Genomic DNA, 230686 nt, shown 5'->3' with positions numbered 1-230686 from the left:
ACGAGGCATTCGACATGACAAAAATCACCAAGCTCAAGACCGGTTCACCGTTCGAAGACCAGGCCAGTTATTCGCGCCTGGTGTGCGTGGACAACTGGATCTACGTGTCCAACACCGCCGGCCGTAACCCCCAGACCAAGCTGATCCCGGAGGATGTCCTGGAACAGGCGCACCAGGTGTTCGCCAACATCGAATCGGCCCTCAAGGCTGTCGATTCGAGCCTGGCCGACGTGGTGTGTTCGCGGGTGTTCATCCAGGACCCCAAGGACGTGCCGGCGGTGATGGGCCTGATCGGCGAGAAGTTTCGCGGCGTCGACCCGGCCAGCACCGTGACCTGCCCGCCACTGGGCTCGACGGTCTACAAGGTAGAGCTGGAAGTGACGGCGTATCGCAACGCGTCGAAGGCGCAGGTCGATCTCATTCGCCTGTCGCAATAATCGTCACGCGGCCATGCACAGGCCTGGCCGCCCTTATTCGTTTACCGAGTCCTGACCATGGCACCGACAATAGCGCCCGTGACAACCTCCACCGTGTTTCCCAGCGCGACCGCCGTCGTCATCATTGGCGGCGGGATCATCGGCCTCACGGCTGCGCTGACCTTGGCTGAGCGCAATATCGCCGTGGTGGTCCTGGAAAAAGGCCGGATCGCCGCCGAACAGTCGTCCCGCAACCTGGGCTGGGTGCGCAAGACCAGCCGCCACGCGGCCGACATCCCGCTGGCCCTGGCCGCCGACCGCTTGTGGGCGCAGATGCCCGAGCGGGTAGGGGCGGATGTGGGGTATCGCCAGGAAGGCATCATGTTTGTCGGGCGCACCCCGGCGCAAATGGCAATGCACGAGGGCTGGCTCACGTCGGTGGAGCATTTGTCGCTGGATTCACGCCTGCTCAGCAAGCGTGAGATCGACGCGCTGGTGCCAGGCGGCACGGGTGACTGGGCCGGCGGCATCTTTACCCCTTCCGATGCGCGTGCCGAACCGACGCTGGCCAGCAGCGCGATTGCCAGGGCCGCCATGGACAGAGGCGTGGTGATCATCGAGCAGTGCGCGGTGCGTACGCTGCAGATGTCGGGCGGCGCGGTCAGCGGTGTGGTCACGGAAAAGGGCGAAATCCGTTGTGATCATGTGCTGCTGGCGGGGGGCATGTGGTCGAGGCGCTTTCTGGGCAACCTCGGTGTGGCGTTGCCGACCTTGCCCCTGACCTGCTCGGTGCTGCGTACCCACCCCATGGAGGGGCCGACGCAGATCGCGGTCGGCGCGCCGGACTTTTCGTTTCGCAAGCACCAGGACGGCGGTTTCATCATTACCCAACGGGGCAAGTTGGATGCGTTCCTGACCCTCGACCATCTGCTGCTCGCCAAGCAATACATGCCGCAGTTCCGTGCGCAACGCAGTGTGCTGAACGTGTCGCTGGGCAAGCCGTTCATCAATGACCTGGCCCTGGCGCGGCGTTGGCGCGCCGACAGCGTCAGCCCGTTCGAGCGCGTCAGGGTGCAGGATCCCGCGGCCAACCCGCAGCTCAATAACGACGCGATGAACAACCTGATGGCGGCCTGGCCGGTGTTTGAACAGGCACGGATCGCCCAGGCCTGGGCCGGCACTATCGACGTGACACCCGATTCCAACCCGGTCATCGGCCCGGTCGCGCAGATTCCGGGGCTGACCGTGGCCACCGGTTTCTCGGGGCACGGCTTCGGTACATCGCCGGCGGCGGGTCATCTCGCCGCGGACCTGGTCAGTGGGCATGCGCCGATCATTGACCCAAGCCCTTATCGCTTCGACCGTTTCTAAAGGAGCAAGCCCATGCCTGCAGACAGCTGTTTCTTCACCAACCGTTCGGGCCTGCGCCTGCACTATTTGCGCTGGGGCGCATCGAGTGGCGTGCCCCTGGTGCTGTTGCACGGCCTGCGCGCCTATGCCCAGACCTGGGAGTCGCTGGTGCAAGCCCTGGGGGAGGGCTACTGCATCTATGCCCTCGACCAGCGTGGTCGTGGGTTGAGCGACTGGGCCGAGCCCTCCACGTATCACACCCAATCCTATGTCGAGGACCTTGAGGATCTGATCGCCCATGTCGGCCTGCAGCGCTTTGTCCTGCTCGGGCATTCATTGGGCGGCGCCAACGCCCTCGAGTATGCGCGGCAACATCCGGGACGCTTGCTGGGGTTGCTGATCGAGGACATCGGCCCCGGCTCTTCAACCCAGGGCGATGGCGCCGCACGTATCCGCCGCGAGATGGGCCAGACGCCGTTGCAGTTCGACAATTGGGACGCGGCCCGCGCGTTCTGGAGGGCTTCGCGCCCAGGGTTGTCGGAGCAGGGCCTGGCGTCGAGGCTGGCGCATTCGATGCAGGAGCGCGACGGTGTGATTGGCTGGCGCCATGATCAGCAGGGGATTGCCCAGGCCCGCCTGAGTATCGAGCCGACGGACCTGTGGCCAGCGGTGCGCGCGCTGGATTGCCCCAGCCTGTTCATTCGCGGTGGTCGCTCGGACTTCCTGCCGCCGGCGACGCTGCAGGCGATGAGGGCCAGCAACCCCCATGTGCGGACGGTGGAGGTCGCCGACGCGAGCCACTATGTGCACGACGATCAGGGCGCGGTGTTCAACGCGCTGATTGCAGGCTTTCTGGCGAACCTTGACCCGCCGAGGCAATGAGCGGCGGCTGCCCGCCAATGTCGATATCAGGCACCGGCGTGCCGCTATGAGGCTATTTTTGCGGCGCGCAGGCCGCGTACTGTGACCCGTCATTAAGAAATGATGATCGCCTGACCTTCCAGTCAGTACGTCTTAACGTCGATCACAGAGAATAAAAAACAACGATGAATAGCCTGATTTCCAAGGATTCCAACGGCCAGCTGGCGCAGGGCTTCAAGCCGCGTCATGTCACCATGCTCTCCATTGCAGGCATTATCGGCGCGGGGTTGTTTGTCGGCTCCGGGCACGCCATTGCGGCGGCAGGCCCAGCGGTGATGCTGGCGTATCTGTTTTCCGGCCTGTTGGTGGTGCTGGTCATGCGCATGCTGGGGGAGATGGCGGTGGCCAACCCCGACACCGGCTCATTCTCGACCTACGCCGACCAGGCCATCGGCCGCTGGGCCGGGTTTACGATCGGCTGGCTGTACTGGTGGTTCTGGGTGCTGGTGATTCCCATCGAAGCCCTGGCGGCCGGGCATATCCTCAACCAGTGGTTCCCGCAGATCGACGCCTGGCTGTTCGCCTTGTTGTCGATCTTTTTGTTGGTGGTTACCAATTTGTTCAGCGTCTCCAAGTACGGTGAATTCGAGTTCTGGTTTGCCATGGCCAAGGTGGTGGCGATCATCGGCTTTATCGGCCTGGGAGGCGCGGTGCTGATGGGCTGGATTCCCGAGCGGGAGGCCAGTGGCTTGAGTCGCCTGATGGAAGAGCACGGCGGTTTCGCGCCTAACGGCCTGTCGGCGGTGGTCGGGGCATTCATCACCATCATGTTCAGCTTTATCGGCACGGAAGCCGTCACCATCGCGGCTGCCGAGTCCAATAACCCGGCGCAGAATATCGCCCGGGCCACGCGCTCGGTGATGTGGCGCATCGGCGTGTTCTATGTGTTGTCGATCTTCGTGGTGATTTCCGTGGTGCCGTGGAATGACCCGCTGTTGGCGTCGGTAGGTTCTTATCAGCGCGCCCTGGAGCTGATGAACATTCCCCACGCCAAGTTACTGGTGGACGTGGTGGTGTTGATTGCCGTGGCGAGCTGCATGAACTCGTCCATCTACATTGCTTCACGCATGCTGTACTCCCTGGGCAAGCGCGGGGATGCGCCCACGCTGATGAAAAAGACCTCCGCCGCGAGTGTGCCGAGGGCCGCCGTGATCGCCAGCACGATCCTCGGGGCTGGCGTGACCTTGCTCAGTTACTTCATGCCCGCCGGATTGTTCCAGTTTCTGCTGGCCAGCTCGGGTGCCATCGCCTTGCTGGTGTACCTGGTGATCGCCGTGTCGCAACTGCGCATGCGCAAGGTCCTGCAACGCCGCAATGTCACCCTGACGTTCAAGATGTGGCTGTTTCCCTGGCTGACCTGGGTGGTTATCGTCTTCATCTGTTGCGCATTGGCGGTGATGCTGCTGACGCCTGAGCACCGCTTCGAGGTGTCGTCGACCATCGGCCTGGCCTTGCTGATTTCCCTGGTCGGCGTGATCACGGCGCGGCAGCCGGACCGCACCCAAAAATCGATCCCCCTGGCTTCGCGCCCATGAACCCCCGGCCGGTCACCTGTTTGGTATTCGTGCTGCTGGATCAGTTCACCCTGATCTCGTTGGCGTCGGCGGTAGAGCCGCTGCGCATGGCCAACCAACTGGCAGGCCAGGAGCTTTATCGTTGGCACACCGCCAGTGTCGACGGTCATCCTGTGTGGGCCAGCGACGGCATGCCCATCACGCCGGACTGTTCCATAGCCGCTGCGCCCTCTGCGGATATCGTCGTGGTGTGCGGCGGCACGGGTATTCAACATACCCTGAGCGACGAACTGATGAAGTGGCTGCGGACCCAGGCGCGTTATTCCAAGCGCCTGGGTGGTATTTGTACCGGAAGTTGGGTATTGGCCCGTGCGGGGCTGCTCGACGGGTTTGAATGCAGCGTGCATTGGGAGTGGCTGGCGGCCATGCAGGAAGCCTTTCCACGGGTGAGCCTCAGCGCCAGCGTGTTCACCCTCGACCGCGATCGCCTGACCAGCTCGGGCGGCACCGCGCCCATGGACATGATGCTGCACCTGATCGGGCGTGAGCATGGGCATGAGTTGTCGGCGGCGATTTCGGACATGTTCGTGTACGAGCGCATGCGCAACGAGCAGGATCATCAGCGCGTGCCGCTCAAGCATATGCTCGGCACCCAGCAACCGAAGCTGCAGGAAATCGTCGCGCTGATGGAGGCCAACCTGGAAGAACCGATCGACCTGGATGAATTGGCCGAGTATGTGGCCCTGTCACGCCGGCAGCTTGAGCGCATGTTCCAGAAGTACCTGCACTGTTCGCCCTCGCGCTACTACCTGCGGTTGCGGCTGATCCGCGCGCGTCAGTTGCTCAAGCAAACCCCCATTTCCATCGTGGAGCTGGCCTTGCTCTGCGGGTTTGTGTCCACGCCGCATTTCTCCAAATGCTACCGCGAGTACTTTGGCGTGCCGCCCAGCGACGAGCGCCTGGTGACGGCGGGCGAGCGAGCCGGCATGTTGAGGCCGATGATTCGCGCCGTACCGGTTCCGATGCCAATGAGTGCCCTGGAGCAGGCGCGAGGGGAGTCGACCTTTGCCAGTGTCCGGCTCAAGGCCAGGCGCTGAGGGTACGTTGAGTGGCGCTGATCAGCGACGCTTGCGTTTCGAATTTCAGGCGCCACTCACGCCGGGTTCAAACCCGCATGAACACCTTGATTCTCTCGCCGCACTGATCGGCACGAATCATCCCAGGCGCCGCATCCAGCGCAACCAGGCCGTCCTCCATGAAAATCACCCGGTCGGAAATGGACAGGGCGAAGTCCATCTCGTGGGTCACGATCAGCATGGTCATGCCTTCTTTGGCCAGGTCGCCGATGACCTTGAGCACGTCGCCTACCAGTTCCGGGTCAAGGGCTGACGTCGGCTCATCAAACAGCATGATATGTGGATCCATGGCCAATGCGCGGGCGATTGCCACGCGTTGTTGCTGCCCCCCAGACAACTGATGCGGATACTTGTGCGCGTGAGCCAGCAGTCCGACCTTGTCCAGCAGGGCGTAGGCGCGCTGCTCGCTGATGAGCTTGTCGCGGCCGTGATAGCGCGGCGCGAGGGTGACGTTGTCGAGAATGGTGCGATGGGGAAACAGGTTGAAGCCCTGGAACACCATGCCGATGTGCTGTACCCCACGGCGTACTTGTTGCGTGTTGGTGTTGTCACCGGCGTGGATATAGCTTTCGCCGAACAGAATGATCTCGCCCTGGTCGATGCTTTCCAGGGCGTTGACGGTGCGAATCAGCGAGGTTTTCCCCGAGCCCGATGGGCCGATGATGGAAATCACCTGACCCACATTTACATCAAGGTTGATGCCCTTGAGCACAGCGTGCTGGCCGTAGCGCTTGTGAATGTCGACCAGTTGCAGGGCGGGTGCCGAGCCAGGCCCGGAGGCTTTCCGAGCGCTTGCCGAAGGAGGGGCGGGTTGTGAGGAGCGTAGGCGCCCCATGCTGGTGTCATCCAGCGTCCGGGGTGTGCGGTTGTTGAGTTCCAGGTGTTGTTCCAGCCAATGAAACAGCCAGCCGAGCACGGTCACGATCAGCACGTAATACACCGCCACAGCCGACAGGGTTTCCATCACCAGGAAGTTTTGCGCGTAAAGGCGCTGGCCCACGGTCAACAGTTCGGTCAAGGAAATCACCGAGACCAGTGAGGTCAGTTTCACCACGGTGATGTATTCGTTGATCAGCGTCGGCAGGGAAATGCGGAACGCCTGGGGGATCACGATCAGGCGCTGCAAACCGATCAGGCCGATGCCCAGCGCGCGGCCGGCCTCTTTTTGACCTTTGGCCACGGATATCAAGCCACCACGGTGGATTTCCGCCATATAGGCCGCTTCGGTGACCACCAGGGCCAACAGGCCGGAATAGAACGGGTTGGACAGGACGCCACGGGTGACCGGGAACATCTGCGGCAGGTTATAGACGAACACCACCAGTACCAGCAGCGGCACGCTGCGAAAGAACCAGATATAAATCGACGCCGGCACGCTGATCCAACGCGCGGCCGAAAGCTTGGCCGAAGCCAGCAGGAAGCCCAGCAGCATGCCGATGAACCAGGCCAGCGTGCTGAGCTCCACCACCGTAATGCAGGCTTTCCAGAAGTCCGAGAGCGAAAACAGAGAAAAAAAGTAAGGCCATTCAAATTGCATGTGTCTCTCCAACTGCTGGCGTCGACACAGGCTTTACCTGGGCCGGGCAGTCAAGCGAAAGCCGCCGACTGTGGGAGCGGCTGCGCTCCCACAGGGCTGCACCGGGTCAGTTAGTCGGTTCTTCGAGGTTGTATTTCTTCAACAGGGCGGTGTATTCACCGGAGGCCTTGCTCGCCTCAAAGGCCTTGAGCAGTGCCTGATAGAGCGCGTCGTTGCCTTTCTTGACGTAAATACCCAGCGTTTGCTGGTAGATCGAGTGCTCGGTGCTCACCACGACGCGGCCCTTGGTGCGTTCTGCGATCATGCCGGCGGCGCCGTCGATCTCCACCTGAGCCTGCACATTGCCGGAGAGCAGCGCCTGGGTTACCTCCGGTGCGGACGGGAACTCGCTGACCATAATCGCGCCCTTGTTATTCGGGGTGCAGTAGTCGGTCGAGAGCGTGTTGAACTGCGTCACCCACGTGGTGCCTTTTTCCAGGCCGACTTTCAGGCCGCAGAGGTCTTCCGGTACTTTCGGTTTCAGCGGGCTGTCCTTCAGCACCATGATCGCTGCGCCGGTCTTGGCGTACGGGATGGTTTGCGCTTGCGTCTGCCGCTGGGGCGTGATGTACATGCCGGAGATGATCGCGTCGTAGTGGCCGGCGTTCAGGCTGAGGATCAGGTTGGAAAACTTGGTGTCAACGAAGTCGGCCTTGAGGTCCAGGTGCTTGGCGAGCAGGTGCGCCAGCTCGGGGTCGGAACCGACGACGTTTTTATGTTCGTCGTATGACTCGAAGGGCGGATAGGTGATTTCCATGCCGACCTTGAGTACGCCGGGTGTCACCGTCGTTGCTGCATGGGCGCCGGCCGCACCAAGGAGTGCGACGGCCAGCAGGGTCAAGCGGACAGCATGATTGATTGGATTGCGCATCATCGATGACTCCACGTCGGTAAAGTAGGGCTGGGCGGGTGGTTAAACAGGGCGATGTGACCAGGCTGAGGGTTGCATCAGGACGCGTCCTGCGCCTGGCTCTTCAAGTGACCGAAACTCGATGGCTTGCGCGCTTTCTCGTACAGCTTGAGTTCGCCCCGTTCGACTTTGCGGCGCAGGTACTGATAGGTCTGCAACGCTTGGCCGAACATGTGCTCACCGATGGTGATTTCCTCGTAATCCTTAGCGCCTTCAAGAAACTGTGGCAGTGGCTTGATCTGCGTATGGAAGTCGCACGCGTAGAAGAGTGGGAAGGCGTAGCGCTCTTCGCTGACGGTTCGCACTCGGTGAGCCGTAGCGACGAACGTACCCGCGGTCATGACCTCCAGCATGTCGCCGATGTTGACCACAAAGGCCCCGTCCACGGGCGGCGCATCAATCCATTGGCCCTGATCGTTCATCACCTCGAGGCCTGGCTTGTCGGCAAGCAAAATGGTGAAGCACTCGTAGTCGGTATGCGCACCAATGCCGGGTGCGTCTTGGGCGGCCAGGTCAAAGGGGTAGTGAATCAGGCGCAGTTTCGACGGTGGGCGGGTAACCATTGCCTCGAAATAGTCCTCTTCAAGGCCCAATGCGAGCGCGAAGCCCTTGAACAGGCGACGCCCCAGCGCAAACACCGCAGCGTAGTACGCTTCGACGGCGGGACGGAAACCCGGCAGGTCCGGCCATTCATTGGCCCCGATCAAGGGGGTTCCGGCCCTGACCAGCGGGTCGTCTTCGCCCACTTCAAAACCGATATCGAACGCCTCCTTGTGGTCCGGTTTGCCTTTGGCATAGACCTCTTCGCCTTCAGGCACAAACCCCTTGTGGCTGCGGGAGGTGCCGATGTAATGCTGCATCTTGTACGCAAGGGATTGCGCAAACAGGTCCTTCGCCGCGTGACGCACGCCGTCGATCAGCGACGACTCGATGCCGTGGTTCTTGATGTACAGAAAACCCACTGTGCGGGCGGCGTTACCGAGTTCTTCGGCCACTGCCTGGCGCTGTGCGATGTCGTCGCTGTACAGCCCGGCGATGTCCACCAGCGGAATGCGATTGAAGTTGGCGGCCTTTGGCGTTTGGTCAGGCATGAAGTAACGCTCCTTATCGGGTTGAGGCACCGCTGAAACGCCGGAAATGCTCGCGCTCGGTATTTGCCATCCATACGTTCAGCGACCACAGGTCGGCCACCGGCACATTGGTGAAGGGCAGGTGATGCAGGTAGCCGTCGGCACCGAACTCCGGCGTCAGCGTGCTGACCTGATAGCCGCGACTTTCCTGGGATCGCCAGATGGCCTCCCAATGCTGCTGATGGAAGGCCAGCGCGTGGGCGTACTCGGGGGCGGCGGGGTGGGGAACCTGGGGCCCCTGGTCATAACCAACCCGGGCTTGAATGTGATGAACGCGCTCGACGAAAGCGCTGAGGTCATCTTCCGGATCGTTGAGCAGGCGCTCGCAGGTGACGACCCAATGACTGATGTCGCTGGTGAAGCGCAGGTCCGGCAGTTGACGAATCAGCTCGAGGGTGACCCAGGGGTTGAACAACGAGCGCGCACGATGGGTTTCAAAGGCGCACACCTGGCCGTGCTTGCGCGCGACGTCCATCGCGCGGCCAAAGAAGTCGACTTGCTGTGCCAGTGGCCAGCGGTCGTTGCCAGCCAGCAGGTTGATGAAGCGCGGTGACAACTCAGCCGCCCAAGCGAGTTTTTTATCGAGGTCCAGCAGGTGTTCGTCGACGCTCGCCGATTGTTCCGGCAGCACATCGTAGGCGCTGAAGACAGTACTGATATAGCTGACGTGGTTGGCGCGTAGAAAGGCTGCGAACTCGGCGCGTTCGCTGGCGGTCATGGGCAGGCGGGCTTCCATGCCATCGAACCCGGCTTCAAGCAACTCTTCGAGCGCTTGTGCCTTGCTCGCGGTGTAGCCCCATAACGTTCGGAATACTTCCAACTTCATCGATCTGCTCCAAAGGTGCCTTCGCATGATTGACACAGCGGCGTTTCGGCGCGGACCGAAACGCACAAAAAACGGCAGTGACAATCAGAAAAGGCAATCTTCGGGCCGCATCTCTGTGGAAAGGCTCCTTTGTTGCCGCCAATAGTAGGGAGAGGCGCTTGGCGGAAAGAATAGGGAAGTGCAAATAGATAGTTCAGAGATTTCTAAACTATTGCTCAATGCGGCTCAATGCGGCTCAGGGTGGCGTCATGGGTCAAAACTCGGTTATGACGGTTACCCCTGCCGTCTCGAACCGGTCCATGTTCGTCAGCGCGTCGATGGACTGTTCCAGGCTGATGGTTTTACCCACGAGTTTTTCAGGCGCCAGCTTGCCTGAGGTGATCATCTCGATCATGGCGCCATAGCGATGCGCCTGCATGCCGTGGCTACCGTAGATCTCAAGTTCATGGGCGATAACCTTGCCCATGGGGATGGCCGGCGTGGCGTGATCAGCGAGCATCAGCCCGACCTGGACGTGCTTGCCGCGACGGCGCAGGTTGTTGATGGAGTTGAAACAGGTGGTTGGGTGGCCCAACGCGTCCAGCGAGACGTGGGCACCGCCCTGGGTGATTTCCAGCACGGCTTCGGTGACGTCCGCGACGCACTGGGCATTGATGGTGGCGACAGCGCCGAGCGCCCGTGCCAGGTCGAGTTTTTCCTGGGAAATGTCGATGGCGATCACGTTCGCGCCAATGGCCTGGGCGATCATCACCGCAGACAGGCCTACACCTCCGCAGCCATGTACCGCGACCCACTGACCGGCGCTGACATTGCCTTGGTCGACGACTGCACGGAATGAGGTGGCGAAGCGACAACCCAGGCTTGCGGCGGTAGCGAAGTCCATGCTCTCAGGCAGCGCGACCAGGTTCAGATCGGCCTGGTGGATGCCGACGTACTCGGCAAACGACCCCCAATGAGTGAAGCCCGGCTGGAACTGCGTGTGGCACACCTGCTGATTGCCGCTGTTGCACTGCGCACAGGCACCACAGCCACCCACGAACGGCACGGTCACCCGGTCACCGACCTTCCACCGCGTGACGTCGTTGCCCACCTCGGCCACGATGCCGGCCAGCTCATGACCCGGTACATGGGGCAGTTCAATGTCGGGGTCATGACCTTTCCAGCCATGCCAGTCGCTGCGGCACACTCCGGTGCCAAGCACCTGGATCACCACGCCATGGCGTTCCGGGGATGGATCGGCCACGTTCATCAGGCGCGGCGGTTTGGAAAAGGCTTCGTAGACGACTGCTTTCATTCAAATTACCTAGGCTTGGAGGGGCGATTCAGGCATTGCCATTATGAATGAGCGCCTTGAAATTACCCTTCAAGTTGCCATTGACCGAACGCAAAGATTGAAATTAACCTTCATTTTTAAGCCTGAATTTGATGGGTTATTTCATGATTGAGCAGCTCGATAAAGCGGACATTGCAATATCGGAACGTTTGCAGCGCGATGGCAAGCTGTCGAATGTCAAACTGGCCGAGCAGTTGTCCCTCAGCGAAGCGTCCTGTTGGCGCAAGCAAAGACGGCTGGAAGAATGCGGGGTTATCGAGGGATACCAGGCCATTCTCAATCGAAAGAAACTCGGGCTGGGCCTGAAGGCGTTTGTCCAGATCTCCTGCACGGATCACAGCGAAGAAGCCACGGCAACGTTTGAAAAGATTATCCAGGCGGCCCCGCAGGTATTGAGTTGCCATAACACAACGGGGGAGGCGGACTTTCTACTTGAGGTGGTTGCACGGGACCTGGACAGCTATAGCCGCTTTGTCGAAACAGTGCTGAGGAAGCTCCCTGGGGTTTCAAGTATTCGCTCGAACCTCTCCCTGCGCGAGATGAAGACCACTCATCGACTGCCCGTCAGCGAGCTCTTGAGCATCTGAAGGCCGTCGGGCACGTGGAGAGCCATCGTTCGTCCGGACAATCGAGCATTTCGGCACTGTTATCGAGCATTTCGGCACAGTCTCCCGGTTTTGTTCAACCTAGACTCGAGCTTCACTTCAAGACTCAGCTGGAGCCGCAATGAACATCAGATCAATCCTGCCTGCACTCTCCATGGCCGTCACACTCAGTGGCTACGCTGCGGATTTCTCACTGACTAGCCGGGATATTGCTGACAACCGCCCGCTGACCCGTCGCGAAGTGTTCCAGGGCTTCGGTTGCGACGGTGGCAACACGTCTCCTGAGCTTTCGTGGAAAAACGCCCCCGCAGGGACCAAAAGTTACGCGATCACCGTTTACGATCCCGATGCCCCCACCGGCAGCGGTTGGTGGCATTGGACGGTGGTCAACCTGCCAGCCTCCACCCATAGTTTGCCAAGCGGCGTGGGGGCGAATCTGCCTGCGGGTGCCGTGCAAGGGCGAACCGATTATGGCCAGCCGGGGTTCGGTGGCGCTTGCCCTCCTGTCGGCGATAAACCCCATCGCTATCAATTCACCGTGTGGGCCTTGAAAGTCGATAAGCTACCGCTCGACAACCAGGCCAGCGGAGCCTTGGTCGGTTACATGCTCAACGCCAACGTCCTGGCCAAAGCGACCATTACTTCCACTTACGGACGTTAAGAACCATGCGCCCTTGTGACGGCATACAGCACCGGGAAAATATTATCGATGCCTGTGTCATTCGGGCGCGACATGCCCTTACCTTGCCCAGGGTGCCGGTGTTCGTGACCACCTTGTGTCGAGTGCGGCAGGGGGAAAAACTGTTGCAATGGGATGACCGTGAAATGCGCGCAGGGCCTCGGCATCTGATTCTGATGCCGGCCGGGCGCGAGCTGGGTATCTCAAACTTCCCCGGCCCTCAGGGTCACTACATCGCCGATGCGGTGACCTTTCCCGTCTCGACATTGCGTCACTTCAGCAGCCGATATAGCCAGCAGATCAAGAGTGGTCGCGGTGCACTGAAGAGCGATCTGTGCGTTCCCCTGGACAGGCACACCACCCAGGCATGGGAGCAGTTGCTGGTCGCCATCCATGCAAACGCCCCGCAGGCGCTCTGCACACATTATGGGGAAGCGGTGCTGCTGAGCCTATGCCTTGGCGGCCAGGTCGGACCTTTGCTGATGGGGCGCAACGATCCCTTGTGCGAGCGGGTGCAGCACCTGGTAATGGCCAACCCGGAGCGAGACTGGACGGTTGCGAGCGTCGCACAGCACATGAACCTGGGGGAGTCGACCTTGCGTCGCCAACTGGCGAACGAGGGGAATAGTTTCAGGAACATTCTGGAGGGCGTTCGACTGTCGACAGCATTACAACGGCTGCAGACAACGTCTCGCCCGATCGGCGAAATTGCCGGCGCCTGCGGCTACGCCTCGGCCTCACGTTTTGCCGTGCGCTTTCGCTCACACTATGGCCTGTCACCCCGTGAATTGCGGGCAGCGATTTGAGCATTTGCGGGAGGGCTTTTCCCAGTCTGCCGGCCGGCAGTGTCACCTTGTGCCAGCCTGGGCGCGTCCATTCGTCTGTTGCCCGGCACTCTGGGGGGCATGGCGTTTCTCAACCTTAAGCACGGATATCCCGAGCCCAAGAACGGAGAGCCAGCATGGAAATCAATGAGAATGCCCCGGGCAACATTTCACAGCAGGCTGTAACGCGCGGCACGGACAACGAGACAGGGCACGACACGAGGCGTGATGAGGATAAGATCCCGCTGCCGCCGGACGACGATGCCCCCCTTGAGGAGGATATGTCTGATGTGGACGCTGCCGATTCAGTGGCGAGCGAACACCCTGACAACTGAGGTGTTTCAGATCAACGAACCCGGCCAGGGTGTCGCAGGTGGCTGGGAATCCGAAGGCGGCTGTAAAGCCGCCTTCTGGGCGATGGCTAGCGGGCGTTCAGCCCGTCGAGAAACTCGGTGTGTTGCAACGTCCTGGAAAACATCGGCAGCGTGAAGCGTTCGGCAGCCTGTTGTTGCTCCTCGGTGAAGGTCGCGGTGCAATCGATCAGGGTCACCACGTTATAGCCCTTCTCATAACCTGATCGTACCGTGCCTTCGACACAGCAATTGGTCAGGAAGCCCGCCACCACCAGGGTCTGGATGCCGTTGTTGCGCAGCACCAGGTCCAGGCCCGTGGTGGCGAAACCGTCCAGCCCGCGCTTGCCCTCCACGAGAATGTCGCCGGCTTCCCGGGTAATCGCCTCGCTGATGTCGGCGCCCCAACTGCCGGTGCGAAAGGCGCTGCCATCGGCAACGCCCTTGAGAATCCCGTAGTCGCGGGTGGTCAGTTCCGGATAGCCCTCGGCGAACTGGATCGGCAGGTGGATGATCTTCACCCCGAGCGTGCGCGCCTGTTCAACCGTGGTGGCGGTGTTCGCGAGCATATTGGACGTGTGCATGACGTCTTTGACGGCGTCATGGAACACGCCGCCTTGGGTGGTGAAATCGTTCTGGTATTCGATCAGGACCAGGGCGGTGGTGTGTGGGTTCATGTCGGGTCTCCGATAAGTGGGTCGAGCAACAAGCGTAGAACAGCAGGCAAGGTTGAGTGGGGCGGCAGTCAAACATAAAACTATGGCTCAGAACGGCGCATCCGTTCACAGACCGTGAGCAAAGCGGGCACTTTGATACTATGCTCATTGCCAATGCGAGCCATCTACGGGGCTCAATGTTCGGCCGTCAAGGGCACCGACCCGGGCAAAATCATTGACGTTGGCCAGCAGCCTTATATCGGCAAGACAGCCGGTGGGCGGGCTTCAGGCGTTTTCAACGGCTCACGCAACAACCCGCACGCGGCATACAGGGAAACGTTCAATGCCTGCCCCACACCTCACCTGTTCGAAAATCTCCAATTTGGGGGCCAATTGCTCCAACCAGAACACGCCGTCGATCCAGGCTGTAAGCCGGTGCGGGTGGATGACTGTTGGTAAATGCCAAGCACGATGGAGAACAGCATGAACACCCAGTCGATCCACACGATCTTGAGGCGCTTCGCCGGCTGCGTGGCGGGGCTGGCGATGGTTGCCGCCAATCCGGCCCACGCTGCCGCCGACGGCATCGCCAGCGGCCCTACGGCGAGCTACAGCATTGCCTTCAGCAATTCCTACGCAGGCAGCGATTTTCGCAAGGTGATGGTGCGCAACTGGCAGGAAATTGCGCTCCAGGCGCAAAAGGAGGGCTTGATCCGTGAGGCTCCCGTCGTCAGCGCCAATAACTCGGCTTCGGAACAGGCAGCCCATATCCAGGACATGATCGTCAAGGGCGTCGATGCCATCGTGATCCTCGCTGCCTCCGACACGGCCCTCAACGGGGTGATCCGCGATGCCTGCAACGCCGGCATCGTGGTGGTCGTCATGGCCAGCCTGGTCACCGAGCCCTGTGTCTATACCGTGGATTACAACTGGTCCGCCATGGGCCGTGTGGAAATGGACTACATCGCCGAGCGCCTGAAGGGCAACGGGACGTTGCTGGAGATCCGTGGCATCGCTGGCGATGCCACGGATAAAAACATCAGTGATGGCATTCGCAAGGCCGCCAGCGACTATCCGGGCCTGAAATTCGTCAAGACCGTATACGGGAACTGGACGGCTTCTGTCGCCCGCAGGGAGGTGACGCTGGCGCTGCCGTCGCTGCCCGCCATTGATGCCGTGGCTACCCAGGGTGGCGACGGATATGGTGCGGCCATGGCGTTCAAGGCGGCGGGTCGCCCTTTGCCGATCATTGTGATGGGGAACCGTCAGGACGAACTTGCCCTGTGGAAACAGGAACGCGATGCCAATGGCTACGAGACAGTTTCTATCTCTGCCTCCCCGAGCGTCTCCCAGATGGGGTTCTGGGTGGCCCAGCAGATATTGGCGGGCAAGCAAGTGCCGAAGTTCGTCGAGGTGCCGCTGGTACGTATTGATGCCAAAGACCTGGACGCCTGGCTTGCCACTATGCCGGTGGGCGGTGCCGCCAATCCGTTCTACGGCCAGGCTTCCGTTGCGGCGATGATCGATGCAGCCATCAACCATACGGCGCCGCCGGCGCCTTTGCCGGAGGTGACGAAACAGTAGCGGCGGGCTAGGAGGCGAGGCCCCATGTTGACATTCAAATCAGCCACGGCCAGGCCTATTGCCGTCAGGATCGGCCTGGCGGTTGCCGCACTGGTGTTGCTGATGCTGGCGGTATCGCTCGTGAACCTCTACGGCCTGCGAGGCATGGTACGTGCGGTGGATTCCGCCAGCCATTCCGCGGAAATTCTGGCCTCGGTCAACGGGGCCACCGGGCGGGTGGAAAACTTCATTGCCACCCGCGACCAGGACAGCGTGTCCCAGGCCGAAGGCTTGGTCGCGACCGCTATCAACGGCCTCAACGCCATCCCGGCGGCAGAGGCGCAATCGCTCAAGGGTAGCCTGGAGAGGCTCGCTGCGGCGATCGCGTCCTTGCGGGCGGCGACCCTGACCATGGATGGCGAAACCGAGAATATGACCGCCCATTACGCCCGGATGCGAGAGGCGACGGCCCTCGTTGAACAGGGTATCGCCGATGGGCTGAAGGGCCTGGACTCCCGCGCCGCCGACCACCAGGCGCGGGTGAGCAACGCCCAGAGCGCCCATCGCATCCTGGATATCCTGCGCAACGGCGAACGCATCATTACCGCCAATGTGGCCCAGGTGCTGGTGAGCGGTGATGGTGCCGCCGCCATTGCGGCGCGCAACGCCTGTGCGGCGCTGCCGCCTGTGGTCGAGCAATTGCGTGAGTTGATGGGGGCGCCGCAACAGGTGGAGACCCTGGAACAGTTGGCGACGGCGGTGGCAGCAGCCAGCCTTGCGCTCGAGCAGCTTGGCGAGGCTCCCAGGCTCCGGGGCGGCGAGGCTTTGCGGCATCTGGGGGCTGTTGGAGGTGTGGCAGAGCGCCTTGAAGTCATGTTGGCTGAAGTGGACGAGCACATTGCCCATGACGCCAGTGACATTCAGGCCGCCATCGGTTTGCTGCAAAACGCCGCCGCGTTGTCCAAGCGTTTCGCCGAACGTGTTGCCACCCTGGAAGCGCAGACCTTGTCGTTTCGCCTGGCGCCGTCGGCCGAGGTCGCCAGCTCTGTAGGCGTCATCCTCGATGAACTCTCCCGTCTCGCCCGGGTTCTGCCTTCGTCTGTGGGGCAGCAGGTCAACGCTACGCCCCTGACGGTCAGCGATCAGATTGCTGGCTACCGGGCGGCATTTGCCGGGTTCCATCAGGCGAGCAACGCCTTGGGCGACGCGCGCGACCAGGTTCGCATCGAGGCACGCAGCGCTGGCCTGTTGGTTGCGCGCTTCGCTGGCGAAGCGCGTTCAGACGCCTTGGTCCATAAGGATCGCGGCATGCTTGCGACGATAGTCGCTGGCGCCGTCGCCATCCTGCTGGCCGGAGCCATCGCCTGGAGCACCTCGCGGTTTGTCGCGCAGCCCATCGTCGCCCTGGCTTCGGTCATGCGCCGGCTGGCAGCCGGCGACTTGAGCGCCGAAATCGCCAGTGCTGGACGCGGCGATGAGATTGGGATCATGACTCGCGCCGTTCGGGTGTTCCAGGAGAATGCCTTGCGCATCCGGGTGCTGGAGGCCGAGGCCGAAGCCGAAAGACAGCAGGTGCAGGCCTCTCTGGAGAGAATGGTCGCCGAACGGACCGACACGCTGCACCGACAGACCGAGGTGCTGGAGGCGCAGGCGGTTGCACTTATTCAGGCGCGCAACCAGGCCGAGACGGCCAACCAGGCAAAGAGTGATTTCGTCGCCACGGTCAGCCACGAACTGCGCACCCCTTTGACCCTTATTCTCGCCCCGTTGGAGCAGCTCTCGGTGGCGATCACGCCGCCGGCGGACTGGCGCGTGCAAATCGAGCGCGCACAACGCAACGCACTGCGCCTGATGAACCGCGTGAACGATATCCTTGACTTCTCCAAGGCCGAAGCAGGCAAGTTTGAGCTGTGTCCGGCGCCCGTTGATTTGAACAAGGCTGTGGGCGTACTGGCCGAGGACGCCGCCATGGTGGCCAAGGGCAAAGGCTGCACGTTGACCTGCAGCATCGATCCTGCCCTCGGCACCGTGTTCCTGGACCCCCGACACTTCGAGAAGATTCTGCTCAACCTGGTGAGTAATGCCATCAAGTTCACCCCTGCTGGCGGTACGGTGCATCTGGCAGTCACTGCGCTTGATGACGAGCGATTTGAACTCGCGGTGCAAGACTCGGGCATTGGCATCGCGCCTGACAAATTACCCCTGCTGTTCCAGCGTTTTTCCCAGATCGACAATTCCGCCACGCGGCATTACAGCGGTACAGGCATCGGCCTGGCCCTGGTCAAGGATCTGGTCGAACTGATGGGAGGCGAAGTCAGCGTCAACAGTGAGCCTGGAAAGGGGTCGTGCTTCCTTGTTCGATTTCCTCGGGGAACCGAGCAAAACACGGTACCGACCGAAGCCGGTCATCTGCATGAGGGATCGTCACCCACCGCAATGATCACAACCGAGCAGCGCCACTTGCTGTTCGATGACGGCCGCCGTGGCAGTAGCAACGACCAGGCGTCCATGGGCGATGCAGACAACGAGCAGCACCCGGAACGCACCTCGCAGTCCAGGGTCCTGGTGGTCGATGACAGCCCGGAAATGCTTGGCTACCTCAGCGAGCTTTTGCGCGACGACTACAGCGTCGTCACCGCCGCTGATGGAGAGCAGGCCTGGGCCATGCTGCAGCGTCAACCGATCAATGTCGTTCTCTCGGATGTGATGATGCCGGAGCTTGACGGCTTTGGCCTGACCGCCAGAATCAAGGCGAGCGCCGGTTTCGCCCATGTGCCCGTCATCCTGTTGACCGCCCGCGGCGGCAGCGAGGCTTGCATCTCCGGGCTGGAGAGTGGCGCCGATGACTATATCGCCAAACCTTTCTCGCCATTGGAGCTCAAGGCTCGCGTACGCGCGGCGCTACGCATGAGCCAGGTGCAATCCGAACTGAATGCGAAATCCCGTCAGGCGGGCATGGCCGAGATCGCCACGACGGTGCTGCACAATGTCGGCAACGTCCTCAACAGCGTGAACGTTTCGGCCGAGTTGGTCAGCAGCCAGATGCGCACCTCCAAGGCCCAGAGCCTGGGCAAGGTGGCGCAGATGATGAACGAACACATCCATGAGCTGAGCGATTTCCTCACCCAGGACCAGCGGGGAAAGATGCTGCCCGACTACCTGCTCAAGCTGGCACAGGCGGTGGCGGCAGAACAGCAGGGCATCATCGAAGAGCTCGAGCAACTCACCAAAGGCATTGACCACATCAAGACCATTGTCGCTGCCCAGCAGTCCTATGCCGTTGCCGTCAGTGTCGTCGAAACAATACCGGTCTCGGAATTAATCGATGATGCCTGGCGCATGAGTGCCGGCTCACGGATGAATCAGGAGGTGACGGTGGTCAAGGACATTGCCGACTTGCCCCTGCTGTCGCTGGACCGGCACCGGGTGCTGCTGATTCTGGTAAACCTGATCAGAAACGCCAGGCAGGCGTTAGACGGCGTGGTCGATCGCAGCCCTTGCATCACGTTCAGCGCCTCCCTCATCGCTGACGAGGCAGTCTTGCGTATCACGGTGGCCGACAATGGCAACGGGATTACGCCAGAACACCTGACGCGTATCTTTTCCCATGGCTTCACGACTCGCAAAGACGGTCACGGTTTCGGCCTGCACAGCTGCGCGCTCGCCGCGCAGGAAATGGGTGGCCGCTTGACCGTGCACAGCGACGGGGAAGGGCAGGGCGCAACCTTCATCCTCGAGATCCCTCTTGACGCGCCGCAGAGTAAGCGATGAGCATCGAACAAGCGCCCTATGGGCTGGGCCGTGGATAAAGTTCCATCAGGTTCGATTTTCAAGTCAGCTGTGCGCTCCCACTCAGTTCGAATCTCGCGGGCCGGTCTTATCAGCAACCATCATTTTTCCATACTGGTCGTTTTCGCATCATTTGACGCCTCTTTTTGAAAGCGCAGCAGGGTATCGTGATACGTTTTTCTTCGACGATGGTCCGTGTCATAGCCGCCGTTAGCGGCGACAGTGCCGGCTTGAATATGGTCCAGATAACTGAACAATCTTCGTGCTGACAGAAAGCTGATCGCATAACCCAGCTTGACCATCTTGTCTTGTAGCGCGTATCCCGGTACCCGGTTATCCATCATGAAGCGCAAGTTATGTTGTTTAATTACATCGCAGTTCCATAAGGTGCAAAAACTTTTCAAGTGGGTTTCTCTGAAAGGCTTGGGGTTTTTAGAGGGTAGCCCCACGTAACGCATGAGTGTTCGGTAGTGGTACTTCATCAGTCGAGTGCCGAACCGCCAGGCACTTCTTAAAAAACCGCGATTGATCTGTTCTGTACAACCGACTGCCACTGTACGCGGCGTTGCAGTGCTTTGGCTCATCATCATACTGAATACATCGGTATCAAATACAAATGTGTCCGTATGAAGCAGGAATAAGTACGGAGTTTCAACATATCCCAAAATCAGATCAAGGGCTTTACCATGCGCGATATATCCAGCTTCTCGAGGGTGGGGGATCCTTTCTACCAAGTTGATCCAATCAAGTGTCCGCAAGTAGTGGATGCTTTCATCGGCGGAACCGTTATCCACTATCCAGACCGGAACTTGATGGTATATAGCGTAGTCGCGTAGCAATCCTAAGCAAAGGCGTGTCATGTGCAGCGTTTTATAATTAACCAGGCCGATACTGAACGAGGCATGTTTTGCCGAATGAGCGTTGTCGTCAGGCATTAGTGAAACACTCCAGAATGATATATCGGTAGTACGCCGTTTTCGACTGGGCCGGCAGGCTCGAGGGGTCGCCATCACCTCATGAGTGGCCGGGTCAGGAGAGGCTCATCAGCCAAGCTTAATAGGTCGCTCTGTTTGGTAGCGTTAATTTATGGTTAAGGTGGGTAAATAACAGAGTGGGAAGTAACTCGAAGCGCTCGTGGTATTTACCATAACCTTACCGACTTCTGACATTTTTCAGGCTGGGTACGTCGTAAGCTTGTTCGTGATAGTGCGCAGTAGTGCTGGCACTGCGTAACCGATAAAAGTGGAGGTGGTTATGTTGAGTAAGCAATTCGCCAATGGCCCATGTGTGTCTCGGCAGCTGGAAATATCTGGCTTGCACCAAGACAGTCTTCAGGATCAATTACGTAAGCTCCTCGGTCATGGTTTTAATTTGATGTTATTTTGCAGCGGCGGCCAATATGGTGGTCGATACTGCCATGTGCAAATACACCATGACAAAAGTGGGATTGAGCTTGAGTTGCATGGCGTATTCGACGAACGCTTCGTGCATGAGGCGTGCCTGGCCATAGAGGAAATAAAGAAGCAAGTGCGCTTGGCGATAGGACCACTTCGAGGTATTCCAGCACCTGCACGGAGAAAAGTACATACAGCCCGTTATTGACGAATTACACGGGCTGGCGAAGTTACGCCGCACACACCAACGGCGGAGCAATCAACGGTCCCAATAGCGCGCTGGTCATGGGCTGACTGCACGTCAAGTCAATCATTGGTGCTTTCTTCATCCCTGAGTTGGCGGCTCATGGCATCGCAGCTCTGCGACCACGAGACCAGCCATTTCGGCATCTCTGGCGACCGTTCGGGCAGTCCCAGTTCTCGAACAAACTCGCTTGGCGGAACAATACCTTTCGCTGAACGAAATAGACCTCGCATTACGACAACGCCGATCACTCTGCCTTTACTCACAAATCGATGCTCCATGAAGCTCCACTTGTCGTCCCAGCCAAGCATCCTTGTATGGATTTCAAACGCTTCAAACAGTCTAAGTTCACGACGAAATTTACCCCAAGTGTCTCCGACGATGGGCAGCGCCTTTGCTCTAATAGCTACTCGATAGGCGCCACTGCGCAAAACGAAATCCATGCGTCCGACATCGGCCAGGGTGAAATATCGGCCGTTGGTGACATGTCGATTGAAGTCGAGGTCCAGTGGCCAGACGCGCATTCGGATGACGGTTGATTCCAGCGCTTTTGCCGGTTTGCGCCAAGGTTGACGAAGCAGCATGAGGAGAAGTCGAAACCAGAGATTCATACAGACGCCGATAGATGAATGATTGGCGTACTTTAAAGTGCTGAGGGCTGAGTCAGGTAGGTCCCTAAATGACTCAATTCTGCGCAAAAGTACATTCCGATCACTCATTCTACGGTTTAAGTTTTTCTAGCGGGTTTCGCAGGCGTCTATCGCGCTATCTGCGGCCTGTGGGTTTCGCGACCTTTGTCCGCCCGTTCTCGGCGATTGCCCAAGGTGCACGGCGAGTCGCTGGGGGGGACGTCCTCCCCCGACCCCCTCCAGCAAGCAAGCACCCGAAAAGCTGCAACTGGACGGCTTTTAATCAGTGCCATCTATCTCAGGTCCTCTGTTAGATTAAATATATATAGCTTGCCGAGTGCAAAGCTGTTGGAAGTCATAAGAGGGTTAAAAGGTCAGGCGCTAAGCTGCCTTGTGCGAAAAAGTGTCATAAATAAAATTTCTTTTGATTCAATGGGCGAGAACAGGCAGTCAGTAACTTTAAGAAAGTCAATATGCGAAACCATGAAGTTTTATTCATGTTGGTGGCTGAGGAGCCCTGATTTGCGATGCTTGATATTGCTGCAACCCTTCAAGTACATTTCATTTAATTTCCAGTATCAACGCTCACCAACAGGAAGTTACCTTCTTCCCGCGCGCATCAAGATGGTATTGATGCGGTTACGGCGACAGGAGCAAACTGGGTAGGCATATTTTCTGGTATCAATGAAACGTCACATAAATATCGAATTAGAAAATCAAAAGCACAGATACAAGATCTCATTAGCCGAGGTGTACTGTATGCAAAATCACTGGGCCTGAAAGTTCGCTACGCCGCCCGATTATCGGCGAGTTCAGCTTCGTACATACCGCAAAGCTTCATGTGACCGCCGGCTCCCGAAATAGAAACTGCTATCACTGGATAGACCCGGTTTACTTGAGTGAGTAAGCCGTGCCATGAATCTTATGCGAGCACCTCAACATGATGGGTCATGAGTGGTTGACAGGCGTCGGTCTGATTTTCCTCGGAATAATAACGGGATTCGTCGGGACCAACACCGGTGGCAGTGTGTTTTTGACCGTTCCGGTGATGATCTGGCTGGGGATTGCACCTCAGTCGTCGATCGCCACTGCGCGCCTGGCCTCGGTAGGCACCATGGTTGCCGGACTGCGGCACTTCCATAACCAGGGAAAGGTCGATTATGCGCTGGCCTTTCCAGCTGCAGTACTGGGGCTGGTTGGGGCTCTGGCAGGCGCGAGCCTGCTTCTTCAAATAGATCCCGCGCTGCTGCACAAGGTAATTGGCGGGCTGACATTGCTGCTCGTCGCACTGTCCCTTATAAAAAAACCTCGTAGCGGCGAAACACCTCCCTCAGCGATCAGACGTCTGTTTGGCTATATCCTCTTTATCCCCGTAGGAATGATCGGCGGGTTATTTGGTGGGCAAGCCAAACTCTCGACGTATTTATTCATTATCTTTTTCAGAAAAAGCATCAGCGAATCGGTGGGTACCCGCAAAGTCGGTGGGCTGGTCCTCTCCGTGGGTTCATTACTGATTTTCGGCGTCAGCGGCATCATTGACTGGCAGTACGGATGTTGCCTGATTATTGGCACGCTATTGGGTGCAAATGCCGGCGCGAAGTTTGCCCTAAAGAAGGGCGACCGGTGGATGGAGGCAATTTTCAATCTAGTCGTGGTCGCGCTGGCATTGAGGATGCTGTTCTGGTGACCAGATTGGATGGGGACTCGCAAATACGTAAATGGTCTCACCTGTAGGCAGGTTCTATGTGGGTTTCAGCGACTTCTTGGAAGGGGGGACGTAATGACTGCCAAGGGACTCACTCAGTCCCTTGCAGGTTCAAACCCTATAGCCAACCCTTGATCTGCGCACACACAGCCTGGGTAGAAATACCGTAGCGATCGTGCAACGTCGGAAGCGCTCCCGCATCGAGAAACGCGTCCGGCAACGCTATTTGCCGGAACGTCGGGGTAACGCCATTGCGCAACAGCACGGTTGCCACCGCTTCGCCCAATCCGCCAATGATGGAGTGGTTTTCGGCCGTCACTACCAGTCGTCCCGGCTTTCTGGCTTCAGCCAGAATGGTCTGCTCATCCAAAGGCTTGATAGTGGGCACGTGAAGCACCGCGACATCCACGCCATCTGCCTGTAGTTCCTTGGCGGCTTCCAGGGCGCGCATGGTCATCAAACCGGTGGAAATGATTAAAACCTCATTGCCCGTACGCAGGGTCTTGGCCTTGCCGATCTCGAATGTGTAGCCATATTCGTCGAGCACCAGCGGTACGTTGCCGCGCAGTAACCGCATGTAGACCGGCCCTTGGTGCGCAGCAATGGCGGGCACGGCTTGTTCGATTTCCAGGGCATCGCAGGGGTCGACGATCATCAGGTTGGGCATGGCGCGGAAGATCGCCAGATCATCGGTTGCCTGGTGGCTGGGGCCGTACCCGGTGGTCAGGCCCGGCAGGCCGCAGACGATTTTGACGTTGAGGTTTTCCTCGGCAATCGCCATGCAGATGAAGTCATAGGCCCGGCGCGAAGCAAACACCGCGTAAGTGGTAGCGAAGGGCACGAACCCCTCCCGAGCCATGCCGGCTGCCGCGCTCATCAACAGTTGCTCGGCCATGCCCATCTGGTAGAAACGCTCCGGATGCGCCTTGGCAAAAATGTGCAGGTCGGTGTATTTGGACAAGTCAGCCGATAAACCCACGATGTCCTGGCGCTGGTCCGCGAGTGCGGCCAGTGCGTGACCGAATGGCGCTGGTTTTGTGGCCTGGCCTTCAGCGGCAATCGAGGCAATCATCGCCGAGGTGGTCAGCTTTTTCTTCGCCGCTGCGGGTGCCTGAACGTCAGTCTTGTGTGCGTTGCTCATACGGTTTTGCCTTCTTCCAGGTTGTTCAGGGCCACATCCCATTCATGCTCGTCGACGCGGATGAAGTGAGTCTTTTCGCGGGTTTCCAGGAACGGCACGCCTTTGCCCATTTTGGTATCGCAAATGATGACGCGCGGTTGTGCGCCGGGGTGGCTGCGGGCCGCGTCGAACGCCTTGACCAAGGCATCCAGGTCGTTACCGTCTACCCGCTGGGTGAACCAGCCAAAGGCTTGCCAGCGGTCAACGATGGGTTCAAATGCCAGCACTTCGCTGGAGTGTCCGTCGGCTTGCTGGTTATTCACATCGACAATGGCGATCAGGTTGTCGAGCTTCCAGTGCGAAGCGGACATGACCGCTTCCCAGGTGGATCCCTCATTCAGCTCGCCGTCCGACAGCAGGTTGTAGACGAATGAGGCGGACTGTTTGCGCTTCAAGCCCAGGCAGGCACCCACTGCGATGCCCAGCCCCTGGCCCAGGGAGCCGCCGGTGATCTCCATGCCGGGGGTGTAGGCGGCCATGCCGGACATGGGCAGGCGGCTGTCATCCGAACCGTAGGTTTCAAGTTCATCCAGTGGGATGATTTGCGCTTCAATCAGCGCCGCATACAGGGCGATCGCGTAGTGGCCGATGGAAAGGTAAAAGCGATCACGCTGTTCCCATTCCGGGTCTTCGGGCTTGTAGTTCAAGGCGTGAAAGTACGACACGGCCAGCAAGTCTGCCGCGCCCAGCGCCTGGCCGACATAGCCCTGGCCCTGGACTTGGCCCATGCGCAAGGCATGGCGACGAATGTTATGGGCGCGCTGCACCAGCGTGGTGGAGGACGCGCGAGATAAAGTGGCAGTCATGGAAATTCTCCGTTAACTCAACGATTGACCGAAGCGGCAGGAATGCGCAGCACCAGGCAGGCACCGATGCACAGCACACCGGTAATCAGGTACATGCCGATGGCGCTAGAACCGGTCGTGGTGGTGATCCAACCAATCAGGTAGGGCGAGCAGAAACCCGCCAGATTGGCAAAGCTGTTGATTCCAGCGATCCCGGCAGCGGCGGAGACGCCACCGAGCAAGGTGGTCGGCAGCATCCAGAACAGTGACGACGCCGACAGCACGCCTGCTGCTGCAAGGCACAGGCACAACACCGACAGCATCAGGTGGGTGCCGAACACCGCCGCCAACGTGAGGCCCAGCGCACCGGCAAGCATCGGCACCACCAGATGCCAGCGGCGCTCCTGGTGCTTGTCGCCGCTGCGCCCCATCAGCACCATCGCGACAATGGCGCACAGGTAGGGGAGGCTGGTGAGCAAGCCGATGTGCATCGGGTCGGCAACACCGGCATTACGGATAAGGGTCGGCAGCCAGAAGGTGATCGCGTACTGGCCCATCACCACGCAAAAGTAGATGCAGGCGAGAATCCACAGGCGGCGGTCGCGCAGGAAGGCGCCGACCGATGCATGGGTGACTTTGCGACTGTTGTCCTCGGCGAGTTCTTTGCTGACCAGCGCTTTTTCTTCATCGGTGAGCCAGGTGGCCTGGTGTACGCCGTCCTTGAGGTAAGCCAGCACCATCAGGCCAACGATGACGGTCGGAATGGCTTCGAGCACGAACATCCACTGCCAGCCCGCCCAGCCATGCACGCCGGCGAACTGGGTCATGATGTAGCCTGAGAGCGGCCCGCCGATCATGCCGGAGAGCGGGATGGCGATGAACCACAGCACGGTCATTTTGGCGCGGCGGTAGGAGGGAAACCAGTAGGTGAGGTAGAGCAGCAGGCCCGGTGCGAGCCCGGCTTCGGCGATACCGAGCAGGAAGCGCAGCGCATAGAACTGCCAGGCCGTTTCCACGAAGGCGAAGAGGGCGGAGATAATGCCCCACGAAATCATGATCCGCGCGATCCAGCGCCGGGCACCGACTTTGTGGAGGATGAGGTTGCTCGGCACTTCGCAGAGGAAATAGCCAAGAAAGAACATGCCCGCGCCGAGCCCGTATACGGTTTCGCTCAGGGACAGGTCATTCATCATCTGCAGCTTTGCAAACCCGACGTTTACCCGGTCCAGGTAGGCGCACAGGTAGCACAGCATCAGGAAAGGCATCAATCGCCAGGCAGTTTTGCGATACGCGCTTGCGCGCACTGTGGACACAGTGTCGAGCGTCATGGTGGTCATCATGAGGGTCTGATCTCTTGTTTTTATAGAACGCCGGGCTTGAGGCCCGACGTATCTTCGATCCAGAACTTAATGGACAGCGGGTGCTGGCACCTGTGGTCAGTGGATCAACATGCCGCCGTTGACATCCAGGGTGATGCCGGTGAGGTAGGACGACAAGTCGCTGGCGAGAAACAGTGCCGCATTGGCAACATCCTGCGCGGCACCAAGCCGACCCAGGGGGATGCTTTCGATGATTGCGTGGCGGCGCTCATCCTGCATCAGGCCCCCGGTGATGTCGGTATGGATCAGGCCTGGCGCAATGGCGTTGACGCGAATGTTGTCCGCGCCAAATTCGCGGGCCATGGCCTTGCCCAGTCCGAGCACGCCGGCCTTGGCGGCGCTGTAGTGCGGGCCGCCAAAAATGCCGCCGCCGCGCTGGGCCGATACGGATGACATGCAGACGATGCTGCCCGAAGCCTGAGTGCGCATCACCGGAATCACCGCCTGGGACATCAACAGCGTGCCGCGCAGGCTGACATCCAGGACCTTGTCGTAATCGCTCGGGCGAATGTCCAGGGTCTTGATGGGCTGGGTGATGCCGGCATTGTTGACGAGTATGTCGATACGGCCGTAGTGCTCCAGCACCTTGGCGATCGCTGCCTGGACTTGTTGCTCATCGGCCACGTTGGCAGCCAGGCCCAGGTGGCCTTCGCCGAGGGTGGCGGCGGCGTCACGGGCGGCGGACTCGTCGAGATCCAGGATGACAACGCGGGCGCCGTGTTGGGCGAAAGTGAGCGCGGTTGCGCGGCCGATGCCGCGTGCGGATGCGGCGCCAGTAATAATCGCGACTTTGCCTTGAAGAAGCATGAGGGATACCTCTGATTGTTTTTATGGTTCGATTCAGCGATCGATGGCTCAGAGTGGTCCCCGTCGACGGGCCGAGCAATAACGCAAACCTCACTGCTACATGAATAAAATTCAGCACTCGTCAATGCGAACCGCAAATGCTTGAATGGCACGATCCGCCCGCGACCCAAAAACAATAGGCTGACTACCGATGCGCCAGGACGATATCCCCACCTCCAATCTGCCACCGCTGAGAGCCATTCAGGCCTTCGAGCAGACAGCCCGTTTTGGCAACCTGGCAAGGGCCGCCGAAGTGCTCGACCTCACACCGTCAGCGATCAGCCATCAACTGGCCAAGCTGGAGGTGATGATTGGTCGACAGTTGTTTGTGCGGGCAGCGCGTGGGGTGACCCTGACGCCAGTGGGTGAGCAGTACTTGAAGGATATTTCCGGTCTGTTGCAGAGCCTTGAGGTCGCCACCGAGCGCGCCGCGAGTGACGTCAGCCTGGATTGCCTGCGGCTGCATTCGGCCCCCAGCTTTGGCTTGCTCTGGCTGATGCCGCGGTTGGAGTCGTTTCGCGCGAGCAATCCGGACATCCAGATCAATTTGTCGTGTTCCTATGAGTCGCTGCATTTCAGCCAGGACAAGATCGATGTGGATATTCGTCACGGCCGGCCTAATTGGCCCAGCTATGAAGTGCGCACCGTACGCAACGAAAGTTTCGCGGTGCTGGCCTCGCCCAAGCTGATCGCGCGCTGCGCGGTAAAAAACGCCGCAGATCTCCTGGCACAAGAGCTGATCCTTTCCGAAGCAACCTTGCTCAGGTGGCCTGAGTGGTTCGCCCAGCATGGCCTGGCGCGTCCCGAAAAGCCCTACGCCTTGAGTTTCGACCGCTCCTACATGAGTCTGGAAGCCGCGAGCCACGGCCTGGGGTTCGCCCTTGAAAGCACGCTGCTGGCGCAAAAATACCTGGCCAACGGTTCGCTGGTTGAAGTCGCCCCCGAAGCGTTGAGCGCTGCGGTTGCCGCCCATCATTTGGTGTTCCCGAAGGCTCACTCCAGTTTTCCCAGGGTCAGGCGGTTCTTGGGGTGGATGGAGGTGGAGTTAGGGCATAGTTTCGTGTTTTGAGGGGCTGGCCGTCCTAAGGCCGACCACCGCTCGCCAACCTGGCGGCGAAAAACGCGTGAACCTGTGCAAGCTCGGCCGCGCGCACCGGGCCAATATGACGAAAGGCCCGGACGGCGGCTCAGGCCAAGCTGCCTGGAGCAATGAAATGCTTATTCGCCAGCGCGGTCGTTGCCACCATGCGCGGCGATGAACAGGGTGACGGCCGATCGGCAATAGGATTCGATTTCATCCTCTGCTCTCGCCTCATCGAAGCGGGCGATCATCAGGAGATCGGAGCCTTTGAAAAGCGCGGCAAACAAGCGGGCGGACCCCAGAGGATCGGGCACGTTCAGCACCGCCTTTCCGTGCAACTGACGCAGCAGGGCCTCGATCTGGGCGACGACATAGGCGGGGCCGGCTTCGTAATGGAGCTTGCTTAACGACTTTTGATTCGTCTTGTCGACCATGATCATGGCTTCGACACTGCGCACATCCGGGCTCAACAACGTGCGAAGCAGGAATGTTCCCACCGCCATGAGCTGATCTGCCGCCGAACCGTCGACGCCTTCAATAAGGGCCTGTGGTGCAAACTGATGGCAGTGGGCCGCGATGGCCGCGCTGTACAGCGCCTCCTTGTTCTCAAAGTGCCGATAGATGCTGAGCTTGGATATCTTCGCCCGCTGGGCGACCTTGTCCATTGTCGTCGCTTGAAAACCCAATTCCACAAAAAGCTCGCACGCGGCGTCGACTATCGTTTGGCCAAGCGCCTCGTTGGCGGGCCGGCCGCGCCGACCCTGGTTGTGTTCGGTCATAAATATTCCAGTACTTGACAGTATTCTAATTCTTGAATTAGGGTACTTCAAAGTATCTTAAAAATGCAAGCCGATCTCCCTTCATCCACAACGCGGAGCCCATCACCATGAATGACGTCATCATCATCGGCGGCAGCTTTGCCGGTCTTGCTGCTGCCCTGCAGCTCGGTCGTGCCCGGCGCCAGGTCACCGTTCTCGATACCGGCCTCCCACGCAACCGCTTCGCCGGCCACTCCCATGGCCTGCTCGGCCACGATCACAAGCCACCGCTGGAGATCCTGGCCGAGGCGCGGCGGCAGCTGGCGCGCTATCCCACGGTCAGGTTGGTCACTGCCCGTGCCGAGAGCATCTCCGGCGCCATCGACGATTTCTGCGTCCTCACTGGCGATGGCGAAAGCCTCAGGGCGCGCCGCCTGATCCTGAGCTATGGCGTCGTTGACCAGATGCCTGATGTTCCGGGCTATGCCGAAAACTGGGGCACCTCCATCGTGCCTTGCCCCTATTGCGACGGCTTTGAAGTCGCCGGCCAGCATTGGGGCCTCGTCTGGTCCGGCCCGCAATCGATGAATCAGGTCAGGCTGTTCCACGATTGGACCGACACGTTGACGGTCTTCGCCAATGGGCATGACCTTCCACCCGACATCCAGGCCGACCTGGCGCGACGTGGCATCTCTGTCGTCAATGGCCGGATCACCGAAATCGACCATGACGAGAACCATAACGCCAACGTCAGGCTCAACGCCGGCCCTCCTGTCGCGGTCGACATTCTGTTCGCGCATCCGCGCAACAAGCCGTCTGCACGCCTGCATGAGTCGCTGGGCCTCGCCACTGTGGATACGCCCCAGGGCGTCGCCCTGAAGGTCGACGAGCGCCGCGAAACCAGCGTGCCCGGCATCTACGCCGCGGGCGACCTGGCAAACCCCCTTATGGCCTCGGTCACCCTGGCAATATCGCACGGCGCGACGGCGGGTATCTCCGCCCAACAGTCGATGCTGGTTTGAGGGCAATTCGGTTGTCGCGGGCTTCTGGAACACCGGTCTCAGAAGGTCGCCGTTCCCGGCTTTTGCACGGCCTGGTTAAAAACGAATCAAAACGAGGAGATGTCATGACAGAGCAAAATGCCTATCAGGTTGCCGACTGGAATGGCCAAAGCGGAGAGTACTGGGCCGCTAACCAGGCCCGGCTCGACGCCATGTTTGCGGTATTCGGCCAGGCCGCGATCGACGCCGCCGCGCCCGCCACAGGCGAACGCGTGCTTGACGTCGGTTGCGGCGCGGGCGCGTCGAGCCTGGCTCTGGCCGCCCGCGTCGGCGCGGGCGGCCATGTGCTGGGCGTGGACATATCCGAACCACTGATCGGCCGCGCGCGTGCGCTGGCGCCACCGGATACGCCGGCCCGGTTCCGGGTAGCCGATGCCAGCAGCGCCGAGTTGCCCGAGGGCGCGTTTGACCTCCTGTTCTCGCGTTTCGGGGTGATGTTCTTCGACGATCCGATAGGGGCGTTCGCCCATATGCGACGCGCGCTCCGGCCGGGCGGGCGGGTCGCTTTCGTCTGCTGGCGCGGTGTGGCCGAGAATGATTGGGTGCGCCTGCCGATGGGCGCGCTCAAGGGCATCCTCCCGCTGACCGCACGGCCCGATCCCGAAGCGCCCGGCCCATTCTCGTTTGGCGACCGGGAGCGCGTGGCACGCATCCTGACAGCGGCCGGCTTCACCGATATCACCAGCACGCCCTTCGATGCTTCCATCCCGTTCGGCGAGGGCGTGACGCGGGACGCGGCGATCGATGACGCGGTGAAGATGGCATTCGAGGGTGGCCCGCTGGCGCTTGTGCTCGCTGATCAGCCCGACGCCATCCGAGCCCGCGCCTGGGCCGCGGTTCGCGCCGCCTTCGAGGGCCTCCCCGGCGAGCGGTCGGTGATGATCGACGGCGCGACGTGGATCGTCATGGCACGCAATCCGGCAAGCTGACAGGGAGTGATAGGGGAGGTGCTTGGCCTTCCGCGTAGAGACAATTGACCTGAAACCAACCCTGATCATTGCGAGCTTGTGACAAAAGTATAATTTGGTCACTCGTTGTCAAGCGCTTTTCGGATGCGTAAGCTAGCTCGCATGAACAAGACATCCATAGCTTCCCCCAGCATCCGTGGCCCAGCCGATCATGAGATCCGGAATCAGATCGTCGCGGCGGCCAATCAGCACTTCAGTCAATACGGCTATAGCAAAACTACGGTTTCCGACCTGGCGAAAGCGATCGGGTTTTCCAAGGCGTACATCTACAAGTTTTTTGATTCCAAGCAGGCGATTGGTGAGGCTATCTGTGGCAATTGCCTGGCGGAAATCATCGCGGCCGTAGAACAGGCCATTAATGCAGAGGACATCTCGCCGACCGAACGTTTTCGACGTTTGGTGAAAACGTTGATCGCTACCGGGGTGAATTTGTTCTTCAGTGATCGAAAGCTCTATGACATCGCCGCATTTGCAGCGTCTGAGAACTGGCCCTGCGCTCAGCAATATGACGCCTTGGTCAGGGACTTCGTGTTGCAGATTGTGCGTGAAGGCCGAGAGATCGGCGAATTTGAACGCAAAACACCCTTGGACGAAACAGTCGATTCGATCCACCTTGCGCTGCGCCCTTTCGTCAATCCGTTGCTTTTGCAATACAACCTTGACTTCGTCGAGCTGGCTCCGGTCCTCACCTCAAATCTCATTCTGCGTAGCTTGATGCCGTGAGCCTGCGCTAATCATCTCTATCACTTTGCTCTGATATCAACGCTGAGATGATGGTGAACACCGATCCAGGTGGACACCCTTTTCCGGGGCGCGGTATTAACTCGAATCCGGGGCCTGATCCCCACATTCACAGCCATGTATCAAACCTCACCAGGTAACTGAGTGGATTATCCGCGCAGCATTTGCCGCCTAGCCACGCATGTTCATTTGTCGAATTGGTGACTATTGACATAAATAGTCATATGAATAAATATGCTGTACCTATCCTGGAGGAATCGCCGCGGCGCGCACGATCTTCGTAACGCTGCGCAGCGGCCCCTCCCGGTAGCCCGCGCTCGGCGTGACGCTCTCTACCGCTTTATCCCGATGATCTATCGAGTCCTAATAATGAAAAAAATACTGCGCAGGACCCCGCTTGGCCTTGCTGTTGCCCTCTCGTCGACACAACTGTTCGCGAGCGGTTTCGCTCTCAATGAACAAAGCATCAGTGGGATGGGCTCCGGATTTGCCGGCCGTTCTTCATCTGCAGAAGATGCGAGTACCGTCTTCGGTAATCCGGCCGGTATGTCTCGCTTGAAAAAAGAGCAGGCCAGCGTCGGGGCGGCAACGCTTTTCGCAAAGGCCCATATAAGCCAGACGCGCAGCACATTCGGGGGGCAGGAGGACGGGGACATGGTGCCGACCACCACAGTGCCCATGGGTTACTACGTCAAACCCATCGATGAGCACTGGGCGTTCGGTGTGGGTTTCTATGTGCCGTTTGGGCTAATGACCGATTATGGCAGTGGGTTCGCCGGCCGCTACTACGCCAACAAAAGTGAGGTCACGACCCTTACGTTTCAGCCCACCATCAGCTATGCGTTCAACGACAAGGTCTCGATCGGTTTCGGACCGACCATCAACCGTATCAGTGGTGAGCTTTCCGGGATGGTGCTCAATCCACTCAGCCCCGGCCGCAATGACGGAAAACTCAAAAGCACCGGTGATGACACGGCGCTTGGGTTTAACGCGGGTATTCTAGTGCAAGCGACAGATCGAACTCGGTTGGGTCTGACCTATCACTCCAAGGTCAGCTACCGGCTGGATGCCAAGACCAAGCTCACCGACGGCATCTTCAGTGTGCTGGGTGTAAGCGGTACGAGCTATGACGCGTCCTTGGATGTGGACACCCCGGAATCAGTCGATTTTTCCGTGACTCATCAACTCAACAGTGACTGGACGCTCTACCTGGGCAGTACGTGGACGCGCTGGAGTCGCTTCAAGGAATTGGTGTTCGAAAACAGTGGTTTGCCTGCGGCGTTGAGCGGAACGCTGAGTCGTATTACCGAGGAGCAGAACTGGCACGACACGTGGGCGCACGCTATCGGCACGGCGTATAAGCTGAACAATCAGTGGGTTCTTCGTGCCGGCTTCTCGGTTGATCAGTCCCCCGCCAACAACGTCAACCGTGGGCCGCGAATCCCTACCGGTGACCGGAAAGTCATCAGTGTCGGGGCAGGGTGGACGCCGGCAGAGAATGTCACGATCGATGTGGCGTATTCCTACCTATGGGAGGAAAGCGTGCAGGTCAATGACGTATCCGCCTCAAGAGGCGCCTACAGCTCGAAGTATAAAAATAGCGCGAGCGGTTTGGGCACTTCTGTCAGCTATCGATTCTGACTCACTGCGTGGCCTGAGAGCGGATACCTAGTGGATCAGGTATCCGTCGTCGGAGGCATTGCCTGGCCCGCTCAAACACCCATTACGCGCGACATCAGGCCCTGGTGAAGTCGACGGGGTGTGGCCCAGGTCAAGACCGCAATTGCTTTGTTGCCAAAGCCCGGCACGACGCTCATGCGGCCTGCGTGCAACGCTTGTATCCCCGCTCGCACTACAGGCTCGGGTTGCATCATGACCCTCTTCAAGACCGGTGTTATCTTTTGTTTGGCACTTGCTGCAAACCCGGTATCCGACATGCCTGGACAAAGCGCTGTGACCACCACACCGTCTTGTTTGAGCTCACGATGCAGGGCGTCGGAGAATCTGAGTACGTAAGCCTTGGCGGCAGAGTAAACCGCAAAGCTCTTCACGCCCTGGTAGGACAGCAGGCTGGCCGTCATCAAGATATGCCCCCTGCGCCTGGCCCGCATATCCTCTGCAAACAGACGAGTGATGGCGGTCAGGCTGGCGACGTCCAGGTCGATCATCGCCAGGGAGCTTTCCAGGGGCTCATCCAGGAATGCTCCCTGCAAGCCGTAACCCGCATTGTTGATCAGGACATCGACCACCGTATTGCTGTCATGCAGGCGCCGATGCAGATCGATAATCACATTTATCGATGAAAGATCCGCTTGCTGCACCATCACGTCGACGTCGAAACGACTACGCAATTCGTCCGCGAGTGCTTCAAGCTCGTTCAGCCTGCGGGCCACCAGAATCAGCGATTTCCCTTTTGCGGCGTACTGTCGGGCAAATTCCTTGCCGAATCCGCTGGAGGCTCCAGTAATGAGCACCCATGAATTTTCTTTCACTGCCATCTTGCATACCCCTTGTTTGAATCTCGAAAACCATCGGTGTCATCGGCTCGTCAGTCGGCTATCCGAGGGCTGCCAGCCGCCACCCAGCGCCTTGAACGCGGCGACTGCCGCGCGTGCCGATTCGGTTTGTGCCTGCGCCCGAGCGTCGGAAGCCTGAAGCAGGGTCTCGTCAGCGTGCAGGACGTCAATCAAGCTGGCCGTGCCTTTCTCATAAGCAGTGAACGACGATTGGCGCGCTTGCGTCAGAGACGTCTCGCCTCCAATGAGGGTGGACGCTTGGGCGTCCCGATTCACCAGTGAGGAGAGCGCGTTCTCGACATCCTCGGTGGCGCGCAACACAGACTGACGGTAAGCGGCCAGGGATTCGGCTTCCTGTCCCTTGGCTTGGTCGATTTGGGCGTTGATGCGGCCAAAGTCGAAGAGTCTCCAGCGCAGCCCCAGTACGCCTGACGATTGACTGGCGCCGCCGGAAAAAAGATTGCCTGCCGATACAGCCGTCGCACTCCCCAGTAATGCGCTCAGAGAGAACTTAGGGTAGTACTCGGCAATCGCCTCCCCGATGCGTGCGTTTGAGGCGGCAAGGCGGCGCTCGGCGACAATGAGGTCAGGTCTGCGGCGCAGTAAGTCGGCTGGCGTTCCCATGGCCTTTAACTGCGGCGCTGCCGGAATGCTTGCGACCATGGCAAGTTGCGTGCGATGAGTACCGGGTGGCGTGCCGAGCATGACATCGAGTGAATTCATGGCCGCATCCAGACCGGTCTGCAGGACCGGTACGGTGGCTTGGACCTGTGCTAAAGCCCCCTCGGTCTGACGAACCTCATAGCTGGCGGCAAGTCCCTTGCTGTAGAGCAATTGGACTTTCTCCAGCAGCCCCTGCTGGGTTTTGACTTGTCGATTCGCGATGTCCAGCCGAGCCTGCAGTCCGCGGACAGTGATGTAGATATCCGCAGTCTGTGCGGCAATGGCCAGTCGTGTGGCCGCGGCGCCTGCCTCGGAAGCTTGGTACTCGGCAAGTGCCGCCTCGCGTCCGCGTCGCAGGCCGCCAAAGACATCCACTTCCCAGCTGGCATTGAGGTCGGCCTCGTAGGAACTGCCATAGCGATCATAGCCGGGGGTTGAGTTCAGTACCTGGCCGAGTGGCGTCTCGACTGATTGGTAGGCGCGGGCGGCCTGGCCGCTGATGTTTCCCGAGGGCCATAAAGCGGCATTGGCGGCGCCTAGTCCTGCCCGCGCCTGCGCGACTCGCGCCTGGGCCTGCGCAAGATCGAGGTTCTGTTCAAGTGCCTTGGCGACGAAGTCGGCGAGCAGTGGATCACCGAAGCCTTCCCACCAGATGACGAGGCTGGCAGGCGTCGCTCCTGGTCTCTGCTCGACAGAAGACTGACCCAGGTAACGATCCGGGAGCGGGGCGTCCGGACGGCGATAGTCCGGACCGACCGCACAACCTGTCATCAAGCTGGCGCTGATCAAAAAAGCAGCAGGGCGGAAGGAGCGCATTGGGATTCCTTGAATCGAACATTATTTGTGACCATATTACTTTATGGTCACTCTCTGTCAATTGAGGCCTCTAGGCTAAATTCAGATATGACTGAAAAATATCGTTCATCTCCGTCATGTGCTGCTTTGGAGTATGCGGTCCTGCATCAACCCAGTCTTGTTGCAACGAGGTTATGAGCGGTCACGTAGCGGGGTAGTGCATCTTTCTGTGTCGTTTGAAATCTCGTTTGTGACCGTTGACAATAATGGTCACCGGTCTGAATATATGATCCCTGTTCTTTCTATTCAATAAGGGAACCTATGCTCCGGCTCCGACCCATCCCCATTGCAGCCTGCTTGTTGCCTCTCGTCCTGACGGCGTGTGGTGACTCATCCAACATTGACGATCCGCGCATGCAGGCTCCTCTGGTAAGGCCCGGAACGGTTGAGGGCTCATCGGAGACGTCACGTTCATTCACGGGAGTAGTGGCGGCCCGCGTGCAGGGCGATCTTGGCTTTCGGGTCTCCGGCAAGATCCTCGAGCGGCTGGTCGATACCGGCCAGAGCGTTAAACGCGGTCAGCCGCTTATGCGCCTTGACCCTATCGACCTGGGGTTGCAGGCGCGAGCACAGCAAGAGTCGGTCACCGCCGCCAGGGCCCGCGCCAGGCAGACAACCGATGACGAGGCGCGATATCGCGACCTCGTCGCCGCAGGGGCTGTTTCTGCATCGGCCTACGACCAGGTCAAGGCCGCAGCGGATAGCGCAAAGGCGCAGCTCAGCGCCGCACAAGCCCAGGCCGATGTCGCCCGCAATGCTTCCGGTTACGCGGTGTTATTTGCGGATTCCGACGGTGTCGTGGTGGAAACACTCGCAGAGCCCGGGCAAGTCGTCAGCCCGGGGCAGCCCGTGGTTCGACTGGCCCGTGCAGGCCAGCGCGAAGCCATCGTGCATCTGCCCGAGACATTGCGTCCTGCAGCCGGATCCAGCGCGCAAGCGACGCTTTACGGCAGTACCGCAGGGGCTGTTACAGCGAAGCTCAGGCTGCTTTCTGACTCTGCCGACCCAGTGACGCGCACGTTTGAGGCGCGATATGTGCTTGAGGGCGCGCTGGCCAATGCCCCGATAGGTTCGACGGTCACGCTGGGGATCGCAGAAGGCGCCGCGCACGGGCAGGTGCTGCAAGTCCCCATCGCGGCCCTTTATGACCCGGGCAATGGCACCGGTGTGTGGGTGATCGCAGGCTCGCCGGCAAAGGTGAGCTGGCGTCCTGTTCAGGTGCTGGGATTGAGCGACGATGCCGCACGCGTGGCAGGCGATCTCAAGGTCGGTGAGCAGATCGTCGCGTTAGGCGCCCATCTGCTGCGCGATGGAGAGGACGTGAGAGTGCCCCAGCAGGATGACGCCCATGTTGCCGGGAGTCATCCATGAGCGAAGGCCGCTTTAATATTTCTGCGATCGCCGTTCGTGAGCGATCCATTACGGTATTCCTGATCTTTCTGATCGCGGTTGCGGGCACCCTGGCGTTCTTCCAACTGGGGCGTGCGGAGGATCCACCGTTTACGGTCAAGCAGTTGACGGTCATTACTGCCTGGCCGGGGGCTACTGCGCAGGAAATGCAGGACCAGGTCGCAGAGCCACTTGAAAAACGCCTGCAGGAATTGAAATGGTACGACCGCTCGGAAACCTATACGCGGCCCGGTCTTGCTTTCACCATGGTGTCGTTGTTGGACCGCACGCCACCCTCACAGGTGCAGGAAGAGTTTTATCAGGCACGCAAAAAGCTCGACGACGAAGCCACCAAGCTACCGGCGGGGGTAATCGGGCCCTTGGTCAACGACGAGTATTCGGACGTGACGTTTGCGCTGTTCGCCCTCAAAGCCAAAGGCGAGCCGCAGCGGCTGCTGGTGCGTGATGCTGAGTCGTTGCGCCAGCAACTGTTGCATGTGCCGGGCGTGAAAAAGGTCAACATCATCGGTGAGCAAGCCGAGCGAATATTTGTTTCGTTCTCCCATGATCGGTTGGCCACCCTGGGCATTGCGCCTCAGGACATCTTTGCCGCGCTGAATAACCAAAACGTGCTCACGCCCGCCGGTTCGATTGAAACAAATGGGCCGCAAGTCTTCCTCCGCCTGGACGGCGCCTTCGATAAGCTGGAGAAGATTCGTGACACGCCGATTGTGGTTCAGGGGCGCACGCTCAAGCTCTCCGACGTGGCCACTGTCGAACGTGGCTATGAAGATCCGGCAACCTTTCTGGTGCGCAGTAACGGAGAAGAGGCCCTGCTGCTGGGGGTCATCATGCGCGAAGGCTGGAACGGCCTGGACCTGGGCAAGGCGCTGGACGCCGAGACGACCAGGATCAATGAAGGCATGCCACTGGGCATGACGCTGACCAAGGTGACCGATCAAGCCGTCAACATCGACTCGGCCGTTGGCGAGTTCATGGTCAAGTTTTTTGTCGCGCTGCTCGTGGTGATGCTTGTTTGCTTCCTCAGCATGGGCTGGCGTGTGGGCGTCGTGGTCGCAGCTGCCGTGCCATTGACACTGGCGATCGTGTTTGTGGTGATGGCGGCCACCGGAAAGAACTTTGACCGTATTACCCTCGGTTCATTGATCCTGGCGCTCGGGTTGCTGGTAGATGACGCCATCATTGCTATCGAAATGATGGTCGTGAAAATGGAGGAGGGCTACGACCGGATCAAAGCCTCTGCGTATGCCTGGAGTCATACGGCCGCGCCGATGCTTTCTGGCACACTGGTAACGGCGGTTGGCTTCATGCCCAACGGTTTCGCCCAGTCCACTGCCGGCGAGTACACCAGCAACATGTTCTGGATCGTGGGCATTGCTCTGATCGCTTCCTGGGTTGTCGCAGTGGCTTTCACCCCTTACCTGGGCGTGAAGTTGCTGCCAGACATCAAGCAGGTAGAGGGTGGGCATGCGGCTATCTACGATACCCCGCGCTACAACCGCTTCCGCCGGGTCCTGACCCGGGTCATCGAACTCAAGTGGCTGGTGGCTGGTACGGTTATCACGCTGTTTGTCGTGGCCGTCCTGGGCATGGGCCTGGTGAAGAAGCAGTTCTTCCCGACGTCAGACCGTCCCGAGGTGATGGTCGAGGTGCAGATGCCCTACGGAACCTCCATCGAGCAGACCAGTGCCACTGCGAAAAAGGTCGAGGCCTGGCTGCAAAAGCAGGACGAGGCAAAAATCGTCACGGCCTATATCGGGCAGGGCGCGCCGCGTTTCTTCCTGGCGATGGCGCCAGAACTGCCGGATCCGTCATTCGCCAAGATCGTGGTGCTGACGTCCAGCCAGGAGGCACGGGAAACCCTCAAGCTGCGTTTTCGCGAGGCGGTCGCTGCCGGGCTCGCCCCAGAGGCCCGTGTCAGGGCGACTCAAATTGTGTTTGGTCCGTATTCACCCTATCCCGTCGCCTACAGGGTAATGGGGCCTGACCCGACGAAGCTGCGTGAGATTGCGGGCCGTGTACACGCGGTCATGCAAGCGAGTCCGCTGATGAGGACGGTCAACAGCGACTGGGGCCCGCTGGCGCCGACCCTGCATTTCAGCCTGGATCAGGATCGCTTGCAGGCGGTTGGACTGACCTCCAGCGCCGTCGCCCAGCAGTTGCAATTCCTGCTGGCGGGCGTGCCGATCACGTCGGTTCGTGAAGACATTCGTTCAGTGCAGGTGGTTGGGCGCGCCGCAGGCGATATACGTCTGGACCCTGCGCGGATTGAAGGGTTTACATTGGTGGGCGCCGCGGGCCAGCGGATCCCGCTGTCCCAGGTCGGAGAGGTGGATGTGCGTATGGAGGATCCGATCCTCAGGCGCCGTGACCGTACACCGACGATCACCGTGCGTGGCGATATTGACGAAGGCCTTCAACCACCGGATGTATCGGGTGTGATCATCAAGCAACTGCAGCCGATTATCGCCACGCTCCCCGCCGGCTATAGGATCGAGCAAGCGGGTGCAATCGAGGAGTCGGGCAAGGCAGGCCAGGCGATAGTGCCGTTGGTTCCGATCATGATTGCGCTGACGCTGCTGATCATCATCGTCCAGGTGCGTTCGATCTCGGCAATGATCATGGTGTTTTTCACCGCACCGCTGGGACTTATTGGCGTGGTGCCGACGCTGCTGATATTTCATCAACCGTTTGGTATCAACGCCCTGGTTGGGCTGATCGCGCTGTCGGGCATCCTGATGCGCAACACGCTGATTCTGATCGGGCAGATCCATCACAACGCCCAGGAAGGCCTGGATCCCTTTCAAGCAGTCATCGAAGCCACGGTACAGAGGGCCCGCCCGGTACTGCTGACGGCGATGGCGGCCATCCTGGCATTCATCCCGCTGACCCATTCTGTTTTTTGGGGCACGCTGGCCTACACACTGATCGGCGGTACTTTGGTCGGCACCATCATGACGTTGGTGTTCCTGCCGGCGATGTACGCCATCTGGTTCAAAATCCGCCCTGGCAACGCGAGCAAGGCTCAAGCAGTGCAACCTGCCTGAGCAAAGGGTGTTCGAGGGGAGGGCGCTGGCGTCCTCTCGTCGGTCAATTCGCCAAAGCTGCTGCTTCTGTAGGCGCGGATTGAACAAGGACGAGGATTCAAATGGGTACAGTGAAGTTAGCTGCTGCATGAGCTAACGTTCATGCATGCGCTTTTCCTATAACTCGCTGGATCCTGCCCCGATGAGAGACCTGCCGCCTACCGCGACCTTGCGCGCCTTTGAAGTTGCCACCCGCCACCCGACGTTTACTGCAGCCGCACAGGAACTGCATGTGACTCAAAGCGCGGTCAGCCACCAGCTCAAACACCTTGAGGCGCTTTGGGGGCTGCCGCTGTTTGAACGTGGCAAGGCGTTACGCCTCACGGCAGCGGGGGCTGCGCTGGCGCCCATCGTGCGGGAGTTTTTCATCAGCCTGGAGGCGACTTTGGGTGATCTGCGCGAGCAAAAGGGCCGGGTTCGGCTCAGCGTCAGCACCACCTATTCCTTCGCGCTCAAATGGCTGCTGCCACGCTTGCCGCGCCTGTCTCGCCAGCATCCCGAGCTGCTGGTCTCGCTGGACACCACGGATAAAATCATCCACTTCTCTCACGGTCAGGCTGATGTTGCGATCAGGCTCGGCAAGGGCAATTACCCAGGCCTGCATTCGGAGTTCCTGTTTGGGGAGCAGGTATTTCCCGTGGCCAGTCCCGAACTGCTGCGGCGCGTTGGCACGCCGCAAAGCCCGGCAGACTTGTTGCATTTCCCGCTCCTGACTCGGGATGGCGCCGAGTTGGTGCCAAAGTGGGAGGTGTGGTTTCAATCCGTCGGGTTGGCCTATTTGCCGCTCCAGGAAAGCGTCAGATTTGGCGATACCAACATGACGGTCGAGGCGGCTTTGCTCGGCCAGGGCGTTGCATTGGTGCGCAGCGGGCATGTCGAGAACGAAATCAGCGACGGCCGTTTGGTGCGGCTGTTTGATGTGCCGCTTCCATCGCCGCTTGCTTACTACTTCGTCTGCCCCAAGGGCATCGAATCCCAGCCGCACATCGCCAGCTTTCGCCAATGGCTGGTCAGCGAGGCACTGAAAGTCCAACGACCGGATGAGTGAATCATGAGTCTCCGCTCATGCTGCGCTGAGGAGACTTCGCTTTAGCCCCGGCGCCGGATTGCCTACAGTGGGGCATGCCTACTCATCTCATCCTCCTCGTGCTTTTCGCCGCGCTGCTGCATGCCAGCTGGAATGCGCTGCTGCGCAGCGGCGCCGACCGGCTGTGGTCCATGACGGTGATGTGCATTGCCATCGCCATCGCCAGTGTCGTCGCCGCAGCGTTCATGGTTCCCCCTGCAACTGAAAGCTGGGGCTACGCGGTGCTGTCGGGGTTGCTGCATGTGGGCTACAACCTGTTTCTGGTGCGCAGTTACCGCGTCGGCGACCTGGGGCAGATCTATCCGATTTCACGTGGATCGTCGCCGGTGCTGATCACCTTGGGTGCCGCCGTGTTTGCCGGGGAAAGCATCACGCCTGGCGAGTTGCTCGGTATTGCGCTGGTGTCCGGCGGGATTATTTCGCTGGCCTTCAGAGGGCGCAGTCTGTCGGTTCCCAGCCTGCCCTATGCGCTGGGAACGGGCGGCTTTATCGCGGCCTACAGCGTGGTCGACGGCATCGGCGCCAGGCTCTCCGGTGCGCCACTTGCCTACACGGTGTGGATGTGCGCGCTGTGGGGCGTGCTGATGCCGGTGGTCTACATCGGCCTGCGCGACACCCGCAGCTTGTTCCGCGTCCGGCCTGGAACAGTGACCGCGTTGGTCGGCGGGCTGGTCTCTTTACTCGCCTATGGAATGATCATTTACGCCATGAACGAAGCGCCACTGGGCGCGGTATCCGCATTGCGCGAAACCAGCGTGCTGTTTGCGGCGTTGATCGGCTATGTGTTTCTCGGTGAGACGCTCACCCCCCGCCGGATACTGGCGTGCGTAGTGATCGCCAGCGGCACCCTCATCATCGGCTGATACAGCCAACGGCTCAGGAGCAATGTTTAATGGTCAATGTCTCGCAGGCACCGCTGATTCTAATCACGGGTGGAAGTCGTGGAGTGGGGGCGGCAACCGCCCGGCTGGCCGCCGAAAGAGGTTATGACGTCGCGATCAGCTACGTTGCCAACCAGTCCGCAGCGCTGGCGGTGGTGGCGGATGTAGAAGCATTGGGGCGCCGGGCGTTGGCGATGCGAGCCGACAGTGCGGACCCACAACAGGTGGCCGATATGTTCGCGGCCATCGACCGCACGTTCGGTCGCATCGACGTACTGGTCAATAATGCCGGGGTGCTCGCACCTCAGTCACGCCTGGAGGCCCTCGGCTTCGAGCGGATGCAGCGCATCTTTGCGGTCAATGCCATCGGGCCGATACTCTGTGCCCAGCAGGCGGTGAAGCGCATGTCTTACCGCTACAACGGCCCGGGCGGGGTGGTGATCAATGTCTCATCGGCCTCGGCACGCCTTGGTAGCCCCAATGAGTACGTCGACTATGCGGCGTCAAAGGGCGCGCTGGAGACTTTCACCATTGGCTTTGCCAAGGAGGTGGCTCGGGAAGGGATACGGGTCAACTGTATTCGCCCCGGACATATCTATACCGACATGCACGCCAGCGGCGGTGAGCCGGGGCGGGTGGATCGTGTCAAGGACTCGATCCCCATGGGGCGGGGCGGTCAGCCGGAGGAAGTGGCGCGCGCGATTCTATGGCTGGCGAGCGCGGAGGCATCCTTCGTTACCGGTACATTCCTCGACGTAACGGGGGGTAAATGAGTCAAAGGCTCATCGGCTTCAAGTAACAGCGTGCGGCCTCACCTTGCGACTCAAACCCGGTGTCTTGCCCGTAATGCGCTTGAATGCGCGGCTGAAAGCGGCCTGGGAGGTATAGCCCAAGCGCTGCGCCACCTCTTCAATCGGCAGCCTTTCGAGCGTCAGCCACTGGCTTGCCAGCCGCATTCGCAGTTCGGTGACGTAGCGCAGCGGGGTCATGCCAATCGTCACTTGAAAGCGGTCTGCGAAGGCCGAGCGCGAGGTGTTGCAGTGCTCGGCCAGCTGCGCAACAGTCCAGTCGCGGCCCGGTTGTTGATGGAGCGCCAGCAGGGCACCGGCCAAGCGTGGATCGCGCAAGGCGGCGACCAGGCCAGAGGCATTCCCGCAGGCGCACTCCACCCAGCCGCGAACGACCATGGCGGCCACCACGTCGGCCAACCGCGCGAGGATACCGGCAAAGCCGATACGCGCGGCGCTGACCTCGCGCTCCATGGTGGTCAGGATCGGCACCAGTCCGGGGTAACGCTGGCCGCCGGCATCAATCAGCATCAGTCCCGGCATCAGCCGGCCAAGGCCATGGATACTGCCCAGTTCAAACTCCATGCAACCACTGAACAAAATAGTGCTCGGCGTGGGGCTGGCATCGGTTCCGGTATTAACCGCGCTGACGGTGTCACCTAAGGGCGCGCCGTCCAGGCGGTCGATGTCTTGAACAGGCGCGTCCGGATCGGAAAACAGTTGGTGGGCCGCACCGTGGGAAATGAACACGGCGTTGCCGGCAGACAGCGCGTAGGTGCTGCCGTCCTCCATTCGCAGCACGGCATTGCCGACGGCCATGAAGTGGAACCAGGCGTGCCCAGGTTTTTCCGCGAAGCCCAAACCAAAGGTTGGACCTGCCTGGATACGCCGGTATTCGACGCCACGCAGGCGCATGCCGCGCAACAGCTCGTTGATGAGGTCCGAGGAAAGAGCAAACTGATCTGTTGGCATTATTCAGGTGTTTTAGTCAAAAAGGAGAGATTTTCGATCATAGATCATCCAGCTTCCCGCGCCTAGACTTCGGCTCGCCATGAAGATTGGGAGATCCGTGCAATGACTGACTGTGTATGTAACACCGTATCCGACCGCCATTGCGGCGTCGGTGCGGACGTAGAGCCTGCGACGCCCGCGTGGATGGCCGTCTTCTCGCTGGCAATGGGTGTGTTCGGATTACTGACCGCTGAGTACCTTCCGGCCAGTTTGTTGACGCTGATGTCTGCCGACCTGGGGGTGTCCGAAGCGCTGGCTGGCCAGGCGGTAACGGTGACCGCCGTGGTGGCGCTGTTCGCCGGCTTGCTGGTGCCCGGCCTGACCCGCGGCATCGACCGACGTTGGGTGCTGCTGGGTTTTTCCACGTTGATGGTCGCCTCCAATCTGTTGGTCGCCGTTTCCTCCAGCTTCGCGGTGCTGTTGGTGATGCGCATCTTGCTGGGCATTGCCCTTGGCGGGTTCTGGAGTATGGCGGCGGCGGTGGCGATGCGCTTGGTGCCGAGTGCGTTGTTGCCCCGGGCGCTGTCGATCATTTTCAGTGGCATTGCCGTCGGGACGGTCGTTGCAGTACCGCTGGGCAGCTATCTGGGCGGGCTGTACGGCTGGCGCAGCGCGTTTTTTGCCGCAGCGGCGGTAGGCATGGTGACCCTGGCTTTCCAGTCGTTCACGCTGCCGCGCCTGGCTCCGCGCCGGCCGGCACGTCTGCGCACTGTGCTCGAGGTATTGCAGCGCCCGGGCATCGCCATGGGGATGTTCGGTTGTGTGCTGGTGCACAGCGGCCACTTTGCGATGTTCACTTATGTTCGGCCATTCCTTGAAGGGACGACTGGCATCGGCCCGCAGGGGCTGTCGTTGATGTTGTTGGGTTTTGGCGTGGCGAACTTCGCCGGCACGCTGTTGGCCGGCAGGCTACTGGAGCGTCACCCGCTGGCCACGCTGGTGTTGATGCCGGCGCTGGTCGGCGTTGCAGCCCTGGCGCTGGTGCTGTTGCCGGCCTCGGTGCCGGGGCAGGCGCTACTGCTGGCGGTCTGGGGCTTGGCCTTTGGCGGTGTGCCGGTGGCGTGGTCGAACTGGGTCGCCAGCGCGGTACCTGACCAGGCGGAAAGTGCCGGAGGGATGGTAGTGGCCTCTGTGCAGTCGGCCATCGCCACGGGCGCCGCTGCTGGCGGTGCAGTGTTCAGCTTCGGTGGCAGCGCAGGCGTATTCGTAGCGGCGGCCATGCTGATGCTGCTGGCCGCGTTGCTGATTGCGCTGCGTGTCCGCGTGCCATCCGCCCAGGGCGTACGCCAGCCCAAGCCCGCGTTGCACCTTTGATCCGGTTTGCCAAACCGTTTCGATCCCGTTCGTCACCAGGAGATACTCCATGAACAATACGACGTCTCACCAAGGACGCCTCAAATCGTTGCGCGCGGCAGGTATCGGCAATGCGCTCGAATGGTTCGACTGGACCCTGTACGCCACCTTTTCGGTGTACCTGGCAAGCAACCTGTTCGACAAGACCGATGCGCGCTCGGCGATGCTCGCGACCCTTGCGGTGTTTGCGGTTGGCTTTGTCGCACGCCCTGTCGGCGGCTGGTTGTTTGGCCGGCTGAGCGACCGACTGGGGCGCCGGACCATCATGGTGCTCACCATGCTGCTGCTTGCGATCAGCAGCCTGGGCATCGCGCTTATCCCTGACTACCAGAGCATTGGCCTGTATGCGTCGGGCGCGCTGCTGTTTTTCCGGCTGATGCAGGGGCTCGCCCATGGTGGCGAGACAGGGGTGTCCTACACCTATGTCGCCGAGATCGCCCCAAGCAAGCACCGTGGCCTATGGTCAAGTTCCGTGTATGTGGGGGTGACGCTGGGCGTGATGGCGGCAACGGCCGTGGCGGCAGTTCTGACTTGGCTGCTGGGGGCGCAGGCCATGGGTGACTACGGCTGGAGGATTGGCTTCGCCATCGGTGGAGTACTCGGTATTTATGCGCTGTTTTTGCGCCGTGGCGCCCAGGAGTCTCATGTATTTGTAGAGCAGCAGGGTCTGGCGCGGCCGCCGCGCAAGCTGTCCAAGGGCGAAATGCTACGCGTGGCGCGCAACATCGTCATGCTTGCAGCGGCCGCCAATGTCACTTACTACGCGTGGGTCACGTTCGGCGCTTCGACGGCGATTGCCCAGGGCATGGACGCCACGGGTGCCTATGTGGCCAGCCTTCTCGCGCAGCTCCTCTGTGTGTGCTGGTTGCCGGTCTGCGGGATGGTATCCGATCGGGTAGGGCGCCGGCCCATGGTCATCACCTGGGGCCTGGGCGTGATCGTGCTGACCTATCCCCTTTCGATAATGGTGACCACTGAGCCCTGGACGCTGTTCCTGGCCCAGGTGCTGGGGCTGGGCGCCTGGTCGCTGATCGCGGCGATTTTCCCCGCTGTGCTGTCCGAGCAGGTGCCCACCCAGGCACGGGCCCAGGGCGTCGGTTTGGTCTCGTCGGTTTCGGTGGCGATCTTTGGCGGCACCGCCCCTTATCTACACAACTATCTCAGCGGCGCCGACCTTGGCTATCTGTACGTCAGCTATGTCATCGGGTTGGGCGTCGTTACCGTCCTGGCAGGGTTTCTTATCGACGAAACAGCGGGCATCGACCTTGCGCACATCAAGGCGCCTGGCGCTCGAGTCAGCGTAAACACATTGGCTGGTCGATCCGCAGAATCAGCCGATCAAAGGAGTACGACTCAATGAATTCCACAGACCTCAAAAACACCGCTGCGCGAGGTGAGCGCCCGGGCGCCAACGTGACCGTCAGCCAGACTTCGGGCCCACGTCAGGCCGCACGCGAGACCTGGGTCGAAGTTCCTTGCGAGTCGGGCCCGGCGGCCGCCTGGTGCTACTCGGACCGTCGCTCCTATAGCCCGGGTGATTCGGTTTGCCTGTATCTGTCGTCGAACCGCCCGCACGTGCGGCTGCGGATCTATCGTGATGGCGCCATCGCCCGCACGCTGCATACCACCGACAGCCTTGACGCTCGATTCCACCCCATACCCGAACGTGCCTACGAGCATGGCTGCCAATGGCCTGTCTTCATGCAATGGCCAATTCCGGCGGATGCCGAGCAGGGTGGCTACATAGTGGAAGTGCGGGACGGCGACGACAGCGTCCTCGGGCATCATCTGTTTATCGTCAAGGCGCTGTGCAAGCGTGCCGATGCCTTGGTGCTCGTCGCGTCCACCTCGACGTGGGCCGCTTATAACGACTGGGGCGGTGCCAATCATTACTTTGGCGTTCATCCCGGCACGCCACGTGGCCGCTCACCGTTGCTGTCGGCACAGCGCCCCTGGGCGCGAGGGCAGGTGTGGCTGCCGGCCGATGCGCCACGTTGCGTCAACGCGACCCGGCCCCGCAAGCCAGGGCCGGCGCGCTATGAGTTCATCGAATGGGCCTCCCTTAACGGCTACGCCAAGTACTACGCGCTGGCGGGGTGGGCTTCCTTCGAGAGACCTTTTGTGGTCTGGGCCGAGCAGCAAGGTTATACGGTGCATATCCTGACCCAGGACGATTTGCATCACGACCCCCACGCGCTTGAGGGCTACGCCTGCGCCGTCTTCATCGGGCACGACGAGTACTGGACGCGGGAAATGCGTGACCATGTCGACGCCTTTGTCGAGGAGGGCGGCAAGGTCGCGCGCTTCGCCGGCAATTTCATGTGGCAGATTCGCCTGGAGGATGAAGGCCGGCGGCAGGTGGCCTACAAGTACGATGCCGGTGCGCTCGATCCTGTGGCCGCTACCGAGCCTCATCGGCTAACGGGGGCCTGGGAAGATCCGAGGGTGAATCACCCCGGGGCAACGACGTTCGGGGTGAATGCTCTGCGAGGGATTTACGCCAGCTTTGGAGGCATGGCGCCGCGCAGCCCGCGCGGCTACACAGTCTTCAGGCCCAAGCACTGGGCGTTCCAGGGGACGGGCCTCGGCTACGCGGATATGTTCGCGGACGAAGCCAACCTCTTCGGCTATGAGGTGGATGGCCTGGAATACACCTTCGTCGACGGCCTCCCGGAACCGCTCTACACAGACGGGGCGCCCTGCGGATTGCAAATCCTCGCCATGGGCTGGGCGGCCAATGCCGAGCATGGCCGGTCCGAGGATGCCTATTCATTCATGCTCGGCGATGGCGATGCGCGGTTTCGTGCTTCCGTACTGGCGCCGGACCTCAGCGACGCCAGCATCGATATGCATAGCCGCGGGGCCGGCATGGTGGTGCACTTCCACAAAGGTCGAGGCGAGGTGTTTACCGCCGCCACGTGCGAATGGGTGCATGGGCTCATGCAGGCAGACATCTACACCGTGATGATCACCAACAATGTGCTCGAGCGTTTCCTGCGCAATACGTAACTATTGAGAGCTAGGTCCGCGCGTGCTTAACCACCGTGGGCACTGTTGACTTGCCGATGTTTGGAACGACCGTCAATGCCTGTCAGTCTATCTAGACCTACTCATTTTGACTCACCAGGTTGTTGCCGGCGGCTGCAGCTCACTCAGCGGTGTATTTACTGAGACCTTACATTTATCGTCCCCCACCGCCAGGCCGCCGGCATCGTTGGCTTCAGCTGCTACGAACATGGGTGAGAAACTCGAGAGTTTTCAATTTCGTCTCCTTGCATTAGTTATTTCTGTGAAAAAACGAGTTCTAATCGTGAAGGCCGGATTCAATCGCTCCCGGCGTTGATAGGATTTGGTTGGCGTTTCTCGATTGAGAACTTAAGCAGCGCCGCACATCGAAAAATCCCATGGGCGAATTTGCTGTAAGGCATCGTCAGGAAGAAGGCCATAACGAATCCTAAGTGGATCGCCAGCAGCAGCGGCATGGCTGGAAACTCCCGCCAGGCTAGCAACGCCAGACCGCTAAGGCTGACCAGAAACAGCAGGGCTATGAAACCACGGTCCATGGGCCTATGGTTCGCATCGCCGTGTTCGGGATCACGCCGGAAGTTCAACCACAACAAGCCTGCAGGACCCACCAACAACCCGACGCCGCCTAGTACGCCGAGAATCACTGGAAGGCTGAAGAGAGGGTAGGGTGCGGACCAGTTGAGGAAGTAGTGGAAAAGCGTGGCCACACAAGTGGCTGCAAAGCACAACAGAAAGCCATAGAACGTCAAGTGGTGGAAGCGACGTCGCCAGAGCGTGAATTTGTCATCGGCGTTGTTGCACCCCTCACCATGACCGCCGTCCAGGTACTTGAGCTTAGCGACATTGGCTGTCGCCTCGATGGCTGCCGATGCCTTCAGGGAAGTAGGAACTTGGGCGGGTGACACATTTTTCCAGAAACGCCTCACGCCAATCCCTAACGCCAATATGGAGAAACCAAACACGGCGCCAAACATCAATGCAAGGGTGTTATGAGGGAAAATGCCGTAGAAATTACCGCCCGGCATTTCACGGAACAGGTTGCCCATGATGGCCAGCGTCAGACACAAAAACAGCGCCAGGCCAATACCCGAGGCTACAGCGAGGGTCAGCCCATTACGCTGATAAAGCTGGCCAAATGGTCTAGGCCATGCGTATTCCCCATAGGTATCGACCCTCACCTTGGCCATGGCTTTTGGAACATTGACTGCAAACTCGTGCGGGGCTGCGTACTGACAAGAATGCAAGCATGCGCCGCAGTTGTGACACAAGTTGGCCAAGTAATGGATGTCTGCTTGCCCGAACGCCAGGCGGCGCGTCATGGCTGGAAAAACTGCGCAAAACCCTTCGCAATAACGGCACGAGTTGCAAATGGTCATTTGTCGCTGAACTTCAGTCTCATCGACATTTAGAACCGGAATCAACGGGTTGGCAGTTTTGGGATCATAAAGCTGCATATCGAGATCCCCCTGTCTCTGATTTGGAAGCAATGTCTGCGCTGGCTGCGGCTTGGATCCCGGCAACGCGACCGAAAGCAGTGCCGATGGCCATGCCAATCCCGGCTGTGTAACCTTTTCCCAGTACGTTCCCGGCCATCATCTCCCCTGCGACGAACAAGTTGGGGCTAGGCTTGCCGTTGAAATGAACGGCAGAGGTTTCGTCAGTCGCCAATCCCAAGTATGTGAACGTAACCCCCGGCTTGAGCGGATATGCATAGAAAGGGGGGTTAACTAGAGGGCGCGCCCAGTGAGTCTTCGCAGGGGTTAGGCCCTCAGTGTGGCAGTCATCGAGCGCCGTATGATCGAATGTCCCTGCCTGGCATGCCTGATTGAAATCTTCCACCGTCTTAACGAAGGTCTCGACGGGCAGGTTTAGTTTCCGGGCAAGCTCTGCCAGTGTGTTAGCGGTGGTGCCTGGAAACACAGGTGGCATGAATCTGCCTATAGCTTGCTGGTCGATGATTGAATACGCTTGCTGACCGGGCTGCCCTGCGACCAGTCGACCCCAGATGGCATAACGTTTGGGCCAGAAATCCTCGCCTTCATCGTAGAAGCGCTCACCTTCCCGATTGACTACGACCCCAAGAGACACACAGTCGATACGGGTGCATATCCCTCCATCGTAGAGAGGAGCCCGCGCATCAATCGCAACCATGTGGGCTTGAGTCGGGTCACCGATGACATCCGCGCCCAGCGCTATCATGCGTTTAAGTAGCACTCCGGTATTGAAACGCGTGCCGCGAATCAAAAAGTTATCGGAGGGCCATTCACCCCGTTCGTTCTGGCCCCAGGCTTCTCGCAACCATTCACGGTTGGATTCAAAACCGCCAGCAGCGAGCACACAGGACTTGGCCTCGATCCGTTCAGCCGGCAGATGCTCGTCATCCACCACGCGTTCAGGGAGATGTGCAGCAATGAACTTTCCGTCCTTGAGCTCGATATCGGTGACCTGGGCGTTATAGCGAATCTGAACGCCTATTCGCTCAGCGCTTCGGAAATAAGCATTGACCAAGGCTTTGCCACCGCCCATGAAAAAGGCATTTGTCCTTGCAACATGGAGCGCGCCGGAGAGCGGCGCCTGGAAGTGAACGCCGTGGGAGCGCATCCAGTCTCGGCAGTTGGAAGATGCAAGGATCGTGATTCGGGCAAGTTTTTCATTCGTGATCCCGCCGGTGACCTTCAGCAAATCCTGCCAGTACTCTTCCTCCGGGTAGGCGTCTACTAGAACGTCTTGCGGCGCATCATGCATACACCGAAGGTTACGTGTGTGCTGCGAATTGCCACCCCGCCAAATCTTGGGCGAGCCTTCCAGAAGCATGACGCTCGCACCAGCCTCCCGCGCCATCAGCGCAGCGCATAAGGCGGCATTACCCCCTCCGATGACTAACACATCAATCATTGTTATTTTCCTCGACTCGACTCTACAACCGGCTGGAGCACGGTGCTCCTTGTGAGTGAGCGAAGCTTAATGCGAGGTCTGAGTGGTCGAAAGAACGTGCTAGCAGCAGGGCCTTTACTTTTACTAAAGGCCTACCTGATGGAGAGCCTCTGGCAGTTGAAGGCTTGCCCCCGGCCAAAGGTGCATATTCACTAGCTCACGGCTGACCTCAAGAAGAACGACGCGCGTGGCTAACGCAGCAGGGGACAGCTCGTCGTCCGAAAGGCTGGCTAGGAAGTTGCGGCGCCCCACGTGGTCGTCAGAGATTTCGACCATGCGAAGTTCTGCATCCCCTAACCGAGCGGCGGCGGCACCTGGCTGTATTGTCGCCGCGTGTCCAGCTTTGACTGCTTGCATCAGCGTCGCTAGCCCATCGATCTCCATCACGATGTGAGGGACTGTCCCACTGCGCTCAAACGCCGTGATTATGCTAGTGCGTAATCCGTGCTGTGCACTGGGCATAACCAACGGTACATGCCCGAGTTGATCAATTTGCACGGTATCGCCTTCAGGGATATCAAGCAGAGTCGGGACTGCTATGACAAACAGCTTTTCGTCGAGCAACGGAGTGACGTGCCATCGCCTTCCGGCATCGGCTTGGAACACAACCGCCAGATCTAACTGCCGAGCGTTAAGCTGGCTCGCGAGATGGCCGGATAACATCTCCACTAAGTGCAGCTGAATGTCAGGGTAGCGGGTGCGCATGCGCTCGATCAGAGGCAACGCCAGAACGCTGGCCGTAGTGGGTGGCAGGCCCACACTGACGTATCCGCTCATGCGGCCTCGCTGAGCGGCATGTACCGCATTACCTATCTGCCTTACCGCAAGTTGCGCATGGTGAAGAAACGCCATGCCGGCGCTGGTCGGTGTCACGCCAGTGGTCGTGCGATTGAGTAACCGAGTACTCAGTTCATTTTCCAGCTTACTGACTTGCTGGCTTAAGGCAGAAACCCCCAGGCCAAGCTCAGCAGCAGCCCGGCTCAAGCTTCTGTGTTCGGCAATCTTAAGAAAGTATTGAAGCTGTCTGAGCTCCATCAGGAGAGTTCCTTCGATAGGTCGTTTTGCTGCTCGACCTGGGTTAGGTTGAACGTCCTTTCGCGGGGCTGATGGACGATTGAGGCTTGGTTAGGACAGCGTTTTATTCACGTGTACAGGCTTTGTGAATCGTCGGCGTAACCTGGCGTTAAAGGCTTTCAGGATCGCCAAAGAACATTTTGACTGGGCTCTAGAACGGTATTTTAAGGCTGGAAAACGCTAAATGTGCCCCCAATTTTGCCGCCAGTCACATGCGCTGCTCGAGCAATTGTGAATTCGCGCCCTGGCGGTGATCCACCGCAGTAATTGATCGGGCTCAGTGGTACAACCCCTTGAAATTGGCAGGTTCGTCCACTTTGCAGATGCTTACTGACAGCCAGCCTGCTGCTATCTACTGATGCATCTCGGTCACGGACATAGTGAATACCAACTTGGATCTGCCAGCGTTGGAATAGGTATGGGGAACATCGGTTTTGGCCACTGCCGAACTCCCCGCAGGGATGACCAGCTCTGTTTCCCCTACCACGCATTTCAGCGTGCCTTTCTCCACATGAAACAGCTCAAGCGTGCCCTGAGGATGCCCCTGTGAAGCGAAAGATTCGCCTGGGTGCATTTCCCAACGCCACAGCTCGATCATATTAGGACCGGACGTTCCTGCCAGAAGCCGCGCCGTTCCTCCCAGGTCCCCGGTCCAGAGCGTGGGGATGTCTTGACTGTCGATGATATGGGCGGATGGGGCTTCGGTCACATTGACGATGTCTGCAACGGACAGGCCAAGCGCGGCGGCGATTTTGCAAAGGATGCCGATACTGGGGTTCGCCGTACATTTCTCTATTTCGACGACCATTCCTTTGCTCACCCCTGAGCGGCGAGAAAGCTCATCCAACGTGATCTTCTGTGCTTTGCGCGCCTGTTTGAGCGTGCGCGCGACGGCCAGGCTGACGGCTTGAGCGTCAGCACCAGGGGTAGTCGACAGGCTGGTATTCGTGGTCATTGATGAGGGTCATGAGAAAAAATGTGTGGAGATTCTCGGCCTTTACCAATCGCCCCGTCAATCTGCACATGCGTTATAGTAGATGATATTGGTCATTATATTGACTTTATTGGTCGTCACTGACTAGCATGAAATGACATTTGGATTCCTGGAGGTTTTTGATGCTGTCCGTACTGCCGTTGATCGATCAAGCCGTTGCAGAGTTGGCTCCGGAGTTCAGGGCCCTGAGCATTGTGGTGGAAGCTGCGTCACTGACCCATCCTGAGGTTGCTCAGGCAGCCCTGGACCGTGCTTGCAAGGCTGTGCAGGAAGGTAGGCCAAGCTGGGGAGAAGCTCACCTGGCCGCATGGGCGGAGACATTCCGAAAGTTCGGCGCCAAGCCGCAGCGTACGCCTTGTTCAGCTGAGGCGCTGCGTAAACGGGTTTTACGTGACGGAAGCTTGCCTAGCCTGGATCCCATCGTCGATCTCTACAACGCAATCAGTATTGAGTACGCCATCCCTGTTGGCGGGGAAAACATTGAAGCGTATGTGGGCTCCCCACGGCTGGTAGTCGCAGATGGCACCGAGCCTTTTGACACCATGAAAGAGGGCGCTCCTGCTTTCGAATATCCAGACCCCGGCGAGGTTGTATGGCGCGATGACAAAGGCGTGACCTGTCGTCGCTGGAATTGGCGGCAAGGTGTCAGGACCCGTCTCGGTGCTGACGCGAAGAGCATGTGGTTCATTCTGGAGAGTTTGCCGGCGATGCCGCTTGAAGCCTTGACGGAAGCGGGGGACAAACTCATCGAAGGGTTGCAGCAAATGATGCCAGGCGTCCAGATCGAAAGCTCACTGATTGGTCCTGGGGCCAAATAGTCCATAGATCACTGCAAGGAGTGATGACGATGTTTACCGGCCTTAGTGCATTTCCTCTGACGCCTATGGATGAGCAGGGTGTGGACGAAAATGCTTTTACCCGTCTTGTCCAGCAACTGGTGGCGGCGAAAGTAGATTCCATCGGGGCACTCGGATCCACCGGAAGTTATGCGTATCTTTCTCGCGCCGAACGTTCTCGAGTTGCGCAGTTGGCAGTAGAGGCGGCGGAGGGTGTGCCTGTGATGGTGAGCATCGGTGCGCTGCGTACACGCGACGTTTTGCTGCTGGCCGAGGATGCGCAAGACGTGGGCGTCCAAGCCTTGTTGCTGCCACCCGTGTCGTATCAAAAACTGTCTCAGGACGATGTTTTTTCGATGTACGAAATGGTTACGGCCAACATCTCAGTCCCGCTATGTGTCTATGACAATCCTGGTACCACCCATTTCGAATTTACCGATGAGTTACACGGGCGTATTGCAGAGCTACCCAATGTCAGCTCAATCAAAATCCCTGGCGTCCCCGACGCGCCGCACCTGGCCAGGGAGCGCGTGCAACGCCTGCGAAAATTAATTCCGAGTCACGTGACTATCGGAATAAGCGACGATGCATTTGCCGCTCTTGGTATGAATGCGGGCTGCGATGCCTGGTACTCGGTCATGGGCGGTTTGTTCCCAAATACAGCGCTCGCCATCACGCGAGCTGCATTGTCAGGTGACGCCTGTGAAGCCACGCGCCTTTCCGAATCCTTGAAGCCGCTCTGGGCTTTGTTCAGCCAATTTGGCGGTAGTTTTCGCGTGATGGCGACAGCGGCGGAGCTTCGCGGGTTTACTCGCTCTCCGAGTGTGCCACTGCCGCTCAGAACCATTGATGGGGAAGGGCGTGAGCAAATTGCTGCGGTGATTGAAGTGCTTGAATTGAGCTGAGTATCGACAGGGAAATTCTGCCTCACCCGTGGCGGATGAGGCAGATGTTGCGATATTTACAGCTTCAAAAACGTTGTGAAATGATCCTGGTGCCCCTCCAGAATCTCTCTTGGCAGGATCGTGCCAACAGCCCCCCGATGTTGCAGGCCATGAGAAAGGACATGAGCGAGGATTTGCTCCCTGGTCATGTTGCCGGGTTTGCCGTCCTTGAAGATAAACGCTACCGGGTCAGACAGCTCCGTTGCAGTGACTGATTTCGTATAGTCAACAAACCATTGATTTGCCTTTGTAAATGCCTCTTCCAGCTGGCGAATGTCTTGCCGTTGCTCAGTGACGACGTCGTCAAATTCCTCCGGTTTTCCTTGCAGTCTGGCGATGAACAACTGGTCCACGATGTTGATGTGCCTGAGCCAGTAGCAGGCTTCCTCCATTTCCATCGGAAAGGACTTTGCTATGGGCGCTTTCAAGCAACTGAAAAGCGCCTCCTCAGACCATGCCTTGTACTGATAAAGCGAGTGCAGCAGGTTCTTGGCACACATGATTTTCTCCCATTTTCTAAGCGTTGGCGGCCCTTGGCGCACGACAAGAGCAAGGACAAAGGCGTTTTCGGGCAACGGAACGGAATACCGTTGAAGAGATACGATGGTCACTATATTGACTTTAATAGTCAATGGAGTGAAGCTGGATCAAAGGCGATTAAAACCGCCGCATTGAATTCCACAGAGCATCACCTTGCAGGTGATCCGCTCGAAAATGGCTTGAGGGTGTCTTGGACCATGAAGTACGTCAGCACACGGACGCCTGGTAGAACATTTGAATTCAGCGAGGTCCTGATGGGGTCGTATGCGCCTGACGGTGGCTTGTACGTGCCGCGCAAGGTGCCCCCTTTAAAAAAGGAGGAACTCTCAAAACTTGAGTGGCTGCCCTTTCACGAATTGGCTCACCATGTAATTGAGCCCTTTCTGGGGGGCTGGGTCGAGCAAGATCAGCTATCTCGGATGCTTGAGGAGACCTTTGATTGTTTTACAAACAACGCAGTGGCACCGCTTTACCAGACGGCAAGTAACGAGTGGATACTCGAGTTATTTCATGGGCCTTCAGGCGCCTATCAAGATTTTGGTCTTCAATTAATGTCTCGCTTTATCAATCACGATTTACTGAAGTCTGGGAAGAAGGCTCTGATTGTAGGTTGCACAGGCGGAGATACTGGAGCAGCTGCAATAAAAGCATTTTCGGGAATGAAGGGCGTTACTTTGTTGGTGTTGCATCCTTCCAAGGGACTAACGGCGGAGGATCGCCGACGCTTACTGAGTGTGGAGGAAGGCAATGTAGTCAATATTGCGATCGACGGAGATTATTCTGATTGCCATCGTTTGTGTGAGCAGTTTTTAAAACAAAATAATGATGCGCAGCAGCATCTTGTTTCGTTCAACTCAGTGCATTGGGTTCGCGTACTTGCGCACCTGTCCTTCTATTTCTATTCCGCACTTCAGCTCGGCGCGCCTAAAAGAGAAGTTGCTTTCAGTGTGCCGACTGGGAATTTTGGTGCGCTGTACGCTGGTTATATTGCCAAACAAATGGGGCTGCCCATTCGACAGCTAATCGTTGCCACGAATGCCAACGCCGGCCTGCATCACTTTCTCCAATCAAATCTGTACAGTCGACATGAGATTCGTACTACCAAAACTCCCACTATGAATGTTTCATTGGCCTCTAATTTTGAGCGCTTGCAGTGGAGTATTTTAAATCGATGTGGAGAAAAAGTAGCTCGTAATATGCAGTTGTTAGAAGGAGAGGGCACCATCCACTTAGAGCAGGATGAATGGTTGGAGGCGCGCAAATTGTTTGACTCACTGGCTGTGGACGATGCGGATGCATTCAGTTGTATTCATGAGGTCTTTGCACAGAGTGGGTATCTCGTCAGCCCCAATACCGCTATCGGCTTGCGCGCTGCACGTGTGAGCAGGCGCAGCTTGCTGATCCCCATGGTTTGCCTGGCGACGACGCATCCCTCGAAGATTGGCGCTGCAACCGATAAGTCGGAGATTTTCGGCCACCTGAATACAGGCGGCGCTCCTGCATTCACCGAACAAGACTGTACTTCAATTCCTAACGACATCGGGGCGCTGACCTCGCTGGTCAGGGCCTTATCCAAAGACACGGAGTCTCACTCGTTATAAGTTCGGAGCCAGAGATGAAACGTGTTTTAGATAAAGTTGATGAGAAGATTTTGGAAGAACTCACCCGAAATGCACGGTTGGCCCACAACGATATTGCCATGAAAGTTAATTTGTCCAGGAACGCAGTCAGGCTTCGGATTGAGCGATTGGAGCGCGATGGTTATGTCCGGGGGTACACAATTATTAAAGGTATACCCTCAGCCGATGTAGGGCCCATTAATGCGTTGATCTTTGTTTATCGTCAGGACCGTATGCGGGATTCAGAAGTTGTTCGCTCCGTCGGGGCAATGCCTGAAGTCATTTCCTGCAATGTGATGAGTGGTGACCTCGATATTGTGTTGACGGTTCAGGCGATGAATGCAGATCGAATCCACAGGGTATGGAGTGAGATTTCTGCGCTGCCGGGTGTCCTGAATACCGTGACATCTTTTGTGCTATCCAGCACAAAGTAGCAAGTTGTGCCGTTGTACGAGCATTTTGCTCGCAACAACGTTCTGTTTGCCATATTCGTAAAGTTAAGTTGGCGGCTTACTATCTCAGCACCACATCATAACAATGAGAACCCTGTCGTGACTGAATACAAAATTGCGTTGCTTGGATTTGGTGGCGTTAACCGCGCGCTGACCCAGCTTATTGCCGATAAGAATTCGCGTTGGGCCGATGAATTAGGTTTTACCTTGAAGATTGTCGGTGTCAGTGACCTTTACCTCGGTTCGATCATTAACAAAGACGGCCTGGACGCTCGTGAATTGGCAGCAATGCCTGCTGCTAAAGGCAGTTTCAGGACCCTGGCCGGCGGGACTGCTGAGCCGGCAAACGAAACCGTTATCCGCTTCTCTGGCGCCGATATTGTCGCTGAGGCAACGTTCACCAATCCTGTGGATGGTGAACCGGCTACGACCTTCTGCCGCTGGGCTCTGGAAAAGGGCGTCAGTGTCGTGACCACCAACAAAGGGCCCGTGGCGCTGCATGCACAAAGCTTGAAGACGCTGGCCGATAGCACCGGCGCCCGCTTTGAATTTGAAGGTTCTGTCATGAGCGGGACCCCGGTTATCCGTTTGGCCAAGGAGTCACTGGCAGGCTCGGAAATCACCGGCTTCAAGGGGATCCTCAACGGCACGTCTAACTTTGTCCTCTCCAGCATGGAGACGGGGTTGGACTTCTCGAGTGCTGTCGCAAAAGCCCAGGAGTTGGGTTACGCCGAAGCCGATCCAACAGCGGATGTAGAGGGGCACGATGTGCGCTTGAAGGTCGTCATCCTCGCCAATGAACTACTGGGCGCAAAACTCAAACCAAGCGATGTCTTGTGCAAAGGGATCTCTGAAATCACGGCCAAGGATATTGCCGAGGCGACGAAAGCAAATGCCCGCTGGAAGCTGATTGGCAGCGCAGAGAAACGGAGCGATGGTTCGATTTCGGCATCGGTGAGTCCCCAGCTCTTACCGGCGAACGACGCGCTCTCAGCCGTGAGCGGAGCCACCAACGCAATTACCTTCAACACGGCCATTCTCGGTCCCGTCACTGTAGTGGGGGCGGGGGCAGGTCGTTTTGAAACCGCCTTCGCATTGCTCGCCGACATCGTAAGCATCCACAACCACAAAACCACGTCAGGTAAGTAATCATGAATAGCTTGAGTCTCTCGCTCACTGCTGATTATAAGGCCATTACGGTGCTCAGCCCGTTTGACGGCAGCAAAGTGGGTGAAGTGGCAGACATACCCGCATCCTCCGCTACCACGATAGTTGACACCGCCATTTTAGGCGCCTTGATTGCCAAGGATCTACCACGCCATGAGCGTGCGCGTATCTTGGAAAAGGCTGCAAGCTCAGTCGAGCGTGACAAAGACGCCTTTGCCAAACTGATCGTCGCGGAGTCGGGAAAAACGCTGAAGCAGGCGCGAAAGGAGGTGTTGCGCTGCGTCAACACCTTGAAGTTGTCTGCCGAAGAAGCCAAGCGCAATGCCGGTGAAGTCATTCCTTTTGACGCCTATGTCGGGTCTGAATCCCGTCAGGGCTGGTTCACCCGTGAACCGTTGGGCGTCATCGTCGCCATCACCCCTTACAACGACCCGCTTAATCTGGTCGCGCATAAATTAGGGCCTGCCATTGCAGGAGGAAATGCAGTTGTTCTCAAGCCGTCTGAGCTCACACCGCTATCAGCGATCAAGCTGGTGGAGTGCTTGATCGACGCGGGTCTGCCTCCGGTTGTTGTCACCGTCGCGACAGGCGGGGCCGCCCTGGGCAAGGCTCTTGTGGCCCATCGCGCAGTGCGCATGGTGTCTTTCACCGGCGGCTTTGTCACGGGTGAGCAGATCGCTCGCACAGCTGGCCTCAAGAAGCTGGCGATGGACCTTGGTGGTAACGCGCCGGTCATCGTGATGGCTGATTGTGATTTAGATGAAACCGTTGATTCATGCGTGTCGGGGGCTTTCTGGGCGGCCGGACAAAACTGCATCGGTACCCAACGGATCCTCATCGAAGCTTCACTCTATGAAGCCTTCAAAACGCGCTTTGTTGAACAGACCTCTAAGTTGATCGTCGGCAACCCTGCTGATGAGCCGACAGACGTAGGGCCGATGATTACCGAGGCGTCAGCCAAGCGTACCGAGGAAGTGGTCAATGACTCCATTGCCAAAGGCGCCACGTTGTTGTTTGGCAACACACGTAACGGCTCGCTCTATTCACCTACCGTGCTGGAAGGCGTCGACCGCCATTGCAAGTTGTGGTGCGAAGAAGTGTTCAGTCCGGTAGTCATCCTTCAGAGCGTCGGCTCCCTGGATGAAGCATTGGCGCTGGCTAACGAACCTGAATACAGCCTGCATGCCGGGATCTTCACCAGCAATCTGAAGGTTGCATTGACCGCCGCTAAACGACTGGAGGCGGGCGGGGTGATGATCAACGACTCTTCCGACTACCGCTTTGATGCAATGCCTTTCGGCGGTTTCAAGTACGGGAGCATGGGCCGTGAGGGCGTACGTTTCGCTTACGAAGACATGACCCAACCCAAGGTCGTTTGCATTAACGGTGTGAGTGGAAGCTAAGCAACTCGCTCAACTCAAGAATGAAACACACAACAATAAAGAGGAAACGACATGCGCCCCGACAAGCATAATCTTTCGACATTATCTGCAGCGACGCTGGCTGTTCATGGCGGCAATGTCGCGGATGTCACCAGTGGCGCCGTCCGCACACCATTGGTCATGGCAAACTCCTATCTCTTGCCGGAAGATCCGGCAACCATGGACTGGTCGAGCCCGGACGGGCTCGTGTACACACGCAATCAAGGCCACAACCAGGTTTGCCTTGAGAAGAAACTCGCAGCCCTTGAAGGGTGTGAAGACGCGGTGGTATTCGCGACCGGTGTTGCTGCCTTGCACTCGGTATTTTTTTCATTCTTGAAAAGTGGTGATCACGTCATCGTCAGTGACATCACCTACCAGGCAGTCTGGCGGCTTTTCGCCGAACTACTGCCTGAACGTTACGGCATTGAGGCAACCTTCGTAGACGTCGGTGACCTGGAATCGGTACGTAACGCCATTCGCCCCAATACCAAGCTGATCCACACTGAAACGATTGCCAACCCCACCACGAAAGTTGCGGACATTGCCGCATTGGCTGAGATTGCACACGCCCATGGCGCGCTGATCTCTGTGGATGCCACATTCACGCCGCCTCCATTTTTTCGTGCAAGTCAACATGGTGTCGACTTCGTCATCCACTCATTGACCAAGTACATCAATGGCCATGGTGATGCCATGGGCGGGGTGGTGATCGGCTCCAATCCGTTGATCAACAAGATCAAGAATGATGCATTGGTTGACCTCGGCGCGACCATTTCGCCGTTCAACGCGTGGATGATCATGCGCGGTTCGGTCACGTTGCCACTGCGCTTGAAGCAATTGCTGAACACGGCCGAAAAGTTGGCTCAGTTTCTGGATGGCGACGATCGGATTGCCTATGTCTACTACCCCGGTTTGCCTTCCCACCCGCAGCATGAGTTGGCGCGCCGGCAATTTGCGGGCAAAGGCTATGGTGCTGTGATGGCGTTTGCCGTAGAGGGCGATCCTGACACCCAGAATCGCTTTGTCTCGAACCTGCGCATCATCACGTCGGCCGTTTCATTAGGGCATGACGAATCACTGATCGTGCACGTAGGGGCAGAGGGTCGAGGTGGCTTTGACAAGTACCCTGAAGAGTTCCGCCAGTATGGTCATTTGCGCTTTTCTGTCGGATTGGAAGATCCAGATGACTTGATCAAGGATATTGCGTTCGCGCTGGACGCAACATTCAAGTGATTTAGTTGATAGCGTCACGGAACTAGGGTTTGGTCAACCCGTCTTTACCCCCGTCCTCGCGGGGGTCTTTTTAATAACGTTGACGTTTTAATTGCGCCTGGCGCGGACAGTCTTTGCGTTTTTATTGTTTGGGAGTTGCTCATGGCTTGGGTGAGTTTGATCATTGCAGGACTATTTGAAGTTGTGTGGGCTTTTTCGATGAAACAATCTGAAGGATTTACGCGGTTAGTGCCCACGGTCATTACATTTGTCACTGTGATTGCCAGTTTCGCGCTTTTATCCTTCTCGATGAAGAGCTTGCCGCTGGGTACGGCGTACACCATCTGGACGGGGATCGGCGCTGTGGGCGCTTTTGCGGCGGGTATTTTCTTCATGGGTGAACCCGCCACGCTGTTGCGTATCGTGGCGGCCGTATTGATTGTCAGTGGGTTGTTAATGATGAAGCTGGTGTCTGCTTGAAAGGCGAGCATTTTGCTCGTGATAACGTTCAATTTGCCATATTCGTAAAGTCGCCGTACTCAGGTAACGTTCAAGTCGAGACGCAGGTCTCGCTAAATAATAATGAGTGTCACGGTTAATGCTGTCAGATGTTTACTGCCCTTAATCCAACTACAATATCTAGGGATGTAATTATGATTTCGCTAAAAAAGCTGTATTTAGTAATGGGCTTGGTGTTGTGCACAAGTGCAGTGTCGGCCAAAGAATACGCCACCTTGCGTTTCGGCGTAGATGCCAGCTACGCACCGTTTGAGTCCAAGGCCGCCGATGGCAGCCTCAAGGGATTTGATATTGACTTGGGCAACGCGATTTGCGCCAGGCTTTCAGTCAAATGCGTCTGGGTGGAAAGCGATTTTGATGGCCTGATTCCGGGCCTCAGGGCCGGCAAGTTCGACGGTATCCTGTCATCCATGACCGTGACGGCTACTCGCGAAAAAGCCATTGATTTTTCAAACGAGCTTTTCTCCGGGTTCACGTCTTATGTGTTCAAGAAGGGTTCGGGCCTGAGCGCGGATGTGGCATCACTCAAAGGCAAAACGGTTGGCTATTTTCAAGGCAGTATCCAGGAAGCCTACGCCAAGGCCGTGCTGGACAAAGCCGGGGTAAAAATCCAGTCCTATCAGAACCAGGACCAGGTGTATTACGACCTGGTCGCGGGGCGGCTGGATGCATCACTGCAGGACACGCTTCAAGCGCAATTGGGCTTTATCAAATCGTCCCAGGGCGCTGAATATGAAATGAGCCCGCCGGTAGAAAGCCCTTATCTTCCCTCTAAAACAGCCATCGGCATCGCCAAGGGCAATGCAGAGCTCAAGGCCTTGCTGGATAAAGCGATTCAGGCCCTGCATGACGATGGCACCTACGATTCGATCCAGAAGCAGCACTTTGGCGACCTGAATCTTTACAGCGGCAAATAACCACCCGGCGCTCGTCCGCTGGACGGGCGTTTTTCGCTATAGGTTGTTGATCATGTTCGAAACACTATTAGGCGCATTGGGGCTGTCTGCATTCAGCTTGCAAGGCTTCGGCCCACTGCTGCTCGAAGGCGCCTGGATGACCGTCAAGCTGTCCCTATCCTCCCTGGCGCTCAGCGTATTGCTCGGGCTGATTGGGGCCAGCGCCAAACTGTCCAGTCTTAGGCTGCTGCGCCTGCCAGCGCAGCTCTACACCACGCTGATTCGTGGGGTGCCCGATCTGGTACTGATGCTGTTGATTTTCTATAGCCTGCAAACCTGGCTGACGGTCATCACGGTGGCGTTGGGCTGGGAGTACATCGAAATCAATCCCTTCGTCGCAGGAATCATCACCCTTGGGTTTATCTACGGCGCCTATTTCACCGAAACTTTCCGCGGCGCCATGCTGGCGGTACCCCGTGGCCAGGTTGAAGCTGCTACCGCCTACGGGTTAAGTCGCACTCAGCGTTTTCGCTTCGTGGTGTTCCCGCAAATGATGCGGTTTGCCTTGCCGGGTCTTGGCAACAACTGGATGGTGATTCTCAAAGCCACCGCGTTGGTGTCGATCATTGGCCTCGCTGATTTGGTAAAGGCTGCCCAGGACGCAGGAAAAAGCACCTACCAATTGTTCTTTTTCCTGGTACTGGCTGCACTGACCTACCTGATCATCACCAGCGCCTCCAATTTCATCCTGCGCTGTCTGGAAAAATACTACGCCGCCGGTTCACGGGAGGCGGTGCGATGATCGAACTACTGCAGGAGTACTGGAGGTCATTCGTCTACAGCGATGGCCAGCAAATCACTGGTCTGGCCATGACATTGTGGTTGCTCAGTGCATCGCTTTTCATCGGATTTATCGTGTCTATCCCACTGTCCATCGCACGCGTGTCGTCCAGGTTTTATTTGCGCTGGCCGGTGCAGTTTTATACCTACCTGTTCAGGGGTACACCGCTCTATATCCAGCTGCTGATCTGCTACACCGGGATCTATAGCCTGGCCGCAATACGTGCTCAGCCTGTGTTGGATGCATTCTTTCGCGATGCGATGAACTGCACCATTCTTGCCTTCGCGCTGAACACCTGCGCCTACACCACGGAGATATTTGCCGGGGCTATTCGCAACATCGCTCATGGGGAGGTCGAGGCTGCAAAAGCGTATGGCCTTTCTGGATGGAAGCTCTACGCGTTTGTGATTATGCCGTCAGCCTTGCGTCGGTCGCTGCCGTACTACAGCAACGAAGTGATCTTGATGCTGCACTCGACCACGGTGGCGTTCACCGCCACGGTACCGGACATTCTCAAAGTCGCCCGTGACGCTAACTCTGCGACCTTCTTGACTTTTCAATCGTTTGGTATTGCGGCGCTGATTTACCTGGCGGTGACCTTTGCGCTGGTCGGTTTGTTCCGAATTGCCGAACGTCATTGGTTGGCTTTCTTAGGGCCGACTCACTGAGTCCTGTGTCTGACAGGGCCGCTCCCGAACTGCTTAGAGGAAGATTGCGAACATGTACAAATTGACGGTTGACGGGCTACACAAAAGTTACGGTACCCATGAAGTACTCAAGGGTGTTTCCCTGCAAGCCAAAACGGGCGATGTCATCAGCCTGATCGGCGCCAGTGGCTCGGGGAAGAGCACGTTCCTGCGCTGTATCAATTTCCTCGAAACACCCAACGACGGCGCCATGAGTTTGGATGGCAAACAGATCTGCATGATTAAAAATCATGCAGGATTACGTGTGGCGGATGACCGCGAGCTGCAACGACTGCGTACCCGCTTGGCCATGGTCTTCCAGCATTTCAACCTGTGGGGACACATGACCGTGTTGGAAAACATCACCATTGCCCCGCGCCGGGTGCTAGGCGTCAGCAAAAAAGACGCAGAAGATCGTGCCCGGCGGTACTTGGATAAAGTCGGCTTGCCTGCCCGTGTTGCCGATCAGTTCCCTGCGTTTCTTTCCGGTGGTCAACAGCAGCGGGTAGCGATTGCCCGTGCCCTTGCCATGGAGCCCGAGGTCATGCTGTTTGACGAACCCACCTCGGCGCTCGACCCAGAGGTGGTGGGCGAGGTGCTCAAAGTCATCCAGGGCCTTGCTGAAGAGGGGCGCACCATGATCATGGTGACCCATGAAATGGGGTTCGCACGCAAAGTGTCAAACCAGCTGCTGTTTCTTCACCAGGGACTGGTTGAAGAGCAGGGCGGACCTGAGATTCTGGATAATCCCAGAAGCGAGCGCCTGCAGCAGTTTCTTTCCAACGGGCTGAAGTGAAATGCCTTGGCTATGACCTGCGGAAGAAAGAACCACGGGGCCTCTGAGTGTTTGGGACGCATCGACGAGGCCATCGTCGATGTGCTGCGCTGCAACGGGCGCATCACCTATAAAAAACTCGCCTCATTGGTGCACTTGAGCGAGAGCCCTTGTCAGCAACGCGTTCGTAAGCTGGAAAGGCTGGGAGTCATCCGTGGTTACGGTGCGTTCATTGACGAGCACAAACTATCCCCCGGTTTGTTCCTGGTGGTTCTGGTGACGCTGGCTGAGGGCAGGGGAAGCAACACGCAAAAAGCATTTGAGGCCCTTATCAGTGCTAGCCCGCAAGTCATTGAGTGTCACCTAGTGAGTGGTGCACTTGACTACTGCCTGCGAATGCGCTGCCGGGATATGGAGCATTTCCGATCAATCACTGAATGCTGGTTTGAGAGCACTGAACTGCACATTGAGAAACTGGCGGCCTATCCGCAGTTGGCCGTCATCAAGCCTTCATCGATGCACCTTGGTATCGAATAACAACTACAACACTCCACGCCTAGGGATAAGCCATGATGATTGCGAACCTGAAGTTCAGTCATAAGGTATTGCTTGCGGCATCATTCGTTGTTGTCGCAGCGTTTTCGCTTTTTACGCTTTACAACGACTCGATTCAGCGCAAAACCATTCGCACGAACCTTGAATACCACCTTGAGGAAATGAGCAAGATCACCGCCGCAAGCGTGCAGTCCTGGCTCTCCGGGCGGATACTTTTGGTTGATCATGTTGCCCAGACGGTTGCCAATGATCCCGCACCGCAAAACATCACGCGGCTGCTGGAGCAGAGGTCGTTGCTGTCGACGTTTACCTTCACTTATTTAGGCAGTCGTGACGGTAGTTTCGTCATCCGGCCAAAGGACGACCTACCTGCTGATTACGATCCTCGCACCAGACCCTGGTATACGGACGCAATGACTGTCGGAGGGACCACGCTGACCGAGCCGTACCTGGACGTGACGACGGGCCAACTGATGATGACCATCGCAACGCCGGTCAGTCACGACGGCCAGCCGCTTGGGGTGGTAGGCGGGGATCTGACACTGGAGACGCTGTCGACCATAGTCCGCTCGCTCGACCTGGGTGGAATGGGATATGCCTTTCTGGTCAACGCAGATGGCAGGGTGCTGGTTCATCCCGAAAAAGAACGGGTGATGAAGCAATTGAACGATATTTACCCGCTGAACACGCCATCCCTTAGCTCTCATATCAGCGAGACGGAGCAGGACGGAAAACCTCAAGTTTTGATGTTCTCGCCGATCAAGGGACTGCCTTCGGTGAACTGGTATATCGGTTTGTGCATCGACAAAAGCAAAGCTTATGCGGCACTTGATGATTTTCGCACTTCCGCCATTTTATCGATGATTGTTGCCGTGGCGACCACGCTGCTTCTGCTGGGGCTGCTTATTCGCGTACTGATGCGGCCCCTGAGATTGATGGGTACAACCATGCGGGATATCGCCCAGGGAGAGGGTGACCTTACCCGCCGCTTGAGTGCGAACTCGAAAGATGAGTTCGGAGAATTAGCCGCAGACTTCAACCTTTTTGTGGAGCGCATCCAGCACTCAATACGTGAAGTGTCTTCTGCCACCGAGCATGTCAATGAAGTGGCCAGGCGCGTAACGCGGACCTCCAGTGCCTCCATGGCAAACTCGGACGACCAGGCCAATCGCACCAACAGTATTGCGGCCGCGATTAACGAACTCGGCGCAGCGGCCCAAGAAATCGCGCGTAACGCGGGTGAAGCTTCCCTTCAGGCGTCGGATGCCCGGTGCCAGGCAGAAGATGGCCGCGAGATAGTGACCCAAACGATAAATGCCATGGGCGCGCTCTCGGGGAAAATCCGTACGTCATGTAGCAACATAGAAGCTCTGAATGGTAAGACGGAAAATATTGGTCGGATTCTTGAAGTAATCAAAGGCATTTCCGAACAGACCAACCTGTTGGCACTCAATGCCGCGATCGAGGCTGCGCGGGCGGGTGAAGCCGGACGTGGTTTTGCTGTTGTAGCGGACGAGGTCCGCAGCCTGGCTTACCGCACTCAGACCTCAGCCCAGGAGATCCATTCAATGATTGCAGAGCTTCAGATGGGCGCACGTGAGGCGGTACTTACCATGAACGAAAGCGAACGCTACAGTAAGGACGGTGTGATTATCGCCAACCAGGCCGGTGAGCGGCTGGGCAGTGTCAGTCAGCGCATCGGCGAGATTGACGGAATCAACCAGTCGGTAGCGACAGCAACGGAAGAGCAAACTTCAGTTATCGACTCACTGAACATGGACATCACCGAGATCAAAACCCTCAACCAGGAAGGGGTGGAGAACCTGCAGGCCACACTGCTTGCTTGTGACGATCTTGAACGACAAGCCACACGACTCAAACAGTTGGTGGATGGCTTTCGAACTTAGGCCATCCCTGGAAGAGCAGGCATTGAATCACGCGCGCGAGAACAGCAGCTTAAAACCTGCGGCGCCAAAGACCAACGCAAGGGTGCCTTCAATCCATCGGCGCGCCCTGCGATAACCCCGAATCATGGGTGCCGTGGAGAAAACGATCGCATAACCGCAGAAAATAGAAATGCTCAACACGGCACAGCCAGCCAGGATGATCATAACTGTTTCAGGTGTCGCTTGTGGTCCCAGACCCAGCGTCATCGTGGCGATCCAACCCAGTAAAGCCTTTGGGTTGGTAAGATGCATAAGCAAGCCTCGTCGGTAGAGGCCAAAGCCTGAGATGGCTGGTGCTGCGGCCAGCGCTTTGGCAATTTTCTCGTCAGGTGTCAGGGCAGAACGTCCCGCTTTCAGGGCTAGAAACAGCAAGTATGCTCCGCCGACTATCTTGAGTACGAAGAGTGCCTGTGCGAATTGGAGCAGAATGGCCGAGACGCCTGTGGCGGCCATTGATCCCCAAAAAAAAGAACCACTGATGACTCCGGCTGCAAGCATCAGCGCAGGTTTTCTGCCTTGGTGCATGGCAACGCCCATGATTCGCATGTTGCTGGGGCCAGGGCTGGCAGCTCCCACAATGTAGGCTGTGAATACCAGCAGTAAGTGGTGCAGATCAAATGACATTGTTAGCCTCTGGAAGAATGCATGGCAGCCAGCAGCTTAAGTGGTTCCAACGTGCACGTCATTCCATCAGTTGCCCAAATCTGACCCGTTCGCCTCTAGTTCTTCTCGGAAATTTTTTTCGGTGCAGCCTTTTCAGGCATAACGCTTACCCCAAAACAGACTGTCGGTGTTCAAGGGGGATGATTCAGCCCCTGCAGTTTTAAATCCTATAATCAACCCTTGATCTGCACGCGCACAGCCTGGGGAGAAATACCGTAGCGATCGTGTAACGTCGGAAGCGCACCAACATCGAGAAACGTGTCCTGCAACACTATTTGTCTGAACGTCGGCGTAACCTGGCGTTAAAGGCTCTCAGGGGCGTCAAAGAACATTTTGACAGGGCTCTAGGGTGGTGTTTTCAGGTCGATAAAGCTTTTTTGGCCCCATTCGCACCGAATGTGCGAGCGATCGCGGATGGCGATCTCCGACGGACTCCAGTATGGCAGTGGCTGGTATTCAGTGCGCCTTTGTATGCTGTTGAGCAACCTGTATCTGGCAAACGGAATCGTCCCGGATTCTTTAGACACCTTGCAAGCTTTTCCACCGTTGGCTTGCGCTAAGAGAGAGACCTTCTCCATCAAAAAGGTTATAAGCGCGGTCTCGCGGTTTGGCTGTTCGAAAAGCTGCGTCAGATAGAAGAGTTGTAGTGTGCGACATAAGGGTACTACCTATTATCGAACTGACCTGTACCCCAGATCTTCCCCTTAAAAATGCCGGAATCACTTGGAAACCGACGGAACGCCATAAACGAAAAAACCCGCCAAGTGGCGGGTTTTAAAGGGTTCCATGGACTTTACTGGCTGTCAGTGGAACTAGAGATGGTGCCCGAACCCGGAATCGAACCGGGACGCCCTTACGAGCGGGGGATTTTAAGTCCCATGCGTCTACCAGTTTCGCCATTCGGGCGGTAGCGCGTTGTAACAGGGTTGGGAATATATAGATCCAGGCGCTTCGACGCAAGGTCGGTCTGCCGCTTTCTTGCATGGACTGCGCCTGAAAAAGCTTGGCAGATCAGTGGTCTACATCGGCTTTAACAGGCGAACCAGAGGATTCCTACGACACGGGAACAAGCGGCATAAATGACAGTCATAGCGATATGCCATCCCGGCAGTCTGGAAAGGAATCAGTTGATGCTCAGTGTTCGCAGGCGCTATTGGATGGTTATTGCAGGTGTCGTGGGACTGTTGGCCGGTACGGCACAGGCTGGGAGTGCGGTGAAGTGGGGGGATTTCAGCGCGTCAGGCGGTGATCGGTTGACGGGGGCTTCGCTGGAAGCGGGCAATCAGTATGTGTTGAAGGCGTCGAGCATTTCGGTGGGGGATATTGAACAGCTGCAGGCTGCGCAGAAACGTACCGAGAGTGAGGTACAAGGCCTGAAAGGCAAGCTGGAGGGGCAGGACCGCGCGTTCGATGAGTTCAAGCGCAGGGACGGTTCGAGCGCCAGTTCCAGTGACAGCCAGTTGGCGAGCCTCAAGCGCACGGTCGAGGATCAGAACAGCACGATCGAACGGCAGAAAAGCGATATCGACGGTTTGAAGCGCAGCCTGGATGATCTCAAGCGCAGCCTGGATACCTTGAGCAGTAAGGTCAAGTAGCCTGGCCGCCGCGACATGCGGTCGGTCATGAGCCTGGATGCGGGTGTAAGGTAGGGCGTGCAACGCTGGGAAATCTCAGGAAAGCGAGGTGACTATGAGCGCTCCACTGCTGAAGAAGCTGCATCTGAATGGGTACGACATCGTGCAGGTCAATTTCGGGCCATGGCGGGTGTGTACGCCCCAGGATCGGCTGGCGTCCTTCAATTCCCGTGAACAGGCACTGGCGTATGCCGCCACGTTGCCGGGTTACCATGCACGCAACAGGCCGGTGTCCAATGATGATTGATTGAAAACGAAGCCCCGGTTTGTCCGGGGCTTCTGCGTTTGTGGCTTATACGAAAGGCTGTGCGCCGAAGCCGCGGGGCAGGCGTTGCCGCCCTGGCAGGTCGGTCAGGCGCTGCGCCCAGGCACTGCGCCAGTCGGTGCTGGTGTGGGTCTTGGCCTGGCGTGAAGCGCGGCGTGCGGCGTTGCGCTGATTGCGGCGCGCTTGCTTGTAGGCATCGGTGTTGCGGCAGGTGCGGCACTTGACCCGATTCAGCTCGGTGCTGGAGGGCAGGTTATTGCCGTGATGGCCGCAGGCCAGATGCCCGGCAACCTTGAAGTGAATGACCATGTAAGCGTCTCCTTCTTATTGGGTACGCACATCGGTAAACCCACAATGCACGCGGGGAGGGCGGGGCTGAAAAATCCCGGCACCTGAGGTTACGACCCCATGGGCGCAGCAGCGTTCGGTTTTGCCCCTGGACCTGTTCAACACCCCTGCCTCGGCGCTACCCTGCCACGCCACTGATCATGAAAAGGAGTGTGTGATGAGCGTCGAAACCCTGCCCCTGGAAGGCAGTTGCCGTTGTAACCGGGTGCGCTTCAGCGTGAGCCAGGCGCCGGTGATTACCATGGCGTGCCACTGCACCGGCTGCCAGAAGATGACCGCCAGTGCGTTCTCCCTCAGTGCGCTGATTCCCGCCAGCGCGTTCACGGTGACCCAGGGTTGCCCGGTGGTGGGTGGCCTGCACGGGGTCGATCGTCACTATTGCTGCCCGCACTGCATGAGCTGGCTGTTTACCCGCCCCCATGGCATCGATGAGTTCGTCAACGTGCGTGCGACGTTGTTGGATAATGCCGCGGAGTACGTGCCCTTTATGGAAACCTGGACCCGCGAAAAACTGGCCTGGGCTACCACGCCGGCAGTCGAAAGCTTCGAGCAGTTGCCGCAACCCGAGGACTTTGCACGGTTGCTGCAGGCCTATGCCGAATTCAGCGCTCGCTGAGTTCAGTCAATCAAGGCGAGCAGGTCCGTATCGCCCACATCCTGCCCGGCCTGGGTCAGCAGCGTAGTGGCCTGGCCTCGATGGTGGGTCTGGCGATTGAAAAAATGCACCAGCAGGGCGCCGAACGGCTTGCTGGCCGCCGCGCCGCGCATGTTGTGATAGTGCAGGCGATGGTCGAGGTCGGGTTCGCGCAGGTTGTGCACCCAATCGATGATCAATTGGTCCAGCCAACGCCGCCGGGCGGCGAGTTCAGCCAGGTCGGCGAACGCCAGTTGCTTGAGGTCCGACGGCGCGGCGATGCTGTTCAGCGGCGCCAGCGCCGCGTAGCCGGCGGGGTGCAGGGCAAAGCGTTTGAGCCAGACGGTGTCGCCCAACGTGAGATGGTTGAGCGTGCCGAAGACCGAGCCGAAAAACGCTTGGCGGTCCACGCGCAACTCATCGTCCGTAAGCCTGGCAGCCGCGTCATAGACCTTGCGGTTCATCCACTGGTTGTAGGTCGCCAGCAGCGTCATTTGTTCGATACGGTCCACGTGCTTTAACCCTCGTTGGCAATGGTGCCGCCATCATAAGGCAATTACCTGGACGACCCGCCACGGCAACTGCACCTGGAGCAGCAGGCCAGGCCTAAAACCTGAGCGTCGCACCGGTGGTCAGCCATTGATTACGTTCACCGCCCAGGTCGCGCCCGAGCACCAGGTCGACGTCGACAGACTCCCCGAAGTGCAGGCGCGGCCCTGCTTGCCAGGCCTGGTCACCGCCTTCCTGGCCGTAACGTTCAGCGATCAGCGTGAGGGCATCCATCAGTTGATACTCGACGCCGGTGCCCCAGGTCAGGCGCTGGGTTGGCTCGCCGTCGTTGTAGGCATGGGCCCAGCCGGCATTCAGGTTCAAGCGCAGGGGCGCCAGCGGTTGCCAGGTCAAGGGGAGGGTGAAGTCGGCGCCGTCAAACCCGTGTCGTCGATCAAGGGCAAGATGCGCCCCGGCGGAGATCGCCATTTCCAGCCCCAGGTCTTGCCGTGACAGCACCTGTGCCTTGAGTTGCGGATTCACCTGGGTCTCGCCCCGGCCTGCGCTGTCGGCCCGTGACAGCGCCGCGCCCCACTGCACCGAAGGCAGTGCGCTGAACGTGCACGCGGGAGACAGCGTTGCCGTGTGCGTGTTGCCGGCGTGCCGGTCGGCGCTGTACCAGGCGTCGAGATTGCAGACACCCGGTGCGTTGATTGCGCCGTCATCGACCACATAGGCGCCACCGGCGGCATGGGCCTTGGACACCAGGGCGATTAACAGGATCGAACCCAGGGTGATACCGATAAACAGCAGGTTGCGCCGCAGCGCTCGCTGTTTTGCCGGCGGCAACAGCAGCAGGGTCTGGCGCGCGCCGCGATAGTGCCGCGCACGGTATTTGGCAAACCCGTCCGGGCGCTTCGGGGTGTGTTTGTTGTGCATGATGCACCTCGCTTGAATGTCAGTTCTCTACGGTCAGCACCGAAATGCCGCTGGCCCTGGCCTGGCAGACCAGCTCCGACGTGTCGTCACCACCCGGCAGCGCGATGACCACATCCGCGCGGCTGTCGGTCAGCATGAAATGGTTGCGCTGGCGCTCCGCCTGCTTGCCGTGGCGTTGCCAGTTGGGCGGGTAGCGCACCACGTCGATGCCGAGTTCCCGCGCCCAGTCCTCGATGGCGCTGCCGAGGAACTGGTTGCCGCCGTGGATCAGCACCTGCACCGGGCGCAGGCGGTGGTAAGCGTCCAGCACTTGGCGGGACTTTTTGCAGTCGGCGTAATGACGACCGGCACAGATCAAGACGCGCATGATCCTATTCCTTGTAATGCACGGTGGCGGCCGGGCGACCGCCACCGTTTAAACGGCGGGGGAACTCAGTACCACTGCTTGAAGCGGCGGATGTAGAGGGTTTTCATCAGTTGGGCCACGCAGCAATAGCTGAGCAGCGTGCCGACCAGCCACGGGAAGTACGCCAGCGGCAGCGGTTGCAGCCCCACCAGGGTGCCCAGGGGCGAGAACGGTACGTAGATGCCCAGCGCAATCACCACGCCGGTCATCATCAGCACCGGCCATGCGGCCGTGCTCTGGAAGAACGGAATCTTGCGGGTGCGCAGCATATGCACCACGAGGGTTTGCGAGAGCAGGCCCTCGATAAACCAGCCGGACTGGAACAGGGTCTGCATTTCCACGCTGTTGGCGGCGAACACGTACCACATCAGAGCAAAGGTGGTGATGTCGAAGATCGACGAGGTCGGCCCGATCCAGATCATGAAGCGGCCGATGTTCTTTGCATCCCACTTGCGCGGTTTGGCCAGGTACTCCTTGTCCATCTTGTCCCACGGCAGGGCCAGCTGGGAGATGTCGTACATCAGGTTCTGCAGCAGCAGATGGATCGAGAGCATCGGCAGGAACGGGATGAATGCACTGGCCACCAGCACCGAAAATACGTTGCCGAAGTTGGAGCTGGCGGTCATGTTCAGGTACTTCATGATATTACCGAAGGTTTCGCGGCCTTTGAGCACGCCTTCTTCCAGCACCATCAGGCTTTTCTCGAGCAGGATGATGTCGGCCGATTCCTTGGCGATGTCCGTGCCGCTGTCCACCGAGATACCCACGTCGGCATCCCGCAATGCCGGTGCGTCGTTGATGCCGTCGCCGAGGAAGCCGACGGTGTGGCCGTTGGCTTGCAGGGCCTTGAGCACCCGGGATTTCTGCAGCGGCGTGAGCTTGGCAAATACCGTGCGCTCCTCCACATGGCGCGCCAGGGTGGCGTCGTCCATAAGCTCGATCTCCACCCCCAGCAGCGGCCGGCCTGGCTCGAGGCCGACCTGGCGGCATATCTTGCTGGTGACCACGGCGTTGTCGCCGGTAAGGACTTTGACCGCCACGCCGATCTGCTGCAGGGCTGCAATCGCCGGGCCGGCGGTTTCCTTGGGCGGATCGAGGAAGGTCAGGAAGCCCTGGATCATCAGGTTGCGCTCATCGGCGGTGGTGTACTGCTGGCGGGCCAGGGCCTTGGGAATGTTGCGGGTGGCAACCACCAACACGCGAAAGCCGTCTTCGTTGTAGTCATTGGCGATCGCCAGCAACTCCTCCCGGCGCCGCTCATCCAGAGGCACGGCACTGCCGGCCTCCATCACGTGGGTGGCAATGTCCAGCATCTCCTCGACGGCGCCTTTGCACACCAGCAGATGGTCGTGGGCAGCGTCCTTGACCACGATGGAGAGGCGACGGCGTACAAAGTCGAACGGCAATTCATCGACCTTGCTGTAGGCAAACGGCACCTGGAACCTGGGGTTCTGCTCCGAGAACTGCACCACGGCCTGGTCCATCAGGTTTTTCATGCCGCTCTGGTGGTAGCTGTTGAGCCAGGTCAGGGACAGCACCGCATCATCGCGCTGGCCGAAGGCGTTGACGTGATGCTCGAGGATGATCTTGTCCTGAGTCAGGGTGCCGGTCTTGTCGGTGCACAGCACGTCCATCGAGCCGAAGTTCTGGATCGCGTTGAGGCGCTTGACCACTACTTTGCGCTTGGCCATCGCCGTGGCGCCCTTGGCCAGGTTGGCGCTGACGATCATCGGCAGCATTTCCGGGGTCAGGCCCACGGCGACCGCCAGGGCGAACAAAAATGCATCGCCCCAGTCGCCCTTGGAGAAGCCGTTGAGGAAGAACACGATCGGCACCATCACCAGCATGAAGCGGATCAGCAGCCAGCTGACGCTGTTCACCCCGCGATCGAATGCGGTCTGTACCCGGGAGCCGACAATCGCCTTAGCCAGGGAGCCAAAGTAGGTGCGCGGCCCGGTCGCCACCACCACGGCTTTGGCGCGGCCGCTGACCACATTGGTGCCCATGAAGCAGATGTTCGGCAGGTCCAGCAGGTTGCCCTGGTCGGCGGCGACCGGCCCGGCGGATTTTTGCGTGACGTCGCCGAGGGTGTCGTACTTCTCCACCGGCAATGCTTCGCCGGTGAGCACCGCCTGGCTGATAAACAGGTCCCGGGACTCGATCAGGCGGATGTCGGCAGGGATCATGTCACCGGCCGACAACTGCACGATATCGCCGGCCACCAACTCGCGCATCGGCACTTCGCGCAGGGTGGGCTGGCTGCCCACTTGCTCACGGCGCAGCACCGTGGCAGTGGTGCGGACCATGGCTTTCAAGGCTTCGGCGGACTTGGCCGAACGGTGCTCCTGCCAGAAGCGCAGCAGGCTGCTGAGCAGGACCATGGTCATGATGATGACGACCTTGGTGGGGTCGGCTTCTTCACCGTCCTGCATCGGCAGCCAGCAGTCGGTGAAAAAGCTGATGCCGCCCAGGGTCAGCAACACGTAGATGAACGGGTTGTTCAGGGCCTGCAGGAATTGCACGATGGCGTGAGGCGGTTTGTCATGGGCCACTTCGTTGTGGCCTTCCCGTTGCAGACGGGCAGTGGCGTCCACTTCGGTCAGGCCATCCTGGGTGGCGCGTACGTTGGCCAGGGTGGCCGACAGGCCGTTGTGGGCTTCGCGGGCGGCACGCATCGACAGTTTGGTGTCGCTGGCGGTGCCGGTTTTCTTCTGCAGTGGCGTGTTTTTTACGGCGCTCATTGTCTGTGCTCCTGTCGCCAATTCTCGACAAAACATACCCGGTACTTACCTGAATACAGGCGAGCGAAAGCATGCCGAGTCGCTGACTTCGCGATCGGTTTAAATAAGGTGCTTGGATAACTTCTACTGGCGCGTTAGTTATAAGGCGCGCAGCGAACTACAACTGGAAAGTTTCATAAAGAACTCCAGGGACTTAATCAGGAAGTTATTGTTTCAGCGGGATTGAACGGCGCGGGCGCTCAGCGCTATCCCAGGCTGAAAAGCGGCGGTCTCTGCGGGTCTTTGGGGGAGGGGGCAACGCAGGGCGTGCGTCGTGGCAGAAAAACCACGCGGGCATGGCAACGCTTGGCTCGCAAGGCTGCGGCCAGTGTGGGTACATCGGGCAAAGCAAGGGTTGGGAAGGTCATAACACACCTCGGGACCGGACGGGCGACCGGCGAGGCAGTTACGGCGGAGCATCAAGCTCCAGCGCAGCTTACCGGACCGGGGAGGCGAGTCCTGTCATGTTCTGGATTGGGCGCCCGATGCCCGCCAGGGCGGTGCTCGGACAGCGACTGGATACTGTGTCCATTGGCTTCTTTTGTGAGGGTTAAAAAAGGCCCCAGTTGCGGGCAGGGGCAATCTACTCAGGCAGTTACAAAATGTCAACGCATGATTAATTAAATAGCCCGGTGTTCAGAGTTCATTCAGACAAGAGGCACTCGAAAGTTGCCCGATATATAACTTCATACACCCTGTGCGGCGAGAGCGGCCAAATAGATCAATACCAAACCGCAGGCGCCATAACTGATGCGTTGCCACATGGGCGATGCGTTCTTGCGCAGCAGGTTCACCAGTGCGGCGATCAGAAAGCATGACAGCACCGAAGCCAGCATGAAGCCGGCGAAAAACATCAGCGTCTGCCCATGGCTGGGCGTGGCGCCGACGATGCCTGACAGCGCGCTGCCCAGTGCCCCCCAGTAGACGATGTTTTTCGGGTTGGCCAGGGAAATCGCCGCACCCACGGCCAGCGCGTTTTGCCGAGTACTGGCCGGCGCATCATCGGCTTCGGGCAAGTGCCAGGCGTCGATCAGGCTGCGTACGCCCAGCCACGCCAGGTACAGCGCGCAAATGATCGTCAGCGGCACGCGCACGGCGTCATGCTGGATCAACAGTGCGATGCCGGTGAGGCCGATCACAGCCCACACGGCATCGCCTACCAGCGAGCCAAACTGCACCAGCAAGGCGGGTGTGAAACCGTGGAGCAAGCCTCGGCGCAGGGTCTCCGCCAGCACCGCGCCGGGGGAGAGGCAAAACACAAAGCCGAATACCAGTGCGTAAAAAAAGATCGTCAGCATGCCCGCGTCCTTTCAGGAAAGTGCGAGAGCATACGCTGGCAGAGGGATGGGAATCCATATCGCCGCAGCGGATCCATCCAGCCGTTAGGAGGTGGTCATTTCCAGCAGCGCTATGCGCTCGAGTTCGACCTTCAGCTCGCCAGGGCTGAGGCGGGCAAAGGGCAGGGCGAAAAACGCCCGGCAACGGCTGGCGATAGTCTCCAGCGTGGCATCGAATGCCGCCTGGATGCTGGCCTGGTCACCTTGAACCTCCGAGGGATCTGCCAAGCCCCAATGCGCCTTCACCGCCGGCCCGAAATACACCGGGCAGGCTTCCCCCGCCGCCTTGTCGCAGACGGTAATGACCACATCCGGCGGGCTGCCTTCAAACGCGTCATTGCCCTTGCTGTACAAGCCTAAGGTGCTGATGCCCGCTGCCTGCAACGTGCTCAGGCTGCGCGGCAGGACCTGGCCCTTGGGGAAACTGCCGGAGCTGACCGCGGCAAAACCCTGCGGGGCCAGGTGGTTGAACATCGCTTCGGACAAGATGCTGCGACAGCTGTTGGCGGTGCACATGAACAGGACTTTCATTGCGGTTTCTCCGTTAGATGCTCAGGCGCAACGCGAGGGCGGCGAGGGTGATCAGCAGCACCGGCAAGGTCAGCACAATCCCGACCTTGAAGTAGTAGCCCCAGGTGATGGTGATGCCCTTGCGCGCCAGGATATGCAGCCACAACAGGGTGGCCAGGCTGCCGATGGGGGTGATTTTCGGGCCCAGGTCGCTGCCGATCACGTTGGCGTAGATCATCGCGTCCTTGACCACGCCCACGGCATGGCTGGATTCGATGGACAGCGCACCGATCAATACCGTCGGCAGGTTATTCATCGCCGAGGACAACAAGGCCGTCAGCACGCCAGTGCCCATGGCCGCACCCCACACGCCGTAAGTGGCAAAGGTATCGAGCCAGGTCGCCAGGTAGGTGGTGAGGCCGGCGTTACGCAAGCCGTAGACCACCAGGTACATCCCCAGGGAAAACACCACGATCTGCCACGGGGCTTCCTTCAGCACCTTGCGCGTGGAGATCTTGTGGCCCTTGGCGGCGATCACCAGCAGGAGCACGGCGCACACCGCGGAAATCGCGCTGATGGGAATGCCCAGGGGTTCCAGGGCAAAGCAGCCGATCAGCAGGATGCCGAGCACCCACCAACCGGCGCGGAAGGTGGCGCGGTCGTGGATCGCGCTGGCGGGGTCTGCCAGGTCGGCGGGGTCGTAGGTCTGCGGAATATCGCGGCGAAAGAACCACAGCAGCACCGCCAGGGTGGCGGCGACACTGACGACGTTGACCGGCACCATGACCGCGGCATATTCGTTGAAGCCGATCTTGAAATAGTCCGCCGAGACGATGTTCACCAGGTTCGACACCACCAGCGGCAGGCTCGCCGTGTCAGCGATAAACCCCGCGCCCATCACAAACGCCAGGGTCGCCGCCGGCGAAAAGCGCAGCGCCAGCAGCATCGACATCACGATGGGGGTGAGGATCAGCGCCGCGCCGTCGTTGGCAAACAGCGCCGACACCAGGGCGCCGAGCAGCACCATATAGGCAAACAAGCGCCGGCCACGCCCGCGCCCCCAGCGCGCCACATGCAGTGCCGTCCAGGCAAAGAACCCGGCTTCGTCCAACAGCAGGCTGATGATGATCAGTGCGACAAACGTCCCGGTGGCATTCCAGATGATGTGCCAGACCGCCGGGATATCCGCCAGGCTGATCACGCCACAGGCCAGGGCCAGGATCGCGCCCATCGTGGCGCTCCAGCCCACTCCGAGACCCTTGGGCTGCCAGATGACCAGGACGATGGTAAAGATAAAAATGGCGACTGCGACAAGCATGAATTAACGCTCCGGTGGCTCAGCAGCAGGTGCTGTCTCGTTGTGGTCTGTCGCCCATGGTATCCAGACGCTGTGTGTCCTTGTGCAGCCATGGCTGGTTGGCTTGCAGGGTGACGTCCAGCACCTGGGTCACCCAATCGGGCAGTGCCGGGTTGACGCGGTAGTAGATCCATTGGCCCTGGCGACGATCCAGCAGCACACCGCAACTGCGCAGTTGCGCCAGGTGACGGGAGATTTTGGGCTGGCTGTCGTCCAAGGCATGGATCAGTTCGCACACGCAAAGTTCGCCTTCACGCTGAATCAATAGCGTCAGGCGTGCGCGAGTGGCGTCGGCCAGGCATTTGAACAGGGTGGGCGGTGTAAGGGGATCCGACATGACCATTGCCTACATACATATGGAAATTCGAATATACGTATGTCCATATGTTTCGGTCAAATCCTGTTTCAATTGATATGGATCAAACCTCGGGAAAACCGCCACAAGTGATTGAAATTAAAATGAAACACGAATGTCCTAAAGTGCCTCCCCATTGCTGATGAAGGAAGACCCGCGTGACCCGTGCCACTCGCAACCTGCGCAAAACCCTGGATTCCGTAGCAGAAAATAACGAAACCGCGGCATTCGACCTGATGCGTGCCGTTGAAAAACTCGGCGATGAAGTGCTGCGCCAGCGCTTGCTCAACACCATTCACCGGCTCAACCAGGACGCTCACGAACTGCGTGAAGCGCGGGATTCGGTGGAGCAGGTGTCGGTCAGGCTCGCCTGAGCAAGATCGTTCAAGACAAGCTCCATCTTGCGCTGGCATGCTTGTGGACTGTCTGTCGATGAGCCGTTTCCATGCCTGCTGCCTTACCTCATTACGCCTTCGCTCGCGGTGCAATCGCCGTCATTCCCCTGTCCCTGGCCTGTGCACCCTGGGGGCTGCTGGCCGGCTCCATGGCCATCGATGCGCAATTCACGCCACTGCAAGCCCAGGGCTTGTCCGCCATTGTGTTTGCCGGCGCTGCGCAGTTGGTCGCCATTGGAATGGTCAAGAGCGGTGCGAGCCTGATTTCCATCGTGTTGACCACCTTGCTGCTGACCTCCCAGCACCTGCTGTATGGCATGCACCTGCGCCCGATTCTTTCGCCGCTCAAGACCCGCTGGCGCATGAGCCTGGGCTTTCTGCTGACCGATGAGTTCTTTGCGCTGGTCAACCACTATGACCGTGAAACCTTCAATCGCTGGTACGCCCTGGGCGTTGGCCTGACGTTTTACATCGCCTGGAACCTGTTCACCCTGGCCGGTATCGTGCTTGGCAAAAGCATCCCGGGCCTTGATCAGCTGGGCCTGGAGTTCTCCATCGCCGCCACCTTTATCGCGCTGATCACCCCGGTGGTACGCGATGTGCCGACGGTGGTCTGCGTGGCGGTGTCGTTGTTGTTTTCCGTATGGCTGAGCTTCCTGCACTGGGAGTCGGCGGTGGTGGTGTCGGGTGTGCTCGGCATGAGCGCAGGGTTTTTCTGCAAACGCCTGGGGGTTGGGCAGCGATGATTTACCTGATGATTGTGGCCATGGGCCTGGTGGTTTTTTTCAACCGCTATCTGTTTATCGAGCCGCGCCTGCCGCTGCGCCTCAACCGTGGGGCACGGGAGTTTCTCGGGTTTGCGGTGCCGGGCATGCTCACGGCGATTTGCGGGCCGATTATTTTCCTGGCTGATCACCAGCTCAACCTGAGCCCGGCCAATCCTTACCTGCTGGCCGGCATCTGCGCCGTGGCGCTGATGTTCTGGACGCGTAACGTATTGATGACCGTGCTGCTGAGCATGGCGTTGTTCTATCTGTTTCGCTGGTGGCTCTGAAGCGCAGGCGAAAAAAAGCCCGCGGGAGGGCGGGCAGAAGGACACTTCTAAAAATGAGCCTGCCCACTATAGGCGGCATATTCTCCCTCCACAGTGAAACAAAATTCATGGGGGCGTCAGTCAGCCTTGCGGCAATGGTACAGTCGCGTTTTTTCCAACGAGGCAATGGCATGCACAAGGTGGTAATGGGCGCATTGGTATTGACGGCACTGGCCGGTTGCGCGGGCTCGAAGATGAACGAGGCACGCCTGGGGGCTCCCTACAAGGCCATGGCATCGGACAAGGCCACGCTGGTGGTTGCCGAGTGCATCCAGTTCGGCTGGCAGGATGAAAGCGTGTTTGGTGTCGACGCCGGTGGCTTCAAGGAGCCGAACGGGGCCGGTGGTTTCACCGTCTATACCACGGGTGGCGATTACTTCGTCGACGTGCAAAGCGCCGGTGCCGGTTCGTCCGTCAAGTACTACGCCGTTGAAGATACGATGCCGGCCAAGCGTCGCTTGGCCGCACTTGCGACCTGTCTGTAATCCGTTGCCTTAGTCATTTCAGGAAACGCCCGGCGGGACAGCCGCCGGACATTCGCTTATGATTCAATCCGCCCGCCCGACATAATGGCTCTTTACCAGTACACGGACGTCGAGGCCTTACCGTCGGGCGGGCACCTTTAGTCCTTATCGCGGCATAAAACCCAAATGCCAGCGCCGGGGAATCTTCAGCGACACCAGCCCCAACACGCCCGCCAATACACCGCTGACCACCAGCGCCCTCAGCCCCATGTGCTGCTCCAGCAACGCGCCAATCACCGCGCCGACAAACATCCCCGCCCACGGAATCAGTTGCACCCGCCAGCCGTTACGGCGCTCCCCCAGCATCCAGCGCCCCAGTCCGCGCCCAAAGCGTGACAGTGCGCCGGTCACGTAGGTCAGCCCCACCGGCAAGCCGTTGACCTCTTCCACGGCTGCGTTGAGCATGCCCATCGCAATGATCGCCGCCAGCAGCGCCGGCAAGGTGTCGGCGAAGGGCAGTAAGGCTGCGCCGCAGAGCAAGGTGGCGATACACAGCAACAGGGGCAGGGCATGGCGCCGGCTGAGGCGACCGACCACTACGCCCAAGGCGTTACCGGCAACGAATGTGGCGACCAGCAATAGCAGGCGTGCGGTCAAGCCGAGATCCCCCACACTGATGGCCACTGCCAGGCGCGTGGTGTTGCCGCTCATGAATGAAACAAAGTCGCCGCTGGCCATGAAGCCGATGGCGTCAGTCATGCCCGCCAATACCGAAAGGCTGGCCACCAGCATCAGGCCGACGCGGCCGCGCCAGCGCTTTTGATGGGCCAGTGCGGCATTGGCATAAGGCTTGTTGGGCGAAGGCAGCATAGGGCCGGGTTCCTCGGTGAGATTATCCGGCCACTACCCTAGGACGCTTTGATTGCGCGCGCAATGACCTCAGACACACTCAAGGCGCCAACCCTCAGGTTGCCAGAGCAAACGGTGGGTTGGCCCGAACGCCTGGATGAACGCCTCATCATGGGATACAACCATCATTGCCCCGCTGAAGCCCTGCAGCGCCTGTTCAAAGGCGATCACCGATTCCAGGTCCAGGTGGTTGGTGGGCTCATCAAGCAACAGCAGTTGCGCGGGTGTTTCACCCCACAGGGCAATCGCCATCGCGGCTTTCAACCGCTCGCCGCCGCTGAGCTGCACGGTTGGTTGGGTGACCCGCCGGGCATCCAGTTGCAGCAAGGCCAGGCGTGTACGCAGTTCGGCTTCGGGCAGCGGTGTGTCGAGCAGGTTGAGCTGTTCGACGAGGGAGCGTCGGTCATCCAGCAGCGCCTGGTGCTGGTCGATATACGCGCAGGGCACCGGCACCGTGCACTCACCGCTGGCGGGCTGCAATTGGCCGGCCAGTACCTTGAGCAGGGTGGATTTGCCGCAGCCGTTCGGTCCCTGCACGGCCACGCGCACCGGCCCTGTGAAGTTGAGTGTGAGGGCGGGATGCTCCAGCCAGGGCAACCGGACCTCCTTCAAGGCCACCACCTGACGGCCATTGGGCACGATCGACCCCGGCAAGGCCAACAGAGTCGGCGTTTCATCCACCACGCGCTCGTAGGCTTGGCGCACCTGCTCATCCAGCGCGTGTTTGTACGCGTGATGGGCACTGCGCACGGTGCCGACGACTTCGGTGGCGGCGCTTTTCCAGCGCGCCTTGGTAAACCGATCCACATTGGCCGTCTCGGCGTGCTTGCGGGAGCGCGCCGCCTGGCGTTGCAGGCTGTCATGGTCTTTCTGCACGCGCCGGCGTTCGCGGTTGCGTTCAAGGCGTGCGTGCTCCAGCGCCGCGACGGCGGCGTGCTGTTCGGTGTCGCGCTGCAGGCGATAGGCATCATAGTTGCCGCCGTAGACGTGAGTGCCGAGTGGGGACAGTTCAATGATGCGCCCGAGGGTGTTGAGTATTTGCCGGTCGTGGCTCACGACCACCAGGCCGCCGCGCCATTCCTGCAACAGGTGCAGCAGCCAATTGCGGCCGGCGCTGTCGAGGTGGTTGGTGGGTTCATCGAGCACCAGCAGTTGCGGTGCGGCCAGCACGGCGCCGATCAGCCTGAGCCGCGCCAGTTGCCCTCCACTGAGTTGATCGGCCGGCGCATCCACACCCAGCTGCGCAAGGCCTGCCGTATCCAGTGCGGCGCGCAAGCGTTCGGCAAGGTCCCAGCGATTGTCGATCAACTCAAGGTCATCGACCTGCGCCGTCCCTGCCGCCATGCGTGCCAGTGCCGCCAGCACGGGCGTGGTGCCCGTCAGGTCAGCGAGGGTGTCTCCCGCGGCAACCGCCATGTCCTGGGGGACATAGGCCACGCTGGCCGAGCGCTTGAGCGAGCCGGAGGAGGGGGGCAACACGCCGGCGATCAATTGGGCGAGGATACTTTTGCCCCGTCCATTGCGTCCCACAATCCCGGTGGGCGTGTGGTCGATGGACAGGTTCAGATCGTCCAGCAGGGTCTCGCCATTGGCGAACTGGAAGCACAGGTGTTGCAGGGAAACCAATACGGGCAGCCGGTTGACGTCAGTCATCAGCACCTCCAAAAAAATGTCGGACAGGCCAACAAGCGCGCCAGGCGGCTTGTTGCAGGTACATTCTGGAAGGCTTAGTGATTCACGTCGGCGGTCGTCCCGGAAGTCAGAAGGGGGCCAGAGCCTAACCCGCCTTGGCATTGCCGGGCAAGTCGGCGGCCAGTTGTTCAAGGAACATCGCCAAGGCGACTTCCTCGGCCTTCAGGCCTTTGCGCACCCGCGGCTTGGGCAACCTGGACAATTCGCCCAGGCTGAAATGCTCCAGCACGGCCGGGTGGATATAACACTTGCGGCACACCGCAGGCGTGTTGCCCAGTTGCCTGGCGACATCCTTGACCATCGCCACCACATGCCGCTTGGCGTCGGATTCCGGCTGCCATTCCAACTCCCGCAGCACCGCCAGCGCCATGGCGGTGCCGGCCCAGGTGCGGTAATCCTTGGCAGTGAAGTCGGCACCGGTAAGGTCGTGCAGGTAGGCGTTGACGTCATGGGAGCTGACGGTGTGCCGCTCGCCGTCTTCATCCAGGTACTGGAACAGGTTCTGCCCCGGTAACTCCAGGCAGCGCTTGACCACCGTGGCCAGGCGCCGGTCCTTGACGCTGACCTGGTGCTCCACGCCACTCTTGCCGCGAAACTGGAACTGGATCTCGCTGCCTTTGACATCCACATGGCGGTTGCGCAGGGTGGTCAGCCCGTAGGATTTGTTGTCTCGCGCATATTGGGTATTGCCGACGCGGATCAGCGTGGCGTCCAGCAGCATCACCACCGTGGCCAGGACTTTTTCGCGCGTGAAGCCGGGTTCGGCAATTTGCGCTTCGAGCTGTTTGCGCAGTTTCGGCAGGGCGTTGCCAAACTCTTGCAGCCGCGCGTACTTGTCGCTGTCACGCACCTCACGCCAGCGCGGGTGATAGCGGTATTGCTTGCGTCCACGGGCATCGCGGCCGGTGGCTTGCAGGTGCCCGCGCGGGTCGGCGCAGATCCACACATCGGTATACGCCGGAGGGATGGCGAGGGCGTTCAGGCGCTTGATCTCATCGGCATCCCGGATACGTTCGCCCTTGGCGTCGAAGTACTGGAACTTGCCGCGCACTCGCTTGCGGCGGATGCCGGGCTGGGTATCGTCAACGTAATGCAGGTCGCGGGGCAGGTCGGCGGGCAGCGCGGAGTCGGGCATGGTGCGGGTTCCTTGGCAACGGATCAGGCCGGTATTCCTGATTGACCGCAGCCGTGTGCGGTCGTGCCAAAAGGTTTCTTATGCCAGCACGGCCACCGCCTTGATCTGCGCCCACAGCGCCTGGCCGGGGTGCAATTGCAACTGGTCGCGGGAGAACCGCGTGATCCGCGCCAGCAACGGCGTGCCATCCGCGTCCAGGCGCACCAGCACATGGGCGCTGTTATCCGCCGCGATCTCCTGGGTAACCGTCACCGGCAGGCGGTTGAGGATGCTGCTGTGCTCTCCGGCTTGCAGGCTGAGGCTGACGTCGCGTGCCTGTACCTTGACCCGCAACGCCTTGCCCAACGCCAGCGGTGCATGGGCCACGCGCAGGTGCTGGGCACTGTCGGGCAGTTGCAGCGTGAGCAGACGGTAGTGATCGTCGTAGGCGCTGACGCTGCCGTTGATCACCACGCCCGCGTCGTCCCCCAACGCCAGGGGCAGGTCGAGCCGTGCCAGGGTGTCGCCGATGGGACCACTGGCCAGGGCCTTGCCGTCGCTGAGCAACACGATGTGATCGGCCAGGCGCGCCACCTCGTCCTGGGCATGGCTGACGTACAGCACTGGGATGTCCAGTTCGTCGTGCAGGCGTTCCAGGTAGGGCAGGATTTCGCTTTTGCGCTTGCTGTCGAGGGCGGCCAGGGGTTCATCCATCAACAGGAGTCTTGGGCTGGTGAGCAGGGCACGGGCGATACCGATGCGCTGGCGTTCACCGCCGGACAAGTGTTGGGGGTTGCGCTCCAGCAGATGGCCGATCCCCAGTAACTCTGTGGCCTGAGCCATGTCGACGCGGCGTTGCGGGCGCGGGATGCGCTTTAGGCCGAACTCCAGGTTGGCCCGCACCGATAGATGGGGGAACAGGCTGGGCTCCTGGAACACGTAGCCAAGCGCACGCTTGTGCGGCGGCACGAACAGGCCGTTGCGGCTGTCTTGCCAGACTTCATCGTTGATCTGGATAAACCCATCCTCGGCCCGCTCCAGCCCGGCAATGCAGCGCAGGCAGGTGGTCTTGCCGGAGCCGGAATGCCCATACAGCGCGGTGACTCCACGGCCGGGCACATGCAGGTCCACGTCCAGGGCAAAGCCTGTGTACTTCAAATTCAGGCGCACATTGATCATCGGCATCAACTCCAGCCCATCCTGGTTTTACGGCTGGAGTAGAGCGCCAGCAACACGAGGAACGCGAATACCACCATGGAGCCCGCCAGCCAATGGGCCTGGGCGTATTCCATGGCTTCGACATGGTCGTAGATCTGTACCGAGACGACGCGAGTCTTGTCGGGAATATTGCCGCCAATCATCAACACCACGCCGAACTCACCGACCGTATGGGCAAACCCCAGGATGGAGGCGGTGATAAACCCCGGGCGCGCCAGGGGCAGGATCACCGTGAAGAAGGTATCCCAAGGATTGGCGCGCAGGGTCGCGGCCACTTCCAATGGGCGAGTGCCGATGGCGGAGAAGGCGTTTTGCAACGGCTGCACCACAAAGGGCATGGAGTAGATCACCGAGCCGATCACCAGCCCGGCGAAGCTGAAGGTGAGGGTGCCCAGGCCCAGCCATTGGGTGAACTGGCCGAAGTAGCCGTGGGGGCCCATGGTCAACAGCAGGTAGAAACCGATGACGGTGGGTGGCAGCACCAATGGCAAGGCTACCACCGCGCCAATGGGGCCGCGCCACCATGAACGGGTGCGCGACAGCCACAGGGCAATCGGAGTGCCGATGACCAGCAGGATCACGGTGGTCAATGACGCCAGTTTGAGGGTCAACCAGATTGCGGAAAAATCGGCACTCGACAGGGGCATTTACTTGCTCAGTTCATAACCGTAGGACTTGATGACGGCAGCGGCTTTTGGCCCTTTGAGGTAGTCGACCAGTGCCTTGGCTGCAGCGCTGTCCTTGCCCTTGTTGAGGATCACCGCGTCCTGTTTGATCGGGTCGTGCAGGGCGGCCGGGACGATCCAGGCCGAGCCGCTGGTGACTTTGCCGTCTTTATAGATCTGCGACAAGGCCACAAAACCCAACTCGGCGTTGCCGGTGGAAACGAACTGAAAGGCCTGGGTAATGTTCTGGCCTTCGACGAGTTTGTCCTTGACCTGCTCGGTCAACCCTTCCTTGGCCAATACCTGGGTGGCGGCTAGGCCGTAAGGCGCGGCTTTCGGGTTGGCGATGGACAGGTGCTTGAAGTCATTCTTCTTCAACACCTCGCCCTTGGCGTCTACATAACCTTCCTTGGCCGACCACAGCGCCAGGGTGCCCACGGCGTAGGTGAAGCGCGAGCCCTTGACCGTGTCGCCTTCGCTTTCGAGCTTTTGCGGGGTGGTGTCGTCGGCACTCAGGAACACTTCGAACGGCGCGCCGTTCTTGATCTGGGTGTAGAACTGCCCGGTGGCGCCGTAGGCTGCGACCAGTTTGTGGCCGGTGTCTTTTTCGAAGTCGGCGGCAATCGCCTGGATCGGTGCGGTGAAGTTGGCCGCTACGGCCACCTGGACTTCATCGGCGTGGGCCGCTGCGGTCGCGAGCAACGCAACCAATGCCGCCAGGCACGTGGGCACAAAGCGAGGGGTATTGAAAGTCATGAACGGCTCCGTTTGAGAAGGTGCAGAACCTGGTGCCGATTATAGGGACGGGCGCTGCCAGGCGCTGTATGTATAGGTATATAGCGCAAAAATGGCAAGGGAAATCCATCCTTGGAATCGATGTCGGCGTGCGGTCGAGATTTCCGCCCGTCGACGCCCCCATGGCTGACAGCCAGGCGCTGGTCGCAACGCGATAGTGAGCGGCGTATTGATCTGAAACGGAAGCACATCATGGGCAAGGAATACGCTTACATTGACGTTGGCGCGACAAACACCGAGAGCAGCGAGGCTTACACGCAGGCATGGATAGAGCGTGTAGTGGCTCAATCCACGCTGGAGCCCCAGGCCAAGGCACTGATCCGGGCGGACGCCCTGATCCCCGTCGAATTCTCGATATTCGATAGCGATGACAGCCAGCGACAGCCGATCATCGTCGAGCACGAGTCGTTGCCGCTGTGGCACATCCTCAACGATCGGTTTCCCTGGCAGGCATATGCAGGCAAACAGCAAAACACCGACAGCGTACAAACCAAAGTCCTGATGCCGTATTTCTATGGCGAGGTGGCACGGGAGCTGAATTTCACGCGATTTTTTCTCGGTCGCATCCAGGTCGGGGGGCAGATCCACGCGGGCTTTTGGGTGCAGCATGAGTTGATGATGCCTAACCAGGCGGTACTCAAGACCGAGGTGGTGGTGCTATCGGTGTGGAACACCCACGCCGAAATGATGGCGGAAATCTGGTTCGACCTGCCTCCCACATCCCTGGGAGCCAACCAATGGCCCAAGGCGATCAGCCTGGAGTGGCCGGGCATGCGCATTGGTGCGCAATCAGGCAGCCGCTTCGATTATTCAGCCGATACGAGCCAGAACCGGCTGTGGCTCAAACCCTTCGAAGAGCCGGTGGGGGTTGCGATCTTGAGTATCCTTCCGCGGTGGACACTCAAGGACGTGCAGCTGCCAGACACTCACATAGAGCCCAATCAATTGCTCAAGGTGACCCTTGGCAATCTTCCAGGCGGTGCGCCAGCGCTGGAATACTCGATCACCGTCGCCCAGGAATATCGAGCGTCAGGACGCTGGCAATATTATCTTGCGGTCTATTTGAATCACCGTTGTCCTTGGGTGAACTGCGGGGTGATGGATGAAGAGGGGGTGATCCGCGCTCAAAGTGACCAGCAGAATTTCTGGTTCGTGCGCAGCGACGCCTCCCAGGCGTCTTTTTCGATACAGATACTGCCTGGGGACCTGGCACAGTGGCTGGAGGGCGTGCCGACGTCGATACAGCCGGTTACGCCCCCCAAGGCCTGGCAAAAATGGGACAACCTGCTGAGCAGTGTGTGGAACGCCGAACTCTCCAAGGACTATATCCAGAACCTTATCGAGCGCTGCCTGAACAAGTCCGGGCTGCCGCAACGTACCCAGGATCGGTTCAGGGACGAAAAACGATTTCGCTATAAATACCAGGTGGGCTACCCGGTCTATTCGGCGGGCATGACCGCCTATGCGCCACCGCGCTACAAGCACTTTTCGTTCCTGCAAGTGCTGACGGGCGAGCCGCAGCGCACGGCGTATTTCCAGGAAACCATCGCCAACATCCATGTCAGCGGGGAACCGCTGTCGAGCGTGGAAGTGCGCACCCTGGGCCGCTTGCGCGACATCCTGTATGAAACCTTTGTCGCCGATATCGACGAACTGGCGCGCAACACCGACTACAAACAACTGTTTGGCGAAACCTGCGAGGCCTTGGCCAAGGTCCGCGCAGCACAATTCCTGGTCGATGATGCTGAGCAGGATGTGTCCCTGCGTGAACTCGCCCATCGTTTTCTCAAAGGTGAAGTCAAGCCGCGCCTGCTGCTGTTCCGGGAAAAAGTGGTGCCCAATGCGTTGGTGCTCAAGCTCAGTTCACAGAAGGCGCTGCTCATCTCACTGAACATGGCAGAGCTCACTTGGGCGGTGTGGCAGCCCAGCGGCGTGGCGGGGCAACCCAGTGACGACTTGATGCGGTTTATCACGCACCACCTGCCATTTCCGGAAAAACTCAGCGTGGAGCGTTCGGATTTCTATCCGCAGAAAAAGCGCTACGGCTATCACTACCGCCGCGTGCCACCGCAGCCGGTGTCTTTCCGGGAGGTGACGAACATCAACGATGCGCTGTATGAGATCGGTATCAGCGAACTCAAGCACATGATGAATTACGCGGTATTTTCCTCCGATGAAGAGCGGCGCCTGGCGAAATGGGGCATGTTCAAGGTCGCTACCCGCGCGGTGTCCAGCCTGGTGATAGCGGCGGTCGGTCCCGCATCGGGCGTCGGGGCGTTGCTGTTGTCCGGCGGTGTCGGCCTGATCGCCAATGTCGCGGACGCAAGTTTCTCCTACCAACTGGCCCGCAGCATGGACCGACCCGAGGATTACGCCGCCTATGTGTATGAGTGCAAGTTGGGCGTATTGCTGGGCGTGGTGGAGCTGGTCGCCGACGTTACCCTGGCCAGGGGGCAACTGCGCACGCTGTTGAAACGGTCGGCACAGACCGGGAAGTTGCTGTTGCCGGCCTTGAGATCCCGTGAGCGCACGGACACCCCTGTTTCTTTGGAGCAGGCGAGCGCCTCCACGTTATTCCTGCCCACATCGGCGGACCTGCTGGGCATGCGCGGTCGTCTGGAAAAGCTGTATCGCGACGCCAATAAGCTGGCCGAATTGGCGGGCGACTCCGAGGCTTCGACTACGGGCGGCTTCGTTGAGTCCAAGCGCTGTGCGGACTACCTGTCAAGCCAGTCCTGGGACGTCCAGGCTATCGGCGTCTTGCTGTTCGCCGAACCGGACGACCCGCGTCCCCAGTGCCATTTTGCCCTGTCGGTTCGCAATGAAAGTGATGCGGCGGTGCTGGACACGGGGTTGGGGCGCCTGGACCCTTCGGCGCAGCAACTGGCCTATTTTGATTCCATCGCCGGCTGGGAGCAGCGCGTGCAGCAAGCACCGGCGTCAAGCGGCAAATTGGTGGTCTACAAGCTCTACGCCAATGTCATCGAGGCCAGTCATGAGCTCAACACGGTGTTCCGGCTGGGGGTGAGTTGGGGGCGTTTCTTCAATACCGGCAGCTATTCGGTCCTCGCGTGTCCGCAGCGCTTTATCACCGCCATCCAACGCCAACTGCCGAGGTTATGGGATGTGCTTTCCCGGGAGCTGCCAGGGGGCGCGTCGCAACTGACGACGGCGCTGCAAAACACGCCGCAGCCGTTCGATCACGCCGGCCTGTTGCTGCAGGTCAGTAACCTGCGAGGCTTGATCGATGAGTCCGAGGATATGTTGCGCCGTACCGTTGGAGTGCCGGTCGTTGGCAACCTCAGGGCGCAGCTGCTGGGGGCTTTCCGGAGCTGGCGCCACGAGTCGCTGGAAGAGTATGTAGAGCTGATGGACAGCGTTATCGCAGAAGAGGCGGAGTTGGTACGCGGAGCGTTGGCTCACCTGGACCAGTTGCAATCGGGCCTCGCCAGCCCGATTGCCACGGCGGAGAACGCCCTGGTCGATTGCGTCGACTGGATCGCACTGCGGGCCGGCCAGGAAGACGACGACTGGCGCAGTTTGCTGCGCAGCGAAATCGAACGCTATGTCACGGGGGATCGCGCCCGTGCGGACCTGTGTACAAGGGCGCAACTCGACTACCTGCACCAGACGTTGGCCGCCCATCGCGAAGTGCAGATACACCACGTCCTGGGGGCCAGCTACGAACGACTCTCCATGAGTACCGGCCAGGCGCTGTTTGCTATCGGGTTGAAGTTGATCAACGCCATGGCTACCCATCGGCAGTCCGATTGCTTTTTCGCCCTGATCATGACCTGCCAGCCCTACGAGAACAGTAACGAGCACTTCGCCCGGATCATCTACGGTATCCACGCCCTGCGGCAAAAGCGCTTCATGGTACTGACCCAGGCCCACGAAAACCGCTTGAGCGGGCTGCGACCTGCGGAACCTGTACCGCTCTAGTCCGGCGTGCGGGTAAGCGTCTTGAGGGCTTGCGCGGCCAGCAACGTGGTCAGTTCGCGCGTCGACAGTGCGTGCTTGAGCCCGACGGCCTGCCCAGCCCACTGACTGCCAAAACCGGCCTCATCCCTGGCCTTCAATGGCATCAGCGCGCCGCCTGCCAGGGGGAAGGCCGGCGCCGCCGGGTTCACCGGGCCCAGCTCACGCATCAGGCGATTCAAGAGGCCACGGGCAGGGCGCCCGGTGAACAGGTTGGTCAGCGCTGTGCCACTGGCCTGGGCCGTCAGCAAGGCCAGATGGTGGGCCCGGCTGAGCGTCGCCTCCGGGGTGAACAGGTACGCGGTGCCGATCTGCACCGCCGAGGCCCCGAGGACGAAGGCCGCGGCAATACCGCGCGCATCGCCGATTCCGCCGGCGGCGATTACCGGGACGCGCACTGCGTCCACCACTTGCGGGACCAGGGCCAGCGTGCCGACCTGGCTGCTCAGATCCGACGTCAGGAACATTCCCCGATGCCCGCCGGCCTCATACCCCATGGCGATAATCGCGTCGCAACCGTGCCGCTCCAACCAGATCGCTTCCTCGACTGTGGTGGCTGAGGACAGCACCTTGGCCCCGGTCGCCTTGACACGTTCCAGCAGGCTTTTTTCCGGCAGACCGAAATGAAAGCTCACGACCTCGGGGCGGTGTTGCTCCACCACTTCGCAACTGGCGACGTTGAACGGGGCGCGATTGGAGACCGGAGTCGGCGCATCAAAATCGGCGCCCAGTTCGCGGTAGTAGGGTTCCAGCAAGGCCATCCAGTGGCGATTGCGTTCCTCATCCGGCTCCGGCGGCTGGTGGCAGAAGAAATTGACGTTGATAGGCCCGCTGCTGGCATGGCGCACGGTGGCCAGGGTTTCGTGCAGTTGCTCGATGCTCAGCATCGCAGCAGGGATCGAACCCAGCGCGCCGGCCTGGTTGGCGGCAATCACCATGGCGGCGCTGGTCGCACCGGCCATCGGTGCCTGGATGATGGGCACGTCGATGCCCAGCAGGTCGAGAATACGGGTGTCTGGCCAGGTGCTCATGGGACGTGTCTCCAGTATCAGTGAGGCTTGTCGCTGTTTTAACAGGGCCCTTGGCACCCGGCCAGTCTGTTTTATTCACTGGACGAGGGACGTTTTTCATGCGCGTCAATGGTCTCTTTCCCGCTCCAGCAGCTGCCGCTTGCGTTCAACCCCCCAGCGATAGCCGGATAGATCGCCATTGCTGCGCACCACCCGATGACAGGGAATCGCCACGGCCAGGCTGTTCGCCCCGCACGCCTGGGCCACTGCGCGAAAGGCCTTGGGCGCGCCGATGCGTTGGGCGATCTGCCCATAGCTGGCCGTACTGCCCACCGGAATCTCGCGCAAGGCCTGCCACACCCGTTCCTGGAACGCGGTGCCACGCAAGTCCAGTGGCAAGTCCAGGCCCAGGGCCGGCGCCTCGATAAAGCCCACCACGTGCGCGATCAATTGTTCGAAACGGCGGTCGGCCCCCACCAGGTTGGCGTTGGGGAATTGGTCCTGCAGGTCGCGCACCAGTTTGTCCGGGTCATCCCCCAGCAGAATCGCACACACGCCACGGGCACTCTGCGCCACCAGGATTGCACCCAGCGAGCATTGCCCGACGGCAAACAGGATCTGGTTGTTGGTGCCGCCGGCCTTGTAGTCGCTGGGCGTCATGCCGAGCCGTTGGTTGGCCGATTCATAAAAGCGGCTGTTGGAGTTGAAGCCGGCTTCATACAACGCATCGGTTACCGAATGCGGGCCCTTGAGCCCCTCGCGGACCTTGCGTGAACGATGGGCGCTGGCGTAACCCTTGGGCGTCAGGCCGGTCACGCCTTTGAACACGCGGTGGAAATGGAACGGGCTCAGGCCGGCCCGGCTCGCCAGCGTGCTGAGGCTGGGCGCGGTGTCGGCGTGTTCGATCTGCCGGCACGCATCAGCCACCAATTGCGCATGCTGCGCAGCCAGTTGTGTCTGGTCACCGGCTGCGCGTTTGCTGGCGCGATAACCGGCGGCCTCGGCCTGTGCCGGGGTGTCGAAAAACTCGATATTTTCCGGGCGGGGCAATCGCGAGGCGCTGCTCGGGCGGCAATACACACCGGTGGTTTTCACGCCGTAGACGAACAGCCCATCGGCTTTCGGATCGCGGGCAAGAATCGCAGCCCAGCGCGGATCTTGTTCGGTAGTCATGGTTGGCACTCTTGACGGGTCCTGGCCAGATTAGCCGTGCTGCAGTGGCCTGGCACTCCGAAGCTTGCGGTCAAATCAGCCGGCGGTGCGAAAAGTGAGGTTGATACGTTGCGGGCCCATGATCGGGTGCGTGCCTTCCTTGATCGGCATCACCCCATGAAAACGCAGCCGATCGACCCCGCCCCAGACCACCACGTCACCATGGAACAGCGAGACCTTGCGGGTCTTGTCGCTGCGGGCGTGGCCACCGAACAGGAAAACTGCCGGCAACCCAAGGGATATCGACACGACGGGCTCGCTGTAGCGACGTTCATTCTTGTCCTGGTGCAAGGACATTTTCGCGCCCGGAACATAACGATTGATCAGGCAGGCGTCGGGGGCAAAGTCGACAAACCCGGCGTCTGCCGCGGCTTCTATGGCCAGTTGGCGCAAGGTGTCCGGCAGCGCTGGCCAGGGTTGCCGGGTGCGAGGGTCCAGGGGCGTGTAGCGGTAGCCGCTGGTGTCGCTGGTCCAGCCCAGCGCGCCGCAACTGCTCAAGGCGGCCGACATGGTAAAGCCCCCGGGCGTAACCATTTGCCGAAACGGCGATTGCGCCAGCACATGGCGCAGTTCTGGCAGAAGGCGTTCAATCCAGGGCAGGGCATAGCCTCTTAGCACGTAGGACTGTTCGCCGATCTGCTCACGTGCTGCGGGTTGTTGCAGGGCGTCATCGGCGAACAGGTCATCAGTGGGGCCGGGCATTGCGTTACAGCGCCTTGCTCACGTTGATGTCGGTGATGACATCGCTGGCATCGTGGATTTTCGCCAAGGCCTGCAAGGCCTCTTCCACGCTATTGCTCGTCAGTTGGGCGAACTCGAAGCGGCGTTCGCCGTTGAGCTTGTACTTGATCACGTATTTGGTGGTAGCGGTCACGATAATTTCCTGTGGCGTCTTCGAGTCAGCTCAGCTTGGTGCTGGTGCGACGTACGATGCGAATCTTGTGGGACAGCGCCGGCTTGCGGGTGACGCTGATTGCGCGGCGTGTCACCACGTCCAGGGTGATATTCCAGAACCCGGTGCTGGGGGCAGTGATCTTGGCGGGGAATTTGTCGAACGCGCCGCCGTGGTACGTGTGGCGGCCGCCATTCTTGAAACTGCGAAAATTTGCGTCGCTCATCAGGCGAATATTACAAGTCTGCGAGCATTCGATGACGACAATGTCCCCCTCGTTGAGGTGCTCGCGCTGGTGAATAAATTTCATGAGGGTGTCTCCAGAAGGGCTTTTTCTGAAAAATCAGAATGATACGTAGGTTAAGATGGAGTTTATCAGCCCCAGCGCGTTTATTATCGGCCCGTCTTCAACGGCGTCGACAATTTAAAACAGTTATTTACCGAGTTATCAGGGATAAATCCTACGTGGGCGGGAGAAAATTACCATCTCCGCTGTCGTAGGGTCTTTATTGGAGGTTTTGTATGAAGTGGAGTGTGTTGGTTCTGGCCTTGGCGATAGGTGGGTGTGCTTCGGTTGCAGATATCAAGCAGACCCCGCCGACGTTGGTGGTCATTTCCGGGAAAAAACCCCAGGAGTACGCGGCGTGTGTGGTAAGGAAGCTGTCGACCACCCGTCGGCCGCCGCAGATTGAACCGCATAAAGACGGTGTGCAGGTCATCGTACCGCAGAAGTTTTCCGCCGACCCTTCGGCTATTTTCGAAATTGAAGAGCGCTCCAGCGGTAGCAGCATCAAGCTCTACGAGAGCATGTCCAACGTGCCGATCCGCCCGGGAGATGTGAAAAAGGCCGGGGAAGAGTGCATTTCCGGTTGATGCCGCTGGGGAAAGCCGATATGAAGCGTGAACATGTGAAGGCCCGTCATGCCGAGGGTGAGATCTCGGCCACCCATGTCATCCAGAACCCCGCCGACCTGGGCGAGTGGATCGTCTTCTTCAAGAAAAGTGGCGGTCGCAGCTTTTTTCTGGTGGATGATCAGGATGAAGTCGAATCCTTTGCCAGTCTTGACGAGCTGAGCGAAATCCTTCGGGAGCTGGGGATCAAATTCGCCGAAATCCACCTGTAACGCGCGGGGTTACTTGCAGACGACCACCACGCTGCGACTTTTGTAGTTGCCCACGTCCTGGCCCAGGGTCTTGTCGCTTTCCTTCAGCGATGGCGTGCCTTCGGTGCCGACAATGCGATAGCCGGTGCCTGCGCAGGAGGCATCGGCTTTTTCGTAGCAACTGGCCCAGGAGTTGGCTTCGCCTGAACAGTCGATAGTCAGGCCTTGTTCGCCGTTCTTGAGGTAGACATCGGAAGTGGTGGTGCAGCCGGCGAGTGCCAGTACCGCAGTCAGTGCCAGAAATTTGTTCATGTGTGTTCGTCGTCGAGGGTGTGGGAGGGGCGCTGACACTGTCGTGGGGCGTTTGTGGAAGATTATAGCGAACTGCCATCTAGGTACAGGCAAAACCAAAAAAGCCCCGTGAGTCGGGGCTTTTGGCGCAGGGCTGCCGGCTTACTTACCCTTCGGTCTCTTGCTCGACGCGTGGCCCGCTTCGTCAACAAACACTTCGGCGACCGCGATCGCCATGCTTTCGGTCTCGAAAACGCCCGCGACGCTGTCTCCGTGGAAGTTGATCAGGTGCCAGCCGTCTGCTCGCTTGGTGATCAGGTAGCCGTTCACGCCTTTTGGTTCTGACATCTATTAACAATCTCGTGGTCTGATTCAAGGGAGCAATGATAGCCCCAATTGTCCCAGTGCCGCGCAAGTTATTCCAGGTCAGTGTTCTGGCCTGAAAAGCGTGCTAAAAGGGTTGCAGCCCCTTTTAAGCATGAGGAGATGACTTTTCTTAGCGTGGCGGTGAAGTCGCTCTTTGTAAGATCAGCGGAACTTACGCCGACATTTTTTCTCTATGATGACATCGCAACGCCAGCAGGACCCATTGTAAGGTGACTGCGGCCTGATTAGACTGCGCCGAATTCCGTACGCACAGCCCTTTGTAAGGACTTATATGATCAAGAAATGCTTGTTCCCAGCAGCCGGTTACGGCACTCGCTTCTTGCCAGCGACCAAGGCCATGCCCAAAGAGATGCTGCCGGTGGTAAACAAGCCACTGATTCAGTACGGCGTCGAAGAGGCATTGGATGCCGGTCTGAACGAAATCTCTATCGTCACCGGTCGCGGTAAGCGCGCACTGGAAGACCATTTCGACATCAGCTACGAGCTGGAAAACCAAATCAAGGGCACCGACAAGGAAAAATACCTGGTCGGCATCCGCAAGCTGCTGGACGAGTGCTCGTTCTCCTACACCCGCCAGACCCAGATGAAAGGTCTTGGTCACGCCATCCTGACCGGTCGCCCGTTGATCGGTGACGAGCCGTTCGCCGTAGTACTTGCGGACGACCTGTGTGTGAACCTGGAAGGCGACGGCGTACTGACCCAGATGGTCAAGCTGTACCAGAAATACCGCTGCACCATCGTTGCGGTTCAAGAGGTCGATCCTCAAGAGACCAACAAGTACGGCGTGATTGCCGGTGACGACATTGGCGATGGCCTGATCCGCGTACGCGACATGGTCGAGAAGCCGGCGCCTGAAGATGCACCGTCGAACCTGGCGATCATCGGTCGTTACATTCTGACCCCGGACATCTTCAAGTTGATCGAAGAAACCGAGCCAGGCAAGGGTGGCGAGATCCAGATCACCGACGCCCTGTTGAAGCAGGCCAAAGACGGTTGCGTGATCGCCTACAAGTTCAAGGGCCGTCGTTTTGACTGCGGTGGCGCTGAAGGCTACATCGAAGCCACCAATTTCTGCTACGAGCACTTCTACAAGACTGGCAAGGCTTACTGATTCACGCAGGCCTGCCTTTGAAAAAGCCACCTTCGGGTGGCTTTTTCGTTTTTCAGCCCCATGTAAGTCGGTATGCTGATGTCCTGCCGAGGAGAATGAAATGGCCTACGATTTTGACCTGTATGTAATTGGCGCCGGTTCCGGCGGTGTTCGCGCGGCGCGCTTTGCTGCGGGCTTTGGGGCCAAGGTGGCCGTGGCGGAAAGTCGCTACCTGGGTGGCACCTGCGTGAACGTTGGCTGCGTGCCGAAGAAACTCCTGGTGTACGGTGCGCATTTTGCCGAGGACTTCGAGCAAGCCAGTGGCTTTGGCTGGTCCCTGGGTGAAGCGAATTTTGATTGGGCGACCCTGATCGCCAACAAGGATCGCGAGATCAATCGTCTCAATGGCATCTACCGCAACCTGCTGGTCAACAGCGGCGTGACCCTGCATGAGGGACATGCGCGCCTGGTTGATCCGCACCAGGTGGAAATCAATGGCGAGCACTTTACGGCCAGGCACATCCTGATCGCTACCGGGGGCTGGCCGCAGATTCCGGATATTCCGGGGCGTGAGCACGCGATAGGCTCCAATGAGGCGTTCTTCCTCAAAGAGTTGCCCAAGCGCGTGCTGGTGGTAGGTGGCGGCTATATCGCGGTTGAGTTCGCCGGGATTTTCCATGGCCTGGGCGCGCAGACGTCATTGCTGTATCGCGGTGACCTGTTCCTGCGTGGCTTTGATGGTTCGGTGCGCACACACCTTAAGGAAGAGTTGACCAAGCGCGGCCTCGACCTGCAATTCAATGCGGACATCGAGCGCATTGAAAAGCAAGCCGATGGCAGCCTCAAGGCCACCTTGAAAGACGGGCGCGTGCTGGAGGCCGATTGCGTGTTCTATGCCACCGGCCGGCGTCCGATGCTGGATAACCTGGGCTTGGAAAATACCGGCGTGAAACTGGATGAGCGCGGTTTCGTCCAGGTGAACGACCAGTATGAGACCACCGAAGCGTCGATCCTGGCGATCGGTGATGTGATCGGCCGTGTGCAGCTGACGCCGGTGGCTCTCGCCGAAGGCATGGCCGTAGCACGTCGCTTGTTCAAGCCCGAGCAATACCGTCCGGTGGATTACGCGATGATTCCGACAGCGGTATTCAGCCTGCCGAATATCGGTACGGTCGGCCTGACGGAGGAGGAGGCAAAGAAGAGCGGGCACAGGGTGCAGATCTTCGAAAGCCGTTTCCGCCCGATGAAGCTGACCTTGACCGAGTGCCAGGAAAAAACCTTGATGAAGCTGGTGGTCGACGCGGACACCGACAAGGTATTGGGCTGCCACATGGTCGGTCCGGATGCGGGCGAGATCGTCCAGGGCCTGGCGATCGCGCTCAAGGCCGGCGCGACCAAGCAGCACTTCGATGAGACTATCGGTGTGCATCCCACGGCGGCGGAAGAGTTCGTCACCATGCGCACGCCCGTGGCTAACTGATCAGGCTGGCGGTGTTGCCTCTGGCGCCGTCGCAACGGCGGCTGCCAGGCGCAACGCCTCGATAGTGGCATGGGCCTTCATAAGCTCCAGTTCCAGGCGCTTGTTGGTGTGCCCGTGCTCAGCCAGCGCTTGTTGGCGTGACTCGTTTTCAAGCAAGGCGACCCGCAGGCGCTCCTGAAGGAGAGTGCGCTCGCTGTCGATCTGGCTCACGTGTTCGCTCAGCTTCAGTTGCTGGGCCTGGCCTTTGCGGGTTTCCTCCTGCAGCGCAGCCAACTCCTTTGTCGTCACTCGGTGCTCGATCAGCAGGCGCTCGTTGTCACGATGCAGCTGGGTGATTTCGTCCTGGCGAACCATTGCGCTTTGCTGGGCTTGGCGCAGCTCTGCCTGTACTTGCTGCAGCTGGCCTTCGTGGCGCCGCTGTTCCTGCTCGCGCTGCTCCTTGATCGCATTACGGTAGTGCTCCAGCGCCTCGCGGGCGTGCAGGTGCTTTTCTTCCAGCGAGCGAATCTGCTCGTCCTTGTCGTTGATCCGCAGTTCGTAATCACTGCAGGCCTGGCTGAGCCCGGCGTTGCGCGTTTGCTCGGTTTGCAGACTGGTACTGGTGGTTTGCAGGGCAGCGCTTTCTTCTGCCAGTGCCGCCGCCTGAATATCGAATTGTTGCTTGAGTTCGCCGTGAGCTTCTTCAAGCGCCTCGATCTGGGTGAGCAGGGCGGATTTTTGCTGTTCGAACTGCGCCAGGGCCAGGTCAATCGGCTCTTGAGCCTTGTCTTTCAAGCGCTGCGCCAGGCGTGCAACCAGTTCACCCAGTTCGTCGTCAATCGGCGCTTCGGTGATGGTCAGGCGGGCTTCGCTGTCGTCCAGCTCCTTCAAGTAGCGGTGGATCGTGGTTTTCGAGCCGGTATTGCCCATCTCGATGCGTACCGCGTCGATGCTGGGGTTCTCGCCACGGGCAAGGATCGCCAAGCGTGCCGTTTGAACTACTGCTTTATTAATGCCGCCGCGAGCCATGGGGTCTCCGTCGATTTAGTACTGTGGTATGTATTATGTAGATACATACTGTATCATGAATAAAAACCTGTTCAAATTCATGATTTAACAGATGGGATATTGGCGTATTATCCCGTGTCATATGCGCCTGGAGCGCTTATACCTCTGCCAGCAGTACGAATAGGCCTCCCATGAGCGATCTGGACCGTTACCTCAACGCCGCCACCCGCGATAACACGCGCCGCAGCTATCGTGCGGCGATCGAACACTTCGAAGTCAGTTGGGGCGGATTTCTGCCGGCCACCAGCGACAGCGTGGCGCGCTATCTGGTGGCGCATGCCGGCGTGCTGGCGGTCAACACCTTGAAGTTGCGGCTCTCGGCATTGGCGCAATGGCATACCAGCCAGGGCTTTCCCGATCCGACGAAAGCGCCGGTGGTGCGCAAGGTGCTCAAGGGGATTCGCGCCGTGCACCCGGCGCAGGAGAAGCAGGCCGAGCCGTTGCAACTCAGGCATCTGGAGCAGGTCGTGGCCTCCCTTGAGGCTGAAGCGCGAGAGGCCGGTGATGCACATGACCAACCGCGATTGCTGCGCGCCAAACGTGACACTGCGCTCATCCTGATGGGCTTCTGGCGTGGTTTTCGCAGCGATGAGTTGTGTCGCTTGAGCATCGAACATGTACAGGCAACACCCGGTGCCGGCATCCGCCTGTACCTGCCGCGCAGCAAAAGTGACCGCGACAACCTCGGCAAGACCTATCACACCCCGGCGCTGCTGCGCCTGTGTCCGGTGCAGGCCTACAGCGAATGGCTCAGCGCCTCGGCCCTGGTGCGCGGTCCGGTATTCCGCGGTATCGATCGCTGGGGAAACCTTGGGGAGGAGGGTTTGCACCCCAACAGTGTGATCCCACTGCTGCGCCAGGCGCTTGAGCGCGCCGGCATCGCCGCCGAGCACTACACCAGTCACTCGCTGCGTCGGGGTTTTGCCACCTGGGCCCATTCCAGCGGCTGGGACCTGAAGTCGTTGATGAGTTACGTCGGCTGGAGCGACATGAAATCCGCCATGCGCTATGTTGAAGCGACGCCCTTTCTCGGCATGACATTGGCCACTCAACCGCTGCTTTGAGATTTCTTCTATTAATACCGTCACCTGATAGGGAAAACCAATCGTCAGCATCAGGTTTGCCAATGAGCCATCTGCCGAGAGAGTGGGTAGGATTCACCTCATCAACTTCTTAACCCCTGACGGAGAGTCAACGATGCCTATCATCAACAGCCAAGTAAAACCGTTCAAAGCAACTGCATACAAAAACGGCAACTTCGTAGATGTGACCGACGCTGACCTGAAAGGCAAATGGTCGGTAGTGTTCTTCTACCCAGCCGACTTCACCTTCGTTTGCCCAACCGAGCTGGAAGACCTGGCCGACAACTACGCCGAATTCCAGAAACTGGGCGTGGAAATCTACAGCGTTTCGACCGACACCCACTTTGCCCACGCTGCCTGGCACAACACCTCGCCAGCCATCGGCAAAATCCAGTACACCATGATCGGCGACCCGACCCTGACCATCTCCCGCAACTTCGACGTACTGATCGAAGAAGCTGGCCTGGCTGACCGCGGTACCTTCGTGATCAACCCGGAAGGCCAGATCAAGATCGTTGAGCTGAACGACGGCGGTGTTGGCCGTGACGCTTCCGAGCTGCTGCGCAAGATCAAGGCTGCTCAATATGTAGCCGCTCACCCAGGCGAAGTGTGCCCGGCCAAGTGGAAAGAAGGCGAGGCCACTCTGGCGCCGTCCCTGGACCTGGTCGGCAAGATCTAAGTCTGTGAAGACGTATCAAGGGCGGAACTCCGCACTTAAGTAAGCTGCATCCGCCCTCAAAACGCCCGGGCGATAGTCGCTCGGGCGTTTTTTTGTCTGCAATAAACCGAATTAATAGGAAATCGCCCGTATGTTGGACGCCAATCTTAAAGCTCAGTTGAAGTCATACCTGGAACGGGTCACCCAGCCGATCGAGATCGTCGCCTCCCTCGACGACGGCGCGAAATCCCAGGAAATGCTCGCCCTTTTGCAGGACGTAACCAGCCTCACCACGCTGATTACCCTGAAGACCGATGGCGATGATGCGCGTAAACCATCGTTCTCCATTAACCGCCCGGGTGCCGATATCAGCCTGCGTTTCGCCGGCATCCCCATGGGCCATGAATTCACTTCGTTGGTGCTGGCCCTGCTGCAAGTCGGTGGCCACCCGTCGAAGGCCAGTGTCGAAGTGATTGAACAGATTCGCGCCCTTAAGGGTGAGTTCAGCTTCGAGACTTACTTCTCGCTGTCCTGCCAGAACTGCCCGGACGTGGTCCAGGCGCTGAACCTGATGGCCGTGCTCAACCCGAATATCCGCCACGTCGCCATCGACGGCGCGCTGTTCCAGGCTGAAGTCGACGAGCGTCAGATCATGGCGGTGCCGAGCATCTACTTGAATGGTGTGAGCTTCGGCCAGGGCCGCATGGGCCTGGAAGAAATCCTCGCCAAGCTCGACACCAGCGGCATTGAAAAAGCCGCCGAGAAAATCAGCGCCAAGGAGGCCTTTGATGTGCTGGTCGTCGGCGGTGGCCCAGCCGGTTCCGCAGCCGCCATCTACGCCGCACGTAAGGGCATTCGCACCGGTGTTGCTGCCGAACGCTTTGGTGGCCAGGTGCTGGACACCATGTCCATCGAGAACTTTATCTCGGTCCAGGAAACCGAAGGGCCGAAACTGGCCAGCGCCCTGGAAGCCCACGTGCGTCAGTACGACGTGGACATCATGAACCTGCAGCGCGCCAGCAGCCTGATCCCAGCGAAAACCGCCGGTGACTTGCATGAAATTCGCTTTGAAAGCGGCGCGACCCTCAAGTCCAAGACCGTGATCCTGGCCACCGGCGCCCGCTGGCGCGAAATGGGTGTACCGGGCGAGCAGGAATACAAGGCCAAGGGCGTGTGCTTCTGCCCGCACTGCGATGGTCCGTTGTTCAAGGGCAAGCGTGTGGCGGTGATCGGCGGGGGTAATTCCGGCGTTGAAGCGGCCATCGACCTGGCCGGTATCGTCAGCCATGTGACCTTGCTGGAGTTCGACAGCAAGCTGCGCGCCGATGCGGTATTGCAGCGCAAGCTGTACAGCCTGCCTAACGTTGACGTGATCACCAGTGCGCTGACCAGTGAAGTCAAAGGCGATGGCCAGAAAGTGACAGGCCTGGCGTATAAGGACCGCGATACCGGTGAATTCAAGACCCTTGACCTGGAAGGCATCTTTGTACAAATCGGTCTGCTGCCCAACACCGATTGGCTCAAAGGCACTGTGGAGCTGACCCCCCGTGGCGAGATCATTGTCGATGCCCGTGGCGAAACTTCACTGCCAGGGGTATTCGCCGCCGGTGACGTGACGACCGTGCCGTACAAGCAGATCGTGATTGCAGTAGGCGAGGGCGCCAAGGCTTCCCTGAGTGCTTTCGATCACTTGATCCGTACCTCCGCTCCGGCGTAAGCCCAGGTCCGGAAACGAAAAACCCCATGAGTGATCATGGGGTTTTTTGTTGTGCGTTAGAAACTTACAGCGGCGCTGGCTGAATAATCTCAACCCAGTACCCATCCGGGTCCTTGATAAACGCCAGGCTTTTCATGCGGCCATCGCTCAGGCGTTTCTGGAAATCGCAGCCCAATGCTTCGAAGCGTTCGCATGCGGCGACGATATCGGGCACCGAGATGCAGATATGGCCGAAGCCCCGTGGATCGGTGTTGCCGTTGTGGTAGGCGAAGTCGGCATCGTTTTCGGTGCCGTGGTTGTGGGTCAGTTCCAGGATGCCTGGAATCGACTTCATCCATTGGGTGCGCGCGGCGGCGTCGGCCGGGATCTGGGATTTGTCCACCAGGGCCAGGAAGTACAGGCTGAATTCGGCTTCCGGGAAGTCGCGCTTTTCAACCAGGGAAAAACCCAGGACCCGGGTGTAGAAGTCCAGGGACTTGGTGATGTCCTTGACCCGCAGCATGGTGTGGTTGAACACGAAGTTCGAGGTGGCGGTGTCGGGTTGGGCGGTGACGCCCGGGAAGGTGTTCAGTTCGTGCAGGCTCATGGGCCCTCCAGAGAAAAATGGGGCAAACGCGGCTCCAGGTGCGAGGAGCGTTCCCTTGGCTTGCGGCTGGCGTCCGTGCAGCCGGAGCATGATACGCAAGGCCCGCCTGCTGCGCCAAATGAAAAAGCGCGCGTAGGTCTTGCGACCGGCCGGTGGCGGGGCTCACACTTTGTCGCTTGAACCTTGGGTGTCTTTTGCAATGATCGAATGTCGTTTACCGCTATTGAGCGCTCTGTGTTTGCTGTTGGCCAGCCCCTGGGTGTGGGCGGCCGACCCGGAAATTCATTGGCCCAGCGGCTGGCAGGTCGAGGAGGTGGTGCCCGACGGCGACGCGCCGGCCACGCCGCAGCCGGTCTCGCGGCAGCGTGCGATCAAGAACGACGAAAATGGCAACACGTTGATGGTGATGGAGTTGACGGGGACGCCGATCGAAGCCGGACATAACGTTAATCTTCAGGGCGTATTGTTGGAGATGCGCAAGTCCATCCAGAAGGATTTTGCCCAAGGCGGTTACCAGAGTGTGTGCAGCAAGATGCACTCGACAACACTGAGTCGTCTTGAAGCCGTGGAAACTACGTGTGTGATTACCGAGAATGGACGGCACGTGCTTTCACAAACATTGGTCGGGGCTGTTGATACCGAAAAAGCGTATGTTTTTTCATACGCGGGTCAAGCCGACGCTTACGAAGCAAGCAAGGACGAAGTCAGTTCGGTGCGCGCCAGCCTCAAACTTTAAGTGCGTTTCGCCCGTCGATTCCGAACAAAGTGAAATGTTATTTAAGTTCTGTTTCAAACCCTTGAATAAAAAAGCCCCGCATGTGCGGGGCTCTTTGTTAGTGCGTTGTGATCAGCCGCGAAGCCAGGAGTCTACAGTGGCGGCGCCATACTGTTCTTTCCAGGCCTTGAGGCCACGGTGGTTACCGCCCTTGGTTTCGATCAGTTCGCCAGTGTGCGGGTTGTGGTAAACCTTGACCACGCGCGCACGGCGCTGTTTGGGTGCGCTGGCGGCGGCAGCGCTGGTCTTGCCCGGGTTTGGATCAAGGATCAGGATGATGTCGCGCAGGCCTTTGCCGTAGGTTTTCATCAGTCCTTGAAGCTTTTCTTCGAATTCGATTTCTTTCTTCAGGCCGGCGTCGTTCTTCAGGGACTCCAGCTGGGCGAGCTGCTCTTGAAGGGCTTTTTCTGCTGCGCGAAATTCGGCGAGTCTGGACAAAATCTGTACTCCAATAGTGTATTTGGCTGATGTCAACTACAGACAAAGCTATAAGCCAATAGCGTTAAGGCGACTCACAGAAGAAGTCGTCCTGCGAGTTCTGCACAGGCAAGAAAAATTGTAGTAGTTAATCCGCCACGAGTAAATCACGTCTTTTGTCTTATTAACATTATTTCAACGCCGCTAGTGCATGGCTATTCAATGGCTGGCCAGATTTTTAATGAATTCATCGCTGGGTAATGGCTTTCCAAACAGGTAGCCCTGGAGGAAATCCACGCCGTGAGCGGCCAGGTACTCGCATTGCTCGGCGGTCTCTACACCTTCTGCAACGATGCCCAGGTCCAGCTTGCCGGATAATTCGATGATGCTGTCCAGAATATGCCGCGATAGTGCATCGGCCCCGATCATGGCGACAAAACTCTGGTCGATCTTCAAGTAATCCACATTGAAGTTGCGCAAATAGCCCAGGCTGGAATGGCCGGTACCAAAGTCATCGATGGCAATCATCACACCCAGTTGATGCAGGGCGTCGAACAGTCGGCGGGTAATATCCGTGGGCTCGATCAGTTCGCGCTCGGTCAGCTCCAGCACCAAGGTCACCTGGCCCGGTGCAAAGGCGGCGAGAAACTCACGGCAATCCTCCACCAGGGCAAGGTCGTGGCAATGGCGCGCGGTGATATTCACGCCGATATGGAAGCCCGGGCTGAACTGCGTCGCATGGGGCGCCAGTTGGGCGGCGGTCTGGCGCAGCAGGGCGCGGGTCATCGGCACGATCAGGCCGGAGTGTTCAGCCAGCGGGATAAACAGGTCGGGCCGGACCAGGCCTTCCTTGGGGTGCTGCCAGCGCATCAGTACCTCGCAGCCGGCCCACTCGCGGGTGTCACCGCGTACCACCGGCTGGAAGTACGGGATGAACTCATTGGCCCCCAAGGCCCGCTGCAGCTCATGGGTGGGCGCCGAGGAACGCTTTTGCAGCCAGTGCGCAAGCAGGCCCGCGAGCACGCCAAAGAACACCACCAGGCTGAACAGCGCCGGGTAACGCGCCTGCATATAGCGCCACACCTCACCGGCCGGCATGCCGGCGTCGACGCTGTAGCGATAACGCTCGGACGCCAGGTGATGATGGGCCACGGCAAATACCGGGACGGCGGTGTCGTGCACGTTGCCGTCCGCGCCGAGCCAGTGAGGCCCGACTTGCAGCACGAGCCGGGCATAGCGGCTGATCAGGCGCAGGGCGTTGGTCAGGTGATAGCCGTCGATGGAGGCAAACGCCGCTTTGTCGCCGTCGACCAGGCGGTAGACCAGCAACGCGGTATCCGGTGTAACCGGGTTGCCGTTCATCAACCACAGGCGGCCATCGACGTAGTCATCCGGGTTTACCGGTGACTCGTAGTTGCTGCCGAACAGGGAGCTGCAATAGATGTTTTTCTGCCAGGACAAGGTCGTCGCTCGCACAAACGGCCGGCGCGTGACCTGTTCACGCAGCGCCAGTTGCGCTCCGCTGTCACACGGCTGTCCGGCCAGGGGCAGCAAGGCCTTGGCGGCGAGGGCGGTATTGTCGAGCATCAGGTCGAATTGACGGATGGCTTCCTGGGCGGTTTGCGCTGTGCTTTGTTCAAGGGTGCGCTCGGCCTGCCAATACAGGATGGCCGCACCCAGCAGGATCGGCAGCACACCCGCCAACAGGCTGATCGCATAGCGGCTGAGAAGTCTTCGCGGGCCTTTGACAGTGAGGGGCATGGGTTCAGGCCTGTTGCGCAGGGGGCGGGCTTTACCGGCAGGCCGGCGGGGAATGTTCCGATGATAGATGGCCCGTTTGGAATTTGCTCGCCCTGACAAGGTTTTGCGCAATCTCGATAAAGGCCAGGGTCGCCGGTGACGACTGCCGCCGATCCAGCACCGCCAGGCCGATCTGGCGCGGCACACGGGGCGAAAGCGGTCGCTTCACATAGCGCGGATCATATGCCTGTGGCAGAGACGCTTCGGCGACGATGCTCAGGCCATCGCCACGGCTGACCGCTTCCAGGGTGCTCAGCAGTTGTGCACAGCGGTAACGAATCTTTGGCCGCAGTTGGCCGACGTCGAACAGGCGGGTGACCAACTCCGAGGAGCCGGCTTCCGTCAGGATAAAGGCATCGTCACACAGGTCCGGCAGGGCCAGCGTGTCCCGCGCAGCCAATGGATGATCAGCCGGCAGCAGCGCCACCAGCTGGTCCTCGAACACGGCAAAGGTGTCGAAGCGCTCCTGTTCCAGCACCACAAAGCCTACATCGATCCGTCGCTCATCCAGCCACTGCAGCACCTGGCGGTCGGGGCCTTCGTCCACATGCACCTCAATTCCCGGATGGGCGCTGCGAAACTGGCTGAGGATGGTGGGCAGCAGGCGAATCGACGCGGTCGGCCCGAACGAGCCGATGCGCAAAGTACCGCGTCGCATGCCACGGGCATCGGCCGCTTCTTGTTGCAGGGTGTTGGCCAGGCCGAGCATGGCACGGGCACGTCCGAGTAATTGCTGGCCGATGTCGCTGGGTTCTACCAGTGACTGGTGGCGCCGAAACAGCTCTACACCCAGCTCCTGCTCCAGGGCCTTGATGGCATGGGACACCGCCGATTGGCTGATGCCCAGGCGGTGGGCGGCACTGGTGAAGCCCTGCAGCTCGGCGACCAGCGAGAAGATTTCCAATTGGGTCAGGGTCATGAGTGAAAGCTCATTTTACGATGATCAGATATTAGCTGAAGAATACGCCAATTCTCTCCGTACTTAGAGCCATCCCCATGCATCCCGCCTCCGATTACCTGACTTATTGCAAACTCGCCGCCGTCACCATGATCTGGGGCGGCACCTTTGTCGCCGGGCGCTTCCTGGCCGACCACCTCAATCCGCTGCTGGCCGCCAGCCTGCGTTTTATCCTCGCCAGCCTGGCGTTGTTGCTGTTCATGGCCTGCGTGCGTATTCGACTGTTACGCCCGAACCTTCGGCAGTTCGCGCAACTGGCGGTGCTGGGGTTCTGCGGGATTTTTTTCTACAACCTGTGCTTCTTCTATGGCCTGCAGTACATCAATGCGTCGCGGGCTTCGTTGATCGTGGCGTTGAACCCGGCGGTGATCGGCCTGGCGAGCTGGCTGTTATTCAAGGAGCGGCTGAGTCGGATCAAGCTGCTGGGGATCCTGCTTTGCCTGGTCGGTGCCGGGACGGTCATTGTCAGTCGTAACCCGCAGTTGTTGCAGGCCACCGCCGATGCCTGGATCGGCGACCTGCTGATCCTCGGCTGTGTGGCAGGGTGGGGCGTTTATTCGCTGTGTGCCCGTGGGCTCAACCAAAGCCTGGGGCCCTTGCAGACGGTCACCTGGTCGGTGCTGCTGGGTACGTTGATGTTGACCACCACCGCGTTTGTCACCGCAAGCGTCAGCGTAGAAGCGCTCGCCCGCTTGCAGCTCACCCAGTGGCTCAGTCTGGCCTACCTCGGCGTGTTGGGCTCGGCGCTGGCGTATATCGGTTACTACGACGGCATCCGGCGCATTGGCGCGACGCGCTCCGGGGTGTTTATCGCACTCAACCCACTGACGGCGGTGATCTGCGGTGCCTTGCTGCTGGGGGAACAACTGACGGCGCCCATGCTGGCGGGCGGGGCCGTCATCCTGCTGGGCATCTACCTGTGCAACAAACCCCTTGCACAGGCCAGGGCAATGGGGATTTGATAAGAGTACGGACAAATACGGTTACGCTGTGTAGAATCGATTTACGCATACAAGAATATGGACTTGCGCTCACGCAAGCCTCGGCCGTCAGAGACTGATGTAACCATGAAGCTACTCGGCTCCCCCCTCATCTTTGGTGACTTCCTCGCCCGCAGTGTGCGAGGCCTATCCTGCGCGCCGCCCTCCGACCTCATCCTTGCTCGCACATAACCAATTGCTACCCACAAGAATGATGAGGCGCCGGCCATGACCGACCACTACGAAAACCCAATGGGCCTGATGGGCTTTGAATTTATCGAATTCGCATCGCCGACCCCCGGCACCCTGGAGCCGATCTTCGAGATCATGGGCTTCACCAAAGTCGCGACTCACCGCTCCAAGAACGTCCAGCTGTTCCGCCAGGGCGAGATCAACCTGATCCTCAACAACGAGCCCAACAGCATCGCCTCCTATTTCGCCGCCGAGCACGGCCCGTCGGTGTGCGGCATGGCGTTCCGCGTCAAGGACTCGCAAAAAGCCTACAACCGCGCCCTGGAACTGGGTGCCCAGCCCATCCATATCGAGACCGGCCCGATGGAGCTGAACCTGCCGGCCATCAAGGGCATCGGCGGCGCGCCGCTGTACCTGATCGACCGTTTTGGTGAGGGCAGCTCGATCTATGACATCGACTTCGTCTACCTCGACGGCGTCGAGCGCAACCCGCAGGGTGCCGGCCTCAAGGTCATCGACCACCTGACCCACAACGTCTACCGCGGGCGCATGGCCTACTGGGCCGGCTTCTACGAGAAACTGTTCAACTTCCGTGAAGCGCGCTACTTCGATATCAAGGGCGAATACACCGGCCTGACGTCCAAGGCCATGAGCGCCCCGGACGGCATGATCCGCATCCCGCTGAACGAAGAGTCGTCCAAGGGCGCCGGGCAGATCGAAGAGTTCCTGATGCAGTTCAATGGCGAGGGCATCCAGCACGTCGCGTTCCTCACCGACGACCTGGTCAAGACCTGGGACGCACTCAAGAAGATCGGCATGCGCTTCATGACCGCGCCGCCGGACACCTACTACGAAATGCTCGAAGGTCGCCTGCCGAACCACGGCGAACCGGTGGATCAATTGCAGGCGCGGGGCATCCTGCTGGACGGCTCGTCCATCGAAGGCGACAAGCGCCTGTTGCTGCAGATCTTCTCGGAAACCCTGATGGGCCCGGTGTTCTTCGAGTTCATCCAGCGCAAGGGCGATGATGGGTTTGGCGAGGGCAACTTCAAGGCGCTGTTCGAGTCCATCGAGCGGGACCAGGTACGTCGTGGTGTGTTGACCGCCGACTGAGCATGAAAAAAGCCCGACCGAGGGACGCCTCGGTCGGGCTTTTTGTCGCTTGGCATTCAGGCCCGGCGCTGGCGCACCAAATGCTTGAACCCTTCGAACACCAGGACCATGACCGCCATCCAGATCGGGATGTAAGTCAACCATTCGCCAGCCTTGATGCCTTCACCCAGCAGCAGCGCCACTACCAGCAACAGCACCGGCTCGACATAACTGAGCAGTCCGAACAGGCTGAACGCCAGCAGGCGGCTGGCGATGATATAGCTCACCAGCGCCGAGGCACTGATCAGGCCCAGCATCGGGATCAACCCGTACAGCTTGGGGTGGGCATCCATCACCGCGAAGCCCTGTTCGCCGCTTTGCACAAACCACCAGGCCACCGGCAGCATCAGCGCCATGTCCAGCCACAGTCCGCCAAGATGGTCGGTCTTGAGGTATTTGCGCGCAATGAAATACAGCGGGTAGCCGATGATCACCACCAGCGTCGCCCAGGAAAAACCGCCGGCCTGGAACAGCTCGTTGATTACCCCAAGGCCGGCAAAAAACACTGCAAGCTTTTGCAGGTAGGACAGCTGTTCGCCCCATACCAGGCGCCCGGTCAGCACCATGGTCAGCGGCAGCAGGAAGTAACCCACCGATACATCCAGGCTGCGCCCGTTCAGCGGCGCCCACATGAACAACCACAACTGCACGCCCAGCAACGCCGACGACAGCACCACACCGCCGATCAGCCGCGGCTTGGCTGCGAGTACTTGCAGCAATTCCCACACCCGCCGCCATTCGCCGCTGACGATCATGAACACCGTCATGCACGGCACGGTCAGCAACATGCGCCAGCCGAAAATTTCCAGGCCGCTCAACGGCGTCAGCAATGACGTGAAGTAATACATCACGGCAAACAACACCGAGGCCGACACCGATAACACGACACCTTTAGACACGTTGTCCTCGCGAAAACCGATTTCAAACAAGTAGAGGGAGTTTCAACAGGGGATTATGGTGCTTTTGAAGCGAGAGGGTCGCGCTGTTTTGGGGCGTTTTTCAGGAAAATATCTCGCGGCCGCTGTCTGGGTCTGCTTGGTTGGGGCAGTCGGGGTGTTGTTGTGGTGCTGGTTGTTGTGGTTGTTGTGGTGAGCGGGCTTGCCCCGCGCTGGGCTGCGAAGCAGCCCCAATAACTGGCGACAAGGTTTTCCTGGAAAAACGCGACGGCTTTAAAGGGCTGCTGCGCAGCCCAGCGCGGGGCAAGCCCGCTCACCACAACAAGCCCGCTCACCACAGCAAGGCCGCTGCGCAACCCTTACTTGGTCAATCAGGCTATGCGCGCGCCACTCGGCCCGAGACAAAATGGCCCACATCGTTGAACCCCGGCGTAGAGGAATGCCCCGGCGTTACCAACGAATCAATGAACGCTTCATCCTCAGCCGTGATCTTCACGTCCAGCGCGCCGGTGTAGGCGTCCCACTGCGCCTCAGTGCGCGGCCCCACGATCGCCGAGCTCACCGCCGCGTTATTCAGCACCCAGGCGATGGCAAACTCGACAATCCCCACGCCACGGCCCTGGGTGTATTGCTGGATCTGCTGGGCGATGCGCAACGACTCCACGCGCCATTCGGTTTCCAGGATGCGCTTGTCCTGGCGTGCCGCACGGCTGCCGGCTTCGGGTGTCACGTCCGGTGCGTACTTGCCGCTGAGCACGCCGCGGGCCAGTGGGCTGTAAGGCACCACGCCCAGGCCGTACGCGGCAGCAGCGGTGATCTGCTCGACTTCAGCCTGGCGGTTGACGATGTTGTACAACGGCTGGCTGATCACCGGCCTGTCCACGCCCAGGCGTTCGGCGACGCGGATCACCTCGGCAATCCGCCAGCCACGGTAGTTGGACAGTCCCCAGTAACGGATCTTGCCCTGGCGAATCAGGTCGCCGATGGCCGATACCGTCACCTCCAGCGGTGTGTCGTGATCTTCGCGGTGCAGGTAGTAGATGTCGAGGTAGTCGGTATCGAGGCGGGTGAGGCTGGCTTCCAGCGCGTTGAAGATGCGCTTGCGGCTCAAGCCGCTGCGGTTGGGCAGGCCCTCGGTGGGGCCAATGGCGACTTTAGACGCCACCACCCAATCCTGACGATGGCGAGCGATGGCTTCGCCGACGATTTCCTCGGAGCGCCCTCCGGTGTAGACATCCGCCGTGTCGATGAAATTGATGCCCTGGTCCCAGGCCTTGTCGATGATGCGCAGCGAGTCCTCGGTGTGGGTCTGTTCGCCAAACATCATGGTGCCCAGGGTCAAGGCGCTGACCTTCAAACCGGACTGGCCCAATGTGCGGTAAATCATGCAAAGCTCCTTGCGGCAGTGAGACGTGCCCTATGCAATACCAGACTCGCAGGCTCTGGAACAAGCCCTGCGCGCGTTTCTTCATGCACTCAGCAAGGCCTGGCAACGCACTTGCAGAAACCGGTGCAGCACTTTCACCCGCTCCGACACTTGCAGGCGGTGCGGGCACATCAGGTTGAACGGCGTGGGTTCGCCCTGCCAGTCCGGCAGCAGGTGCACCAGCCGTCCGGCCTTGAGGTCCCGGGCGATGTCGAGGTTGGCTTTGTAGGCAATGCCGTGGCCGGCCAGTGCCCAGCGCCGCACAATCTCGCCGTCATCGCTCAGGTAGTCGCCCGTCACTTCCACTTCCTGCAACGTGGTGCCCTGGCGAAAGTACCAGGTGCTGTTGGCCCGGCCCTGGCGCATGTACCGCAGCGTATTGTGTTGCGCCAACTCCGCCGGGGTGTGCGGCGTGCCGTGGCGCGCCAGGTAGTCGGGGCTGGCGCAGGGCAGGCGTTGGTGATCGGGCACCACCGGCAGCGCCACCAGGCTGGAATCCCGTGGGACGCCGAAGCGCAGGGCGATGTCGACGGTGTCGCGGAACAGGTCGGCATTGCTGTCGTTGAGCAGTAGTTGCAGGCGGATGTGCGGGTGTTCCAGCTTGAACTCATCCAGCCAGCCCAGTACCACATTGCGGCCGAAATCCGAGGGTGCGGCCAACTGCAACAAGCCGGTCAGGCCCTGGCTCTGCTGCTTGAGCGCTTGCTCGCCTTCGGCCAAGGCGGCCAGGGCCTCGCGCACGCTGTCGAGGTAACGCCGGCCTTCTTCGGTCAGGCGCATGCTGCGGGTGGAGCGTGCCAGCAGGCGGGTACCCAAGCGGGTTTCCAGGCGCTTGAGGGCAATGCTGGCCGCTGCGGGGGTCAGGCCGAGCCCGCGTGCGGCGGCAGACAGGCTGCCGGTGTCGGCGGTGCGCGCGAACACTTCAAGGTCGAGGATTGAGCTCATTTGTAAAAATCCTTTAAAGATCTTGTCGTTTTACCGGGATTTTTCGCCGATTGCCAAGCTGGGAAGATGAACGCTCACTTTCTGACCCAGGACACTACCCCATGAATTCCTCACTCAACGGCAAAACGGTCATCGTCATCGGCGGCAGCAGCGGCATCGGTGCAGCCGTGGCCAAGGCCGCTGCTGCACGCGGTGCCCAGGTGGTGCTGGCGGGGCGGCGGTTATCGTCAGGCCGCGACAACGGCCTGCGCAGCGAACCGGTGGACGTCACCGATGCCGCGTCCCTGCAACGGTTGTTCGAAACCGTCGGGCGGTTTGACCATCTGGTGTACACCTCCGGCCCCTCGGTACGCGCCAAGGCCCTGACCGAAACCGACCTGGGCGAGGCTCAGGACAACTTCAACGTGAAACTCTGGGGCGCCTTGCGGGCGATCCAGCACGCGCTGCCTTTCCTCGATGAGCGCGGCAGCATCAGCCTGACCTCCGGGCAACTGGGGCGTAAATGGGTGCCGGGGCAGTTCATCAAAGTCGGTATCAACGCCGCCACTGAAGCCCTGGGCAAGCAGTTGGCAAAAGAATTGGCACCGCGTCGGGTCAACGTGGTTAGCCCTGGTGTGATTGATACCCCGGCGTATGCGGGGTTGGCCGAGGACCAGCGCCTGGCGATGTTGGCCAAGGCGGGGGACGCGCTGCCGGTGGGGCGTGTGGGGCAGGCCGAGGACGTGGCGGCGGGGTATGTGCTGGCCATGGAAAATGGCTTTATGACCGGTGCTGTCATTGATATCAACGGCGGCGGCCTGCTGTAAACGCAGACCCATTGTGGGAGGGGGCAAGTCGAATCGACGCACCGCCCTCCCACATGGACCGCGTTATACCTTCAAGGTCCGCGTCATCCGCAACGCCAGCACACTGCCCGCCACAATCACCGCCGCCAGCAGGTACAGCGCCACATCCGTGGACCCGGTGGTATCCTTCACAAAACCGACGATATACGGGCTGAGGAAGCCGGCCATCTGGCCCATGGAGTTGATCAGCGCCAGGCCGCCGGCGGCTGCGCCTGCGCTGAGCATGGCGGTCGGCACCGGCCAGAACATCGGCAGGCCGGTGAGGGCGCCCATGGTGGCGATGGTCAGGCCGAGGATGGCGATGGCCGGCGTGGTGGCGAAGTTCACCGCGATCACCAGGCCGATGGCGCCCATCAGCATCGGCACCACCAAGTGCCAGCGACGCTCCTTGCGCAAGTCCGCCGAGCGGCCCACCAGCAACATGAACACCGCTGCCAGCAGATACGGAATCGCACTGAGCCAGCCGATCACCAGGTTATCGCTGAAACCCAGGTTCTTGATGATCGACGGCAGCCAGAAGTTGATGGCGTATACGCCGCTCTGGATGCAGAAATAGATCAGGCCGAACGCCCAGATCGCCGGGTTCTTGAACACTTCGGCGAGTGAATCGGTGGTGGTTTTCGGCTTGTTGGCCAGGTCGGTGGCCTGGTCGGCTTCCAGCACGGCGCGTTCGTGGGGCTTGAGCCACTTGGCATGGGCAAAGCTGTCGCTGAGCAGGAAGTAGGCGAGGGCGCCGAGGATCACGGTCGGGATGCCTTGCAGCAGGAACATCCACTGCCAGCCCGCCAGGCCGCCCTGGCCGGCGGCGAAGTGGTTGAGGATCCAGCCGGAGAACGGGCTGCCGAGCAAACCGGACACCGGGATCGCCGACATGAACAGCGCCATGATCCGCCCACGGCGAAACGTCGGGAACCACTGCGAGAGGTACAGCACCACACCCGGAAAGAAGCCGGCTTCAGCCGCACCGGTAAACAGGCGCAAGGTGTAAAAATGCGTCGGCGTGGTGACGAACAGCAGGCAGGTGGACAGCGTGCCCCAGACGATCATCATCAAGGCAATCCAGCGCCGTGGACCGAATCTGGTCAGCGCCAGGTTGCTCGGCACGCCGCACAGCACGTAGCCGATAAAGAAGATCCCGGCACCCAGGCCGTACACGGTTTCGCTGAATTTCAGCGCATCGAGCATCTGCAACTTGGCAAAGCCAACGTTGACCCGGTCGAGGTAGTTGAACAGATAGCAGATGAAAATGAAGGGGATCAGGCGCAGGGTAATGCGCTTGTAGATGGCGTTTTTATCGTCATCGGTGGCCAGTGTGACAGCGGCGCTCTGTGACATGGGAGTCTCTCTTTATTATGATTTTTCGCGATGCGAAGGTAACGTTGATCGCCCAATGAGTCTCGGCCACGTGGCGGGGTGCTGTCTTTGTGCTTGCGCACAGTGATGCATGCTTTGCGCTGTGCCGATGAACAACCACGCTTTCAAGGACTTTCTTTCAAGGAGATGGCCGCATGTTCGAGCTGGATCATGACCTGGCGCAGGATATCGTCAATCGCACCATGGCGATCCTGCCCTATAACGTCAACGTCATGGACAGCCAGGGCCTGATCCTCGGCAGCGGCGAGCCCGAGCGCATCAACACCCGCCACGAAGGCGCACAATTGGTGCTGGCCAACGGTCGCGTGGTCGAGATCGACGGGCAGACCGCCAAGCACCTCAAGGGCGTGCAGCCGGGCATCAACCTGCCGCTGATGCACGATCAGCGCTTGATTGGCGTGCTGGGTATCACTGGCGAGCCGGAGGGCTTGCGCACGTACGCCGAGCTGGTGCGCATGACCGCCGAGATGCTGGTCAGTCACCGGCATCAGCAGGTCGAGCAACAGTGGCGGCGCCAGCGCTGCGACGATCTGTTGGCCTTGTTGCTGGCCGACGGTGGCGACTCACCGCGTCTGATTGATGAAGCCCGGCAATTGGGCCTCAAGCCGCAGCTGGCGCGCACGCCGTACCTGTTCGAACTGGGCGCGGGGCAATCAGCGGAGGCCTTGAGTACCTGGTTGACGTCGCGTTACCCGGACAGCTGGTGTGTCAGCTCGGCGCAGTTTTCCCTGTTGTGGTGCCGGCCTGCCGCCGTGCCCGTCGACAATCCGCGCCTGTTGGAAAAACTCGAAGGCCTGGGCTGGAATATCCTGCGTGTGGCGGTGGGCGGGCAGGCCGATGGGCTGGCGGGGCTGCGCCGGTGTTATCGGCGGGTCGGCGATTTGCTGGCCTACGGTCGCGATGTACTGCCGCACTCGCGGCTGTTGACCCTTAACCGCTACCGCCTGCCCGTGATGCTCTGGCGTCATCGCAACGACGATGCCCTCGACGAACTGCTCAACCCCTTGCGCAAGGTGCTGGCCAAGGACAGCAACGGCCAACTCCTGGCCACGCTGCGCAGTTGGTGCGAACACGACGGGCAAAGCCAGGCCTGTGCCGACGCCCTCGGCATTCACCGCAACAGCCTGCGTTATCGTATGGAGCGCATCGCCGAACTCAGCGGCGTCGACCCGCTGACCCTGGATGGCATGTTGGCGCTGTACCTCGGCGTGCAGCTATTGCCCCAGGCTTTGTCGGAATGAACAACAAACCTTACTCGTACTTGTGCATCGGACCGGCGTCAGCGGCGGTGCCAACTGGCAGCATGGGCGTGATAAAAACCGGAGAAAGCCCATGAAAGTCATCATCGCCCCCGACTCGTTCAAGGACAGCCTGAGTGCCGAGGGCGTCGCCCAGGCCATTGCCGCAGGGTTGGCGCAAGTCTGGCCGGACGCACAGCTGATCCAGTGCCCGATGGCGGACGGTGGTGAAGGCACGGTGGACGCGGTGCTCGCCGCCTGTAACGGCCAATTGCGCCGCCAGGCGGTGCGCGGGCCTTTGGGCACCGCGGTGGAAGCACGTTGGGGCTGGCTGGCCGACAGCCACACCGCGATCATCGAAATGGCCGAAGCCAGCGGCCTGCAATTGGTAGCGCCAGGCCAGCGCGATGCGTGCACCAGCAGCACCTACGGCACCGGCGAGCTGATTCGCGCGGCCCTGGACCTGGGTGCCCGGCGCATCATCCTGGCGATTGGCGGCAGCGCCACCAACGACGGCGGCGCGGGGGCGATGCAGGCCCTGGGCGTGCAACTGTTCGACGCTGCGGATCAGGCCTTGCCGCCGGGAGGCCTGGCCTTGTCACGACTGGCACGTATCAACCTGGAAAAACTCGACCCGCGCCTGGCCCAGGTACGCTTTGAAATCGCCGCCGATGTGAACAACCCGCTGTGCGGCCCCCACGGCGCCTCGGCGATATTCGGCCCGCAAAAAGGCGCCAACCCCGAGCAGGTACAACAACTGGACGCCGCCCTCGGCCACTTCGCCGATTACTGCGCCAACGTCCTGCCCAAGGACGTGCGCGACGAGCCCGGCAGCGGCGCCGCCGGCGGCCTGGGTTTCGCCGCCAAGGCGTTCCTCGGCGCGCAGTTCCGCGCGGGCGTGGAAGTCGTCGCCGAATTGGTGGGACTTGACGAAGCCGTACGCGGCGCCGACCTGGTCATCACCGGCGAAGGCCGCTTCGACGCCCAGACCCTGCGCGGCAAAACCCCCTTCGGCGTGGCCCGCATCGCCCGGCAACATGGCGTCCCGGTGGTCGTCATCGCCGGCACCCTGGGCGACGGCTACGAGCAGATGTATGCCCATGGCGTGGTAGCGGCGTTTGCCTTGCCGAGCGGCCCGATGGGCCTGGAGCAGGCCTGCAGCGAGGCACCGCGTTTGCTGCGCGAGCGCGCGGCGGATATTGCGCGGGTGTGGCGTGTGGCGGCCAAGCGCTGACGCATCACGTCGAACATGGGACAATCCGCGTCATTTTTCGACACGGAGAGTCCCCATGCTGCGCCCCGTACTCCTCGCCCTGCTGCTGACCGGCAGCGCCACCCAGGCCTTCGCTCAACCGCCCGCTGAAACCGTACCGCTGCTGCGGGAAATCAAGAACTGGGTCACCGGGTGCGATAACCTGCGCAATTGCCATGCCCTCAGCGCGCCCAGTGGCGTCGATGAAGAAGACTACAGCTCCCTGACCTTGCATATCTGGCATCAGGCCGGTCCCGAAGGGTATCTGCGCCTGCGCTTCGACCACCGCGGCGAAGCGCTGGATCTTTCGACCTTGCTGTTGGACGGCCAGCCGCTGGGCCTGGAGCTGACCCGGGATCTGCATGTGGAACTGGACGATCAGGGCGGCGATCCCGAAGTGCAGTCTTATGGCGTGATCGAGGACGCTGCGGCGCGGCGCTGGTTGCAGCATTTGCGCAATGGCCAGCGCCTGCAATTGCCGGGCGATGAGCAGGCCCATGTGTCGCTGAGCGGCCTGAGCGCTTCGCTGCTGTTGATGGATGCGGTGCAGGGGCGGGTGGATAACGTGACGGCCCTGGCACGCCCCGGAAAAGCGCCGGCCCGTGAGGTGCCGCCACGTTTGCCGACACCGGTGCTGCGCAAGTTCCCTGCGCCGCCGGCGTTGACCGCGCAGGAACAGGCCGGCCTGGTGGCCGCCGCATTGCAGGCCGTGACGCCGGAGGAGGGTGAGCCCGAGGCAAAGGCCGGGGCGCTGACGGCGCAACAGGCGATGACGGTGGTGCGTTACGACTGCGCGGCCTACAACTGTGAGTTCGACGTGGTCAGCCGCCAGCGTCAGGCGCCCTATGCGCAAACGCCGCTGGCGCTTGAGCCCTTGCCGTTGGACGGCGCTGCGCTGCAAGGCTCGGTGGGCTATGACGAAGCCACCGGCACCTTGAGTTATTTCTACAAGCAGCGCGGCATCGGTGACTGTGGCGGTGGTGGTGTCTGGGTGTTTGACGGCAAGGCGTTCCAGCTCAGTGAGTTTCATAGGATGCCGCGCTGCACCGGTGTCGGTTACGGCGACTGGCCGTCGTTATGGACGACCGTGCCGGCGCCCTAGCCAGGGAGGAGGCACGGCCTCTACACTGGTCGGCCACGTGTCTTTCAAAGGATGAAACACCATGCACGCACCTGAACCCCATATCGTGATCCAGCGCTTTACCGAGGCCCACCTTGAAGGTGTCGCGGCGCTCTATAACGAACCGGCCGTGTGCCGGCAGGTGCTGCAGATGCCGTTCCAGTCGGTCGAGGCGTGGCGCAAGCGCCTGGTGATGGACAACGAGCGGCGCCTGCAACTGGTGGCGGTGCACGGCGGCGAGGTGATCGGCCAACTGGGCCTGGAACAGTACCTGCGCGTACGCCAGGCCCATGTCGGTTCGTTCGGCATGGGCGTGGCGACGGCCTGGCAGGGCAAGGGCGTGGGCTCGCGGCTGTTGACGGCCGCGCTGGACGTGGCCGACAACTGGATGAACCTGCACCGGGTGGAACTCACGGTGTACGCCGACAACGACGCCGCACACCACCTGTACCGCAAGTTCGGCTTCGAGGTCGAAGGGCGCTTGCGTGACTACGCCCTGCGCGATGGGGTGTTTGTCGACACCCTGAGCATGGCGCGCCTGCGCCAGTCGGCTTAACCCTCCAGCGCAAACGCCACCGCAGCCTGCGCATGCAGCTCGGTGGTGTCCAGCAGCGGCAGGTCGCTGTGTTCGGGCTTGACCAGCAGGCTGATTTCCGTGCAGCCGAGGATGACCGCCTGGGCACCCCGTGCGGCCAGGGACTCGATGACCCGCAGGTAAACCTGGCGTGACGCATCGCTGATCACGCCGACGCACAATTCCTCATAGATAATCCGGTGCACGGCGCGGCGCTCCTCCGCGTCCGGCACCAGCACGGTGAGGCCCTGGGCGGCCAGGCGTGACGTGAGAAAATCCTGCTCCATGGTGAACGCGGTGCCGAGCAAGCCGACGGTCAGGGTGCCGGCTGCCACCGCCGCCGCAGCGGCCGCATCGGCGATATGCAGGAAGGGAATCGACACCGCCGCCTCGATACGCGGCGCCACCAAATGCATGGTGTTGGTACACAGCACCACACACTCGGCACCGCCGGCCTGCAAACGGCGCGCGGCGTCTTCCAGGATCAGCGCGGTGTCATCCCAGCGCCCGGCGTGCTGGGCCTGTTCCACCGGGCCGAAGTCCACGCTGTACATCAACAGCTGTGCCGAGCGCAGCGGGCCGAGCTGGTCGCGCACGCGCTGGTTGATGATGCGGTAGTACTCGGCGCTGGACTCCCAGCTCATACCGCCGATAAGGCCGATGGTACGCATGCGATGCTCCTGACAGGGAAAGTCGCTTCACCTTACCCATCGGCCGCTGAATAGTCATACGCAGTTGCCCGCCAAATGACCGGAGCAGTTTCACATGTCCAGGTTAACCCATCCCGGCCGGGGTTGCTCCGCGGCAATGGCGTGGATGGGTTTGCCCGTGGCCTGCTCCACGCGCCGCGCCACCTCCGGGTCGTCGGCGAACGGCAACATGCTGGCTTCGTCCAGGCTCGTCTCGGACTGCCCGCGCAGGCAATACTCCACCGCAGCGTACAGGCATACCACGATCAGCACGCTCCACATATCAGGCGATCCGCGCATCGAGCCGGGCCACGTTCAAGTCTGCGACCCGCACCGTGCGCCAAGTGTTGTAGGCCATCAGCAACATGCCCGTGAGGAAAAACACGCCGCCGGCAAACCTCACCACAAACCCCGGATGGCTGGCCTGCAAGGCTTCGACAAACGAGTAGGTGAGGGTGCCGTCGTCGTTCACCGCTCGCCACATCAGGCCTTGGGTGATGCCGTTGACCCACATCGAGGCGATGTACAGCACCGTGCCGATGGTCGCCAGCCAGAAGTGCAGGTTGATCAGCGCCACGCTGTGCATCTGCTCGCGGCCGAACAGCTTGGGGATCATGTGGTACAGCGAGCCGAAGGTGATCATCGCCACCCAGCCCAGGGCGCCGGCGTGTACGTGGCCGATGGTCCAGTCGGTGTAGTGGGAGAGGGCGTTGACGGTCTTGATCGCCATCATCGGGCCTTCGAAGGTCGACATGCCATAGAACGCCAGGGACAGCACCAGGAAACGCAGGATCGGGTCGGTGCGCAGCTTATGCCAGGCACCGGACAAGGTCATCATGCCGTTGATCATGCCGCCCCAGCTCGGGGCCAGCAGGATCAGCGACATGGCCATGCCCAGTGACTGCGCCCAATCGGGCAAGGCGGTGTAGTGCAAATGGTGCGGACCGGCCCAGATGTACAGGGTGATCAGCGCCCAGAAGTGCACGATGGACAGGCGATAGGAGTACACCGGCCGGCCCACCTGCTTGGGCACGAAGTAATACATCATCCCCAGGAAACCGGTGGTCAGGAAAAAGCCCACGGCGTTATGCCCGTACCACCACTGCACCATGGCATCGGTCGCGCCGGAATACACCGGGTAGGACTTGAACCAATCCACCGGGATGGCCAGGTGATTTACCACGTGCAACATGGCAATCACCAGAATAAATGCCCCGAAAAACCAGTTGCCCACGTAGATATGCCGGGTCTTGCGCCTTACCACCGTGGTGAAGAACACAATGGCGTAGGCCACCCACACCACGGTCATCCACACCGCGCCGGAAAACTCGATCTCGGCGTATTCCTTGGTGGTGGTGTAGCCCAGGGGCAGGCTGACCAGCATGATCACGATCACCGACTGCCAGCCCCAGAAGGTGAACGCAGCCAGGCGATCGGAAAACAGGCGCACCTGGCAGGTCCGTTGCACCGCATAGTAGCTGGCGGCAAATTGCGCACTGCCGGCGAAGCCAAAGATCACCAGGCTGGTGTGCAACGGCCGCAACCGGCCGAACGTGGTCCAGGGCAAGTCCAGGTTCATCTCGGGCCACACCAGTTGCGACGCGATCCACACCCCCATGGCCATGCCCACCACACCCCATACGAGGGTGGCGATCACGAATTGGCGGACGACTTTATAGTTATAGGCCTGCTCGATTGTTGCGGTGCTCATGCTCAGTCCTCCCACGGTTCCAAGTGGCGGGCACTGTAGGAAACGCGGGAAAAACAAAACAGGCTCAGAAAAACCTCATTACAGCGGATCAGTCGACAAGCACGCCCACTGGCCTGTCAGCGTTAATCGTACGGTGAGTGGCCGCATCTGCCATGATCGGGCATCGCAATCTGGCACACCCAAGGAAATCCGCAATGGACGATGTACAGCAACTGGGCGAGATGCTTCGTCATTACGCCGATAGCGAAGCGCACAAGAAGCAGCAGTTCGATGTGCAGTCGGCCCGTTGGGCGCAAAAGCTCGACGCGTTGTTCGGGCAGATCGAGCAATGGCTGGAGCCGGTCAAGAGCGTCGGCCTGCTGGAGGTGCACCGTGAAGCCTATGTCGCCAGCGGGCCGGGCGTGCCGGTGGAAACCTCGACCTTCAAGACCGAAAAGCTGCTGGTGCAGATCACCGGCAAGACCGTGGAGTTCGTGCCTGAAGTCATGGGCGTGGGCGGCTTGATCTCCGTGTCGGTGATGGGCTTGACCGCTGCCCGCCACGGCAGCGTGTCGCTGGTGCTGCCGGCCGACAAAAACGACTGGCTGTGGAAGAAAACCAATGGCCTCAAAGACCCGGACACCTTTGGCTTCGACGCCAATTTCCTGGCCTCGCAGTTGCAGAGCCTGATTCCGCGCGAACGCGGCTGAGGGGCTCCCGCTTCGCGCAACGTCGATGGGGACGCCGGTGTGTCAAACACTGGGTGGAAATACGTATTTTTTGCCCAGGATTGGCTATACCTACAGCTCCATGTTTCGATGATGATCGCCAGGGAGTTCAATGATGAAACTAAGGCTAATGATCAGTACGCTGTGCGTGGCTTCCATCGCAATGGCCGGCTGCGCCAGCAAGGTCACCCAACCGGACGAGTACTCAGGCTTTCTGTCCGACTACAGCCAACTCAAGGAAGCCAAGTCGCCTTCGGGGGTCGAGGTGATGCGCTGGGTAGACCCCCAACTCGACCTGAGCCGCTATACCGCGGTGTATATCGAACCGACGCAGTTCTACCCCAAGCCCCACGCCACCACGAAAATCCCCGACAGCACCCTCAATGGCATCAACACCTACTTCAGCCAGGCGCTCAAGCGTGAGCTGGGCAAATCACTGCCCCTGGCCAACGGGCCCGGCCCCGGTGTGATGGTGGTACGTGCGGCGATCACCGCCGTCAGCAGCAAGACCGAAGGCCTCAAACCCTATGAATTCGTGCCCGTGGCCCTGGTGGCGGCAGCGGTGAGTACCGGTACCGGCATCCGCGACCAGGAAACCACCCTCGGCACCGAGGCGCAGTTCCTCGACGGTGCCAGTGGCAAGGTGCTCGCCCAAGTGGTGCGCAAGGGCACGGGCAAGCCGCTGTCCAACGACTCGCAGGTGATGAAGGCCGATGACGTGAAAGGCGTGATCGATGGCTGGGCGTCGGACTTGCATCAGTCGTATGTGAAGCTGAAAAAACACTAGGGACTAGAACGCATTCCTGGCGGGTTTGTTGTAGTAGCTGAGCAGGGCGTCGTAGCGACGGGTGATGACGTAGTAGTCGTCACTGAGTTGCTGCGGCGAGGCATGTTCCCGCCAGTGCTGATGCAGGGTGCGCAACGCCTGGAGGTACCCGTCGGCTGACGCGCGGGTGGCGTACCAGAGGTGAGTGGCTTCCTCCTCACGTTTGCTGCGCGGCATTTTTACCAGGAAGTCCCTGCTGGCATCGCTGGCCTGTTGCAGCGTCTCGATCAAGCTGAGCAGTTGCTGGGGCGTCAGGCTGGCGTCGCGGACACCCTGGTCAATCCGGTTCATCGCCTGGCGGGCCGCGATCATATGGTTGAGCAGGTGCCAATGCAGGTCCCGGCCGAAGCGCGATTCGATTCGCGCCAGTTGTACCGGCCGCAGATGGATGTCTTCGTTTTCCAACTGGGTGCGTAACTCGGCGGATGCCCTCAGGTATTCTTCGCCCCGCTGAGCCATTTTCCCTTCCAGACTCTTGTTCATGGCCTGCGCCACAAACTGGCGCATGTTCGACGGCATACCTTCGGTTTGTATCGGGTCAACCATGTCCGCCAGCGAGGTGAATTTATTCAGCTTGTCGGCATACACCGTGGCGAGAGTACCGAGGTGGCTTCCGGGCTGCTGGCGCTCCAGTTTGAGTGTGTACAGCTGCGAACAGACCGCCGCCTGGATAAGGCGTGGCTCGGGCTCGTCACGGTCGCCAAACTTATCCTGGGTGGGCGCTTCGGGCTGTGTCGAACGCATACGGTAGTACGCCAGGCGCGTATCGCGATCAATGCGGTTCACGCAGTCAATGATCGGCGCCAGTGCGCTGGCCGTCGCGGTGGAAGGGCTGTCCCGTTGGTCGAGCCATAATTGCACGCGTTGCAGGGGGTTGGTGGCGCCGGCCACACCGAGCAATCCCAGGCCCAATACCAGGCTGATGGGTAACAACCATTTCGGATTCATTGCGCGGCCTCCTGGCCATACCACTGTGCCTGGGTGGCGGGCGCCTGACAGTCGGGGGCGGTGCGAGGCATGCGGCTGCACAGTCGTTCGGGCCACTGTTGCAGGCCCTGGTTACGGGTCACGTGTTGCTGGTTGTCGAGCACCTTCAAGCCGGCGTACAGCACAATCCCACTGGTGACCAACAGCACCATGCCCAGGGCCGTCCAGCGCGGGTGGCGGGCGGTCCAGGGGGTGTGGCTGTTCATGAAGGGCCGCTTGATCACCCCGATAACCGCCAGCGTCGCGGCCAGCGCCAGGCTGGCAAACGGGCCGAACGCGTAACCCAGCGCTGCGGCAAGGACCAGCCCTGGCAGCAGATCCCGTATCGGCAGCAACGGCAGGTGAGTAGGGCTGAGCCAGCGCGGCAGGTGCTCACTGAATCGTTCATCGAGCACGCGGTACTGATGAGCCAGCGGGCGCCAGACCTGCCAAGCCAATCCGGCACCTATCACGGCGCCCAACGACCACAGCAGGCCGTAGCCCAGGGTCGGCAGCACATTGCCGGCCAGGGGCTCGGCATTCACCAGCACGCCCACCAGGCAGCTCAATACCAGTGCGACAATCCAGGGCCAGGTGTCCATGGCCGTGTCCCAGCCTTGCCAGAAATACACGGTACCGCCGGGCATCGCTTCGGCTTCGGCCACATGGTCGGCGTAGATATCTGCGCTGAGTGCCTGGCAGGCTTTCCAGTCATGTTCATCGAAGCGTTGGGCGAAGGCACGGCGCTGACCCAGGCTCATCGGAGCCAATAGCAGCCGGGCGGCACGTTGTTGCGGGCTGTTGGGCGCTTCGGCGGCCAGTGCCCGTTGACGTGCCATGAAGACCGGGCCTTGCTGGCGTTGCAACAGCCGCGCCCAATCCCCCGCCGGGCAGTCGTGACCGGCGCCGCCATGCCAGTGCTGGCCGGCGCATACCGCGTCGAACACGGCGCTCGACCAGTAGTGACTCTGCGCAAGCAGGCGGGCCAGCCATTGGTTGAACCACTCGGCATGGGGATGATTGTTCACCCAGGGATGTTCGGAACGTGCGGCATAGGCAGCCAGGAAAGTGGCCTCGTCCTTTTGCTCAAGGGCCTGGCGCAAGGGTTGCTGCAACGCGCTGCGGTGCTTGCGCTCGAGTCTTTCGATCAGTTCACCGGGCAACTCCAGGCGCTGCCAGGCCGTCAGCCAGTTGAAGGTTTCAAAGGCCCAGCGGGTGTCTTCGGGGTTGAGATGCCCCTCGATGTCGCGTAACAACAGCTGGATTTCAAAGTGCAACGCATTGCCATGGGCCATGGCTGCCTGGTAGTGGTCGGCAAGGCCGTCGCCCAGGATGTCGATGGCCACTTCGTCAGCTTCCTGCTGCCCCTGACTCCACTCCAGCGCGGCCTCATAGGCTTCGCGCAGGCGCTGGAAACCCTCGGGATCATCATCCGGCCGGGTTTTCTTCAGCAGGGCGGCGTATTGGCGCTTGATCGCGCGCCTATCGGCATCCGGGGCCAGGCCGAGGACATTCCAGCAAGTCATGTGCAGTGCAACTCCATAGACAATCGCGCGCACGTTACCCGTTTTACGGGTTGATAAACCAGCGGTAGCACGGGTTGGCGCTTACAGCAGAAATGGCCTGGCCTGACGCGGTCGCGACCGGGCACGCGTCGTCACTTGAGCGGCGTCAACGGCGGCAGTTTCCACTGGCCGTTACCCACCTCAGGCGTGGGCAGGTAAATCCGCAGGGTTGCGTAGAAGGGCCCGGGAGGGGCAGGCAACCAGTTGCTCTGCTCGGCTTTTGGCGGCTCGTGGTGCTGCAGGGCCAGGGTCAGGCCGCCATCGGCGTCGCGCTTGAGGCCGGACAGCATGTGCGAGTTGATCAGGTAGCGTTTCTTGTGGTTGGGCACCAGTTGCTTGGTCTTGGCGTCGTACATGGTCAGCGACCAGAACGCATCGGCCGGTGGCAACTGGTCCTTGGCGAAATGCACGGTGTAGCTGTGGCGTGCGCCGTTGGCAGGCTTGCCCTCGCTGTCGATGACGTAGTTCAGGTACGCGACCTCATCGCCGGAGTTACCGAAAATCCCCATGTCCGCACCGGCGTAGCGGTACAGGTAGTTGTTGTTCAGGTGGTCGCGGCTGCCGTACAAATCGGCACTGGAGACCTGATGGGTGTCGATCTTGTCCTTTTTGAACGCGGCAAACTCGGCGCGGGCATCGGAGATACCGTCTTCCAGGGCCTTGCGCTGTTCAGCGGTCAACGCCTTGACCTTGAAGGGCGCGCCTGGGGCGATACCGATCTTGGCGAAACGCGCCAGCAGGTCTTTCTCGCTGTCCTGGGGCGCGGCGAAGGCCAGCATGAAGTTCAGGTAGCGAAACAGTTGCGGGCCTTCGGTCATGGTCGCCATGGGCTTGGGCCACTCCACTTTCGGAGCCTTGGCCGGCGCGGCTTGCTTCACGTAGCTGCTCAGTGGCTGCACTTTGTAGCCGTTCTGGATCTGCTTGACCTTGTTCAGGTCCTTCTCGTCGAACAACTGCGTACGGTAGAGGGCGTAGGCGATGTTGCTTTCGCTGTACACCACACGGTCCACGTTGACCGGTTGCTGACCTTTCCAGTCAGGGCCGGCGATCATGTAGTGGCCGCCGTTGTTGCCGGTGCTGCGGGTGCCCAGGTAGGCGATGTTCTGTGTGTAGAGATCGATCAACTGCACCGAGCAATAACGGTTGTCTTCGATCCTGGGCAGTGTCAGGACCTGAGGCTCGCTGCGCAGGTCCAGCCAGACGAAGGAGTAGGGCGTGTCCAGGTTCGGGGTGACGACCGCGGTGTCCTTGGGGGTGAACACCTGAGCTGTATTGCCGATATGGTTGAACGGCGCCTTGAAGTTGGCGCCGCCCTTGTCGACGGCCTGGGTGTAGAGCGTCTTGTACATCTCCACCACTGGGTAGCCATACAGGTAGGCTTCCTTGGCGATGGCCCGGGCTTCGCTGGGGGTGGCGGTGAAATCGGCCCAGGCGCCGGTACTCATGAGTATCGAGAGGCTCGCCAACAGCAGGCGCGTCGGTTTTCCAATCATGTTGTCGCGTCCTTCCAAAGTGCGTTTGACTGACGGGGAATAAAGGCGATGAGTTTCCTGTTTTATTTCCCGAACGTCACGTTAATCCCTGCGAATTATGCGAACTCGTCAATGCCGATCCGTACGGCGGCTTGAACCTGTGGGTAAAGACGCACAAATAGCCGCCTCGATGGGCGGCACTGTGTAAAAGAGGGGGGTCAGGCGGAAGGCAGCATCGATTTGACTTTGTCGCGCAATTGATCGATGGAGAACGGCTTGGCGATCACCTGCATGCCGGCGGGTACATCGATGTTCTCGGCATAGCCGCTGGCAAACAGGATCGGCAGGGTGGGCCGCACTTCACGCACCTTGGCTGCCAATTGCTTACCGTCCATATCCGGCAGGCCGACGTCGGTCATCATCAGGTCGAGGTGCTGCGCGGCATTTTCGACAATCTTCAAGGCTTCTTCAGCGTCTGCAGCTTCAAGCACCAGGAACTCCAACTCTTCGAGCACATCAACGATCAACATGCGCACGATGGCATCGTCTTCGACGACAAGGAGGGTGGAGGGGGCTGAAGACATAATGAGGGTTCCCGAAAAAATGGAGGTGCAGGTCTTTAGCGGTTGAAAGACCATTCTCTAATGAGTCGCGTCAATCTCGGCAAGTTCCCACAGCAGGCGAGTATTGTGACGGCAACGGGCCAGAATGTCCCGTTTGGGAAAGAGAAGCAGGGGCATTTTTTGTCTGGTTGAGCACGGGGCCCATCAGTGTTGGCCGCGCACCTGAGCCTCACGCCTTCAAACGAGGCGAGGAGGCTCAGCGGACTCAATGCCCGAAACCGTACTTCATAGCGGCGTAAAGACCAGATGCGCTACGGCCAAGTCGTCAACCTTGTCGTAAACCACGTCGCGAGAATGGAACTCACTGACGTTGTACTCGATCGTCCCGCGTTTTGTGCCATAGGGATTTCGTGTTGGGGCAGTCAATCCGCTACTTAACACTTTATCCAATCCCTCTTGCATGGATTGCAATGTTTGAAACTTTACCAATCCCGCGTTTGGGTCGTAGAAAAACCAATCCGTAGTCCCATCCTTGACCCTGATGCCGGCAATTAATCCATGGTCTTTTTCACCGATTCTGAGTGTCTTCGATGTAGGGGAGTTGGTGAGATCCTCAATGATCTGCGCGACATTCAATTTCTTGAAGGGTTGATCTAAGTGATAACTTATCTTATGACCAGCGACGTCCTGGAAAGACCTCAGCGTCTTGATGAATTTTTGCGATTGCTGCGTGAGCGGAGAGGCCGCTGCGCGGTAAAGATTCGTCAGGAATAGATCCTCCTTTCCTTGCTCGATAGCCATGGCCATCGTATTTGCCATTGCGGCGCATTCGCCGCGTGACGCGGGGTCGACATGGGCGAGGTAGTGATGCTGTGAGGCAGGAGTCAACTGCACACCCGGAGCCTTGACGTCGGCATTAAGCAGTTGAGAGGCGTACTTGGCTTCCTCAATTGCCTTTAATTTTATTTGCTTGGCGAGTATGCCAATCTCCTCCGCTGTCAGGCTTGGGTCGGAAATCAGCTCGATGAGACCCCTGCCGCTGATATTGGAATGGTAATTACGAAGTTTTGTCACTTCCCCATGGTCGTAGCCGCGATTAAAGTCGGAACGATTCTGCGGCTGTTGCGCCCGTTCCAGGTTTTGCTTGAACCCCTCATGATGAGACCCGTTCAGAGGGGTAGCATCGTTGATAGTTGTCACCCTGCCATTAATGGGGGTGAAGTCTTGCAAGGGGGCGCCAAAGGGTTGCTGCTTGACCGCGTCGTACGCATACCAGTTCCCGTCCCGGTGTACGGCGATCCCGTCGATATTACCCTCGGCAGCCTTGAACGATCCGATGGTTGCGGTGCCGTATTCCTTGTTTGCGGCCTTCAACAGGTCATAGCTTCCGGATGCGCCACGCACCTTGTTGATCAGTACCTGCCCGGAATCGCCGAGAAATCTTGCGCCGCGCGTGGCGAGCTTGGCGGCTCCCGTCGCCGCGCCCCTCACTCCGCTCAACGGGTTGAGCGAGCTGATAAGGCTACTGCCGATGATGCGACCCGCCTGCAATGCCTTTACGGCAGCGGACGCCGAGGATGCAGCCACCTTGGCGAGCTTTGCGGCAGCACCGTAACCCATGGTCAGCAGCCCGAGAGCATCCAGGCCGAGGTCGAAAAGCCCGGCTTCATAGTCACCGTCACGAAAGTTGACAATGGCCGATCTCAAGGGAATCAAGTTGAGAGAAAACTGCTTGAGTCGCTCATCACTTTCTTTCTGCTGATCGAGTGTCGTGCTTCCCCTGGCTTGCTGCCATTGGTTCCTGATACCAAGGTGCTCAAAAAAAGCGCCTGCCAGGTCGTGTGTTCGGGTAGAGGTGAAACTCGATGGGGGACGAGAAGGGTTCTCCGGCGGCTGTTCTCGCTCGAGCCGGTCCTTGTGCTCAGGGTCGAACTTTTCTACTTCGGTCGATATATTCGCGTCGCGCCATCCACCCCGCGTGATGGCTGCCTCACTCTGTCGCTTGACGATGCGTTTGTTCCGGACATCGATCTCATAAACATTGACCTGGGTTTCTCCGTCAACCTGCCTTTCGGTTCTTACCAGCAATTCATTGAGCCTGGATTGGGAGGTGGCCGGGTTTATGAAACCCCTGCCAATCTTGTATTGATTGTATTGAAATAATTCGATTTTACCGAACTCCAGGTTTTTCCGATCTTCCAGTGGCAGCTCGGAAATCATGTGTTTTACCTGGGTCTGAATGCCTTCTTCGAGTGATTTGATCGCCGATTCGTATTGCTCTAGAAATATCCCATTGACGTTGAGCCGGGGTTGCTGATTGATCAGATCGATCGGAAGGTCAGGGTCGTCGGTTTTCCAGTTGACGTTGATGCCCATCATGGCCATGTCCAGCATCGAGTGCTTGCCATCCAGTTGCTTGGCTTTGTCATCGGTGACAGTTGAGAGACTTTTCGACTCAAAGTCCGTGCGCTCACCAAAATGCTCCTTGAGTTTTTCCAGGGCGATGGCTTTTCTACTTGGAATCTCGGCAGTGATTAATTGGGAGGCCTTGATTCTGGCGCTTAACTGCTCATTGAACGCGGTCCGGATGCTGTCCACTTCCTCAGGGGTGTAGAGGGCATCGTCCTTCTTTTCGACCAGACCATTGGACACTCCCCAATCCAGTAACAACGGCGTGATGGCGTGTTCCGCAGGACCATTCAAGGCTTGTGCGGCACTCATGACCTGGCCGTAGCTCATCTGCGATGCGGTCCCCGGCGCACTCGCTTCGACCTTGGCCACCGCAAGGCAGAAACTCACCCAGGCCTGGCTGCCGTTCACCAGTGTGTCGGGAATGTCCTTGACCAGGAACTGGGGCGCTGTGCGTGACAGCAACAGGTGGGTGGCCAGCTTAGCTGTGGCCGTCGTGGCCCTGCCTTTAGTCACCAGATGTTTACTGAGCCCCTGGACGATGGCTGACGGTGGCAGGCCCCAATAGTTTTGATGGCCCAAGTCAAAGCCGGCGATTGAATTTCTCGCAGGCAACACGACGGACTCACGATCGAGACCGATGTGAAGGGCGGCCAACACGTAATCGCTGATACTGGCTGGCGTGGCGATACCATTCAGCCCGTCCTGGATCCCTTGCCCTATTGTCTGGGCCATCGGGGACTTGAGCAGGGTGTCCAGCGCCCTGGCCGGGTCTTGCAGTTCGACCTCCGAAAGAGCGCTGGCCTTGATAAGCGCACCCAGCGCCCCTTTGGCCAGCTCCGCCCGGAGTAAGGCGGGCTCGGTCCGGATATTGCCGCGCAGGATGCTGGACTCGACGATGACCCGTATCTTGTGCCGTTGTTCCAGGGTCAGGGGAAGGGGCCAGGATAAGCCCCCACCGAGATCACCCAGCGGCGGTTCCAGGGCGCGGGCGTTCGCGGCATCAGCCAAGTGAACCAGGTCGGCTCGGGTTTCAGGGATAGGTAAATCATGGTGCTTGATAAAGCTTTCCAGGTTGACAGTGGAGTCGCTGCCCGGCGCGCCGGACGCGTGAAAGGTCGAGTGTGGATCAATGACTGTTTGAGTGGTTTTCAAATGTGACAACACGGCTGCTGGAGTCGCGTCCTCTTCCAGGCTCTTCGTCACCTCGGTGAGCTGGTGCGCGAGGTTTTTCCAGTTCTGTGCGTTTGCCTGTGCGCGTGCTTGTGGTGAAAGAGGCAGCGACTCATACGAGGAGCGTCGTGCAGGTGTGGAAGTTGGGTCGCTGTGTATGGACAGGGTGTTACCAGGGGTGGCCTGCGACTGAGCAGGCGTCGATGCAATGGAGTGATCTATAACCTGGGGCCGTGGCTGGAGGCTCATTGAGGATGCCATCTTCATTACCTTTGGTTGTTGGTCCTCCCTGGACCCGACTCAGACCTCTGTTGAGTGTCGGGGACGCACCCAGGTGTTCCTCCGGCATTGGTTCCATAAATGTCGGGCATCAGCGGTGGCAAGTTTGAGGTGTTCATGTGTTTAAACCTTAATCCGCGTCAGAAACGTAGCCCTCTACCGGCACTTTGGGGCAAACTCCCGGTTTTTCCCTATTTGGCCAAGGCATGCCCATGACTCCCGCGTCGTCCGTCGATGAAAAGAGCTTTCGTACACTGCTCAGCCGAAACGTGGCATTGCCCCTGGGGGTGGGCGTGCTCAGCGCGGTGTTTTTCGTCTGTCTGATCACCTATTTGCTCTCGGTGATCCAGTGGGTGGAACACACGGACCGGGTCATCAACAACCTCAACGAGTCGTCCAAGCTGACCGTCGATCTTGAAACCGGCATGCGTGGTTTCCTGATCACCGGGGACGAGCACTTCCTCGACCCGTACGAAGTGGCCAAGCCGCGCATCATTGCCGACCTGCGTAACCTGCAGGAGCTGGTGGCGGACAACCCGCAACAGGTGGACCGCCTGAAACGCCTGGAAGCCCTGCAAGCCGAATGGAACAAATACGCCCAGTCGATGATCGACCTGCAGCGCGAAAGCGGTGACTATCGCAACGCCGTCAAGTCCGGCCGGGGCAAGCGCCTGACCGACGAAATTCGCAAGGAATACGAAGACGCGGTGGCGATGGAGCAGCAGTTCCGGATCACTCGCAATGAACAAGTCACGCGCACCACGGTGATCAGCGTCACCCTCTATCTGTTGTTCGTTCTCGGCCTGAGCGGGATCCTGGCCTATATCGGTAGAAAAAATTTAATCGCCCTGTCAGTTAGTTACAGCGCAAACCTCGCGTCACAACAGAAGATCGCACAACGCCTGGAGCGGCAGGCGTGGCTGCGTAACGGCCAGACCGAACTGGCCGAACAGGTGCTCGGCCAACTGACCTTGAACATGCTCGGGCGCAATATCCTGCAGTTCTTTGCCCAATACATGGGCTCGGCGGTGGCGGCGCTGTATGTGCGCGAAGAGCACGGCGGCCTCAAGCGTGTGGCCACCTATGGCTTCTCCCGCGAGCAGGAACAGCTGGAGCAGTCGATCTACAGCGATGAGGGCATCGTCGGGCAGGCCGCCCAGCTCGATCGCCTGATTCGCCTGGACGACGTGCCGGTGGACTACTTCAAGGTCAGCTCCGGCCTGGGGGAAGGCTCGACCCGCAGCGTGCTGGTGGTTCCCACCAGCGATGACAACCGCGTCAACGGTGTGATCGAACTGGGCTTTTTGCGCCCGCTGGAGGAGCGCGACGTCGAACTGCTGGAGCTGATCGCCGGCAATATCGGCACCTCCATCGAAGCCGCCCGTTATCGCCAACGCCTGCAGGAAGTGCTGGCCGAAACCCAGCAGCTCAACGAAGAACTGCAGGTACAGCAGGAAGAACTCAAGACCGCCAACGAAGAACTCGAAGAACAGTCGCGCATTCTCAAGGAGTCCCAGGCTCACCTGGAAACCCAGCAGGCCGAGCTGGAGCAGACCAACGAGCAACTCGCCGAACAGACCCAGACCCTGGCCGAACAGCGCGACGCCATGGACCGCAAGAACGTCGAACTCAACCAGGCCCAGCTGGAGCTGGAAGATCGCGCCGATGAATTGCAGCGCTCCAGCAAGTACAAGTCCGAGTTCCTCGCCAACATGTCCCACGAACTGCGCACGCCGCTGAACAGTTCGTTGATCCTGGCCAAGTTGCTGGCGGAAAACCCCCAGGAAAACCTCAGCGCCGAACAGGTCAAGTTTGCCGAGTCGATCTATTCGGCGGGCAATGACCTGCTCAACCTGATCAACGACATCCTGGATATTTCCAAGGTGGAAGCCGGCAAGTTGGAAGTGCGCCCGGAAAACTCAAGCGTCACGCGCCTGGTCGATGGCCTGCGCGGAATGTTCGAACCGTTGGCCGCCGACCGTAAGCTGGGCTTCCAGGTACAGGTGCACGCCGATGCACCGATCATGCTGTTCACCGACCGCCAGCGCCTGGAGCAGATCCTCAAGAACCTGCTCTCCAACGCGATCAAGTTCACCGAGCAAGGCGAGGTCAGCCTGTCGGTCTCCCGCGCGCCGGGGGAAGGCATCGCCTTTACCGTGCGCGATTCGGGCATCGGGATTGCCCCGGACCAGCAGGAAAGCATCTTCGAGGCGTTCCGCCAGGCCGATGGCACCACCAACCGCCGTTACGGCGGCACGGGCCTGGGCCTGTCGATTTCCCGCGACCTGGCCGCGTTGCTTGGCGGCTATATCAGCGTGACCAGTGAGCCCGGCAAAGGCAGCACCTTTACCCTGGTGCTGCCGGAGCAGTATGTCGAACGCGAGGAAGATGCCGCACCGATCGAGCAACCGCGCCAGGTGATTACCGCGCCCGCACCCACGCCCGTCGCAATTTCGCCGCTGCCGGTGGCCGACACCAAGCAGATCCCGCGCTTCGCCGATGACCGCGACAAGGCGCCGTTCACCACCCGCTGCATCCTGGTGGTGGAGGACGAACCGAACTTCGCCCGCATCCTGTTCGACCTGGCCCATGAGTTGGGTTACCAGTGCCTGGTGGCCCACGGCGCGGACGAGGGCTACAGCCTGGCCGAGGAGTACATTCCCGATGCGATCCTGCTGGACATGCGCCTGCCGGACCATTCCGGGCTCACCGTGCTGCAACGCCTCAAGGAGCACGCCAACACGCGCCATATCCCGGTGCACGTGATTTCCGTGGAAGACCGTGTCGAAGCTGCCATGCATATGGGCGCCATCGGCTATGCGGTAAAACCGACGACGCGCGAAGAGCTCAAGGACGTGTTTGCACGCCTTGAGGCCAAGCTGACCCAGAAGGTCAAACGCGTGCTGCTGGTGGAGGACGATGACCTGCAGCGCGACAGCATTGCCCGCCTGATCGGCGACGATGACATCGAGATCACCGATGTCGGCTACGCCCAGGCCGCCCTGGAGCTGCTGCGCACCAACGTCTATGACTGCATGATCATCGACCTCAAGCTGCCGGACATGCTGGGCAACGAGTTGCTCAAGCGCATGGCCACCGAAGATATCTGCTCGTTCCCGCCGGTAATCGTCTACACCGGGCGCAACCTGACCCGCGATGAAGAGGCCGAACTGCGCAAGTATTCGCGCTCGATCATCATCAAGGGCGCCCGTTCGCCAGAGCGCCTGCTCGACGAAGTCACACTCTTTCTGCACAAAGTCGAATCCCAGCTGTCCCATGACCGCCAGAAGATGCTCAAGACCGCCCGCAGCCGCGACAAGGTCTTCGAGGGGCGCAAGATCCTGTTGGTGGACGACGATGTGCGTAACATCTTCGCCCTGACCAGCGCCCTGGAACACAAAGGTGCCGTGGTGGTGATCGGACGTAACGGCCGCGAAGCCATCGAGAGACTCAATGAAGTCGACGATATCGACCTGGTGCTGATGGACGTGATGATGCCGGAGATGGACGGCTACGAGGCCACCGCCTTGATCCGCCAGGACCCGCGCTGGAAGAAGCTGCCGATCATCGCGGTGACGGCCAAGGCCATGAAAGACGACCAGGAGCGCTGCCTCGCGGCGGGTTCCAACGACTACCTGGCCAAGCCGATCGACCTGGATCGCCTGTTCTCGCTGATTCGCGTGTGGCTACCGAAGATGGAACGCATTTAAGTGGAGCAACGTTTTTTGGAGAAGAGCAGCGATATTGAGCTGCGCCTGTTGATCGAGGCGATTTACCTCAAGTACAGCTACGACTTTCGCGACTACTCCGGTGCGTCGGTCAAACGCCGCGTGGCCCATGCCTTGCGCCAGTTCGACTGCGCCACGATTTCAGCGCTGCAGGAGCGGGTGCTGCACGACCCGGCGGCGTTCATGCAGTTGCTGCAGTTCCTGACGATCCCGGTGAGCGAGATGTTTCGCGACCCGTCGCACTTCCTGGCCATTCGCCAGGAAGTGGTGCCGCTGCTCAAGACCTACCCGTCGATCAAGATCTGGATTGCCGGCTGCAGCACAGGGGAGGAGGTGTACTCCATGGCCATCCTGCTGCGTGAGGAAGGGCTGCTGGAACGTACGATCATCTATGCCACCGATATCAACCCCGCGTCCCTGGATAAAGCCAAGCAAGGCATCTTCTCCCTGGAGAACGTGCGGGCCTACACCGCCAATTATCAGCAGGCCGGGGGGCAGCGTTCATTTGCCGACTACTACACGGCGGCTTACGATTACGCGATCTTCGACAAATCGCTGCGTGAGAATGTGACGTTTGCCGACCACAGCCTGGCGACCGATAGTGTATTCTCAGAAACTCAATTAATTTCATGTCGTAACGTACTGATTTACTTCAATAAAAAATTGCAGGATCGAGCGTTTGGGCTGTTTCACGAGTCGCTGTGCCATCGCGGCTTCCTGGTGCTCGGCAGCAAGGAAACCCTGGAGTTTTCGGGGTACAGCAAGCAATTCGAGCCCTTGGTCAAGCAGGAACGGATCTACCGCAAATCATGAACGACGTTGCCGCCAACCCGATTCGCGGGATTGAAGCCATCGTCGTCGGCGCCTCCGCCGGCGGCGTCGAGGCGTTGCTGAGTATTTTCAGCGAACTGCCCGACACCTTCGGCCTGCCGATCATTGCCGTATTGCACCTGCCGGATGAGCGCCGCAGCCAACTGGCGGAAGTCTTTGCGCGACGCCTGTCGATTCCGGTACGGGAAGGGCAGGACAAGGAAGCGATCCAGGCAGGCACGTTGTATTTCGCCGGCCCCGGTTACCACCTTTCGGTCGAGCAAGACCGCAGCCTGTCCCTCAGCCAGGAAGAGCGGGTACACCATTCCCGGCCGGCGATCGACTACCTGTTCGCCTCCGCCGCCGATGCCTATGGCAAGGGCCTGCTGGCGATTTTGTTGACGGGGGCCAACCAGGACGGCGCCCACGGGCTGGCCCATGTCAAGCATTCGGGCGGCACCACCGTGGTCCAGGACCCCAGCGAAGCACGGATTGCCGTGATGCCGCGGGCGGCCCTGGCCCTGCACACCCCTGACCATATTCTGACCCTGAGCCGCATTGCCGCATTGCTGGCTTCCCTGGAATCCTCCCCATGTTAAGTACTGTCCAGGCCAAACTGCTGATCGTCGACGATCTGCCGGAAAACCTGCTGGCCCTCGAAGCGTTGATCAAGCGCGAGGACCGTCAGGTCTTCAAGGCATTGAGCGCCGATGAAGCCTTGTCCCTGTTGCTGGAGCACGAGTTCGCCATGGCGATTCTCGATGTGCAGATGCCCGGCATGAACGGGTTCGAACTGGCCGAGCTGATGCGCGGCACCGAGAAAACCAAGAACATCCCGATTGTGTTCGTCAGCGCCGCCGGCCGTGAACTCAACTATGCGTTCAAGGGCTATGAAAGTGGCGCCGTGGACTTCCTGCACAAGCCGCTGGATATCCACGCGGTCAAGAGCAAGGTCAATGTGTTTGTCGACCTGTACCGCCAGAGCAAGGCGATGAAGCAGCAAGTCGAAGCCCTGGAGCGCAGCCGCCGCGAGCAGGAGCTGTTGCTGACGCGCCTGCAGGCGACCCAGGCCGAGCTGGAGCAGGCAGTGCGCATGCGCGACGACTTCATGTCGATCGTCGCCCACGAGGTGCGTACGCCCCTTAACGGCCTGATCCTCGAAACCCAGCTGCGCAAGATGCACCTGGCCCGGGATAACGCCGCCGCGTTCACCCTGGACAAGATGCACGCCATGGTCGACCGCGATGAGCGCCAGATCCAGAGCCTGATCCGCCTGATCGAAGACATGCTCGACGTCTCGCGTATCCGCACCGGCAAGTTGTCGATACGCCCGGGGCGCTTCGACCTGGCGCAATTGGTGAGCAACCTGGTGGAGAATTTCGCACCGCAGGTGGCTGCCGCCGAATCGTCGATGCACCTGGCGGCCGAGGGGCCGGTGGTGGGCAATTGGGATGAGTTTCGTATCGAACAGGTGGTCACCAACCTGCTGACCAACGCCCTGCGCTACGGGGCCAAGAGCCCGGTGGAGGTGCGCGTGTATACCGAGCATGAGGAAGCCAGGGTAGAAGTGCGTGACCACGGGATCGGCATCAGTGAAGAGAACCAGAAGCGTATTTTCCAGCAGTTCGAACGGGTGTCAGCCAGCCAGGTTGCCGCGGGACTGGGCCTTGGGTTGTTTATTTCCGAACAGATCGTAGCCGCCCATGGCGGCACCATCGAGGTCGAGAGCCAGATAGGCGAGGGCGCCTTGTTCCGGGTGTGCCTGCCCCTTGAACCGTCGGCATGAAATCAATCGTCACCCCGACGCAACCTCTACGTGACCCCATGGTCGTAATTGCAGCAATTGACCGGACAAAGGCTTCCCATGAGTGAAGATGCACAAGATGTCGTACTGATCGTCGAGGACGACGAATCCATTATGTTTGTGCTGGGTGAGTACCTGGCCGGCCTGGGTTATCGGGTATTGAAGGCGATCAATGGGGAGCAGGCCTTTGAAATCCTCGCCACCAAGCCGCACCTGGACCTGATGGTTACTGACTACCGTTTGCCCGGTGGGATTTCCGGCGTGCAGATCGCCGAGCCGGCCATCAAGTTGCGCCCGGAATTGAAAGTGATCTTTATCAGCGGCTACCCGCAGGAAATTCTCGACTGCAACAGCCCGATCACGCGCAATGCACCGATCCTGGCCAAGCCGTTTGACCTGGATACCTTGCAGGAGCATATACAGCGGTTGTTGGCCTGAAGGGCCAGGTGGTGCATCAGGCTCTTCCCGAGCCTGAATGACACTGCTTGGCTAATGGCCATTTACGCCCGAATCATCTCCCGCACCTTCGCCGTCAACAAATCAAACGTAAACGGCTTGGTGATCAACTGCATCCCCGGATCCAGGAACCCCCCACGCACCGCCGCATGCTCGGCATATCCGGTAATGAACAGCACCTTCAGGTCCGGACGAACCTGCCGGCCTATCTCTGCCAGTTGGCGTCCATTCATGCCGGGCAAGCCGACGTCGCTGATCATCAGGTCAATGCGCTGGGCGGATTCGATAATCGGCAGTGCGCCATTGGCATCGCCCGCTTCGACAAAAGCGTAGCCCAGCTCACTCAATACCTGGCTGACCAGCACGCGCACCGCCGGGTCGTCCTCGACGATCAGCACGGTTTCCCCGCTGTTGGCAATCGGCAGCAGAGTAGGGTCCACGGTCACATCGGGTGTGATTTCGCCGACGAAACGCGGCAGGAACAGGCTCACCGTGGTGCCTTTGCCTACCTCGCTGTGGAGTGTCACATGCCCGCGCGACTGGCGCGCGAAACCGTAGATCATCGACAAGCCCAGGCCGGTGCCCTGGCCAATGGGCTTGGTGGTGAAGAAGGGGTCGAATACCCGGCCCATGAGGCTTTCCGGAATACCGCAGCCGGTGTCGCTGACGCTCAGTTCCACGTAGTCGCCGGGCTTGAGCGTGCCGTAGGCGGCGGTGAAGACGCTGTCGAGGTGGCGGTTACAGGTTTCGACAACCAGGCGGCCCCCACTCGGCATGGCATCCCGGGCGTTGAGCGCCAGGTTGAGCAGGGCACTTTCCAGTTGATTGGGGTCGGCCTCGGCGGTCCACAACTGAGTGTCCAGGCGCATGTCCAAGGCGATGCTTTCGTTGAGGCTGCGTTGCAGCAGCTCGCCCATGGACGTCACCAGCTGGTTGATCTGTACCGGCTTGGAATCCAGCGATTGGCGCCGCGAGAACGCCAGCAGGCGGTGGGTGAGGCCGGCGGCGCGGTTGGCGGAAGTCACGCCGAGATCGATCAGGCTGTCCAGATCGTCCAGCTTGCCGCGGGACACACGCCTTCGCAGCAGCTCCAGGCTGCCGATAATGCCGGTGAGCATGTTGTTGAAGTCATGGGCGATACCGCCGGTCAATTGGCCGACGGCTTCCATCTTCTGGGATTGGCGCAAGGCTTCTTCATTGCTGCGCAACTGCGCCGTGCGTTCTTCGACTTGCTGCTCCAGCGTCTCAAGGGTGCGCTGCAGGCGCAGTTCGCTCTCGCTCAGGTCGATCAACCTGTCCCGTGCTTCATATTGCCGACGCCGTCCGCGCAGGGCGGCGCTCACCAGGCTGATCAAGGTCACGGGGTGGAAGGGGCGCTCCAGGAACGTCACGTTGCCCAGCAGGCCGCTGAGGTGGGATGAACCGTTCTGCTCGCTGCCGCCGTGATGGGTCATCAGCACGATGGGCAAGTCGGACCAGGCGGGCTGCTGGTGCAGGTATTCCAGCAGGGGCTCCAGGTCCGCGCCGCGCAAGGCTTCGGCTGCGATGATCAGCATCCCGGCGCCTTGCTCCACGGCCTCGCACAATGCGGGCAGGCTGCTGGCAACCATGCCGGTGTAGCCGGCTTCCTTGAGCATCATCAGCGCCAACGAACCATCACGGCCCATGGGCGCCAGGACGATTGCGCGTTCGGATACAGGGGAAAGGGTGGTCACACGGCCTCATCCTTGAGCAAAGGCGAACCGGCGCCCATGTAGGTCGGGATGCCGCGCAAAACCCCCTGGAAATTGTCCAACGGTTCCCCGACGGTCATGCCGCGGCTGCTGATACGGTATTCACGGATAGTCGACTCGTGGGCGCCGGTGCGTTTCTTGATAATCGAGATGGCGCGGCGCACCTTGCCCAGCGCCTCGAAATACCGCAGCAGAATCACCGTGTCGGCCAGGTAAGTGATGTCGACAGGAGCCTGCATGTCGCCCACCAGTCCATGTTGCGCAACGGTCATGAACGTCGCCGCGCCACGGCGGTTGAGGTACAGCAGCAGTTCATGCATATGCAGGATCAGCGCGTTTTCTTCCGGCATTGCCGCCTGGTAGCCATTGATACTGTCGATGACCACGGTCTTGATCCCGCGCTCGTCCACGCAACGACGCACGCGGTGGGAAAACTCGCCGGGGGACAGTTCGGCCGCGTCCACCTGTTCGATCAGCAGGTTGCCGGTAGCCTGCAAGGCGGCGAGGTCGATGCCCATATTGTTCATGCGCTCGAACAGCAAACCCAGTTCTTCATCGAAGATAAACAGCGCGGCCTTTTCGCCACGGCCTACCGCCGCTGCGGCGAAAATCATCGAGATCAGCGACTTGCCGGTACCGGCCGGGCCGAGAATCAGGCTGCTGGAGCCGGTCTCGACGCCGCCGCCCATCAGGGCATCCAGCTCGCGAATGCCACTGCTCAAGGTCTGGCGTATGTAACCGCCACGATGCTCCGCCGCGACCAGGCGCGGAAAGACGTGGATGCCATCGTGCATGATGGTGAAGTCGTGAAACCCACCCCGATATTTCTGCCCGCGATATTTCACCACCCGCACGCGACGGCGTTCGGCGCCGTAGTTGGGGGTCAGCTCTTCCAGGCGAATCACCCCGTGGGCCACGCTGTGCACGGTTTTGTCGAGGGATTCGGTAGTCAGGTCGTCGAGCAGCAGCACGGTGGCGTCGTAGCGCACGAAGTAATGCTTGATCGCCAGGATCTGGCGGCGATAGCGCAGCGAGCTTTGCGCGAGCAGGCGGATTTCCGAGAGGCTGTCGATGACCACTCGGGTCGGCTTGACCCGTTCCACCACTTCGAAGATCTGCCGGGTTGCTTCGCCCAGCTCCAGGTCCGAAGAGTACAACAGGCTCTGCTGATGCTCGGCATCCAGCAGGCTCTCCGGCGGGGTCAGTTCGAAGATATGAATATTGTCGTCCAGGTCCCAACCGTGGGACTCGGCGCCCTGGCGCAACTCACGCTCGGTTTCGGACAGTGTGATGTAGAGCGTTCGCTCACCCGCTTTCGCCCCGGCCTGCAGGAAGTGCAGGGCGACCGTGGTTTTACCGGTGCCAGGTTCACCTTCCAGCAGGAACAGGTGGCTGCGCGATAGCCCTCCGGCAAGAATGTCGTCGAGACCTTCGATGCCGATGGCTGCTTTTTCGGTTAACAACGCTTTGGATGTAGACAAGAAGTGCCCTCAGGTCACATACGAGTAGAGGATGCGCATCCAGGTGGACGCGCCATGTTCTCTTGACCGTAGCGCTTTGTGGCGGTTCAAACTGATGCGCGATTATTGTGCCTACAGGCCTTGCTGCAGTGCCGGATCGTCAGGGTTTTGCTGTTCGAGCTGGGCGAGCAGCACCTGCACATTCTGCAATTGGCCGCTTTCTTTCCAATAGTTGACCAACAGCACCCGCGCCTTGCGATTGGCCGGGTGACGCTGGACGATTTCCTCCAGCTGGCGCTGGGCCGCTTCCAACTCCTGCTGGGCATGCAGGGTCGTGGCGAGGTCGTAGCGGTAATCCTGATTGTCCGGTTCCAGCTCCACGGCCTTGGACAGGCCGAGCAGGGCATAGGTGCGCTCGCCATGGTGCAACAGCCACATACCCAGGGCATGTTGCAGGTAGGCCGACTCAGGGTGCGCCGCCAGTTGCCGGGCCAGCAGTTGGCGGGACTCATCGGTCTTGCCCTGTTTATCCAGCAACTCGATCTGCGCGACCACCGCTTGCAGGTTGTCCGGTTGCAAACGCATGGCCTGTTCCAGGGCGTTTTGCGCTTCCGGCAGCAGGGCGCTGTGAATGTACAGGCGCGCCAGTTGAATCCAGCCTTCGGCCGTTTCCGGCTGGGCCTTGAGCTTTTTCACGAACTCGTCCAATACCTGCTGCAACGGCCCGAAGTACAGGCCCAAGGTGTCGGGCGACAGGCCGAGCAGGGCATTGGCGGCGGCAAAGCGTACGCTTTGTTCGGGATCGTCGAGCACCGGGCCCAGCAGCAGGGTGCGCTGGCCGCTGGGCACCAGGCCGACAATGCTGTGGATGGCCGCTTCGCGCACCTGCGGGGCGTCGCTGGTGAGGTCTTTGTCGGCGAGCTTCAAGGCCTGGGGGCTGGGGTAGTTGGGCAATTCGGCATGCAGCGCGGCGCGGCGTTCGGGGGACAGGTCCGGCCGGCCCAATTGCTGATACAACACGCGCGCGGCGCCCGGCTCACCGTTACGTGCCTGCTTCAAGGCTTTCGAATAACCGTGGGCAATGGCCGCAGGCACGGCCACCTGGGTGGTGCGGGAGAAATACCAGGTGATCAGCACAATCAACAACAGGGCGCACAGGCCGACGATGGAGTAACGGCGTGACTTTGACATGCAGGCGTCCGAAAAGCTGAAGAAGCAAAGCCGCAAGCTTCGGCCAGACCACGGCAGGTGTCAAACCCGCGTCAGGTCAGCACGTATTCCACCGGTTCCAGGGCCGGCGGCAGGTCGGTTTCGCCGAGGGCGGCGAGCAGCTCACGCTCCAGGGTGCGCAGGATCGCATTGCAGGGCAGGTCGTTTTCGTCAAAGCCGAAAGGGTCTTCCAGGTCGTCGCCGATCTCATCGAGGCCGAAGAAGGTGTAGCTGACAATGGCGGTAAACACCGGCGTCAGCCAGCCCAGGGGTTCGGCCATGGCGAACGGCAAGAGGATGCAGAACAGGTAAATGGTGCGGTGCAGCAGCAAGGTATAAGGGAAGGGCAGCGGCGTGCTTTTGATTCGCTCGCACGCGGCCTGTACTTGGCTGAGGCTGACCAGGCGGGGTTCCAACTGGGTGTAACGCCATTCGCTGAGGGCGCCTTGCTCGGCCAAGGCGGAAAATCCCGCGCCAATCTGTTGCAGCACCCGGTCAGGCAGGTTGGGATGACTCGCTTCCACACTGGCCCAGGGCTGGATCGCCCGGGCTTCGTCTTCGTGGCGCAAGCGCGCGACCAGCCCGTGGGCGAAGCCGCCCACGCCCCGCAGCAGGCGCCCACGCTCCGCCGGGTCAGTGAGCACCTGGGTCTCGCGAATCAGCGAGCGCACCTCAATGATCATCTGCCCCAGTTGCTTGCGGCCTTCCCACCAGCGGTCATAGCAGGCGTTATTGCGAAAACTCATGAAGATCGACAGCGACAGCCCGAGCAATGTAAAGGGCGTGGCGTTGACCTTGGAGAAATAGGCCGGGTGCAGGGTTTCCACCAACACGATCACCGACGCCAGCAGCGTGACCAGCAGGCTGCGCAGGGCGATGCGCTTGGCAATCGAGCCCTTGAGGGAAAACAGAATGCCCAGCAGGTTCGGTTTGGGACGTACGATCATCGGGCGGAGGACTTCTTCGGTGGCGCAGGCCCTCAGGTTAGGAGCTTGCACGGCGCACGTCCAATCGCTTGGGCTGACCGGCCGATCAGCGCGGTCGATGATTGGCCAAACCAGTCAGCCATGTTGAAGGCTTTGACCATTGCTGCCGTGGCGTTGCAGAGCGACTATTTCGACGATCTCGACCGTTCAAGGAAACAATAATGCAGATTGAGAACAAGGTTTTTCTGGTCAGCGGCGGCGCGTCCGGCCTCGGTGCGGCCACCGCAGATATGCTGGTCGCGGCCGGCGCCAAGGTCATGCTGGTGGATTTGAATGCCGACGCCGTGGCGGCCAAGGCCAGGCAGCTCGGCGGCAGCGCCCGCAGCGCAGTAGCGGATATCAGCCAGGAAGCGGCTGCCGAAGCCGCCGTGCAGGCAACCGTCGCGGCGTTTGGCGGTTTGCATGGCTTGGTGAACTGCGCGGGGGTGGTGCGCGGTGAAAAGATCCTCGGCAAGACTGGCCCCCACGGGCTGGCCAGCTTTGCCCAGGTGATCAACGTCAACCTGATCGGCAGCTTTAACCTGCTGCGCCTGGCGGCAGCCGCCATCGCCGAAACTGAAGCGAACGCCGACGGCGAGCGCGGGGTGATCATCAACACCGCTTCGGTGGCTGCATTCGACGGGCAGATCGGCCAGGCCGCTTATGCGGCGTCCAAAGGCGCGATAGCCAGCCTGACCTTGCCCGCCGCACGGGAGCTGGCGCGCTTCGGCATTCGCGTGATGACCATCGCCCCGGGCATTTTCGAAACCCCGATGATGGCCGGCATGACCCCGGAAGTACGCGACTCCCTGGCCGCCGGCGTGCCGTTTCCGCCACGCCTGGGCAAGCCTGCCGAATACGCCGCGCTGGTGCGGCACATCATTGAAAACAGCATGCTCAACGGCGAGGTGATCCGTCTCGACGGCGCCTTGCGCATGGCGGCCAAGTAAGGAGGATGAGCCATGAATGATCCCATCGTGATTGTCAGCGCCGTGCGCACCCCCATGGGCGGGTTCCAGGGCGACCTCAAGGGTCTCACCGCACCGCAACTGGGCTCTGCGGCTATCCGTGCGGCGGTCGAGCGTGCCGGCATCGCCGCCGACGCCGTGGATGAGGTGTTGTTTGGGTGCGTGCTGCCCGCCGGCCTGGGCCAGGCGCCTGCGCGTCAAGCCGCCTTGGGCGCCGGGTTGGATAAGTCCACGCGTTGCACCACCCTCAACAAGATGTGCGGCTCGGGCATGGAAGCGGCGATCCTCGCCCATGATTCGCTGCTGGCCGGCAGCGTCGACGTGGTGATCGCCGGCGGCATGGAAAGCATGTCCAACGCGCCCTACCTGCTGGACCGCGCCCGCAGCGGCTATCGCATGGGCCATGGCCGCGTCATCGATCACATGTTCCTTGACGGCCTGGAAGATGCATATGAAAAGGGCCGCCTGATGGGCACCTTTGCCGAAGAGTGCGCGCAGCTCAACGGCTTCAGCCGTGAGGCGCAGGATGCGTTTGCCATCGCGTCGCTGACCCGTGCACAGGAGGCAATCACCCATGGCAGCTTCGCCGCCGAAATTGTCCCGGTACAGGTCACCGTCGGCAAAGAGCAGAAAACCATCCTGCATGACGAACAACCGCCCAAGGCCAGGCCGGAAAAAATCCCCGGCCTCAAACCGGCGTTCCGCGAAGGCGGCACGGTGACGGCGGCCAATTCCAGCTCGATTTCCGACGGCGCGGCCGCATTGCTGCTGATGCGTGAGTCCGAGGCGCAAAAGCGTGGGCTCAAGCCGCTGGCGGTGATCCACGGGCATGCGGCGTTTGCCGATGAACCGGGGCTGTTTCCGGTGGCGCCGGTGGGCGCGATTCGCAAGCTGATGAGCAAGACCGGCTGGAGCCTCGACAACGTCGATCTGTTCGAAATCAACGAAGCCTTTGCCGTGGTCAGCCTGGTGACCATGAGCAAGCTGGAAATCCCCCACGCCAAGGTCAACGTCCACGGTGGTGCCTGTGCCCTGGGCCACCCGATTGGCGCGTCCGGCGCGCGGATCCTGGTCACCCTGCTCTCGGCCCTGCGCCAGAAAGGCCTCAAGCGGGGTGTCGCCGCCATTTGTATCGGCGGCGGTGAAGCCACGGCCATGGCCGTCGAATGCCTGTATTAAGGACTGAGCCCAATGCTGCCCAATGACGAACAACTGCAAATCAGCGACGCCGCCCGGCAATTTGCCCAGGAGCGGCTCAAACCGTTTGCCGCCGAGTGGGACCGCGAACATCGTTTTCCCAAGGAGGCCATCGGCGAAATGGCCGAACTGGGCTTTTTCGGCATGCTGGTGCCGGAACAGTGGGGCGGGTGCGACACGGGTTACCTGGCCTACGCCATGGCCCTGGAAGAAATCGCCGCCGGTGATGGCGCCTGCTCCACCATCATGAGCGTGCACAACTCGGTGGGCTGCGTGCCGATCCTGAGCTTCGGCAACGATCAGCAGAAAGAGCAATTCCTCAAGCCCCTGGCCAGCGGCGCCATGCTCGGTGCTTTCGCCCTGACTGAGCCGCAAGCCGGTTCGGATGCCAGTGGCCTGAAAACCCGTGCACGCCGTGAAGGCGATCATTACGTGCTCAATGGCTGCAAACAGTTCATCACTTCCGGCCAGAATGCCGGGGTGGTGATTGTGTTCGCGGTGACCGACCCCGCAGCGGGCAAGCGTGGGATCAGCGCGTTTATCGTGCCCACCGATTCGCCGGGCTACAGCGTGGCGCGGGTCGAGGACAAGCTTGGCCAGCATGCCTCCGATACCTGCCAGATCCTGTTCGAGGATGTGAAGGTGCCGGTGGCCAACCGTCTTGGGGAGGAGGGCGAGGGTTACAAGATCGCCCTGGCCAACCTTGAAGGCGGTCGCGTCGGCATCGCCTCGCAATCGGTAGGCATGGCCCGCGCCGCTTTCGAGGCTGCACGCGACTACGCCCGCGAGCGTGAAAGCTTCGGCAAGCCGATCATTGAGCATCAGGCCGTGGCCTTTCGCCTGGCGGACATGGCCACGCAAATCGCCGTGGCGCGGCAGATGGTGCACTACGCCGCCGCCCTGCGGGACAGCGGCAAGCCTGCGTTGGTGGAAGCTTCCATGGCCAAGCTGTTCGCCTCGGAAATGGCCGAAAAAGTCTGTTCCGCCGCCTTGCAAACCCTCGGCGGTTACGGTTACCTGAGCGACTTCCCCGTGGAGCGGATCTACCGCGATGTGCGGGTCTGCCAGATTTACGAAGGCACCAGCGATATTCAACGCATGGTCATCTCACGCAATCTCTAAGGAGCCGATACATGAGTTACGAAACCATTTTGCTCGAAGTCCAAGGCCGCGTCGGGCTGATTACCCTCAACCGCCCGCAAGCCCTGAATGCCCTGAATGCGCAGTTGGTCAGTGAGTTGAACCAGGCGCTGGATGGCCTGGAAGCCAACCCGGAAATCGGCTGCATCGTACTGACCGGCTCGAAAAAAGCCTTCGCCGCCGGCGCCGACATCAAGGAAATGGCCGAGCTGACCTACCCGCAGATCTACCTCGACGACCTGTTCAGCGACAGCGACCGCGTGGCCAACCGCCGCAAGCCGATCATCGCCGCGGTCAACGGTTTCGCCCTGGGCGGTGGCTGCGAGCTGGCGCTGATGTGCGACTTTATCCTGGCCGGTGACGGCGCCAAGTTCGGTCAGCCGGAAATCAACCTCGGCGTGCTGCCGGGCATGGGCGGCACCCAGCGCCTGACCCGCGCGGTGGGCAAGGCCAAGGCCATGGAAATGTGCCTGACCGGGCGGTTTATCGATGCGGTGGAAGCCGAGCGCTGCGGGATCGTCGCGCGCATCGTGCCCGCCGATGAACTGCTCGACGAGGCGCTGAAAGTCGCCACGCTGATTGCCGGCAAATCGGTGCCGATCAGCATGATGGTCAAGGAAAGCGTGAACCGCGCGTTTGAAGTGAGCCTGTCGGAAGGCGTGCGCTTTGAGCGCCGGGTGTTCCATGCCGCGTTCGCCACGCAGGACCAGAAGGAAGGCATGGCGGCCTTTGTGGCCAAGCGTACGCCTGAGTTCAAGGATAAGTAGCCGTTGCCAGCTGTATAGCTTCAAGCTGCAAGCTGCAAGTAATCGCCAATGCGCTTTTACTTGAAGCTTGCAGCTTAAGACTTGCAGCTCTTACAGCTGGTAGTTTTTGAGTTCCCGGGCAATCACCATCCGCTGTATCTCGCTGGTCCCTTCGTAAATCTGCGTGATCCGCGCATCCCGGTAGTAACGTTCTACCGGGTAATCCTCCAGGTATCCGTAGCCGCCATGGATCTGCATCGCACTGGAGCAGACTTTCTCGGCCATTTCCGAGGCAAACAGCTTGGCCTGGGACGCTTCCGAGAGGCACGGCTTGCCGGCGCTGCGCAGGCGCGCCGCGTGCAGGATCAGTAAACGGGCAGCGTTCAGGCGGGTTTGCATGTCCGCCAGCAGGTTGGCCACGCTTTGGTGTTCGATGATCGCCTTGTCGAATTGCACCCGGTCGCGGGCATAGGTCAGCGCCGCCTCGAAGGCCGCACGGGCGATGCCCAGGGCTTGGGCGGCAATGCCGATGCGGCCGCCTTCGAGGTTGGACAGGGCGATAGCCAGGCCTTTGCCGCGCTCGCCGAGCAGGTTGGCCTCGGGCACGCTGCAGTGGTTGAGGGTCACCGCGCAGGTGTCCGAGGCTCGAATACCCATCTTGTGTTCGGTACGGTCGACCACAAACCCTGGGGTATCGGTGGGTACCAGGAACGCGGAAATGCCTTTCTTGCCCAGGTCCGGGTCGGTCACGGCAAATACAATCGCCAGCTTGGCGCGCTTGCCGTTGCTGACGAATTGCTTGGCGCCATTGATGACCCACTGGCCATCGCGCAGTTCGGCGCGCGTACGCAGGTTGTGGGCCTCGGAGCCGGCCTGGGGTTCGGTCAGGCAGAAGCAGCCAATCGCCTGGCCACTGGCGAGGTCGGCCAGCCAGGTGTGTTTCTGGGCATCGGTACCGTAGTTGAGGATTGGCCCGCAACCGACTGAATTATGGATACTCATCAGTGCGCCGGTGGCGCCATCGCCGGCCGAGATCTCTTCCACGGCCAGGGCATACGCCACGTAGTCGACATAGGTGCCGCCCCATTCTTCCGGCACTACCATGCCCAACAGGCCCAGTTCGCCCATCTTCGCCACCAGGGCGTCGTCGATCCAGCCGGCTTTTTCCCAGGCTTGGGCATAGGGGGCGATTTCGCCACGGGCGAAGTCGCGCGCCATGTCACGGATCATTACCTGTTCTTCAGTATATTCAATGTCTTGCATGGCTTATTTCACAACCTGCTCGAAGTGATGGAAGAAGCTGTCGACATGGCTTTTGTCCAGTCCATGGAGCGTCGGCGGGTTCCAGCGAGGGTTCTTGTCCTTGTCGATGATCAGCGCGCGGACCCCTTCGATCAGGTCGCCGCGTTCGAACCATTGGCGGTCAAGGTGCAGCTCCAGGGCAAAGCACTGTTCCAACGGCAGGCGCCGGCCGCGTCGCAGCATTTCCAGGGTCACGGCCATGGCCAGGGGCGAGCGGGTTTGCATCAGGTGGACGGTGTTCAGTGCCCACTCATGGCTGTCGGCGACGGTGACTTCCTGGAGTTGCTCGACGATGCTCGGAATATCCGGCAGGCCGAAGAAGTGGTCGATAGCGGGGCGCAATGCGGCCAGCGGCGGGTCGGGCAGGCGCTGCACCGCCAGCTTGGCCAGCACGCCTTGCAGGTCTTTGAGGGGCGACTCATGCCATTGCAGGCTGTCGAGTTTCTCGTCGAGGCTGGCCAGCTTGGCGCTGTCCAGGTACCAGTTGGCCAACCCGCAATACAGGGCGTCTGCCGCGCGAACCTGCACGCCGGTCACACCGAGGTAAATGCCCAGCTCGCCGGGAATGCGCGGCAGGAAGTAGCTGCCACCGACGTCCGGGAAGTAACCGATCGCCACCTCCGGCATCGCCAGGCGGCTGCGCTCGGTGACGACGCGCAAATCCGCACCCTGCACCAGGCCCATGCCGCCCCCCAGGACAAACCCGTCCATCAGGGCCAGTACGGGCTTGCGGTAATGGTGGATGGCCAGGTCCAGCGCGTACTCCTCGACGAAGAAGTCTTCATGCAGGGTGTCGCCGCGTTTGAAACTGTCATACAGGGAGCGGATATCGCCGCCGGCACAAAATGCCTTTTCGCCCGCACCGCGCAGGACTACGGCATGCACCTGCGGGTCGTCTGACCAGGCTTGCAGCTGTTGCGACAGGCTGCGGACCATGTCCAGGGTGATGGCATTCAAGCCGGCGGGGCGATTGAGGGTGAGGTGACCGATATGGTTGCGTACTTCGGCCAGTACGTCGTCCTGACGCCTGTCGGCGCTGCTTGCTTCGCTTGAAACCTGAGCAGTCATCTGTAACTCCCTGCTTTTATTGTTCTTTATCAAGATGGTCGTGCGCAAACACTCCCGTGATCGTACCAGTGCAAATTTGCACAGTACAACCCGGAATCATGCAGGTCGTTTTTGCATTTATGCAGGGTGGCGGGCGCGGGTTCAGGTCACGCGGGTTGCCAGTACTTCACCGATGCTGCGGCGCCGCGCGTGGGTTTCTGCAGCTTGGATCAATTGTTCCAGCTCCGTCGGGGCCACGTCGTAGAATTGCTCCATGTCCGCCAGCGCCAGCTTCAAGTCGGCGGCCGTAATAGCGGGGTCTCGGGCGGCCCTGGGGTCAGGCAGGACAGACGTCGACGTGTCGACAGCTCCCTTGGGGTAGCGCGTTCGCGTCGCATTATTGTAGGCCAGTGCGCAGGCCAGCAAGGCGCCGGCACCGAGTAATACGGCCCCCAATTCGTGCCAGCCCAGGGCGGCGGAGGCTGGGTCGGCCAGGACCAGGCTCATGGCCAGCCCACCAGCGGGCGGGTGCAGGCACCGCAGCCAGCACATCAGCACCACGGCCATGCCGGCCGCCAGGCAGGCACCGCCCAGGGTGCGCCCCAGGACGCGGGCCACCAGCAATGCCACGACACCGGCGCACAGGTAGCTGCCGATGATCGACCAGGGTTGTGCCAGCGCACCGGACGAGACCGCAAACAACAACACCGCCGAAGCCCCCAGCGGGCCCAGCAGGTGCAGCGCCACCTCCATGCCAAAGACCTGGGCGCAGAGCCACACACTGAAGAATGTACCCAAGGCCATGCCAATCGCGGCACGGCTCCATTCGGTGGGGCGGGTGTTGATAGCAGCGGGAAACCAGCGAGAGCGCATTGAAAGGAAATCCATAAACGGCGGGCAAAAAAAAGGCTTGTCTGGTCGCCCGGAAAAGCCCTTTGAAAGTTCCTGCATTTGGGGGAGGAACCCGCGCAGTGTGCCGTGCCTGCCAGGGCACCGCCAATGCATATTAATGAGGGTTAAATACAAAAATAATGAGTTTATCAGGGCATGACGGGAGAATTGAGCTTGCCCAGCACACGAATATCGGTCTCTTCATTGAACAAATGTTTTTGCAGGTTTTCCTGCAACCCTGGCTCCCCGGCCAGTGGACCTTTGAGGGCCACCAGGGCATTGCGCAGCCACATCAGCCGATCCAGCGGCGCAATGGGCACGTAGCCAATATGGATTTCATTACGGGTCAGTGAAGCTGGGGTATACGGTAAACGGTCATCCGGCACGGTTTGCCCTCTCACGAAGTAAGCCGCGGTGCTGGCTGCGGCTCCTGGCGTCCTTGTTGTTATCCATGGCCTGTGGCGGTAGACAGTTACCGCGCGTGGCCATCGAGTTTACAGTTGGGTTTCAGACGCGGGAAAGGGAAATGACACCAGCCATTACGCATAGCTGCGTAGGATCTTTCTGCGTCGCAACTCAAGGCTGAGGGGCTTTGGCCAGGTACAGCAGTACATAGGGGTTTCGGTCGAACTCACCGCTCAGGGTTGGACTAATTGCACGCAGGCGCGGGTCCTGCAAACCGTCGAAATCCGCCTGGCTCATCACCAGCCACGCCGGCCCTTGCAGCGGTGCCAGGTCAGAGGCTTGTTGGGTAAACAGCGGCACCTGGTCGCAGTCGAGGTTGACCATGTATTTGATCGCCTTGGCGTCTTTGCCCAGGCCGTGCAATACCACGGGGGCGCGCTGTTGCTTGACCTGCTCATGCACTTGCAGGGTAAAGGTGCGGGTGTCGTAGACGCTGCGATCGAGCGGTTCGACCACGGCAATATAGGTTGCCCACACCGCAAGCACGGCGGCAAGCGCCGGACCCAGCGGCCGCAGGCGAGCCCTGAACAACGCCAGCAATGCCAAGGCTTGCAACACGCCGAGAACGGCGAACACCGGCCCCAGCTCGCTCAACTGCTGCGGATAGCGTGGCCGCGCGAATACCAGCCCGACGATCAGCAGGCCTGGCAGCAGCGTCCATAGACCCAGCATCAGCCCACGCAACCCTGCAAACAACCGCCCCTCAGCGGCCTGGAACGGGTACGCCGCAATGATCGCCGCCATGGGCAACATCGGCAGCACATAGCGGGCCTTCTTTGCCTGGGGAATCGACAGGCCCAGCATCACCAGCAAGCCTGCGGCGGCGCAATACAGCACCAGTTGCAACGCCGGCGTCGGCACGCGGCGCCCACCGACCGCAACCGCCAGCAGCACCAGCAGCGCCACGGGATAGGCGAGGGCGTAGTTGCCCAGCGAGCTGGTGAAGTAATACAACGCGCCGCTGGAGCCTTCACTGCCGTCCATGCGCCCCAGGAACTGCATGCGGATCACATCCTGCATGAAGCTCTCGCCGCCACTGAGCTTGGCCATCAGCAACAGCAGGCCGACACAGGCCCCCAGCAGCGCCAGGGCCAGCAGGCCAAAACTGAACAGTTGGCGCCATTGCCGGTTGATCAGGTAGTAACTGCACAGCACGCCCGTGGGAATGACCAGCCCGATCGGCCCGCGAATCGCAAAGCCGAGGATCAGCAGCAGGTACAGCCAGTACAGGCGTCTGCCCGCACCGAAATGGTCATGGGCATAACCGAGGTAGAACACCGCCAGGGCGATGGCGGCGAGCATCTGGTCGAGGGATACCGCACGGGTTTCACTGATGAAGGTACTGCTCAGCAACAACAGTGCGATGCTCAGCAGGCCCCAACGCTGGGAGTAGGGCGCCGTCAGGCGATACACCAGGATGACGATCACTGCCGAGGCAATCGACGTGGGCAGCCAGGCCGTGAGGCTGGTGACCTGGCCCAGGGGCAGGGACAACAGCCAGGTCATCAGCGTCGAGGTGGCCAGGTAATCGGCATACGGCTGTCCGTAGGTGGTGGGGAAAAAGCCCGGCCCATGGCGCAGCATCTCCTGGGCAAACACCACGAAGCGTGAGTCGAAACCGATAATCGCCTGGTGCCAGCTGCCGGCGATGAACAACAACAGCGCCAGCAATCCCAAGCCGAGGGATTGGCGACGAATCGTCGGGCTGAGCAGGGACGGTTGAGCTTTGTTCACGACTCAGGCTTCCACGACCCGGGGCATCCACTGTTGCTGGGGGATCGGCAACTGGCAGGAATCGCCACGGCCGATCGGGTAGTACTGGAAGCCTTTGCGCGCCAGGCGCTCACCGTCATACAGGTTGCGGCCGTCGAAGATCACCGGGGTTTTCAGGCGCTGGTGGATCAGCTCGAAGTCGGGCGCCTTGAACTGCTGCCATTCGGTGCAGACGATCAGCGCATCGGCGCCGAGCAACGTAGATTCCGGCGTGCCCATCAGCATCAGCCGCTCCTCGTCAGCGTAGATGCGCTGGGTTTCCTGCATGGCTTCCGGGTCGAACGCCCGTACATTGGCGCCGGCGGCCCACAACGCTTCCATCAGCACGCGGCTGGGTGCATCGCGCATGTCGTCGGTGTTGGGCTTGAACGCCAGGCCCCACAGGGCAAAGGTCTTGCCGCGCAGGTTGCCCTGGAAGAACGCATTGATACGTTCGAACAGCTTGCTCTTCTGGCGCTGGTTGATGGCTTCCACGGCTTCCAGCAGGTCGCTGGAGCAGTTGGCCTGCTTGGCGCTGTGGATCAAGGCGCGCATGTCCTTGGGGAAGCACGAGCCGCCGTAGCCGCAGCCGGGGTAGATAAAGTGGTAGCCGATGCGCGAGTCGGCACCGATGCCCAGGCGCACGGCTTCGATATCGGCGCCCAGGTGTTCGGCCAGTTCGGCGATCTGGTTGATGAAGCTGATCTTGGTCGCCAGCATGCAGTTGGCGGCGTATTTGGTCAGCTCGGCGCTGCGCAGGTCCATGAAGATGATGCGGTCATGGTTGCGGTTGAACGGCGCGTACAGGTCGCGCATCACGTCGCGCACTTCTTCGCGCTCGCAGCCGATGATGATGCGGTCCGGGCGGCGGCAGTCGGAAACGGCCGAGCCCTCCTTGAGGAATTCCGGGTTGGAGACGATATCGAACTCCAGGTGTCGGCCGGCCAGGTGCAGGGCTTTTTCGATATGGGCGCGCAGGGTGTCGCCGGTGCCCACCGGGACGGTGGATTTCTCCACCAAGATCACCGGGTCGATACGGTGGCGGGCCACCGCGTCGCCCACCGACAGCACGTACTTGAGGTCGGCCGAGCCGTCTTCATCCGACGGCGTCCCCACCGCGATAAACAGCACTTCGCCGTGTTCGACGGCAAGCTTTTCGTCAAAGGTGAAGTGCAGTCGCCCGCTCTCCAGGTTTTCCTTGACCATGGCCGCCAGCCCCGGTTCGAAGATGCTCACATGGCCTTGCTGCAGGAGCTTGACCTTGTTCTGATCGACGTCCATGCAGATGACATCGTGACCGACTTCGGCTAATACGGTGGCCTGTACCAGACCGACGTAACCACTACCAAATACACTGATTTTCATGGGGCATTCCTGGCGCTTGCAGCGCTAGCACGGCGAGAGTTAATAACCAGCACACCAAGGATGACAAGCGCCACCCCCAGGGTTTTCGAGAGAGAAAAATGTTCGTTGAACACCGGCAGGCTGGCGGCCAGCAGGTACACCAGCGCATAGCTGATGCTCAGCAGCGAATAGGCGCGGCCCAGGGGCAGGTGCTTGAGGGCGCCGAGCCAGCAGAGCATCGACAGCGCGTAGGCGAGGATCGCCAGGCTTACTACGCCCAACGCGGTGAAGTCGATGGCGTTGCTGTTGAACGCCGTCAGCCATTCGGTAGGCAAGGGCAGGCGCGTCATGCTCCAGCGCATGCCCAACTGGGCGGCGCTGACCAGGCCAACGCTGCCCAGGGCCAGGGCAAACCCACGCACGCGGCTCATACCTGGCGCCCCAGCAGCACCACACCGGCAATCACCAGCACCACACCCAGCCAATGCCGTGTGTCGATGGGCTCCTTGAATACACAGCGTGCCACCAGGGTGACCAGGACAAAATTGAGACTGAGCATCGGGTAGGCGATGCCGACTTCCAGGCGCTGCAGCACCAGCAACCACACCAGCAAACCAAAACCCAGGCACAGCAGGGCCGACCACAACCACGGCGAGCGCAGTTTCAGCGCCCAACCGTCGGGCTGGTCGCGCCAGCCTTCCACGGCGAATTTCTGCGAGACCTGGCCCATGCATGTCAGCAGGCAGGCCGCCAATAACAGGAGCAGTGTGATCATGGCGCAACCTGCGGAAACACCAGGATCACGATATTGCCTTGCTCGTAGCGCTTGCCGTCCTTGGGCAGCAAGTCCACTTCGGCGAGTTCGTCGTCGCCCTTGACGCGCATCACCACACCGACCGCGCCGTGTTTGCGCGCGTCGCTCATCCATTGCTGGACCTGTGTGGTGTCGACCTTGTGATGGGCCGCATCGTCGAAGGCCAAGCCATATTTCACTTCGCCGACGGTGTTATAGAGGGTCACGTCCGGGCGCTTGACGCGCCACGCCAGGGCGGAGGCCGCGCCGAGGTCGTTGCTCAGCAACGCGCTGGTCTGGCTCAACTCCTGGAGGTGATCGATGATGAACTGGTCCGGGGTCTTGTTATAAACCACCGAATGGGGCAATGCGGCCGGGACCAGCGCCACCAGCAACCAGCTGCCGATCACCGGCGCTGCCCACAAGCGCAGCGGGCGCGAGGCCTGCAACAGGTTGGCAACGATCCAGCCGAACAGGAAGACAAACACCAGCACCAGGCTGAGGGTTTCACTGCCGTGCTCGTACACCGGTTTTTTCAGTTGGAACCAGGTCAGGGCCAGTAACGCCACAACGCCAATCACCAGGTTCAGCCAGCCGTTGATGCGCAACACGCGCCCACGGGCCTGGGCCAGTTTGTCGGCCAAGGTGTGGCCCATCAGCAACGCCAGCGGCAGCAGGCACGGCATGATGTAGGAGGGCAACTTGCCCTTGGCCAGGCTGAAAAACGCCAGGGGCATCAGCAGCCACAACAACAGGAAGGCGGTTTTCGCCGCGCGTTTTTCCTGCCACGCCTGTTTCAGGGTGGACGGCAACAGCGCCACCCACGGCAGGCAGAAGGCGATCAGCAGCGGCAGGTAGTACCAGAACGGTTCGGCGTGCTGGGCATCCTCGCCGGCAAAGCGCTGAATATGCTCGTGCCAAAAGAAGAAGTTCCAGTAGTCCGGCTCCTGCAGGTGCACGGCCAGGGCCCACGGCAGGCTCACCGCAATGGCCACGACCACGGCGACCAGGCCGTAGCCGAGCAGTTCGCGAAAGCGCTTCTGCCAGATCGCGTAGGGCAGGGCGATCAACACCGGCAACAGCCACGCCAGGAAGCCCTTGGTCATAAAGCCCATGCCACAGGCGAACCCGAGCAGCGCCCAGGCCCCCAGGCGGCCGTTGCGGGTGGTGCTGTCGAAGCAGAACCACAGGGCAACGCCGGTCAAGTTGACCCAGAACGTGAACTGCGGATCGAGGTTGGCATAGCCGCCCAGTGCCGCCACGCTGACAAAACTCATGTACAGCACACTGCTGACCAGGCTTTTTTGCGGGTCATTCCACAACCGGCGCGACACCAGGTAAACCAGCAGGATGCTCAAGCCGGTGCTCAACGCCGAGGCGAAGCGCACGCCAAACAGGTTTTGCCCAAAGATCGCCTGGCCCAGCGCGATCATCCAGTAACCGGCAGCCGGTTTTTCGAAATAGCGGATCCCCATGAAGTGCGGCGAGGCCCACTTGCCGGTCAGCAGCATTTCCTGGCTGATCTGTGCATAGCGGGTTTCATCCGGAATCCACAGGCCGTGGGTGGTCAGCGGCAACAGGTAAAACACACCGAACGCCAGCAGGAGCAGGGGCAAGGCCCAACGCCGGATCATGCCTGCTGCACTCCGAGCCAACCCTCACGGCCGCTCAAGGCGCCGCGCACCAGGTGTTGCCGGGGCAGGGTGGTCAGGTCCGCAGGCAGCAAGTCGCCCAGGGGGTTGAAGTCGATGCCGCGCTGCCCTGCCTGGGCGAGCAACTGGCGAAAATCATTGGCCATCAGAATCCCTTCTACTTCTGCGTGGATCGTGTAGACGTTGAGCTTCGACTCGGCAAACCGGTCAAGAATGAAGCCGTTGAAGTCTTTGGCGGCCACCACCGGCCCGACGACTTCGTCGAAGGTCGGCAGGTCCACCGGAATTTGTGGCGTACCCGCGCTGCCATCGGCCAATGTCGGCCGAAACAGGCTGGTACCCCGGCAATCGCTGTTGTAGCGAAAGTTGAAACCTTGCTTGGCCTGCACCACCCGCTCATCGGCACGCCAACCAGCAGCCGCCGAACAGTCGATGCGCTCGCCGAGGATGTCGCTCAAGGTCTCCACGCCGCGTCGAATCTGCTCCACCAGCTGTGCATCGCTCCAACGCCCGGTGTTGGCCTGCCAGCCGTGGTGATCCCAGGCGTGCAGGCCGACTTCATGCCCCGCCGCCTTGGCCTGGCGCATCAAGTGCCCCAGGTCACGACCGATCGGCTTGCCTGGCCAGGCGGTGCCGGCCAGCAGGATGTCCCAGCCGTACAGGCCGGCCGCGTTGGAACGCAGCATCTTCCACAGGAACTGCGGGCGGATCAGGCGCCACAAGTGGCGCCCCATGTTGTCCGGCCCGACACTGAAGAAGAACGTCGCCTTGACCCCGGCCTCATCCAGGGATTCGAGCAACCGTGGCACGCCTTCGCGGGTGCCGCGGTAGGTATCGACGTCGATGCGCAAGCCTGCCTTCATTACTTTTTGTCCGCGATTTCGAGCATGGCTTCACGCAGGAAGAAGTCCAGCGTGTTGCCGATGGTTTCGCTCATTTCCACGGTCGGCTCCCAGTTCAGCAGGCGCTTGGCGTTTTCGATGCTTGGCTTGCGGTGTGCCACGTCCTGGTAACCGGTGCCGTAGAACGCCTTGCTCTCGACGTCGCGGAAACCGGCGAACGGTGGGAAGTTGCCGCGCAGCGGGTGCGCCTCGAACTGACGCAACAGCTCTTCGCCCAACTGGCGGATGCTGGCTTCGTTTTCCGGGTTGCCGATGTTGATGATCTGGCCGTTGCAGGCATCGTTGTCGTTATCGATGATGCGCGCCAGGGCTTCGATACCGTCGGCGATGTCAGTGAAGCAACGCTTCTGCTCGCCACCGTCGAACAGGCGGATCGGCGTACCTTCCACCAGGTTCAGGATCAGCTGGGTGATCGCCCGGGAGCTGCCGATACGCGCCGAATCCAGGCGGTCCAGGCGCGGGCCCATCCAGTTGAACGGACGGAACAGGGTGAAGTTCAGGCCCTTGGCGCCGTAGGCCCAGATCACGCGGTCCAGCAGTTGCTTGGAGACCGAGTAGATCCAGCGCTGCTTGTTGACCGGGCCGACCACCAGGTTGGAGGTGTCTTCGTCGAAGTACTGGTCCTGGCACATGCCATAGACTTCGGAGGTCGACGGGAAAATCACGCGCTTGTTGTACTTGACGCAGTAGCGCACCAGCTTGAGGTTTTCTTCGAAGTCCAGCTCGAACACGCGCAGCGGGTTGCGGGTGTATTCGATCGGTGTGGCGATGGCCACCAGCGGCAGAACCACGTCGCACTTCTTGATGTGGTACTCGATCCACTCGGTGTGGATGCTGATGTCGCCTTCGACGTAATGGAAGTTCGGGTGGCTGCGCAGGCGCTCGATGGCGTCGGAGCCGATGTCCAGGCCGTAGACTTCATAACGGTCGTCACGCAGCAGGCGCTCGGACAGGTGGTTACCGATAAAGCCGTTCACACCCAGAATCAGCACGCGGGTCCGGCGCGGCTTGCGGCCGGACTCGGCACCGCGCAGTACGGAGCCGTCGACCAGGCCCAGTTCGTTGGCCAGTGACGGGCCGGCCAGGTACAGGCCGTTGTCGTTGCGCTGGCCGAACTTGACCACCAGGGAGTCTTCGCCGCAGGCGATGCGCAGCGGGTTGACGCTGATCACACGGCCTGGCGCCAGGCCTTCATTGCCCTTGACCACTTCGGCGTGCCAGACGATGAGCTTGTGCTCGCCGACAGCGCAGAACGCGCCTGGGTACGGTTGAGTCACCGCGCGCACCAGGTTGAACAGTTCTTCAGCGGTTTTTTTCCACTCCAGCTTGCCGTCGGCTGCCGTGCGGCGACCAAAGTAGGTGGCCTGGCTTTCGTCCTGGGCCGTCTCGCTCAGCTTGCCCGCAGCCAGTTGCGGCAGGGCGTCGCGCAGCAGGCTGGTGGCCGCATCACGCAGCTTGGCGTGCAGGGTCAGGCCGGTGTCGGTGCGCTCGATCATGACTTTTTGCTGGGCCAGGATCGCCCCGGCATCGGCGCGCTTGACCATGCGGTGCAGGGTCACGCCGGTTTCGGTTTCGCCGTTGACCAGCACCCAGTTGGCCGGTGCGCGGCCACGGTATTTAGGCAGCAACGAGCCGTGCAGGTTGAACGCGCCTTTGCTGGCGGTGGCCAACAGCGGCTCGCTCAGCAGATTGCGGTAGTAGAAAGAAAAAATGTAGTCCGGATTCAACTTGGCGATGCGCTCGATCCACAGCGGGTGGTTGGCGTCTTCCGGCGCGTGTACCGGGATGCCGTTGCGCGCGCAGAGTTGGGCGACGGAGCCGTAGAAATTGTTTTCCTTGGGGTCGTCGGCATGGGTGAACACGGCGGCAATGTCGTAGCCGGCAGTCAGCAGGGCTTCAATGCCCGCACAGCCAATATCGTGGTAAGCGAAGACAACGGCTTTTGAATTCATGACGAAACCTGATCGGAAGGAAAAGTAGTGGTGGAATGGGAAGACACCAGGCCGTCGACGACGACCACGGGTGCCGGTGCTGCCGGTTGGTTGCGCAGCACTTTTTCAATAAAGAAGCGGGGGCGGGCGCGCACATCGCTGTACATGCGGCCCAGGTATTCACCCAGCAGGCCCATGCCGATGAACTGGCCGCCGGTGAACACGAACAGCACCGCGAACAGTACGAACAGACCATCACCGGCCCAGTCGGCGCCGAAGGCCAGGCGCATCACGATCAACGCAAAGGCGAAGAACACGCCCAGCGCCGCCAGGCTGAAACCGACGATGGACAGCAAGCGCAGCGGCGTGGTGGTCATGCAGGTCAGCAGGTCGAACATCAGGCTGATCAGGCGCATGGCGCTGTATTTGGATTCGCCGTGTTCACGCTCGGCATGGTGCACCAGGATCTCGGTGGTGTGACGGGCAAAGCCGTTGGCCAGGATCGGGATGAAGGTGCTGCGCTCGCGGCAGGCGAGCATGGCGTCGACGATGGTGCGCCGGTAAGCGCGCAGCATGCAGCCGTAGTCGCTCATGGCCACGCCGGTGGAGCGTTGCACGGCGAGGTTGATCAGCCGCGAAGGCCAGCGGCGAAAGGCCGAGTCCTGGCGATTGTTGCGCACCGTGGCGACCACGTCGTAGCCCAGGGCGGCTTGTTCCACCAGACGCGGGATTTCTTCGGGAGGGTTCTGCAGGTCGGCGTCGAGGGTAATCACCACGTCGCCCCGGCACTGCTCGAAACCGGCCATGATCGCCGCGTGCTGCCCGTAGTTGCGATTGAGGATCACCGCCACCACGTTGCTGCCGTCTTGCGCGGCGGCGTCTTCGAGCAATTGGGCGGAGTTGTCGCGGCTACCGTCATCCACCAGGATGATTTCGTATTCGTAGGCCAGTTGCCTGCAGGCGGCAGTGGTACGACGCAGCAGTTCAGGCAGGCTTTCTTGTTCGTTGTAGACCGGGATAACGATCGACACGCAATGAATAGGGTAGGGTTTCAAAGATTCATGACCTCGGGGCTGGAGCAACTTGGAGCGTGAAAACAGCAGTATTCATTGGGCAAGCGTAGGGCTCGCAGGTAAAAAGCGGCGCTAAAGGTGAAGCGTAATCAACAGGTTAGCTGGTGTTATGGGATTTGCTCTGAAGTTTCACGTTCAAGATTAAGCGCAAAAATGTTGAACAGATATGAAAGGCAGATGAAAAACTCGTTTATTTGACAGGTAGACAGCTAGGGTTCAGCTACGTAATTAAGACATGGCCGAGCAGTGCTGACTGGCGAAACAGGCGTTGTCAGCAAGCGGGGTGCGTCAATCCCTGGGAGTAAGGCCGGCCCTTGGTCCTAATTGAAGAATCTTCTCTGCAATGCGCCTCAAGTGCCGGTAAAGTAAGCCATCTCTTGCCAGGGTACTCGGATGAATAGCGTGCAGCGTATAAGCGGCCAATGGCGGCCCGTTTTGATCGGATTATTGATGACGGCGGCCTGCGTCAGCGCCGTACGGGCAGATGATGGCGTGGCGCTCACCGCGCTCGCCCAAGTGCCTGAGGGTGTTGAAGTCCGCGGCAGGCAGGTCGCCGCCTATACCTGGGACGACCGCCAGGGCAAGAACCTGCTGGTGCTCTCCGAGCAGGTCAGCGAACGCGAGGATGACGGTACCCAGTCGGCGTTTGTCTATGCGGCCCAATACCTGATCGACGGTGACCGTCCCAAGCGCATGTGGATGCTCTACGACGACGTGCAGCATTGCCAGTTCGATGCGGCGCTGCGCTTCGACATGGCCGCGACCAAGGTGACCGACCTCACCGGCGATGGCATCACCCAGGCCACCGTGGGCTATTCGCGCACCTGCACCAGCGATGTCAGCCCCAACGAATTCAAGCTGATCATGCATGTCGGCAAGTCGCAGAAGTACCGCCTGCGCGGTGTCGACCGGGTCGGCGCAGCCTGGTGGGATGAAGAGGCCGGGGCCCTGCGTGGCATGCCGCTGCCCAAGGATTGCAGCGTGGCCGGGCAGCAGGCGCTGGTCAGCCAGTACAAGGAGCAGGGCACGGAGTTGCCGTTGCCCGGTTGCTATGGCGATGAGAAGGACTTTGCCAAGGCGCCGGACGCTTACCTGGCCTTTATGCGTCAGCACTGGTTCGCCCTGATGCAGAAGCAGGATGCCGAATGGAGCCAGGCCCAGACACAGCCCCAGGCGCCCACCGAGGATGAAGACACGGCACCGTGATTTTGTGCCAGGGCTTTTCCTGGGTTAGACTCGGTCTTCGCCAATTCACTAAATACCTCGATTAAACAATGAGTTGTTCGAGGTATTTAATCCAAAGGCTGATCTACCTTGACCGAGTCTATCCGCAACCCGTTGACCCTCTACCTCACCCGCCTGGCCCCCTCCAGCCAACTGACCATGCGCTACGTGCTGCAGGACGCCGCCGACCGCCTGGGCTTCGAAGACATCAACCTCGAAGACATCGACTGGCACCTGCTGCAACCCGAACATGTCATCGCCCTGGTCGCAGCATTGCGTGAAGACGGCTACGCGCCGAATACCTCATCCCTGTACGTGAATGCCGTGCGCGGGGTGATGAACGAAGCCTGGCGCATGAGCCTGATCAGCCAGGAACATCTCCTGAAAATGCGTACGGTCAAGGCCACCCCCGGCACGCGCCTGGGCCAGGGCCGCGATCTGCGGCGCACGTTGATCCGGGAAATGATGGAAGTCTGCGCCGCCGACCCACGCCCCCAGGGCCTGCGTGATGCAGCGGTCATCGGCATCCTGTATGGCTCGGGCATGCGCAAGTCCGAGTCGGTCAACCTCGACCTGGCGCAGATCAACTTCGATGAACGCAGCCTGCGGGTAATCGGCAAGGGCAATAAGGAATTGGTCAAGTATGCGCCGGACTGGGCTTTCGCCAAGTTGCAGGCGTGGTTGGCCTTCAGGCGCGAACAGCTCAAGGAAGGCGAGCAGGACGATAGCTTCCTGTTCAACCGCATACGCCGGGGCAGCCATATCACCCGGGAGCGTATCACCAAGCATGCGATTTACTACATCGCCCGCCAGCGGGGTGAGCAGGTCGGGGTGAAGATCATGCCCCACGACTTTCGCCGCTCGTTTATCACGCGGGTGATCGAGGAGCATGACCTGTCGATTGCACAGAAGCTGGCGCATCACACCAATATCCAGACCACCGCCAGTTATGACGTGCGTGACGACAACGAGCGGCGGCGGGCGGTGGATCGGTTTGATCTGTAGAAGAACAGCTGCGGACCTACAGAATCGGTTTGCCGCCGGTGACCGCATAGCGGGAGCCCGAGATATAGCTGGCCTCGTCCGAGGCCAGCAGCACATAAATCGGCGCCACTTCCACCGGTTGGCCGGGGCGGCCCAGTGGGGTTTCGCTGCCGAAGTTCTGCACGTCTTCATCAGTCATGGTCGCCACGATCAACGGCGTCCAGATCGGGCCGGGCGCGACGCTGTTGACGCGGATGCCCTTGCTGCCGAGTAATTGCGCCAAGCCACCGGTGAAGTTGGCGATTGCGCCCTTGGTGGCGGCATAGGCCAGCAGGGTCGGCTTGGGCATGTCGGAGTTCACCGAGCTGGTGTTGATGATCGAACTGCCGGCCTTCATATGCGGCAGCGCAGCCTTGCAGAGGCGAAACATCGCGGTGATGTTGATATCGAAGGTCTTGACCCATTCCTCATCCTCGATCTCTTCGAGCGTCTCGTGGGTCATCTGGAATGCCGCGTTATTCACCAGCACGTCAATGCGCCCGAACTGTTCCACGGTCTTGTCGACCAGCGCCTGGCAGGTGGCTTTTTGCGCGATGTCACCGGGTAGCAACAGGCATTGGCGGCCCGCTTCCTCGACCCAGCGTGCGGTTTCCCTGGCGTCTTCGTGTTCGTCCAGGTAGGCGATGGCCACATCGGCACCTTCACGGGCGAAGGCGATTGCCACTGCGCGGCCAATGCCGCTGTCGGCGCCGGTGATCAGGGCGATCTTGTTGGCCAACCGGCCAGAACCCTTGTAACTCTGCTCCCCACAGTCCGGGTACGGGTCCATGGTGCGTTGGGTACCGGGCACGTTTTGCGCCTGGGGGGCGAAGGGCGGGCGTGGGTAGTCAGTCATTTCCAATCTCCATAGGTTTCGAACGGTGCTATGGGATTAGTAGTTTCATGGCCGGCGATAGTTGTAATGGATGCCGGCCAGGCCCGACGAGCGGTATCGCTCAGCCGTGGGGCGGGGCGCTCGCCAGGTGTGCCGGCAGGCGGCGCAAGGTCCACAGGGTGGTGAGCATCGCCGCGACGGCGCACAGCGCAATGCCGACCAGCATCGGCGCCGGCGTGTGGTCGGCAAAAATACCGACCAGGCTCATGGACACGGCACCGATCACCATCTGGATCGCCCCCAGCAGCGCTGACGCAGAACCGGCCACGGCGCCATGGTCCTCAAGGGACAACACCCCGGCCGCCGGCAACAGCAGGCCGAGAAAGCCAAAGCCGATAAACAGCAGCGTCATCATCAGGGCCAGGTTGTCGCCCCACAGCGTGGTGGCGGCCAGCAGGAGCATCACGGCGGCCACCGCAATCACCGACCCGCGAATCAGCGGGGCCAGGCCGTAACGTGCACTCAAGCGTGCGGTGAGTTGGCTCATGGCGAAAAATGACGCCGCGTTGAGCGCGAAACACAGGCTGAACTGGGTCGGGGTCAGGCCGAAATACTCGATGTACACGAACGGCGCGCTGCCGATAAACACAAAGAACGTTGCCAGGCCGAACCCGCAGACCACGGACAAACCGGTGAAGACCGGATCATGGAGGAGCGCGCCGTAGCTGCCGAAGGCGTTACCCAGGGTCTTGCCCAGGCGGCGCTCGGCCGGGTGGGTTTCCGGCAACTGCACGAGGGTCATCACCAGGCACAGCACGGCCACCACCGCGAGCACGGCGAACACTTCGCGCCAGCTCCACAACGAAATCACCAGGCTGCCTGCCAGCGGCGCGAGAATCGGCGACACACTCATCACCAGCATCAGCAAGGACATCAACCGCGCGGCTTCATGGCCGGTGTACAGGTCACGCACGATCGCCCGAGGAATGACCATCCCGGCACAGGCGCCGAAGGCCTGCACGGCACGAAAGCCGATCAGCACTTCAATGGTGGGCGCCAGCGCGCAGCCGACGCTGCCCACGGCAAAGATCAGCAGACCGGCGTAAATCGGCGGCTTGCGCCCGAACACATCGCTGATCGGGCCGTAGAACAGCTGGCACACCCCAATGACCATGAAGAACACGGTGAGGCTCATCTGTACCGCCGCCGGCGAGGCGTGCAGGCTGGCGCCCAGGGTAGGCAGGGCGGGCAGGTAGATGTCGATGGCGAACGGGCCGACGGCGGTGATCAACCCCAACAGCAACGCAAGGTGGGCAATACTTCGGGACATGGGCGGTTTCCGGCAGCGCAAAAGTCGATCAGCTTAAGGGATCCGCGCAGATCCGCAAACTTAGGCTTCACTAACAGGGATTGATGCCGATAACGGTAAGAACGTTGCTTCGACGGTTGGGTATGGGGATGTCAGCATGACGATCAAATTACGCTTGATGCTGTTGATTGCCACCGGGTTGCTCACGGCTCTGGTCATGAGCCTGGCCGGCTACCTGGGGAATGTTCGGATGAGCGAGGCCGTACAGGATAGCGAGGTGAGCATGACGGTCCTGCGCAATCATATGGAAGCCGACATGATGCACGACGCACTGCGTGCCGACGTGCTGTCTGCCATGCTCGTGGGGTTGGGCAAAAGCACCAGCAGCAAGGATGAGGTCAACACCTCGTTGAAGGAACACGCCGAGCATTTCCGTCAGGTACTGGGCGACAACCTCAAGTTGCCGCTGGATGCCACGATCAAAAGCGGCCTGGAAAAAATCAGACCCAGCCTGGACACCTATATCAGTGCCGGCGAGCGCATCGTCGCGCTGGCACTGGAGAATCCTGAGGCCGCTCGCGGGGAACTGGACACCTTCAACAAGGCGTTTTCCCAGCTGGAAGATCAAATGGCGGCGATGAGCGAGCTGATCGAAAGCAATACCCAGGAGACCAGCGCCAGCACGCGGCAGACCATCAGCCACGCCAATTTGACCTTGGGCGCCGTATTGCTCGCCAGCCTGTTGCTGCTGCTGGCCCAGGGGCGCTGGGTGTTGTCGAGCATCATGGCGCCGCTGCAGGCCGCCAGTCGCATTGCTGCCAGTATCGCCCGGGGTAACCTGAGCGAGCCGATCGTCGAACCCAAGCGCAAGGACGAAGCCAGCTCATTGATCCGCAGCCTTGCCACCATGCAGCGAGATCTACGCGGCATGATCGAGGTGGTGCGCAGCAATGCCCACGGCGTCAATGGCATGAGCGAACGCTTGAGCCAGGGCTGCCATGACGTCGCCGGCAGCAGCCAGCAGCAAAGCGCGGCCGCCAGCACCATGGCGGCGGCGGCCAGTGAAATGACCGCCAGTATCGAGGAAATCACCCGGCATGCCGGACGCGCCCTGGACATGGCCAACCAGGCCGAAGCCCTGGCCAAGGACGGCGGCCGGGTGATCCACCAGGTGGTGAAGGACATGGATGGCATTGCCCGCTCAGCGCAGCAATCGGCCCAGGTCATTCGTACGCTGGACAAGGAGTCCGAGGCGATCTTCAGCATTATCCAAGTGATCAAGGGCATCGCTGACCAAACCAACCTGTTGGCCCTGAACGCCGCGATTGAAGCCGCCCGCGCCGGCGAACAGGGACGCGGGTTTGCGGTGGTCGCCGATGAAGTGCGCAGCCTGGCGGGCCGCACCAGCGCCTCGACCCAGGAAATTGCCAGCATGGTCGGGCGTATCCAGCAGAACACCCGGGAAGCGGTGACCAGCATGGAGGAGGGCGTCACCCAAGTGGACAAAGGCATGGCGGTGACTGCCGAGGTGGAGCGAGCGATCCGCGATATTCTGCAGGCCACCCTGAATACCACCGAATTGGTGAACGACATCTCGCGCACCATCGGTGAACAGAGTTTGGCCAGCAACGAAATCTCCCATCAGGTGGAGATGATTGCGGGGATGTCGGAAAACAACAGCCGCATCATCGGCGAAACCGCCTCGACCACCGATGAACTGGCCGGGCTGGCCGGCAAGTTGTCGCAATCCGTGGATCGCTTCAGCCTGTAACACCGCACAGACCTGATACACGCTTTATGGACCGGCCCCTGTGGGTCGGTTTTTTTTGCCCGGTCCACCGGCCCACCCGCAGGGCTCGTTGACCGGGCTTTGCAAAAAAAGATTGAATATTCACACCTAATGTTATTTAAATAACAAAACAAGAGCGCCACGACCTGCCTGGTCGTGGTGCAACAAGGTGGAATAGCAATGAGCAAGATCGCAGTCATCGGCAGCAATATGGTGGATTTGATCACCTACATCGACCGCATGCCGGCCCAGGGCGAAACCCTGGAAGCGCCTGGTTTTGCCCTCGGGTGTGGCGGCAAGGGGGCGAACCAGGCGGTGGCGGCAGCCAAGCTTGGGGCGCAGGTGCTGATGTTGAGCAAGGTCGGCGACGACATGTTTGCCGACAACACCCTGGCCAACTTCCAGCGTTTTGGTATCGACACCCGTCATGTGCAGCGGGTGCTTGGGGTTTCCAGCGGTGTCGCGCCGATTTTTGTGCGGGCCGACTCCCACAACAGCATTCTGATCGTCAAAGGCGCCAATGCGCATTTGTTGCCGGCGGACATCGACGCGGCGGCCGCCGACCTGCGCGAGTGCACGCTGATCGTGCTGCAGTTGGAGATCAATCTGGAGACGGTCTACTACGCCATCGAATTTGCGCACCGGCACGGCATCGCGGTGCTGCTCAACCCGGCACCGGCCCTGGCCGGCCTGAGCGGGGAGCACCTGGCGCAGCTGGACTTCCTGATCCCCAATGAATCGGAACTGGCGTTGATCACCGGCCAGGTCGTGGACTCGCCGGACGCCGCCCAACGCGCCGCGCGCACGCTGGTGGCCAGCGGTATTCGCCACGTGATCGTCACCCTCGGTGAACACGGTGCGTTGTACGTGGGAGAGGAGGGCGAATTCCGGGTGCCGGGCCGAAAGGTCGTGGCACGGGACACCACAGGCGCCGGCGATGCCTTCATCGGTTGCTTCATTCAGCACTGGAGCCGCGACGGCGGTATCCGGCAGGCCATGGAACAGGCCGTGGCGTATTCCGCCTGCTCGGTCATGGCCCTGGGCACCCAGACGTCATATCCCGACAGCGAGGCGTTCGCCCGTTTCCAGCAACAGCCGTAACCCCCAAACCAGCCCGGAGAACAATAATGAACAAACCTGCGCTGCAACAGACACCCGATGGTTTCTACCTGAACCGCACGCCCTGGTTCGCCTTTATCCTGCTGTGCAGCATCTTTGCGCTGTGGGCGGCGGCGGCAAGCATGAATGACGTGCTGATCGCACACTTCAAGAAAGCGTTTCTGCTCAGTGATTTCCAGACCGCCTTTGTGCAGTCGGCGTTTTACCTGGGTTACTTTTTCGTGGCGATTCCGGCGGCGATGGTGGTGCGTCGTTTCAGCTACAAGAGCACGATCCTGATCGGGTTGCTGCTGTACATGTTCGGCTGCCTGCTGTTTTTCCCGGCGGCGTCGACGGCCAAGTACGGCATGTTCCTGCTGGCGCTGTTTGTGATTGCGGCCGGCCTGTCGTTCCTGGAAACCGCCTGCAACACCTACTCGACCCTGATGGGGCCACGGGAAACCGGGACGCGGCGCTTGAACATCTCACAGACGTTCCACCCCTTCGGTGCGATGGCCGGGGTGTACGTCGGCAGCTTCGTGATGTTCAAGGACACCGACGCGACCACGGAACAACTGACCCGGATGAGCACCTCCGAGGCCGCCGTGCAGCAGCTGCAGATGATCCAGTCCACACTGTTGCCCTACAAGTGGATGATCGCCGTGCTGGTGCTGATGTTTATCCTGGTCGCGATCACTCGGTTCCCCGCCTGCAAGGGCAATAAGCCGGCTGACAGCAAGCCTGGAAGCCTGCGCCACAGCCTGGGCCGGCTGTGGCGTAACCCGCGCTTTACCTTTGGCGTATTGGCGCAGTTTCTCTACGTGGGCGCCCAGGTCGGCGTGTGGAGTTTCACCATTCGCCTGGCGATGCAAATGGGCGGAATGAATGAGCGCAGCGCTTCATGGTTTTTGCTGACCACCTTTGCCGCCTACTTTGTCGGCAAGATGATCGCCAACCTGTTGATGCGCCGCCTGCATCCGGCCAAGGTCCTGGCGATCTACGGTGTGCTGTGCATTGTGCTGCTGGCCTACACCATTCTGGTGCCGAATATTTCGGCGGTGTACGCAGCGGTCGGCGTGAGTATTTTCCTCGGCCCGTGCTGGCCGACTATTTACGGCCTGACCATCGATGGTCTGGGTGAAGACACCGGCGTCGGCGGTTCATTGCTGGTGATGAGTATCGTCGGCGGCGGGGTGATTCCGATCTTCCAGGGCCTGTTGTCCGATGCCAGCGGCGGCAATATGCAGCTGGCCTACAGCGTGCCGTTGTTGTGCTTTATCGTGATCGTGATGTACGCGGTCAAGTGCATGCGCCAACCCGGCACGTTACCGTCGAGCGCTGCTGCGGCGGTGGCCTCATGAATACGCGGATTCCGCTGTATCCAGCGGTGTTTGCCGAACAGGAGAGAATCCTGTTGCAGTCCGAGGATTTCAAGGTCGGCGCCTGGATCTATCCGTCCGGCGTGCTGGCCGTGAGCCTGGAGAACAGCCGTGGACGCCTGGTGCTGCTGCCCTATCAAGGGCAGATGATCTGGTCGGCGATGTTCGACGGCTGCGACCTGACCATGAGCAACCTGTTCGAGCAACCCCGGCCCAGCCCGACGGTCATTGATACCTACGGCTGCTTCATGTTTCACAGTGGCCTGTTGCGCAACGGTTGCCCGGCGCCGGATGACACCCACGCCTTGCACGGCGAAATGCCTTGCGCCCCGATGGACTCGGCCTGGCTGGACATCGGCGAGGGCTTTGTGCGCCTGGGCGGTTGCTATCAGTACGCCAAGGGCTTCGGCGATCGCTACCGGGCGTGCCCCAGCGTGACCCTGCGCGCCGATTCGGCGGTGTTCGATATCGACATGGACGTGACCAACCTGGCCGGCAAGCCTATGGAACTGATGTACATGGCCCATATGAACTACGCCTTTGTGGCCGGTGCGCGGTTTGTCGAGCCATGGGGCATGCAGCGACTGCGCCTGCGCACCAGCATTCCGGGCCACGTCAAGCCGACGCCGGACTGGAGTGCCTACATGGCGCAACTGGCCGAACAACCCGGGCAATTGGCCTGTCTCGATCAGCCGGGGTTGTACGACCCTGAAATCGTGTTTTTCTTCGACGGCGTCGGTACGGACGCCACCGGCCAGGCGCACTTCCTGCTGGATCATCCCGATGGCGCGGCGTTCTACACCCGCTATCGCCCCGAACAATTCGCCCACGCCGCACGCTGGATCCTGCACACGCCGGATCAGCAAGTGGCGGCGTTCGTGCTGCCATCGACGTGCGAACCCGAGGGCTATAACGCCGAGAAAGCCAAAGGCCACGTGCGTCTGCTGGCGGCGGGAGCCAGCGCTTCGTTCAGTGTCACCACCGGCTACCTGAGCGCCCAGGAACGCCAGCGGTTGCTGGGTTAAACCAGCAATTGCGCGCCGTGGGCCTGGATGGCGTCCTTGTAGCTGCGGGGGATTTTCTTGTCGCTGACCACGTACTGAAAGTCCTCCAGGGTGGCGAAGTGAGCGGTGCGCACCGTGTCGAACTTGCTGAAGTCGGCGAGCAACACACGTTGCTGGGCCTGGCGCATGACCTTTCGCTTGACCTCGACTTCATTGAAGTTGAAGCACGTCACGCCGAATGCCTGGCTGACGCCGGCGGCCGTCACGAAGGCCCAGGTCAGGCGCACGCTGTCGAGGATGCTGCTTTCGGCACTGTTTTCAAACACCTGGTTCTTGCGGTGGAAGGTGCCGCCGCACAACACGATGTGGCAGTTGGGCTTGTTATGCAGCTTGAGCAGCACGTTCAAGGAGCTGCACACCGCCGTGAACTCCAGGTCCTCGGGGATGAAGTCGATCACAAACGGCGAGGTGGTACCGCAGTCGAAAAACACCGTGTCACCGGGCTGGATCAGGCGCGCGGCGAGTTTGCCGATGCGGCGCTTTTCCTCGACGTGGCGGGTGTCCTGCTCCGCAACCCGGTAATCGCTGACCTCGCTGCCGACCCGGGTGATGTAGCCACCCAGCAGGCGCAGGTGATCACTGAAGTGATTGAGATCGCGGCGCAGGGTCATCTCCGAAACCTCCAGCAGCGCCGCCATTTCCCTCAGGTGAATGGCGTTCTGGTCCTGCAAGGCTTGTTGGATAAGCTTGAGTCGCTCGGCTTTTCTACTGTCCACGAGTATTCCAGGGCTTGATTGTTTGTGTTAGATAAGTAACATTTAGCGTTATTATTATAACGCATTAGTGTGAGTGCTGTGACAAGCGGCACACGACCATTCGCAACATACAGGCAAGGGCACGTTAAATGAACACTCTTCAACCCGCAGCATTGGCCAAGTACATCGATCACACCTTGCTGGCGCCCGACGCCTCCCGCGAGCAGATTCGCACCTTGTGCGAGGAAGCCCGGAAGCACGGTTTTTATTCGGTGTGCCTGAACTCAGGGCAGGTGCCTTACGCCGCTTCCTGCCTGACCGACGACAGCGTGGTGATTTGTGCCGTGGTGGGCTTTCCCCTGGGCGCCGGCCTGAGTGACACCAAGGCCTTCGAAGCCGAACGGGCGATTGCCGCCGGGGCAGGGGAGATCGACATGGTGCTCAATATCGGCTGGTTGAAGGACGGTTTGCTGGAGGCAGTGCGCGAAGACATTGCCTTGGTCCACAAGGCCTGCGGCGCCGTGCCGTTGAAGGTCATCCTGGAAACCTGCCTGCTGGACGACGAAGAGAAAGTCCAGGCCTGCGAAATCTGCCGGGACCTGGGTGTGGCGTTCGTCAAGACCTCCACGGGGTTCAGCCGAAGCGGTGCCACCGCCGAAGACGTGGCCCTGATGCGTAAAACCGTGGGCGCCGCGGTTGGGGTCAAGGCGTCGGGGGGGGTGCGCGATTATCCGACGGCACTGAAAATGATTGAAGCTGGGGCGACACGTTTGGGCAGCAGTTCGGGGATTTCGATTGTCGGCGGGGCGATGACGGCGGCCAGTGGTTACTGAGTTTCGGGCCGGCGCCTGGCAGCCTGTAGGGAAATCCCTACAGGCTGCGCAAATCATTAGAGCACTATCCGGATTTCTTCATGGCTCTTTGCTATATGTCACGCTAGAGTGATTGGAAGATTCAATGAAGTCTTGATTTCTCCGGCCTCGGCCGAGGCCGCAGGACACTTCATACCTGTGGAGTGCACCATGAAAGTTCTAATCGCCGATGATTCATCCATGTCCCGCAAGATGGTCTTGCGTTCCCTGCCGGAATCACTGACCGAAGATGTTCGCCAGGCCTGTAACGGTGCCGAGGTGATGGAGGCTTACCACGCCGGTTTGGTCGACCTGCTTTTTCTCGACCTCACCATGCCCGTCATGGACGGCTTCCAGACCCTGGAGGCACTCAAGCGCGAAGACGCCAATGTGGTCGTCGTGGTGATCAGCGCAGACATCCAACCCCTGGCCAGGCAACGGGTATTCGACCTGGGCGCTGCTGCATTCGTAGCCAAGCCGGTTACGGCTGAAGCTGTAGTCAATGCCTTGCACGTCATAGGAGTGCTTTGATGGAAACCTTGGCCGCACTCACCGAAGACCAACGTGATGCCCTGCAGGAACTGATGAACATCGCCATGGGACAGGCGGCCGAGCGACTGGCGCTGCTGACCGATACCATGGTGACGCTTTCGGTTCCCTTTATTCACCCGCTGATCCGGGAACAGAATAACCTGTTGATTCCGGAGCATCTGCGCCGGAGCTTCATGATCGTCACCCGCCAGTCTTTTCTGGGTGAGTTACGTGGCGAAGTGTTCGTGTGCTTTGGCTCCAAGGGGGCCGATGAACTGGCCGAACTGCTGGGCTATAAGGGCAGCGGCCTGGAGCAGCAGCACGAGTTGATGCTTGATGTCACCAACATCCTGACCGGCGCCTGCATCAGTGGCCTGGCAAGGCAGGTGGCGACTCAGGTGAGCTATGACGCACCGTCCATTCTCGTCCACACCGAACATGCGGCGAATGCACTGGATGAATTGAACCTGAATGAACACCTGGCGATGGTGCTGGAAATCCGTTTCGAGGTTCAGGCTCATCAGTTCTCCTGCGACTTGTTGATCTGCATCACTGAACGTACGGCGGGGGTTGTCGTTCGGGCCATCGATCGTTTGCTGGACGAACTTTGAAGGGGCCTCTTCATGACAGACAGCAAGGCAATTTCCCGGGAAACCCTTGAGTCGATGCTCAAGGCCATCAACATGGGCGTGCTGCTGGTCGACCAGGACTGCAAGGTGCTGTTCTCTAACCAATTCATGTCCATCAACAGTGGCCGCAGCGCGGAAGAACTGGTCGGCCGTACGCTGTTCGAAGCCTTTCCGGAGCTGCCGGAGGCCTGGACCCGGCAGAAGATCAACAGCGTCATTACCCTGCAAAACTTTGCGTTCACTTCATGGCAGCAGCGGCCGCACCTGTTCAATTTCGAGAGTACCCGGCCCATCAGTGGCATGGTCCGGCTCATGTATCAGAACTGCACCTTCTTCCCCGTGCAAGATGCCGATGGCAGCAATCTTGGCGTGGGCCTGGCCATCAGTGATACGACTGACACGGCTGCCCGCCAACTGGAGTTGACGCAACTTAACAAGTTGCTGGAAGAAGAGAAGGGTGCCCAGGCGCTGCTGATCGCGCGGCTCGAAGACGCACAGGCGCAGTTGCTGCAGTCCGAGAAGATGGCGGCGATAGGGCAACTTGCTGCAGGCGTGGCCCACGAGATCAATAACCCGATCGGGTTTGTCGGCTCCAACGTCAACAGCCTGCGTCGTTACCTGGTGGACATCTTCGCGCTGCTCGAAGCCCATGAACAGGCGACCGACGACAGGCATGCCAGCGCTCATCCCGAGCTTGCGGTGATGCGGGACAAGATGGATTACACCTTCATGCGCCAGGACATCGACGACCTGCTGGCCGAGTCGGTCGACGGCCTTGACCGGGTCACTCGCATCGTCAAGGACCTGCGCGAGTTCTCCCACGTCGACAGTTACGAATGGCAGTTGGCCGATCTGCACAAGGGGCTCGACAGTACCCTCAACGTTATCTGGAACGAGATCAAGTTCAAGGCTCAGGTGATCAAGTGCTACGGCGATGTCGAGCCCATCGAATGCATGGGCTCACAGATCAACCAGGTCTTCCTGAACCTGCTCATCAATGCCAGCCATGCCGTGGGCGCCGACGGCGAAATCACCCTCAGCAGCGGTAGGGAGGACGGTGGAGTCTTCGTCGAAATCGCCGACAACGGCCACGGCATTCCCCTTGAAATCCAGAACCGGATATTCGAACCGTTCTTCACAACCAAGCCGGTGGGCATGGGGTCGGGCCTTGGCCTGTCGTTGTCGTACAGCATCATGGTAAAGCACCATGGACGGCTCACCGTCGACAGTGAGCCGGGCAGGGGGAGTCGCTTCCGCGTCTGGTTACCCTTACGCCAGCCGGTAATCGAGGCTGTCTCTACCTGCGCCGTTGAAGGACGCTGATCATGGACACGCTGTCTTCCTGCGAAAAACGACACATCGTCATGCTGGTGGATGATGAGGAAAGCATCCTCAACAGCCTTCGACGCCTGCTGCGCGCAAAGCCTTACGACTTGCTGCTGGCCACGAGCGGGGCCCAGGCGCTGAGCCTTTTCGAACAACACGCGGTGGACCTGATCGTCTGCGACGCGCGCATGCCGTTCATGGACGGGCCGACCTTGCTGCGCGAAGTGCATAGGCGCGATCCGCACTGCGTGAATATCCTGCTGACCGGCTACGCCGATATGAGCATGATCACCCAGGCGATCAACGATGGGTATGTGTTCCGTTACATCAGCAAGCCCTGGAATGATGAAGAGCTAAAGCTCAGTCTCGATCAGGCTCTGGAAATGAAGAGTGCTCGTTGAGCGTCACCCGGCGAATTCGTTACCAAGCCTATAACTCAACTAAATAGTCATTTAGTTGAGTTGGCTATCGGGCAGGGTTCAGACCTGGGCGAGGGCGCTGATACGCCGTTCGCTGATGCGTTCGACGGTGTCCATATGTTCGGTGCCCCACACGCACAACGCGCCCAGCGCGGTGGCCAGTGACTGCCCGAAGGGTGTCAGGGAATACTCGACCTTGGGCGGGATCTCCTGGAAGTCGATACGCGCAATGATTTCGTCGCGCTCCAATTCCTTGAGTTGCTGGATCAACACCTTGTCGGTCACGCCGCCAATCGCACGCCTTAACTCGCCATACCGATGAACATGTCGCGCCAGGTTATACAGGACCAGCGGTTTCCATTTGCCGCCAATCACCGCCAGGGCAGCCTCGAGCCCGCAATTGAAGGTGTTGTTCGCCATGTGATGGTGCTCCAAAGGGGTACTTACTAAAAGGTGCATACTATTCAAAAGAATAGTCTGGATCTAGAGTTGGGCTTCAACATTCTTCGGAGTTAACCATGAGCAGGCTCGACGGAAAAATTGCAGTGATCACCGGTGGCAACAGCGGCATTGGCCTGGCAACCGCCATGCGCTTTGCAGCGGAAGGTGCACAGGTTGTGATTGTGGGACGCAGGCAGGAAGAACTGGACAAGGCGCTCGGGCTGATCGGGCCTGGAGCGCTCGCCATTCAAGGGGATATCTCGAGGCTGGACGACCTGGAGCGCATTTTCACCCACATCAAAAGCGTCAAAGGTCGCGTAGACGTGCTGTTCGCCAATGCAGGCCTGGGGGATTTCCAGCCGCTCGGGTCGATCACCGAAGAGTCGTTCGATCGCACGTTCGGCATCAACGTCAAAGGCACACTGTTCACCGTGCAAACAGCGCTGCCACTGATGCACGCCGGCGGTTCGGTGATCCTCACAGGTTCGACCACCGGCACCATGGGCACACCGGCATTCAGCGTGTACAGCGCCACGAAAGCCGCATTGCGTAATTTCGCCAGGAGCTGGGCGCTGGATTTGAAAGGCAGCGGTATTCGCGTCAACGTTCTTTCACCGGGGCCGATCTCGACACCGGGCCTGGACCTGGCGCTTTCAAGTACCGGCCAGAAGGATGCAATCATTGACGACATGACGGCGCAGTTGCCACTGGGCCGTATCGGCCAACCGGAAGAAGTTGCGGCGGCGGCATTGTTCCTGGCGTCGGACGACAGCAGTTTCATGACAGGCAGCGAAATGTTCGTGGATGGAGGGTTCGCTCAGGTTTGAACCAGAGAGGGGTTTTGCCTGTTGGAATCTGACGGGCACTGCCCCTCATTACGTAACATCGTATTACGCATAATGTATATTATGTTAAACGAGGTGCTATGTTAAGGATGTTCATAAGCCTCGTAAGGCATTGATTCGACAAACCCGCTTCTGGCATCCATTCTCTCAACGGGCCATGTCCTCCGTGTTCATGGCGAGTCATTGAATGAGGTGGCTGCCGATGAAGCTGATTCAGTGTCGTTACTCTTCTGGTCAGCGGGTTCCGCTGCTCGTGCAAACTGAAAATGCGGCGCCGTTGCCTGTACTCGTCCCGTTCATCTACGTTCAACTCAAGCTAAGGTACCGCGCTTACAACACAGCGTCGGCACACCTGCGCGCGATCAAGACGTTCTACACGTATGCGAAAAGCCGTGACCTCAATATTGATGACGCCATCTTGGCCTGCCACTTCGAGTCGATTCTGGCTTTACTGGACGGTTACGCCATCTGGCTCCAAAGCGGGCGTAAAGCCGATAACCTGGTCGCCCGAATCGGCAAAGCTGAAACGGCACCTTTTCCGCAGTTCGATACGCGTACCCGTGACCAGTACCTGCGGTTGCTGAAGCAGTACCTGTCCTGGTGCGTCACCCGTTACATTCCACGCGCCCGTCAGAACTCAAGCACCCTGGCTAACATTGAGGTGGTATTTGCAGATGTCGCCGACGTCATTGAGCGGCGCTTTGAGAGCCATATCATCAATGTTCGTCCCGACCGCACTCGTTACCGCAGCCTGACAGATACGCAACTCCAGATCATTCGCACATTGATTGTCCCGGGTGCTGCGGAGAATCCGTTTCCGGAACGACTGCAGTTGCGCAATTGGCTAATGATTGAATTGCTGTTGGAGACTGGTATCCGCCGCGGAGAGCTTCTGAAGCTCTACACCACGGATATCAATGAGGGTTCTCAGTATGCCTATGTCAGCATCAATGACCGCAAACATGATCCCGGCGACCCGCGCGCTGATGAGCCTGCGCTGAAAACTCACGGACGGACCATAGGCATCTCTGCACAGTTATATGAGGTGTATGAGCACTATATCCAGAGCGAACGGCGCCCCTTGCGGAACGGCAAACCACTGAAATTGTTGTACCGCTATTTGTTCATCTCGGATCGAGGCCGCCCGCTGTCCATCCGCGCGTTGTCGAATGTCCTTGATCGGCTGTTCCTGACCATTGAACTGGCTCATCCGGGATTGTTGCCTACACTTTCCGCGCATGACTTCCGCCACACCTTTGCCGATCGATTTTTGGCTTACCTGATCGAGAAGCGTAGGTATGACCTCGAACGGGCCACGGACGAACTCCGGCGAGTCTGCGGTTGGTCTGACACTTCGACGATGCCACGCCGTTATGCAAGTCGTTATCTAGCCGAGTCGGCCAACCTCCACAACGCCCAGCGTGCCTCGGCAGCCTGGAGCCGACTTGACAGTTAAGGAGGTTTGCCGTGACCAAATCAGCCGATCAAGAACACGCTTCACCCTCCTCCTCTTTTTTGGCCTACGTGTTCGAGGGCCCAGCTCAGGTTGCGATTCGAACTCGCACCAATGACCAGCCACGATACGTCGACACCCGACTCCCGGTGTGGACGTGGTACGACGGTGGTGTCGCACTGAAAATTGACTGGGCCTCGCTTGACTTAGCTCCAGAGCTCAATGAAATAGCCAAAGGCTTTATGGCATATGCGTTGGAAAAATATGCTCCGCAGACAGCATTCATGTTTGTAAGATCTCTTGTCTATTTAGCAAGCACCGCTCTTGCCCGTCACTTTCCTTGGGATTATCAAGATTTAATCATCGAATTAAATGGCTTCAAAAAATCTAGGCAACATCTAATTGGATTCCGCAGACTTTATCGCTGGGCAGTTGATAGAGGAATTAAAGGTTTTGATTCAGGCATCTACCTTAAAATCAAGGATGTGAAATCCGATCGGGTTGACCCGTATGCTCGAATTTTTCTCTCGCAGTCTGGTTTAGAACTTGATGAGGAAATTCGACTGCTAAAGCGAATAGAGCGAAAAGCTTCTTCAAGTGACTGGGTAGATGCTCAGTTCAATGTGATGCTCCACCTGGGTTTTGAATTGGGGCCGCGTTCGATTCAATTTCATTCGCTAGACATTACGGATTTTGAGTGTATTGAAAGCGCTGATCATGAGAAGTACTACACCCTATGGCTACCCATGGCCAAAAAGGTCGGCCAGCGCAGACCTGAGCGGCGCCCTCGTAAAATAACCACCCGCCTGGGTGAGAAAATCTTACAGCACGTTTCAGAAATTCAGCGCCGTTTTGGTAGCGACTGCGAACCGTTATTTGTCAGTCCTCGTGGAAGGCGCCTTTCGGTTAGTGAGATCGGTCTAGGTCTCAAACACGAACTACTCGAGGCTGGGATAGAAAAACCGAATCAGGTAACTATGTTGCTGCGTCATCACCTTGGACAAGGCTTGGCGGATCAGGGCACACCAGCAGACATGATTGCCGAACTGCTCGGCCACAACAGCACGGTTGCAGCACGCGCTTACGTAACCGCCACCCCTAATATCGCCCGGATCAAAGAGAAAGCGCTCGGTAAGAGCCCTTCCTATCAACACATCATGCGCAGTTTATTGACAGGGAAAGTCGTGCAACGCCGAGATGCGATTCCCGAAAGAGCGATCCGCGGCGTTATCGATACACAGTACATTGGGGACATTGGTGCCTGCGCCCTCCCGGTTCATACCCACTGCCCTTACAACCCTGTCTATGCCTGCTATACCTGCAAGAAGTTTCATCCCTTTGCTGACGGCCGCCATGAGCAGGTGAAAGAGGCGCTTCAACGAGAAGCCCAGCGATTTATTGATATGGCAGAACAAGCTGGAGACCTCATTCACAACCGGCCCCTCGCCCAGCATCAGGCAACTATCCTGGCGGTAAGCGCTACGATCGAACGCTGCCGGCAGCACTCGGAGGATGCAGCAGATGATGCTGTCTAGGGCAAGGCAGAGCCTCGAAAGCTTTATTGCACAGGAGCAAGCGATTTTTCGGTCATTACCGATTTCAACACCGTGGGCGGAACCATTGTGGGGTATCGGAAATTGGTTACCGCAAAGGGATGTAAACAAACATGCGCTTACGTTCGAGACGCACCGACAAGCCCTTGAAAAGACAGGATATCCTGCACCGAACAAGGGACCACTCCCCTTTGCGTTCCAGGACTTTAGCAAGGCCCTGATTGTATATTTACAACGCACCCGAAGGCTGAAGTTTTCGATGGTGACTGCATACAATATTGCCGTCCGACGGTTGTACAACCCCCTGTTTGAGCGCGGCGTATCCGACCCTACACTCTTGACGCGAGGCGATTTCGACCGCGTCGTGGGCTTTCTCCGCGAGAGTGGCTACAAGAACTTCTATGACGCAATTTCTCATCTCCAAGTAATAGCGGATACGATCGATAATCTACAACTAACCGAGATCGCTATCCACTTTGAGCATGATGCGAGACCAGAGAAACGTCGCCACGATTATATTTCATTGCATGATCCTGATCGTGCGGTAAAACAGCGAAAATCTGATGACCGGTTACCTTCTCGCGAGGCGATGGAAGCGTATGCCCTATGTTCGAATAACCCTCTCAGTGAGGGCGAGGAAATATTGCTGCGCGTGATCGACTTATTGATAGCAACGGGGCAACGTGGAAACGAAGTAGCAGTAATACCTTATGACTGTTGGGTTGAAAGGCCAATAAAAGGAACTACAGGAGAGGTAGTTGTCGACGCCAATGGCAAGCCTCTGGTCGAATGCGGGATTCGGTATTTTGCGGAAAAGCAGTTTCAATCTCGTGTTCATTGGTTCGCAGAAAGCGACATTCCTTTGGCCAGGCGTGCGGTCGAACGACTGAAGATGCTGACGAAAGAACAGCGAGAAATCGCTAGGTGGCAAGAGGCCCATCCAGGACGCCTCTGGGATCACTCGCCGCAAAAGGAAATGTCAGAAGCTGAAGTTCTAAGCTGGCTCGGATTTAGTCAGAATCGCGACACTTCTCGGAATCTTCATGCGTATTTTTGGCGAAACGGAATTCATCCCATCAAGGAGATAAGGCGCAAATACTTGGCAGGTGATATCGAGCGTTTTCTCGTTCCTAAACTTCGCGGCCATGCGGCGTTGGCGGATAATGTAGGAGACTCGCTTCGTATAGTCCTAAAAACCAGCGAAACATTAGCCATCGCATTCGATGGTCAATTCCGCCTCGGAGGGCGGGAAGCGAATGTGTTTCGAGCAATCCCCCGTCGGGTGACCCTTTTGGATATCAATCACGCACTTGGTAGCGACGAAAAACGCGCATCCATTTTTTCGCGGAGATCATTGACCGAGTCTGATGGTACCCCGATTAAATTAACGAGCCACCAACCTCGGCACTGGCGGAATACCATTTATCACTTGACTGGTATGAGCGATGTTCAGCAAGCGTTGGCTCTAGGGCGAAAACGCCTCGAACAAAATAAACATTATCAGCACACGACTATTGAAGAAAACACAGCTGCCCATCAGCAGTTTTTGGCGTTCAATAGTCATCACGAGCGCATCGATTTCTTGCACGCGGGCATAAGAGGCAGGCGCATCCAGGGAGCGCTGACCGACAGTTACCATGCGTTACTGTTAGATAAAGGCACGTCTACAGCCGAAGCATTCCTCACCGTACATGCCACGGCGCTGCACGTGACACCCTTTGGAGGTTGCATTCACGACTTCTCCCAAGCGCCCTGCCCTAAGCACCTTCAGTGCTGGAATGGCTGCTCGCATCTCCATTTGATTGGTACAACATCCGAGCGGGCCAACCTTAAAAAACAAGCCAAGAATCTTACAAAAGCAATTTCCATCATGCGCAAGTCCGGCTCCGGAGAGGCAGGAAGCGATGTATGGCTGGCGGACCAGGAGGACAAGCTCAAGAATTTAAAATCCGTCCTCGCACGCGATACCAATACAGGTGTACGGCGCGTATTTCCAAATGGGCATCCCATGACGGTTGCAGACACGGACAAACGGCACAGTTCGGTTTCAGATGATTAGAGGCGACCATGGCGCAACGACGGGCATTGAGGGGCGGCACCTTGGACGAGGCGATCGACGCCCTCCTCGCCCAAATGATTAGCTTAGGATTGGAACTCGCGCCTATCTCACGCCCCGAAGTACAGCGTCGATTGGGCCTGATGAGCCGCGCGACCTTGGTGGGAGAGCGAGGTCGGCGAATCGAGTCTGCCCGTATCGCACAACTGAAGGAAGGCGGAAGAGATCCGGATGGTGCCCGCCGGCGAAGAAGCTTCGAAGAGCGTATTGCTAATCTGCAAGCGGAAAATGCCGACTTGATAAAACAGCGAGACCAGCTCTATGAAGCGCTGTCGAAAATTGCGCATAACTGTCTGCTGAAAGGACTGGATGTCGAGAGCATCCTGACTCCATTACGAAAGCGGTAAGTGGCAGTAAGGTTTGTATCGCCTCTGGCCGACGCAGCGAGCGCGCAAGGTTGTCTAACCAGAATAGCCAGTTCTCTTACCTGTTGCCGCGGCAAAGTGCCGGGTTTGATACTTTAGCAAGCTTTTCATCTGCGCAGTTATATCTTCTTCAAGCCCCCAGTGAAGTGCCTTTTTGTCGAGCTTATAATCCATAAAAAGCTGCTGGCCAACTTTTGATGGAGGAGTACCCTTAAGGTCGCCCCATGAATTCAAAATACTTTGTAACGGCTTCGCCTTTATATTACTTAAGCATGGAAAAGATATCAACCGATCGACCAGATACAGTGCCCTCCTCGTCTGTTCAGAGTTTATTGGCTCATGACTAAGCTCGATCTTGATTAAGCATTCAATTTTAAGCTCGCCGTACCATACTTCCAAGGCAAGCTTAGTCAGCAGCTCGACAGAGGCAGTACTTGGTGGGCCTCTGTAAAAAGCTCTGAAGAGAGATAAAAACTCGCTTTCTGACTCACAACCCAGGAACATAATGATCTCCAGCAGTCGGGCTCCTATTTATTTCCTATAAATTACTCTATTTTTCACCACCTGCCCCTGCGGAACACAGCCTTCTCGGTAGGTATTACCGCCAGTCAGTTTATATATGTAGGCTAAGTGCTGCCCACTATGATCCTGTGCCTCACTGAGCCCGATCAATTCCTCCATCCTCCAGCCGGAGCTTCCATTCAACCAACCGGGGCTAACTAGCTGTATACCGTCAACCATATGGGGGTTACTTTCTTTTTCTGTCAACAGGCCTTCAATAAGGGATACTTCTCCCGTCAATAGCATTCTCCGCATCGACAGTCCCCCGCTGTACTCAATGCGAGAGATATAAAACCATGGACAGTGCAGAGCTTGCTCAACGTACCGCCATAAGCGAGTCCCCTCTCCAGAGAGCTGGGAGAGATCAAAGCTGCTGATTTCCGCCTGCTTGTGCGTTCTGAACATCTCACCTCCAAAATGAACACTATAGATTGTAGCCCTAAAGGGCGCGAGACGGCTCTATCACTCATTTTGCGAGATGTGCAAAATGGAGTTGAAAACGGCTTTTGGTCAGGCCTTGAAGCAATTCAGGACCACGCACGGACTCACCCAAGAAGATTTTTCCGATGTGAGTAGCCGGACATACCTAAGCACGCTGGAGAGAGGGCTCAAAAGCCCAACGCTGGATAAGCTTCAAGAGATCGCCCCCGTTATGGGTGTTCATCCGCTCTCCATTCTGGTTCACACCTATCTTCTCCAATGCCCAGACCAAGGCATGGATGAGTTACTTGAGCGTGTTCGCAAAGACCTTTCAGTCCTGCTTTGATCCTATTAGGGCGCAGGTCAGCCCAAAGAGCTCACCTGTGTCCAAGGCAAAAGAAGTGTTGAGTAGTCCAAGCATAGGCTGGAGATGTCTACCGTGGCGGGGCAGTCCGAGATGCTAGTCAGGAGTGAGGCCCGCATCCCTGAAGCCCAGCTCGTTGACCTGGAAGGCATTCACACCTGAGACATTAGGTACGCACTAAATCACGCAGATTACTGATAATTTGCGCAGCTGCTTGCTCTGCCGATTGCTCTCGAAGAATGGCCAGCGCTTGTACAGTTTTCGGGATATCGATAGCGGGCCTGGTCGGCCTGCCGTCAATTTGCACGAACGGGCCATCGGTTTCTGTGAGGATCCGATTAACAGGAAGTGAGGCGACAAGATTGCGATGCTTAGTGGAGGTCAGCATTTGCGAGTTAATCGAAAAATAGCATCCAAGCTCTAAGGCTCTCCTAGCTTCGCTAGGCGAGCCGGTAAACCAGTGAAGCACAACGGTTCCACGGTCGCTCGGAAGAAGACGCTCAATGTGGGAGAGTACCTTGCTCGCACTTCGAACGCTGTGGACAGTGAGAATTTTCCCGCCCTGCTCCGAGCAGGCCGCGAGTACCCTTGTGAATACTCTCTCTTGGGCCTCAATGCTCCGATAGAACTGTGGCCCGGCGTCAAGACCAACCTCTCCAACGTATCGAGTCTCCTCCAGCAAGCGTTCCAGAAGCGGTAGCTCCGATTCGCGCTCAGCCACCAACTGGGGATGTAGCCCCAATGCTACACGGACATGGCGAGCGGCTGCAGCAAGATCACGATTGCGCCTCCACGCTTTCGGTGTAGTGGTCACTGCCAAAGTCGCAACCTCAGCCTGATCACATTCGAGGATGAGCCGCTCATGGTCGGGATAGAGGTCAAGATGGCAGTGGAAATCCACCCACTTCGGAATTGGGCTTTTGTGCGGTTTCATAGCGGTATGGCAGTCACGCCCCTAAGGTAATCGTCGACTTCCAGCAGCCCATTCCGATAGACCCGTTCGAAGTCGCCCAGATGCTCAGGATGGTCTATCAATGGCCCAGGCTCATGAATAGCGAACTTGGCTCGATGAGGTGCACGCTTTAGGCGAGCGATGGCGAGCTGGAAAGAACGCACATGTTCGCCATCAGATTTGTTCGTGTCCAGCGCTTGCGCATGGAGATCCGGGATGACATATCGGGTTTGATCCGGTCCGCAACCGCGGTGAATGGCTGCCCGTCTGATGATGCAGGGGACGCAGAACCCGCAGTGCTTGGGTGATCGATTCGAAGGGTCGGGATGATACCTCGCTTTTCCTGGCGATGAGCACGACATCGTGAGATGTACATGATCCGCCAGAAACGCTAGGTCGGTGCACTGCTGCGCCATTTGCCCCTTCGTGAGATGGCTGAACATGTTGAACAGCCTCGTGCTCAGCTCCAGACGCCCGAAAAGCTCATTCATCCGCGCCATGTAGTATGGATGGGTCGTGCGAGTGCTGCATGCACCCAAGCGGCGCGGATCCAAGGGGACGTTGAGTGAGATCAGGCCATTTTCAGGGACATGGATTGTGATCGAGTCGCCGATCGCTTCCGCGGCCATGGCCGCCAGCGCGAAAAACAGAAATGACCGCGCGCGAAGTGTATCTTCGCTGCCACCTCCTTCCACGAGGTCATGCGGAAACCCCACGCGAGCCTGAACGTGGTTGATCGACGTTTCGGAAAAGTTCTCCTGCAGAGCTGCCCGGCAGTCGTTCTGATAGGTGCTTGTACTGTTGGTGTCCCAGTAATGGCTTACTAGCAATGGCTTGCCGCCGTCGCTTAGTAGATTGATCGCCCCAATGAAGCTGTCCATTCCTCCAGAGAACAGGCATACGCTATCCGACTCATCTGTTCTCAAGCTCTCCGGGGCGGGAGATAGCTCACCAATCTCTGTGGGACGCTCACGGAAGAACAAGCGCCAGCGATCACCGGTGAGAAATTTCAACGTTGAGGCCAACATGCCGGACGTTGCTGTCCATAATGCGGGATCTGCAACAGGGACATAGAGATCGATCTCTCTCGTCCAGGCATTCTCTGACTCGCTGTCCCGTGAGATTCTCGTGTCTGCAGCGGTCAGAGTCGCTGCCAGGAGTGCCAGGTCGACGGAAGTTTCTCCTGGGCTCAGGCCCAGATCAGCCAACTGCTCAATGGCTTGGCCAATCCCAAACTGGAGTCGCCCATACCCATCCAGGAACTGGATGTTAGTGATGACACTGCCTGGCTCATGCAGGATTAGATCCTGGTCATCCGTTTGCCCAAGCCGGCAAATAACACTGTGATACCTCATCGCAGAGCCTCCGCTGCAGTAGCTATAAGATCGAAAGCTGCCTCATAAATCGCAGAGGTGACCAAGTTGACCTCTTTGTCTGTAGGCGCTGGCCATTGCTCCAGCCGATTGGCTAGTTGGCCACGTGTACAACCAGTGATGAAGGAACTCAACTGTGATTGGATGCGTTCAACCGCTTCAACATCATCCGGCATGGTGATACCTCTGCCGCCCAAATCCGCCATGATCATGCTTTCAATCGAGTTGGCTACGAAATCGAGAAAGAAATTCTGCCGATCAGATTCAGTCATGTCCTCGAAGCTACCGCTATCTGCCTCGTCCATTTCAGCGATCGTATTCAGTGCAGCCTGGCGGGCAACACCTTCGTCAATCGCGCCGCCAGGTGGGCAAATGAACTCAAGCAGAGTGAGCAACACCTGGGAGGCCGGTTGCCCTGGAGCCACGGTGAGTTGCAATCGGCGCAGTGTTTCCGCTGGCCCATTGCGCTGAACATCTCCGAAAATACTGAGGAGCTTTGCCGCGGTGGCACGGGATGTCCCCATGCGGCGAGCGCCTCTAGCCGATCCCCCCACGCCTTTACGAACATATGAAGATAGGGCATTCCCCAAATCAGTGGGGCTTCCTGTGCGGGCGAATCGGGTGAAGCTACTCCGGGCACCCCGAAGTGAGCCTGTGCCGTCATTATTCACCGGCGCTGACGGAGTTGAGCCAGGCTGAGATGGCGTTGAGCCGGGCTGAGATGGATTGGACTGGCTTGGCCCGTCCGATTGGGCAGCCGGGGCGGCTGGCTGCGCTACGTCATCGATCCAGGAGGGCACCAAGCCGGAGCTCGGGCCTCCATATCCTTTGGAGGTACCCATATCAATCCTTATTATTTTCCGCTGAGCTCAAGTACGCGCTTGGCCGCCTTCTGAAGTTTCTCGTTTTCGATCTGCTGACTCCAGCCCGTCAGAATTCCCTCGAGCCCCTGGATAGCACTTGTATCCTTAAGGCACTCACGCCATGGTGCGGGAGCCCACATCCCAAGCTTTGGCGTGGGCAAAGATCGGATGAATTCGACCAGGCGTCTCTGGAGCGCGGGGCGCTGCTTGACGAGCTCGATCAACCCTGCGACGCCTTTAGGTTGATCCAAAAAAGCGTCTGTCTGGATTATCCGGTCACGGAGTGCGTCAAAAACATTTTCGGCATCAACTTCAGCCAATCCCATGATGTCTTTCTTCGTGCTCGCTTGCCGGACATGCAAGTCCGGGCCCATTAGCTTGTCGACGAGCGCCTCGAGATGACTCACGGCAACCTGCCCCATCAAGGAGCTTCGTTTGTCGCGAGTCACGAAGATGTAGGGGCGTAGGTCAACGCCGGTCAGCGCAGGATCAATCGCTGCCCAGTTGCTGATCCATTCGCTCTTTTCCCAGTCGTTTACATCGCCAGAACTGGCCACTGCCTTCAGCTTTGCTGAGCTCTTTCCTTCCTCGTGCGCTGAGGCTGCCCCCTTGGACTTTCTGGCCCGTTTTTCCAGCTCGGCTATAGCAGGTACCGCACCATCTGCATCCAGGCTCGCGATCCGAGCGAGTTGCTCGTAGAAGTCAGGATGGAAGCGCTCAGCCAGCATGATTTTCGCAAGTATTGGGCGACGAATGTCCTCAGCAAATCCTCGAGCCTCGGCGATGGCGTAGCGCAACATCATGGAATTCAGGAAGCGTTTGATCTGCCGGGGGTTGCCTCGGGTACCTTCACTCAAGATCCGGGCCAGCAAGGCACTTGTATCCAGTGCTTCCTGGGCAAAGTCGGGAAGTGGGTTGCCGAAAGCGCCAGCTACATCTTTGCGGTCGAGGCCGTTGCTTTTCCAGGGGCGGAGCATATCCTTCTGAGCGGCATCCAAGAGTTTCTTGAATCGATCGTCTTCCGTTTTGACGAAGCTTTCCAGTTGTAGCAGAGTGATGTAACTACGGGTTTCCGCCAAGCCCAAGGCTGGGATACGGAACGGTACCTGAATGAGTTTTTCGAGGTAGTTACGCGCATACGTCACTGGCCCCGAGCCCTGAGGTAGGTCTGGGAAGTGCTCACGCACCGCGTACTCGATCATGGCCTCATCAGCACCGACTACGAAAGCAGTTCGATTTACGAAGAGGAAAAGTCGTATGGCCTCAAGAGTTGCGATCGCTGTCTTCGGCAAGCATCGATCTAAGTCATCAACGATGACCACCAACTGGTCAATGTCTGCAGCCGTTAAGAGCTCTTCGAACTCGGCTCGGAACTCATGCATGTGCTCGGGAAGCTGCTCAGACTCGGTTTCAGCATCTTTGAGGAAGCCCCCGGCCTTCTCAGCTAGCCCTGTGAGGCTTTCAATGCTCAGATGGTCACCCGGGTTCTGCACGAAGGCGGAAATGGACTCCACTGCCCCTTTGAGCTGGTCGATGCTGGGAATGCCGGTCAATGCAGTGAGCCCTAAACCTCCAGCGTGCTTGGCAAGCTTGAACCAATCAACACGTCGCAAGACCTTCTTCGCTGCTTCGGCGACTTTCGTAGAGCCTGGGCGCGCACGTCGCAGCTCATCGACAATAGTCTGGATAACGACAGTTTTCGCATCCTCAAAGCCTTCGAATGTCCACCCATTGAACCAGATACAGCAGACGCGATCATCAGCATTGAGAAGTTGCTGAGTCATTTTCAGGACGCTGGACTTACCGGCCCCCCAGTCACCGTGAACGCCAATGGTGACCGGGGCGCCCCGTGATTCGCGAAGTAGGCGCTCTACCGTTTTGGCAATGGGGGCGTAATACAGCAGGTCAGTAGCCGTTTCCTGGTCGTTCAGGAACATGCAAAGAACTCCCTTCCTAGCATTTGAGATCAAACCATTGAAATGTATGTCACGAGTAGGCCAAAGTTGGCGCATTGATGTCAATACGCCATTCTGGTAATGGCAAGAGGCCTATTGCCAAAGTTTGAACAATGGTACGACGGTAAAAAAGAGGCGTGGACGGCTAATGTCGTGTCCATACGCTCAATCACCGAGCAATTCGCTCCCATGCTACGAGCATGGCTCAGCGACTACGACACGTTGATGCCGGCGCTCCACCATTACTTTACGGTGCAGGACGAGAGTCAGGCCTACAACGACACGAAGTTTTTGGCGATCGCACAAGCACTTGCAGCATTTCATCGCAGAATGGCCCACAGAGGAGTTTCGTAGAAAGCTGGACGCCATCGTAGCAGGCGCGCCAGAAGCTGATCGAGAGTGGGTAAAGCAGCGACTGTGCTTTGCTCTTTGAGATCGCTTTAACGTTCTCCTGGAACCCTTTGTTGATGTCTATGGCGGAGCTGTACGATCATGAATTCTGCTGGGAATTCGAACTACGTTATCATGGAGCTATTCCGAGAAATCGCTTCTTTCTATTGAGGGCAGTTGAAGACTTCTGGATTGATTTCGAAAGCTCCGTACCGCTACCAATTCGCTTGAGTTTCCTGATTTTGGTGTTCATTTGCGCGGTTACCGATGTCCAGGCGTCAGTGGCCAGAGCAGTAGTCTCGAAGTCGTGTCGTACAAGGGCGTCCATGGCACCGTTATACTTCTGATGATAAAGGTCCCAAGCGGTTAAGTATTTGGTTCTTACCGCAGGTGATGTATTTTCTCGCATCTGGTTGTAAACGTCCTTAAGGAAGCGCACGTCCCAAGGAACATTCACAGCGAATGTTTCATCAAGATGGCCTCCCAGAGTGAATGGCCAGCGGTCGAGCCCAAGCGTACTCAGTGCCTGCAGTCCTTCACACAGAAAGACGAATGAGAGGCCCGGAGAAAATCTAACGGTCGGATGCCGCACTCCAAACGCCTTGCAGTCGTCACTGACAAAGAGCCCTAAAGAGGGTATTTCCTTTTCAGCGTGGTATGCGTCAATCAGAGCGCTACCGAAGAAACATTCCACGTTCTTGAGCTTATAGTGTTCGAAGTCCCCCTTGACCAGCACCGCACGGAAGAAAATGTCTTGTCCCACCAAGCGGTTGTGTAGATCACTCGCGAAATCCACCAGAGCCTGAACGCAATGTGTTCTATCTGGGACAGAGGATGCAGGAATGCTGTTGTAAACGAGGATCGTGTCTGAAAAGACGATGACCTTGAAATCAGACCGGCCATGCACATTCAGTGTGTCCAGGATCTCGTAAACACGGACGACCTTCCTAGGTTCCTTGCGGACCATTTCTGAGAATCCAAGAATATCGATGTACAGCAAAAATCGGTCACTCATTCCATTGCCCGCCGAAAAAAGGGACATTCTGAAGGTCTTTAAACCAGACTAAAAGCCGGTTCTGAATCGCCCCGGGTTTCGTAGACACCTCTTTGCCTTAAACTGAGGCCAATTAGGAGGTGCCATGAGCAACCCGCGTTACCCCGAAGAATTCAAAATCCAAGCAGTCAATCAAGTGACCGAAAAGAAGCTGCCTGTCGCTGAGGTAGCGGCCCGTCTCGGCGTGTCGTGGCTAGGAGGTTTCTTCATCTATTAGAATCGCATAAGTAAATACTACATACGCTGGAACATAATCTTCTTTGTTAACTTCACGCTGTACCTTATCAATTTTTATGATGCACATAACCCCATGCGCGTTCAGCAGAATTGCTTTTTGGCCTACGACAGGAGCAATAGTACGCCCGGGAGTCAAAAAAGATGAAACTACTTTCGGATCGAAGTCGGGGTTAGTAATCAATCCTACCGCTTTAAGACCACCGTCCGTGTAGATGGATATGCTATTGACATTATGGCCACTGAACTTTATTTTGAACTCGTAGGCTCCGTAACCAACCGTGAAATGTGTATAATCTGTATAGTTAAATGTCACTTGACCGCTAAGTGAAGGATTCACGTAAAGTCCAGGATCGCGCAATGCATCAATTTTTTCAAGACGTGCAGAGCGCTCACGAAGCACTGATATTGGGACAGCATTTCTTTTGCTTGCCGGCAGGCCTTCAACCCAGCGCCAAATTTCCTCAAGCTGGAACGAACCAGGAAATTGTTTTTTTTCAGGGCTGGAGTTAAAGTCGAATCCTCGTGGATTATGATCTCCAAACCAGCGCGGCAAAATATTCTCAGGATTTTCAACATATAGCACTGAGAGCCAGCTTGGAGGTTTGGTCGCGAAAACCTCACTCATCCATCTAGTTTCTATTCCAACTCCAGACTCTGGGACATTGTTCGCTCGATTAACATAGTTCTCGTCGATAATTAATAAAACATGTCGCGCCTCAATAACCTGCCGCATAAAACCATTCAGGCTTGAGCCATAGTCGACGTCCTCATCAATTTTCACATCATAGCCAATCAAGTGAAGTTGGCTAGCGAGCAGGCGAACCCAGTCCCGATGAGCCTTTGAAGTCCATGCGTAAGAAATAAATAGATCTGCACCCACTTGCAAAATTCCTTTCACTTAGTAATTAATAATACCTAGAAAATAAATTCAACCGAATCTCTCAACATCTGGCTTCACCCGCTTTAAGCACCCACCAGAAATAGAGGTGAGGCCGCGAAGACCAACTATTGTTTGGAGGTGAGATCTCCTAGGGCCATATTTGACCATTCCTGATTGTATAGCGAGATCCATCGCGTGGCGTGTTTATGTACCGCCGCAATGGACTCGAATTACCAAATGCGCATTGGTGGATGTCGCCGGCTTGGCCATTCCTGGAGGATTGATCTACCTGAGAGAGCACGCAACTGGGTTCGGTAATACTGAACCCTCATTGATCGATGCAATATTTGATGCTGCACGCTCTCCAATGGGCCTTACCGACCGGCAGATGTCTTATTGGCCAAGCTATAAGGCCATCATACCGCGGGCCCGGCGGGCATTGACATCCACCGCATCAAGAATTCGCTAGGAATGACTAATGACCTCCAGGAATGGTGTCAACCCTTCCACTGTCCTTACCATTGGGCGGCAACAAATCCCGTTAACCCATGTGATACGTTCATACGATCCGTCTGGCTTCGATAGTCTCCCTCGATACGGATACAATGCGGAAAATATTGGCCGTTGGATCGAGAAAGCCATCGGGATCCGAAAACAGCGTTGGCCGCTACCAACCGATGAAGAATGAGGACAATCATGCAGGACGCTTCCTATCACCTAGCCGTATTCGGTTCAGCCCCTGAAGGGTTCATCGACGCACTCACCGAAGAGATGAAAACCAAGTTGAGCATCCTCTCCTTGGAACTCGGTAAAGAAGTCGCATGGTATGTCGGCCCGCCTGGGGAATACGATGTTCATGGAGGACTGTGCACCGCGGCGCTCTGTTTCCCGCTGGAAAACGAACAGATTCAGTCAATCGTCACCATGATGAAGTCCGGGATGCCTGTCATACCGGTTGCTAGCAGCCTCGCTAAGCTAGGCGACGAATTCGCCGCCCCCATATCGACCCTGAATGGACTCGGCCTTAGCTCCTGTGACATTCCCGAAATTGCTAATTGTCTCCTCGAGTGTGCTTCCCTGCTTCCGCGGCAACGCCGTGTCTTTCTGAGCTACAGGCGTTCCGAGTCTACTCATGTTGCGCTGCAACTCTATGCAGCCTTGTCAGAGCGGCTCTTCGATGTATTTCTGGATACTCATGAAATCCTTCCGGGTCAGCACTTCCAGGAGGTGCTTTGGCAGAAGCTTTGCGACAGCGATGTCATGGTCTATCTCGACACCGAGGGCTACTTCAAGAGCCGCTGGACGACATCGGAATTCGGACGCGCGACGTGGCGCGCCATCCCGATTCAACGCGTCGGTTGGCCAGGTGTGGCATTAGATCCCCGGAGCTTGGTAAGTGGTGACCTTCGCTTGGAAGCAGCAGATTTTGAAGCAGACGGACAGTCTCTCACTCCTGCCTGCCTGCATCGGATCTGCAGCTCAGTCGAAAGCTTGCGGGCCGAAGGGGTTGCCACGCGCTACCACCAACTAATTGACGCATTCCGGGCATCGCTTCAGCGCTCGCGCGCCACCATCGAAGGCTATTCGATGCGGCGCACCATTACTGTTAAAACTCGCTTGAACGAATATATTTCAGTCTATCCAACGCTTGGAGTGCCGACCACCTATACGCTTCATGAAGCTACACTTGACAATCACACACCGCCCGTCGCTGTAGTATACGATGACGTCGGTATTGATGAAAAAAGGTGGGTAACGCACATGGAGTGGATTGGGGGATTCTTGAACGATAAAGTTCGCTTGATCAAACCCTACAGTTCAGGATGGCATTTCGAGGACTGGAGACAATGAGATCGTCGATATTTCTTTCCGCGAGCGTTCCGCAGTACGGAAGAGAGTTTTATGATACGGCCCACCCCTATCAGATTCATACTGCCGTGCGCTCACTTCTGTTGCTAACCCTGGGGCGCCGCCAGATTGTCTTGGGAGGGCACCCGTCAATAACTCCAATGGTTTATTCCGCTTGCCTGCACTTTGGATTAAGCGATATTCGTTGCGCTACCATTTACCAGTCGCAATTTTTCAAGGATGAGTTTCCGCTCGAGAACGCTGAGTTTGCAGACGTACGGTTAATACCTGCTGAGGCCACTATTCCAGAAAGCGTTGCCATGATGCGCCGTAAAATGTTTAGTGAAAACCAGTTTACCGCTGGCATCTTCATCGGAGGAATGAAAGGCATTCTCGACGAGTACGCGCTGTTCAAGGAGGAATTTCCAGATGCCAAGGTCATTGCTGTGAGAGCTGGAGGAGGTGCAACTGCTACCCTGCCCCAATCCAGTGAAGATCCAGCAGTCCAGTGTCTCGAGCTTTCGCGTGATTTTTTCTCTCTCTACTCCACGGTACTGGGGATTGACCCTAGAGCCAGCAGAGATTTTACCAATTAAGGAAGGTCTGATGGATCGCGGTTTCAATTTGAGTATTGATGCTCAGAGTTTTGCATCTAACAGCGCTGCAGTCGCCGACTACAAATCTCAGAACAAGCGCGATGTCGAAAGTTTGGCACAATTGATGCTTGACAAAGATACAGTCGACGCCGAGCTTGTGATAAAGACATTATTTCCGACTGTATCCGCGGACATATTCCTCTCTCACTCTCATGCCGACCAAGATCTTGCTATCTCTCTAGCCATTGAACTCGAGCGTAAATGCGGCTTAAAAATATTCATCGACTCTTGCGTTTGGGGCGCAGCGCATGATCTGCTTCAGGTAATAGACGATAAATACTGCAAATCGCCAGGCGAGATTAACTACAACTATGCCGAGAGAAATCGCTCCACCGCTCATGTTCATATGATCTTGAGCACTGCCCTGCAGCGAATGATCGACAACACTGACACGTTGCTTTTCCTCAATACAGAGCAGTCAATCTCACTCAAGCACTCTGTGGATGGAAGCAAGAAAACGCTTTCACCCTGGATTCACATGGAGCTCCAATTCAGTTCGATGGTGCGTAGACAACGTCGCCGGCACATGACCAAATCCCATGATGGCAGGATGTTCGATAGTATTGGGACAGAGTCGTACAACTTTGCGCATGAAGCCCCAATTCGCCATCTGGTAGATCTTGCACAGCCGGAGTTCATGATGTGGTTAGAGGCCACCTCGCGGATTGGCGCCGTGGATGGCATTAATCTTCTTTACGAACTCGAAGGCGTGTAACGACCAAACCGTGGGCGGTAGCAAACGACGCGCTGATGACCATCCTGCAGAACGCCTCAGTCTTAGCTAAACCATAGGCCTCAGGGTCGCCAGGGTGTTTCAAGCACATCACGTTGATGCTGCCTTCGGTCATCATAGGTAAATCTTACCGACCCCACCGAAAGGGTAACCTCGGCCTCCCAGCGCTCGTCGCAAAGTATCAGCATCCTTTAGTTGATGCCTGCCTTGCTTGCCCGGGCCGCGCAGGTTTTCCTTACCCACTGTCGGATAGAGCCCCAGGTACTCCTGCCCTTCAAAGCGCTGATCCGCCCTTTCCAAGACCGGAAGGATAGATACGTTGCCCGGTTTACTACCGTCGAAGTAGCCCAGCTCCCAGGGCATCCATTTTGAGTTTGATGCATTCTCGGTGGCAATGTACAACAGCGTCTCGGACTGGTTCATCCGCCCGCGCAGTCTCTCGGCCGTGTCCTTGTTGACTTGGCTACGGTCAAGCTCTGGGTCGTCTACCCAGTCGACATAAACTTTTTTGCCCATGTCCTCGAGTAGTACCTTTACCCCGATCACAAGTTCGGCGTCATTGATAGAGTGGGATAAGAAAACATCGAATCGGGTTGCTAGCTTGCTAGCTTTAATCGACTCACTGATCACGTCCACCAAGCTACGGCTCTTCATTGCCCGCTTCGCGGCTGCACGTGCTTCAGTTATGGTAAAAAACGCCATACTACGAGTCCTTCTAGTGATAGTTCGTCGGTGCCTCAGCGATCAGAGAAAGCCGTAATCACGGGCCGTGGGTGAGCAGCCAATTCACCTCTTTGCTCAGGGTCGTGTGTTTGAGATCTGACAAATAAGATAAGCGGACGCCCAATACTCTGTCTTAAGAATCCATTTCTACTTAGAAGCGCTCCCAGGCATCCGCACGTTGCCCATCAAGGAATCTGGAGCGCACCTCAGCGAAGTGTTCCTTAGCTGCTTCGTTGCCACGCTGGGCCATTTCCTGAATAGCCTCAGTGTCGTCAAGCTTGATTTCGGCAGGGGTCTGCTGATTGACGCGCAGGTGACGCGTCGGGCCCAGAAAACTCTCAGCCAGGGCAAGAGCACCGTGTTCTTGGGCGGCAAAAAAGAGATCAACGCTATGAGGCGCCCATCCCCCTTTGCCCTTGCCCAACTGATCACTGAAATCACTCTCGCTGGTGAGCGTTCCAACGCTCAGCACGTCGATTCGATCTAGGGGGATCTTCAGGTACCGAACTGCTTCCGCCAAGGCCGGCAAGATGGGATTGTTCGCCCAGACGCCCCCATCAAGGAAGGTTTCCAATGTTATCGGCCCATCGTATTCGGCTTCATCAAAATATGTGGGGGCCGCTGAGGAAGCCAGCGCCGCAGTCACGGCTGAGATATCACGATATGCCGTCCGATCTGGGCTGTGCGGCGTGACGATAGCCTCTGCTTGACCATGCTTAGCCCTAACCGTAGGAATGACCAAACGGCAACGCGAATCCTCCTCCAAGGTTTTGTCGCCAAACACTTCAGTCAGCAGTCCGCGTAGTGTGGCCGAGTCATGCTTAGATTTGAGCCAATGCCGAAGTTTTCGATTCTTGGGGAAAATCTGTGGGCCTTTCTTTTCGTAGAATTCCAAGATCTCTCGAGGGCTCATCCCCAAGGCGAGCCCAATGGCCAAAATAGCACCCGTGGATGTGCCCGCCACCAGGTCGAAATGCGAAATAAGGTCGTTGCCGCCACCTGACTTGAGCATATCGTCCCACTTGGCCAAGACAGCTGCAGTGAAAGTGCCCCTGAGTCCTCCACCATCAAGCGCCAAGATGCGGAAGTTGCGGCCTTGCGAAATGTTGCGACGAGCAAGTGGCAGATTTTTCAATTGCTCGACGATCAGACCCACGACTTGCTCAACCGATGTACCATTGGAAATGGTAGTGTTCGCCTCCAGTGAAAGACCATTTCGCAGGCGAGATAGCAAAGACGGATCTTCCTGGAGGTACCCTGCTATGGCACCGCCAAAACCAGCAGCGACAAATCCAGGCTTACCGAGCTCGAGCATGGTATCCAGCTCATTCGGCACGCCTGCATTTGCTTTATTGACGCCCCACCACGCACCACCCACGCAGATGACTGCATCCGAACGGTCAGCCATCCAATCACGCATAGATGTCAAGCCAACTGCGGCTTGCCCTTGGCTAACATCCGCAGGGACAATTTCAACTGATGCGAATTTTCTGTGTTCCTCAATTTCGGCGGCGTACTCGTCGGTGGCGAAGCGTTTCGCTCGCACTAACGTAAGCGCTCCCCTACCCCCGCCTGCCTGAATGAACAATTCAGAGGCTTTGCGCAGCGGGGCGATGAGTGAAGGATGGCTACCATGGACAATCGAGCCGCCTTCGCTAAAGATTTTCGCAGCAATTTTTTGTATGAAGTCAGCAACATCGTCTCGCGATTCTGGGTTTGAACCCGACAAGTGGATCCTGACGCCGGCCAGGCGCTGCGTAGGTGCCATAAATTAATACCTGGGTAGTCTTCAGTGAAAGTTTCTGCGATCGAGCCGGAGGGTTCAACGGCCGGCCAATCCTGCGGCGGTCTCGATCCAGCCTGCGATGTTGGCTCGGCCATTTTGCGCTACAAAGTCATACCGCATGCAGTGCCTGGAAAGCGGAACGACCGTGTCGCTAGTAGGGGCATCAAACCACAAGTCAGAGGCCGGGATGGCGAGGGTATAGTCCGCATACTTAACCCACCTCCCGCCTTTTAGCTCCGCGAAGAAAATCTTGTCGTTGGAGCGATAGACACCCACCTCAGCCAGTGGGTCTGCGCCCTTAACTCCAGTCACTTGGGCTTTGTTTTTCACACCGTGAATATCAACGGCCAATAGCCCATTGCCTTTCAACACGCTACGTACAATCTCGTACCGCACCCAGCGCCTTGATGCTGTGAGCTGGCCGGTCAGAACGCATGTCACGGACGTGTTGTTGAGCCCATTTCGGAGGAAGACTTTGAGCGCGTCGTCGCCTTCTTTTTTGGACGCTTCAAACACGCTGCCATCGAAGAACCCCACCGATTGTCGATCGTCGTTGACGACCCAGCAATTCCTGACGTTCCAGGCACGCCATACATCTTCCTGATAATGGAAGGAAAAAAACGTTCTTCGTGCCATTCCTTGCTCCCCGTACGTTTGCAACCACCTCGTCATACCGAAGCGACCACTGCTCGCTCTGGCATGCCCAGTCTGGGCACGCTGCGAAACTAGGATCAGCTGCCATCGATAGGGTTAGAATCCATCAAGACTACACCAAGCATCAGTCGATAACATCACCATGCCAGCCATGGGGAAACTCAGGACCGTGACTTGGAATTGCCAGCTAAACCCTTGGCTTGGCCCTCCGACGCTAATGCCACTTTCAATCCATGCAGATGCGGTGAGGCATCTTACAAGAGCCTTTTGCTCCTTGACGCCGCCTGAGCCCGAAGCAGTCTGAACTGGCCTGGTATCTCGAATTTCCTATACAAGCTATCAAGAGCAGGCTCACCCTCTTCGAGTAAAAGCTCAATCCAGCCACTGAACTCTGAACCGTCGATTTTTGGCAGATGGGAGTTTAGTGCTTTGTGAGCAAAATCAGGCAGCAAGCGTCTGGCCTGCTGGTGTTCCAACGACAAGACGGATCGGCTACGACCTCTGCGGCGAGCCGGCACTCGACGTCTCACCATTGAGCTGAACTGAAGCTCCGAATAGATCCACGGCGAAAATGTACGGTCTGAGCCATCGTAAGCCTTCAAGGGAACAGATTTTTCAGTGTTCAGGAACACGAAAAGCTCAGTTCTATCGATCATCTCCTGAAGCGCACCTACCAGCATCAGATGCACACCAGCCGAAAGATCGCTTACTTCCAGCTCACTGAGTGGCTTTCCATCTGCTTTCTGGTCTGCGTAATAAGCCATCAGCTTCTCAAGAAGATGCTGTGACGCTCCCCAAATACAGGAGTCCACGAATACATTTACGCCACGGTTACGGAGCCTAACGGCAAGCTCGATAGCCCTTTCCTCATCAGCATGGGAGTGCGAGAGAAACACGTGCGTCCTGTGCTGCTGAGGGAAGATACGCCTCGACAGCAGGTCAGCGTCGATGAGTCTTCTGCCTTCGAATACATCAACCAGGTAGTCGGATACCTCACCGAACTGACCCTGCACCTGCTCCTTGAACTTCTGGATTTCCGACGTGGATACCGGGCTATAGCTTTTATAGCCGGTCAACTCAAGCCCTACATACATACTGAATCCCTTCTGATCTGTAGTTTCTGTGAGGTTTTGAAACGTCCTGAACCTGATCCGCATAGCGGGCAATGCTAAGCACACCCGTGTAGGAGCAGACAGGCAACAGCACTCTGAACGCAAAAACGGCAAATTGCCAGCATCGGATCTAGACGGGGGTGTACTGAGGCGAGCATCCTTATGGCTTGGAGCTCATGCCTACGCCGGCTCGGCACCGAAGGTCTGGCTTGGACGATTACCCATGGGCGTATTTCGTTAATGATCGAGAACTCCGCATGACCGCAACAGCCCCTGATGCCACTGCTCAAATTGCTTTCTCCATTTTTGAGAACAAAGGAGTCTACGCAGTCCTTGTTGGCTCAGGCTACTCCCGCTCCGCAGGAATACAGACGGGCTTCCCTGGCCGCAGGATTCGCCTTCGGCTCTGAGAACTACCTCTCGCAGATGCTTGAGAGCCTACTGGGGATCGCGAAATTCCGCTTTTGATGATCAGCTGATCTAGTTGCGACCTAAAGGAAGTCCGTAATTTTGCTACTGAAACGAGATCCAAAATTTGGCTTTATCCGACGCACGTGTCGGGAACTGACCTATGCCTTTTTCCTCGGTACCCCGCCCTTCCTTGCATGCGCTTCTTCCCAAGAGGTCAGCGACTTGGTAAACGCGCTCTTGGCGGCTCCTTCCCTGATGTCTTACTACCTCTGGCTGCTTTTCGCCTTTGGGTTGGTGAGTATATTCATTTTCAGGGTGACGTTCCGGGCATACCGTCTAATTCGGAAATCTCGCGAGGTACATTCGTTCTTCGTTAACATCGGTGGAAGCCTGCTGACAGCTTTTCGCGCGGCGCTGGGCGCAATGATGGGGTACCTCATGGTGTGCTGCTATCGAGATGTGGAATCCATGAGCGTCGCTGGAACTGCGGGAGTGCTTGGGTATGCATGCATCGCACTCGCGGTATGTGTATGGCTTGCGTGGACTGATGAAACGCTCAGAAACCCTCATGCAGTCAGCCGTTACAGCTGAAGCCCAAGCACTATCAGCGGTCATGCAGTGCTCAGCGGCGCGGGAGCGTTAGTTTACGCCGATACGCAAACTAGGCTGGGTTTATGCCATGTGCCTGTTTGTACAGACTAAGCTGGTTCGCGCCGTCACTGAGCCTGATGCAGCAAATGAACGTGCCGCAGCGAGACTGTCAGCCTCCCGGGCTTAAGGTTTATCAGGTAGCCGGCAGAGAGATTTTCTAAGGTACCAGCGGGTCGCATCAATACGGAGCCAGAAAGTGCATCAGGTTGCAGTGTTGGACAGCATCATCTTTGAGGCTCATGAACTAGCCAAAAGTCTGAACGACCACCACATTGTGGTCATCAACTCCACTATGCGTCTGCAGGCTCTCAAGTTAGAGGATGAGGTAATCCGAGCTCTGCAGGACTCGAAGGGGCGAGGCCCCGAAATCATTTACAGCGAATTCGAGGTCTTTCTTTCGCCGCACGACAGAAGGTTCGTGCCAACCCTTTGGCATCCTGAACGGAATACGCTCAATCTAGCCAGTACACACCGGATCGTTCAGCGTGCGATGGAAGTCTGGGCTGCTCAAGGTTCTCCGAGTCGCTTCCTGTACTCAAATCGAGCCGGGCCCTTATGAGATGAGTCCGAGTAGACTTCACACCTAACCTCTGGGCCAATTAGACATCTCGCTGCCTTGTCATATGACGAAGCCAATGAAAAAAGCCCAATAACTCATCAAATTATGATTGACAGATAACTGTATGCCCATACAGAAAAAGTATCTGCCGACGGTTCCCTGTCCACTCGGTGAGCAACACAACCTCTGCGATGTCCCGCGGTAGAACCACATTACAAACTGGATGATTGTGATGTGTCATAGAGCACCTCCGGGGCTCTTTTCGTTTCTTGTCGATTACTGAACGCACCACGGCCAGCCTACAGAGCTTGAACCCCGGAATTCAGTGCCTGCTATCCAGCGTTGATCCGCTTCGTCACAGAAGCGAGCCTACGTTTCACACCGATTTTAGGGTTCAAAGAAAGCGCTTCTTCGTAAACCTGGACTGCCTCGGCGTACTGGCCCAGGTGCTCGTGCGCGAGCCCCTGTACTTTCAAAGCAGTGGCTCTCCAAGCAGGATATTGGTCTGCGCCAAGCGACCTAGCACGCTGGACAGCATCCAGGACTTCAACGACGCGCTCGTCTGTTAGATCGAACTCCCCTAGCACCTTCTCTGCTGAGAGGAGAATGCGCTCAAACCGAGACGAGGTGAGATTCGCATCCTCGAGTTGATCATCATCTAGGAATTGGCCATCAATGTCGTACCGGAAGCTCCCGACCTCCTTGAAATGTGCAATCAGTTCTCCCGTTTTCTCGTCGACCTCATAGCTTTCGGGCCATCCGGCTTTTGGAGTGACGCAATACAGCTCTACACGCTTGAGCAGGTCGAACAGGAAGACCTTGTTGCCATGCTCACTGGGGCTGTTTGCTGTGGCGCAGAAAGCGTACTTCCCATTCCTAGAAATGCCGCTGGTGAAGATATTGGCCGTCAGCTCTTTCGTGATGATTACAGCTCCCGCGGGATCGAAGACACTGAATGTTCCAGAAAGAGAGCTGCCAAAATGCCAGTCCTCCAAGCAGAAAACACCGGAGTTGGAAACGTGACCGTTGTTCGGCCTGGCCATGCTTCCGTTGCAACTGACCGTACCGCTGCTAAGATCAGCCAGTACATAGGCTCCAAGGCCCGACTCCCGATGTCCTCCTCGGCCCGCCGCAGGGTCTGAGTCGCGCCACCCAATCGCCCAGTGCTTTGACTTAGACAGCTGATATAACCCGTAAAAGTCGAGCGACTCCACCGTCAAAAAATGTTTATCACGCGAAACCTGGAGCGTTGAGCGACGCCCCTTTGGAGATCCGGGATCGGCTTCAGCGTTGACTGCCTTGGGCCTTTTGAACAGCCAACTAAAAAAGCTCATTCCCTGCTCCTTCGAAGCTTGAGCGTGCCGAGGTGAGCATTGCTGCCCATCTCTAACACTGAGTGCGTGACTCAATTGACCTTGCCCCTGACTCTCAAAGCATGCCCTGTAGCCGGCGGCGCTTGAAGTCGTGATCCAGCAGCATAGCGGTCTCGCGAAAAAGCCGCAGGCTAAGAATCCAGCAAACTCAACCTAGTTCTTGAACGCGTAAACACTGAATTTGAGCACATACCCCATGACATTGATCGGCTTGTAGGTTACCGCGGGAGAGGTAACCAGGTGGTAGCGATCAGCCAGTTGGTTACGATAGCGCTGAAGCCGACGACGCTCTATGGCGCTTAGATCATCCCGAGCCAATGCCGCATCCGTGGCGGCCAGTTTTTGTTCATACTCACGTTGCCACCTAGCCCGGACGAAGTTCTGTATCCACTCCATTCGAAGAAACAAGGTGGCAGCCACACCCAGCGTCAGAGCTGCAGTTAGATTCGTCAAATCGTCTTGCATCCATAGCGCTAACAGCGCCAAACATGGTATCGCGTAGGTCAACGCAATGTAGGTGATGCGGGTTGGAGGGTCGAATCTTATCAGCATTGGATTTCCTTGAGATAGAGCGCTGTGATGCGGCAATGTTCGCACGGAGCATGCCTGGTCATCTCGGATTTTATGGTTTCCATTTTGTGAGCCCCGCAAGCTACCAGAAACTCTGATCTGTCTACTGCCGATTACTGGACGAAAGCACGGAAAGGGCTGCACCTTTCTAGCAGCATTCAAGAGCATCTGCGTTGGATACCTGATAGCCTATCGCCACTTTTAGCATGTTGACTGGCAGGACTGAGCTCACCCAGGCGACTGGGTGTGCGGAGTCTCCGGCTTGCCACTTGTACGTCAACAATATAGAGAGGCTCGGAAGCTTCATGGATGCCCGCTACTCCCTCGCCCTACTAGGCGACTTTCCCGCCGCTATTGCCGATGAGATCGAGGCCGCTCTAGAGGAGCGAATTTCGGAACTCGGATTAGTGCTTCATGAAGAGGTGACACTGTTTCGGGGAGATCCCAGGCGCTTCCGACCCAAGCTTGATCGCTGCTGCGCAGCCCTTTGCGCAAGCATCAATGCCACTGATGAGGCGGCCATTGAGCATTTCATTGACCGCCGAGTACCACTGGTTCCGGTTGCGCGGGATCCAGACACTTTTAAAGCCGAATTTCCCGGAAAGCTTGGAGCATTGAACGGCGTTGCGATGACCCAAAGCCCAGCTATCCTTGCGAGCTGTCTCCTGGAGGCAAGCTCGCTTATCCCACGTCAGCGCCGGGTGTTCCTCAGCTATCGACGCAAAGAGTCCACAGAGGCCGCTCTGCAACTGTATTCAGAACTGTGTGCGAGGCAGTACGACGTTTTCCTCGACACGCACGGGATTTTACCTGGAGAGCACTTCCAAGAGGTGCTATGGCAGCGCCTCTGCGACTCCGACGTACTCGTCTACCTCGATAGCTCAGGGTACTTCAAAGGCCGCTGGACTGAGCTGGAGTTCGAAAGGGCTTCGTTGAGGAAACTCGCCATGCTTCGCGTTGGGTGGCCACGCGTAGAAGCAACCAACATCCATTTGATCAGCGGACAAGTCCAGTTGGAGGACTCTGATCTCGGTGCAGATCGGCTGATTCAGTCGGATGCTTTGACCGAGATTCTCGAGAAAATCGAGCTCTATCGAAGTAAAAGCGTATCGATCAGGTACCGGGATCTTGTCGGGAAGCTAACGTCTTCGGTAGAGGCCGCCGGCGGTAAAGTGCTGGGCGCTTCGTCCCGAAGAGGATTGGTGGTCTCAGTAAAAAATGAAGAAATCGTTGTCTACCCAGAACTTCGCGTACCAACCAGCGAGTCATTCTATGAAGCATCGCTGGAAGAGCACTCGCCTCCAGTTGCCGTGATTTATAATGAAGAAGGCATCGAAGAAAGAACCTGGAAAGCCCACATGCAATGGCTCGGAGACAGGCTTGATGGGCATGCGCGCTTGGTGAAGGCGAACGCCGCTGGCCATCGATTCCAAGATTGGTATTAGTAACCGCGTGCCCGTTCGAAACGATCCTTCCAGAGATTGACCTGCAAGCGTCTCCGCCGGCAATCATGGTGAATGATCACTCAACAGCTCGAGATCGGTCACACGCCTGAACCAGCGCATCCCTCCAAAGAGCTAAACCAGAGGCCAACGATATGGGCAAGATTTTCCTTTCTGCCAGCGTTCCAAGCAGTGAAAACAGTTTCTATGAACAATGTGATCCGATGCTGATCCAGGCGGCGCTTCGGACATTCCTATATACCGTACTGGGTCGTAAATACCTCGTATTTGGTGGTCATCCCACAATTTCCCCTCTCATTCTCGCGGTATGCGAGGATCTGGGGATCGACAACAGAGCTGCCGTGACGATCTACCAGTCGAAATTCTTCGCAACGGAAGCTCCGAAGGTGAACCTCAGGTTTGGAAACTTGGTTGAAGTAGTTTCAACCGGAGACCGGCAGTCGAGCCTGGAGCTCATGAGAAGAGCCATGTTCCGCCACAACAAGTTTGAGGCCGCGGTCTTCATCGGCGGGCAACAAGGTATCCTCGACGAGCACAAGCAGTTTAGAAGGGATCATTCCGGAGCAAATGTGATCGCGCTCCGCAGTCCCGGTGGCGCTTCTGCTTCGATTGATCCAGTGATCACACCCGACGAAAAAGACTACGACGAGCTGCTCGACTACGTTGGCCTGTTCACCCACGGTCTGGGAATCGGGCTAAACAGCGAACGAAATCTCTCACTGAAACCTTCGAAACCAAGACACGATCCAGGCAATACTTTCGGTAAAGGATAACCATTAAATGGAATACGGATTCAATATTGAGATCAACCCTGAACACTTCTCACTCACGAATGAGGTCTCGGACTTCAAGCGCACCCTTGAAACCTCCACAATCAAGCTTAAAAATTACTTGTTGAAAGACAATGTCAGCATTGATGCCAAAACCGTCATCAAGCACCTATTCCCGGCGCAACGATGCGACATCTTCATATCCCATTCCTCCAAAGATCAAGGTTTGGCGATCCAGCTCGCTCTGGATCTGAAAAAGAAAGGGATAACAGCCTTCATCGACTCTACGGTTTGGGGCTCGGCGTACGACCTTCTGAAGGCAATTGATGAGAAACACTGCAAAATCGAAGGTACTACTCGTTATGACTACGACCTGCGCAATCGCTCGACCGCCCATGTGTACATGATCCTGGCGACAGCTCTGCAGCAAATGATTAGCGATTCCACCGCACTGTTCTTCTTGAACACCGAGCATTCGCTGTCAACACAGCACTCGATCGAAAACGAAGACAAAACGGGGTCTCCGTGGGTTCATATGGAGTTGATGTTTAGCCATTTTATTTGGCAAGCCAAGCATGCCAAAGAGCTTGTGGTTGCGACCGAATCCTACGCCTTGGATTCAGTACCTGTGTTCCATGAAGCGAAGACTGAGCATCTGAAAGAGCTAACCGGCTTGAAGCTGAAGCGCTGGATCGAAGGACAACCGTATCCATCTGACTCTCAAGAAATCCTTAAGTCACTTTCGCGGTTGCACGGTGGTTTCAGTCCCCATTAATGCACAGGGGCAGCCAAGTCACACGTTGCCTGTCCCGTTAGTATCCACCGACATGAAATCGCTAATGGTCATTTCGCCGATGTGGCTGAGAACCGGGGCGATTGCAGCAAGGGAACCTTCAGAAGCCCTCCCCCGCAGCATGTGAGCCAGCAGCCCCCCGTGCTGTCGCGCTTTTCCCGCTAGGTGGCACTAACATATCCTCACGTCAGCATGCATCTTATGTCGACCAAGCACTTATCAAAGGAAGGATTAACAAATGTCTAGATGCACAGCTCCAGTACGCGGTCATAGCTCATCGGCTGCAGCCGCCGCCTGCCCTGCATGTCGCAACCGCGGTAGCTATGGTTCCTACTCTCCGCCGAGCAGCAGCTATGCCTACGGCGGTGGTACTACTGGCAGATCCGGCAGTAACCCAAGACCGCGCTGGTCAAAACCAAGCTCCGGTGTTTCCTACACCGTTCTAGAGGTGCAATCACTCACTCCAGTTCGTGAGACCATCGAAGTCAGAGCGGCGGCACAGCCCGATTTACGTGACGTGTTCCTCTGCCACGCCTGGGACGACCGCCAGGGAGCTGCGAAAGAACTGCACGAATCGCTCGTTGCCGCGGGCGTCAAGGTTTGGTTTAGCGAAAAAGATCTTGGTCTAGGTACTCCAATGATGCGCGCCATCGACAAGGGCTTGGCGAATTCGCGAATTGGGCTCGTGCTAGTCACTCCTGCACTTCTGACTAGCCTTCCCAGGGAAGGCGTTGCCGACAAAGAGCTCTCTGTTCTATTGGCTCGCAACCAGTTGGTGCCTATTGTCCACAACACCACGTATGACGCGCTTAGAGATATCAGCCCAATGTTGGCTTCTCGAAGTGGCTTGGACACACTTGAGAACTCAATGTCCGAAATCGCCACAAAAATCGCTGAGCTGGTCGCCATCTGACTTTCGGAGGCGTACCAGCCAGTCAGCAAGATTCGGCTATTTGAACTATTTGGTCTTATTTCATGGCCAAATTTCGAATAGCCTGTTATCCGGGATCAGACCAACCACATTCCAATTTTCTTAGGTGAACGTTGGCATGACCCTTCAGATCACGTTGTCCATTACCGATCCACGCAGGGGCTATGGTACCCGCTTTGAGAGACGGGAGTCGTAGCTACATCGGTCTAACCGACACCACCTCTATATACCGAAATTTCTTCCTAGCGGCTTTGACAGCATCTAGCTCCGCCTGCCATTTTCTGAGTGTGTCGGCTTCGAGGATCAGCTCTGACGTTTTGCCTCCAAACTCATTGCCCACGCAAAGCGTGACTCTGACGTTTGGTGTGAAGGCTTCGGCCGCCTTCTTCCTGGGAGCCGTCGCCGCTGGTTTAGCCTTGGCGGAGTTGCAAAGAGCGCCGGCCAGCTCCCCACATTACTCCGCCAAGGCTTCGCCTCGTAGATCTAGTCGAGAGTTTGTCCTCGGCCATATGCACAATCACGTCAGCGCGACGAAGAGTTGCTCGCTTTCAATGAAGACGTTTTTACCAACGGAAAATCACATGACTCAAGAGCATCACACCGGCAACGAAGCAAAAACAATTGCTTCGGGACTAGCATCAGGAATCGTAGAAAAGGTCTGGGACTTCAACTGGTGCTTGAAAGCAATCTATGTAGGGATTTTTGCTGATATTGCGCTAATTACCCTAACGGGCCACGGATTGGCCATCTCATCGTTTGATTCCGAATCCCTTCTCGCCAACGCCGGCAAAATACTGTGTGCGTTGCTGGGATTCATGTCGTTCGTTTCCCTGATTGTGCCTGCCATCGTCCACATCGTTAATGCATTCGCGCTGCATTCATCAGAATATCATGCGCTACCCCCGAACTGCGTGTGGCCAGGCGACCTAAAAAGGTTAGCACTCGAAGAGAACAGTGATTTCCTTCTGAATCTTTGCCTACAGCACAGTCAGGACGCCAAACAGCGGCAGGCTAAGAAAGTTGACGCAAGATCTCTGCTCATAGGCCTGACGGTTCTGATCGTGACTGATTACATCTCTGGCTACATTGGCCATGCGGAATCGATCATGATGCTTCTCCAGTCGCATCTCACTTGGGGAGTCCTTGTCTTAACCCTGCTCGCTTTGTATTACGGGATCGCCTGGACGTATCAAGAAGACCTGAAGGATCGGTGGATTTTGTATCCTCCACTCGCTGAGAAACAAAGCAATGCACAGAAATAAGCTGTACGCCGTCGCGCTCCGCGTACTCGGTAGAGGAAAGCGGCAGCCCATCACTCTCGATTTTTCTGGTGGACTGGCAGTTAAGCATCTCTTTGTCGTTGTCCTCGGTTTCAAAAAAGCCCCGGCGGTCATAGTCGACTGCAAGCCCGTCCTGATCGAAATTCCTTTCTGGTAACGCCCAGTACTATGAAACTCAACTTAGTGTCCCGAGCACACGCTGGCCTTCGGCGGTTGCGTCAGTGAGGTGTGTTGGTCGGGCGAAGACCCAATATCGTCGGCCCGATGCGTTCGATGCGGTGCCGGCAAGATTGTGTCTTACCCCGAGTAACCCCCACCTTGCTGGGGCGAAGTCGCTGGGAACGCTTGGGCTGTTGAGTACCGACGAGCCTCACCCCTTTTTCCAACAAATCATCGAGAATCTCGTCTCGGGACAAACCCGGCTGACTCACCAGTTCAACCATAGCTGCACAGACCTTTGATGCAATCGTGCGTGCCTGAACGCGCTGCGCGGTGCGTATTTTGTTCATGCCTCCACGGCCATGAATGAAAGCGCTCCTAACGTTGAAGAGCTCGTCATACACGTCAGCAGCACCAGTTTGTCTTCTGGGTGAACGCGGCTTCAAGCATGCTCGAGGCGAGGGTTGGATCAAACGGGTTGGACTGCCTTGACGATAGAGACAAGCACGCCAGGCCCAACGATTTCAGCGCATGATCCAAAGCGAATGTGAGACCGAACGTTACCTCACCTTGCTGATACTTGGCCGCACAGGCCTTGCGCAGTTCATCGAAGGCAGGCTCCTTCCAAAGCCCCTCAGGCCCGAGCTGCTGGAGCTCCCACAGCTTCTTTACAGCATCGAGAATATCCGTATTCATATTGACCCTTCATTTGCGTATGGTGACTCTTAGCCTTCAACGCAGGCGCTCTATGCAGGCCCCGCGACCAGCTTATCCTTCGATCCTGAAACGCCGGAAAATGGCAGCTAAGGGGCCCAGGATCTAGAGGGAACCTGATTCAGAAGCTTGATCGAGACAGACTTTCTGAAGCCCTGCCCCACAAGCACAAAGATCGTGTCACTGGTTTCAAAGATGCCCCGGCCATCGTAGCTGGTCGCGTAGCCGGTCTTGATGCGCTCGCCGTTCTCATAATCTGCGGTGCTGTGAAGCAGCACGCTATGGCTAAACAAGACGATGGGTAACCACCCTATGGCAGCCAACGGGTCGGCATCCACATCAAGTACATCAATAATGACCCAAGCAACCGCAGCACAGTATGCTTTACCCGTTTCTGCGACACGTGACCGGATGAACTCAGCTTCCGCCTCAGACGCCCCAGACAGCGGCTCGCCGTCGAGCGCCACAGCTTCCGCAAGATGTAGTAGATGCATCAATCCTCCAATCCCTGTGGTGCCTCGTGCGTATAGAGGTGCCCAAAATTCTGTTCCACGGAGCCCACCGGGTGGATGAGCACATAGCAGCTACCCGTAAACGTATGGGCAAGCAAATAACCATGCTCCCTGGTCAGTTGCATGATGGCGGAGGTCTGAGTCAGACCACCCTCCAAGAAACGCTCGCTCAAATCCCCATGGATCTCACCAGCCAGGCACGCCCCATGAGGGAACGCTTGCCATAGAAATCCACTGAGTCGAGATTTGAAGTTCAGCGATGCAGCTTGAACAAGTTCGCTAGGAACCTCAATGCTGGATGTCATCGGCATGTCCTCCGGCGCCGAGCTCACTCACGATCAAAAAGTGAGTCGCCCCAAGCTTCTTAGAAACTTCTTTGCCTTGAACTGAGTCCAATAAAGTCAGGTTTATGAACATCAATCGATGAACACCCGCATTCGTTTCGAGGACTTTGAGTCAGCAATCTCCGGCCCGTGAGGGGCTTATGAACATCTGACATCGCCCACTTGTTAAATCACGTGTCTGGCTCAGCCACTTCCAGCTCTCGTCGCCTACTGCGGTGCACCATCGCTCTCATAGGTGCTGGGTTCGTACCTGACGGCATTACTCATCGCCGGAGGGAACGCTAATGCTTGACTTACCTCGCGTCTAACACATGGTTTAAGTCGCTCGCTGGGACGACGTTCCGCCGCCCCTTAACCAAACGTTAGGCACTATGAACATACTTCTCAGCGAATCAAGATTCATGAGTGTGTTCCCGGAACGCTTACGTACTCGGCACCGTGAATCCGGCTTCACGTCGCGGACTTCACCCTTAATTTCATGCAGCAACTGGATATAACTCAGGTATCGCCATGATAGCGCTCGAAGCGTTTAAGGGAGAAAGACGAGAGATCCAAGTCGGTCGAACTGCGTATGCACCACTGTGCAAACGCCTCGCCCAACGCGGCGGAATGTTTGAAGCCGTGACCGGAACAGGCGGACACCACCAAGGTGTGCTGCCACGACGGATGCTCATCGATAATGAAATGGCGATCCGGCGTCACGGTGTAGGCGCAGACAGCAGACTTAACCACGCTCGAGGTAACACCGACGATGCGGCCGCGCACCTGGTGCTCATACATGTCCCGCTCTTCCGCCGGCGAGACCGTACGATCCATTGTTTGCGGCAACGAAGTCGTGTGGTATTGCGCGGTGGCGATTTTAAGGCTGCCCTCGCCGTGTAATGCGGGAAAGCCGTAGTTGATTTTGTCGTCGCCACGGCCGTGAGTGAGGATAAACGTCGGTGAGTGATCCACCCACTCGGCGCCCTCCTCCAACCCGAACCAGAACAGCTTCTGCCGGTAGACGCTGAGCAGGCTGTCAAACGGCTCGCCCAGCAAACCGCCGCTCCAGTTGCCGGCGCTAATCACAAGCTTGTTTGCAAAGAGCGTGCGCAGATTCGTAGTGACATGGACTCCCTGCTCATTCGAGCTAATCCCAGTGACGGTTTCGCCTTTGTAGAGGATTGCTCCGTGTTGCTCGGCCAACTTGAGCTGCACATCAATGCAACGTTCAGGACGTACAAAACCTCCACCTGGCTCGAAATAGCCGATGGCAGTGTCGTGTACGTTGGCAAATTGTGGAAAGCGCTGGCGAATCTGTTCGGCGGATAAAACGTCGCGCTCGATACCATAGGCCTGTGCTAGGCCGATGGTGCGCAATGTGAAGTCGGTTTTATCGTTGGGGTCAAACTCGGGACTCGAAGTCAGAACCAATAGACCCGACTGTTCGAACAGCGACTCCCCGGACAATTGCTCAAGCTCGCGCCAGATGCGGTGGGAATTGCGCACAATGGGAACGTACTGCGCGCCCTCACCCACCGAAAGCCGGGTAATACGCGTATCGCCATGGCTGGAGCCCAGGTTGTGAGGTGGGTGATGGCGGTCGATACCAACAACATTCGCACCCGCCTTCGCCAACTGATACACCGTAGCGGCCCCCATGGCCCCCAATCCCAGTACCACTACATCACACCGCTCGGACATCAACGCTCACCGGTCAAAAAGAAGCCAGTTGAAAGTGAAGCCGATTAAGAATCAACGACTAAAAGAGCATATGCATATTATCAACCGAGCATCACCGGCCGCTCTGCTGCTGCAATACTACGCAGTGCTGAGTCCAAACACGCGCCTCTCCCGGCAACACAGGAGAGGCCGTCTGCCTGCATACCGTTGAGCTATCAGAGGAATAGAAAAAACAACATCATAATGATGGCACTGTCTGATACCGTGCACATAAACACAGCCACTCCGAGGATTGTCATGGGCGCAGGCGCTCCTATTCCGCCGAATGAAATTGAACGGCTTAAAGAGGTCGCGAAATTTTGTCCAGCTGACAGCGAGTACGATACTGTCTTCGATAAAATCGTCGAGATGGTTTCTGCTTACTTCAACGCACCCATAGCGCTGATTTCGATCGTCGATGAGCATCAGCAATGGTTCAAGGCGCGCGTAGGGCTTAAAGAGACGCAGACACCACGAGAAGTGTCCTTCTGCGCTTACTCCACGCTGGAAAACGCCCCGCTGGAGGTATTGGACGCGACGCTTGATCCCCGTTTTAAAGACAATTCCCTGGTAACGGGGCCTCCGTATATTCGTTATTACACAGGCACCCCACTGATTACCGAAGAGGGTTTTACGCTGGGAAGCCTGTGCATCATTGATACAGTCTCACGCGCCGCTATGAGTGAGCGTGATAGCGCGATGCTCAGCGGTTTTGCTGAACTGGTGATGATGCGCATCCACAGCATGCGCGCTCGAAACTTCGTCGACCAACCCACAGGGTTATTTAATCGACTCCGGTTTGAGGAGGATATACGCCAAGCACTCAAGACCCACAGCGCGTGCCAAGCGTATGCGGTTGACATCATCTCGCCAAAGTTCCTCAACGATATCGTGAAGGCGCTGGGTTACAGTTTTGCCACGGACTTGGTCCTGGCAATCAAAGCGCGCCTACAAAAACTATTACCGCCACAGTGTCTACTTTATAAAATTAGCCCGACGCGGTTTGGTTTCCTCCTTGAGGAGGATCAAACGGCCGAGCACATTTGTGAAAACATCCTCAAGGACTTCAAAAAGCCTGTCGAATGCCACGCCATCCCCATACTCATGCAAGTCGGGATTGGCGTCCTGCCTATTCATAGCTCAGGGCTCCAGCAAGACTGGCTTCGCCTGGTGGTCAGCGCTGCGGATGAGGCGCGTGACCGCAGGCTGGGATGGTCGCGCTATGAACCCCATTTTGATGCGGCTCAACAACGCGCGTTCATGTTGTTGAGTTCGTTACCGGAGGCGGTCTGCGCCGACAAACAGTTCAGCCTGGTGTACCAGCCAAAAATCAAACTGCCCTCAGGACGGTGTCATTCAGTAGAAGCACTATTACGTTGGACACATCCTTTACTGGGGCCCATCAGCCCTGCTGAATTCATACCCTTGGCTGAAAAAACCGCACTCATACCCTCTGTTGGATTGTGGGTGCTCAACGCAATCATCCAGCAAGCGGTTATTTGGAAAGCGCAAGGTGTGCGCCTGCGGATAGCGATGAACATTACCGTCAGCGATCTTGAAAGCGCCGAATTCGTCGACGCGATGATCCATGAGATTCAACAGCACGGCCTGGACCCCGCTGGCTTTGAACTTGAGTTTACCGAAAGCATGCTCATGACCAACCCTGAAGAAGTCATCCGGCAACTGGAGCGTGTCCGTAAGTTTGGCGTAGAGGTTGCTGTTGATGACTTTGGCACCGGCTACAGCAACTGGGCTTATTTGAAGGAGCTCCCGGCCAATACCGTCAAGCTTGACCAATCTCTGATCAGCGGGCTGGGCAGCAATCAAAATGACAAGCAACTGGTTAAAACCCTGATCGGACTGGCTAAGGGGCTCGGCTACCGGGTGGTTGCAGAAGGCGTAGAAAATCAAGAAATCCTGGACCTGTTAATACAGTGGGGATGTTCCGAAGCACAGGGTTATTTGATAGCCAAGCCTATGAGCGCCGAGGCATTAGAAGCCTGGATAGCACAAGGAATCGATGGAGGTCGGGGCCGGTAGAATGACTGCCGGGGACGCGCAAGCAAGGACTCTGTAGATCGCGGAGATCACCTGCATCGTTGCGTCCTCGATCGTGCCTTCATTACGGCACAAAACCCAACCGTGATCTGCAATCGCTCGCTCGAATGCCTGGGTACAAGCGACATGTTCTTCCAGCTTATGGATCACGGTACTGCTCAGCCCACGCCGTCGTGCCGCTGCCCTCGCCCATGAAATCTCAGGGGCGGTGACAATCCCGACATGCAGGTCCGGCACTCGCACGTTTCGATCAATGTTCAACTGCAGGATCTCTGCAAACGGAATTATCCGGCGAAACGCGGCATCCGACGGGTACCAGCGATCGATCAGGATGATGCTGCCTGGTGGCTGTTTAGCCAGCACCTGCCGGGAAATCCAGGCACGGCTGTCAGCAAAGCGTTCACACACCCGCAGCTCCAACTCCCGGGAGGGACTTCTGACGAGCTGGTTAACAAGCGCCATTGTTCCCTCCCGGTACGGATCGCTTTTTCTCTCGCAAAGCCGGATCACCTTTTTGTTGTCTGCCCTCAGTGCTTTCGTAACGGCCTCCAACAGCGTGGTTTTGCCGGTGCCCTTGGGCCCATCCAGAGAAACAAACAGCGGACGATTCATTCTTCACTTAACAATTGAGATACCGTTTTTTTGCCCTGTCCGGACGCTGGAACTGCTCAGTGCGGTGACGCGAAGGCCCTTATGAACAGAAAGTGATGAACACTCTACCCTTGTTTCGGCTCACGGGGCCCAAATCCACGCTGACAACCGCTGATGAGCATCGGTTATCGCCCATCAGTCATGCGTGATGGCTCATTGCGGCCACTGTTCAAGCAGTATCGAGACGAATTTTTCCGCCGCCGGCGAAAGCGATGCTCCCCGGCGGTAAACCAAGCCCAAGGAGCGGTTCACAACCGGCTCGATCAACGGGACGCTGACCAAGGTTGGATGATCTTCAGCCGGCATGGCCAGGCTCGGCATTGCCGAAACCCCCAGGCCGGCCTCCACCAGGCCCAGCGAAGTCGAGAGGTGCTGGACTTCGTAGAACCATTGCGGCCGCCAACTCAGGCCAGACAACGCGTGATCGAGCAACATGCGGTTGCCGCTCAGGCGCCCTACCCCGATCAGGCGGTAATCGCTCAATTCGGACCAGGTGACCGAACTGCGTCCAGCCAACTCATGATCACGCCGGCACGCCAATACGAAAGGCTCGCTGACTAGGGGCACGAACTCAATGTCCGGATGCTGCCCGCTCATCATGTTGATCCCGAAGTCGGCCTCCCCCCGCAGCACCGCTTCAAGCCCCTCATTGGCACTCAAATCCAGCAGTCGGATGCGGATTTTTGGGTAGCGCTCGTTATACAGGCGAATGACTGATGGCAGGAAATAGAAAGCCGCAGTCGGGATACACGCCAGGGTTACCCGGCCAATCTGGCGTTCGGCCAGTTCACGGATATTGAGAATCGACTCATCGAAGTCATCGAGCAACCGACGTGCCTTCGGCAGAAAGTCACGACCGACACTCGTGAGGCTGACCTTACGTGTGGTGCGATCCAGCAACGAGGTGCCCAACCCCTCTTCCAGTTTTTTAATTCGGCGACTGAGTGCCGGTTGAGACAGGTGCAAGGCATCGGCTGCTTCGTGAAAACTGCCGAGTTCAGCGATTTTCACGAAGGATCGAATGTCATTCAGCTCATATTCCATGTCTTATCTCACCCGCACAAGGCGTCAAAAGGAAACTCAGCGTAAATTTATCATTCGCAAAACGCAATAATCTCTTCAATCTTTGCATTTGAAACATTTTTTAAAGCTTGAGACTCTTGCTCCAAGAACATCAATTACACCGATTGATCAACAAGAGTCAGTATCATGCAAAGAATTCCCTGTGTGCTGATGCGCGGCGGCACCTCGAAAGGTCCGGTTTTTCTCGACTGGGATTTGCCCGCCGCCGTTGAGGCCCGCGACGAACTGCTACTCAACCTGATGGGCTCCGGTCATGAACTGGAGATCGACGGCATCGGCGGTGGCAGCCCGCAAACCAGCAAGGTTGCGATTGTCAGCCCTTCGCTGCACCCGGATGCGGACGTTGATTACTTGTTCGTTCAAGTGATGGTTTCACAACGCAGGGTCGACAGCGCACCCAATTGCGGCAACATGCTGTGCGCGGTGGGCCCGTTCGCCGTCGAGCAGGGTCTGGTCAAAGGCACCCCGGAGCGCACCCGTGTGCGTATTCGCAACGTAAACACCGGCACCTTTATTCACTCCGACGTGTACACGCCGGATGGCAAAGTCAGTTACGAGGGCGATACCGCCATTGATGGCGTGCCCGGTACGGCCGCACCGGTGCAACTGACGTTCCTCGACGCAGCCGGCAGCAAGACAGGCAAGCTCTTTCCCACCGGTAACACGCAGGACGTGATCGATGGCATTGCGGTGACCTGTATCGACATGGCGATGCCCATGGTGCTTGTCGAAGCCAGCCAACTGGGCAAGCGTGGCGATGAGAGCCCGGCGGAACTGGACGCCGATAAGGAATTCCTGCGGCGCCTCGAGACACTGCGGCTTCAGGCCGGCCTGGCCATGGGCCTGGGCGATGTCAGCGACAAAGTGATTCCCAAGCCGGTACTGGTTTCGCCCGCGAAAGCCGGGGGCACGATCCAGGTTCGTTACTTCATGCCGCACAACTGCCACCGCGCGCTCGCCATTACCGGCTCGATTGGTTTGGCCACTGCGTGCGTGATCGAAGGCAGCATCGTTGCGCAGATGCTCGGCGGGATCAGTACGCCGCGCCTTGAAGCGGTGCGGATCGAACACCCGAGCGGCGGGATTGATGTCGTATTGTCCTACACCGGCGTGAACGGTGAGACAATTCAGGCCTCAGTCGTACGCACCGCCCGCAGGCTTTTCTCCGGCTACGTCTACGCCACTGACTCGCAGCGCCTTGCCGGATAAATTCCGATAGTCGTTGGCATTTTTGCATCCGCACAATTCTAAAAATGGGTGATGCCATGAAAGTTGTTAAATCGCTCTACTTCCAGATCCTCTGCGCCGTGGCGCTCGGCATCGTGGTCGGGCATTTCTGGGCCCAGCAGGCCATTGCACTCAAGCCCCTGGGTGACGCGTTCATCAAACTGATCAAGATGATGATTGCGCCCGTGGTGTTCTGCACCATCGTCACCGGCATCGCCGGGATGAGCGACAAGCGCTCCCTCGGGCGCCTGCTGGGCAAAACCATGCTGTTGTTCTTCGTCCTCACGGTGATCAGCCTGGTGATTGGCCTGGTCGCGGTGTACGTGTTCCAGCCGGGCGCCGGCATGAACATCGATCCCAGCCAGCTGAGCACCAAAGGATTGGCCCAGTACACGGAGTCGGCCGCAAAGCTTGGGGTGGTGGAGTTTTTCATGCACATCATTCCCGAGACGTTTATCGGCGCCTTCAGCAAAGGTGAAGTGTTGCCGGTGCTGTTTATCGCGGTGTTGTCCGGCTTTGCCTTGTCGTCGCTGGGCGAGCGTGGCAAACCGGTACTCGACGTGCTCGAATCCGCCTCGCAAATGGTCTTCAAGATCTTTTCCTATCTGATGCGTTTTGCACCGGTCGGCGCTTTCGGGGCCTTGGCGTTCACTGTCGGCCAGTACGGCATCACCTCGCTGGGTTCGCTGGCGAAGTTGATCATGACCTTGTACATCGCCTGCGGCTTTTTCGTCTTCGTGGTACTGGGCAGCATTTGCCGCGCCAACGGCTTCAGCCTGTGGAAGCTGCTGCGATACTTTCGGGAAGAGTTCCTGGTGGTACTCGGCACCTCCTCCACGGAACCGGTGATGCCGCGCATGCTGGAGAAACTCGAGGCACTGGGTTGCAAAAAAGGCGTCGTCGGCCTGGTACTGCCCACCGGCTACTCGTTCAACCTGGACGGCACGGCCATCTACCTGTCGTTGGCGGCGATTTTCATTGCCCAGGCCTGCAACATTGATCTGAGCCTGACGCAGATCATCACCATGCTGGCGATCATGCTGCTGTCCTCCAAAGGCGCCGCCGGAGTTACCGGCAGCGGGTTCGTGGCACTGGCCTCGACCCTGACGGTCATTCACGACATCCCATTGGCCGGCCTGGCATTGCTGATCGGCGTTGACCGCTTCATGTCTGAAGCTCGCGCCCTGACCAGCCTGGCCAGTAACGCCGTAGCGACGGTGGTGATTTCGATGTCTGAAAATGCCTGCCACCGCGACACGCTGAACCGGATGCTCGACGCAAAATCTTCTGCCGCACCGGGAAAAGCCTGGGACGACCTGAAGGACGCCAAACGCGTCTAGAGACAACCGGATAACGCTTCCCCCCTGACTTGACTGAACCCCCCTCCCCGCCAGGCGCGTTGTGCCGCCCGGCGGGTCAGGGCTCGTGCGCCTCGGCGTCAGCCATTTTTACGATAACAACAAGAGAATCGTCCTATGCTCGCTTTCCTTGGCTTGGCCATGGTGGTCGTATTCACCTATCTCATCATGACGAAGCGCTTGTCGCCCATCGTCGCGCTCACCGTGGTTCCCATCGTCTTCGCGGTGATCGGCGGCTTTGGCGGCACCACCGGCAAGATGATGCTCGACGGCCTGAAAATGGTCGCCCCGTCTGCCGCGTTGCTGCTGTTTGCGATCCTGTTCTTCGGCCTGATGATCGACGCAGGCCTGTTCGACCCGCTGATCCGCAAAATCCTGAAGAGGGTCAATGGCGACCCGATGAAGATCGCCGTAGGCACGGCCCTGCTGTCGTTGCTGGTAGCGCTCGACGGCGACGGCACAACGACCTACATGATCACCTGCGCCGCAATGCTGCCGCTGTATAAACGCATCGGCATGAACCCGATGATCCTGGCAACCATCTCCATGCTGTCGCTGAGCATCATGAGTGGCATGACGCCCTGGGGCGGCCCTGCGACACGGGCTATTGCCGCGCTGGGCCTGGATGCCGGCGAGTACTTCGTGCCGTTGCTGCCGACGATGATCGGCGGTGCCCTGTGGGTGATCTTCACGGCCTTCATACTGGGTCGCGCAGAGCGCAAGCGTATCGGCAACGTGCAGCTGCAAAGCGGCGGCGGCGATTGCTACATCGAGGCGATTCTCGAGGACACGCCCCACAAACGTCCGAAGCTGGCCTATGTCAATCTGGTGCTGGTGATCGCGGTGATGGCGGCGCTGGTGATGGGGCTGATGCATTCTGCGATCCTGTTCCTGATCGGCTTCGTGCTCGCGCTGATGATCAACTACCCGCAATTGGACATTCAGAAAGAACGCATCCTGGCGCACTCGGGCAATGCCATGACCGTGGTGTTGCTGGTATTTGCCGCCGGGATCTTTGCCGGGATCTTTTCCGGTACAAAGATGGTGGATGCCCTGGCACAGACCCTTGTCGACTGGATCCCGCCATCCTGGGGGCACCTGTTTCCGCTGGTGGTTGCGATCACCAGCATGCCGCTGACCTTTGTGCTGTCCAATGACGCCTACTATTTTGGCGTGGTGCCGATCCTGGCCAATGCCGCCGCCGCTTATGGCATCGACCCGGTCGAAATCGCCCGCGCCTCGATCCTGGGCCAGCCCGTTCACCTCATGAGTCCGCTGGTGGCCTCGACCCTGCTGCTGGTGGGCATGGTCGATCGCGATATCGGCGACTTCCAGAAGGCCACCGTCAAATGGGCCGTGCTGACCTCCCTGGTCGTCACCGCCCTGGCCTTGTTGACCGGTGCCATCAGCCTGTTCACCTGATCCACCCATAACTCCTGCTGCCTTCCAGCGCGCCTCACTCACGAGGCGCGTGCCGACCTGTACCCCAAATAACAACAACGAGTCATTTGCCATGAACCCTATGTATACCCGTCGAGCTTTGTTTTGCGCGTTAGGCCTGGTACCCGTCGCGGCGGCCAACGCCGAAGGTTTTATTGATGACAGCAAGCTCAAGCTGCAACTGCGCAATGTGTATTTCAACGAGAACTTTCGCGACGAGCACGGCTTGAGTGCGCGGGCCGCCAGAACGGCAAAGAGCGAACGCACCGAGTGGGCCCAGGGATTTTTGCTGGACTATCAGTCCGGATTTACTGCGGGCACCCTCGGCTTCGGCGTGGACGCCCTGGGGCTCTATGGGGTAAAGCTCGATTCAGGGCGCGGGCGCAGTGGCACCGGGCTCATGCCGGTACATGATGACGGGCGGGCGGCCGGCGAGTTTGCCAGCGCCGGCGCTACGGCAAAAGCCAGGTTCGCCAAAACCACGGTCAAGTACGGCACCTTGCTGCCCAAGACGCCGGTGCTGATTTACAACGATGCACGCTTGTTGCCCCAGACCTACCAGGGCACCCAGGTCAGCAGCAGCGACATCGAGAACCTGACCGTGACCGGCGGACATCTGGACCGTTTCAAACTGCGCGACTCCACCAACAGCGTGCCGATCGTGCCTGATGGCTACAGCGGGGAAAAATCCGGTGATTTCAACTACGCCGGGGCTGAGTACAAATGGGGCAAAAACCTGCGCTTGAGTTATTTCTACGGGGAGCTCGAGCACTTCTACCGACAGAACTTCGCTGGCATCCAGCACGACCTGCCGCTGGCCGGCGGTGTGCTGACCAGCGACCTGCGCTACTTCAACAGCGTTGATAGCGGCTCGGCCTATGCAGGCAAAATCGACAATGACATGTTCAGCGGCCAGTTGTCCTACGTGATTGCAGGCCATACCCTCGGTGGCGGCTACCAGGCCCTTCGCGGTGATGCCGGATTACCCTACATCAGCGGCGCGACCGTCTACTCGTTCAGCAATGCCGGCATCGGCAAATTCATTGAGGAGGACGAGAAGACCTGGATGCTCAACTATGGCTACAACTTCGCCGCCGTCGGCGTGCCCGGCTTGACCTTCTCAACGCGCTACCTGAGCGGCAATGACGGCAAGTCCGCGACCACGGTCAAGGAATGGGAGCGTGATACCGAGCTGGCTTACGTTGTGCAAGCCGGCACGTTCAAAGGGCTGGGCGTGCGCATGCGCAACTATGTCTACCGTTCTGAGTTCTCCCGCGGCCGCGACAGCAATCGCCTCTACCTCACCTATGACATTGCCCTTTGGTAAGTCGACGATCGCGGCCCTTGCGGCCGCTTTCCTACAGATTCAGGTGAGGAACCCCACGCATGCTGTTTAAAAACAAAGTACTGATGCTGGTGCTGGCCCCGGTGGTGCTGTTGTCCACGGTACTGGCGCTGACAACGAGCACCACCTTGCTGTCGAGCGCCGAACAGGAAGTCACGGCGACCCGGGAACGCCTGCTGGATGAAAGCCGGGAACGCTTGAAAGACTACGCCAACCTTGCCCGAACCTCGGTAGCGGAACTGTATGCGCAGGCCGAGACAGGGGGCACAGCAACGCGTGCGCTGGCGATCGCGCGGCTGTCCCGGATGAAGTATGGGGACGACGGCTATTTTATCGGCTACGACAGTCAGGTCGTGCGCCTGTTTCGTGGTGACAGCAGCGAAGGCGTCGGCACCAACATGAGTGAGCGCAAAGACAGGAACGGGCTTTACCTGAACCGGGAAATGGTTGCCGCCGCGAAGAACGACACCCATTTCGTCAACTATTCGGGGGCCCTGATCAATACGGATAAAGTCGTTCCCAAGCTGGCTTACAGCTTTTACCTGCCGGCCTGGGACATGGTCGTGGTCACCGCGATCAATCTCGACCGTATCGAAAGCCAGGTTGCTCAAGTACGAGGGGAAATCCATCAGCGTGTGCGCAGCCTGGTCTACGGGATAACCGTCATTGCCTTGATTGCACTCGGGATCACCGGCGTGCTCGCAGGGTTAATGGTTAAAAGCAGCCTGCGTCCCCTGTCGCGGATTCGCGAGCACCTTGATGAAATCGCAGCGGGCGAAGGGGATCTGACACGGCGCTTACCCATCAGCCGCGACGAGTTCGGCCAGGTGGCCGTGTCGTTCAATGCCTTCGCCGATAAGATTCATGGGCTGGTCGGCCAGATCGTCGGCATGGCCAGAGAATTGAGTACATCCGTGACCCAGGTGGCCGAACAGAGCAAATGCATCGATCAGGTCATGGAACAGCAACGCCAGGAAACCGATCAAGTCGCTGCAGCAATCAATCAGATGTCATCTGCGGCGCAAGAGGTCGCCAACAGTGCCCAGAGCGCTTCAGAGGCAGCAGGCGAAACCGATGTGCAGGCCCAGCACGCCAGGCAGGTCGTCAATGAAAGCATCACCCGGTTGGGCAGCCTGACCGAGGACCTGTCCGCGGGAGGCGCCTCGCTGAAAAGCCTGCAAGGCGATGTAGCAGGCATTGTCACGGTGCTGGATGTGATTCGCTCGATCGCCGAGCAAACCAACCTTCTCGCACTCAATGCCGCGATCGAAGCCGCCCGGGCCGGGGATGCAGGTCGCGGATTTGCCGTAGTTGCCGACGAAGTACGCGCGCTGGCAAGCCGGACGCAACTCAGCACCCAGGAAATTCAAGCGATGATCGAGCGCCTTGACCAGGCCACCACCAAGGTCGTCACTGCAATGAATCACTCCGGCGCAGCAGGTCATGGCGCCAGCCTGCACGCGGAACAAGCCGGGCAGTCGCTGGGCAAGGCGGTCGAGTTGATCGTTACCATCAACACCATGAACGCGCACATCGCCAGCGCCGCGCAAGAGCAGACGTCGGTTGCCGAAGCCATCAATCGCAGCGTCCACCAGATAGCCCGCGCGATTGAAAACGTCGCAGACCAGACCCAAAGCGGCGTACACACGGTCGATGAGCTGTACGCCATCGGTCATCGCCTGGAAGGCCTGTTGAGGCAATTCAAGATTTAACCGGTGTGTTTTCGGTGCCCAGTGCGTTGAGGCATTGTCCGCGGCGCTCAAAGCGCGGAATCGGCAACCCCAGGCTTTCGCGCAGGGTCGTCCCTTCATACGCTTTGCGATACACGCCACGGGCCTGTAATAACGGTATGACGTCTTGGGTAAAACGCTTGAATTGCTCGGGGTGCCCGATGTAGATGTTGAAGCCATCCACGGCGCGGGCCTCGAACCAGTCGGCCATTTTCTGCGCGACCTTGTCAGCTGTGCCGACGAATGCGCCGGGACGCAGTTGTCGACCAAACTCTACGGCCTGGCGCAGCGTGAAACCTTTCTCGCGGGCCTGATCGGCAATCCGCTTGGCCGCAGTAAAAAAGCTGCTGCGCGCAGACTCGAGGCTTTCCTGGGGAAACGGCGCATCGAGGTCGTACTGGCTGAAATCATGCCAGCCAAAGTTACGTCCGAATTCCTTCAGCGCGAGTTCAAAGCTGTGGTCGACCTGATGGTAGTGCTGCTCGATTTCACGGGCGTGCTCATCCGTGTCGCCGACGTAAATTTCAGCGCCAGGCATGACCAGTATCTGCTCCGGGTCGCGCCCCCGTTGTGCTGCCCTGCCCTTTACATCCCGATAGAACGCCTGGCCCTGCTCGATACTGGCGGCATGGGTAAAGATCACATCGGCCGTGGCGGCACCCAACTCGCGCCCCTGGGGCGAATCACCGGCCTGGAATATCACCGGCTGGCCTTGGGGTGAGCGTTGGATATTCAGCGGGCCGACCACCGAAAAATGCTCGCCCTGGTGATTCAGGCGATGCAGTTTGCTCGGGTCGAGAAACTGCCCGCTCGCCCGGTCGCGCACGAAGGCATCTTCCTCGTAGGAGTTCCACAAGCCCTGCACAACCTGGACGTGTTCAGCCGCTCGGCCGTAGCGCGTGTCGTAATCGTAGTGTTCGTCCCGGCTGTAATTGCCGGCGGTACCGGCATCGCCGCTGGTCACCACGTTCCATCCCGCACGCCCTTTGCTGATCAGGTCCAGTGAGGCCAGGCGCCGCGCAACGTTGTAGGGCGAGTTGTAAGAGGTGGTCAGCGTACCGACCAAGCCTATATGGCGTGTGCTCACGGCCAGCGCCGAGAGCAGCGTCAGCGGTTCCAGCCGATTCAGGTAATGGGAGGGCGACCCCGGTGTGATGAACTGGCTGTCGACGATAAATATCAAGTCGAACAACGCCGCCTCGGCCTGACGCGCAATATCGATGTACCAGTCGACGTTGACGCTGGCGTCAGCCGGTAATTGAGGATCGAGCCACAGGTTATGGCGACCCGGCCCGCCACTGCCCATCGTCAAGGCACCCAGTTTGAGCTGTCTGCTGGTCATGTTCAGAGTCTTCCTTGGCGCCTTCACGGCTGGTTCTCAGCGACGGCCGGCTGCAGGGACGCCGCGAATGACTGATCGAACAGATTGGCTGCCGGGTACGACTTGACCAACCCTTGGCCGGCAAAAAAGTCCACGGTCTTTTGCGCCTCTACTGGCGACTGCGCCGTCACGGGCTCGACGGTCGTGCGCGCACGGGCAAACCAGGCCCGCGCGATACCGGCGTCCGCACGCGTACGCCTGGCCCACGCATCGGCATAAGCGTCGGTGTTGGCCGGGGTTTGGCGAGCCCAGTCACGCGCCTTTTTCAGGCGCTGGAGAAAATCGCTGATCTGCACACGCTTGGCTTCGACGGCACGGGCGTTGGCTGCAATGAAGCTCTGGGCCGGGATCAACCCGTCAGCCGTCGCGAGCACCCGCGCGCCTTGGCGTTCCTGCTGCGTAACGTAAGGTTCCCAGGTGGCGATAACGTCCACCGAGCCGCCTTCCAAGGCATGGGAGGCATCCAGCGCACTGAGGTAGCGCAACTCCAGTGAGTCTCGTGGCACGCCGGCTTTATCCAGCGCAGTCAACAACAGTTGCTGGCTCCAGGAGCCTTTCCAGATGGCCGCACGCTTGCCTGCAAGGTCTGCAAGACTCCTGATCGGCGAATCGTTTTTCACCAGAATGGCCACGCCGTCGAGATTTTGCCGACTGACCGCAATCACCTTGATGGGCGCGCCCAATGCGCCCAGGAACAGCACGGGCGCATCACCCAGCAAGCCAATGTCCAGGCTGCCGACGTTGAGTGCTTCGGCAACCGGCGACCCGGCGGTGAACTGCTTCCATTCAAGGGTATAGGGCAGGTTTTCAAGCACCCCCGCCGCTTCCATCGCGGCCTGGGCGTTGTAGCTTTGGTCGCCCACCACCAGCGTTTGCGCATTTGCGGTCAGGCACAGCAATACGGCCGCCAACCCGGCCGCCAGTCTCGTCAGGTAACGCACGTTCGTCTCCAGATGCCTTGTCAGGCCGTTCAAGTCGATCCGTGCGTACGGTCTCGGTAGTGTTCACAGGAATAATCTGCCCACACCATAAGGACCGGACTGGCTGCTGTAAACTTCTTATAATGCATAACGTAATTCTATAATAATGCGGAATCAGCATTTTAAGGCCGACGTGCACCATCTGTTTCCAGCATACCCCATGCTCAAACGTCATAATCCCCGCCCCGCCTGCATGGTAATCTCGCGCGACCACGAATAGACATAGATCGTCACATGACGATGACCAGAGCCAGGAAAGAACATGCCCAAAAAATCTCACTCGACGCTGCGCCGCAACTTCCGCGAACTGCTGGCCAAGCCGAGCTGCGTTGAAACCGCTTCCGTATTCGACCCCATGTCCGCCCGTATCGCGGCAGACCTGGGGTTTGAGGTGGGTATCCTGGGAGGGTCAGTCGCGTCGTTGCAGGTACTGGCAGCACCCGATTTTGCCTTGATCACGCTGAGTGAGTTCGTCGAGCAGGCCACCCGTATCGGCCGCGTCGCCCAGTTGCCCTTTATTGCCGATGCCGACCACGGTTACGGCAATGCACTCAACGTGATGCGCACCGTCGAAGAGCTTGAGCGCGCCGGCGTTGCGGCATTGACGATTGAAGACACGCTGCTGCCGGCACAGTTCGGGCGCAAATCCACCGACCTGATTTCCATCCAGGAAGGCATCGGCAAGGTCCGCGCCGCCCTGGAAGCCCGTGTCGATCCTGAACTGTCGATCATCGCCCGGACCAACGCCGGCGTATTGCCGACTGAAGCCGTTATCGAGCGTACCCTGGCCTATCAAAAGGCCGGTGCCGATGGGATTTGCATGGTTGGCATCAGCGACTTCGAGCATCTGGAAAAAATCGCCGAAAACCTTACGGTTCCGCTGATGCTGGTGACCTACGGCAATCCCAAACTCCATGACGCCCAACGCCTGGCCAGCCTAGGCGTGCGCGTGGTAGTTGCCGGTCATGGCGCGTATTTTGCGGCGATCAAGGCCACCTACGACAGCCTGCGTGCCCAGCGTCAGTTGACCCACAGCACCTCGAACCTCAGCGCTACCGAACTGACCCATACCTACACGTTGCCAGAGAGCTATGTGGCGTGGGCTGAAGAGTTCATGGATGTGAAAGAGTAATCCCGAACCATCACCCTCCTTGCCTGGGTTGACTGACCCATCCACCTGCCCAGGCTTGGGCCTGGCCTAAGCCTGGTCCTGCCTTCAATTCGCCCGCCTTGGCTGCCAATTCTGGCCATTTGCCTCTATGCTTGCCGGCTTGACCGCCACACCTATCGAAAAGGACTCCGATGTCGACTGAACACGCCCCTAATCAAGCCGTTGCGCTGTGGAATATCCTCGTGGCCTCCGGTCTCGCGTCTTCGCCTCAGGTCGCTGTCGAGCAAATTGCCTGCCTGATTCTGATCAAGTATCTGGAGCACCTACGGTTTGACCGGTCCTGGACCGCGCTGCTGGAGAGCGCCGACCCCGCTCCCCTCCTGGCGGGCAATGTCTTTCGGCGCCTGCGGGACTATGAAGCGATCCACGATGTGTCCGACAAGGTGCGCCTGGACTTGAATGGGCTGTTCAGCGACGCCTATTTCCAGTTGGAATCCTCCAAACCCGAAGCCTTGCTCATGCTGTTGAAGGCCGTGGACGGGCTGTTCAACTTCGTTGAAAAAAGAACGCTTACAGCCCCGTCGGCCGGCAAGGCGTTCGATGATCTGCTCAAGCTCGCCGCCGTGGGTGGAAATTCGCTGAATACCACGCCGCCGCGACTGTCGCGATTTATCGTGTCGTTGTTGGACCCCACACCCGGTGCCCGCTTGATCGATCCCGCTGTGGGCACGGCGCGGTTATTGCTCGACGCCGAGCACTACATGATGAATAGCGGCAGCAAAGCTTCGCGCAGGATCCCTGTGGGCATCGACGTAGACAAGTCAATGGCGCGCATCGGCTGGATGAGCATGCTCTTGCACAAGCTCAATCCCACCCAGTTGCACACCGGTAACAGTGTTTCCCGACTGCTCGACGGTCATGCCGTCAAAAGGTTGCTGCAAAGCGCTCATTACGATTATGTCCTGTGTGACCTGCCACTGGGCAACGTAGGTGATGATGCCCTGCCGGCCAGTGCGGGTTACCTGCCGCCTAGCGCATTCAGTGAAAAAGATAAACTCACCCGCCGGCTGGAGCTGCTGTTCATTTGGCGCTCCCTTGACTTGCTTAAAATCAAAGGCCGTGCCGCCTTGATCGTGCCCCAGGGCGTGCTCTACGGAACCACGCGAGCACAGCGCCGATTGCGCCACGAGTTGCTCGTGCGGCATGTCGTCGAGGGGGTGATTCTGCTGCCGCCCGGAACACTGCCACAAGTCTCTACCCCCGTCGCCTTGCTGATCTTCAAGAAAGTCCAGAGTTCGGAGCATGCCTCAGCGCTGGACACCCACACCGCACCCAAGACCGGCAGCGTGTGGTTTTACGAAGTCGGGGAAGACAAGAACGACCTGTACGACGCCATGGTGCACTTTCGGCGGCGAAATAAGCGGTTGGAAAGCGGTGTGTATTATCAGCCTCTGGATGGGACAAAACAGGCCACTCGCGACTACTTTGTGAACGAAGTCATCGCGCTGTCTACAAACGACCTGGATGGCAGTGCTCCGGGTCGTCAGTTCATGCAGTTCTTCCCAAGCCGGGCCAGCGTTACCAAGCAATGGCGAGTGCCTGTTCGCGAGTGGGTGCCCAACCCCGAATGGCAGGACCTTACCGGTCAAATCAAGGGTTCCCACGACGAGGCCCGACGCGTGCGTCCGGAATACGCGGCAGAGATGGCGCGGCAACTCTATGTCGACGGCGTCCTGCAGGAGGGTTTCCTGGCCCCCCACTGTATCGAGGCCAACCAATGGAGCCTGGATCTCAATGATTACCGCTGGCCTGAAGCGCCGAGGGTTCCTGAGGGCGCCAGCACGCTGGAGCTGCTTGATGAGCTTTGCGCGATAGAACAAAGCATTCTCGACCGGTTGGGCGACTTACGTGGGCTGCTGGAGGCGGGCCAATGAGTGCCGTTTCCCGTTGGCGGGAAGTGCCGTTGCTGCAGGTGTGCAAACTCAACCCGAGGCACAGCCTGCCCGCCGATGAATTGTCGGTCGACTACGTCGACTACGCGGGAATTGACGATGAAACCGGCGAAATCCTGAACACCAACCAGCGTTTGTTGGCCGACGTCCCTGAAGGCACCGCCATGTTTTGCCAGGGCGATGTGTTGTTTGCCGGCGTCACGTCAGGGCGTTGGATTTCGGCGGTGGTCGGCGACTTGCCACAGGGGGTGGGATTCGGCCCCCAGATGAGCGTTCTACGCCCAGGCCCCCAACTCTCTGCCCACTATCTCTGGCATTTCTTCCAACAACCTTGGCTCCGGCAACTCGCCGCACGCAGTAACACCTCAACGCGCAGCCAGCCCACCTTGTCCCATGGCTTTTTTCGCAACCTGCACATTGCGTTGCCCTCAATCGACGAGCAGCGGTATATCGTCGACGCGCTTGAGCAAGCGAGTGTCCGTCCCTATCGCGAAGCCGTAAACAGAGCCCACCACCTCAAGCGCGAACTGACAACGCGGCTCATGTTGCCGCCTGCCGGGACAACAGGGCCAGGCTGGGCACTGCTGACGTTGGCTGACATCGTTTGGATCAACCCTCACGATGACGGGGCCAAGGCTGGGTACGCAGCGGATACCGAGGTGGCGTTCTTTGCCCACCGGGATCTTTTGATGTCCCACCTACGGCCAACCTTGGTGCGTTTACACGACATGCCCAATCCCGGCCGTGAAGTTCGCACCGGTGACCTGTTGCTCGGAGCACATCCCGACCGGGTTACCTATGGCCAAGTGGGCGTCGTGCCCAAGGGGGATATGCCGAAATTCGCCTCGCGCACATTGACTGTCTTGCGTCCAAAGGATGAGGTTTGCGCTGACTACCTCGCGTCGTTGTTCCGATCGGCCTGGTTCGACCTGACCGTAACGACCGAACGGCCTCTCGATGAAAAGTATCTGGGGCGCATGAAGGTTGCACTGCCAACTCGGGCCGAGCAGCGCCGCATCCTTGGAATACTTGATGCGGTGCCTGTGACCGCGCTTGCGCAGGCCAAGAAAAAGTCCCGTGTTCTCTATCATGCAATCGCTAGGGACGCCTTCGACGGCAAGTTGTCCGCACGTTGGCGCGCGCCTTCACCGCCGTATGTGGCGCTATCGGTACCCGACGATGAAATCGACGCCAGTGAGGTTTCACCGGTCTTATCCAGCGCATTCAGGCGTGCCTACCGCACCACGGCGACTGAACAACTCTCCTTGCTCCAACGCCTGGTATGGCGCGGCCTGCGTGGACGCCGCCAGGCGCTGATTGTCGACGACCCTGAAAGCTTCGACGCCTTCTGCACCTCGCACGCCTTGAACCCTCTGCATGAATACGTCAGTCCCAGCCAGATCCGCCGGACCTTGGAACAACTCTGCGCGCTGGGCTTGATCCAGCACATCAGCCTTCCGCCCCGTGGCCAGGGCGATGCAGCGCCCTATCTGGCAGCGTTCCGCGCCTATCGGCAGAGCGCGGACGGGCACGTAAAAGACGGCCTGGCATCACGGGATGCCAAAGCATTGAGAGCGAGCATTCTCGAAGCCGAGTTGGGGTTATAAATGCGCCTGCGTTATCTGAGTATCGACCGTTACCCTCCACTGTCCCACGTCAAGATCAGTTTCTCGAACAAGGCCCCTTGGCCGGTGCTGGGTGATGAAACCAACCGCTGCGGGATCCATTTCATCGCCGGGCTTAACGGAAGTGGCAAGAGCCATCTGCTCAGGGCGATTTCCGCAATCTTCCTGGCAATGGCGGACGGGCAGCTCCCGGGTTTTCCCTTTACGCTGATCTATGAGTTGGGCGCGGATGAACAGTTTTCCGAAATCGTCTTCGACAACCCTGGCAAAAAAAGCGAAGCCGCCATCTGGCAACGCACGG

Annotated in this window: 211 protein-coding genes, 1 tRNA gene and 8 pseudogenes (1 of these 220 cut by a window edge); 116 read left to right on the top strand and 104 right to left on the bottom strand. The window is 58.9% G+C overall.

Going from position 1 to position 230686, the window contains the following annotated elements:
* Positions 1–14: 14 nt before the first annotated feature.
* From BB029_RS27670 to BB029_RS27650, 5 genes are all read left to right on the top strand, one after another.
* A complete protein-coding gene (locus BB029_RS27670) occupies positions 15–437 on the top strand; it encodes a RidA family protein (RefSeq protein WP_027606668.1) in 423 nt (140 codons plus the stop codon).
* 57 nt (positions 438–494) lie between these two features.
* Positions 495–1787 carry an FAD-binding oxidoreductase gene (locus BB029_RS27665; RefSeq protein WP_065941632.1) on the top strand — a complete coding sequence of 431 codons (1293 nt, stop codon included), beginning with the start codon at positions 495–497 and terminating at the stop codon, positions 1785–1787.
* Between the two features lie 12 nt (positions 1788–1799).
* On the top strand, positions 1800–2648 hold the full coding sequence (locus BB029_RS27660; protein ID WP_065941631.1) for an alpha/beta fold hydrolase: 849 nt from the start codon (positions 1800–1802) through the stop codon (positions 2646–2648).
* A 164-nt stretch (positions 2649–2812) separates the two neighbouring features.
* The gene (gene gabP / locus BB029_RS27655; protein WP_065941630.1) at positions 2813–4222 is read left to right on the top strand and encodes a GABA permease; all 1410 of its coding nucleotides are present in this window, start codon (positions 2813–2815) and stop codon (positions 4220–4222) included.
* Positions 4219–5298 (top strand): GlxA family transcriptional regulator, encoded by a 1080-nt coding sequence (locus BB029_RS27650; protein ID WP_065941629.1) that lies wholly within the window; start codon positions 4219–4221, stop codon positions 5296–5298. Before gabP ends, BB029_RS27650 begins: the two co-directional genes overlap by 4 nt.
* Before the next feature lie 67 nt (positions 5299–5365).
* Here the strand turns inward: BB029_RS27650 and BB029_RS27645 are convergent, their stop codons facing one another.
* The 5 genes from BB029_RS27645 to BB029_RS27625 form a co-directional block, all read right to left on the bottom strand.
* Entirely contained in the window at positions 5366–6874 is a 1509-nt protein-coding gene (locus BB029_RS27645) for an amino acid ABC transporter permease/ATP-binding protein (RefSeq protein WP_065941628.1), read from the bottom strand.
* 106 nt (positions 6875–6980) lie between these two features.
* Complete coding sequence (locus BB029_RS27640) at positions 6981–7784, bottom strand: ABC transporter substrate-binding protein (RefSeq protein ID WP_027606662.1); 804 nt, start codon at positions 7782–7784, stop codon at positions 6981–6983.
* A gap of 77 nt (positions 7785–7861) precedes the next feature.
* On the bottom strand, positions 7862–8914 hold the full coding sequence (locus tag BB029_RS27635) for an isopenicillin N synthase family oxygenase (protein ID WP_065941627.1): 1053 nt from the start codon (positions 8912–8914) through the stop codon (positions 7862–7864).
* A 13-nt stretch (positions 8915–8927) separates the two neighbouring features.
* Entirely contained in the window at positions 8928–9779 is an 852-nt protein-coding gene (locus BB029_RS27630; RefSeq protein WP_065941626.1) for a sugar phosphate isomerase/epimerase, read from the bottom strand.
* Between the two features lie 253 nt (positions 9780–10032).
* Positions 10033–11073 (bottom strand): zinc-dependent alcohol dehydrogenase family protein, encoded by a 1041-nt coding sequence (locus BB029_RS27625; RefSeq protein WP_065941625.1) that lies wholly within the window; start codon positions 11071–11073, stop codon positions 10033–10035.
* Between the two features lie 143 nt (positions 11074–11216).
* On the opposite strand from BB029_RS27625, the gene BB029_RS27620 reads away from it, so the two are divergent.
* The 4 genes from BB029_RS27620 to BB029_RS27605 all read left to right on the top strand — a co-directional run bounded on the left by BB029_RS27620 (position 11217) and on the right by BB029_RS27605 (position 13555).
* Positions 11217–11699: an Lrp/AsnC family transcriptional regulator gene (locus tag BB029_RS27620; RefSeq protein ID WP_065941773.1), complete on the top strand. Its 483-nt coding sequence runs from the start codon at positions 11217–11219 to the stop codon at positions 11697–11699.
* 139 nt (positions 11700–11838) lie between these two features.
* A complete protein-coding gene (locus tag BB029_RS27615) occupies positions 11839–12378 on the top strand; it encodes a kinase inhibitor (protein WP_065941624.1) in 540 nt (179 codons plus the stop codon).
* Between the two features lie 5 nt (positions 12379–12383).
* Positions 12384–13202, top strand: a complete 819-nt coding sequence (locus BB029_RS27610; protein ID WP_065941623.1) for a helix-turn-helix transcriptional regulator — start codon at positions 12384–12386, stop codon at positions 13200–13202.
* A 155-nt stretch (positions 13203–13357) separates the two neighbouring features.
* Entirely contained in the window at positions 13358–13555 is a 198-nt protein-coding gene (locus tag BB029_RS27605; protein WP_065941622.1) for a hypothetical protein, read from the top strand.
* Between the two features lie 86 nt (positions 13556–13641).
* On the opposite strand, the gene BB029_RS27600 is transcribed toward BB029_RS27605, so the two are convergent.
* On the bottom strand, positions 13642–14247 hold the full coding sequence (locus BB029_RS27600; protein ID WP_065941621.1) for a cysteine hydrolase: 606 nt from the start codon (positions 14245–14247) through the stop codon (positions 13642–13644).
* A 462-nt stretch (positions 14248–14709) separates the two neighbouring features.
* Between BB029_RS27600 and BB029_RS27595 the strand changes: the two genes are divergently transcribed.
* From BB029_RS27595 to BB029_RS34395, 4 genes and pseudogenes are all read left to right on the top strand, one after another.
* Positions 14710–15810 carry an ABC transporter substrate-binding protein gene (locus tag BB029_RS27595; protein WP_141696591.1) on the top strand — a complete coding sequence of 367 codons (1101 nt, stop codon included), beginning with the start codon at positions 14710–14712 and terminating at the stop codon, positions 15808–15810.
* A 24-nt stretch (positions 15811–15834) separates the two neighbouring features.
* Positions 15835–18147, top strand: a pseudogene (locus BB029_RS34405) (sensor histidine kinase); the annotation flags it as partial.
* Between the two features lie 78 nt (positions 18148–18225).
* Positions 18226–18696, top strand: a pseudogene (locus BB029_RS34400) (response regulator transcription factor); the annotation flags it as partial.
* The gene (locus BB029_RS34395) at positions 18697–19560 is read left to right on the top strand and encodes a sensor histidine kinase (RefSeq protein ID WP_371914641.1); all 864 of its coding nucleotides are present in this window, start codon (positions 18697–18699) and stop codon (positions 19558–19560) included. It abuts the pseudogene before it with no gap.
* Between the two features lie 119 nt (positions 19561–19679).
* Here BB029_RS34395 and BB029_RS27585 read toward each other — a convergent pair whose 3' ends face one another.
* Positions 19680–20513, bottom strand: a complete 834-nt coding sequence (locus BB029_RS27585; RefSeq protein ID WP_065941618.1) for a glycosyltransferase family 2 protein — start codon at positions 20511–20513, stop codon at positions 19680–19682.
* A gap of 319 nt (positions 20514–20832) precedes the next feature.
* Here BB029_RS27585 and BB029_RS33095 point away from each other — a divergent pair, with 319 nt between their 5' ends.
* A complete protein-coding gene (locus tag BB029_RS33095; protein ID WP_141696590.1) occupies positions 20833–21180 on the top strand; it encodes a hypothetical protein in 348 nt (115 codons plus the stop codon).
* A 98-nt stretch (positions 21181–21278) separates the two neighbouring features.
* Here the strand turns inward: BB029_RS33095 and BB029_RS32580 are convergent, their stop codons facing one another.
* On the bottom strand, positions 21279–21827 hold the full coding sequence (locus tag BB029_RS32580) for a thioesterase family protein (RefSeq protein WP_083236500.1): 549 nt from the start codon (positions 21825–21827) through the stop codon (positions 21279–21281).
* 958 nt (positions 21828–22785) lie between these two features.
* On the opposite strand from BB029_RS32580, the gene BB029_RS27575 reads away from it, so the two are divergent.
* Positions 22786–23532, top strand: coding sequence for a sulfite exporter TauE/SafE family protein (locus BB029_RS27575; protein WP_065941616.1), 747 nt, complete (start codon positions 22786–22788; stop codon positions 23530–23532).
* A gap of 136 nt (positions 23533–23668) precedes the next feature.
* Here the strand turns inward: BB029_RS27575 and BB029_RS27570 are convergent, their stop codons facing one another.
* The 4 genes from BB029_RS27570 to BB029_RS27555 form a co-directional block, all read right to left on the bottom strand.
* Entirely contained in the window at positions 23669–24691 is a 1023-nt protein-coding gene (locus BB029_RS27570; RefSeq protein WP_027605720.1) for a transketolase family protein, read from the bottom strand.
* The gene (locus BB029_RS27565; RefSeq protein ID WP_027605721.1) at positions 24688–25536 is read right to left on the bottom strand and encodes a transketolase; all 849 of its coding nucleotides are present in this window, start codon (positions 25534–25536) and stop codon (positions 24688–24690) included. Before BB029_RS27565 ends, BB029_RS27570 begins: the two co-directional genes overlap by 4 nt.
* A 17-nt stretch (positions 25537–25553) precedes the next feature.
* A complete protein-coding gene (locus tag BB029_RS27560) occupies positions 25554–26855 on the bottom strand; it encodes an MFS transporter (protein WP_065941615.1) in 1302 nt (433 codons plus the stop codon).
* Positions 26856–26951: 96 nt separating this feature from the next.
* Entirely contained in the window at positions 26952–27701 is a 750-nt protein-coding gene (locus tag BB029_RS27555) for an SDR family NAD(P)-dependent oxidoreductase (protein ID WP_065941614.1), read from the bottom strand.
* 190 nt (positions 27702–27891) lie between these two features.
* Here BB029_RS27555 and BB029_RS27550 point away from each other — a divergent pair, with 190 nt between their 5' ends.
* Positions 27892–28809 (top strand): LysR substrate-binding domain-containing protein, encoded by a 918-nt coding sequence (locus BB029_RS27550; protein WP_065941613.1) that lies wholly within the window; start codon positions 27892–27894, stop codon positions 28807–28809.
* A gap of 149 nt (positions 28810–28958) precedes the next feature.
* On the opposite strand, the gene BB029_RS27545 is transcribed toward BB029_RS27550, so the two are convergent.
* Entirely contained in the window at positions 28959–29600 is a 642-nt protein-coding gene (locus BB029_RS27545; protein WP_065941612.1) for a TetR/AcrR family transcriptional regulator, read from the bottom strand.
* A 107-nt stretch (positions 29601–29707) separates the two neighbouring features.
* On the opposite strand from BB029_RS27545, the gene BB029_RS27540 reads away from it, so the two are divergent.
* The 4 genes from BB029_RS27540 (at position 29708) to BB029_RS27525 (ending at position 33990) form a co-directional block, all read left to right on the top strand.
* A complete protein-coding gene (locus BB029_RS27540) occupies positions 29708–30601 on the top strand; it encodes an NAD(P)/FAD-dependent oxidoreductase (RefSeq protein ID WP_065941611.1) in 894 nt (297 codons plus the stop codon).
* A 104-nt stretch (positions 30602–30705) separates the two neighbouring features.
* Positions 30706–31569, top strand: coding sequence for a class I SAM-dependent methyltransferase (locus BB029_RS27535; RefSeq protein WP_065941610.1), 864 nt, complete (start codon positions 30706–30708; stop codon positions 31567–31569).
* Positions 31570–31710: 141 nt separating this feature from the next.
* Positions 31711–32331 (top strand): TetR/AcrR family transcriptional regulator, encoded by a 621-nt coding sequence (locus tag BB029_RS27530; protein WP_065941772.1) that lies wholly within the window; start codon positions 31711–31713, stop codon positions 32329–32331.
* A gap of 387 nt (positions 32332–32718) precedes the next feature.
* Positions 32719–33990 (top strand): OmpP1/FadL family transporter, encoded by a 1272-nt coding sequence (locus BB029_RS27525; protein ID WP_065941771.1) that lies wholly within the window; start codon positions 32719–32721, stop codon positions 33988–33990.
* Between the two features lie 71 nt (positions 33991–34061).
* Here the strand turns inward: BB029_RS27525 and BB029_RS27520 are convergent, their stop codons facing one another.
* Entirely contained in the window at positions 34062–34847 is a 786-nt protein-coding gene (locus tag BB029_RS27520; RefSeq protein WP_065941609.1) for an SDR family oxidoreductase, read from the bottom strand.
* Positions 34848–34886: 39 nt separating this feature from the next.
* Positions 34887–36344, bottom strand: coding sequence for an efflux transporter outer membrane subunit (locus BB029_RS27515; RefSeq protein ID WP_065941608.1), 1458 nt, complete (start codon positions 36342–36344; stop codon positions 34887–34889).
* A gap of 300 nt (positions 36345–36644) precedes the next feature.
* Here BB029_RS27515 and BB029_RS27510 point away from each other — a divergent pair, with 300 nt between their 5' ends.
* The 5 genes from BB029_RS27510 (at position 36645) to BB029_RS27490 (ending at position 43620) form a co-directional block, all read left to right on the top strand.
* Entirely contained in the window at positions 36645–37754 is a 1110-nt protein-coding gene (locus tag BB029_RS27510; protein WP_065941607.1) for an efflux RND transporter periplasmic adaptor subunit, read from the top strand.
* Complete coding sequence (locus BB029_RS27505) at positions 37751–40840, top strand: efflux RND transporter permease subunit (RefSeq protein WP_065941606.1); 3090 nt, start codon at positions 37751–37753, stop codon at positions 40838–40840. Before BB029_RS27510 ends, BB029_RS27505 begins: the two co-directional genes overlap by 4 nt.
* A 181-nt stretch (positions 40841–41021) precedes the next feature.
* A complete protein-coding gene (gene gcvA / locus BB029_RS27500; RefSeq protein WP_065941770.1) occupies positions 41022–41927 on the top strand; it encodes a transcriptional regulator GcvA in 906 nt (301 codons plus the stop codon).
* A 74-nt stretch (positions 41928–42001) separates the two neighbouring features.
* Positions 42002–42829, top strand: a complete 828-nt coding sequence (locus BB029_RS27495) for a DMT family transporter (RefSeq protein ID WP_065941605.1) — start codon at positions 42002–42004, stop codon at positions 42827–42829.
* Positions 42830–42858: 29 nt separating this feature from the next.
* The gene (locus tag BB029_RS27490) at positions 42859–43620 is read left to right on the top strand and encodes an SDR family oxidoreductase (RefSeq protein ID WP_065941604.1); all 762 of its coding nucleotides are present in this window, start codon (positions 42859–42861) and stop codon (positions 43618–43620) included.
* An 18-nt stretch (positions 43621–43638) separates the two neighbouring features.
* Here the strand turns inward: BB029_RS27490 and BB029_RS27485 are convergent, their stop codons facing one another.
* A complete protein-coding gene (locus tag BB029_RS27485) occupies positions 43639–44607 on the bottom strand; it encodes an AraC family transcriptional regulator (protein WP_065941603.1) in 969 nt (322 codons plus the stop codon).
* Positions 44608–44709: 102 nt separating this feature from the next.
* On the opposite strand from BB029_RS27485, the gene BB029_RS27480 reads away from it, so the two are divergent.
* From BB029_RS27480 to BB029_RS27470, 3 genes are read left to right on the top strand one after another with little or no spacing between them, the layout of a single operon-like run.
* On the top strand, positions 44710–45960 hold the full coding sequence (locus BB029_RS27480; RefSeq protein ID WP_065941602.1) for an MFS transporter: 1251 nt from the start codon (positions 44710–44712) through the stop codon (positions 45958–45960).
* A 49-nt stretch (positions 45961–46009) separates the two neighbouring features.
* Positions 46010–47359 (top strand): MFS transporter, encoded by a 1350-nt coding sequence (locus tag BB029_RS27475; protein WP_065941601.1) that lies wholly within the window; start codon positions 46010–46012, stop codon positions 47357–47359.
* Positions 47356–49008, top strand: a complete 1653-nt coding sequence (locus BB029_RS27470) for a N,N-dimethylformamidase beta subunit family domain-containing protein (protein ID WP_083236499.1) — start codon at positions 47356–47358, stop codon at positions 49006–49008. The genes BB029_RS27475 and BB029_RS27470 overlap by 4 nt, the downstream gene beginning before the upstream one ends.
* Before the next feature lie 314 nt (positions 49009–49322).
* Here BB029_RS27470 and tcuB read toward each other — a convergent pair whose 3' ends face one another.
* The 4 genes from tcuB to BB029_RS27450 form a co-directional block, all read right to left on the bottom strand.
* Positions 49323–50480, bottom strand: coding sequence for a tricarballylate utilization 4Fe-4S protein TcuB (tcuB, locus tag BB029_RS27465; RefSeq protein ID WP_065941600.1), 1158 nt, complete (start codon positions 50478–50480; stop codon positions 49323–49325).
* On the bottom strand, positions 50467–51921 hold the full coding sequence (tcuA, locus tag BB029_RS27460) for an FAD-dependent tricarballylate dehydrogenase TcuA (protein ID WP_065941599.1): 1455 nt from the start codon (positions 51919–51921) through the stop codon (positions 50467–50469). Before tcuA ends, tcuB begins: the two co-directional genes overlap by 14 nt.
* A gap of 123 nt (positions 51922–52044) precedes the next feature.
* Positions 52045–52995, bottom strand: coding sequence for a LysR substrate-binding domain-containing protein (locus tag BB029_RS27455; RefSeq protein ID WP_065941598.1), 951 nt, complete (start codon positions 52993–52995; stop codon positions 52045–52047).
* Positions 52996–53386: 391 nt separating this feature from the next.
* Positions 53387–53989: a helix-turn-helix domain-containing protein gene (locus tag BB029_RS27450; protein ID WP_065941597.1), complete on the bottom strand. Its 603-nt coding sequence runs from the start codon at positions 53987–53989 to the stop codon at positions 53387–53389.
* A 161-nt stretch (positions 53990–54150) separates the two neighbouring features.
* Here BB029_RS27450 and BB029_RS27445 point away from each other — a divergent pair, with 161 nt between their 5' ends.
* Together BB029_RS27445 and BB029_RS27440 are read left to right on the top strand one after the other, a co-directional pair.
* Complete coding sequence (locus BB029_RS27445) at positions 54151–54846, top strand: B3/4 domain-containing protein (RefSeq protein ID WP_065941596.1); 696 nt, start codon at positions 54151–54153, stop codon at positions 54844–54846.
* 29 nt (positions 54847–54875) lie between these two features.
* Entirely contained in the window at positions 54876–55769 is an 894-nt protein-coding gene (locus BB029_RS27440) for a dihydrodipicolinate synthase family protein (RefSeq protein WP_065941595.1), read from the top strand.
* A gap of 56 nt (positions 55770–55825) precedes the next feature.
* Here the strand turns inward: BB029_RS27440 and BB029_RS27435 are convergent, their stop codons facing one another.
* The gene (locus BB029_RS27435) at positions 55826–56419 is read right to left on the bottom strand and encodes a DinB family protein (RefSeq protein ID WP_174557013.1); all 594 of its coding nucleotides are present in this window, start codon (positions 56417–56419) and stop codon (positions 55826–55828) included.
* Between BB029_RS27435 and thrC the strand changes: the two genes are divergently transcribed.
* The 13 genes and pseudogenes from thrC (at position 56399) to BB029_RS34385 (ending at position 68401) form a co-directional block, all read left to right on the top strand.
* On the top strand, positions 56399–57949 hold the full coding sequence (gene thrC / locus BB029_RS27430) for a threonine synthase (RefSeq protein WP_256558445.1): 1551 nt from the start codon (positions 56399–56401) through the stop codon (positions 57947–57949). The two genes, BB029_RS27435 and thrC, sit on opposite strands and share 21 nt — an antisense overlap.
* A gap of 14 nt (positions 57950–57963) precedes the next feature.
* A complete protein-coding gene (locus BB029_RS27425) occupies positions 57964–58401 on the top strand; it encodes an Lrp/AsnC family transcriptional regulator (protein ID WP_007896167.1) in 438 nt (145 codons plus the stop codon).
* Positions 58402–58518: 117 nt separating this feature from the next.
* A complete protein-coding gene (locus BB029_RS27420) occupies positions 58519–59568 on the top strand; it encodes a homoserine dehydrogenase (RefSeq protein WP_065941594.1) in 1050 nt (349 codons plus the stop codon).
* A 2-nt stretch (positions 59569–59570) separates the two neighbouring features.
* Positions 59571–60989 (top strand): aldehyde dehydrogenase family protein, encoded by a 1419-nt coding sequence (locus BB029_RS27415; protein WP_065941593.1) that lies wholly within the window; start codon positions 59571–59573, stop codon positions 60987–60989.
* Positions 60990–61040: 51 nt separating this feature from the next.
* Positions 61041–62243 carry a PLP-dependent aspartate aminotransferase family protein gene (locus BB029_RS27410; protein ID WP_065941592.1) on the top strand — a complete coding sequence of 401 codons (1203 nt, stop codon included), beginning with the start codon at positions 61041–61043 and terminating at the stop codon, positions 62241–62243.
* Positions 62244–62384: 141 nt separating this feature from the next.
* Complete coding sequence (locus BB029_RS27405; protein ID WP_027606625.1) at positions 62385–62702, top strand: multidrug efflux SMR transporter; 318 nt, start codon at positions 62385–62387, stop codon at positions 62700–62702.
* Positions 62703–62875: 173 nt separating this feature from the next.
* Positions 62876–63658, top strand: coding sequence for a transporter substrate-binding domain-containing protein (locus tag BB029_RS27400; protein ID WP_065941591.1), 783 nt, complete (start codon positions 62876–62878; stop codon positions 63656–63658).
* A 52-nt stretch (positions 63659–63710) separates the two neighbouring features.
* Entirely contained in the window at positions 63711–64439 is a 729-nt protein-coding gene (locus BB029_RS27395; protein WP_065941768.1) for an ABC transporter permease, read from the top strand.
* Positions 64436–65146 (top strand): ABC transporter permease, encoded by a 711-nt coding sequence (locus BB029_RS27390; protein ID WP_065941590.1) that lies wholly within the window; start codon positions 64436–64438, stop codon positions 65144–65146. Before BB029_RS27395 ends, BB029_RS27390 begins: the two co-directional genes overlap by 4 nt.
* 52 nt (positions 65147–65198) lie before the next feature.
* On the top strand, positions 65199–65960 hold the full coding sequence (locus BB029_RS27385; RefSeq protein ID WP_065941589.1) for an ABC transporter ATP-binding protein: 762 nt from the start codon (positions 65199–65201) through the stop codon (positions 65958–65960).
* 12 nt (positions 65961–65972) lie between these two features.
* Positions 65973–66476: an Lrp/AsnC family transcriptional regulator gene (locus tag BB029_RS27380; protein WP_065941588.1), complete on the top strand. Its 504-nt coding sequence runs from the start codon at positions 65973–65975 to the stop codon at positions 66474–66476.
* Between the two features lie 32 nt (positions 66477–66508).
* Positions 66509–67543, top strand: a pseudogene (locus BB029_RS34390) (cache domain-containing protein); the annotation flags it as partial.
* Between the two features lie 93 nt (positions 67544–67636).
* Positions 67637–68401, top strand: a complete 765-nt coding sequence (locus tag BB029_RS34385; RefSeq protein ID WP_371914640.1) for a methyl-accepting chemotaxis protein — start codon at positions 67637–67639, stop codon at positions 68399–68401.
* A 27-nt stretch (positions 68402–68428) separates the two neighbouring features.
* Here the strand turns inward: BB029_RS34385 and BB029_RS27370 are convergent, their stop codons facing one another.
* The 3 genes and pseudogenes from BB029_RS27370 to BB029_RS27365 all read right to left on the bottom strand — a co-directional run bounded on the left by BB029_RS27370 (position 68429) and on the right by BB029_RS27365 (position 70009).
* Complete coding sequence (locus BB029_RS27370) at positions 68429–69064, bottom strand: LysE family translocator (protein WP_065941587.1); 636 nt, start codon at positions 69062–69064, stop codon at positions 68429–68431.
* Positions 69065–69276: 212 nt separating this feature from the next.
* Positions 69277–69399, bottom strand: a pseudogene (locus BB029_RS33945) (transketolase family protein); the annotation flags it as partial.
* Positions 69400–69922: 523 nt separating this feature from the next.
* Positions 69923–70009 (bottom strand) — tRNA-Leu (locus tag BB029_RS27365).
* A 251-nt stretch (positions 70010–70260) separates the two neighbouring features.
* Between BB029_RS27365 and BB029_RS27360 the strand changes: the two genes are divergently transcribed.
* Together BB029_RS27360 and BB029_RS27355 are read left to right on the top strand one after the other, a co-directional pair.
* Entirely contained in the window at positions 70261–70698 is a 438-nt protein-coding gene (locus BB029_RS27360) for a hypothetical protein (RefSeq protein WP_253489958.1), read from the top strand.
* Positions 70699–70792: 94 nt separating this feature from the next.
* Positions 70793–70984, top strand: a complete 192-nt coding sequence (locus BB029_RS27355) for a DUF2188 domain-containing protein (RefSeq protein WP_065941585.1) — start codon at positions 70793–70795, stop codon at positions 70982–70984.
* A gap of 45 nt (positions 70985–71029) precedes the next feature.
* On the opposite strand, the gene BB029_RS27350 is transcribed toward BB029_RS27355, so the two are convergent.
* Positions 71030–71311, bottom strand: coding sequence for a hypothetical protein (locus tag BB029_RS27350; protein ID WP_065941584.1), 282 nt, complete (start codon positions 71309–71311; stop codon positions 71030–71032).
* 196 nt (positions 71312–71507) lie between these two features.
* On the opposite strand from BB029_RS27350, the gene BB029_RS27345 reads away from it, so the two are divergent.
* A complete protein-coding gene (locus tag BB029_RS27345; protein WP_065927465.1) occupies positions 71508–71966 on the top strand; it encodes a GFA family protein in 459 nt (152 codons plus the stop codon).
* 2 nt (positions 71967–71968) lie between these two features.
* On the opposite strand, the gene BB029_RS27340 is transcribed toward BB029_RS27345, so the two are convergent.
* The 8 genes from BB029_RS27340 to BB029_RS27305 form a co-directional block, all read right to left on the bottom strand.
* On the bottom strand, positions 71969–72496 hold the full coding sequence (locus BB029_RS27340; RefSeq protein ID WP_065941583.1) for a DinB family protein: 528 nt from the start codon (positions 72494–72496) through the stop codon (positions 71969–71971).
* A gap of 94 nt (positions 72497–72590) precedes the next feature.
* Positions 72591–73412 carry a hypothetical protein gene (locus BB029_RS27335; RefSeq protein WP_065941582.1) on the bottom strand — a complete coding sequence of 274 codons (822 nt, stop codon included), beginning with the start codon at positions 73410–73412 and terminating at the stop codon, positions 72591–72593.
* Positions 73413–73431: 19 nt separating this feature from the next.
* Positions 73432–73779 (bottom strand): DUF2493 domain-containing protein, encoded by a 348-nt coding sequence (locus tag BB029_RS27330; RefSeq protein WP_065927468.1) that lies wholly within the window; start codon positions 73777–73779, stop codon positions 73432–73434.
* 65 nt (positions 73780–73844) lie between these two features.
* The gene (gene mgtA, locus BB029_RS27325; RefSeq protein ID WP_065941581.1) at positions 73845–76559 is read right to left on the bottom strand and encodes a magnesium-translocating P-type ATPase; all 2715 of its coding nucleotides are present in this window, start codon (positions 76557–76559) and stop codon (positions 73845–73847) included.
* A gap of 725 nt (positions 76560–77284) precedes the next feature.
* Complete coding sequence (locus tag BB029_RS27320; RefSeq protein WP_065941580.1) at positions 77285–77896, bottom strand: LysE family transporter; 612 nt, start codon at positions 77894–77896, stop codon at positions 77285–77287.
* 84 nt (positions 77897–77980) lie between these two features.
* Positions 77981–78466 (bottom strand): arsenate reductase ArsC, encoded by a 486-nt coding sequence (locus tag BB029_RS27315; RefSeq protein ID WP_065941579.1) that lies wholly within the window; start codon positions 78464–78466, stop codon positions 77981–77983.
* Between the two features lie 13 nt (positions 78467–78479).
* Positions 78480–79763: an arsenic transporter gene (locus BB029_RS27310; RefSeq protein ID WP_065941578.1), complete on the bottom strand. Its 1284-nt coding sequence runs from the start codon at positions 79761–79763 to the stop codon at positions 78480–78482.
* A 19-nt stretch (positions 79764–79782) separates the two neighbouring features.
* Complete coding sequence (locus BB029_RS27305) at positions 79783–80139, bottom strand: metalloregulator ArsR/SmtB family transcription factor (RefSeq protein WP_065941577.1); 357 nt, start codon at positions 80137–80139, stop codon at positions 79783–79785.
* A 176-nt stretch (positions 80140–80315) separates the two neighbouring features.
* On the opposite strand from BB029_RS27305, the gene BB029_RS27300 reads away from it, so the two are divergent.
* The 4 genes from BB029_RS27300 (at position 80316) to BB029_RS27285 (ending at position 82130) form a co-directional block, all read left to right on the top strand.
* On the top strand, positions 80316–80531 hold the full coding sequence (locus BB029_RS27300; protein ID WP_025856028.1) for a hypothetical protein: 216 nt from the start codon (positions 80316–80318) through the stop codon (positions 80529–80531).
* Between the two features lie 71 nt (positions 80532–80602).
* Positions 80603–81298 (top strand): AzlC family ABC transporter permease, encoded by a 696-nt coding sequence (locus BB029_RS27295; protein WP_027606606.1) that lies wholly within the window; start codon positions 80603–80605, stop codon positions 81296–81298.
* Positions 81295–81606 (top strand): AzlD domain-containing protein, encoded by a 312-nt coding sequence (locus tag BB029_RS27290; RefSeq protein ID WP_065941576.1) that lies wholly within the window; start codon positions 81295–81297, stop codon positions 81604–81606. Before BB029_RS27295 ends, BB029_RS27290 begins: the two co-directional genes overlap by 4 nt.
* A gap of 170 nt (positions 81607–81776) precedes the next feature.
* Positions 81777–82130, top strand: coding sequence for a hypothetical protein (locus BB029_RS27285; protein ID WP_027606604.1), 354 nt, complete (start codon positions 81777–81779; stop codon positions 82128–82130).
* A gap of 144 nt (positions 82131–82274) precedes the next feature.
* Here the strand turns inward: BB029_RS27285 and BB029_RS27280 are convergent, their stop codons facing one another.
* The 6 genes from BB029_RS27280 to modA all read right to left on the bottom strand — a co-directional run bounded on the left by BB029_RS27280 (position 82275) and on the right by modA (position 88463).
* A complete protein-coding gene (locus BB029_RS27280) occupies positions 82275–82979 on the bottom strand; it encodes a YoaK family protein (protein WP_027606603.1) in 705 nt (234 codons plus the stop codon).
* Positions 82980–83048: 69 nt separating this feature from the next.
* On the bottom strand, positions 83049–84671 hold the full coding sequence (locus BB029_RS27275) for an ABC-F family ATP-binding cassette domain-containing protein (protein WP_065941575.1): 1623 nt from the start codon (positions 84669–84671) through the stop codon (positions 83049–83051).
* Between the two features lie 124 nt (positions 84672–84795).
* Positions 84796–85845 (bottom strand): DNA topoisomerase IB, encoded by a 1050-nt coding sequence (locus tag BB029_RS27270; protein ID WP_065941574.1) that lies wholly within the window; start codon positions 85843–85845, stop codon positions 84796–84798.
* Positions 85846–85923: 78 nt separating this feature from the next.
* On the bottom strand, positions 85924–87003 hold the full coding sequence (gene modC, locus BB029_RS27265) for a molybdenum ABC transporter ATP-binding protein (protein WP_065941766.1): 1080 nt from the start codon (positions 87001–87003) through the stop codon (positions 85924–85926).
* 5 nt (positions 87004–87008) lie between these two features.
* Entirely contained in the window at positions 87009–87689 is a 681-nt protein-coding gene (gene modB / locus BB029_RS27260; RefSeq protein ID WP_065941573.1) for a molybdate ABC transporter permease subunit, read from the bottom strand.
* Positions 87690–88463 carry a molybdate ABC transporter substrate-binding protein gene (modA, locus tag BB029_RS27255; RefSeq protein WP_065941572.1) on the bottom strand — a complete coding sequence of 258 codons (774 nt, stop codon included), beginning with the start codon at positions 88461–88463 and terminating at the stop codon, positions 87690–87692. It lies immediately after the preceding gene.
* 231 nt (positions 88464–88694) lie between these two features.
* On the opposite strand from modA, the gene BB029_RS27250 reads away from it, so the two are divergent.
* Positions 88695–92444, top strand: coding sequence for a hypothetical protein (locus tag BB029_RS27250; RefSeq protein WP_065941571.1), 3750 nt, complete (start codon positions 88695–88697; stop codon positions 92442–92444).
* Here the strand turns inward: BB029_RS27250 and BB029_RS27245 are convergent.
* The 5 genes from BB029_RS27245 to BB029_RS27230 all read right to left on the bottom strand — a co-directional run bounded on the left by BB029_RS27245 (position 92441) and on the right by BB029_RS27230 (position 95904).
* On the bottom strand, positions 92441–93511 hold the full coding sequence (locus BB029_RS27245; RefSeq protein ID WP_065941570.1) for a nitronate monooxygenase family protein: 1071 nt from the start codon (positions 93509–93511) through the stop codon (positions 92441–92443). The genes BB029_RS27250 and BB029_RS27245 overlap by 4 nt on opposite strands.
* 105 nt (positions 93512–93616) lie before the next feature.
* Complete coding sequence (gene ada, locus BB029_RS27240) at positions 93617–94663, bottom strand: bifunctional DNA-binding transcriptional regulator/O6-methylguanine-DNA methyltransferase Ada (protein ID WP_065941569.1); 1047 nt, start codon at positions 94661–94663, stop codon at positions 93617–93619.
* Positions 94664–94738: 75 nt separating this feature from the next.
* The gene (alkB, locus tag BB029_RS27235; RefSeq protein WP_065941568.1) at positions 94739–95404 is read right to left on the bottom strand and encodes a DNA oxidative demethylase AlkB; all 666 of its coding nucleotides are present in this window, start codon (positions 95402–95404) and stop codon (positions 94739–94741) included.
* A gap of 4 nt (positions 95405–95408) precedes the next feature.
* Positions 95409–95576: a hypothetical protein gene (locus BB029_RS33425; RefSeq protein ID WP_090403985.1), complete on the bottom strand. Its 168-nt coding sequence runs from the start codon at positions 95574–95576 to the stop codon at positions 95409–95411.
* A 25-nt stretch (positions 95577–95601) separates the two neighbouring features.
* Complete coding sequence (locus BB029_RS27230) at positions 95602–95904, bottom strand: DUF1883 domain-containing protein (RefSeq protein ID WP_003173824.1); 303 nt, start codon at positions 95902–95904, stop codon at positions 95602–95604.
* Positions 95905–96116: 212 nt separating this feature from the next.
* Between BB029_RS27230 and BB029_RS27225 the strand changes: the two genes are divergently transcribed.
* Positions 96117–96467, top strand: coding sequence for a hypothetical protein (locus tag BB029_RS27225; RefSeq protein WP_065941567.1), 351 nt, complete (start codon positions 96117–96119; stop codon positions 96465–96467).
* A 20-nt stretch (positions 96468–96487) separates the two neighbouring features.
* Positions 96488–96718 (top strand): hypothetical protein, encoded by a 231-nt coding sequence (locus BB029_RS27220; RefSeq protein WP_027606591.1) that lies wholly within the window; start codon positions 96488–96490, stop codon positions 96716–96718.
* 9 nt (positions 96719–96727) lie between these two features.
* Here BB029_RS27220 and BB029_RS27215 read toward each other — a convergent pair whose 3' ends face one another.
* Together BB029_RS27215 and BB029_RS27210 are read right to left on the bottom strand one after the other, a co-directional pair.
* A complete protein-coding gene (locus BB029_RS27215) occupies positions 96728–97009 on the bottom strand; it encodes a hypothetical protein (protein ID WP_027606590.1) in 282 nt (93 codons plus the stop codon).
* A 141-nt stretch (positions 97010–97150) separates the two neighbouring features.
* Positions 97151–97336: a hypothetical protein gene (locus BB029_RS27210; protein ID WP_017528082.1), complete on the bottom strand. Its 186-nt coding sequence runs from the start codon at positions 97334–97336 to the stop codon at positions 97151–97153.
* A gap of 310 nt (positions 97337–97646) precedes the next feature.
* On the opposite strand from BB029_RS27210, the gene galU reads away from it, so the two are divergent.
* Positions 97647–98486 (top strand): UTP--glucose-1-phosphate uridylyltransferase GalU, encoded by an 840-nt coding sequence (gene galU, locus BB029_RS27205; protein ID WP_003212579.1) that lies wholly within the window; start codon positions 97647–97649, stop codon positions 98484–98486.
* 100 nt (positions 98487–98586) lie between these two features.
* Entirely contained in the window at positions 98587–99945 is a 1359-nt protein-coding gene (gene gorA, locus BB029_RS27200; protein ID WP_065941566.1) for a glutathione-disulfide reductase, read from the top strand.
* Here gorA and BB029_RS27195 read toward each other — a convergent pair whose 3' ends face one another.
* Positions 99946–100953, bottom strand: a complete 1008-nt coding sequence (locus tag BB029_RS27195; RefSeq protein ID WP_065941565.1) for a DNA-binding protein — start codon at positions 100951–100953, stop codon at positions 99946–99948. It lies immediately after the preceding gene.
* 170 nt (positions 100954–101123) lie between these two features.
* On the opposite strand from BB029_RS27195, the gene BB029_RS27190 reads away from it, so the two are divergent.
* From BB029_RS27190 to ahpF, 3 genes are all read left to right on the top strand, one after another.
* Positions 101124–102056: a site-specific integrase gene (locus tag BB029_RS27190; RefSeq protein ID WP_065941564.1), complete on the top strand. Its 933-nt coding sequence runs from the start codon at positions 101124–101126 to the stop codon at positions 102054–102056.
* 133 nt (positions 102057–102189) lie between these two features.
* Entirely contained in the window at positions 102190–102753 is a 564-nt protein-coding gene (ahpC, locus tag BB029_RS27185) for an alkyl hydroperoxide reductase subunit C (RefSeq protein ID WP_003173835.1), read from the top strand.
* 130 nt (positions 102754–102883) lie between these two features.
* Positions 102884–104449 carry an alkyl hydroperoxide reductase subunit F gene (gene ahpF / locus BB029_RS27180; protein ID WP_065941563.1) on the top strand — a complete coding sequence of 522 codons (1566 nt, stop codon included), beginning with the start codon at positions 102884–102886 and terminating at the stop codon, positions 104447–104449.
* A 64-nt stretch (positions 104450–104513) separates the two neighbouring features.
* On the opposite strand, the gene gloA is transcribed toward ahpF, so the two are convergent.
* On the bottom strand, positions 104514–105035 hold the full coding sequence (gloA, locus tag BB029_RS27175; RefSeq protein WP_027606585.1) for a lactoylglutathione lyase: 522 nt from the start codon (positions 105033–105035) through the stop codon (positions 104514–104516).
* 199 nt (positions 105036–105234) lie between these two features.
* Between gloA and BB029_RS27170 the strand changes: the two genes are divergently transcribed.
* The gene (locus BB029_RS27170) at positions 105235–105771 is read left to right on the top strand and encodes a DUF4946 domain-containing protein (RefSeq protein ID WP_065941562.1); all 537 of its coding nucleotides are present in this window, start codon (positions 105235–105237) and stop codon (positions 105769–105771) included.
* Between the two features lie 111 nt (positions 105772–105882).
* On the opposite strand, the gene BB029_RS27165 is transcribed toward BB029_RS27170, so the two are convergent.
* The 3 genes from BB029_RS27165 to BB029_RS27155 all read right to left on the bottom strand — a co-directional run bounded on the left by BB029_RS27165 (position 105883) and on the right by BB029_RS27155 (position 108946).
* A complete protein-coding gene (locus tag BB029_RS27165; protein WP_027606583.1) occupies positions 105883–106248 on the bottom strand; it encodes a histone-like nucleoid-structuring protein, MvaT/MvaU family in 366 nt (121 codons plus the stop codon).
* 198 nt (positions 106249–106446) lie between these two features.
* Complete coding sequence (locus BB029_RS27160; RefSeq protein ID WP_065941561.1) at positions 106447–107988, bottom strand: EAL domain-containing protein; 1542 nt, start codon at positions 107986–107988, stop codon at positions 106447–106449.
* 31 nt (positions 107989–108019) lie between these two features.
* Entirely contained in the window at positions 108020–108946 is a 927-nt protein-coding gene (locus tag BB029_RS27155) for a LysR family transcriptional regulator (protein ID WP_065941560.1), read from the bottom strand.
* 77 nt (positions 108947–109023) lie between these two features.
* Here BB029_RS27155 and BB029_RS27150 point away from each other — a divergent pair, with 77 nt between their 5' ends.
* Together BB029_RS27150 and hppD are read left to right on the top strand one after the other, a co-directional pair.
* Entirely contained in the window at positions 109024–109947 is a 924-nt protein-coding gene (locus BB029_RS27150) for a DMT family transporter (RefSeq protein ID WP_065941559.1), read from the top strand.
* Positions 109948–110193: 246 nt separating this feature from the next.
* Positions 110194–111270 carry a 4-hydroxyphenylpyruvate dioxygenase gene (gene hppD / locus BB029_RS27145; RefSeq protein ID WP_065941558.1) on the top strand — a complete coding sequence of 359 codons (1077 nt, stop codon included), beginning with the start codon at positions 110194–110196 and terminating at the stop codon, positions 111268–111270.
* Between the two features lie 56 nt (positions 111271–111326).
* Here the strand turns inward: hppD and rarD are convergent, their stop codons facing one another.
* The 3 genes from rarD to BB029_RS27130 all read right to left on the bottom strand — a co-directional run bounded on the left by rarD (position 111327) and on the right by BB029_RS27130 (position 114576).
* The gene (gene rarD, locus BB029_RS27140; RefSeq protein WP_065941765.1) at positions 111327–112208 is read right to left on the bottom strand and encodes an EamA family transporter RarD; all 882 of its coding nucleotides are present in this window, start codon (positions 112206–112208) and stop codon (positions 111327–111329) included.
* A gap of 373 nt (positions 112209–112581) precedes the next feature.
* Positions 112582–113592, bottom strand: a complete 1011-nt coding sequence (locus BB029_RS27135) for an aldo/keto reductase (RefSeq protein ID WP_065941557.1) — start codon at positions 113590–113592, stop codon at positions 112582–112584.
* 81 nt (positions 113593–113673) lie between these two features.
* A complete protein-coding gene (locus BB029_RS27130) occupies positions 113674–114576 on the bottom strand; it encodes a LysR family transcriptional regulator (protein ID WP_065941556.1) in 903 nt (300 codons plus the stop codon).
* A gap of 101 nt (positions 114577–114677) precedes the next feature.
* Between BB029_RS27130 and BB029_RS27125 the strand changes: the two genes are divergently transcribed.
* Positions 114678–115382, top strand: coding sequence for an SDR family oxidoreductase (locus BB029_RS27125; RefSeq protein ID WP_065941555.1), 705 nt, complete (start codon positions 114678–114680; stop codon positions 115380–115382).
* A gap of 63 nt (positions 115383–115445) precedes the next feature.
* Here the strand turns inward: BB029_RS27125 and BB029_RS27120 are convergent, their stop codons facing one another.
* Positions 115446–116756 (bottom strand): MFS transporter, encoded by a 1311-nt coding sequence (locus BB029_RS27120; RefSeq protein WP_065941554.1) that lies wholly within the window; start codon positions 116754–116756, stop codon positions 115446–115448.
* A gap of 173 nt (positions 116757–116929) precedes the next feature.
* On the opposite strand from BB029_RS27120, the gene BB029_RS27115 reads away from it, so the two are divergent.
* The 4 genes from BB029_RS27115 to BB029_RS27100 all read left to right on the top strand — a co-directional run bounded on the left by BB029_RS27115 (position 116930) and on the right by BB029_RS27100 (position 120961).
* Positions 116930–118036, top strand: coding sequence for a sugar diacid recognition domain-containing protein (locus BB029_RS27115; protein ID WP_065941553.1), 1107 nt, complete (start codon positions 116930–116932; stop codon positions 118034–118036).
* Positions 118037–118127: 91 nt separating this feature from the next.
* On the top strand, positions 118128–119267 hold the full coding sequence (locus BB029_RS27110; protein ID WP_065941552.1) for a glycerate kinase: 1140 nt from the start codon (positions 118128–118130) through the stop codon (positions 119265–119267).
* Between the two features lie 55 nt (positions 119268–119322).
* The gene (locus tag BB029_RS27105) at positions 119323–120387 is read left to right on the top strand and encodes a DUF1176 domain-containing protein (protein ID WP_065941551.1); all 1065 of its coding nucleotides are present in this window, start codon (positions 119323–119325) and stop codon (positions 120385–120387) included.
* Between the two features lie 61 nt (positions 120388–120448).
* Positions 120449–120961 (top strand): GNAT family N-acetyltransferase, encoded by a 513-nt coding sequence (locus BB029_RS27100; protein WP_065941550.1) that lies wholly within the window; start codon positions 120449–120451, stop codon positions 120959–120961.
* Here the strand turns inward: BB029_RS27100 and BB029_RS27095 are convergent.
* The 3 genes from BB029_RS27095 to ccoN form a co-directional block, all read right to left on the bottom strand.
* Complete coding sequence (locus BB029_RS27095; RefSeq protein WP_065941549.1) at positions 120958–121650, bottom strand: aspartate/glutamate racemase family protein; 693 nt, start codon at positions 121648–121650, stop codon at positions 120958–120960. The two genes, BB029_RS27100 and BB029_RS27095, sit on opposite strands and share 4 nt — an antisense overlap.
* Positions 121651–121740: 90 nt before the next feature.
* Positions 121741–121950: a hypothetical protein gene (locus BB029_RS27090; RefSeq protein ID WP_065941548.1), complete on the bottom strand. Its 210-nt coding sequence runs from the start codon at positions 121948–121950 to the stop codon at positions 121741–121743.
* A gap of 1 nt (position 121951) precedes the next feature.
* Positions 121952–123379, bottom strand: a complete 1428-nt coding sequence (gene ccoN, locus BB029_RS27085; protein WP_065941547.1) for a cytochrome-c oxidase, cbb3-type subunit I — start codon at positions 123377–123379, stop codon at positions 121952–121954.
* 194 nt (positions 123380–123573) lie between these two features.
* Between ccoN and BB029_RS27080 the strand changes: the two genes are divergently transcribed.
* Together BB029_RS27080 and BB029_RS27075 are read left to right on the top strand one after the other, a co-directional pair.
* Entirely contained in the window at positions 123574–124068 is a 495-nt protein-coding gene (locus tag BB029_RS27080; protein WP_065941546.1) for a hypothetical protein, read from the top strand.
* A 133-nt stretch (positions 124069–124201) separates the two neighbouring features.
* Entirely contained in the window at positions 124202–124873 is a 672-nt protein-coding gene (locus tag BB029_RS27075; RefSeq protein WP_065941545.1) for a DUF3313 domain-containing protein, read from the top strand.
* Between the two features lie 3 nt (positions 124874–124876).
* Here the strand turns inward: BB029_RS27075 and BB029_RS27070 are convergent, their stop codons facing one another.
* The 5 genes from BB029_RS27070 to BB029_RS27050 all read right to left on the bottom strand — a co-directional run bounded on the left by BB029_RS27070 (position 124877) and on the right by BB029_RS27050 (position 133093).
* Complete coding sequence (locus BB029_RS27070) at positions 124877–125860, bottom strand: DUF3829 domain-containing protein (RefSeq protein ID WP_065941544.1); 984 nt, start codon at positions 125858–125860, stop codon at positions 124877–124879.
* The gene (locus tag BB029_RS27065) at positions 125857–127404 is read right to left on the bottom strand and encodes a J domain-containing protein (protein ID WP_065941543.1); all 1548 of its coding nucleotides are present in this window, start codon (positions 127402–127404) and stop codon (positions 125857–125859) included. Before BB029_RS27065 ends, BB029_RS27070 begins: the two co-directional genes overlap by 4 nt.
* Positions 127405–127535: 131 nt before the next feature.
* The gene (locus tag BB029_RS27060) at positions 127536–128936 is read right to left on the bottom strand and encodes a DUF1254 domain-containing protein (protein WP_065941542.1); all 1401 of its coding nucleotides are present in this window, start codon (positions 128934–128936) and stop codon (positions 127536–127538) included.
* 197 nt (positions 128937–129133) lie between these two features.
* On the bottom strand, positions 129134–129499 hold the full coding sequence (locus BB029_RS27055; RefSeq protein ID WP_065941541.1) for a response regulator: 366 nt from the start codon (positions 129497–129499) through the stop codon (positions 129134–129136).
* A gap of 264 nt (positions 129500–129763) precedes the next feature.
* The gene (locus BB029_RS27050; protein WP_065941540.1) at positions 129764–133093 is read right to left on the bottom strand and encodes a hypothetical protein; all 3330 of its coding nucleotides are present in this window, start codon (positions 133091–133093) and stop codon (positions 129764–129766) included.
* Positions 133094–133551: 458 nt separating this feature from the next.
* On the opposite strand from BB029_RS27050, the gene BB029_RS27045 reads away from it, so the two are divergent.
* From BB029_RS27045 to BB029_RS27025, 5 genes are all read left to right on the top strand, one after another.
* Entirely contained in the window at positions 133552–137049 is a 3498-nt protein-coding gene (locus tag BB029_RS27045; RefSeq protein WP_065941539.1) for a response regulator, read from the top strand.
* The gene (locus BB029_RS27040) at positions 137050–137880 is read left to right on the top strand and encodes a protein-glutamate O-methyltransferase CheR (protein WP_174557012.1); all 831 of its coding nucleotides are present in this window, start codon (positions 137050–137052) and stop codon (positions 137878–137880) included.
* Positions 137877–138476, top strand: a complete 600-nt coding sequence (locus BB029_RS27035) for a chemotaxis protein CheB (protein WP_065941538.1) — start codon at positions 137877–137879, stop codon at positions 138474–138476. Before BB029_RS27040 ends, BB029_RS27035 begins: the two co-directional genes overlap by 4 nt.
* Positions 138470–139663 carry a hybrid sensor histidine kinase/response regulator gene (locus tag BB029_RS27030; RefSeq protein WP_065941537.1) on the top strand — a complete coding sequence of 398 codons (1194 nt, stop codon included), beginning with the start codon at positions 138470–138472 and terminating at the stop codon, positions 139661–139663. The genes BB029_RS27035 and BB029_RS27030 overlap by 7 nt, the downstream gene beginning before the upstream one ends.
* Before the next feature lie 78 nt (positions 139664–139741).
* Positions 139742–140119, top strand: coding sequence for a response regulator (locus BB029_RS27025; protein WP_027605876.1), 378 nt, complete (start codon positions 139742–139744; stop codon positions 140117–140119).
* Positions 140120–140181: 62 nt separating this feature from the next.
* Here BB029_RS27025 and BB029_RS27020 read toward each other — a convergent pair whose 3' ends face one another.
* The 4 genes from BB029_RS27020 to BB029_RS27005 form a co-directional block, all read right to left on the bottom strand.
* On the bottom strand, positions 140182–141852 hold the full coding sequence (locus BB029_RS27020) for a response regulator (protein WP_065941536.1): 1671 nt from the start codon (positions 141850–141852) through the stop codon (positions 140182–140184).
* Positions 141849–143351, bottom strand: a complete 1503-nt coding sequence (locus tag BB029_RS27015) for an ATPase domain-containing protein (RefSeq protein ID WP_065941535.1) — start codon at positions 143349–143351, stop codon at positions 141849–141851. Before BB029_RS27015 ends, BB029_RS27020 begins: the two co-directional genes overlap by 4 nt.
* Before the next feature lie 111 nt (positions 143352–143462).
* Positions 143463–144521, bottom strand: a complete 1059-nt coding sequence (locus BB029_RS27010) for a tetratricopeptide repeat protein (RefSeq protein ID WP_065941534.1) — start codon at positions 144519–144521, stop codon at positions 143463–143465.
* A gap of 71 nt (positions 144522–144592) precedes the next feature.
* The gene (locus BB029_RS27005) at positions 144593–145486 is read right to left on the bottom strand and encodes a bestrophin family protein (RefSeq protein WP_065941533.1); all 894 of its coding nucleotides are present in this window, start codon (positions 145484–145486) and stop codon (positions 144593–144595) included.
* A 200-nt stretch (positions 145487–145686) separates the two neighbouring features.
* Between BB029_RS27005 and BB029_RS27000 the strand changes: the two genes are divergently transcribed.
* The 4 genes from BB029_RS27000 to BB029_RS26985 are packed head-to-tail and all read left to right on the top strand — an operon-like array spanning position 145687 to position 149576.
* Positions 145687–146454 (top strand): SDR family NAD(P)-dependent oxidoreductase, encoded by a 768-nt coding sequence (locus BB029_RS27000; RefSeq protein ID WP_065941532.1) that lies wholly within the window; start codon positions 145687–145689, stop codon positions 146452–146454.
* Positions 146455–146466: 12 nt separating this feature from the next.
* Complete coding sequence (locus BB029_RS26995) at positions 146467–147651, top strand: acetyl-CoA C-acyltransferase (protein ID WP_027605870.1); 1185 nt, start codon at positions 146467–146469, stop codon at positions 147649–147651.
* A 12-nt stretch (positions 147652–147663) separates the two neighbouring features.
* Positions 147664–148791: an acyl-CoA dehydrogenase gene (locus BB029_RS26990; protein WP_065941531.1), complete on the top strand. Its 1128-nt coding sequence runs from the start codon at positions 147664–147666 to the stop codon at positions 148789–148791.
* 11 nt (positions 148792–148802) lie between these two features.
* Positions 148803–149576, top strand: coding sequence for an enoyl-CoA hydratase (locus BB029_RS26985; RefSeq protein WP_065941530.1), 774 nt, complete (start codon positions 148803–148805; stop codon positions 149574–149576).
* Positions 149577–149666: 90 nt separating this feature from the next.
* Here the strand turns inward: BB029_RS26985 and BB029_RS26980 are convergent, their stop codons facing one another.
* From BB029_RS26980 to arnC, 12 genes are all read right to left on the bottom strand, one after another.
* Positions 149667–150818 (bottom strand): acyl-CoA dehydrogenase family protein, encoded by a 1152-nt coding sequence (locus tag BB029_RS26980; protein WP_065941529.1) that lies wholly within the window; start codon positions 150816–150818, stop codon positions 149667–149669.
* A 3-nt stretch (positions 150819–150821) separates the two neighbouring features.
* Positions 150822–151925 (bottom strand): enoyl-CoA hydratase/isomerase family protein, encoded by a 1104-nt coding sequence (locus BB029_RS26975; RefSeq protein ID WP_065941528.1) that lies wholly within the window; start codon positions 151923–151925, stop codon positions 150822–150824.
* 141 nt (positions 151926–152066) lie between these two features.
* Positions 152067–152777, bottom strand: a complete 711-nt coding sequence (locus BB029_RS26970) for an HPP family protein (RefSeq protein ID WP_065941527.1) — start codon at positions 152775–152777, stop codon at positions 152067–152069.
* A 167-nt stretch (positions 152778–152944) separates the two neighbouring features.
* Positions 152945–153196: a hypothetical protein gene (locus BB029_RS34380; RefSeq protein ID WP_371914642.1), complete on the bottom strand. Its 252-nt coding sequence runs from the start codon at positions 153194–153196 to the stop codon at positions 152945–152947.
* A 175-nt stretch (positions 153197–153371) separates the two neighbouring features.
* Complete coding sequence (locus BB029_RS26965; RefSeq protein WP_065941526.1) at positions 153372–154994, bottom strand: glycosyltransferase family 39 protein; 1623 nt, start codon at positions 154992–154994, stop codon at positions 153372–153374.
* A 3-nt stretch (positions 154995–154997) separates the two neighbouring features.
* Positions 154998–156377, bottom strand: a complete 1380-nt coding sequence (locus BB029_RS26960; RefSeq protein WP_065941525.1) for a UDP-glucose/GDP-mannose dehydrogenase family protein — start codon at positions 156375–156377, stop codon at positions 154998–155000.
* A complete protein-coding gene (gene arnF / locus BB029_RS26955) occupies positions 156374–156787 on the bottom strand; it encodes a 4-amino-4-deoxy-L-arabinose-phosphoundecaprenol flippase subunit ArnF (protein ID WP_065927529.1) in 414 nt (137 codons plus the stop codon). The genes BB029_RS26960 and arnF overlap by 4 nt, the downstream gene beginning before the upstream one ends.
* Positions 156784–157131, bottom strand: a complete 348-nt coding sequence (gene arnE / locus BB029_RS26950) for a 4-amino-4-deoxy-L-arabinose-phosphoundecaprenol flippase subunit ArnE (RefSeq protein WP_065941524.1) — start codon at positions 157129–157131, stop codon at positions 156784–156786. Before arnE ends, arnF begins: the two co-directional genes overlap by 4 nt.
* A complete protein-coding gene (arnT, locus tag BB029_RS26945) occupies positions 157128–158783 on the bottom strand; it encodes a lipid IV(A) 4-amino-4-deoxy-L-arabinosyltransferase (protein WP_065941523.1) in 1656 nt (551 codons plus the stop codon). The genes arnE and arnT overlap by 4 nt, the downstream gene beginning before the upstream one ends.
* Complete coding sequence (arnD, locus tag BB029_RS26940; protein WP_027605859.1) at positions 158780–159664, bottom strand: 4-deoxy-4-formamido-L-arabinose-phosphoundecaprenol deformylase; 885 nt, start codon at positions 159662–159664, stop codon at positions 158780–158782. The genes arnT and arnD overlap by 4 nt, the downstream gene beginning before the upstream one ends.
* The gene (gene arnA, locus BB029_RS26935; protein ID WP_065941522.1) at positions 159664–161655 is read right to left on the bottom strand and encodes a bifunctional UDP-4-amino-4-deoxy-L-arabinose formyltransferase/UDP-glucuronic acid oxidase ArnA; all 1992 of its coding nucleotides are present in this window, start codon (positions 161653–161655) and stop codon (positions 159664–159666) included. Before arnA ends, arnD begins: the two co-directional genes overlap by 1 nt.
* Positions 161652–162689, bottom strand: coding sequence for an undecaprenyl-phosphate 4-deoxy-4-formamido-L-arabinose transferase (gene arnC, locus BB029_RS26930; protein WP_065941521.1), 1038 nt, complete (start codon positions 162687–162689; stop codon positions 161652–161654). The genes arnA and arnC overlap by 4 nt, the downstream gene beginning before the upstream one ends.
* A gap of 411 nt (positions 162690–163100) precedes the next feature.
* Here arnC and BB029_RS26925 point away from each other — a divergent pair, with 411 nt between their 5' ends.
* Together BB029_RS26925 and xerC are read left to right on the top strand one after the other, a co-directional pair.
* Positions 163101–163913, top strand: coding sequence for a M949_RS01915 family surface polysaccharide biosynthesis protein (locus BB029_RS26925; protein ID WP_065941520.1), 813 nt, complete (start codon positions 163101–163103; stop codon positions 163911–163913).
* A gap of 108 nt (positions 163914–164021) precedes the next feature.
* Positions 164022–164936 (top strand): tyrosine recombinase XerC, encoded by a 915-nt coding sequence (xerC, locus tag BB029_RS26920; protein ID WP_065941519.1) that lies wholly within the window; start codon positions 164022–164024, stop codon positions 164934–164936.
* A gap of 16 nt (positions 164937–164952) precedes the next feature.
* On the opposite strand, the gene BB029_RS26915 is transcribed toward xerC, so the two are convergent.
* Both BB029_RS26915 and BB029_RS26910 read right to left on the bottom strand, forming a co-directional pair.
* Positions 164953–165810: an SDR family oxidoreductase gene (locus BB029_RS26915; protein WP_065927536.1), complete on the bottom strand. Its 858-nt coding sequence runs from the start codon at positions 165808–165810 to the stop codon at positions 164953–164955.
* Between the two features lie 100 nt (positions 165811–165910).
* A complete protein-coding gene (locus BB029_RS26910; RefSeq protein WP_065941518.1) occupies positions 165911–167119 on the bottom strand; it encodes a multidrug effflux MFS transporter in 1209 nt (402 codons plus the stop codon).
* A 136-nt stretch (positions 167120–167255) separates the two neighbouring features.
* On the opposite strand from BB029_RS26910, the pseudogene BB029_RS34375 reads away from it, so the two are divergent.
* The 5 genes and pseudogenes from BB029_RS34375 to BB029_RS26890 all read left to right on the top strand — a co-directional run.
* Positions 167256–168011: pseudogene (locus BB029_RS34375) on the top strand (MCP four helix bundle domain-containing protein); the annotation flags it as partial.
* On the top strand, positions 168006–168869 hold the full coding sequence (locus tag BB029_RS34370; RefSeq protein WP_371263379.1) for a methyl-accepting chemotaxis protein: 864 nt from the start codon (positions 168006–168008) through the stop codon (positions 168867–168869). The pseudogene BB029_RS34375 and the gene BB029_RS34370, both read left to right, overlap by 6 nt.
* A 198-nt stretch (positions 168870–169067) precedes the next feature.
* Positions 169068–169988, top strand: a complete 921-nt coding sequence (gene rbsK / locus BB029_RS26900; protein WP_065941516.1) for a ribokinase — start codon at positions 169068–169070, stop codon at positions 169986–169988.
* A 26-nt stretch (positions 169989–170014) separates the two neighbouring features.
* On the top strand, positions 170015–171346 hold the full coding sequence (gene fucP, locus BB029_RS26895; protein WP_065941515.1) for an L-fucose:H+ symporter permease: 1332 nt from the start codon (positions 170015–170017) through the stop codon (positions 171344–171346).
* Complete coding sequence (locus BB029_RS26890; RefSeq protein ID WP_065941514.1) at positions 171343–172389, top strand: aldose 1-epimerase family protein; 1047 nt, start codon at positions 171343–171345, stop codon at positions 172387–172389. Before fucP ends, BB029_RS26890 begins: the two co-directional genes overlap by 4 nt.
* Here the strand turns inward: BB029_RS26890 and deoR are convergent.
* Positions 172386–173144, bottom strand: a complete 759-nt coding sequence (deoR, locus tag BB029_RS26885) for a DNA-binding transcriptional repressor DeoR (protein ID WP_065941513.1) — start codon at positions 173142–173144, stop codon at positions 172386–172388. The two genes, BB029_RS26890 and deoR, sit on opposite strands and share 4 nt — an antisense overlap.
* Before the next feature lie 128 nt (positions 173145–173272).
* Between deoR and deoC the strand changes: the two genes are divergently transcribed.
* The 5 genes and pseudogenes from deoC to BB029_RS26860 all read left to right on the top strand — a co-directional run.
* Positions 173273–173956: a deoxyribose-phosphate aldolase gene (gene deoC / locus BB029_RS26880; RefSeq protein ID WP_065941512.1), complete on the top strand. Its 684-nt coding sequence runs from the start codon at positions 173273–173275 to the stop codon at positions 173954–173956.
* 189 nt (positions 173957–174145) lie between these two features.
* Complete coding sequence (locus BB029_RS26875) at positions 174146–174505, top strand: response regulator (protein WP_065927544.1); 360 nt, start codon at positions 174146–174148, stop codon at positions 174503–174505.
* Positions 174505–175116: a chemotaxis protein CheC gene (locus tag BB029_RS26870; RefSeq protein ID WP_065941511.1), complete on the top strand. Its 612-nt coding sequence runs from the start codon at positions 174505–174507 to the stop codon at positions 175114–175116. The genes BB029_RS26875 and BB029_RS26870 overlap by 1 nt, the downstream gene beginning before the upstream one ends.
* 12 nt (positions 175117–175128) lie before the next feature.
* Positions 175129–176457 (top strand): ATP-binding protein, encoded by a 1329-nt coding sequence (locus BB029_RS26865; RefSeq protein WP_065941510.1) that lies wholly within the window; start codon positions 175129–175131, stop codon positions 176455–176457.
* Between the two features lie 2 nt (positions 176458–176459).
* Positions 176460–176843 (top strand): annotated as a pseudogene (locus tag BB029_RS26860) (response regulator); the annotation flags it as partial.
* Between the two features lie 96 nt (positions 176844–176939).
* Here the strand turns inward: BB029_RS26860 and BB029_RS26855 are convergent.
* Positions 176940–177299, bottom strand: a complete 360-nt coding sequence (locus tag BB029_RS26855) for a helix-turn-helix domain-containing protein (RefSeq protein ID WP_065941508.1) — start codon at positions 177297–177299, stop codon at positions 176940–176942.
* A 98-nt stretch (positions 177300–177397) separates the two neighbouring features.
* Between BB029_RS26855 and BB029_RS26850 the strand changes: the two genes are divergently transcribed.
* The 5 genes from BB029_RS26850 (at position 177398) to BB029_RS26830 (ending at position 183634) form a co-directional block, all read left to right on the top strand.
* On the top strand, positions 177398–178147 hold the full coding sequence (locus BB029_RS26850; RefSeq protein ID WP_027605842.1) for an SDR family NAD(P)-dependent oxidoreductase: 750 nt from the start codon (positions 177398–177400) through the stop codon (positions 178145–178147).
* Positions 178148–178367: 220 nt separating this feature from the next.
* Positions 178368–179621: a site-specific integrase gene (locus BB029_RS26845; protein WP_065941507.1), complete on the top strand. Its 1254-nt coding sequence runs from the start codon at positions 178368–178370 to the stop codon at positions 179619–179621.
* 11 nt (positions 179622–179632) lie between these two features.
* Positions 179633–181153: a tyrosine-type recombinase/integrase gene (locus BB029_RS26840; RefSeq protein ID WP_065941506.1), complete on the top strand. Its 1521-nt coding sequence runs from the start codon at positions 179633–179635 to the stop codon at positions 181151–181153.
* Positions 181140–183230: a hypothetical protein gene (locus BB029_RS26835; RefSeq protein ID WP_065941505.1), complete on the top strand. Its 2091-nt coding sequence runs from the start codon at positions 181140–181142 to the stop codon at positions 183228–183230. Before BB029_RS26840 ends, BB029_RS26835 begins: the two co-directional genes overlap by 14 nt.
* 41 nt (positions 183231–183271) lie before the next feature.
* Positions 183272–183634, top strand: coding sequence for a hypothetical protein (locus BB029_RS26830; protein ID WP_256558442.1), 363 nt, complete (start codon positions 183272–183274; stop codon positions 183632–183634).
* A 54-nt stretch (positions 183635–183688) separates the two neighbouring features.
* On the opposite strand, the gene BB029_RS26825 is transcribed toward BB029_RS26830, so the two are convergent.
* Positions 183689–184156, bottom strand: a complete 468-nt coding sequence (locus BB029_RS26825) for a hypothetical protein (RefSeq protein ID WP_065941503.1) — start codon at positions 184154–184156, stop codon at positions 183689–183691.
* Between the two features lie 544 nt (positions 184157–184700).
* Here BB029_RS26825 and BB029_RS26815 point away from each other — a divergent pair.
* The gene (locus tag BB029_RS26815) at positions 184701–184979 is read left to right on the top strand and encodes a helix-turn-helix domain-containing protein (protein WP_065941501.1); all 279 of its coding nucleotides are present in this window, start codon (positions 184701–184703) and stop codon (positions 184977–184979) included.
* Between the two features lie 184 nt (positions 184980–185163).
* On the opposite strand, the gene qatD is transcribed toward BB029_RS26815, so the two are convergent.
* From qatD to BB029_RS26785, 5 genes are all read right to left on the bottom strand, one after another.
* Positions 185164–185931, bottom strand: a complete 768-nt coding sequence (gene qatD / locus BB029_RS26810; protein WP_065941500.1) for a Qat anti-phage system TatD family nuclease QatD — start codon at positions 185929–185931, stop codon at positions 185164–185166.
* The gene (gene qatC, locus BB029_RS26805; RefSeq protein ID WP_065941499.1) at positions 185928–187304 is read right to left on the bottom strand and encodes a Qat anti-phage system QueC-like protein QatC; all 1377 of its coding nucleotides are present in this window, start codon (positions 187302–187304) and stop codon (positions 185928–185930) included. The genes qatD and qatC overlap by 4 nt, the downstream gene beginning before the upstream one ends.
* Positions 187301–188164 (bottom strand): Qat anti-phage system associated protein QatB, encoded by an 864-nt coding sequence (gene qatB, locus BB029_RS34070; RefSeq protein ID WP_305881726.1) that lies wholly within the window; start codon positions 188162–188164, stop codon positions 187301–187303. The genes qatC and qatB overlap by 4 nt, the downstream gene beginning before the upstream one ends.
* 11 nt (positions 188165–188175) lie before the next feature.
* A complete protein-coding gene (gene qatA / locus BB029_RS26795; RefSeq protein WP_065941497.1) occupies positions 188176–190122 on the bottom strand; it encodes a Qat anti-phage system ATPase QatA in 1947 nt (648 codons plus the stop codon).
* A gap of 541 nt (positions 190123–190663) precedes the next feature.
* Positions 190664–191572: a hypothetical protein gene (locus BB029_RS26785; RefSeq protein ID WP_065941495.1), complete on the bottom strand. Its 909-nt coding sequence runs from the start codon at positions 191570–191572 to the stop codon at positions 190664–190666.
* Between the two features lie 97 nt (positions 191573–191669).
* Here BB029_RS26785 and BB029_RS26780 point away from each other — a divergent pair.
* Positions 191670–191774: pseudogene (locus BB029_RS26780) on the top strand (transposase); the annotation flags it as partial.
* Positions 191775–191777: 3 nt separating this feature from the next.
* On the opposite strand, the gene BB029_RS32575 reads toward BB029_RS26780, so the two are convergent.
* Positions 191778–192701: a toll/interleukin-1 receptor domain-containing protein gene (locus BB029_RS32575; protein WP_083236498.1), complete on the bottom strand. Its 924-nt coding sequence runs from the start codon at positions 192699–192701 to the stop codon at positions 191778–191780.
* Between the two features lie 247 nt (positions 192702–192948).
* Here BB029_RS32575 and BB029_RS32570 point away from each other — a divergent pair, with 247 nt between their 5' ends.
* The 4 genes from BB029_RS32570 to BB029_RS26760 all read left to right on the top strand — a co-directional run bounded on the left by BB029_RS32570 (position 192949) and on the right by BB029_RS26760 (position 195920).
* Positions 192949–193170, top strand: a complete 222-nt coding sequence (locus BB029_RS32570; protein WP_256558452.1) for a TerB N-terminal domain-containing protein — start codon at positions 192949–192951, stop codon at positions 193168–193170.
* Positions 193171–193397: 227 nt separating this feature from the next.
* Complete coding sequence (locus BB029_RS26770) at positions 193398–194552, top strand: toll/interleukin-1 receptor domain-containing protein (protein WP_065941493.1); 1155 nt, start codon at positions 193398–193400, stop codon at positions 194550–194552.
* Positions 194549–195145 (top strand): hypothetical protein, encoded by a 597-nt coding sequence (locus BB029_RS26765; RefSeq protein WP_065941492.1) that lies wholly within the window; start codon positions 194549–194551, stop codon positions 195143–195145. The genes BB029_RS26770 and BB029_RS26765 overlap by 4 nt, the downstream gene beginning before the upstream one ends.
* Before the next feature lie 10 nt (positions 195146–195155).
* Positions 195156–195920 carry a toll/interleukin-1 receptor domain-containing protein gene (locus tag BB029_RS26760; protein ID WP_065941491.1) on the top strand — a complete coding sequence of 255 codons (765 nt, stop codon included), beginning with the start codon at positions 195156–195158 and terminating at the stop codon, positions 195918–195920.
* 132 nt (positions 195921–196052) lie between these two features.
* Here BB029_RS26760 and BB029_RS26755 read toward each other — a convergent pair whose 3' ends face one another.
* The 6 genes from BB029_RS26755 to BB029_RS26710 form a co-directional block, all read right to left on the bottom strand.
* The gene (locus BB029_RS26755; RefSeq protein ID WP_065941490.1) at positions 196053–196640 is read right to left on the bottom strand and encodes a toll/interleukin-1 receptor domain-containing protein; all 588 of its coding nucleotides are present in this window, start codon (positions 196638–196640) and stop codon (positions 196053–196055) included.
* A 172-nt stretch (positions 196641–196812) separates the two neighbouring features.
* A complete protein-coding gene (locus BB029_RS26750; protein WP_065941489.1) occupies positions 196813–198429 on the bottom strand; it encodes a CBASS cGAMP-activated phospholipase in 1617 nt (538 codons plus the stop codon).
* Between the two features lie 54 nt (positions 198430–198483).
* A complete protein-coding gene (locus tag BB029_RS26745) occupies positions 198484–199083 on the bottom strand; it encodes a TIR domain-containing protein (RefSeq protein WP_065941763.1) in 600 nt (199 codons plus the stop codon).
* A 272-nt stretch (positions 199084–199355) separates the two neighbouring features.
* Positions 199356–200195: a toll/interleukin-1 receptor domain-containing protein gene (locus BB029_RS26740; protein WP_065941488.1), complete on the bottom strand. Its 840-nt coding sequence runs from the start codon at positions 200193–200195 to the stop codon at positions 199356–199358.
* A 1971-nt stretch (positions 200196–202166) separates the two neighbouring features.
* Complete coding sequence (locus BB029_RS26720; RefSeq protein ID WP_256558441.1) at positions 202167–203168, bottom strand: tetratricopeptide repeat protein; 1002 nt, start codon at positions 203166–203168, stop codon at positions 202167–202169.
* A 192-nt stretch (positions 203169–203360) separates the two neighbouring features.
* The gene (locus tag BB029_RS26710) at positions 203361–203759 is read right to left on the bottom strand and encodes a hypothetical protein (protein WP_065941484.1); all 399 of its coding nucleotides are present in this window, start codon (positions 203757–203759) and stop codon (positions 203361–203363) included.
* Positions 203760–204082: 323 nt separating this feature from the next.
* Between BB029_RS26710 and BB029_RS26705 the strand changes: the two genes are divergently transcribed.
* From BB029_RS26705 to BB029_RS26685, 5 genes are all read left to right on the top strand, one after another.
* On the top strand, positions 204083–205222 hold the full coding sequence (locus BB029_RS26705; RefSeq protein ID WP_065941761.1) for a toll/interleukin-1 receptor domain-containing protein: 1140 nt from the start codon (positions 204083–204085) through the stop codon (positions 205220–205222).
* A 152-nt stretch (positions 205223–205374) separates the two neighbouring features.
* Entirely contained in the window at positions 205375–206013 is a 639-nt protein-coding gene (locus BB029_RS26700) for a hypothetical protein (protein WP_065941483.1), read from the top strand.
* A 7-nt stretch (positions 206014–206020) separates the two neighbouring features.
* Complete coding sequence (locus BB029_RS26695; protein ID WP_065941482.1) at positions 206021–206785, top strand: toll/interleukin-1 receptor domain-containing protein; 765 nt, start codon at positions 206021–206023, stop codon at positions 206783–206785.
* A 466-nt stretch (positions 206786–207251) separates the two neighbouring features.
* Positions 207252–207716, top strand: a complete 465-nt coding sequence (locus BB029_RS26690) for a toll/interleukin-1 receptor domain-containing protein (RefSeq protein ID WP_256558440.1) — start codon at positions 207252–207254, stop codon at positions 207714–207716.
* 599 nt (positions 207717–208315) lie between these two features.
* Complete coding sequence (locus BB029_RS26685) at positions 208316–208996, top strand: hypothetical protein (protein WP_065941480.1); 681 nt, start codon at positions 208316–208318, stop codon at positions 208994–208996.
* Positions 208997–209578: 582 nt separating this feature from the next.
* Here the strand turns inward: BB029_RS26685 and BB029_RS26675 are convergent.
* From BB029_RS26675 to solA, 4 genes are all read right to left on the bottom strand, one after another.
* Positions 209579–209869: a hypothetical protein gene (locus BB029_RS26675; RefSeq protein WP_065941478.1), complete on the bottom strand. Its 291-nt coding sequence runs from the start codon at positions 209867–209869 to the stop codon at positions 209579–209581.
* 107 nt (positions 209870–209976) lie between these two features.
* Positions 209977–210381, bottom strand: a complete 405-nt coding sequence (locus BB029_RS26670) for a hypothetical protein (protein WP_065941477.1) — start codon at positions 210379–210381, stop codon at positions 209977–209979.
* On the bottom strand, positions 210381–210704 hold the full coding sequence (locus tag BB029_RS26665) for a hypothetical protein (protein ID WP_065941476.1): 324 nt from the start codon (positions 210702–210704) through the stop codon (positions 210381–210383). The genes BB029_RS26670 and BB029_RS26665 overlap by 1 nt, the downstream gene beginning before the upstream one ends.
* Before the next feature lie 537 nt (positions 210705–211241).
* Positions 211242–212426 (bottom strand): N-methyl-L-tryptophan oxidase, encoded by a 1185-nt coding sequence (solA, locus tag BB029_RS26660; protein WP_065941475.1) that lies wholly within the window; start codon positions 212424–212426, stop codon positions 211242–211244.
* A 276-nt stretch (positions 212427–212702) separates the two neighbouring features.
* On the opposite strand from solA, the gene BB029_RS26655 reads away from it, so the two are divergent.
* Positions 212703–214484 carry a GGDEF and EAL domain-containing protein gene (locus BB029_RS26655; protein WP_065941760.1) on the top strand — a complete coding sequence of 594 codons (1782 nt, stop codon included), beginning with the start codon at positions 212703–212705 and terminating at the stop codon, positions 214482–214484.
* Here the strand turns inward: BB029_RS26655 and BB029_RS26650 are convergent.
* On the bottom strand, positions 214437–215114 hold the full coding sequence (locus BB029_RS26650; RefSeq protein WP_065941474.1) for a dTMP kinase: 678 nt from the start codon (positions 215112–215114) through the stop codon (positions 214437–214439). The two genes, BB029_RS26655 and BB029_RS26650, sit on opposite strands and share 48 nt — an antisense overlap.
* A 192-nt stretch (positions 215115–215306) precedes the next feature.
* On the bottom strand, positions 215307–216197 hold the full coding sequence (locus BB029_RS26645) for a LysR family transcriptional regulator (RefSeq protein WP_027605835.1): 891 nt from the start codon (positions 216195–216197) through the stop codon (positions 215307–215309).
* 165 nt (positions 216198–216362) lie between these two features.
* Between BB029_RS26645 and BB029_RS26640 the strand changes: the two genes are divergently transcribed.
* From BB029_RS26640 to BB029_RS34360, 6 genes and pseudogenes are all read left to right on the top strand, one after another.
* Positions 216363–217445, top strand: coding sequence for a 4-oxalomesaconate tautomerase (locus BB029_RS26640; protein ID WP_065941473.1), 1083 nt, complete (start codon positions 216363–216365; stop codon positions 217443–217445).
* A gap of 44 nt (positions 217446–217489) precedes the next feature.
* On the top strand, positions 217490–218803 hold the full coding sequence (locus tag BB029_RS26635; RefSeq protein WP_065941472.1) for a dicarboxylate/amino acid:cation symporter: 1314 nt from the start codon (positions 217490–217492) through the stop codon (positions 218801–218803).
* A 135-nt stretch (positions 218804–218938) separates the two neighbouring features.
* Positions 218939–220243, top strand: a complete 1305-nt coding sequence (locus BB029_RS26630) for a CitMHS family transporter (protein WP_065941471.1) — start codon at positions 218939–218941, stop codon at positions 220241–220243.
* A 100-nt stretch (positions 220244–220343) separates the two neighbouring features.
* Positions 220344–221588 (top strand): OprD family porin, encoded by a 1245-nt coding sequence (locus tag BB029_RS26625; RefSeq protein ID WP_371856031.1) that lies wholly within the window; start codon positions 220344–220346, stop codon positions 221586–221588.
* A 59-nt stretch (positions 221589–221647) separates the two neighbouring features.
* Positions 221648–222460, top strand: a pseudogene (locus BB029_RS34365) (cache domain-containing protein); the annotation flags it as partial.
* A gap of 36 nt (positions 222461–222496) precedes the next feature.
* The gene (locus BB029_RS34360; protein ID WP_371914639.1) at positions 222497–223318 is read left to right on the top strand and encodes a methyl-accepting chemotaxis protein; all 822 of its coding nucleotides are present in this window, start codon (positions 222497–222499) and stop codon (positions 223316–223318) included.
* Here BB029_RS34360 and BB029_RS26615 read toward each other — a convergent pair.
* A complete protein-coding gene (locus tag BB029_RS26615) occupies positions 223308–224678 on the bottom strand; it encodes an LLM class flavin-dependent oxidoreductase (protein WP_065941468.1) in 1371 nt (456 codons plus the stop codon). The genes BB029_RS34360 and BB029_RS26615 overlap by 11 nt on opposite strands.
* Positions 224679–224701: 23 nt before the next feature.
* A complete protein-coding gene (locus BB029_RS26610; RefSeq protein ID WP_065941467.1) occupies positions 224702–225658 on the bottom strand; it encodes an ABC transporter substrate-binding protein in 957 nt (318 codons plus the stop codon).
* A 301-nt stretch (positions 225659–225959) separates the two neighbouring features.
* Between BB029_RS26610 and BB029_RS26605 the strand changes: the two genes are divergently transcribed.
* The 4 genes from BB029_RS26605 to BB029_RS26590 all read left to right on the top strand — a co-directional run.
* Positions 225960–226829, top strand: coding sequence for an oxaloacetate decarboxylase (locus BB029_RS26605; RefSeq protein ID WP_065941466.1), 870 nt, complete (start codon positions 225960–225962; stop codon positions 226827–226829).
* Between the two features lie 170 nt (positions 226830–226999).
* A complete protein-coding gene (locus BB029_RS26600) occupies positions 227000–228742 on the top strand; it encodes a class I SAM-dependent DNA methyltransferase (protein ID WP_065941465.1) in 1743 nt (580 codons plus the stop codon).
* Entirely contained in the window at positions 228739–230367 is a 1629-nt protein-coding gene (locus BB029_RS26595; RefSeq protein WP_065941464.1) for a hypothetical protein, read from the top strand. The genes BB029_RS26600 and BB029_RS26595 overlap by 4 nt, the downstream gene beginning before the upstream one ends.
* A protein-coding gene (locus tag BB029_RS26590) for an AAA family ATPase (RefSeq protein ID WP_065941463.1) crosses the window boundary here: on the top strand, positions 230368–230686 show its 5' end (the start). Its footprint extends 1538 nt past the window's final position; only the first 319 of its 1857 coding nucleotides appear in the window; the start codon lies at positions 230368–230370; its stop codon lies beyond the right edge, outside the window.

Source organism: Pseudomonas sp. S3E12 (assembly GCF_001702295.1).
Taxonomy (GTDB): Bacteria; Pseudomonadota; Gammaproteobacteria; order Pseudomonadales; family Pseudomonadaceae; genus Aquipseudomonas; species Aquipseudomonas marginalis.
This window is presented reverse-complemented; position numbering and strand designations above follow the sequence as displayed.

Bases quoted from the DNA above. Each gene is read 5' to 3' on its own strand.
- BB029_RS27670 (WP_027606668.1), top strand. From the start codon at position 15: ATGACAAAAATCACCAAGCTCAAGACCGGTTCACCGTTCGAAGACCAG.
- BB029_RS27665 (WP_065941632.1), top strand. From the start codon at position 495: ATGGCACCGACAATAGCGCCCGTGACAACCTCCACCGTGTTTCCCAGC.
- BB029_RS27660 (WP_065941631.1), top strand. From the start codon at position 1,800: ATGCCTGCAGACAGCTGTTTCTTCACCAACCGTTCGGGCCTGCGCCTG.
- gabP (WP_065941630.1), top strand. From the start codon at position 2,813: ATGAATAGCCTGATTTCCAAGGATTCCAACGGCCAGCTGGCGCAGGGC.
- BB029_RS27650 (WP_065941629.1), top strand. From the start codon at position 4,219: ATGAACCCCCGGCCGGTCACCTGTTTGGTATTCGTGCTGCTGGATCAG.
- BB029_RS27645 (WP_065941628.1), bottom strand. From the start codon at position 6,874: ATGCAATTTGAATGGCCTTACTTTTTTTCTCTGTTTTCGCTCTCGGAC.
- BB029_RS27640 (WP_027606662.1), bottom strand. From the start codon at position 7,784: ATGCGCAATCCAATCAATCATGCTGTCCGCTTGACCCTGCTGGCCGTC.
- BB029_RS27635 (WP_065941627.1), bottom strand. From the start codon at position 8,914: ATGCCTGACCAAACGCCAAAGGCCGCCAACTTCAATCGCATTCCGCTG.
- BB029_RS27630 (WP_065941626.1), bottom strand. From the start codon at position 9,779: ATGAAGTTGGAAGTATTCCGAACGTTATGGGGCTACACCGCGAGCAAG.
- BB029_RS27625 (WP_065941625.1), bottom strand. From the start codon at position 11,073: ATGAAAGCAGTCGTCTACGAAGCCTTTTCCAAACCGCCGCGCCTGATG.
- BB029_RS27620 (WP_065941773.1), top strand. From the start codon at position 11,217: ATGATTGAGCAGCTCGATAAAGCGGACATTGCAATATCGGAACGTTTG.
- BB029_RS27615 (WP_065941624.1), top strand. From the start codon at position 11,839: ATGAACATCAGATCAATCCTGCCTGCACTCTCCATGGCCGTCACACTC.
- BB029_RS27610 (WP_065941623.1), top strand. From the start codon at position 12,384: ATGCGCCCTTGTGACGGCATACAGCACCGGGAAAATATTATCGATGCC.
- BB029_RS27605 (WP_065941622.1), top strand. From the start codon at position 13,358: ATGGAAATCAATGAGAATGCCCCGGGCAACATTTCACAGCAGGCTGTA.
- BB029_RS27600 (WP_065941621.1), bottom strand. From the start codon at position 14,247: ATGAACCCACACACCACCGCCCTGGTCCTGATCGAATACCAGAACGAT.
- BB029_RS27595 (WP_141696591.1), top strand. From the start codon at position 14,710: ATGAACACCCAGTCGATCCACACGATCTTGAGGCGCTTCGCCGGCTGC.
- BB029_RS34395 (WP_371914641.1), top strand. From the start codon at position 18,697: ATGAGCCAGGTGCAATCCGAACTGAATGCGAAATCCCGTCAGGCGGGC.
- BB029_RS27585 (WP_065941618.1), bottom strand. From the start codon at position 20,513: ATGCCTGACGACAACGCTCATTCGGCAAAACATGCCTCGTTCAGTATC.
- BB029_RS33095 (WP_141696590.1), top strand. From the start codon at position 20,833: ATGTTGAGTAAGCAATTCGCCAATGGCCCATGTGTGTCTCGGCAGCTG.
- BB029_RS32580 (WP_083236500.1), bottom strand. From the start codon at position 21,827: ATGAATCTCTGGTTTCGACTTCTCCTCATGCTGCTTCGTCAACCTTGG.
- BB029_RS27575 (WP_065941616.1), top strand. From the start codon at position 22,786: ATGATGGGTCATGAGTGGTTGACAGGCGTCGGTCTGATTTTCCTCGGA.
- BB029_RS27570 (WP_027605720.1), bottom strand. From the start codon at position 24,691: ATGAGCAACGCACACAAGACTGACGTTCAGGCACCCGCAGCGGCGAAG.
- BB029_RS27565 (WP_027605721.1), bottom strand. From the start codon at position 25,536: ATGACTGCCACTTTATCTCGCGCGTCCTCCACCACGCTGGTGCAGCGC.
- BB029_RS27560 (WP_065941615.1), bottom strand. From the start codon at position 26,855: ATGATGACCACCATGACGCTCGACACTGTGTCCACAGTGCGCGCAAGC.
- BB029_RS27555 (WP_065941614.1), bottom strand. From the start codon at position 27,701: ATGCTTCTTCAAGGCAAAGTCGCGATTATTACTGGCGCCGCATCCGCA.
- BB029_RS27550 (WP_065941613.1), top strand. From the start codon at position 27,892: ATGCGCCAGGACGATATCCCCACCTCCAATCTGCCACCGCTGAGAGCC.
- BB029_RS27545 (WP_065941612.1), bottom strand. From the start codon at position 29,600: ATGACCGAACACAACCAGGGTCGGCGCGGCCGGCCCGCCAACGAGGCG.
- BB029_RS27540 (WP_065941611.1), top strand. From the start codon at position 29,708: ATGAATGACGTCATCATCATCGGCGGCAGCTTTGCCGGTCTTGCTGCT.
- BB029_RS27535 (WP_065941610.1), top strand. From the start codon at position 30,706: ATGACAGAGCAAAATGCCTATCAGGTTGCCGACTGGAATGGCCAAAGC.
- BB029_RS27530 (WP_065941772.1), top strand. From the start codon at position 31,711: ATGAACAAGACATCCATAGCTTCCCCCAGCATCCGTGGCCCAGCCGAT.
- BB029_RS27525 (WP_065941771.1), top strand. From the start codon at position 32,719: ATGAAAAAAATACTGCGCAGGACCCCGCTTGGCCTTGCTGTTGCCCTC.
- BB029_RS27520 (WP_065941609.1), bottom strand. From the start codon at position 34,847: ATGGCAGTGAAAGAAAATTCATGGGTGCTCATTACTGGAGCCTCCAGC.
- BB029_RS27515 (WP_065941608.1), bottom strand. From the start codon at position 36,344: ATGCGCTCCTTCCGCCCTGCTGCTTTTTTGATCAGCGCCAGCTTGATG.
- BB029_RS27510 (WP_065941607.1), top strand. From the start codon at position 36,645: ATGCTCCGGCTCCGACCCATCCCCATTGCAGCCTGCTTGTTGCCTCTC.
- BB029_RS27505 (WP_065941606.1), top strand. From the start codon at position 37,751: ATGAGCGAAGGCCGCTTTAATATTTCTGCGATCGCCGTTCGTGAGCGA.
- gcvA (WP_065941770.1), top strand. From the start codon at position 41,022: ATGAGAGACCTGCCGCCTACCGCGACCTTGCGCGCCTTTGAAGTTGCC.
- BB029_RS27495 (WP_065941605.1), top strand. From the start codon at position 42,002: ATGCCTACTCATCTCATCCTCCTCGTGCTTTTCGCCGCGCTGCTGCAT.
- BB029_RS27490 (WP_065941604.1), top strand. From the start codon at position 42,859: ATGGTCAATGTCTCGCAGGCACCGCTGATTCTAATCACGGGTGGAAGT.
- BB029_RS27485 (WP_065941603.1), bottom strand. From the start codon at position 44,607: ATGCCAACAGATCAGTTTGCTCTTTCCTCGGACCTCATCAACGAGCTG.
- BB029_RS27480 (WP_065941602.1), top strand. From the start codon at position 44,710: ATGACTGACTGTGTATGTAACACCGTATCCGACCGCCATTGCGGCGTC.
- BB029_RS27475 (WP_065941601.1), top strand. From the start codon at position 46,010: ATGAACAATACGACGTCTCACCAAGGACGCCTCAAATCGTTGCGCGCG.
- BB029_RS27470 (WP_083236499.1), top strand. From the start codon at position 47,356: ATGAATTCCACAGACCTCAAAAACACCGCTGCGCGAGGTGAGCGCCCG.
- tcuB (WP_065941600.1), bottom strand. From the start codon at position 50,480: ATGCAGCTTTATGATCCCAAAACTGCCAACCCGTTGATTCCGGTTCTA.
- tcuA (WP_065941599.1), bottom strand. From the start codon at position 51,921: ATGATTGATGTGTTAGTCATCGGAGGGGGTAATGCCGCCTTATGCGCT.
- BB029_RS27455 (WP_065941598.1), bottom strand. From the start codon at position 52,995: ATGGAGCTCAGACAGCTTCAATACTTTCTTAAGATTGCCGAACACAGA.
- BB029_RS27450 (WP_065941597.1), bottom strand. From the start codon at position 53,989: ATGACCACGAATACCAGCCTGTCGACTACCCCTGGTGCTGACGCTCAA.
- BB029_RS27445 (WP_065941596.1), top strand. From the start codon at position 54,151: ATGCTGTCCGTACTGCCGTTGATCGATCAAGCCGTTGCAGAGTTGGCT.
- BB029_RS27440 (WP_065941595.1), top strand. From the start codon at position 54,876: ATGTTTACCGGCCTTAGTGCATTTCCTCTGACGCCTATGGATGAGCAG.
- BB029_RS27425 (WP_007896167.1), top strand. From the start codon at position 57,964: ATGAAACGTGTTTTAGATAAAGTTGATGAGAAGATTTTGGAAGAACTC.
- BB029_RS27415 (WP_065941593.1), top strand. From the start codon at position 59,571: ATGAATAGCTTGAGTCTCTCGCTCACTGCTGATTATAAGGCCATTACG.
- BB029_RS27410 (WP_065941592.1), top strand. From the start codon at position 61,041: ATGCGCCCCGACAAGCATAATCTTTCGACATTATCTGCAGCGACGCTG.
- BB029_RS27405 (WP_027606625.1), top strand. From the start codon at position 62,385: ATGGCTTGGGTGAGTTTGATCATTGCAGGACTATTTGAAGTTGTGTGG.
- BB029_RS27400 (WP_065941591.1), top strand. From the start codon at position 62,876: ATGATTTCGCTAAAAAAGCTGTATTTAGTAATGGGCTTGGTGTTGTGC.
- BB029_RS27395 (WP_065941768.1), top strand. From the start codon at position 63,711: ATGTTCGAAACACTATTAGGCGCATTGGGGCTGTCTGCATTCAGCTTG.
- BB029_RS27390 (WP_065941590.1), top strand. From the start codon at position 64,436: ATGATCGAACTACTGCAGGAGTACTGGAGGTCATTCGTCTACAGCGAT.
- BB029_RS27385 (WP_065941589.1), top strand. From the start codon at position 65,199: ATGTACAAATTGACGGTTGACGGGCTACACAAAAGTTACGGTACCCAT.
- BB029_RS27380 (WP_065941588.1), top strand. From the start codon at position 65,973: ATGACCTGCGGAAGAAAGAACCACGGGGCCTCTGAGTGTTTGGGACGC.
- BB029_RS34385 (WP_371914640.1), top strand. From the start codon at position 67,637: ATGGCAAACTCGGACGACCAGGCCAATCGCACCAACAGTATTGCGGCC.
- BB029_RS27370 (WP_065941587.1), bottom strand. From the start codon at position 69,064: ATGTCATTTGATCTGCACCACTTACTGCTGGTATTCACAGCCTACATT.
- BB029_RS27360 (WP_253489958.1), top strand. From the start codon at position 70,261: ATGGTTATTGCAGGTGTCGTGGGACTGTTGGCCGGTACGGCACAGGCT.
- BB029_RS27355 (WP_065941585.1), top strand. From the start codon at position 70,793: ATGAGCGCTCCACTGCTGAAGAAGCTGCATCTGAATGGGTACGACATC.
- BB029_RS27350 (WP_065941584.1), bottom strand. From the start codon at position 71,311: ATGGTCATTCACTTCAAGGTTGCCGGGCATCTGGCCTGCGGCCATCAC.
- BB029_RS27345 (WP_065927465.1), top strand. From the start codon at position 71,508: ATGAGCGTCGAAACCCTGCCCCTGGAAGGCAGTTGCCGTTGTAACCGG.
- BB029_RS27335 (WP_065941582.1), bottom strand. From the start codon at position 73,412: ATGCACAACAAACACACCCCGAAGCGCCCGGACGGGTTTGCCAAATAC.
- BB029_RS27330 (WP_065927468.1), bottom strand. From the start codon at position 73,779: ATGCGCGTCTTGATCTGTGCCGGTCGTCATTACGCCGACTGCAAAAAG.
- mgtA (WP_065941581.1), bottom strand. From the start codon at position 76,559: ATGAGCGCCGTAAAAAACACGCCACTGCAGAAGAAAACCGGCACCGCC.
- BB029_RS27320 (WP_065941580.1), bottom strand. From the start codon at position 77,896: ATGCTGACGATCTTTTTTTACGCACTGGTATTCGGCTTTGTGTTTTGC.
- BB029_RS27315 (WP_065941579.1), bottom strand. From the start codon at position 78,466: ATGAAAGTCCTGTTCATGTGCACCGCCAACAGCTGTCGCAGCATCTTG.
- BB029_RS27310 (WP_065941578.1), bottom strand. From the start codon at position 79,763: ATGCTTGTCGCAGTCGCCATTTTTATCTTTACCATCGTCCTGGTCATC.
- BB029_RS27305 (WP_065941577.1), bottom strand. From the start codon at position 80,139: ATGTCGGATCCCCTTACACCGCCCACCCTGTTCAAATGCCTGGCCGAC.
- BB029_RS27295 (WP_027606606.1), top strand. From the start codon at position 80,603: ATGCCTGCTGCCTTACCTCATTACGCCTTCGCTCGCGGTGCAATCGCC.
- BB029_RS27290 (WP_065941576.1), top strand. From the start codon at position 81,295: ATGATTTACCTGATGATTGTGGCCATGGGCCTGGTGGTTTTTTTCAAC.
- BB029_RS27285 (WP_027606604.1), top strand. From the start codon at position 81,777: ATGCACAAGGTGGTAATGGGCGCATTGGTATTGACGGCACTGGCCGGT.
- BB029_RS27280 (WP_027606603.1), bottom strand. From the start codon at position 82,979: ATGCTGCCTTCGCCCAACAAGCCTTATGCCAATGCCGCACTGGCCCAT.
- BB029_RS27275 (WP_065941575.1), bottom strand. From the start codon at position 84,671: ATGACTGACGTCAACCGGCTGCCCGTATTGGTTTCCCTGCAACACCTG.
- BB029_RS27270 (WP_065941574.1), bottom strand. From the start codon at position 85,845: ATGCCCGACTCCGCGCTGCCCGCCGACCTGCCCCGCGACCTGCATTAC.
- modC (WP_065941766.1), bottom strand. From the start codon at position 87,003: ATGATCAATGTGCGCCTGAATTTGAAGTACACAGGCTTTGCCCTGGAC.
- modB (WP_065941573.1), bottom strand. From the start codon at position 87,689: ATGCCCCTGTCGAGTGCCGATTTTTCCGCAATCTGGTTGACCCTCAAA.
- modA (WP_065941572.1), bottom strand. From the start codon at position 88,463: ATGACTTTCAATACCCCTCGCTTTGTGCCCACGTGCCTGGCGGCATTG.
- BB029_RS27250 (WP_065941571.1), top strand. From the start codon at position 88,695: ATGGGCAAGGAATACGCTTACATTGACGTTGGCGCGACAAACACCGAG.
- BB029_RS27245 (WP_065941570.1), bottom strand. From the start codon at position 93,511: ATGAGCACCTGGCCAGACACCCGTATTCTCGACCTGCTGGGCATCGAC.
- ada (WP_065941569.1), bottom strand. From the start codon at position 94,663: ATGACTACCGAACAAGATCCGCGCTGGGCTGCGATTCTTGCCCGCGAT.
- alkB (WP_065941568.1), bottom strand. From the start codon at position 95,404: ATGCCCGGCCCCACTGATGACCTGTTCGCCGATGACGCCCTGCAACAA.
- BB029_RS27230 (WP_003173824.1), bottom strand. From the start codon at position 95,904: ATGAAATTTATTCACCAGCGCGAGCACCTCAACGAGGGGGACATTGTC.
- BB029_RS27225 (WP_065941567.1), top strand. From the start codon at position 96,117: ATGAAGTGGAGTGTGTTGGTTCTGGCCTTGGCGATAGGTGGGTGTGCT.
- BB029_RS27220 (WP_027606591.1), top strand. From the start codon at position 96,488: ATGAAGCGTGAACATGTGAAGGCCCGTCATGCCGAGGGTGAGATCTCG.
- BB029_RS27215 (WP_027606590.1), bottom strand. From the start codon at position 97,009: ATGAACAAATTTCTGGCACTGACTGCGGTACTGGCACTCGCCGGCTGC.
- BB029_RS27210 (WP_017528082.1), bottom strand. From the start codon at position 97,336: ATGTCAGAACCAAAAGGCGTGAACGGCTACCTGATCACCAAGCGAGCA.
- galU (WP_003212579.1), top strand. From the start codon at position 97,647: ATGATCAAGAAATGCTTGTTCCCAGCAGCCGGTTACGGCACTCGCTTC.
- gorA (WP_065941566.1), top strand. From the start codon at position 98,587: ATGGCCTACGATTTTGACCTGTATGTAATTGGCGCCGGTTCCGGCGGT.
- BB029_RS27195 (WP_065941565.1), bottom strand. From the start codon at position 100,953: ATGGCTCGCGGCGGCATTAATAAAGCAGTAGTTCAAACGGCACGCTTG.
- BB029_RS27190 (WP_065941564.1), top strand. From the start codon at position 101,124: ATGAGCGATCTGGACCGTTACCTCAACGCCGCCACCCGCGATAACACG.
- ahpC (WP_003173835.1), top strand. From the start codon at position 102,190: ATGCCTATCATCAACAGCCAAGTAAAACCGTTCAAAGCAACTGCATAC.
- ahpF (WP_065941563.1), top strand. From the start codon at position 102,884: ATGTTGGACGCCAATCTTAAAGCTCAGTTGAAGTCATACCTGGAACGG.
- gloA (WP_027606585.1), bottom strand. From the start codon at position 105,035: ATGAGCCTGCACGAACTGAACACCTTCCCGGGCGTCACCGCCCAACCC.
- BB029_RS27170 (WP_065941562.1), top strand. From the start codon at position 105,235: ATGATCGAATGTCGTTTACCGCTATTGAGCGCTCTGTGTTTGCTGTTG.
- BB029_RS27160 (WP_065941561.1), bottom strand. From the start codon at position 107,988: ATGCCCCTCACTGTCAAAGGCCCGCGAAGACTTCTCAGCCGCTATGCG.
- BB029_RS27155 (WP_065941560.1), bottom strand. From the start codon at position 108,946: ATGACCCTGACCCAATTGGAAATCTTCTCGCTGGTCGCCGAGCTGCAG.
- BB029_RS27150 (WP_065941559.1), top strand. From the start codon at position 109,024: ATGCATCCCGCCTCCGATTACCTGACTTATTGCAAACTCGCCGCCGTC.
- hppD (WP_065941558.1), top strand. From the start codon at position 110,194: ATGACCGACCACTACGAAAACCCAATGGGCCTGATGGGCTTTGAATTT.
- BB029_RS27135 (WP_065941557.1), bottom strand. From the start codon at position 113,592: ATGATTTACCGCACATTGGGCCAGTCCGGTTTGAAGGTCAGCGCCTTG.
- BB029_RS27130 (WP_065941556.1), bottom strand. From the start codon at position 114,576: ATGAGCTCAATCCTCGACCTTGAAGTGTTCGCGCGCACCGCCGACACC.
- BB029_RS27125 (WP_065941555.1), top strand. From the start codon at position 114,678: ATGAATTCCTCACTCAACGGCAAAACGGTCATCGTCATCGGCGGCAGC.
- BB029_RS27120 (WP_065941554.1), bottom strand. From the start codon at position 116,756: ATGTCACAGAGCGCCGCTGTCACACTGGCCACCGATGACGATAAAAAC.
- BB029_RS27115 (WP_065941553.1), top strand. From the start codon at position 116,930: ATGTTCGAGCTGGATCATGACCTGGCGCAGGATATCGTCAATCGCACC.
- BB029_RS27110 (WP_065941552.1), top strand. From the start codon at position 118,128: ATGAAAGTCATCATCGCCCCCGACTCGTTCAAGGACAGCCTGAGTGCC.
- BB029_RS27105 (WP_065941551.1), top strand. From the start codon at position 119,323: ATGCTGCGCCCCGTACTCCTCGCCCTGCTGCTGACCGGCAGCGCCACC.
- BB029_RS27100 (WP_065941550.1), top strand. From the start codon at position 120,449: ATGCACGCACCTGAACCCCATATCGTGATCCAGCGCTTTACCGAGGCC.
- BB029_RS27095 (WP_065941549.1), bottom strand. From the start codon at position 121,650: ATGCGTACCATCGGCCTTATCGGCGGTATGAGCTGGGAGTCCAGCGCC.
- BB029_RS27090 (WP_065941548.1), bottom strand. From the start codon at position 121,950: ATGTGGAGCGTGCTGATCGTGGTATGCCTGTACGCTGCGGTGGAGTAT.
- ccoN (WP_065941547.1), bottom strand. From the start codon at position 123,379: ATGAGCACCGCAACAATCGAGCAGGCCTATAACTATAAAGTCGTCCGC.
- BB029_RS27080 (WP_065941546.1), top strand. From the start codon at position 123,574: ATGGACGATGTACAGCAACTGGGCGAGATGCTTCGTCATTACGCCGAT.
- BB029_RS27075 (WP_065941545.1), top strand. From the start codon at position 124,202: ATGAAACTAAGGCTAATGATCAGTACGCTGTGCGTGGCTTCCATCGCA.
- BB029_RS27070 (WP_065941544.1), bottom strand. From the start codon at position 125,860: ATGAATCCGAAATGGTTGTTACCCATCAGCCTGGTATTGGGCCTGGGA.
- BB029_RS27065 (WP_065941543.1), bottom strand. From the start codon at position 127,404: ATGACTTGCTGGAATGTCCTCGGCCTGGCCCCGGATGCCGATAGGCGC.
- BB029_RS27060 (WP_065941542.1), bottom strand. From the start codon at position 128,936: ATGATTGGAAAACCGACGCGCCTGCTGTTGGCGAGCCTCTCGATACTC.
- BB029_RS27055 (WP_065941541.1), bottom strand. From the start codon at position 129,499: ATGTCTTCAGCCCCCTCCACCCTCCTTGTCGTCGAAGACGATGCCATC.
- BB029_RS27045 (WP_065941539.1), top strand. From the start codon at position 133,552: ATGACTCCCGCGTCGTCCGTCGATGAAAAGAGCTTTCGTACACTGCTC.
- BB029_RS27035 (WP_065941538.1), top strand. From the start codon at position 137,877: ATGAACGACGTTGCCGCCAACCCGATTCGCGGGATTGAAGCCATCGTC.
- BB029_RS27030 (WP_065941537.1), top strand. From the start codon at position 138,470: ATGTTAAGTACTGTCCAGGCCAAACTGCTGATCGTCGACGATCTGCCG.
- BB029_RS27025 (WP_027605876.1), top strand. From the start codon at position 139,742: ATGAGTGAAGATGCACAAGATGTCGTACTGATCGTCGAGGACGACGAA.
- BB029_RS27010 (WP_065941534.1), bottom strand. From the start codon at position 144,521: ATGTCAAAGTCACGCCGTTACTCCATCGTCGGCCTGTGCGCCCTGTTG.
- BB029_RS27005 (WP_065941533.1), bottom strand. From the start codon at position 145,486: ATGATCGTACGTCCCAAACCGAACCTGCTGGGCATTCTGTTTTCCCTC.
- BB029_RS27000 (WP_065941532.1), top strand. From the start codon at position 145,687: ATGCAGATTGAGAACAAGGTTTTTCTGGTCAGCGGCGGCGCGTCCGGC.
- BB029_RS26995 (WP_027605870.1), top strand. From the start codon at position 146,467: ATGAATGATCCCATCGTGATTGTCAGCGCCGTGCGCACCCCCATGGGC.
- BB029_RS26990 (WP_065941531.1), top strand. From the start codon at position 147,664: ATGCTGCCCAATGACGAACAACTGCAAATCAGCGACGCCGCCCGGCAA.
- BB029_RS26985 (WP_065941530.1), top strand. From the start codon at position 148,803: ATGAGTTACGAAACCATTTTGCTCGAAGTCCAAGGCCGCGTCGGGCTG.
- BB029_RS26980 (WP_065941529.1), bottom strand. From the start codon at position 150,818: ATGCAAGACATTGAATATACTGAAGAACAGGTAATGATCCGTGACATG.
- BB029_RS26975 (WP_065941528.1), bottom strand. From the start codon at position 151,925: ATGACTGCTCAGGTTTCAAGCGAAGCAAGCAGCGCCGACAGGCGTCAG.
- BB029_RS26970 (WP_065941527.1), bottom strand. From the start codon at position 152,777: ATGCGCTCTCGCTGGTTTCCCGCTGCTATCAACACCCGCCCCACCGAA.
- BB029_RS26960 (WP_065941525.1), bottom strand. From the start codon at position 156,377: ATGAAAATCAGTGTATTTGGTAGTGGTTACGTCGGTCTGGTACAGGCC.
- arnF (WP_065927529.1), bottom strand. From the start codon at position 156,787: ATGAGCCGCGTGCGTGGGTTTGCCCTGGCCCTGGGCAGCGTTGGCCTG.
- arnE (WP_065941524.1), bottom strand. From the start codon at position 157,131: ATGATCACACTGCTCCTGTTATTGGCGGCCTGCCTGCTGACATGCATG.
- arnT (WP_065941523.1), bottom strand. From the start codon at position 158,783: ATGATCCGGCGTTGGGCCTTGCCCCTGCTCCTGCTGGCGTTCGGTGTG.
- arnD (WP_027605859.1), bottom strand. From the start codon at position 159,664: ATGAAGGCAGGCTTGCGCATCGACGTCGATACCTACCGCGGCACCCGC.
- arnA (WP_065941522.1), bottom strand. From the start codon at position 161,655: ATGAATTCAAAAGCCGTTGTCTTCGCTTACCACGATATTGGCTGTGCG.
- BB029_RS26925 (WP_065941520.1), top strand. From the start codon at position 163,101: ATGAATAGCGTGCAGCGTATAAGCGGCCAATGGCGGCCCGTTTTGATC.
- BB029_RS26915 (WP_065927536.1), bottom strand. From the start codon at position 165,810: ATGACTGACTACCCACGCCCGCCCTTCGCCCCCCAGGCGCAAAACGTG.
- BB029_RS26910 (WP_065941518.1), bottom strand. From the start codon at position 167,119: ATGTCCCGAAGTATTGCCCACCTTGCGTTGCTGTTGGGGTTGATCACC.
- BB029_RS34370 (WP_371263379.1), top strand. From the start codon at position 168,006: ATGCAGCGAGATCTACGCGGCATGATCGAGGTGGTGCGCAGCAATGCC.
- rbsK (WP_065941516.1), top strand. From the start codon at position 169,068: ATGAGCAAGATCGCAGTCATCGGCAGCAATATGGTGGATTTGATCACC.
- fucP (WP_065941515.1), top strand. From the start codon at position 170,015: ATGAACAAACCTGCGCTGCAACAGACACCCGATGGTTTCTACCTGAAC.
- BB029_RS26890 (WP_065941514.1), top strand. From the start codon at position 171,343: ATGAATACGCGGATTCCGCTGTATCCAGCGGTGTTTGCCGAACAGGAG.
- deoC (WP_065941512.1), top strand. From the start codon at position 173,273: ATGAACACTCTTCAACCCGCAGCATTGGCCAAGTACATCGATCACACC.
- BB029_RS26875 (WP_065927544.1), top strand. From the start codon at position 174,146: ATGAAAGTTCTAATCGCCGATGATTCATCCATGTCCCGCAAGATGGTC.
- BB029_RS26870 (WP_065941511.1), top strand. From the start codon at position 174,505: ATGGAAACCTTGGCCGCACTCACCGAAGACCAACGTGATGCCCTGCAG.
- BB029_RS26865 (WP_065941510.1), top strand. From the start codon at position 175,129: ATGACAGACAGCAAGGCAATTTCCCGGGAAACCCTTGAGTCGATGCTC.
- BB029_RS26855 (WP_065941508.1), bottom strand. From the start codon at position 177,299: ATGGCGAACAACACCTTCAATTGCGGGCTCGAGGCTGCCCTGGCGGTG.
- BB029_RS26850 (WP_027605842.1), top strand. From the start codon at position 177,398: ATGAGCAGGCTCGACGGAAAAATTGCAGTGATCACCGGTGGCAACAGC.
- BB029_RS26845 (WP_065941507.1), top strand. From the start codon at position 178,368: ATGAAGCTGATTCAGTGTCGTTACTCTTCTGGTCAGCGGGTTCCGCTG.
- BB029_RS26835 (WP_065941505.1), top strand. From the start codon at position 181,140: ATGATGCTGTCTAGGGCAAGGCAGAGCCTCGAAAGCTTTATTGCACAG.
- BB029_RS26825 (WP_065941503.1), bottom strand. From the start codon at position 184,156: ATGTTCCTGGGTTGTGAGTCAGAAAGCGAGTTTTTATCTCTCTTCAGA.
- BB029_RS26815 (WP_065941501.1), top strand. From the start codon at position 184,701: ATGGAGTTGAAAACGGCTTTTGGTCAGGCCTTGAAGCAATTCAGGACC.
- qatD (WP_065941500.1), bottom strand. From the start codon at position 185,931: ATGAAACCGCACAAAAGCCCAATTCCGAAGTGGGTGGATTTCCACTGC.
- qatC (WP_065941499.1), bottom strand. From the start codon at position 187,304: ATGAGGTATCACAGTGTTATTTGCCGGCTTGGGCAAACGGATGACCAG.
- qatB (WP_305881726.1), bottom strand. From the start codon at position 188,164: ATGGGTACCTCCAAAGGATATGGAGGCCCGAGCTCCGGCTTGGTGCCC.
- qatA (WP_065941497.1), bottom strand. From the start codon at position 190,122: ATGTTCCTGAACGACCAGGAAACGGCTACTGACCTGCTGTATTACGCC.
- BB029_RS26785 (WP_065941495.1), bottom strand. From the start codon at position 191,572: ATGTCCCTTTTTTCGGCGGGCAATGGAATGAGTGACCGATTTTTGCTG.
- BB029_RS26770 (WP_065941493.1), top strand. From the start codon at position 193,398: ATGCAGGACGCTTCCTATCACCTAGCCGTATTCGGTTCAGCCCCTGAA.
- BB029_RS26765 (WP_065941492.1), top strand. From the start codon at position 194,549: ATGAGATCGTCGATATTTCTTTCCGCGAGCGTTCCGCAGTACGGAAGA.
- BB029_RS26760 (WP_065941491.1), top strand. From the start codon at position 195,156: ATGGATCGCGGTTTCAATTTGAGTATTGATGCTCAGAGTTTTGCATCT.
- BB029_RS26755 (WP_065941490.1), bottom strand. From the start codon at position 196,640: ATGGCGTTTTTTACCATAACTGAAGCACGTGCAGCCGCGAAGCGGGCA.
- BB029_RS26750 (WP_065941489.1), bottom strand. From the start codon at position 198,429: ATGGCACCTACGCAGCGCCTGGCCGGCGTCAGGATCCACTTGTCGGGT.
- BB029_RS26745 (WP_065941763.1), bottom strand. From the start codon at position 199,083: ATGGCACGAAGAACGTTTTTTTCCTTCCATTATCAGGAAGATGTATGG.
- BB029_RS26740 (WP_065941488.1), bottom strand. From the start codon at position 200,195: ATGTATGTAGGGCTTGAGTTGACCGGCTATAAAAGCTATAGCCCGGTA.
- BB029_RS26720 (WP_256558441.1), bottom strand. From the start codon at position 203,168: ATGAGCTTTTTTAGTTGGCTGTTCAAAAGGCCCAAGGCAGTCAACGCT.
- BB029_RS26710 (WP_065941484.1), bottom strand. From the start codon at position 203,759: ATGCTGATAAGATTCGACCCTCCAACCCGCATCACCTACATTGCGTTG.
- BB029_RS26705 (WP_065941761.1), top strand. From the start codon at position 204,083: ATGGATGCCCGCTACTCCCTCGCCCTACTAGGCGACTTTCCCGCCGCT.
- BB029_RS26700 (WP_065941483.1), top strand. From the start codon at position 205,375: ATGGGCAAGATTTTCCTTTCTGCCAGCGTTCCAAGCAGTGAAAACAGT.
- BB029_RS26695 (WP_065941482.1), top strand. From the start codon at position 206,021: ATGGAATACGGATTCAATATTGAGATCAACCCTGAACACTTCTCACTC.
- BB029_RS26685 (WP_065941480.1), top strand. From the start codon at position 208,316: ATGACTCAAGAGCATCACACCGGCAACGAAGCAAAAACAATTGCTTCG.
- BB029_RS26675 (WP_065941478.1), bottom strand. From the start codon at position 209,869: ATGAATACGGATATTCTCGATGCTGTAAAGAAGCTGTGGGAGCTCCAG.
- BB029_RS26670 (WP_065941477.1), bottom strand. From the start codon at position 210,381: ATGCATCTACTACATCTTGCGGAAGCTGTGGCGCTCGACGGCGAGCCG.
- BB029_RS26665 (WP_065941476.1), bottom strand. From the start codon at position 210,704: ATGACATCCAGCATTGAGGTTCCTAGCGAACTTGTTCAAGCTGCATCG.
- solA (WP_065941475.1), bottom strand. From the start codon at position 212,426: ATGTCCGAGCGGTGTGATGTAGTGGTACTGGGATTGGGGGCCATGGGG.
- BB029_RS26655 (WP_065941760.1), top strand. From the start codon at position 212,703: ATGGGCGCAGGCGCTCCTATTCCGCCGAATGAAATTGAACGGCTTAAA.
- BB029_RS26650 (WP_065941474.1), bottom strand. From the start codon at position 215,114: ATGAATCGTCCGCTGTTTGTTTCTCTGGATGGGCCCAAGGGCACCGGC.
- BB029_RS26645 (WP_027605835.1), bottom strand. From the start codon at position 216,197: ATGGAATATGAGCTGAATGACATTCGATCCTTCGTGAAAATCGCTGAA.
- BB029_RS26640 (WP_065941473.1), top strand. From the start codon at position 216,363: ATGCAAAGAATTCCCTGTGTGCTGATGCGCGGCGGCACCTCGAAAGGT.
- BB029_RS26635 (WP_065941472.1), top strand. From the start codon at position 217,490: ATGGGTGATGCCATGAAAGTTGTTAAATCGCTCTACTTCCAGATCCTC.
- BB029_RS26630 (WP_065941471.1), top strand. From the start codon at position 218,939: ATGCTCGCTTTCCTTGGCTTGGCCATGGTGGTCGTATTCACCTATCTC.
- BB029_RS26625 (WP_371856031.1), top strand. From the start codon at position 220,344: ATGTATACCCGTCGAGCTTTGTTTTGCGCGTTAGGCCTGGTACCCGTC.
- BB029_RS34360 (WP_371914639.1), top strand. From the start codon at position 222,497: ATGGCCAGAGAATTGAGTACATCCGTGACCCAGGTGGCCGAACAGAGC.
- BB029_RS26615 (WP_065941468.1), bottom strand. From the start codon at position 224,678: ATGACCAGCAGACAGCTCAAACTGGGTGCCTTGACGATGGGCAGTGGC.
- BB029_RS26605 (WP_065941466.1), top strand. From the start codon at position 225,960: ATGCCCAAAAAATCTCACTCGACGCTGCGCCGCAACTTCCGCGAACTG.
- BB029_RS26600 (WP_065941465.1), top strand. From the start codon at position 227,000: ATGTCGACTGAACACGCCCCTAATCAAGCCGTTGCGCTGTGGAATATC.
- BB029_RS26595 (WP_065941464.1), top strand. From the start codon at position 228,739: ATGAGTGCCGTTTCCCGTTGGCGGGAAGTGCCGTTGCTGCAGGTGTGC.